Below are 224,619 nucleotides of genomic sequence, written 5' to 3' on the forward strand. Positions count from 1 at the left end.
GTAGGAAAACGCACCTATGCGACGCATCGTCACCTTCATCGCAGGCGCGATCGGGCTTCTTCTCTGGGCCTACCTCGTCGTGCAGGCCGGTGAGAGCTTCCGCGAGGATCCGGTCGATTACAACATCGAGGATCTCGACGTGCCGGATCCGTCCGAACTCAACCTGCCGGAGGTCGGCTCGGCCGACGGAGGGGAAATCGAACCCGCCTCGCGAACCGAGACGCGACGGCAGGTCCGGGCCATCGAGCCCGACGCCTTTAGCTCGCCGGCCTTTAGCAATACCGGCGACCTGGAGCGGGTCGCGGCACGCGCACCGCTCTCGGAGGCTGTGCAAAGCGCAAAGCCCAAGGTGGTCCTCCTCCATCGGCCGCTCAGTCTTTCTGCCGGCGTCGTCGCCTTCGGAGGCGAACAGCGCCTGCGGCTTGCCGATATCATAGAGACCCCGACAGAGCGCAACTGTGTTGCGAGCGACGGCACATCCTGGCCCTGCGGTGCCATGGCGCGCACACAGCAGCGGCTCTTCCTGCGCAACAGGTCTCTGGCCTGCGAGACGAGTGCCACGGCCTGGCAAGGGGAGATCCGCACGCGCTGCTGGGTTGGCGTGCAGGATGTGTCGTCCTGGCTTGCTAAATACGGATGGGCGGAGGCGGAACCGGGCTCGGCCCTGATCGCCCTGACGGAAGAAGCCCGCCTCGCCAGACGCGGGCTTTTTGGTGACCCGGCGCACTGAGCGAAGGCCGCACGCCCGACAGATCCCTCGGTCGTCACCCTCCCTTGAAACGCTCTGCTGCGCCTCCTACTCTCTGGCCATCGTAACTGGAAAGCATCCTCCATGAACAAGCCCGTTTCTCCGGAAGAGTCCCTGATCTTCGTGATGGTCATGGCGTCTGCCGTCGACAATGCCATGGCCGAAAAGGAACTCGTCCGCATCGGTCAGCTGATCGACATCCTGCCGGTCTTCGACAATTTCGAGAAGGAAAGGTTGATCGAGGTTTCGCAACGCTGCGCCGAGTTGCTGTCGGGCCCTGAAGGCCTCGACATCGTGCTCGAAACCATTCGCGACGCCCTGCCGGAATGGCTGCACGAAACGGCCTATGCGCTTGCCGTCGAAATCGCCGCAGTCGATCTCACCGTCCGCCCCGAGGAGGTGCGCCTCCTCCAGCTTCTGCGTGACCGCTTCGGGCTCGACAAGCTCACCTGCGCCGCGATCGAGCGTAGCGCGTCTGCCCGTTATCGGCGGATCTGAGCCCGCTCAGAAAAGACCGGCCGGGAAGTATCGCAGGTAGATTTCCTCGAGCCGCCCGTCCTTCGAGAGCGCGCCCAGCGCGCTTTCGAGCGCTGCCGTCAACGCCCCGTCCTGACCGCCGAGCATGATCGTCATGCCCTCACCGAGATGCCGCTCCGACAGCAAGGGACCATCGAGGAAACGGCAACAGCCGGCTGCTTGCGGGCTCATCATCCAGAAGGAAAGCTGCAGCGCATCGGCAAAGACGGCCGAAATCTCCTTCTCCTTCAGGGCCTTCATCGCCGCATCGCGATCCTCGAAGGCGACGCGTTCGATGTTCGGGAAGAAGCTCTCCAGCATAGCGGCATGGGCCGTCTCCTTGACGACCCCCACCTTGCGACCAAACAGCCCTTCGGCATCTTGCCGCGTCAGGACTTCATCGCTCCGCATCAGGAAGCGTGCCGGCAGCAGGAGATAGGGACGGGTGAAATTGAAGCGCTCGCGCAGTTCCGGCGTCACCGCCACGCCCGCCATCACCGCTTCACCCTGTTTCGCCTCGAGTGCCTCCGCAAGCTGCGCATAGGGCAGCGCCTGGATCTGGCAGCGTGTCTGCAGCCCGAGTTCCTCGCACAGCGCCCGGGCGAGATCGATATGGAAGCCCGAGAGCTTACCGCTCTGGTCGGTGAAGTTGAATGGCGGAAAATCCGTCGTCGTGAGGAAGCGCAGGCGCAGCACGCCGCTGACATCGGGCCGCACCAAGCGCTCGCGCGCGTCGAACAGCACGGGAAGTTCCGCCTCCTGGCTCCAGGCCGGTGGCGTGACGAGCCCGCAAAACAGCAGAAACGCCACCAACGGCCTCCACAACCCCATCAAATCTAGGGATGTAACTTTTGCGCGCATCTTTATCATCATCGTCAGGGGTCAAAGCGGGGCGTCGTTCAGACCGGATGACGTGTAGCAGCTTGGTGTGGACGAGGGAATACGGCCCGCGGATCGTTGCCGTGCGCCAGGGGCAAACACCGATGCATGATCGACGGAGCGTCACAAGCGCAGCCGGTATGGTCGATTGTGCCCAGCTGAAATCGGAAGCAAGACGGCTGCATGTGCTTGGCATTTCCAAACCGCTCATCGCTAAGATGGCACAGCGGGCGGCGGTGAACGGAACCACGGTCGAGACGGAACTGCTGGCAAGTGGCGCGATCGACGAGGATGCCTATTTCGCCGGCCTAGCCCGCATGTACGGCCTGCCCTTCCTTCCCGAGATCGATCCCGCTCTTGTCGTCGACCATGTTCATGGCGACACACAGCTCGCCGAACCTCGCATTCTGCGTCTGCATCACGCGGACAGGCCTCCGGTCATGGCCGTGGCGGCCAATATCCTGCACATGGAAGGTCTCGCGAAGCGCTTCGGGCGCCATGGAAACGGTGCCGGCAGCCTCGTCGTGACGACCCCCTCCGCGATCCGGCGCGCCATATGGAAAACAGGTGAGAACCGTCGTGTCGGCCATGCCGTGCGCGGCCTGTTCGATCATCTGCAGCCCCTGTCGGCGCGTCTGGTGGTCACGGGCGACCAGGGTTTCTTCGCCGGCGCCAGCCTTTGCCTGATCAGCCTGCTCCTGATCTACGTGCCGATGCTCGCCGTGATGCTCGCGCATATGATGCTGTCATTCTTCCACATGGCGGCCCTTTTCCTGCGGATCGCAGCCGTCTCCCACGGTCGGCACCATCCGCGGCCGCAGCCAGAGGTTTCCTTTGAAAGCCCCGCTGGCGCACTCCCTGTCTACACGGTCATGGTCGCCCTCTACCGGGAGACAGCGGTCGTGCCGCAACTGATCGCCGCCCTCGATGCGCTCGACTGGCCACGCAGCCTGCTCGACGTGAAGCTGGTCTGCGAGGCCGATGATCACGAAACGCTGGAAGCGATCCGGCAGGCGCGCCCCGGCCCGCATATCGAAGTGGTCGAGGTACCCGTCATGGCGCCGCGCACCAAGCCGAAGGCGCTCACCTATGCGCTATCGGGCGCGCGAGGCGAATTCCTGACGATCTACGATGCCGAGGACCGACCGCATCCGCAGCAACTGCGCGAGGCCCATCATGCCTTCCGGCTCGGTCCATCCGACCTTGCCTGCCTGCAGTCGCCCCTGGTGATCGATAATGCGGGCGAGAGCTGGATCAGCGCGATCTTCGCGCTGGAATATTCAGCCCTCTTCCGCCGTCTCCTGCCGGCGCTCGGCTTCTACCGCCTGCCCTTGCCACTCGGTGGCACTTCGAACCATTTCAAGACTGCCCTGCTGAAGGCTAGCGGCGGCTGGGATCCCTACAACGTCACCGAGGATGCCGATCTCGGCATGCGGCTCTGTCGCATGGGATATCGCACCTCGACGCTGACACTTCCGACCTACGAGGACGCGCCGACCGATTTTGCCGTCTGGCTCGCGCAGCGCACCAGGTGGTACAAGGGCTGGCTGCAGACATGGCTGGTGCTGATGCGCCATCCCTTGCGGACTGCGCGCGAAATGGGGCCATTCTCCTTCTTCGTCTTCCAGCTTCTGGTCGGTGGCATGCTGGTCGCAGCACTCAGCCATCCCGGCCTGCTGGTCTTCATCACGCTCTCGGTCCTATCGCTGATGCAGATCCCGGCGCCGCAGCCGAACGTCTTCACGACGATGATGCTCGTCATGGACATCTTCAACATCCTCGGCAGCTATGCCGTCTTCTTCGTTCTGGGTGCCACTCCGATGACCGACCGGGAAAAGAAGGGCATGGGATGGAAATGGGCGATGATCCCCGTCTACTGGATGGCCGTGTCACTCGCCGCATGGAAGGCGGTGCTCGAACTCAGGCTCAAGCCCTTCCACTGGAACAAGACACCGCACCAGCCGCGCCGCAGCGCAACGCTTCAGCACAGCCTGGCTCAGACGAACCAGGCGGTCGCGACGTTCACGTCTTCGTCCGAGAGTGTGTGATCGCCAGCGATGCTCACCAGCGTGACCTGCGCGCCGCGGTCTCGCAATTGCTCAGTGAGGATTTTGCCCTCGCCGGCCGCGGGATCGTCCGACCCTATAATGATCCGGATATGCGTGCCCGAAAGATCGGTTTCGGGCGGGCCACTCAGGACTGGCACGGGCCTCAGAAGCAGAGCCTCGCGAACGAGACCCGGATGCAGCATGATCGCCGCCGCGAGAAAATTCGCGCCGTTGGAATAGCCGGCGAAACGCAGGAGCGCATCATCGAGGTCATAGGCATGTCTGGCGTCCTCGACAAAGGCGGCAAATGCTTGCGCTTCGGCAACGATGTCCTTCTGGTCGAAGTCGCGGGGGCCGAAGCGACGGAAGAAGCGGGCGACACCTTCCTCCGTCGCGCGCCCCCTGAGGCTGATCAGCGTCGCTAAGGGTGCGATCTTGCGTCCGAAGGGCAGAAGACTTGCTTCGTTGCCACCCGTTCCATGCAGCAGGACGAGGGCCGTTCCATCCGGCGCCTCGGGCTCGTGGATACGATGCACGAAGGGCAGGTCGCGATAGACGGTGCGCGGCTCGCCCGGAAGCCCGAATTGCGGCAGCATCGGCACGATGTCTTCCGGCCGCAGATGAAAATGCTCGGGGATGAAGAGCCGGCTGCCGAGCGTGTCCAGCGGTTCGTCGAGCGCAAAGCCCGGGCCATCGGAGGCGAGTTCGATCAGGCCGCCTGCAGGCTCGCGGACATAGAGCGAATAGAAGTATTTGCGGTCATGCATATTGATCGTGTCGTCGCCGCGAGACCTCAGATCGACCGCTTGCGCTTCGACGGCCGTGCGATCGGGCAAGCGCAGCGCAACGTGATCGATGGCACCGGTTCCGGGTGCGGCCGGCCAGAAGCCCGTCGCATCGCGCACATCAACCACCTGACCGCTACCGGAATCCAGACGGGTAATCGTACCTTCCGTCGCTGCCGTCTCGAAGCCGGCATGGCGGACGAGAAAGTCGGCGGTCTGCGCCGGCTTCTCCGACAGTAGCGTCGCGCCCCTGAGGCGGGTGATCGCATCCTTCGCCTCGATACCACGCACGGCCCAGGCGGCACCGGGCTCCACCTCTGTCGTGCCGACCAACTTGACGATGATGCCGTCAGGGTCGGTCAGCCTCAGCACCGGTTCGCCGAATTCGGTCGCTGGACCCGTGGCCGTCACGCCGAACTGCAGGGCGCGGGTCAGCCAGAAGCCGATCGCCTCCGGATGAATGACAAAGGCGATCTCGCTCGCCGCGCCATGGCCGACGCGGCCGCGGGAGCCGTCTTCCCAGGCGAGGAAGGTGACCAGCGAGCCGGGGCTTGCGACAGCATCGCCGTAAAACAGATGGAGCTGGGCTGCGTCCTCGAAACCACCGGTGCGCTTGACCAGACGCAGGCCGAGAAAGCCGCAATAGAAATCGACGTTTGCCTGGATCTTGCGGGTGATCGCCGTGATGTGGTGCAGGCCGCTGGTCATCGCATTCTCCCTGTTCTACCCTCCCTTACAACAAATCGAGACAAGGAAAAGATCATGGTGGCATTGCTCGGCATTTCGGGAAGCCTTCGCAAGGGCTCGCTCAATACAGCGCTGCTGAAGGCCGCGACAGACATCAAGGCCGAGGAGTACACGCTGGAGGCTGCGGGCATCCACGGCATCCCACTCTATGACGGAGACCTCGAAGAAGCCGAAGGCATCCCTGCCGCCGTCACGGCCCTGAAGGAGAAGATCATCGCCGCCGACGGCGTGATCCTGTTCACGCCCGAATACAACAATGGCATCCCCGGCGCCTTCAAGAATACCATCGACTGGTTGTCACGCCCCTCCTCCGACATCGGCAAAGTCTTCGGCAACAAACCCTTCGCCCTTGTCGGCGCCTCCCCCGGCAATTTCGGCACGCTGCTCAGCCAGAACGCCTGGCTCTCGGTCCTGCACACGCTCGGCTGCCGGACATTTTCGGAGAAGCGGCTGATGGTGTCGCGGGCGCATACGCTGTTTGACGGCGAGGGAAATCTCACGGACGAAGCGACGGCCAAGCGGCTCGGCGACCTGCTGGTCGCGTTTGCGCGGTTTGCGGGAAAATAAGGAGGAAAGCTGGAGCGGGTGAAGGGAATCGAACCCTCGTATTCAGCTTGGGAAGCTGCTGCTCTACCATTGAGCTACACCCGCGACGGGGAGAGGAATCCAACAGTTCGCTGCCGGTGTCAAGCGCCAGCGGCCGGCTTGGACGTGGCCCAGATCACTCCGGCAAGCGGAAGTGTTTCGAGAGCTTCAAGCCTTGCGCCTGATAGTTCGAGCCCAGCCCCGTGCCGTAGAGGCCCTCCGGGCGCTCCTGCATGTGCTCGTAGACCAGGCGGCCGATGACCTGGCCGTGTTCGAGGATGAAGGGTACTTCGTGGCTGCGGACTTCGAGCACCGCGCGGCTGCCCGAGCCGCCGGCCGGCGCGTGGCCGAAGCCGGGGTCGAAGAAGCCGGCATAGTGCACGCGGAATTCGCCGACCAGTGGGTCATAGGGCGTCATTTCGGCGGCATAGAGCGGCGGTACATGCACCGCTTCGTTGGAGACGAGGATGTAGAACTCGTCCGGATCGAGGATCAGTTCGTCGGCGCCGCGGCTGTAGAGCGGCTCCCAGAAATCGAGCACTTCATGGGCGCCCTTCAGGTCGACGTCGATGACCGAGGTGTGGTGCTTGCCGCGATAGCCGATCAGGCCTTGCGGGCCTGAGCCCTTGAGGTCGATGGACAGTGCGATGCCGCCACCCGAGACATTCGGCATGTCGCTCGCGACCAGGGTCTCGGCCTTGTGCAGGTCGAAGAGTTCGGCCTCGCCCAACAGGGCCTGGCCGGTGCGGAAGCGGATCTGCGACAGGCGCGATCCGCGGCGAACGATGATCGGGAAAGTGCGGGGCGAGATCTCGAGATAGAGCTGGCCTTTGTAGCCGGCCGGCACCTTGTCGAATTCCTGGGCGTAATCGACCATGACGCGGGTGAAAATGTCGAGGCGGCCGGTCGAGCTCTTCGGATTGGCCGAGGCCGAAATCTCGGCCGGCAGGTCGAGGCTCTCCATCAGCGGCACGATGTAGACGCAGCCGGTTTCGAGAACAGCTCCATTTTCGAGATCGATCTCGTGCAGGGTGAGACGCTCCAGCTTCTCGGCGACCGTATGCCGCCGGCCCGGCATGAAGCTCGCGCGCACCCGGATCGCCTTGCCGCCCAGACGCAGGTCGAGGCTCGCCGGCTGGATCTGGTCCTTGTCGAGCATGACCTCGCTCTTCAGCTGGCCGCCACCGAACAAGGCGCCGATCGCGCGATCGGACAAAATCCCGGGTTTCAAGGTCATGATCTCAATCCTGTTTGGGCTCGACAAAACCAAAGCCCACCAATTGACGCAAGGGCCGCAAGAGCGTAATTGCAGCCTTATCCCGTGGTGATTTGGCCGGTCGGCTTGCAGCCACGTTAAACAAGTGGCTAAATAGACCGGGTTTACGAAACCGGTCCGTTCACGCGACCGGTTTTTTTGTGTTCGAAAGGCACGTAAATGAGCAAGAACTGGCGCCCGGCAACCCAACTCGTCCATGGCGGCACGCTGCGCTCTCCCTATGGCGAGACGTCCGAAGCGATCTTCCTCACCCAGGGCTTCGTCTATGAAAGCTCGGAAGCGGCGGAAGCCCGCTTCAAGGGTGAGAATGACGGCTATATCTATGCCCGCTATGGCAGCCCGACCAATGACATGTTCGAAAAGCGCATGTGCATGATGGAAGGTGCCGAGGATGCCCGCGCGATGGCGTCGGGCATGGCCGCCGTTGCCGCCGCCGTGCTCTGCCAGGTCAAGGCCGGCGACCATATCGTTGCGGCCCGCGCGCTGTTCGGCTCCTGCCGCTATGTCGTCGAGACGCTGGCGCCCCGTTACGGCGTCGAATGCACGCTGGTCGACGGTCGCGACCTCGCCAATTGGGAAGCCGCGATCCGCCAGAACACCAAGGTCATGTTCCTCGAAAGCCCGACCAACCCGACGCTCGAAGTGATCGACGTCGCCGGCGTCGCCAAGCTTGCCGACCACATCGGCGCCCAGCTGATCGTCGACAACGTGTTTGCCACCCCGCTCTTCCAGAAGCCGCTCGAACTCGGCGCGCATGTCGTCGTCTATTCCGCGACCAAGCATATCGATGGCCAGGGCCGCTGCCTCGGCGGCGTCGTCTTGTCGTCGAAGGAATGGATCGACGAGAACCTGCACGACTATTTCCGCCATACCGGCCCCGCCATGTCGCCCTTCAATGCCTGGACATTGCTCAAGGGCGTCGAGACATTGCCGCTGCGCGTCAAGCAGCAGACCAGTACCGCCGCGGCCATCGCCGATTTCCTCGCGGAGCAGAGTGCCGTCGCCAAGGTTATCTATCCCGGACGCAAGGACCATCCGCAGGCCGATATCATCGCCAAGCAGATGACCGGCGGCTCGACGCTCGTGTGCTTCGAGCTCAAGGGTGGCAAGGAAGCGGCCTTCAAGCTGCAGAATGCGCTGGAGATCATCAAGATCTCCAACAATCTCGGCGACGCCAAGAGCCTGATCACCCACCCCGCCACCACGACCCACAAGAACCTCACAGACGAGGCGCGCGCCGAGCTCGGGATTTCGGGCGGCACCGTCCGTCTGTCCTGCGGGATCGAGGACACGCAGGACCTGATCGAGGACTTCGAAAAGGCGTTCAAGGGCATCTGAGCCGGCGCTCTGGCGCTTCGGCATACAAAAAATATCAGTCGCGGGGGGCGTCGCGACTGAAACCCTGCCCTTGACGCGACGGGCTGCGTCGTTATCCCTTCAAAGCACTGTGACGTTCCACGGCGGATCTTGTTGCCGCCACAAAGAACGCCATGTCTATGGGAATGAAGGCAAGCTTTCGCAGGGTCCATGCATGTATCGCGCACTGACACGGGACATAGAGGTTCTCGTCGAACCTTACTATCTCGAAGAACAGTCTGACCCGGACGACAGCCGCTACGTCTGGGGTTACCGGATCGTGATCTCCAATCACTCGGCGAAAACCGTCCGCCTTACATCTCGGTACTGGCATATCACCGATCAGAACGGTCAGGTGGACGAAGTGAGCGGCCCAGGCGTCGTCGGCGAACAGCCACGCCTCGATCCGGGCGACACTTACGAATACTCATCCGGCTGCCCGCTCGATACGCCGTCCGGCATGATGCATGGCACCTATCGCATGGAGACCGACGACGGCGAGGCCTTCGATGTCGAGATCCCCGCCTTCTCGCTGGACAGCCCGGGTATGGTCCGCACTCTCAATTGACGATTGGCAGTTGAGTTGCGTGTCAGCAGCCGTTATCTGAGTGGTCCTGTCCGCGACACCATCCAGAGGCATCTACCGGCATGAGCATTCAGTATCTCGTCACCCATAGTGGTGGCTTCCATGCCGACGAATTGCTGTCGTCCGTCATCCTGACGCGCCTCTATCCCGATGCGACTGTCGTGCGCAGCCGCGCGCCCGAATGGATCGCGCCCGCTACAGACCGTATCATCTACGATGTCGGCGGCGCCTATGATGCGAATGCCCGGATCTTCGATCACCATCAGCGCGGGGCGCCGCTCAGGGACGATGGCCAGCCTTACAGCTCCTTCGGCCTCGTCTGGAAGCACTACGGAAAAGACTATCTCGCCGCTCTCGGCGTTCCGTCTGGTCATGTCGAAGCGGTGCATCAGGGCTTCGATACGAAGTTCGTACTGCCGGTCGACCTCCTGGACAATGGCGCTCTCAGCCCCGCAACCGCAGGACCACTGGCTGACCTCACCTTGCCGAGCCTGCTGGAAACCCTGAAGCCCGTCTTCGACGACAAGGCACCCGGCTCTGATGATCGGGGTTTTCAGGCGGCGCTTTCCATCGCTCGCGCCATCGTCGAAGCCGGCATCGCGCAACGGGCCTCGAAGCTCCGGGCCGAGAGCATGGTCCTCGATGCGATCGCCGCCACAGGTGATCGCCGCGTTCTGGAACTGCAGATGGGCATGCCCTTCCGTCCCGCGATCGTGAAGGCGGGCGCGGACCATCTGCTCTTCGTCGTGCATCCGCGCGACAAGGACTGGTGCATCACCGGTATCCGCAAATCGGAAGACAGTTTCGAGCAGCGGGCTGACCTGCCTGCCGCATGGGCGGGACTGAGCAATGGCGACCTCGAAGCGGTCTGTGGCGTCGAAGGGGCAAGCTTCTGCCACAATGGCCGCTTCATCGCGGCGGCAAGGTCGCACGATGCGATCCTCGCGATGGCGGAGATCGCTGTCGCTGAAGCGCTTGCGGCGCCCAAGGCGGAAGCCAAGGCCTGATCGAGCCGCCAAAATGCGAGGCGAAAGCCATAGCCGGATAGCAAAAAGGCCGGATCGCTCCGGCCTTTTCCACATCGGTCCTCATCTCGGCCTCAAGCCGGTGTGAGTTCGCCCGGCTCGAAATGATAATCGGTCGAGCAGAATTCGCACGAGACCGTGATCTGCCCGTCTTCTGTGCTCGCTTCGATCTCCTCGGCCGTGAAGCCTTGGAGAACGCCCTTCAGACGCTCGCGCGAGCAGCTGCAGCGATCATGCACGGCTTGCGGTTCATAGGCCCGTACGCCGCGTTCATGGAACAGGCGGAAGAGCAGCCGTTCGATGCCGACCTGGGGATCGGTCAGCTCGTCCGCATCGATCGTGTCGACCAGCATGCGAGCCTCGTCCCAAGCTTCGTCGCCATGCAGATCCGTGTGGCGGTCGTCGCCGTCACCGCCATGCAGATCCGGCTGGCGCATACGCTCGGGCGCTTCGGGCAGGAACTGCGCGATCAGGCCGCCGGCCCGCCATGTGCGGCGCGGCTTGCCGTTCTCGTCCCGGTCGAAGAGTTCGGCAGCGCCGAGGCGCACCCTGGTTGGGATCTGTTCCGACTGGCGGAAATAGACCCCGGCAATGTCCTCGAGCGACGTCCCGTCGAGCGGCACGATGCCCTGATACGGCTGCATGAAGGAGCCCTGGTCGATGGTGAAGGCGAGCACACCCGCACCGAGCAGTTGTTCCGGCGAAGCCCGTCCCTCGGCCACGGCATCCGCCACGGCCTGCTCGTCGAACCGGGCATAGGCGCGCACGCTTTCGGGCGAGGTGAAGTCGGCGACCAGCAGGTCAACCGGCCCGTCGCCCTTGGTCTGGACCGTGAACCTGCCTTCGAACTTCAGCGAGGTGCCGATGAGCACCGTCAGCACGATCGCTTCGGCCAGAAGCCGCGCCACCGGCGCCGGATAAGCGTGACGGTCCAGGATGGTGTTGATCAGCGGTCCGAGCTGCACGGCGCGACCGCGCACGTCGAGGCCCTCCACCTGGAAGGGGACCACACGATCGTCGCCGGCGAAACCGAATTCGCCGAGTTCTGCTTGTCTCATCGCCATGAATGTACTCCCGGCACACGAGGCGCCATACGCTTGGCCTGGGCGGCCCGATCAGAAAGGGCACAGATGGGATCACCTGCGCCAAACGTCAAGCCTGACGGCAAGGCCCGGAAACCGGCCTCAGATGGCGCCGAGGCACCATGCAAGGATCGACTTCTGCGCATGCAGTCGGTTCTCGGCCTCGTCGAAGACCACGGATTGCGCGCCGTCGATCACCTCGTCGGTCACTTCCTCGCCGCGATGGGCCGGCAGGCAGTGCAGGAAGAGCGCTTCGTCCTTTGCCTTCTTCATCAGCTCCGCATTGACCTGGAAAGGCTGGAAGACGTTGTGGCCGCGTGCCTTGTGCTCCTGGTTCATGGAGACCCAGGTGTCGGTGATCACGGCGTCCGCGCCGGCAACCGCACGATCGGCGTCATGGCAGAGCATGATCTCGCCGCCATTGTTGCGGGCCCAGTTGAGGATCTTGTCGTCGGGCTCGGAGCCGAGCGGCACGGCCATGTTCATCTTGTAGCCGAAGCGCGCAGCGCCCTCGACCAGCGAATGCAGGACATTGTTGCCATCGCCCGTCCAGGCCAGCGTCTTGCCCGTGACCGGGCCGCGATGCTCCTCGATCGTCATGATGTCGGCCATGATCTGGCATGGATGCGTCATATCCGTCAGGGCGTTGATCACAGGCACCGTCGCGTGCTCCGCCATCTCCAGAAGGCGGGCATGGTCGGTCGTGCGGATCATGATCGCATCGACATAGCGCGACAGAACCTTGGCGGTATCGCCGATCGTCTCGGCGCGGCCGAGCTGCATTTCGGTGCCGGAGAGGAACAATGTCTCGCCCCCGAGCTGGCGCATGCCGACATCAAAGGAAACGCGCGTGCGGGTCGACGGCTTCTCGAAGATCATCGCGAGCATCTTGCCGGCAAGCGGCTTGTCGGCTGTGCCGGACTTGGTCGCCTGCTTGCGGGTCTTTGCGTCTTCGAGAATGCTGCGCAGGTCTCCTGACGTCATGGCAGAGAGATCGAGAAAATGCTTGGAAGATGCCATAGAAGAAGATCCTGTCTTAAGCAGACGCTGCAATTGCGGCCTTGGCACGGATGCGTTCGGCTGCGTGCTCGATGCGGGCGAGACCGTCGCGCGCCTCTTCCGCCGTCACCGTCAGCGGAGGAAGAAGACGGATGACGTTGTCGCCTGCGGGGACACCGAGCAGATGTTCGTCGCGCATGGCCATCAGAAGATCGGTGTTCGGAACCTTGGCCTTGATGCCGAGCATCAGGCCCTCGCCGCGCACCTCCTCGATCACGTCGGGGTAACGGTCCTTGAGCGAAGCCAGCCCCTGGCGGAAGACGAGTGCCGTATCCCGGACATTGTCGAGGAAGCCATCGGCCAGTACGACGTCGAGCACGGCATTGCCGACGGCCATACCGAGCGGGTTGCCGCCATAGGTGGAGCCATGCGTGCCGGGTTTCATGCCATAAGCGGCCTCTTCCGTCGCGAGGCAGGCACCGAGCGGGAAGCCCCCGCCAATGCCCTTGGCGACCGCCATTAGGTCCGGCGTGATGCCGGCCCATTCATGAGCGAAGAGCTTCCCCGTGCGGCCGACGCCGCACTGCACTTCATCGAGGATCAGCAGCAGGCCATGCTCGTCACAGAGTTCACGCAGCGCCCGCAGCATTTCGACCGGGATCGGACGGATACCGCCCTCGCCCTGGACCGGCTCGACGAGGATGCCGGCCGTTGCCTCGGTGATCGCGGCCTTGACTGCATCGAGGTCACCGAACGGCACCTGGTCGAAACCGGGCGCCTTGGGGCCGAAGCCTTCGAGATACTTCTCCTGCCCGCCTGCCGCGATCGTCGCGATGGTGCGGCCATGGAAGGCGCCTTCCATCGTGATGATGTGGAATTTTTCCGGGTTCCCCTTGGCGAAGTGGTAGCGGCGGGCGGTCTTGATCGCGCATTCGAGCGCTTCCGCACCCGAATTGGTAAAGAAGACGCGATCGGCAAAGGTCACGTCCGTCAGGCGCTTGGCCAGTACTTCCTGGCCCGGCACTTCATAAAGGTTCGACAGATGCCAGACCTTGTCCGCCTGATCCTTCAGCGCGCCGACGACATGCGGATGACCATGACCGACAGAGGTCACGGCGACACCGGCTGCGAAGTCGAGATAACGCTCGCCGCTTTCCGTCACCAACCAGACGCCCTCACCTCGCTCGAAACGCAGCGGCGCCCGATTGTAGGTCTGGTAGAGCGGCGTAGCTTCGGCCATGGCGTTCACGATCCTTCTCGACAATCCGTCACACGGGACGGCGCGGCCTGCACGAGGCCCCGGAAAAATTAAAAATGCCGCCTTGCGGCGGCGGGGGCACTATCGGCATTCACCCTTGGTATGTCAACGATTTCCGCGGAAAACGCGGGAGTCAATGCGGATTCATCCGATGCGTGCCGAAGGCTCCCGGATCAAGATTCCACCTGTTGCATACTTGACTCACTCGGGAAGCAAGTTGGGGAAAACCGCGAAATCGATTCCAGATGATTCCCGCGACTCTTGTCACGGAGTCAGCCGACCTCTAGGTTAAATTTCATTAATAGATTGCATGCGGCGGAAGTGCTCACCGACAGTAACGAGGCGGTTATGTTTCGGATTCGTTCGAAGCAGGGGTGACGGATTCTGCCATGACAGACGCGAGCGGCGGAGAGAATTGGCATGACGACTATGCAATGGAGTGACGACAGGGTCGAAAGACTGAAGCGCCTGTGGGCCGAAGGCCTCAGCGCAAGCCAGATCGCAGCACAACTCGGTGGCGTGAGCCGAAATGCCGTCATCGGCAAGGTTCACCGCCTCAACCTTCCGGGCCGCGCCAAGGCAGGCGGCAGCTCGTCTGCAGCCCGGCCGGCCAAGCGTCCGGCACAGACCCAGCGCCCAACCACCTTCCAGAACCGTCCGGCGACCAACACGACCACCCGGACCGTAGCTCGCGCTGCCGGCGCCACGATGCTCAAGGAAGAGGTCGAGGTAGAGGCCTACGAAGAAGTCGAAGTTCGTCGTTCGCTAAACGTCGTTGTGCCGATCTCGCGCAGGCTCGTTCTGACGGAACTGACCGAGCGCACTTGCAAGTGGCCGATCGGTGATCCGATGAAGGACGATTTCCACTTCTGCGGCTGCGAAATCTCCGATAGCGCGCCTTACTGCACCTATCACGCGAAGCTCGCCTACCAGCCTGTCAGCGAACGCCGCAAGGCCGCGCGCTGATCCAACGGCGAGATCGAGACATGCAACGGGTCCTTCGGGGCCCGTTTTCTTTTGAGCTTTAGACTGAAACGGAAAAGGGCCGCAGCGGATGATCCGTGCGACCCTTAAATCCTAAACGAGCCTGTTCAGGCTTCCATGGAATAGCCCGCACCACGGACGGTGCGGATGACATCCTGCATGTTGGAAAAGTTCAGCGCCTTGCGCAGACGACCGACATGCACGTCGACGGTACGCTCGTCGACATAGATGTCGTGCCCCCAGACGCCATCCAGCAGCTGGGAACGGGAATAGACGCGCCCAGGGGACGCCATGAGGAATTCCAGGAGACGGAATTCCGTCGGACCGAGACGAACCTCGCGGCTCTTGCGATGAACACGATGGGTCTCGCGGTCGAGCTCGATGTCCCCACAGCGCAGGACGCTGGAGAGAACCTCCGGCTTGGCGCGCCGAAGCATGGCCTTGACCCGAGCCATGAGTTCCGGCGTCGAGAATGGCTTCACGACATAGTCGTCCGCACCCGTCGCCAGGCCGCGCACCCGCTCGCTTTCCTCGCCACGGGCCGTCAGCATGATGATCGGCAGGCGCTCGGTTTCGGGGCGGACGCGCAGGCGCCGGCAGAGTTCGATGCCCGAGACACCGGGGAGCATCCAGTCGAGGATCAGGAGATCCGGAACCCGCTCTTGCAAGCGGATTTCGGCCTCGTCGCCCCGCAGGATCGTCTCGACTTCATATCCCTCGGCTTCAAGGTTGTAGCGCAGGAGGACCGACAGGGCCTCCTCGTCTTCCACCACGGCAATCTTCGGCTGCATCAAACACCAACCTCGCTGGTCAACGTCACTCGGTGATCGCACCGACGGAAGACGTCAGATCTTCCTTCGGCCGCTCACCTTCCGGCTGGGCACCGGTCGCCATGTAATAGATCGTCTCGGCGATGTTCGTCGCGTGATCGCCGATGCGCTCGATGTTCTTCGCGCAGAACAGAAGATGCGTGCAGCTCGTGATGTTGCGCGGATCTTCCATCATGTAGGTCAGAAGTTCGCGGAACAGCGAGGTGTAGATCGCATCGATCTCCTCGTCGCGATCGCGGATCGACTTGGCCTTTTCGGGCGAGCGCGTCGTGTAGACGTCGAGCACCTCCTTGAGCTGGGCCAGTGCCAGATCGGAGAGATGTTCGAGACCACGGGCGAGCTTGCGCGGCACGCCAGTCGCCTGAATGGCGACTACGCGCTTGGAATTGCTTTTGCCGAGATCGCCGACGCGCTCGAGGTCGGCAGCGATGCGCAGCGCGCCGATGATTTCGCGCAGGTCGGAGGCGACCGGCTGGCGTTTTGCGATCGTGACGATGGCCTTGTCACCGATCTCGCGCTCCATGGCGTCCATGAGCACGTCATCGGAGATGACTTTCTGCGCCAGTGCCGCGTCGGAATTGACCAGCGAACGCACGCTTTCGGCGACCATCTGTTCCGCGAGGCCGCCCATTTCGGAAATGCGGCGCATCAGGAACTTCAGTTCATCGTCGAAGGCCGTGTAGATGTGAGTGGAGCCCATTTGAAACGTCCTTGAAATTGAGTTCAACCGTGGATGACGTCGCGGCTCAGCCGAAGCGGCCCATGATGTAATCCTGGGTGCGCTGGTCATCCGGATTGGTGAACATCTTGTCGGTGTCGTTCTCCTCGACCAACTCACCGAGGTGGAACATGGCGGTGCGCTGGGAGACGCGTGCAGCCTGCTGCATCGAGTGCGTCACGATGACGATCGTGAAGTTCTCGCGCAGTTCGTGGATCAGTTCCTCGACCTTGGCGGTCGCGATCGGGTCGAGCGCCGAGCAGGGCTCGTCCATCAGGATGACTTCGGGGCTGACAGCCACGGCGCGTGCGATGCACAGGCGCTGCTGCTGACCGCCGGACAGGCCGGTGCCGGCGGAGTCCAGACGATCCTTGACCTCGTTCCAGAGGCCGGCCTTCTGCAATGCGCTGGCGACGATCTCGTCGAGTTCCGCCTTGTTCCGGGCCAGGCCGTGGATCCGCGGGCCATATGCGACGTTTTCATAAATCGACTTTGGAAATGGATTCGGCTTCTGGAAGACCATTCCAACCTTGGCGCGAAGCTGCACCGGATCCACCTTGCTGTCATAGATGTCTTCGCCGTCGATCAGGATACGTCCCTCGACACGGCAGCTCGCAATGGTGTCGTTCATGCGGTTGATGCACCGCAGGAAAGTCGACTTCCCACAGCCGGACGGACCGATGAATGCGGTTACGGAGCGCGGACGAATGTCGATCTGGACGTCCTTCAGAGCGTGTTTTTCGCCGTAAAAGACCTGGACGGTCCGTGCGGTAATCTTGGGTTCAGTCATGGTTGGCGCTTTCGTCGTGGTCATCTTAGTCGAGAGATTGTTCATCATCATACACCCCCTTTACCAACGACGCTCGAAGCGGCGACGAAGAACGATTGCGATCAAATTCATCATGACCAGGAAAACCAGCAGGACGATGATGGCGCCGGATGCGCGCTCAACGAAGGCAGGGTCGCCGCGCTGGGTCCAGTTGTAGACCTGCACGGGAAGCGCAGAGGCCGGATCGAAGAACCCGTCCGGCGGACCGGCCGGATATTCACGCACGAAGGCGACCATGCCGATCAGCAGAAGCGGTGCGGTTTCACCGAGTGCCTGGGCCAGACCGATGATGGTTCCGGTCAAGATGCCCGGCATGGCGAGCGGAAGCACGTGATGGAAGATCGACTGCATCTTGGACGCGCCGACGCCGAGTGCCGCATCGCGGATCGAAGGCGGCACTGCCTTGAGGGCGGCACGGGTGGCAATGATGATCGTCGGCAAGGTCATCAGCGTGAGGACGAGACCACCGACCACCGGCGCCGACTGCGGCAAACCGACATAGTTGATGAACACCGCGAGGCCCAGGATGCCGAACACGATGGAGGGAACGGCCGCCAGGTTGGCGATATTGACCTCGATCAGATCGGTGAACCAGTTTTGCGGCGCAAACTCTTCCAGATAGATCGATGCGGCCACGCCGAGCGGCAGAGACAGGACGAGCACGATCAGCATCATGTAGGCCGAACCGAGAATGGCCACCCCGAGACCGGCCGCCTCGGGACGCGTATCGGATGCGTCCGGGGCGGTGAAGAAATCCCAGTTGAATTTCGTGACCAGAACGCCTGCCTCTTTCAGCCGGTCGGCCAATTGCAGTTGTTCCGGGGAAGTGTTGCGATCGAGCGCGGCACTCTCCATCGTCACCCGGCCCTTGTAGTAGCCGTCGATACGTCCGGACGCCAGAAGATTGAAGGTGACGGTCTCGCCGATCGAGGTCGGATTGGCGATGACATAATTGCGCAGGCTCGCCGGCGCTTCCTTGGAGATAATCTCCGAGGCCGCCTTGGCGTTCATGCCGTCGATCGCGATACCTTTCGCCGACATCGCGTCGGCCAGAGCTGTTTCGATCAGCGGCAGATAGCCGAAGGTCGAAACCTTGGCGATGTTCGCGGGATCGCGCGTGCCTTCCTTGTCAAGGCGCGCGGCGTCCAGATTGACGTCGAGGCTGATATAGGTCTGGCTGAACGACGAGAGACCGTTCGACAGGATCGATGTGAGCAGGCCGACCAGGGTCAGAACCCCGATCGTCACGGCGATCAGGCCCATGAGCCTGAAGCGCGCCTCAGAAGCGTTGCGACGGCGGGTGCGAGCATCGGGTGCAAGGATCGACTTCGGCTGAATAGGTTTTGCGACGGCGTCGAATGCGGAGACGTCGGTCATTCGTACTGCTCCCGGTATTTGCGCACAATGATGAGGGCCACGATGTTCAGGCCGAGCGTGATGACGAAAAGTGTGAGGCCGAGGGCAAATGCCACAAGCGTCTCGGGGCTTGCGAATTCCGTGTCGCCCGTCAACTGGCTGACGATCTTGACGGTCACCGTCGTCATCGCCTGGAAGGGGTTTAGGTCCAGTCTGGCGGCAGCACCGGCACCGAGAACCACGATCATGGTTTCACCGATGGCGCGGCTGGCGGCCAGCAGGATGGCCCCGACGACACCTGGGAGGGCCGCCGGCAGAATAACCTGCTTGATGGTTTCCGACTGCGTTGCGCCGAGCGCGTAGGCGCCGTCACGGAGCGATTGCGGCACCGCGTTGATGATGTCATCCGACAGCGAGCTGACGAAGGGGATGATCATGATGCCCATGACCAGGCCGGCGGTCAGGACGGACGATGACGATGAGCCGAGGCCGAGGGGCTGGGCGAGATAGTCACGCAGCAGCGGGCCAACCGTGATCAGGGCGAAGAGACCGTAGACGATGGTCGGGATACCGGCGAGCACCTCGATCGCCGGCTTGGCGAAATTGCGCAGGGACTTGCCGGCATACTCGGCGAGATAGATGGCGATCATCAGGCCGATCGGGACTGCGACCAGCAGGGCCACGAAGGACACGTAAAGCGTTCCCCAGAGGAGAGGCAGGATGCCGAGCGTCGAGCCACCGCGGAATTGCGGATTCCAAACCGTCGAGAAGAAGAATTCGGAGGCGGGATACATCCCGAAGAAATTGATCGTTTCGAAGACGAGCGACCACACGATACCAACGGTCGTCAGGATGGCGACGCTGGAGGAACCGATCAGCAAAGCCTTGACGAAACTCTCGCTGATATTGCGGGCACGCATGTCGGTCCGGATCCGCATAAAGGACCAGAGCCCCATGCCGACCGCCAGTGCAAGCACTGCCACGGACATCGCCATGGATCCATACCTGCTCTCCGCGCTGTAGACCTTCGCCGCCTCGAAGACCTCAGGGGGAACGTCACCGGCCAGCGCCACACCCACTTCGGCAAGACGAGCGCGGATGGTGGTAACGTCCACCTCGCCGTCCACCAGAGCGCTTGCGCTGAGCTCCGTATTCGCCATCACGGCGATCAGCCCGTCGGCGATACGACGGACATCCGAGATAACCAGACTGCGGGCACCGCCCTCTGGGATTACGCTGTCCGGGATCATCGCATCGGCACGGCTTTCAACAATCACCGGCTGCACGAAGAGCCATGCCATCAAAAGAACGAGCGCCGGGACCGCCGTGAAGAGGGCGACCGTCTGACCGTAGTATCCAGCAAGAGAATGAAGCTTATTTCCGCTTTCATCAGACAAGGCAACCGCTCGGCGCCTGCCCAGAAAGAAACCCAATGCCGCGAGCATTGCCACGACAAGAACTATGATGCCGACACTCATCTCGTCCAGACCCCTGACCAAAAACGGGAACTGGCGGCGCAAAGGCGCCGCCAGCTGTAGAAGAAGCTATCAGTTCAGCGGTGCCATCGGCGTGCGAGCCTTGACGGCTTCCTGCGTCTTGGCAAGTTCCGGGTCGGAAACGAGACCGTAGGCAGCAAGCGGGCCATCCGGGCCGGCCATTTCGTCGGAGACGAAGAACTCGACATATTCCTGGAGACCCGGGATGACGTCGAGGTGCGCGTTCTTGACGTAGAAGTAGAGCGGACGCGAAACCGGGTATTCGCCGGAAGCGATCGACTCTACAGACGGTACGATACCGCCCATGGTGCCGACGCGCAGCTTGTCCGTGTTGTTCTGGTAGAAGGACAGGCCGAAGACGCCGATGCCGTTCTTGTTGGCGTCGACGCGAGCGAGCGTCTCGGTGTAGTCGCCGTCGATGTCGATGGAGACGCCGTCGGTACGCAGAGCCATGCAGGCCTCTTCGGCTGCATCTTCGTCACCGCTGTTGGCGGTCTTCAGGGCTTCGAACGTGCCGTTTTCTTCGCAACCAGCGATGATGACCTTTTCGTCGAAGACTTCGCGGGTGCCGTGCTTGGTGCCCGGGATGAAAGCGAGGATCGGCTGGGCCGGCAGGTCGGCGCGGATTTCGTTCCAGGCCTTGTAGGGGTTGTCTACCAGCTGGCCATCCTTGACGACCTTGGCAGCGAGAGCGTTGTGCCAGTCAGACGGGGTGAAGGCGTATTCCGGGCCGCTGATGTCGGATGCGAAGACGATGCCGTCGTAACCGATGCGAACTTCCTGGATGTCGGTCACGCCGTTGGTGGCGCAGAGTTCGATGTCCGACTTGCTGATGCGCGACGAAGAGTTTGCGATGTCGATGGTGTTCTCGCCCACGCCCTCGCAGAGCTTCTTGCGGCCGGCGCCAGAACCACCGGATTCAACGACAGGCGTCAGGAAGTCGGTGTTTTCGCCGAAGGCTTCGGCAACGATCGCGGCGTAGGGCAGTACGGTGGAGGAGCCAGCAACCTGGACCTGGTCGCGGGCAACGGCAGCGCTGGCGAAGGCCACAGAGGCCGCCAAGGCAGCTACGGAAAGTTTCAGAGCGTTCATGATCATCTCCCAGGATGGGCTTGTGTGTCTTTGCGGCCGTCGCGGCGTCTGCCAAGCGTCGGCAGCTGCGTTCTAGCGGCTCTAGGCTCACGCTTTTATGTCAGTTGGGTGAAACATTTGTGACAAAGAAATGTGATTAAAAACAATCACATGCGAAACACGAAGACTCGATCATTGCGGTTTTGTGTCAGAACCGGACCGTAAACTCGCTGCCGGAGCCGAGCGCGGACTTCACGATCAGCCGCGCACGGTGGCGGGTGAGGATGTGTTTGACGATCGCAAGTCCCAGACCTGTCCCTTTTTTCGAGCGGCTGTCCTCGACATTGACGCGATAGAAACGCTCGGTGAGGCGCGGCACGTGCTCGCCCGGAATGCCCGGACCATGGTCACGCACACTCACCTCCGTCGCACCGCCCAAATCTCGCCGCAGCGAGACCTCGACCACCTTGCCTTCCTGACCATATTTGCAGGCGTTCTCGATCAGGTTCTCGAAGACTTGCACCAGTTCGTCGCGCTCGCCCATCACCTCGACCTTCTCCTCGGGCAGATCCAGCCTGATCTCCACCCCGAGGTCGGCTGCGAGCGGTGCAAGGCTGTCGCGCACATGTCCGAGGATCGGTGCCAGCTCCACTTTCTGATCGGGCGGCAGATGGGCCTTCAGCTCCAGTCGGGACAGGGACAGGAGATCATCGACGAGGCGGCTCATGCGGTTCGCCTGATCGAGCATGATGGCGAGGAAGCGCTCCTTGGCCTTCGCATCGTCGCGCGCCGGCCCCTGCATCGTCTCGATGAAACCGCGCAGCGAGGCGAGCGGCGTGCGCAGTTCATGGCTCGCATTGGCGACGAAGTCGCTGCGCATGCGGTCCAGGCGGCGCAATTCCGAAATATCGCGGAAAGACAGGAGAAAATACGGGGTCGTCTCCGCCTCACCGGAACGAACGGGCGCGACGCGGACAATATAGACCCGCTCCGAGGGCAGGCGCTCGGAATGCTCGATCTGGTTTGGCTCGCCAGTCTCGATCGTCTCGCGGATCATGTCGAGAATGCCGGGCGAGCGCCAGCGGGTGGAAACATGCAGTCCGATCGGCGGAGCGCCGAAGACCCTGTCGGCCTCCCGGTTCCCCGCAATCAGCTCGGAGGCCGCGTTCAGCACGAAGATCGGCATGTCGAGTGCGTCGAGCGAGCCGAGGATGAGCGGTAGCGGGTCTGCGGCAGGTCCAGCGATCACGGGCGCCGGAGATATCGCCGTGCGGTCCGCTTCTTCCGGCAATTGTCGGAAGACCACCAGAAGAAAAAGGAGCACGAAGAGCGTGACGGCATACCCAGTCGCGGCCCCGGTTGCCCAGGCGCCGATGGCCAGCACTGCAGCTGCGAGAACGTAGATCCAGGCGGAAAGGATCCGCCTGAGGTCACCGCGCCAGCCGTCGTCCGTGTCTTCTGTCATTGCGCGCCGTGCGCTCCGCCTCGTCGTCATGGGATGCCTGATAGCTGCGATTCATGACAGAAGTTACACCACTCTGCCATCGCACCGCTGGGCTTATCCCCGCCCGTCCATTCCACTGGACCTGGAACCGACCCGCTTGAACTTCATTTCGGCTTAGGCTCAAGTAGCAGAAATCGAACAACGCAAATGGGGAAGACGATGGACGCGCAGACGGAAAGCCGGGCAGTGACCTTGACGGTCGGAGGCAAGCAACGGGTCTACGATATCGACCTCCCGGACCTGCCGGACTGGATCGAAGACGAGGCGTTGAAGTCCGGCGGCTTTCCCTATGACAAGAAGCTTTCCCAAAAAGACTATGACGCGGAGCTGACGCAGCTACAGATCGAGCTCGTCAAGGTGCAGTTCTGGATGCAGAAGACCGGCGAACGGGTCATGGCGCTGTTCGAGGGCCGTGATGCGGCGGGCAAAGGCGGCGCGATCCATGCGACGCTGTCCTACATGAACCCCCGCTCCGCCCGGGTGGTCGCCCTGACCAAGCCGACGGAAACCGAACGAGGCCAATGGTATTTTCAACGCTATATCTCGCATTTCCCGACGGCCGGCGAATTCGTCCTCTTCGACCGCTCCTGGTACAACCGCGCCGGCGTCGAACCGGTCATGGGCTTCTGCACGCCTGAACAGTATGAGAGCTTCCTCGAACAGGTTCCGCGCTTCGAAAAGCTGATCGAGCGGGAAGGCATCCGCTTCTTCAAGTTCTGGCTGGACACCGGGCAGGAGATGCAGCTGAAGCGCTTCCACGATCGCCGGCACGATCCACTGAAATGCTGGAAGCTGTCGCCGATGGACATCGCCGCCCTGAACAAGTGGGATGACTACACCATGAAACGCGACCGGATGCTGAAGGAGACGCATACGGACCGCGCGCCCTGGACCGTGCTGCATGCCAATGACAAGCGTCGGGCGCGCGTAAACCTGATCCGCCACATGCTGCTGTCGCTCGACTACGAAGGCAAGGATCTGGAGAAGATCGGCAAGATCGACAAGAAGATCATCGGCAGCGGATCGGGCTTCCTGGGCTGAGGGCCCTTCTCGGTGGCGCCCTGCCCGATCAAGGCGATCACTGTCCGGGCAGCACCCGGACAGCGTAGAGATTGACGCCGCGTCCGCCGCCCTCGATGTCGGCATTGATCAGCAGGCGCCCCGGCGTGGAAGGCGCCATGCCATTGTCGAAGGACACACGGAAGAGCGCGTCCAGCTTTTGCGGATTGACCGTGAAGCGATGGCGCGGACAATCTCCCATGCGCGGAAAATCGCATTCCACCGATATCTGGACCGGATCGTCGTCCGTCGACTGCAGCGTCAGCGCGATAGTCGATGTGCGGCCAGCCATCTCCCGCAGGACTTCCGCCGGCACGGTCACCTCGACCGCCCCTGCTTCATCACGGCTGCGCGAGACGATTTGTGCGGCACTGCCATCGCTGGCCGTGACGATATCGACGAGGGCATTGGCCCGCGGGCGGATCGCCGAGACCTGCTGCGGTTCGAAGACCTCGATCCAGTCGTCGGAGAAGCCGCCGCGGGCATCGAGCGCCTGGGGCCCTGCAGCCTGGGGCTCCGCTGCGGGATCGGTTGCCTCGGTGAAATCTTCCGATTCGACGCGTGGTGGCGGATTGGGCACGGAGGTATCGCGCTCCGCATCCGACAGCAGCAGGCCGGAGGAGTAGACCCACCAGGCGCCGATGCCGAAGGTGGCGACGAAGACCGAAAGCATCAGCAGGCGCGCAACACGACCGCGTCGACGGCGCGGCGCCTTCAGTGGCCGCTCCGAGCGCATGTCGGGCATGGGGCCTTCGTCATTCGCATGGGCGTCTCGTGCCACCCTGGGTGACATCTCGATCTCGTCGTCGAACGAAGGCTCGTCTTGTCCCGCTCCTCGGCCGCCAGCCTGGTCGAGAGATGCAAAACCCGGCTCGACGCGGCCGGCACTACGCTCTGACGACGGTGCCATCGCCGGCTCCGGCGCGGCGCGTGGCGTCGGCGCAGCCGGGGCAGCAGACGGGCCAGCAACCGAGGGAGCAGATATCTCAGGCCTAATCTCCAGCCGGGCGCGCTCTTCCTGCTCGATCGAATGGATGAGCGCCTCCAGCCGGCGCCGCTGATAATTGATCACTTCCGGATCATCGATGTTCTGCTTGCCAAGGCCCGTCTCCAGGGCCTGACGCGCCGACTGATAGACGCGAGCGCGCGTCTCCGCATTGGCGCGGTCGGAACGCTCGAGCGCGTTCCTGATGGCCGTTTCCAATCCACTCATTGGCCGCCATACTCCTTCGGGGGTCGCCCAAGCCACATCGCAATCATCGTTTAGATTCGGTAAACGCTCGATTTTTCCAGCACAAGCCCGGAAAACCCGTATGCAGCGCAATAAACACAGGAATGAGGCCGGATCGTCCCGCCCGTGCGAGCGGGAACGAAGGCGGTTTCTCCTGTTCATCGCGCGAATTGTGCAGTCCGGCTTTCCTCTCGGTGAAGGATCTGATATTTGACGTTTGCGTAAACGTAAACTTCCTGGGAGGTGAAGTGATGGCCCTGCCGCCGATCCTGAAAGACAATCTGAGGCTACCCGTCGTCGCCTCACCGCTCTTCATCATATCACATCCGAAACTGACATTGGCCCAGTGCAAGGCCGGCATTGTCGGCTCCTTTCCGGCGCTCAATGCCCGGCCCGAGGCCCAGCTCGACGAGTGGCTCGCCGAAATCACCGAGGACCTCGCCTCCCACAACGCGAAGAACCCCGACCGCCCGGCCGCCCCGTTTGCCGTCAACCAGATCGTGCACATGTCGAACAAGCGGCTCGAGCACGACCTGATGATGTGCGTCAAATACAAGGTTCCAATCGTGATCTCCTCGCTCGGCGCCGTGCCGGAGGTGAATGCCGCCGTGCATTCCTATGGCGGGATCGTATTGCATGACGTGATCAACAACCGCCACGCCAATTCGGCGATCCGCAAGGGCGCTGACGGCCTGATCGCGGTCGCGACCGGTGCTGGCGGCCATGCCGGCACGCTTTCGCCTTTTGCCCTCGTCCAGGAAATCCGCGAATGGTTCGACGGCCCGCTGCTGCTCGCGGGCGCCATCGCCAATGGCGGTGCGGTCCTCGCGGCCCAGGCGATGGGGGCCGACATGGCCTATATCGGCTCGCCCTTCATCGCGACCGAAGAGGCGCGTGCGTCGGCCGAATACAAGCAGGCGATCGTCGACGCCCATGCCAATGACATTGTTTACTCCAACTATTTCACCGGCATCCACGGCAACTACCTGAAGCCCTCGATCGCGGCTGCCGGCCTCGATCCGGACAATCTGCCGGAGGCGGATCCGTCGAAGATGGACTTCGACAAGGCGACCACCGGCGCCAAGGCCTGGAAGGACATCTGGGGCTGCGGCCAGGGTATCGGCGCCGTCAAGGCCGTCGAACCGGTGGCCGCTGTGGTCGATCGGCTGGAGCGGGAATATATCGGCGCAAAAAAGGCGATTTGCGGCTGAAGCCACCCCTGCTAGCGTCCCCGCCGAATCGATTTTTGCGGGGATGCCATGACCTTGTCTCGAACCACCCTGACGCTCGCCGTGTTTCTCGGCGCCACCTTGCCGGTGTTTGCCGCTGACGGCGCTTTCAAGGAGTTCAGATCCTGGCAGGTGCTCTGCAGCCAGACACTTTCCTGCAGCATGCGCCAATTCCTGTCCGACAACGGCCTGTCCGGCTTCGAACTTCAGCGCGCGGGCGGACCGGAGGCACCGGTCGTCCTGGTCCTGTCCCCGAGCGACAGCGCGATCGTCGAAGGCGATGGTGACCTACAGGCCAGCATAACCTTCGACGGCGCACAATCGGTGACGATCCCGAACTCAGATATCGTAGCAGACCCGAATGCCGCCACGCTTTCGATTTCCGGCGACTTCATCGGCAGCGGGTTGATCGACAGCCTGAAGGACGGGACCACCGCAACGATCACCATCACGCGCGGCACGAGGACCGTCGAAGGCGATGTCACGCTTGCGGGTGCTGCAGCCAGCCTGCTCTTCATCGACGAATACCAGAAACGCGTCGGCCATGTGGACGCGATGAGCGCCAAGGGCGACAAGGCGCCCAACCCGGCCCCGCCGGTCTCCGACATCCGCCGCTTCGCAGATTTTCCCGAGGCTGTGCGCGGGCGGTTCACCGCCAGTGGCGAATGCGCCGACACGGAAGAAAGCATGCTGGGCGGCAATGCGCTCGCCCACAAGCTCGGCAGCGAACAGACACTTTATGTCACGCCGTGCGGCATGGGCGGGGCCTACAACTTCCCCTATGCGGTCTTCCTCGACAGCTATGGCAGTGTCAGCACGCTCGCCTTTCCAATGATGCAGGATGGCGCGCCGAGCGCCGCGACCGTTGCCTTCAATCTCGACTATGACCACGAGGCAAAGACCTTCTCCGCCTTCTTCAAGGGCCGCGGCGTCGGCGACTGCGGCACCATCAGCCAATGGAAGCTCGTCGAGAGCGGGGTCGGGCCGCAATTGGTGCTGATTGAAGAGGCTTTTCAAGACTGCCCTTCGGAGTTCAACGAGAACGACACCGTCGATGTGGAGAACTGGCCGAAGACCTGGCCGCTCGACTAGAAGCGCATGCACGATGGCGGCCGGTGAATTTTTGCCCGGCTGCCGAAATGCGTCTTGAAATCAGCTGGCAATCCCTGTATCAGCCCCTCACCAAACGCGACGGGGATTTTTCCCGGTCCAGCGCTGGCCGCTTTAGCTCAGGTGGTAGAGCACATCATTCGTAATGATGGGGTCGCAGGTTCGAGTCCTGCAAGCGGCACCAGTTTTCCCAGCAAGTTTCAGCAAGATCCCCTTCCCCGCTAAGGCTTTCTGTGCCATGAGCGCCGTCGGGCGCGAGTGCCGTAAACTTTAGTACGGGCTCGGGCGGGTTGATTGACGTCTCTCCTGCTGCAGCGCGATTACGCTGCCGTCCATATAATCCCTCGACGCTGTCCTCCGCATGGAAAAAGGGCCCCGCGTGGCGAGGCCCTTCGATCACCGTCTCAATTCGGCGGGATCAGATCCAGTACGGCGGAACGCCGTAGTAATCGTAGACCGAGCGGCCGTTGTTGCGGTACCAGTCTTCGCTGTCGTCACCATGTTTCGGCGCAGCTTCGACCTGCTCCTTGGTGAGATCGATGCGATAGCCGTCGAGGCTCTCGTCATAGGTCAGCTTTTCCCAGGGCAGTGGGTAATAGTCGTCACCGATACCCCAGAAACCGCCGAAGCTCAGGACCGCATAGGCCACCCGGCCGCCGCGCTTTTCGAGAACGACACGCTGGACCGAGCCGATGCGCCCGCCATCGCGGCCATAAACGGCTGTGCCTTCAACCTTGTCGCTGGCGATCAAGTTCGGGGTATCCTTGACATAGGGATCCTGGCCACTGGTGGCGGTTCGATTTTCCTGCAACATTGGGATATCCTCCTTGTTGGTTGTCGATGAAGAGGTAACGGCCGGCGCTGGTGCATGGTTCCTCTCAAAGCGCCGTGAAGGCCCGACAGGATTGTTGACGTTTACGTCAAGGTTAGATAGCCTTTCCACAGTTGCACTGCCGGCGTGGGAACGCATAAAGCTTTCGGGACCTGAGGAGGAATCGGCCCCGAGACGGGCATGCAGACAACGAGAGTTTCGGGAGGAACATGATGACGGAAACTATGAGCCGCCTCAGCGGCCGCGCCGCCGAGAAGATCTGGGTGAAGTCCTATCCGGCCTCCGTGCCGGCCGAGATCGCACCGCATGCCCATCAATCGCTGGGTGCGCTTTTCGAAGCGAGCTGCGCCAAATTCGCCGACAGGCTGGCCTTCTCCAGCATGGGCCGCGGAATGACCTTCCGCGAACTCGAGCAGCAGTCGCGCAAGGTCGGGGCCTGGCTGCAGTCGAAGGGGCTTGTCAAAGGCGACCGCGTCGCTGTCATGACGCCGAACATCCTGCAGAACCCGGTCGCGGTTTATGGCATCCTGCGCGCCGGGATGATCGTGGTGAACGTCAACCCGCTCTACACGCCGCGCGAACTCGAACACCAGCTCAAGGATTCCGGCGCCAAGGCGATCGTGGTTCTTGAAAACTTCGCCCATACCGTCGAACAGGTCGTCGCCCGCACCGACGTCAAGCATGTCGTGGTTTGCGCCATGGGGGATATGCTGGGCCTGAAGGGCCACATCGTCAATCTCGTCGTGCGCAAGGTCAAAAAGCTCGTGCCTGCCTGGTCGATCCCCGGCCACACGAACTTCAAGGCCATGCTGTCGGAAGGCGAGAAGCTTGCGCTGAAGCCCGTCGACGTGGCGTCTGATGACGTCGCCTTCCTGCAATATACCGGCGGCACGACCGGCGTTTCCAAGGGTGCGACGCTCACCCATGCCAATCTGCTCGCCAACAAGCAGCAGATCGCGCTCTGGCTCGAAGCCGCCTTCGCGGGCCAATCGCGGCCCGAAGTCCTGAACTTCGTCTGCGCGCTGCCGCTCTACCATATCTTCGCCCTCACCGTGAATTCGCTGATGGGCGTGGCACTCGGTGGCCACAACCTGCTGATCGCCAATCCGCGCGACATTCCGGGTTTCATCAAGGAGCTGCAGGGCTTCAGGTCGCATGTCTTTCCGGGCCTCAACACGCTGTTCAACGCGATGATGAACAATCCGGAATTCAAGAAGCTCGACTTTTCCTCGCTGATGCTCGTGCTCGGCGGCGGCATGGCGATCCAGCGGCCGGTGGCCGAACGCTGGCTGGAGATGACGGGACGTCCAATCACCGAAGGCTACGGCCTATCCGAGACCTCTCCGGTCGCAACCGTCAACCGTCTCGATGCCCGTGAGTTCACCGGCATGATCGGCCTGCCGCTGCCCTCGACGGACATCGAGATCCGCGACGAGGACGGCAATACGCTGCCGGTCGGCGACGTGGGCGAGATCTGCATCCGCGGTCCGCAGGTCATGGCGGGCTATTGGCAGCGTCCAGAAGAGACAGCCAAAGTCATGAGCGATGACGGCTTCTTCCGCTCCGGCGATATGGGCCTGATGGACGAACGTGGCTATGTGAAAATCGTCGATCGCAAGAAGGACATGATCCTCGTCTCCGGCTTCAACGTCTATCCGAACGAGATCGAGGAAGTGGCCGTCATGCATGCCGGCGTTCTCGAATGCGCCGCCGTCGGCGTGCCGGACGAGCATTCGGGCGAAGCCGTGAAGCTCTTCGTGGTCAAGAAGGACGAAAACCTCACCATCGACGAGCTGAAGGCCCATTGCGCCGCGAACCTCACCAACTACAAGCGGCCGCGCTATATCGAGTTCCGTTCGGAACTGCCGAAAACCAATGTCGGCAAGATCCTGCGGCGCGAATTGCGCGACGGAAAATAAATCGATTTAAATTCGGGGAGGCGTGAGCCTCCCCTTCGTCTTGATCCCGTCTCAAGTCGCTAATAAGGTCCCCGGCATCATCGCCGAACCAGGGACATTCCGATGCAATCCATCATCGACACACTGACGAGCACGGTCGCTGCCACCCATGCTGAAGACCTGCGCGCCGCATTTGCGGCCGATCCGCAGCGATTCAGCCGATTTTCGGCCTCGCTCGACGACTTGTTGATGGATTATTCCAAATGTGCCGTGAACGACGAGGTGCTCGCTCTGCTGGAGCAACTGGTCACGGCCGCCGGCGTCTCCACCAAACGCGACGAGATGTTCTCAGGTGCCCCGATCAACTTCACCGAGGGCCGTGCCGTTTTGCACACCGCGCTGCGCAACCGCTCCAACCGGCCCGTGCTGGTCGACGGTCGCGACGTCATGCCCGACGTCAACGGCGTGCTGGAGGCCATGGGCCAGTTCGCTGATGGCATCCGCACGGGTACGCTGAAAGGTGCCACCGGCAAGGCCATCACCGATGTCGTCAATATCGGCATCGGCGGCTCCGATCTCGGCCCTGTCATGGCGACGCTGGCGCTCGCCCCCTTCCGTGACGGCCCGCGCCTGCATTTCGTCTCCAACATCGACGGCGCGCATATCGCCGACACGCTGAAGACGCTTGATGCCGCGACCACCCTCTTCATCGTGGCGTCGAAGACTTTCACAACAATAGAAACAATGACCAACGCGCAGACGGCGCGCGCGTTCGTCGCCGATGCGCTCGGCGAAGCTGCCGTCGGCCACCACTTCTGCGCCGTCTCCACCGCGCTCGACAAGGTCGCAGCTTTCGGCATCGACGAGGCCCGCGTCTTCGGATTCTGGGATTGGGTCGGCGGGCGCTATTCGATCTGGTCGGCCATCGGCCTGCCGCTGATGATCGCCATCGGCGCCAAAAACTTCGGCGACTTCCTCGCCGGCGCCCATGCCATGGACGAACATTTCCGTAATGCCCCGTTCCGGCAGAACCTGCCGATGCTGCTCGGCGCACTCGGTGTCTATCACCGCAAGGTTCTGAACTACCCGACACGCGCCATCCTGCCCTATGACCAGCGCCTGTCGCGCTTTCCGGCCTATCTGCAGCAGCTCGACATGGAATCGAACGGCAAGAGCGTCACCATCGACGGCAAGCCGGTTCAGGGCGCTTCCGGTCCTGTCGTCTGGGGCGAACCCGGCACCAATGGCCAGCACGCCTTCTACCAGCTCATCCACCAGGGCACGAGCGTCATCCCGGCCGAATTCATGATCGCCGCCAACGGCTTCGAGCCGGAACTGCGCCACCAGCACGAGCTCCTGATCGCCAATTGCCTCGCCCAGTCGGAAGCCCTGATGAAGGGCCGCACGCTCACCGAGGCCAAAGCCCAGCTGACCGCCAAGGGTGTTGCCGATACGGAAGCCGACTTCCTCGCGCCCCACCGCGTCTTCTCCGGCAACCGCCCCTCGATCACCTTCGTCTACGACCAGCTCACCCCCCACACCCTCGGCCGCCTGATCGCGCTCTACGAACACCGCGTCTTCGTCGAAGGCGTGATCTTCCGCATCAATTCTTTCGACCAGTGGGGCGTGGAACTCGGCAAGGAACTGGCGACGGGACTGTTGCCGGTGGTTCAGGGCAAGGTCGCAGCGACCGGGCATGACAGCTCGACGGTGGGGCTGGTCTCGGCGTTGGCGGAGCGGAAGAAGGGGTGAGTTGCGAGCAATGAACTCCCATCTGATGCGGCATCTGGAAGTTTTAACGATTCCCTGCTAGGTTGTGAACTCATTCACTGTTCGCGGCTATTGCATGAGGCTTTGGCGCTGGTGCTCGGACTGTCCATGATCTGGATATATCGAGCTAGCGAGAGAATCCCATGCCAACAGTCACCTCCACAAATTCTGCGGCTCTTCTGATCCTCCAGCAGACAGCATCCATCCGACCGAGCCAGCAGCTAGACGCTGGTTCCGGCGACATGCTGGCGGTCGCAAATGGCATCAGCGAGCAGGTCAGCAGCAACCAGCAGCCGACGCAGGCCCAGTCAAAAATTTCGGAATCCCTCTTCAGCGTGAACCATGTCAGCATCAACAAGTTGAAGATGGATCTGATCGACCGCACCGGTAAAGCCCTCGGCGTCGACCAAGCGGACTTTGCGTCGAGAGAAGATTTCGTCGATGCCATGCAGAAAGCGCTCGGCAAACTGCAGATGGAAGGCGGAGATGACGCTGTCCGGGGCTTGGAGAAGGAACTTGGTCTCGACAAACTCGGCGTGTCCATCCAGGACGTGATCGACAGCGCCAAGGATCCCGAGGCGAACGACAAGCTGACCAAGGCCCTGGAGAAACAGGCCAAGATCAATCTCGGGCTAGACGAAGTCGCAGCACAGCGCTTTCCGATCCAGTTTGACGAGGCTGGAACCTATGGTCTGTGAAGTTTCCGACCAATCCGCCGAGCCAGTCCCCAAGGCGTCCGCTTGATTTGAGGCTACGGTGATATACGTCTGACAGATCGTATATCCCTAGGGAAACACCATGAAAATCGCCAATTGGGGCGATAGCCTTGCGGTGTGTCTTGCTGCGAGCGTGGTCGAAGCGCTAGAGCCAAAGGAAGGCGACTTTGCCCAGACGCATCTCCGGAAAGATCTCGTCAAGCGATACGGATAGAACTGAAATTGTGTCGCAGCTGGCTCACTGACTTCCCAGTCATACGATCCAACGCAGCTTGCAAGGCATCTGCGGATGCATCGTCGAAATGCGACTGGAAGAATTCGATGCCCTCCCGGGCTCTTTCGGTAAAGTCGATCTGGGCGGTGTCGGTCGCCATGTCCACCGGTTCGCCTGTCGCCGCTGAGATCTTCATGGTCATGCCCAGGAAAGGCGAACTTTCATCGAAAGACATTTCGCCACTTCGGAGCTCACCATTCATCCAGTCGAACAGGTCCTGCCGGGTCATGCTGGTGAAATCGGGCGCATCGCTCTCGACGTCACCCTCTGTGGTTTCGTGACCATCTGCCGTGCGAGGGGATAACATCGCTGCGAAATCCTGAGCATCGGTGATCGTCACCGCAAGGTTCCGCGGACCTGAAAACAGAAAGCTGGCGCCTGATTCGACCTTCATGAATCCAATTCCTCTCCGATAGCTCGCCCACGATCGCAATCAAGGCTTGCGTCAAGCTGGCAAAGGCCCGGGCCCGACGGGACACGATCTACTTGGAAACAGTCCTTCTTTTCCGACCTCCCGCAGAAGCCAGTCTCCGCCGCGGTAGACCGGTTGGCCCCTCCAGCGACACCGTCACGGCTGCGACGAACCGTCAGCGCCTGCCGCATCGTCTCTTCCGGGAAGGGTCGCGATCTTCTCCTTGGTCAGCAAGCCCTGACGCTTCAGCAAAGCCAGAATGCTTACGTCAAACGTGTCGCCAGCGCCGTCCGTATAGACCCCTTCGACCTTGTTGGAGGCATCGGAGCCCTGGCGGAACGGAGTTACCAACGACCAAGGCCATTTGCTTGATCGAGAAACCAGATTGATATACATTCGATCACGCGTATATCACTGGAGAACACAATGCAGATCGCCAAATGGGGCAACAGCCTTGCGGTGCGCCTTCCCGCCAGTGTGGTCGAAGCGCTGAACCTGAAGGAAGGCGACGACATCGAAATTCGCGCCGCCGACTGGCGCGAGCTCGATGTAGCGCGCAAGCCTACCCCGGAGGATCTTCTTCGGCGGCTGCGGTCCTTCCGGGGGCGGTTGCCGGTTGATTTCAAGTTCGACCGGGATGAGGCGAATGGGCGCTAGGTTCGTCGATACGAACGTGCTGGTCTATCTCGCCTCCGGCGATGTCCAACGAGCGGATCGGGCGGAGGCTATACTTGCCGGAGGCGGCACGATCAGCGTTCAGGTGCTCAACGAAATTGCCAATGTGATGCGTCGGAAAATGCGGATGTCGTGGCCGGATACAAATGTCTTTCTCGACACGATCCGGGCCCTGCTGACCGTGGAGCCGGTCACAGTGGCAACCCACGAGCAGGGGCTCGTTGTCTCCGAGCGTTACGGGTTATCCATCTATGACGCGATGATTGTTTCAGCAGCACTCCTGGCCGGGTGTGAAACGTTGCTGTCCGAAGACATGCAGGACGGCCTCATCGTTGATGGCCGCTTACGCATCATAAATCCGTTCAGTCATTCGTGACGAGCCATAGATAAGGCACCGCGGCGGGCGAGACGATCTTCCCTGCCGCCTCCTTCTGTCAAAACCCGATCTCCGCCGCCGTCGGCGGGTTGGCGCCTGCCCGCGACACCGTGACGGCCGCAGCCTTCGCCCCAACCGTCAGCGCTTCCCGCACTGCCTCTTCCGAGAGCTTCGCGACCTTGTCCTTGGTCAGCAATCCCTGACGCTTCAGCGACGCCAGAATGCCTGCGTCAAACGTATCACCAGCGCCGACGGTGTCGACCACCTCGACCTTGTTGGAGGGCACCGAGACCTTGAAGTTAGCGGTGTAGCCGGTCGCCCCTTCCGCGCCCTTGGTCAGCACCACGAGCTTGGCACCGCGCGTCAGCCAGTAGGCGGCGCGTTCGTCCTGGGTGCCCGGAAGATCGAACCAGTCCAGATCCTCGTCTGAGAATTTCAGGATGTCGGACATGTCCGCCATGCGGGAGATGCGGGCCTGGTGGGCCGGTTTGTCCTTGATGAAGCCAGGGCGGATGTTGGGGTCGAGCGAGATCACGCGGGTCTTGTGCTCGCGCGTCATCAAAGCCTCATAGGTAGAGCCGCAGGGTTCCGGGATCAGGCTGATCGCGCCGAAATGCAAGGCCTCGCAGCTGTCGTCGAGAACAGGCAGGTCGGCTTCCGTGATCATGCGGCCGGCGGTGTTTTCGTCGTAGAAGGCATAGGATGCCTGGCCGTTGGTCAGCTTGACGAGCGCGATCGTGCAGGGGCGCGAGAGCGTGGCGCAATAGCTGAAATCGACGCCCGAGGATTTCAGCGTGTCGCGCAGGATGTCGCCCAGCATGTCGTCGGAGAGGCCGGTGAAGAAGCCTGTGTCGATGCCGAGGCGCCCAAGCGCAATCGCCGTGTTGAAGATCGCGCCGCCGGCATAGGGCGAAAACGCCCGCTCGCCGAGCGTGGTTTCGCGTGGCAACATGTCGATCAGCGCTTCGCCGCAACACAGGATCATCTCGACCTCCCAGTCATCTGTTTCAATCGATTTAAACCAAGTCGCGCCCGATTTCCAGTGCGACCGTGAGCATTTGCTCAGGCGAGCGACGAAACCCCACCATTGCGGCCCGACCATTCGAGCGGCGCATCGAGGAAGGCCTCGACTTCCGACAGCGTCTTCTCGTCGAACAATTTCTGATCGCGGGCGACGGCGAGCACGTTCCGCCAAGTGGCGATGTAGTGCAGCTTCACCTTGCCGTCGTCGAAGCGCTGCAGGGCTTCCGGGAAGATGCCATAGAAGAACAGCGCAATGCCGTGGTCGACCACGCCGCCGGCAGCCCTGATGGCATCGATGAACTTGAACATGCTACCGCCGGCAGTCGTCAGGTCCTCGATGACGAGCACGCGCGATCCTTCCGGCATATGGCCTTCGATCTGGGCGTTGCGGCCATGGCCCTTGGGGGCCTTGCGCACATAGATCATCGGCAAGCCCAAGCGATCGGCGAGAAGTGCTGCAAAGGGAATGCCGGCCGTCTCGCCGCCGGCGATGCAGTCGAACTGCTCGAAGCCGGCATTGCGCATCAGCGTCGCTGCGGCAAAATCCATGACAGCGGAGCGCACGCGCGGATAGGAGAGCAGCTTGCGGCAGTCAATGTAAACAGGGCTCTTCATGCCCGACGACAGCTTGTAGGGCTCTGCCGCATTGAAATGCACCGCCTTGATCTCCCAGAGCATCTTCGCGACGAGTTCGGCCATGATGGCGGGGTCGGTGAAGGGGGTCTGGATCATCGGGCGCTCCTGTCAAATACGATCAGAAGCGCAATAGCAGCAAGCCGTTCCGCCCGCCAGACCAACCTGCATGGAACAATCTGCTTCGCCAGATCTTTACGGCTCGCCACACACGAAGGAACAATATCCATGGACAACATGCTCGTCATCCAGCCGCTCGTCGCTCTCATCGCCGGCGTCCTCATTCTCATCATGCCGCGCCTGCTCAACTATGTCGTCGCGATCTATCTCATCATCATCGGCGTGCTCGGCCTGTGGCCACAGCTCGGTTCGCTCGGAACCTGAGCATCGGCACTGCGACCCCGCGGAGAAGATGAAGGGAAGATGGACGGCTGATTACCGGGAATTCACTCGATCCCGCCGAATACATATGTTTATATATATGTATTATCTCAGCTGTCCCCGAAAGGACTCTTTCATGCGCCCCTCTCTTCTCCTGCTCGCCGGCCTCGTCATCGCCGGATCGACATCGGCCCACCACGCCTCGGCAATGGATCTGCCTACAGCGACGCGTGACGCGCTCTACGCAGCCCTGGCAGACGAACACCATGCAGAAGCATTTTATGCCGCTGTCATGGATAAGTTCGGCGAGGTTCGTCCGTTCAGCAACATCATCATTGCCGAGCAGCGCCATGCATCACAGCTTGGCGAGGTGATGGAAGCCCATGGGCTGCAAGCAGGCGCCAATGTCGACCTCGGATCGGAGGCGATGCGCGCGGCCGTGCCGGACACCTTGGCTGAAGCCTGCGCGCTCGGGGTCGAGGCGGAGCTTGCCAATCGCGACCTTTACGACAAGGTCCTCCTGCCGGCTTCCCTTGGCCATGACGATGTCACCGCCGTGTTAACCGCGCTGCGTGACGCCTCGGAAAACAATCATCTTCCGGCGTTCCAACGCTGTGGCGGCCAAGGCGGCAACGGTCAGGGAATGGGTCACGGTGCGGGCATGCAGCACGGCAAGCCCTGAGGTTCCGTCGTTCCACCTGCGCCACCAACGAGCCTCGATGACCCGAAGATCGACCACACCAAATGCCTCCCGCCATGTTGCGGGGGCATTTGTGCTTCAGGCGACATCCCAATGCAGGGGGAACATCGGGTCGAACACGGTTACCGACCCCGCGCCGGTGAAGATCTTGGCCGGAAACTCGACCGGCGCGTCGCGCTTGACCAGCGTGATCGTCTCCTCATTTGCCGACAAGCCGTACCAGGCGGGTCCATTCAGTGAGGCGAAGGCCTCGAGCTTGTCGAGCGCATTTTCCTGCTCGAAGACATGGGCGAGGCAGCTCATCGTGTTGATCGAGGTGTAGATGCCGGCGCAGCCGCAGCCGCATTCCTTCAGCGGATCGACATGCGGGGCGCTGTCGGTACCGAGGAAGAACCTGATATCGCCGGAAGCTGCCGCCTTGCGCAGCGCCTGGCGATGGTTCTCGCGCTTGGCGACCGGCAGGCAGTAGTAGTGCGGGCGGATGCCGCCGACGAGAATGTCGTTGCGGTTGATGATCAGGTGATGGGTGGTGATCGATCCGGCAAGATTGCGGTCGGCAGCGCGGATATACTGGACGCCGTCTTCCGTCGTCACATGCTCCATGGTGATCTTCAGCTCCGGGAGGCGACGGCGGAGCGGATCGAGAACCGTGTCGATGAAGACCTTCTCGCGGTCGAAGATGTCGACCTCCGGCGTCGTCACCTCGCCGTGCACGCAGAGCGGCAGGCCGACCTTCGCCATGCGCTCGAGGACCGGCATGGCCTTCTCCATGTCGCGCACGCCACCATGGGAATTGGTCGTGGCACCGGCGGGATAGAGCTTCACCGCCGTGATCAGACCCGAGCGTTTGCCCTCTTCCACGTCATCAGGGTTCGTCTGCTCGGTGAGGTAGAGCGTCATCAGCGGCTCGAACCGGTCACTTGCAGGCAGCGCCTTCAGGATCCGCTCGCGATAGGCGCGCGCGTCTTCGGTCGTCACCACCGGGGGCACGAGGTTGGGCATGATGATGGCGCGGGCGAAATGGCGGCTCGTATCGCCGATCACGCCTTCCAGCATCGCGCCATCGCGCAGGTGCAGGTGCCAGTCGTCGGGGCGGCGGATGGTGAGGGATGACATGCGAAGGGCCTCCGGCTTGACGAGAACTCGCCGCCCTTAGCATGTCCGCCCACGGGGATCAAAGGATCAGGCGACCCGATCGCTCTTGGAAACTCCGGCCTTCTCCGCCTCTTCCGCCTGTTCGCGCCGGTCCTGCTCCATGATCGCCTGGATCCGCGGAAGCGCCCGCTCGAAGGCGGCCACACAATCCGGATCGAACTGGGTGCCGGCGCGGCCGAGGATATGCTCGACCGTGCGCTCGAAGCTCCAGGCCGGCTTGTAGGGCCTCTCCGTCGTCAGGGCGTCGAAATTGTCGGCAATGCAGACGATGCGGCCGGAGATCGGGATTGCGGTGCCAACCAGACGGTTCGGATAGCCCTGCCCATCCCAGCGCTCGTGATGGCTGGCAGCGATCTCGGAGGCGAGCTGCAGAAGCGAGGAACGGGAGCGTCCGAGGATATCGCTGCCGATTTCGGCATGCGACTGCATCTGGCGATATTCGGCTTCCGTCAGACGCCCCTGCTTCAGAAGGACCGTGTCGGGCATCGCGACCTTGCCGATGTCGTGCATCGGAGCCGCCAGCCGGATGTCGTGGCAGACATGGCTCGGCAGACCCAATTCAATCGCGATCGCTTCCGAATAGGAGGCAACGCGTAGTGTATGGCGGGCAGTCTCCGGGTCCTTGTACTCGGCGGCGAGCGTCAGGCGATGGATGATCTCCTGCTCGCGCTCGCGCAGCTCGCCCACGGCACGCTCGACCTCACGCCGCAGCCATTCGGCCTGGTCGGCAAGCTGGCGCCGAGCCCTTGAGAGGCTCACTATATTCTGGACGCGGGCCTGGAACTCGACCGGGTTCACCGGCTTGGTCAGGAAGTCGATCGCACCCGCATTCAGTGCTGCCATGCGCGTCGTCATGTCCTTGTCGGCCGTGACGAAGATGACAGGCACTTCGGCATATTTCTCGAAGCGGACGATTTCCGTGTAGAGCTCGACACCGTTGTAGACCGGCATCTGGTAATCGATGATGGCAATGTCGAATTCGAGCTCCGGCAGCGACGACAGCACCGCGTCGGGGCTGGCGTAAGGCAGGGCCTCGCAGTTGTCGAGCTTGCCGACGAGCTTCGTCAGGAGCTTCAGATTGGTGCTGTTGTCGTCCACCAACAAAATACGCATGAACGCCTCCTTGCTTCTCAGGCAACCAGTTTAAATTTAAGCGCGAGGATTTCCTCGCCGAGCAATTCGATATCTGCAGGCGCCGGGGTCTGGCTCCTGAGCGCATGGGCCCTCACCGCCAGGTCGTTCAAACCGACATTGGAGGCCGCCCCCTTGATCGTGTGCAGAACGCGGTCGATCTTTTCGGAATCGTTCTTGCGAAGCGCCTGGTTCAACTCATCCAGCAGGCCCGTCGCATCGTCGAAGAAGGACTCGACCAGCTCCTGGAAAACGTCTTCGCCGAGTGCATCGACGAGTTCGGCATGACGCGCCTCGTCCAGACCTTCGATGCCGAGCCCGGGCATGGACTGAAGTGGCAAGGCGGTGAGATCCAGGTCCGGCAGTTCCAGCTTCTGGGGCGCGGTCGTCGTCGCAGGGGCCGGCGAGGTGTCGCGGGCCGTCGACGTGGCATGAGCAATCATTTTTCGCAATCTCTCCAATGTCACGGGCTTGGATTCGAAGCCTTTCATTCCGGCGTCGAGGCAGCGGCGACGGTCGTCGTCAGACGCGTTGGCGGTCATCGCGATGATCGGCACTTCGGCCGAGGGTCCGCCTTCGGCGATGATCCGCTTGGTCGCCTCGATCCCGTCCATGACGGGCATCTGCATGTCCATCAGGATGAGATCGAAGGCCTTTTCGCGGGAGATGGAGACGGCCTCGGCACCATCGTTGGCGATTTCCACATCCTGGCCGAGACGGGCGAGGAAACGGGTGGCGACGATCTGGTTGACCTTGTTGTCTTCCACCAGAAGGATCCGGCAGCGCGGCAGGGTCTCCTCGGCGACGACCTGGGCTGCGAGGCCATTCGCCTCCTCACGGGTTACGGGAACAACGGCCAACTCGAACCAGAAGATGGAGCCGACGCCGACGGTGCTGCTCATGCCGAGTTCGCCGCCGAGTTTCTCGACGATCTGCTTGCAGATGGTGAGGCCGAGGCCGGTCCCGCCGTAACGGCGGCTGATCGAGGCATCGACCTGCGAGAAGGGCTTGAACAGCTTGTCGAGGCCCGCCTCGTCGATGCCGATGCCGGTGTCTTCCACCTCAAAGCGGATCATCAGCTTGCCTTCGCGGTAGAAGTCGCGCAACCGCATCGTGACGGTCCCCTGCTGCGTGAACTTCACTGCGTTCGACAGCAGGTTCAAGAGAACCTGGCGCAGGCGCGTCGGGTCAGTCTTGACGTAGAGCGCCTGCAGGGAATCCGGCAGGTCGAGGATGACGGTATTGCCGTGGTCGTCGGCGCGGCCCCGGATGATGCTGACGCTGCTTTCGGCCAGCGCACACACGTCGAAGGCGCGCTCTTCCAGTTCCAGCTTGCCATGCTCGATCTTGGAGAAGTCGAGAATTTCGTTGATGATCTCGAGCAGGGCCTCGCCCGAGGAACGGATCGTCTTGACGCTCTGGATCGCATCATCGGGCAGTTCGGAGAGCTCGAGCAGCTCCGACATGCCGAGGATGGCATTCAGCGGCGTGCGGATTTCGTGGCCCATGGTCGCCATGAATTGCGATTTCGCGCGGTTTCCGGCGTCGGCGCCTTCATAGGCCTCGCTCAACTGGGTCGCCATCACCTGCAGCTCGTGGCTTGACCGGCGCACCGACCGGAGCTGCCGGTTCAGGATGAAGACGAGGAACACGACCGAGACCATCAGGAGCGAGAGCATGACCGTGGAGGTGCGCTCGAGATTGAGGATCGTCGTCCGGCTGTCCGCACGCTCGTGGCTGACGCGCGTATTGGTGTAAAGAAGGAAGTCCTCGGCCACCCGGCCCAGGGAGACCAGCGATTTTTCGAGCCGCTCGAGCTGTTCCTCGGTCGGTGGCGTGCCGGTCGCATAGGCGTCGAAGATCGGCTGGGCAGCGCGGACATGCGCGGCGACACCGGCGATGTAGCGCCGGATCTTCTCGTCTCCCGAGAAATAGCTGCCAAACTTCGACTGATCGAGGATGGAAACCCGGGAATAAAGAATGTCGTAACGCAAGGACAGGTCGTCGAGCCGTTGCGGGTTCTGTTCGTCGATACGCAGATCGGAGAGGCTTTGTCTCAGCTGGCGCACTTCCCGATCCAGCTGGTAGACCGACCAGAGCGAGTTTTCCCGCACGCCATCTTCCATGATCCGATACTGGCGGGCGATGTCGATGAAGAGGATAAGCAGCACGAAGAGGAGCACAGCCGAAAGCGTCTGAAGGACGAAGGCAACCGTGCCTCCGCCTGCAAATTTCCGCGCTGTGGCTCCCGTCATTGTCACTGGCCGACCTCGATTTCCTTGATCTGCCAAACGGAGCGCGAGAAATATTTCTCGTTGTAGAGGTCTGCGTCGAGATCGAACGGATAGACCAGCATCAGCGGCCCCTTGTCGCGCACCGACATCAGCTTTCCGTCGAGTTTCGTCGCGAGGATCGTATCGAGCTCGGCATCTTCGGCCGGCACGTCCGCCGCGTAATCGTTGAGGGCTCGGACCTTGAGGCTGGTGCCGGTCGCGCCGACAGCGGCGAGGATTTCGCGCAACAACGGGCCCTCGAAGGTCGCCTTGCCTTCGGTCCAGGGCGTTTCCATCTCGCCCTTTCGACCCTTCAGCTTGTCCAGCATGGCAAGGTCGAACTGCGCCGTATCCCCGGCATTGGTCCAGGAGATCTCACCCTTGACCGTCAGCACGACCGGGCCGGTCGGCGCGTCCAGGGCAAGGACGGAGGTGGCGCTGATCAGGCTTGCGATAAGGGCAATAAGGACTTTCTTCATGACGCCTGCTCCTTCGTCACGCCGAACGGAGTTCGGGATGCAAGGCGGCTGCGCCGAGATGGTCGGCCAGCAGCTTGCGGAAAGCCATCGCCTCGACCGGCTTGTGCAGAAAGTCCGTGACGCCTGCTGCTTGCGCATCCTCGCGCAGGCGCGATCCATCGTCCGCCGTCACCATCACCATGGGAACGTCCCTGTAGCGATCCATAAGGCGCACGGCCTTGACGAACTGCAGTCCCGACATGCCGGGCAGCTGGTGATCGACGATCAGCATTTCGAAGTTCTCAGCATGGCACAGCATCAGAGCCGTGTTGCCATCGCCGGCGACCTTGATCTCCTGGGCCGTCACCTTTTTTGCGAGGTGCCTGATGATCATCGCGTTCGTCGGGTTGTCCTCGACAATCAATACCGCCATTTCCTTCATCCCCATGAACACGCCAGCTTGAGACCCGCGAGCCCTCTTGGCCCGGCGGGAACTGCGTTAACCTTTCATGGAGGAGTTGTATCAGGGGGAGGCTGAAATTCGCTGAACCAAACCGCTACAATTTTACCGATGGCACATTTAATTAGAACTTAAGAATTTACGAAGGCTCGACTAGGCACTGAGGGAAATGCGTTCAGAACAGGTCGAAGGTGAAGTCCGCGGCGCGGCTGCGCTCCAGGACCAGCCTGCCATTGGGCAGGTCGTTGATTTCGACTTTCGCTGCAATCTGTGCCGGAGTGAGACCGTAATGGACCCAGCGAGCGATGAGCCGTCGCTCCAGTTCCTCGATCGGCGGCGCGACCATGACCGTCAGGTCGAAGAGATCCGTGAGGCCTGCCCAGCGCCCCTGATCGAGCAGGAGGTAATTGCCCTCGGCGATGACGATGCGATCCTGTGCTGTGATGCAGCGGGCCGCCGCGATCGCCAGTTCCCGTGCGCGATCGAAAACCGGCACGAAGACTTCGCCGCCCGCCTTCACCGCACGCAGTAGGTCGGTCAGTCCACGCACATCGAACGTGTGTGGTGCGCCCTTTCGAGCGAGGTCGCCGCGTTCGTCGAGAATGGAATTGTCGAGGTGGAAACCGTCCATCGGCAGTACAGCGCTGCGATGGCCCCTTTTGCCGAGAATTTCATGCAGGCGATCTGCAAGCGTCGACTTTCCGGCACCGGGAGGCCCCGCAACGCCGACGAGCAGACGGGCGTCACCATGCGCCCGCCGCTCAATTTCCGAGATCAGATCATCGAGACCTGCACTCATGCAGCAAGGCCGGTGTCTGGTGCCGGGCGCGCTCCCGTCATGAAGGCAACGGCATCCGACATGGTGTAATCCTTCGGATTGATCACGCAGAGGCGCTTGCCGAGACGGTGCACGTGAATGCGGTCGGCCACTTCGAAGACATGCGGCATGTTGTGGGAGATCAAGACGATCGGCATGCCGCGTGAGCGCACGTCGAGGATCAGCTCCAGGACCTTGCGGCTTTCCTTGACGCCGAGGGCCGCCGTCGGTTCGTCGAGGATGATCACCTTGGAGCCGAAGGCCGCCGCACGGGCAACCGCCACGCCCTGGCGCTGGCCGCCAGACAGCGTTTCCACCGCCTGGTTGATGTTCTGGATCGTCATCAGGCCGAGCTCGGAGAGCTTGTCGCGCGCGATCTTCTCCATGGCCGGCCGGTCGAGCTTGCGGAAGACCGAGCCCATGATGCCCGGTTTGCGCAGTTCGCGGCCGAGGAACATGTTGTCGGCGATCGACAGCGCCGGAGACAGAGCAAGGTTCTGGTAGACCGTCTCGATGCCGGCCTTGCGGGCCTCGATCGGCGAGCGGAAGTTGATCAGCTCGCCTTCAAGTTTGATCTCGCCCTCATCCGGCGTGACTGCACCCGAGATCGCCTTGATCAGCGAGGACTTGCCGGCACCGTTGTCGCCGATGACGGCGAGGATTTCGCCGGGATAGAGGTCGAAATCTGCCTGGTCGAGGGCAGTGACGCGGCCATAACGCTTGACCAGGCCGCGGGCGGTGAGAATGGGTTCCTGGGTCATCAGCCTGCTACCTTTCTGATCCACTGGTCGATTCCGACGGCGGCGATGATGAGAACGCCGATCAAGAGATAGGTCCATTGCGGGTCCGTGCCGATGAGGCGCAGGCCGAGCTGGAAGACACCGACGATGAGCGCCCCGAAGATCATGCCGAGCACCGAGCCGCGCCCGCCGAAGAGCGAGATGCCGCCGATGACCACGGCCGTGATGGATTCGATGTTGGCAAACTGGCCGGCGGTTGGCGAGACCGAGCCGATGCGGCCGATCAGCACCCAGCCGGCAAAGGCGCAGATGAGGCCGGACAAGGTGTAGACCGAAATCAGCATGCGCTTGACGTTGACACCGGCAAGTTCCGCCGCATCCGCATCATCGCCGACCGCATAGACATGGCGCCCCCAGGCGGTGTGGTTCAGCACGTACCAGAGTATGGCCACCAAGAGCAGCATGGCAATGACGCCATAGGTCAGAACGGCGCCGCCCAGGCGCAGGTTTTCCCCGAAGAATTTGAGAATCGGCGCATTGGCGTCGATGTCCTGGCTGCGGATCGTCTCGTTGGCGGAAAAGAGAAAGTTGGTGGCGAGCACGATCTGCCACATGCCGAGCGTGACGATGAAGGGCGGCAGCTTCATGCGCGCGACGAGCACGCCGTTGATAAAGCCGCAGAAGGCGCCGACGCCGAGACCACAGATCACGGCGAGCTCAGGCGGGAGGCCGTAACGGAAGGCAAACTGGCCCATGACCACCGAGGAGAGCACCATGATGGCACCGACCGAGAGATCGATGCCGGCGGTCAGGATGACCAGCGTCTGGGCGGCACCGACGATACCGACGATCGCGACCTGCTGAAGAATCAGCGTCAGCGTGAAGGCCGAGAAGAACTTGCCCCCGAGGATCGCGCCGAAGATGGCGACAGACATGACGAGCACGATCAACGCGACGGCCGCAGGGCTCGAATGCAGGAAGTGCTGGAAGCGTTCGAGGGGCGTACGCTCGTGGCGATCGAACGAAGCGACCTCCGTCGCGCTCGAAGACAGGACTTTTTCAAATTCCTGTGGGGCCCGCGTTTCGGGATTGGCCGGCTGCATGGGTCATCCTCCCTGCCGTTGGTCTTTAGTTTTACACGAAGGATACGCCGGACCTGCCGCCGCGCAAGCCCGGGCGTTGCGCCATGGGCGGGAGCCGAAGCTCCCGCCGACGGTTCAGTTCAGGCGTAACAGGCTGAGATCAACCCCAGCACTTGTCCGTGCCGGCCTTGGTGTCGATGGATTCGACACCAGCTGCCGGCTTGTCCGTGACGAGGGCAACGCCCGTGTCGAAGAAGTTCTTGCCTTCGCTGGCGGCCGGCTTTTCACCGGTGTCTGCGAACTTCTTGATCGCTTCGATGCCGAGCGATGCCATCAGCAGCGGATATTGCTGCGAGGTCGCACCGATGACGCCTTCGGCGACGTTCTTGACGCCCGGGCAACCACCGTCGACCGACACGATCAGCACGTCACCTTCCTTGCCGACAGCCTTCAGCGCTTCATAGGCGCCGGCAGCGGCCGGTTCGTTGATGGTGTGAACGACGTTGATGGACGGATCCTTCTGGAGAAGGTTTTCCATCGCGGTGCGACCGCCTTCTTCATTGCCGTTGGTGATGTCGTGGCCAACGATGCGCGGATCGGTTTCGTCGCCGATCTTGTTGATGTCGGCGGTGTCGATGCCGAAGCCCTTCATGAAGCCCTGGTTACGCAGGACGTCGACAGACGGCTGCGAAGGTGTGAGGTTCAGGAAGGCGATCTTGGCGTCCTTGGCGGCATCGCCGAGGGTTGCTGCCGCCCACTTGCCGATCAGTTCGCCGGCAAGCAGGTTGTCGGTGGCGAAGGTCATGTCGGCGGAGTCGATCGGCTCCAGCGGCGTGTCGAGGGCGATGACGAGCAGGCCGGCGTCGCGGGCCTTCTGTACGGCCGGGACGATGCCCTGCGTGTCGGATGCGGTCAGCAGAATGCCCTTTGCACCGTCAGCAATGCAGGTTTCGATGGCGGCCACCTGGCTTTCCGAGTCGCCGTCGATCTTGCCGGCATAGGACTTCAGCGTCACGCCGAGTTCGGCGGCCTTGGCAGTCGCGCCTTCCTTCATCTTGACGAAGAAGGGGTTGGTGTCGGTCTTGGTGATGAGGCAGGCAGAAACGTCGGCGGCCTGTACCGGGGCGGCGAAAACAACGCCGAGGGCGAGGGTCGACAGGGCAGCAGTGATCAGAGACTTTTTCATTTTGGTATCCTCCCGAATGGTGTCGGCCAGCTCCTCCGGCCGCAATGCTTCGGCACGGATCACCCTTGGCGATCCGATCGGGCGCCATCAGGCACCCACTCCTCCACGAACCCATTTAGAACATCAGAACATTTCGGCTGTCAATAAATAAATCCAGTTGAATTATTAAATCGGTGTGACATTCTGCGGGTGCTTTCGTAAAAGGAAGCGGTCGGGAGGAGCGGCCTCAAGTGTCACAGGACGATCATACAAGACTGGCGGAACCGGCGCCCAGGGTGAGCGCCGGCGGCGGCTCGAACCAGGTGCGCGTGCGCGCCTACAACGAGCGGCTGGTGCTGTCGCTCGTCCGCCAGAACCCCGGTTGCTCTAAGGCCGACATCGCCCGCCTCACGGGCCTTTCCGCGCAAACCGTCTCGGTCATCATGCGCTCGCTCGAAAGCGATGAACTCCTGATGCGCGGCGAGCCCATTCGCGGTCGCGTCGGGCAACCTTCCGTGCCGATGTTCATCAATCCGAATGCCGTCTTCTCCTTCGGCGTGAAGATCGGTCGCCGCAGCGCCGATCTCGTGCTGATGGATTTCGCCGGCAAGATCAGCAAGCAGCGGCACCGGACCTATCGCTACCCGCACCCCGACCATCTGCTGCCCTTCATCTGTGACGGCATCGCCGAAATGGAAGCAGACATGGACGCGACGATGCGGGCACGGATCGCTGGCATCGGCATCGCCGCACCCTTCGAATTGTGGAACTGGGCGGAGGAAGTCGGCGCGCCCGAGGGCGCAATGGACATCTGGCGGCATGTCGACCTCCAGGGTGAGGTCCAGACGCGGATGTCGCATCCCGTCTACCTGCGCAACGATGCGACCAGCGCCTGCGGTGCTGAACTCGTCTTCGGCGCCGGCCAGCGCTATCCCGACTTCGTCTATTTCTACATCGGCTCCTTCATCGGCGGCGGCATCGTCGTCAATTCCGCGCTCTTCGTCGGCCGCACCGGAACGGCCGGCGCGATCGGCCCCCTGCCCGTGCGCGACAAACACGGCGAAACACGCCAGCTGCTCGACATCGCCTCGATCTTCGTTCTGGAAAACCTGCTGCGCGAGCGCGGCATCGATCCGCAGCCGCTCTGGTATGCGGCCGAAGAGTGGATCGACTTCGGCGAACCGCTGGAAATCTGGCTGCAGGACACGGCGGCGGCGCTTGCCCAGGCTGTCATCGCGGCCGCCTCGATCATCGACTTTGCCGCCGCCATCATCGATGGCGGCTTCCCCGCCTGGGTGCGCCACCGCCTGGTGAAGGCGACCATCGAGGCGATGAACCGTCTCGACCTCCAGGGCGTCGTCATTCCCGATATCGTCGAAGGCGAGGTGGGCGACCAGGCCCGCGCCATCGGCGGCGCCAGCCTGCCGATCTTCGACCGTTATCTCATCGACCAAACCGTATTGTTCAAGGACACCGCCCATGCTGAAGGGAATTGATCCCCTCCTGAGCCCCGAGCTTCTCGCCACCCTGCGCGCCATGGGTCACGGCGACGAAATCGCCATCGTCGACGGCAATTATCCGGCCCTCGAACACGCCCGCCGCCTCGTACGTCTAGACGGCCATCATCTCGTGCCCGTGCTGAACGCGATCCTCAGCGTCATGCCGATCGATGATTTCGTGCCCGAGTCAATTTTCCGCTCCGTGGTCGGCGGCAAGCCGGACCAGGTCGATCCCGTACATCAGGAAATCATCGATTGCTGCGGCCGCCATGAGCCTAAGGTGCCGGTGACGAAACTGATCGGTGCGGATTTCTACAACAGGGTGAAGGCCGCCCACACGATCGTGCAGACCGGCGAACCGCGCCTCTACGCCAACGTCATCCTGCGCAAGGGCGTGATCTACCCGTAAGCCTCAACCTTCGAGGGCGCGCGAGATCCGTCGGGACAGTTCCACAGGGTTCTTGAGAACGATGGCACGGCTGGTGCGCTCCACCAGCTGCTCGCGCGCCAGCCTCGACATTTCGCGCGACACCGTCTCGCGGCTCGCACCGATATGTTCGGCCAGTTCCGCATGCACGAGCGGCGGCGAGATGATGCGTTCGCGACCGCCGTCGTTACGCACCCGGGAAAGCCTGAGCAGCGTGTTGTAGAGCCGGTGCTTCGTGTCGAGGAAGGACAGTTCCGACAGGCGATCGTTCATGGCGCGGATGCGCTTGGACAAGAGTTGCAGCAGCGTCAGCGCCACGTCCGCCCTCTGTCGCAATATGTCGTGGAAAACGATGCAGGGGATCACGGTCACCGTGGCATCGCTGACGGCCATCAGGCTCGCCGAGCGCGCCATGTCGTCGATGGCGGACTGTTCGCCGAGGATGTCGCCGCGCTTGAAGCTGCCGAGAATGGCTTCCTTGCCGACCGAAAACCGGAGCACGGCGCGTATCTCCCCGGTCTGGACGATGAAGACGTCCTTAGACGCATCTTCGAAATCCACGAGACTCTCGCCGGCACTCAAGGTGCGCGAATGGCAGCGAGCCAGCCACTCGCGGTCTTCTTCCGGTGTCAGCCCAGCAAAAATCGCGCATCCGCGTAGTGTCGGAAGCGTGGTTGCCGGGAGCGGCAGGGGAGAACCTGTCGAAGCGTTTGCTTTCATTTACGGATTACTTGTCGCATTCATGTCTATGAAGCTTACTTATTCGTTCGCGTCGATCGATAGCAAGATGCCGGAAAGCAAGACCCTTACAATTCGGCTACCAGATATCATCGAATTTCATTCAATTTGGAACAATGCAGAAACCCAGCTGAAAAAGTCAACCAATCGAGCCTGACGACGGCCCCCAGACATCGGTCAGGGCGAAGCCATGCTCGAAGGGATCGAAGGGGTCCAGCGCCACCTGATGCAGGCCGAAGGTGAAGCCGCGACCGCTGATCGTCGGGATGACGGCCGGGCGTCCGGCGACCTCCGAAACGGCGGCGAGACCGACTTCGAACTCGGAGCCGATGATCGACCGCGACAGCATGACATCGCCGACCTTGACCTTGCCGCGTGCATGAAGCGTCGCCAGATTGGCCGAATTGCCGGTGCCACAGGGGGACCTGTCGACGCGGCCGGGCCACATGGTCGTGCAGGTGCGGATCGCGCCATCGGGATCGACATCTCGGAACATGACATAGGCGACGCCCGAGATCGCCGGGATCTCGGGATGCACCACCGGGATCTTCCGGTTGATCTCTTCCTTGAGGATCATGCCCGCCTCGACCAGCGCCCGCGCATTGCCCTTCTCGATGGTCAGTCCCACCTGACCGACATCGACCAGCGCATAGAAAATGCCGCCATAGCTCAGGTCGAAGGTAATGCGGCCCCACTGCTCGGTATCGAGCGAAGCATCCAGCTCGTGGACGAAAGACGGCACCATGGTGAGCTTCACCCGTTCGCAGCGTCCGTCACGGCAGGTCGCCGTCGCCTTGACCAGACCGGCTGCCGTTTCCAGCATAACGACCGTCTCCGGCTCCTGCATCTCGACCATGCCGCTTTCGAGAAGCGCCGTCGTCACGCAGATCGAGTTGGAACCCGAGCTCGCATGGGCCTGGTCCGGCTGGAGAATGACGAAGGCCGCATCGGCCGCCGGGTTCTTCGGCGGCAAAAGCAGGTTGACGGAGCCGATCGGCGCGCCGCGCGGTTCCAGCACCAGCATGCGCCGGAGCGCCTCGCCCTTCGGGTCGGTGTTCAGCCAGAGCAGCTGCTCGGCGACCGTCTCGCCGGGAATCTTCGGCACGCCACCGGTGGCGACCCTGCCGATTTCACCCTCGGCATGCACGTCGAGCAGTTGAAGCGTGCGCTTCCATCTCATGTCTTTTATCCCACAGTCGGTCGAGTTCACCGCCCCGAAGCGGAGCATCGCCCATTCAAGATCACAGGGACGCCCGTGAGCTCAAGAGGCGACCTTGCGGTTCCCGACCTGCAACGTTGCCGAAACCTGTTAAATCAGCACCGCGTCATATCCAAGTGCTTTTGTTGAACAGTTCAGCAAACAGCCGAGCCGGCAGAGGCGGAACATGACTGGGAGATTGCGTCGTCTGGCCGTCTTTTCCCTGACGCGCCACTCAAGCCCGGTCCGGAAATTAACCTTTTATTAACTCTTTCCCCGCCGCTGCGGCCGCCGGTGTTATCCTGCGATCAGATCTAGACTGGAGACCGCCATGCACCGGATGGAGACGATCAATCGCAAGACCTGGGAAAACGCCTGGTCGATCCGCGAATACAGCCGCAGCGAAGGCTTCCTCGACGAAGGAGAGCGGGCCGCATTCGACCATGCAACGACGCAGGGCGGCAGGCGCATTCTCGATATCGGGATCGGTGGCGGACGGACTGCGGGCCTGCTCGCGGACGGCCGGGACTATACCGGCATCGACTACACGGCGGGCATGGTGGAGCGGGCGAGAGCCAACCACCCGACATTGCGGTTCGAGCACATGGATGCGCGCGATCTGAGCGCCTTTCCCGACGCGTCGTTCGATCTGGTCGTCTTCAGCTTCAACGGCATCGATTCCGTCGATCCGGACGGTCGAGTGCGGGTGCTGGAAGAAGTCTCTCGGGTACTCTCCCCCGGCGGACGCTTCGTCTTCTCGACCTTTCACAAGGACTGGCAGGGTTTCAATGCCCTGCCTGACTACAGGCGTGTGGAGTGGACGATGGATCCGCTGCGCCTCGGGTTCAGGCTCTATCGCTATGTCGAAGGGGGCATCCTCAAGGCCATTCGCCTCAGGAAGCATCGAACGCTCGAGGTGCACGCCGAGGACCATGCGATCCTGATGCATGGTGCGCATGATTTCGGAATCATGGTGCATGCGACGACACGCCAACATCTTCTGGATCAACTCGGACAAGCGGGCTTTGCCGGCGACCCGCTGCTCATCGACAGGGACGGACTCGTCCTTGGGCACCAGTGGCCCAGCAGCCTGCATTTTCTATACGTGGTGGCCCAGAAACCGTTGCAGAACTGAGGGCTGCACATTCCAGCCTGTGGATTGCCACCCAGTGCGCCCGCCACGGCGGGCAAACTCCGACGTTCGTACACATGCGGCAATACCGCGTGCGGCTTCAGGTTCGTCTGTCAAAAATATTCGGAAGAGGAATGGCGCACCCGAAGAGATTCGAACTCCTGACCCCCAGATTCGTAGTCTGGTGCTCTATCCAGCTGAGCTACGGGTGCGTGCCAACCGACTGTCCGTCGGCGTTGGCGATCCTCTAAAGCGGGACGCTCCGGAATGCAAGCGCCCTTTTCGAAAAAAGAGTCATTTTCCTGTCATGCGCCACGTCGACGACGCTCACGCGCGGGCGCGCCAGTCGTCGAGAGCCACTGGCCTGTCGGGGATCTCGACGCGGAACATGGTGCCGGGGCCTGGCTTTTCGACAAGCGCGATCGTGCCGCCATGGGCGATGACGAGTTCGCGCGCGATAGCGAGGCCGAGCCCCGTGCCGCCGGAGCGGGCGGAGCCGCGGAAGGCGGCAAACAGGTTTTCGCGCGCCTTGCGCGGCATGCCGGGCCCCGTGTCGTCGATCACGATCCCCACGACCGAGCCGGTGCGCTGCGCCGAGACGGTGATGCGACGGACATGGTCGGGATCGTCGGTCGAGAATCCGGCCAGTGCCTGGACAGCATTGCGGCAGATGTTGTGAACCACGCGGAACAATTGCTCGCTGTCGGCATCCACCTCGATATCCGTGCCGACGCTGTCGACGAATTCGATGCCGGTCTCAGGGCTGAGATGCAGGAGATCGCGCACTTCCTGGCAGAGTTCCGCCAGGAGAAAGCGGCGGCGACGCGGTTCGGCCTCCGATGTCTGCCCATAGGACAGAACTTCGCTCGTATAGCCGACGGCACGGTCGATGGTGCGCAAGAGCTTCGGCGCAAAGCTCTTCACCAGCGGATCGTCCACATCGACCAGCCGGTCGGACATCAGCTGTGCCGAGGCCAGAATATTGCGCATGTCGTGATTGATCTTCGAGACGGCGAGACCGAGGTCGGCCAGCGTCTTCTGCTGGCGCAGCGTCTTCTGCAGCTGGACCTGCATGCGGGACAAATGCCGGCCCGCCACCGCAATCTCGTCATTGCCTTCGGAGGGCGGCAGCACGCGTGTCGGATCCTCGGGGTTTTCCGCGAAGAACTGCATGCTGCGGGCGAGCCGCCGGACCGGCATGATCATCACCCGGTTGATCGCGAGGAACATCAGGAAGGCGGTAATGACGGAAATGATCAGGGACACGACGAGGATGTTGCGCGCATAACCCAGCATCGCCTTGCGCAGAGGCGCTTCGTCGATGACGATCTCCACCATCACGTCGCTCGCCTCAGTTATCGGACCATAAACCCGCAGCAGCCGGTCACCGCCGAACAAAAGCGTGTAGAGGGCGTCGCGGATCGAACCGAATTCGGACGAGTCGGACAGGTCGAAGGCGGCGTCCACCTCGCTCGGCATCTCCGTGACGGCGAGCAGTTGCGACGTGCCGTCCTTGCGCAAGACGATCGCCTTGGTTCCTGTTGTCGCAAGGGTCAGATCCTGCACGCCACGGGGCAGCTGCAGCGGTTGCAGGCCGTCGATCACGACGCTCGCGGCGGCCGCCGTGTTCAGGCGGTCCTGCAGCCAGCGCTGGCGCATGGTGGCCACAGACGGAGCGAAGATGAGAATTTCCGCCAGCATGACAAAGGCGATCGTCAGCCAGAGCAGCTTGCCCGACAGGCCGCGGATGCGGGACGGCATGGCGTAACCTCCGGAGAGGTCGGCCTGCAGATCGCTGTCCTGCCGGTCGTACATCAGCCCTCGTTCCTGTCGTCTCTGTCCTTTGCCCGCCGTTCGCCGACAATGAGGCAGCTTCATGAGACTAAAGCAGTGCGACCGAGCATGCCATGCGTAAGTCGCGAAGAAACATGAAACTTTGTTCATGTTAACGAGGGAAGGGGCGTGGCGGATGTATGGCAGAGCTGCCATTTTTCACGAAATCGTAACGCCGGAGACGGTTCTTGCCCGGCTGATTGACTCCTGAGCCCCCTGACACTATAAGCCGCGCACGTTCGGAAACATGCGCCCGGCGGCGCTTACCCGTGCGAAGAACCAAAACGCTGTTGCAGATTGCACATCCAAGAAGGGCCGCACACCGCGGTATTAAATAAATGTCGAAGCGTACTTTCCAACCTTCCAAGCTTGTTCGCAAGCGCCGCCACGGCTTCCGTGCGCGTATGGCCACCAAGGGCGGCCGCCTGGTCTTGAACGCTCGCCGCGGTCGCGGTCGCGCCAAGCTTTCGGCCTAAGGGCCGGATGAGCCCGACGAGATGACGGGCCCATGACGTCCACGGACTCCAAAAATCCTGTCGGCCGGCTGAAAAGCCGGCCCCAGTTTCTCGCCGTGCGACACGGCGAAGCGCGCAAGGGTCGCATCTTCCTTCTCGAAGTGCTGGACCGCAAGGACGATGCGCCGCCCCGCGTGGGCTTCACGGTCACCAAGAAACACGGCAATGCAGTGGAGAGAAACCGCATGCGGCGCAGGCTGAAAGAAGCCGTGCGACTGAATGCGGCGTTTGCAATGCAGCCGGGACACGACTATGTCATTGTCGCCCGGCGCGAGGTGCTGGGTATCCCCTTCGATCAATTGTCCCGGCAGTTGATCCACCGCATCGAAAACCGCCCGTCGAACAAAAGCCGGTCCGACAAGACCGCTCCCAGGAAAGAGTGATGCAGAACAACCGCAACTATTTCATCGCGATTGCCTTATCGGTGGTGATCGTCCTCGCCTGGCAGTTCTTCTACATGAACCCGCGGATCGAGGCCCAGCGCAAGGTCCAGGAAGCCCAGATCGCGCAGCAGCAGGCCCAGACCGAGCAGCAGGCAACCACGCCGGCCGCGACCGTCGATGGCAGCCTGCCGGCAGGCGGCGTCGCCACTGCGGAAGCGAGCCGCGAAGCAGCCGTCGCACAGACCGCGCGCGTCGCCATCGAAACGCAGGACCTCGTCGGCTCGATCAACCTGACGGGTGCCCGCCTCGACGACCTGAAGCTGCGTCAGTACCGCGAAACCGTCGATCCGACGAGCCCGATGGTCACGCTGTTCAATCCGGCCGAAACCCGGGACGCCTATTTTGCCGAACTCGGCTTTATCGCTGGCGAGAATGCGGGCTCGGTTCCCGGACCGAACACGGTTTGGACCGCGACCGAGGGCGCGACGCTCACCGAGACGACGCCGGTCACGCTGACCTATACCAACGAAGCCGGTCTCACCTTCACCCGCACCATCGCCGTCGACGAACATTACATGTTCACCATCGAAGACGAGATCGCGAACAATGGCGCGGCCTCTGCAAGCCTTGCGCCCTACGGGCGAGTGACCCGCTACAACAAGCCCTCGACACCTTCGATCTTCGTTCTGCACGAGGGCTTTCTCGGCGTCGTGGGCGCTGAAGGCAGCCTGGCCGAATACGACTATTCGGATGTCGAAGAAGAAGCGGTCGGCAATGCCAAGGCCACCGGTGGCTGGATCGGCATTACCGACAAGTACTGGGCGACGTCGCTCATTCCGCAGCAGACCCTTCCTTACGAATCGCGCTTCTCGCACTTCACCGATGGTCAGGCCCGCTATCAAGCCGACTACAAGAACGACGCCGTCAGCATTCCCGCCGGCCAGAGCACCTCGGTGAAGACATTGGTCTTCGCCGGCGCCAAGCAGGTTCCGGTCATCGACAGCTATCAGGAAAGCCTCGGCATTCCGAAGTTCGACCTGATGATCGACTGGGGCTGGTTCTACTTCATCACCAAGCCGATGTTCCACCTGATGGACTACTTCTTCCATCTCGTCGGCAATTTCGGCGTGGCCATCCTGCTGACCACCATCGTCGTCAAGCTGCTCTTCTTCCCGCTCGCCAACAAGCAGTATGCCTCCATGGCCAACATGAAGCGCGTGCAGCCCAAGCTCGAGGAGATGAAGGCCAAGTTCGCCGACGACCGCATGGGCCTGCAGCAGGCCATGATGGCTCTCTACAAGGAAGAGAAGATCAATCCGGTTGCCGGCTGCTGGCCGGTGCTCCTGCAGATCCCGGTCTTCTTCGCACTCTACAAGGTCATCTACGTCACCATCGAAATGCGCCACGCGCCGTTCTTCGGCTGGATCCAGGATCTCTCCGCTCCCGATCCGACGAGCTTGTTCAACCTGTTCGGTCTGCTGCCCTTCTCGCCTCCGCTCTTCCTGATGATCGGCGTCTGGCCGCTCATCATGGGGGTCACCATGTGGGTCCAGATGCGCATGAACCCGACGCCGCCGGATCCGACCCAGGCGATGCTGTTCAACTGGATGCCCGTCATCTTCACCTTCATGCTCGGCACCTTCCCGGCCGGTCTGGTGATCTACTGGGCCTGGAACAACACGCTGTCGATCCTGCAGCAGGGACTGATCATGAAGCGCCATGGCGTCGAGATCGAACTGTTCAAGAACATCGGCCGAATGTTCCGGCGAAAACCCGCCGCGACCAAATGACGATCAGAAGCCCCGGCCGAGCCGGGGCTTTCTCTTTTTTGACCGAGATGAACCGATGACCGACACCTCCGCCCCCTCTCCCCGCGCCTGGCTCGGGATCGCGCTCGTTGCCGGCTCCGCCGTCGCCTGGAGCTATGGGGGTGCGATCCAGCGCTTCATCGGTGTTACGGACGGCTGGACGATCGTCTTCTGGCGTTGCCTGTTCGCCGGTCTCTTCCTGCTTTCCTTCATGCTGATCCGGGATCGTGTTGACGGCACGATTCGGCTTTTCCGGGCCATGGGCTGGCCCGGGCTCTGCATCGCCGTCGGCTTCGCCCTCGTCTCCACCTTCTTCGTGCTGGCCGTGACGATGACACCGGTTGCCAATGTCGTGCTGTTCATGGCCTCCATCCCGCTCTTTGCCGCCCTGCTCGCCCGCATCGTGCTCGGCGAGCCGATCACGGCGGTCACCTGGGGCGCGATCTTCGCCGTGTTCCTCGGCGTCGGCATCATGGTGTCATCCTCCATCGGCGACGGTGGCTCAATCCTCGGGCTGGCGCTCGCTGCGGCGATCCCGGCGATCTTTGCCTGCATGACGGTGCTCACCCGCCGCTATCCCGGCATCCGGATGACGCCTGCCGCCTGCAGTGGATCCTTCATCGCCAGCGCCATCGCTGCCAGCCAGGCCGGCGCCTTTGCCGTTGGCGGGCAGGACCTCGCCCTGCTGTTCTGCTTCGGCGCGCTCAATCTGGGGCTCGGCATGGCGCTCTATGTCACGGGTGCGCGCATGATCCCCTCGGCGCTCGCCGCCCTCATCGGCACGGGAGAGATGATCCTTGCCCCGGTCTGGATGGTGTTGCTGCACAACGAGATCCCCTCGGGTCGCACGATCCTCGGCGGCGCGCTCGTCATGGCCGCGCTCTTTACCTATCTGATCAGCCACGCGCGAGCCGCGCCGAGGCGCCCAGATGCGGCGGCGGCTTGACTTTGCCGCGCAAAACCCTGATTTGACCGGGTTCAAGAGAGACCCAAGCCATGCGCGACCCCAATCAGAGAAGTGACTATCCCCTGTTCGTCCGCCCGTGGATCTTCATCCGCGGCGTGCCGTCGATGGAATTCCTGCCGCCGGAAGGCCCGCTCGAAGTCGCCTTTGCCGGTCGTTCGAATGTCGGAAAGTCGTCGCTGATCAATGCGCTGGTCGGCCAGGCCGGCCTTGCCCGCACATCGAACACGCCGGGCCGCACCCAGGAACTCAATTACTTCGTGCCCGACGGCTTTTCCGGCCAGGCCGGCGACCTGCCGCCGATGGCGCTGGTCGATATGCCCGGCTACGGCTATGCCAAGGCGCCGAAGGAACAGGTCGATGCCTGGACCAGACTGGTCTTCGATTATCTGCGCGGTCGCGCGACACTGAAGCGGGTCTATGTTCTGATCGACAGCCGCCACGGGATCAAGGCGAATGACGACGAGGTTCTGACCCTGCTCGACAAGGCCGCCGTCTCCTACCAGATCGTGCTGACCAAGACCGACAAGATCAAGGAAGCCGGCGTGCCGCGGCTGATCGCCGAAACGCTGGAGAAGATCAAGAAGCATCCGGCCGCCTTCCCGGAAGTGCTGTCGACTTCGTCCGAAAAGGCAGACGGCCTCGAAGAATTGCGGGGCGCAATCACCGAGGCCGTCAGACAGGGCCTTTGACGCTCAGGCGCCTGTCGTCGCATCGGGGGCAGTAACGCCCCCCTTTGCCTTACATCTTCGGCAGGATGACCGCGTCGACGACGTGGATCACGCCGTTCGACTGCTTGACGTCGGCGATGGTCACGGTGGAGACGCCATCCATTTCATCGGTCAGCGTCACCTTGCCGTCCGCAGCCTTGGCCTTCAGCACGCAGCCACCAACGGTGGTGACGTCGTGTTCGCCGCCGTCATCGGAGATCATCTTGACGAGGGCTTCGGCCATCACATCCGCTGCCACGACATGGCAGGTCAGGACCTTGGTCAGCTGTTCCTTGTTTTCCGGCTTCAGCAGCGTGTCGACCGTACCGGCCGGCAACTTGGCGAAGGCGTCGTTGGTCGGAGCGAAAACGGTGAACGGACCGGCGCCCGACAGGGTTTCAACGAGACCGGCTGCCTGGACGGCGGCAACGAGCGTCGTGTGATCCTTCGAGTTGACGGCGTTTTCGACGATGTTCTTGGTTTCGAGCATTTCACCACCGCCGACCATCGGATTGGCGGCATAGGCTGCGGCAGCGCCTGCCAGGATGGCTGCGGAGAATGCGAGCGGGCGAAGAGCGGTCTTGAACATTACGGTTTCCTCTTATCCTTGGTGTTCTCGATCGTGTCCCTGCGGTTCGGGCGGGACATCGGGGGCGTCCCTCAGTGGGAACATCTCCAAGGACGGAGGGCCATTCGAACAAGTTTCAGGCGGCCCGAACAAATCGGCCGCCTGCAAGACACCTCGTTGATGTAGAACGATTATTTCTTCTTCAGGGCCCGACTTCGCCGAGCGCCACGACCGGACCGGTCGCCTGGCCGGTGGGCGAACCGCCGAAAGGCTCGAGACTGACGGCCAGAACCACGCCTTCCGCCAGGCGTGCGCGCAGGTCTTCCGGCACATCGATCTCCCCCTGCCCCGTCTGCGGCAGAACGCCGAGCGAGACCGGCGCCTGTTCCCCTTCGACGAGCCAGAGCTCAAGCGATTTCTGATCGGCCCCGCCGCTCGCGACAGGGGTAACGGACAGGCGGCCCGAACTGCCGTCGTAGCGGGCATGAAGCGCGATTGCCTGATCCTCTCCGGCGAGATCTGCCGTGAGCGCCGTTTGCGGCTTCGGACGGATCTGTTCGGCATAGTCGAGGCCGACCAGGAGACCAAGAGCGGCGACGGAGGCAAAGCTCAGGCCGCGCCAGAGCACCAGCGAATTCCACAGGCTGTCCTTGACCGCCGCCACCGTCGCCGGCGAGGCGAAGAGCCGATCCTCGATCTTCGAGAACAGCTGATCCGGCGGTGAGGCCTCGGCGTAATCGTCGTTGAACTGGGTGAGGTTCTCTTCCCAGCGCTTGACCATGGCGGCGAACTGCCGGTCGTGGCGCAGGCGCGCATCCACCTTCTGGCGTTCGGTTCCGCTCAGGACGCCGAGGACATATTCGCCCGCGAGAACTTCATCCCGCGACCGATCTCCCTTGCTTTGGTCAGGCGTGCTCATCCATGCACTCTCTCAGTTTCAAAAGGCTGCGCCGCAGCCATGTGCGCATCGTGTTCAAGGGAACGGCGAAGTGATCCGCCAGCTCCTGATAGGAGAGACCTTCGACATAGGCCTGGCGAACCGCCAGCGCCCTGTCAGGATCCAATGCCTCCAGGCATGTGTCAATCCGACCACCCTCGGATCGCAGCACGGCGTGCTGCTCCGGATCGGGCGCCAGATCGGCGATATCGATCGCAGTGTCGATATCCTCGCCCTGCGGTCGACGCGCCCTCAGACGATCGATGCAATGGTAGCGGACGATGGCGCAAAGCCATGGATAGGCATTGGCACCGTCGCCCGTATAGCTGCCGGCCTTGTGCCAGATCTTGACGAACACATCCTGGAGCGCCTCTTCGGCCTCGCCCCTGTCTTTGAGCATACGGATGCAGATGGCGAAAAGTTTCGCCGAAATGCGACTATAGAGCAAGGAAAAGGCGGCACGGTCCTTCAGCGCTACCCGCGCCAGCAATCCGCCGATGTCGTCGCGTTCCATGGAGCCCCCTCATGCAGTGGCCATGATATAGCGCTGCATCTTCGGTGGACAATGCGACGGGAAGAAGAAGCATGTCACAGACCGCTTATATTGCGGCGCGATTATTCCATCCGACGCAGTGATGCGCTAAAAGGCCGCCATCCAATGCGAGGTTTCCCATGACATCGACCGAAAGCGAAATGCAGGCCCGCCTTCTCGTCCAGGCCCTGCCCTTCATGCAGCGCTACGAGAACAAGACCATCGTGGTCAAATATGGCGGCCATGCCATGGGCAATCCCGAGCTCGGCAAGGCATTTGCAGCCGACATCGCGCTCTTGAAGCAGTCGGGCGTCAACCCGATCGTCGTGCATGGCGGCGGCCCGCAGATCGGCGCGATGCTCGCCCGCATGGGCATCGAATCGCGTTTCGAGAACGGCCTGCGCGTCACCGACCAGAAGACGGTCGAGATCGTCGAAATGGTTCTCGCCGGCTCGATCAACAAGGAAATCGTCGCGCTGATCAACCAGACCGGCGAATGGGCGATCGGGCTCTGCGGCAAGGACGGCAACATGGTCTTTGCCGAAAAGGCGCAGAAGAAGGTCCGCGATCCCGACAGCAATATCGAGCGCGTGCTCGATCTCGGTTTCGTCGGCGATGTCGTCGAAGTGGACCGCACGCTGCTCGACCTGCTCGCCCGCTCCGAGATGATCCCGGTCATCGCCCCGGTCGCTCCCGGCCGCGACGGCGCGACCTACAACATCAATGCCGACACATTTGCCGGTGCGATCGCCGGCGCGCTCAATGCCTCGCGCCTGCTTTTCCTGACGGACGTTCCCGGCGTGCTCGACAGACAAGGCAAGCTGATCAAGGAACTCTCGGTCGCCGAAGCGCATGCACTGATCGCGGACGGCACAATTTCAGGCGGCATGATCCCCAAGGTCGAGACCTGCATCGAGGCGATCCAGGCCGGCGTCCAGGGCGTCGTCATCCTGAACGGCAAGACCGCCCATTCCGTGCTGCTCGAGCTCTTCACCGAGACGGGTGCCGGCACGCTGCTCGTTCCCTGAGCCAATCCATCACCTGCTGCTGCCGGTCACTCGATCGGCAGCGGACGCTCCAGCTTCTCGCTTGCCGGCGTCACCGTTCTCATCGATAGCACCGCCACTAGGACGATCGCATAGGCAACGAAGTTGTAGATCAGTCCGAGCGACATGCCCTCGGCATAGACTTCCTTGCCACTTAAGCCTTCCGCCGCATTGCGCGCCAGATCCGAGAAGAAGATCTCGCTGACGATGGCAATCCCGAGCGCACTGCCGACCTGCTGGATCGCCTGAAGCGCGCCCGATCCGCCGCCGGCATCCTGTGGCGGCACGCCAGCCAGCACCAGCTGGAACATAGGCGCGATCGCGATGCCCATGCCAAGGCCGCTGAGCAGGAACCACGGCAGAAGCGCCATGCGGTCGATGCTTTCGCCGACGGTCTGAATCTCCATGCGCAACAGGCCCATGCCGACTGCCACCATCACGACGCCGACGATGACCCGGACTCGCGGCGTGATATTGCCGAGGCGGCCCGATATCAGCGAAGCGACGAAGATGCCGACAGAAAACGGCACTGTCGTCAGGCCTGACTGCAACGGCGTCAGGCTGTAGCCCTGCTGCAGGAACATTGCGAGGATCAGGAAGAAGCCGGGCAGCGTCGAAAAGAAGGTCGCCGTCATCAACGAGCCGATGACGTAGTTGCGGTTCTTCATCAGCGCGACGGGCAGAAGTTCCGGCGCTTTCATCCGATGCTGGTGCCGCTCCCAGAGAGCGAAGGCGACGCCGAAAGGTATGGCCAAACCCAGCATGACGAAACACCAGATGGGCCAGCCAAAACCACGGCCCTCGATCAGCGGGAAGATCACGCAGAAGATCGTGACCGCAGCAAGCGCAATGCCGCCGAAATCGTTCTTCAGGCCGGGTTTCGGCGGCAGTGCCGGGATCAGGCGCCAGCCGAGCAGGATGGTCATGATCCCGACCGGAATATTGATCAGAAAGATCGGCCGCCAGCCGAGGCCGAGCACATCGAGGCTGATCAGCCAGCCGCCGAGGAGCGGGCCGGAAACGGAGGCAAGGCCCGCGCTCAGGCCGAAGAGTGAAAAGGCTGCCGCCCGCTCCTTCGGTGGAAACATCATCTGGGCAATGGCCAGCACCTGTGGCGTCATGACCGCCGCACCCGCCCCCTGCAACAGGCGTGCTGCCACCAGCCAACCGATATCGGATGCCAGCCCGCAAAGCAGCGAGGCAAAGGTGAAGGCCGCCACGCCGACCAGAAACACCTGCTTCTTGCCCCGAACGTCGCCGAGCCGACCGAAGGGCAGAAGTCCGAGCGCAAAGACCAGCACGTAACCGGCGACCACCCATTCGATCTGGCTCGAGGTCGCCCCGAGCTCCGACTGCAGGCTCGGCAGCGCGACATTGACGATGGTGACGTCGAGCAAGTTCATGAAATTCGCCAGCATCATCACGAGAAGAGCCGTCCAGCGCTTCGGATAGGGATGCGAGGCGTCGGCGCTGATCGCTGGTGTCTTGGTGTGCACTTTTGTCTCCCCGCCCTCGGCGCGCTTGTGCCGTCCGGTGTATCGCGCAGCGGGATGGGTCGCAACGGGGCAAGGGTATCCGTCATGGTGAGGCGGGCATGGCGGCGTTCCTCTCCCCCGCAAGGGGCGAGATAGAGCCGCGGTCCTCACTTGTATCTGGATCCTCGGGTCAAGCCCGAGGATGACGGAGTGTGGGGAGCGACTGGTATCCTCATCTACCGCTTCCATCGCACAACGCTTGAGGAGAATACCGTCTTTCACTCCAAGAACGTCGTCATCCTCGGGCTTGACCCGAGGATCCAAAAACAAGCCTTCCGAGGCCAGACGGGCACGTCAGATCCCTACATTTTCCGAAAAAGGGGGATGATTTTGAGAAAATCACGAGCAAAATCAAACTCCGACATGTTTTTTCATCCCCCACCCTTTGCACCCCCTTACCCTAGTCCCCGTCCCGCCCTCGGATACACCTGACGATGCGATGTCAGGCGAGGCGGGGCCGGCGCCGGGGGCGAGCACTCTCGCAGGTGCAGACCCCCGGCCCGCTGCAACGGTCTCCCTCCGGACGAGGGGCTGGTAACGAAGGTGATGGGGTCGGATGCCTCATCACCGGATACCCCGATCGGAAGGACGTGCCTCAGAGGCACACAGACAAGGCGCCCACGCCGTCGCGAACATACCAGACGGAGGGGCGAAATAGACGGCGGGGATGGCGGTCGGTCGCAAATGACCAGACAATCATCCCCCGGGCGAGGGTCCCGGTCGGATTGGTGCACCATCCGGCGGGAACCTCCCGGGCCAACGGCCAGGCTGAAGCGTCATCTCACGGTGATGCCGCAGCCGGACCCCGCGCCCGGTCATTCCTCGGTCATCCTCGGGCCTGACCCGAGGACCGAGGACCGTCGCCGCCTTGCCAGAGAGACGCATGCAGCGGGAATAGACGCCGAACGAGGCGCCGGAAGGAGCCACATAAACTACTTAGACAGGTTGCTTCTGGCGCCTCGTCCGAGACAAGCATGACCCGACCCGGAGGGAGATATCCCGACCGGCGGCGAAGCTTGGGGTTTTTGACAGTTTGTTTTGACCTGACCTCTCTAGGGGAGAGTGAGGCGCTTGCGGGGCTCCATCTCCCCCCTTGTGGGAGAGATCGAGCCCCGCCCTCACACCAAAACCAGCAACAGCACCCCGGCGACGATCAGCACGCATCCGGCAATCTCCAGCCTGTTGATCCTCTCCTTGAAAATCAGCACCGACGAGGCAAAGGTGAAGAGCATTTCGACCTGGGCCAGCGCCTTCACCACTGCCACCTGCTGCAGGGTCATGGCGATGAACCAGCCGAAAGAGGCTGTGGCGCCGACGAAGCCGACAAGGGCGCTGACCTTCCAGGCGGCTCCGATCCGACTGAGTTCGGCCCGGTCCTTCCAGAGCATCCAGATCAGCATCGAGAGCGTCTGGACGGTGATGACGACGCAGAGCGTATAACCTGCCTGCATGATGACATCCGGTTCAGGCAGCGTCGGGGCCAGTGCCAGCGAGGCGGCGCGGTAGGAAATGCCGGATACGCCAAAGAACAGGCCGGAGGCGAGCCCGATCAGCGCCGTGGGGCTGGTGACCGAGGTCACGAGACTCAAGGGCGTAAAGGCCGTGCGCGCGACCGAGATCAGCATGACGCCGAGGATCGAGACGAGGATGGCCGCGGCAGTGCCGAGCCCGATCGTTTCGCCGAAGAGCACAAGTGCCAGGAGGGCCGCCTGAGCCGGTTCTGTGCGCGAATAGGCAGTGCCGACCGCGAAGTTGCGGAAGGAGAAGAGGTGCACGAGCAGGAAGGTCGCGGTGATCTGGGCAAGTGCTCCGATGACGGCCCAGATCGCGAACGTCACGCCTGGAACCGGCAGCGGACGGCCAAGGCCGAGATGCAGGATGGCGAGGTAGAGAAAGGAAAACGGCAGGCCGAAGCCGAAGCGGACGAAAGTCGCACCGGTCGTGCCCATCCGGCCTTTCAGGTGTTTTTGCAGCGTCGAGCGCAGGTTCTGCAGGAAGGCGCTGCCAACCGTGATGATGGCCCAGAATTCCATGGGAGAGCGTCCAGAAGAGCCGCAGCGCGGTAACCGGCTTGCGGCTGGAGTTGCTGAGATTGGTGAGAGGGCCTCGATCGCTTGGCGGCTCGGACCAGACTTCTCAGGCGGCGCGGTGGCGGATGGTGCCCGCGCTCACCGGATGGAAACGCGACGGCAGGCGCTTGCGGTCCTGCAGGACCACCAGCCGTTCCATCGCCGAAATCGCCATCTTCTTACCCATCTTTCCCAGATAGCACTTCCCGAAGCGGCGACCAATGCTAATTAGAGACAACATGCCGGGCGCCACAGAGACGTACCCCGCATGCCCCATATCTGCCCAAGAGGACCCGATGAACACCCCAGCCAAGATCCCCTCGCCCGCCGATTTCGCCCATGTGCGCGACTGGGTCTTCGACCTCGACAACACGCTCTATCCCCATCACATCAATCTCTTCGCCCAGATCGACACGAATATGACGGGTTTCGTGGCCGAACTGCTGCAGATGGAGCCGGCCGAGGCGAGGCTCTTGCAGAAGCGCTACTACCACGAACACGGCACCACGCTCGCCGGCTTGATGCTGCATCACAAGGTCGACCCGAACGCGTTTCTGGAACGGGCGCATGCGATCGACTATTCGGCGCTGATCTCCGACGAGGTGCTTGGCTCGGCGATCAAGCGGCTGCCGGGGCGCAAGTTCATCTTCACCAACGGCACGGTTGCCCATGCGGAAGCAGCCGCCCGGGCACTCGGCATTCTCGACCACTTCGACGACATCTTCGACATTGTCGCCGCAGACTACGTGCCGAAGCCGGCGGGTGCCACCTACGACAAGTTTGCCAGCCTCAACCGGATCGACACGAAACATGCGGCGATGTTCGAGGACCTGCCGCGAAATCTGATGGTGCCGAAGGCGCTCGGCATGAAGACGGTGCTGCTCGTGCCGCGCAACCTTGGGCACGCGATCCTGGAAACATGGGAGCGGGTCGATCATGTCGATGCCGATATCGTGGATTACCTCACCGACGATCTGACAGGCTTCCTGCAGAGGCTGCTCGCGGACGAGGCGTGAGCGGAAGCTTACGAAAGTTTCATGCAGCTTACAGAGAGTTAAGTAGGGCCTGAGCCTTGCCGTCGCTACGGTCATCCCATCGAAGCAGACACTCGAAAGGATACCCGAATGAACGGCAAGACCCTGACGCTGGCCGCCGTGGCAGCCTCTCTCCTGATCGGCACCACAGCCGGAGGCGCCTTCGCGCAGAACCGCGACGAGCGCCGTGGCCCAGGCCGTGGTGGTCCGGAGGTGATGTTCGTGCAGATGCTGCAACAGCACGACACGAACAAGGACGGCAAGATCAGCAAGGAAGAAGCGACTGCCGCGGGAACAGCCATGTTCACGGCGATCGACGCCGACAAGGACGGCATCCTGACGCCGGGCGAGATGCGCCAGCACCGTGAAGCGATGCGTGAAGAGCACAAGGCGACACGTGAAGCCATGCGGGCCGAACGCCAGGCGGCCCGTGAAGCGGCGAAGGCCGATGCGCCAACTCCGCCTCCGGGTGACGCACCCCAGGAGCAGGCGATGAACGAGGATGGTCCGCGCGGCGAGGCCAAGGGCATGCATGGCAAGCGCCATGAGGGCAAGCGCCATGGCTGGCACAATGAGCGTGCCGAGCGCGGCGAGAATCGTCGCGGCCCCGATGGCATGCGTGGCCAGGGCCGGATGATGCGGGTCGCCGATACGGACGAGAACGGCCAGATCAGCCTGGAAGAAGCAACCGCCATGGCTGACCGGATGTTCACCCGGATGGACCGCAACAAGGACGGCTTCATCAGCGCGGAAGATATGCCGAAGCGGCCTGCCATGTTCCGCTGATGCGGACCTTCACAGATGGATAAATGCCGAAACGGCCCCTCACGGGGCCGTTTCTTCGTTCAGGTCATAGAAGTTGGCGATGATCTTCCAGGCCTCCTCCGCCGTTTCGGCGAAATGGAAGAGATCGAGGTCTTCGGGCGCGATCGTGCCGAAGGCGGCGAGTGCCTCGAAATTGATGATGTCCTCCCAGAAGGCGCGGGAGAAGAGGATGAGCGGGATCGGCGCCATGCGCTTGGTCTGGATCAGAGTGATCGTCTCGAAAAACTCGTCGAGCGTGCCGAAGCCACCGGGGAAGATGGTGATCGCCTTGGCGCGCATCAAAAAATGCATCTTGCGAATGGCGAAATAGTGGAAGTTGAAGCTCAGTTCCGGCGTGACGTAAGGGTTGGGCGCCTGTTCATGGGGTAACACGATGTTCAGGCCGATCGAGGGTGCGCCGACGTCTTGAGCCCCGCGATTGCCGGCCTCCATGACCCCCGGACCACCACCGGTCACGACCACATATTCCTTGTAATCGCTCATGACGGCCTGCTTTGAGCAAAGCTGAGCGAATTTGCGGGCTTCCTCGTAATAGATCGAAGCGTCTTCCAGGTTCTTCTTCTGGATATCGTTCTTCGCCGCCCAGGCTGCCTCACCCGGGGCGGGAATGCGCGCGCCACCGAACATGACGACCGTCGACTTGATGTTGCGCTCGGTGAGGATCATCTCCGTTTTCAGGAGTTCGAGCTGCAATCGGACAGGCCGAAGCTCCTCGCGGCAGAGGAATTCCTCATCGACATAGGCAAGCGTGTAGGACGAGGAGACCGATTGCGGGGTGCGTGGAACAACCTGTGCGCTCTGCTTGTCGGTCGAGCTATCCTTCAGCGGATCCCAGGATCCGTCCTTACGCCTGTGCTTGCCATTTTTCAACTGTGCCATGCCTCTTCCTTTCCAGCCCGCGGGGCTGCCGCGGCTGTTTTCATCCAGCCCTTTATGCGCTAGAGCTTTGCGCGAATTTTCGATCAGTCCTGATCGTTTCCATCCCCACGGTAGACAACGAAGTTTAAGGAATCCAGATGAGCGCCTCCGATCTCACCCAGCTCGAACACGTCATCGAAGCGGCTTTCGACAACCGCGATACGGTTTCGACCACCACCACGGGCGAGATCCGCGATGCCGTCGAGACGGCGCTCAACCTGCTCGACAGCGGCCAGGTTCGCGTCGCGGCTCGCGGCGAAGACGGTACATGGGCCGTGCATCAGTGGCTGAAGAAGGCCGTGCTCCTCTCCTTCCGCCTGAATGACATGGAAGTCGTGAAGGGCGGTCCGGGTGCCTCCACCTGGTGGGACAAGGTGCCGTCGAAGTTCGAGGGCTGGGGCGAGAACCAGTTCCGCGCCGCCGGCTTCCGTGCCGTACCGAATGCCGTGGTGCGCCGCTCGGCTTATGTTTCCAAGGGTGTCGTGCTGATGCCGTCCTTCGTCAATCTCGGCGCCTATGTCGGTGAAAACACCATGGTCGACACCTGGGCGACCGTCGGCTCCTGCGCTCAGATCGGTGCAAACGTGCACCTCTCCGGCGGTGTGGGCATCGGCGGCGTTCTGGAGCCGCTGCAGGCCGGCCCGACCATCATCGAGGACAACTGCTTCATCGGCGCCCGGTCTGAAGTCGTCGAAGGCTGCATCATCCGTGAAGGCTCCGTGCTCGGTATGGGCGTTTACATCGGCAAGTCGACCAAGATCGTCGACCGCGCCACCGGCGAAGTGATGTATGGCGAAGTGCCGCCCTATTCCGTCGTCGTTGCCGGTTCGATGCCGTCTGGCAATGCCGTGATGGCGAACGGTCTTCCGGCGCCGCATCTCTACTGCGCGGTCATCGTCAAGCGCGTCGACGAGAAGACCCGCTCGAAGACCGGCATCAACGAATTGCTCCGGGACTGATCCCGCATGGCCTTGCCGAGGCGGCAGACATCGGTCGGCTGGGCGCTCTTCCTCTGGGACGGGCGCATCGGACGGCGGATCTTCATCCTCGGAACACTGTTCTGGATGATGACGAACGCGGCTGTGCTCGCGTTCGTGACGGGGCAATCAGACGAGCAGGTCGCACCCGGCTTCCTCTCGCTCTTCCTCGCCTCCGCATGCCTCTCCCTCCTCTCCCTGCTGATGCTCGGCACCAAACGGCTGCACGACATCGGCATGCCGGGCGTGGTGGCGGCGCTCCTGATCATGCCCGCCTTCTCGCTGATCATCTTCTTCGTGCTTTGCGTCTGGCCCTCGGTCGAGGATGACAACCGCTATGGACCGGGCCCCGATACGCGTTCGCACTGAGCGGCGGGTGGTGGGTGACAGGCCCCGGCGGATCGGCTAAGTCTTGCGTCATCTTCTCAAGGCACCGACGGCCGGGCTGAACCGGCACTCGGCCAATCCCGTAAAAGTATTCATGACCGCTACCAATCCCGTCGATGTCCTCCAGGCCCTCATCCGCTGCCCTTCCGTCACGCCTGCCGAAGGCGGGGCGCTCGATGTGCTGGAAGGCCTTCTCTCTCCGCTCGGCTTTCGCGTCGACCGGATGCTGGCGAAGGACGAGGGCACGCCTGATATCGAGAACCTCTATGCCCGCGCCGGATCCGACGGCCCGCATCTGATGTTTGCCGGCCATAGCGACGTCGTGCCCGTTGGAGCCGAGACCGACTGGAGCGCCGGGCCGTTCTCCGGAGATGTCCGCGACGGCATGCTCTATGGGCGTGGCGCCGTCGATATGAAGGGCGGCATTGCCTGCTTCATCGCGGCCTATGCGCGACTGGTGGAACAGGGGAAGGTGCCGAAGGGCTCGGTCTCGCTCTTGATCACCGGCGACGAGGAAGGCCCTGCCGTCAACGGCACGGTGAAGCTGCTCGAATGGGCCGCAGAACGAGGCGAACGCTGGGACGCCTGCCTGGTCGGTGAGCCGACCAACCCGGATACCCTCGGCGACATGATCAAGATCGGCCGGCGCGGCTCGGTCTCGGGCACGGTGACGGTCAAGGGTGTGCAGGGCCATGCGGCCTATCCGCATCTTGCCGACAATCCGGTGCGCGGCGCGCTGTCCTTGGCGAAAAGCCTGATGTTCCCGGCCTTCGATACCGGTACGGAGAACTTCCAGCCGTCAAACCTCGAAGTCACCACCATCGATGTCGGCAATGCGGCGACGAACGTTATTCCGGCTTCGGCACGCTTCAAGTTCAACATCCGCTTCAACGACGTCTGGACCGCAGACAGCGTCAATGCCGAGATCATTCGCAGGCTGGATGCGGCGGCTGTTGATCCGGAGCTTCGGCCGGACCGAGCGGCAATCGGCTATGACATCACCTGGTCGGAGCGGCCGAGCCATGTGTTTCTGACGCGCAACAATGCGCTTATCGCCTCGCTTTCGGGCGCGATCGAAACGGTGACGGGCAAGACGCCGAAGCTCTCGACCACGGGCGGCACGTCGGATGCGCGGTTCATCAAGGATTATTGCCCGGTCGTGGAATTCGGGCTGGTCGGCCAGACCATGCATATGGTCGACGAACGCGTCGCCGTCGCGGACCTAGAGACGCTGACCGTGATCTACCAGACCTTCATCGAGCAGTGGTTTGCCCATGCCGACGCTTAAGGAGGTCGAGTTCTATCTCAAGGGTCTCTGGCTGCTGTTCAAGCAGGATCCATCAGGCTTTTCCTATCTCGACCTCACCGACCGCGGTGCGATGCGCTCGTTCTGGGCCATCCTCTGGACGCTGCCGGCGATCCTGATTTCCTTCGCCTGGTGGCGCCTGCTCTATCTCCAGGGCCTGCCGGAGGACACCGGAACGGGTGCGGTCTTCTTCTTCCGGCTCGCGCTGGTCGAAGCGTCGAACTGGCTGTTCCCGCTGATCCTGCTCGGCATTCTCTGCTGGATGATCGGGATCGGCGAGAAATACGCATCCATGGTGGTGGTGAGCAACTGGCTCGCCTTACCGGTTTCCTATTCCTACGGCCTGCTGGTCCTCTTGATGATGTTCGTGCCGGGGCTTGCCGGCGTCGTGGCCTTCCTATGGCTTCTCCTGATGATCTCGCTGATCGCGGCGCTGTTCCGGATCATGCGGATGATCCTAGGCGATCAGCTGCTGATGGTTTCCACCGTCATCATGGTGCTGCTGATCCCCTCGATGATCATCGCGGAAGTGCTGGAGCGCTATCTCGGCGTTTATCCAGGCTGAGGGTCAGCCTCAGCGACCGAACGGCTCGTCGCCGGGATAATCCACTGCCATGAAGAACAGCCCCTCAGGCGGCGCCACGGGCCCGCAGGCCGAACGGTCGCGGGCTTCGAGCGCTGCCCGCACATCTGAAGGCGTCATCTTGCCCTCGCCCGCGAGCTTCAGCGTGCCGGCGAAAGAGCGGATCTGATTGTGCAGGAAGCTCTGAGCCGTGGCGCGGATCTCGATGAGTTCGTCTGATCGCGTGACATCCAGACGATCGAGCGTCCTGACCGGGCTTTTCGCCTGACAGTGGGCGGAGCGGAAGGTGGTGAAGTCGTGATGACCGACCAATTGCTGGGCAGCTTCATGCATGGCCTCGTGGTCGAGCGGCTTCGGCACCCACCAGGCCCGCTTGTCCTCGAGCGCCAGACGCGCCGGGCGGGTGATGATGCGGTAGAGGTAATGGCGTCTCAGGGCCGAGAAGCGGGCGTCGAACGCGTCAGGCACAGCCTGGACTTCGAGCACGGCGACCTGTTCGGACGCCATCGCCAGATGGGCGTTCAGCGCATTGCGCAGCTTGCGTGGCACCCAGGCGCGGGAGAGATCGGCATGGATCACCTGGCCCATGGCATGCACGCCGGAATCGGTGCGGCCCGCGCCACGGATGACGACCGTCTCGCTGGTCAGCGACAGGATCGCCTGTTCGAGGGCGGCCTGGATCGAATGGCCGTTGTCCTGGCGCTGCCAGCCGACATAGGCCGAGCCATCATATTCGACGGTCATGCGGAAGCGCGGCATCAGGTGATCACCGTGCCCTTGGGGAGCGGCGTGCCGCGCAGGAAGTCCTCAGCATTCAATGCCTTGCCGCCGGCCTTCTGCAGGCGGACGAGGCTGACTGCGCCCGTGCCGCAAGCGATCGTCAGGCGATCGTCGAGCGCCGTACCGGGTCCCGCGAGTACGCCATCCTTCTCGGCCAGATGCGAGGCGATCAGCTTGACGCGCTCGGGCTTGCCGTTGACGTCCATTTCGGTCCAGGCGCCCGGGAAAGGCGAGAGGCCGCGGATGTGGTTGTGCACCTCGGTCGCCGGGCGGGTGAAGTCGACGCGGGTCTCGGCCTTGTCGATCTTGGCGGCGTAGAGCACGCCCTCTTCTGCCTGAACGACCGTTTCCAGCGTATCGGCTTCGAGCTTCGCCATCGCCTCGACCATGGCTTCGGCGCCGACGATGCTGAGGGCATCGTGTAGCTCGCCGGCCGTCATGTCGGGACCGATTGCGACCGTGCGGGTGAGCGCGACGGGGCCGGTGTCGAGGCCCTTGTCCATCTTCATCACCATCATGCCTGTCTCGGCATCGCCGGCCATGATGGCGCGCTGGATCGGGGCAGCACCCCGCCAGCGGGGCAGAAGCGAGGCGTGGCCGTTATAGGCGCCGAGACGCGTGCCGTTGAGGATCGCTTCGGGCAGCAGCAGGCCATAGGCGACGACGACAGCGACATCGGCGCCGAGCGCAACGAAGGCCTCGCGATCAGCGGGATCACGGAAATTCAGGGGATGACGGACCTCGATGCCGAGGTCTTCGGCGGCCTGATGAACGGGCGACTTCTGCAGATCGAGACCACGACGGCCACCGGGACGCGGCGGCTGCGAATAGGCCATGACGATCTGGTGGCCCGCCGCATGCAGCGCTTTCAGGGTCGCGACGGAGAAATCCGGCGTGCCCATGAATATGATGCGAAGTGCCATCGTGCTGCCTCGAAGCGGTTGGTGACGCCCGGGATCAGATCTTCTGACGGGCGGCCTTGGTGAACCTCTTGATCACCATCTCGCGCTTGAGGCGGGAGATGTGATCGATGAAGAGCACGCCGTTCAAATGGTCGATCTCGTGCTGAAGGCAAGTGGCGAGCAGGCCGTCGGCCTCGGTCACGGTCTCCTTGCCGTCGCGACCCAGCGACTTCACCGTGATCGAGGCCGGACGTTCGACCTCGGCATAATAATCCGGGATCGACAGGCAGCCTTCCTCGTAGACCGAGCGGTCGTCGGAGCTCTTGAGGATCTCCGGATTGATGTAGATGAGAGGTGCTGGCTCTTCGCCTTCCTTGGCGAGATCGATGACGAGCAGACGGCGCGGCACGCCGACCTGGATCGCGGCCAGGCCGATGCCGGGAGCCTCGTACATGGTTTCGAGCATGTCGTCGATCAACTGCTCGAGCTCGGCATCGACGCGCTCGATGGGCGCGGATACCTGACGCAGCAGGGGATCGGGCAGAATGATGAGAGGCTTGATGGTCATGGCCTCCCTTAGCGCAAGTTCCAGGCGGAGGAAACGGAAAAAACGCTGCGCTTTTGCCGTTTTCCGACCTCTCAGGCGGCGCGACGATCCGGTGCCCGGCGGACCGGCGCTCCCGGCTGGTCGACGCGCGTGCGGATCTGCGAAAGCTGTTCGACGAGGGCCGCAACCTCGCTGCGCAGGCGGCGCGTCTCCTCCGAGGTGCGCTCGACCATGTCGCTGTTCTCGTGCGTGAGGAGATCCATGTTGCGGGTCGCCTGATTGACTTCGTTCAGGCCGATCGCCTGATCCTTGGCGGCGGCGGCGATATCGGAGACGAAGGTGTCGATCGCATCGATGCGGGTGATGATGTCGCCCAGAACCTCGCCGGTTCCGGTTACCAGGCCGACGCCTTCCTTCACCTGGCTGGAACTTTGGGAAATCAGCTGCTTGATTTCCTTTGCCGCATCGGCGCTGCGCTGGGCGAGCTGGCGCACTTCCTGGGCGACGACGGCGAAACCCTTGCCGGCATCCCCGGCGCGGGCGGCCTCGACGCCGGCATTGAGGGCGAGAAGATTGGTCTGGAAGGCAATTTCGTCGATGACGCCGATGATCTTGGAGATCTCGGTCGAAGACTTTTCAATCGCATCCATGGCGGAGACGGCCTGCGACACGACCGTGCCCGAGGTTTTCGCCTGCTGCTGGGTGTCACGCACGGTCTGCGAGGCGCGCTCGGCATTGGCAGCCGTCTGGCTGACGCTGACGGAGAGCTGCTGGAGGGCGGTCGAGCTTTGCTGCACGCCGCTCGCCTGGCGGGTGGTGCGGCTGGCGAGTTCGTCGGAGGCGTGGGCGATCGCGTCCGTGCCGGTCAGGATGCCTTCCGAAGCGCGGCGGATCGCGGTAAAGGAGGTGTTCAGGCGATCGACGGTTTCGTTGTAGTGGCCGGCCATTTCCTTGAAGTTGTCCGGCAGGTCCGTCGTCATGCGCGCCTCGAAGTCACCCTGGGCAAGCGCTTCCAGGCCGCGGCGCAGATGCTCCATGGCAATCGCCTGATCGGCCTCGAAACGGGCACGTTCCTCTTCGAGCGCGCGACGCTTGGCGTCCAGCTCTTCCAGATAGACCGAGATCGCATAATCCATGTCGAGCATGGCGGCCTTGACAACGGCGCGGAGCTTTTCCCCAAGGGTCGCCGCATGCTGCTTGCCGAAGGGGAAGGGCCAATGCTTGACGAGGATGCCGCTCAAGAGCTCGCCAACCAGCATGGAATAGCCGCCGATATACCAGCGAGGCTCCAGGCCGATGCGGGCATGGGCCTTGCCGACGGCGGTGACGCCGCGCACGTAGTTTTCGTCAAACTGGCCGCTGGCGAGCTTGTCCCAGTGACCAACCTGCGCCGACTTGGCGCCATTCATATGCGCGCCGTCGCGGAAGTGTCCGACGATCTTTCCGGTCCTCGAAACCTTGCCGTAGAACTTGTCCAGCGCACCACCCACGATCTCCTTGATCGAAGGCCGCAGCTCGGCCAGCGTGCTGCGCGTCTTCTGGTCGATCTCGAGGAAATCGAGGCGTTCGGAAAGGTCGTTCTGGGTGTTCGAGGTCATTTTTCTCGTCGGACTTTGGAGTTCACTGTCATCCATCAGAACTGTCACGGTTTGCTGAACAGTTTCTAAACGCACAGCGACGAAATCCACTGAAATTCGCCGCTGTGCCGGTATCGTCAGCCGGCCCGGCGAAAACCGCCGGCGGCCGACTGGCTTGCCTTCTGCGACCAGGCGCCTGATGTCTTGAAGCCCTGGAGCGCCTGGACCAGACGGCCCGCCTCTTCCTGAAGGGTTGCCGTCTGGGCAGAGCTCTCCTCGACCATAGCGGCATTGCGTTGGGTGATCTGATCCATGGACGCGACCGAAGTGTTCACCTCACGCAGGCCGCCCGACTGGTCGGCTGCGGCCGAGGCGATCTTGCCGACGATCTCGTTGATTTCGCCGATGCGGACGATGATCTTGCCGAGCGCTTCGCCGGCATTGTTGACGAGGTCGACACCGGCATCCACCTGGGTGGAGCTCTGCGAAATGAGGTTCTTGATCTCGCGGGCGGCATTGGCGCAACGCTGGGCGAGTTCGCGCACTTCCTGGGCGACGACGGCAAAGCCACGTCCGGCCTCCCCGGCGCGGGCGGCCTCGACACCGGCATTGAGGGCCAGGAGGTTCGTCTGGAAAGCAATCTCGTCGATGACGCCGATGATCTTCGAGATTTCATCCGAAGACTTCTCGATGGCCCCCATGGCACTGACCGCACGACCGACGACCTCTTCGGACACACGGGCTTCCGACAGTGCGACGCCGACGACCTGGGAGGCCTCCTTGGCGCCATCGGCCGTCAGGGTGACATTCTGGGTGAGCTCGTGGAGTGCTGCCGTGCTCTCTTCGAGGCCAGCGGCCTGTTGTTCGGTGCGCTGCGCCAGTTCGTCGGTGGCATCGGAGATGGCGGCGGTCGACTTGAAGATTTCATCGGCCGACTGGCGGACTGTGACAATGGTCGAGCGCAGGGCATCGATGGAGGCGTTGTAGTCGCTCGCCATCTGCACGAAATTGGCCGGCAGATCGGCAGGGAGACGGGCGTCGAGATCACCGGCGGACAGCTTGGCGAGCACACCGCGAAGGGCTGCGAGTGCCGTCGCCTGTTCTGCCTCGGTCGTGAGGCGGGCATGCTCTGCTGCCTGGCGTTGTTCGGCAAGGATCGCGAGATAGACGGAGATGGAATAGTCCATGTCCAGAAGGGCGGCCTTTACCACCACCGAGATCTCCTCGGCGAGCCGGCCGGAATTCTGGCGGCCGAAGCGGCTCGGCCATCTCTCGCGAACCACCGCATGCACCAGCCGTTCCAGCACCAGGGCGTAGCCGCCGATGTACCAGCGGGGCTCGAGGCCAATGCGGGCATGCGCCTTGCCGACCTTGGTGACACCTTCGACATAGCTGTCGGTGTATTCGGCCGTGCCGACGATGCCCCAATGTTCTTCCTGGCGCTTCTTGGCACCCTTGATGTGATCTTCGCTGCGGAAGAAGGCCGCCGTTTCCGGCACCTTGCGCACCTTGTCGTAGAAGATGTCGAGCGCACTGCCGATGTTCTTGCGGATCAGGGGGCCGAGGCGACGGAGGGTCTCTCGCCCCTTGTCGTCAAGCCCGAGGAAACGAAGACGGTTCTTCAGATCGGTATTGTCGGGTTGCGACATGGCTCACTCACTCTATTTCTGCAATCACAGTGCGTATCAGCTGATGCTGATAGACCAGGTCAACAGAGCGCTTAAATGGTAAAGCATTGGTTTCCGCGAATTGTCGCCCTCGCCTGAAGTGCGGCTTTGACACCGCCGCGTGCACCCGAACACCGCGCTGGCTTGCGGTTCGTCAATTCTGCCGCCTAAAAATATTTCTGGCATGGACCCAAACAAACAGATCTCGGCGAGGCGTGTTCACTCTTTGATCTGTCAGCCGTGTGCGAATCAGGTATCATTGGTACATGAACATCCAGGACATTCCGGCGGTGACCATCGGCTCAGTCACCCTGTCGCCCACCTTCCTGCTGGCGCTTGCGGTGGCGATCGTGCTCGCTCCCATCATCGCGCTCGTTCTCATCTCCATGAGGTCGGCATCGACAAGGGCGCGGCAGATGGCGGAGGTCGCCCGGCGTGACGAAGCGGCCGAGGCGCGGCTCGCGGAGCTCCTGAAGGCGCAGGCCGAGATGCAGGGTCGGCTGGCGACCATGGCAGAAGTCTTCGGCAGCCGGCAGGCCGAGCTCAACCAGACGATCAGCCAGCGGCTCGACGGCATGACGCACCGGATCGGCGCGACGATCACGGAACAGACCAAGTCGACACATGATAATCTGCGCACCCTGCAGGAGCGGCTCGCGGTGATCGATGCGGCGCAGAACAACATCCAGTCGCTCGCCAAGGACGTGGTCGGGCTGCAGGCGATCCTGTCCAACAAGCAGACGCGTGGTGCCTTCGGGCAATCGCGGATGGAAACGATCGTTGCCGACGGTTTGCCGATGGGCGCCTATGCCTTTCAGACGACGCTGTCGAACGGGTCGCGGCCCGACTGCACGATCCGCATGCCGAATGATTCACCGCCGCTGGTGGTAGATGCGAAATTCCCGCTCGAGGCCTGGAACGTGATCCGGGAAACGGAGAACCCTGAGCAGAAGAAGATGGCCTCGCAGCAGTTCAAGCGGGACATGGAAGTCCATATCCGCGACATCTCGGAGAAGTATCTGATCGCGGGCGAGACGCAGGACATGGCCTTCCTGTTCGTGCCCTCAGAATCGATCTTTGCCGAGATTCACGAGAATTTCGAGGGCGTCGTGCAGAAGGCGCATCGGCAGAAGGTGGTGATCGTCTCTCCGTCCCTTCTGATGCTTTCCATCCAGGTCATCCAGGCCGTGCTGAAGGACCAGCGCATGCGCGAGCAGGCGCATCTGATCCAGGGCGAGGTGATCCGCCTGATGGAGGACTTGAGCCGTCTCGACGACCGGACGCGCAAGCTGCAAAGCCATTTCCTCGCTGCAAGCAAGGACGTGGAGATGATCATCACCTCCTCGGACAAGCTGGCCAAGCGCGGGGCGAAGATCGAGGCGATGGAATTCGAGACGCCTGCAGGGCGGACGGATGGGGAGGAGGTCCCGTCGCGTGCCGTGGAGAGCCGGACCGGCATGCTCAAGCTGAGGGTTGTTGACGAAGACTGAGACCCTGGTCCAAAAGAGCGAAGAACCTAGGGAGGCCTCTCGCTCATGATTACCGTCTTCGGCTCCATCAACATGGACCTCGTCGCCACCACGCCACGGCTGCCCAAGCCGGGTGAAACCGTGTCGGGAACGGGGTTTGCGACGGCCGCGGGCGGCAAGGGCGCGAACCAGGCGCTGGCTGCACGACGCGCCGGGGCTGATGTGCACATGGTCGGCGCTGTCGGGCGCGACGAATTCGCAGACCCTGCCCTCGATCTCCTGGACAAGGCTGGCACCGATCTTACTGACGTCGCACGCGTGGATGGTCCGACAGGGACTGCGCTGATCCTGGTCGGTGGTGACGGTGAGAACATGATCGCCGTGGTGCTGGCTGCCAATGGGACCGTCAGCAGCGAGCAGGCCGAGCAGACCATTTCCGGCATGCAGGACGGCGACATCCTGATGCTTCAGCAGGAGGTTCCGGCCGGCTCCGTCAGCGCTGCCCTCGAAGCTGCGAAGGCCCGGGGCGTTCGGACGGTCCTGAACATCGCACCGCTGATCCCGGAAACCGCCGATCTGGCCAGGCTCGCCAGCATCGTCATCGCCAACGAGACCGAATTCGAACGCCTGGTCGGCCGCGACGATCTGACGACGGAGCAGCGAGAGAAGATGCTTCTCGAAATGCATGGCGAGACGGGGCAGATCCTCATCGTGACGCTCGGCGCCGATGGCGTCATTGCGGCGGAAGGCGGCGTGCTGCACCGGACCAAGGGCCTGAAAATCGTGCCCGTCGATACGGTGGGAGCAGGCGACACCTTCTGCGGTTATCTGGCCGCCAGCCTGGATGCCGGGATGGCGTTCGGTGACGCGCTGCGCCGCGCGGCGGTCGCCGGTTCGCTTGCGTGCCTGAAAGCCGGCGCACAGCCGGCGATCCCTGTTGCAGACGAGGTCGCCGCCTCGCTCTGATTTCAACCGGGGCGCAAGTCTGATTTATTGCCCGTTAAGCAATGGAACATAGCATCGGCCGCGATCGGGGTGCGTGAAGGCACCCGGCTGCGCCATGACGGCGTGGAACGAATGTCCCTGCGTCCTGATCCTCAGTTTTCGAGGCTTCCATGTTCGCCTTTTTTACCCGCTCGATCGCCGCCAAACTTCTCGTCGTCACCGGCATCGCAATCGGCCTGGTGCTCTTCCTTTCCAATCTGGTACTGATTTCGCAGACCCGAGACCGGGTTCACTCCCTGACCATGGAACAGGCCAATGCCGAGGCCAAATCCATCGCTCGGGAAATCGCCGGCGATATCGGCGAGCTGGCGAGTGCCGCACGCACCATGTCCGGCGTCATCGGACGTGGCCATGAGGGCCAGTCGCTCGACCGGGTCGGCATTACCAATATTCTGAAAGCAAATCTCGAACAGAACCCGTTTGCCTTCGGCAGCTGGATGGCGGAAGAACCCCGCGCGATCGACGGCCAGAAGGACGAGATCAAGGGTAAGCTCGAACTCTCGGCCAATGACGACGGCGACTTCACGCCCTACTGGTCGAAGAACCGCAACGGTGAGATCCAGTTCTCCACCTTCCGCGCCGATTATCCGGCAGAGTGGTATGCGCTGGCGGCGAAGAGCGGCAAGGGCGCGATCACAGCTCCTTACCTGGCCGAGGGAACCGACGTCCCGACGACGATGAGTTCCATCGCCTATCCCGTCTACTCCGGTGGAAAGATGATCGGTGTCACGGGCGTGGACATGTCGCTGCTCTCACTCTCCGAGAAGCTGAAGGCGCTGAAACCGTTCGAGACCGGCCGTGTGCTGCTCGTCGCACAGGGCGCACAATGGCTCGTGGCCCCGACCGACGACCTGCTGATGAAGCCCTATGAGGCAGAAGGCGCGGACGCGCTCAAGGCTTCGCTTTCGAACGGCACCGGCGGCCTCGTGCCGAACCTCGCCAATGAAAGTGGCGCAGGCTTCGACCGCCTGCTCTATCCCTTTGCCGTTCCCGGCGTGAACGCCACATGGGCCGTCATCATCGACATCCCGCATGCGGCGATCAACGCACCGATCGAGGCACAGACGATGATGATGATCATCGGCGGCCTGATCGTGCTCGCTGCCGTGATGATCGCGCTCTTCCTCGCCGTGCGTTCGCTGGCGCAGCGACCGCTGCATGGCCTGGTCGGTGATGTCGAGCGGATGACGAAGGGCGATTATGCAAGCGACGTCTCGAACCAGCATCGCTTGGACGAAATCGGCCTCGTCGCCAAGGCGCTGGACGGTTTCCGCCACAAGCTGGCCGAAAGCCACACGCTGGCTGCAGAAGCAGAGCACCAACGCAAGGCCGCCGAAGGCGAACGTCGCCGCAACGAAGAGGAGCGCAACGTCTCCGCCTCGGTGCAGCAGCATGTCGTGACCGCACTCGGCAGTGGTCTCGCCCAGCTTTCGCAGGGCAACCTGACCTACCGGATCGCGGACGACTTCCCGGGCGAATACGGAGCGCTGAAGCGCGACTTCAACGATGCCGTGGCGAGCCTCGAACAGGCGATTGCCTCGGTGAACGGCAGCGTGGTCAATATCGCGGCCGGCACGAGCGAAATCTCCGAAAGTGCCGCCGATCTTTCCAAGCGCACGGAGCAGCAGGCTGCGAGCCTGGAGGAGACGGCTGCGGCGTTGAACGAGTTGACCGAACAGGTCAATTCGAGCGCCGACAATGCGGGCACTGCCGCCAACACGGTTTCGGTCGCCGTCAAGGATGCCGAGAAATCCGGCGAGGTCGTGCAGAAGGCGGTCGCCTCGATGCACGGCATCGAGCAGTCGTCGCAGGAGATCTCGCGCATCATCGGGGTCATTGACGAGATCGCCTTCCAGACCAATCTTCTGGCGCTCAATGCCGGTGTCGAAGCCGCACGTGCCGGGGAAGCCGGCAAGGGCTTTGCGGTCGTGGCACAGGAAGTGCGTGAGCTCGCCCAGCGTTCGGCAACGGCGGCGAAGGAGATCAAGGCGCTGATCAATGCTTCGGCTGCGCAGGTCAAGGACGGGGTGGAGTTGGTCGGTGAAGCCGGGCAGACGCTGCAGAAGATCTCCCAGCAGGTCATGCAGATCAACGGCCTGATCCGGCAGATCTCGGCATCGGCCAGCGAGCAGGCATCGGGCCTCAAGGAGGTCAATTCCGCCGTCAACCAGATGGACCAGGTGACCCAGCAGAACGCCGCCATGGTGGAGGAGACGACGGCGGCCAGCATGGCGCTGCGCAACGAATCCGATACGCTGCGCGGGCTCGTGGCGAAGTTTCAGGTGAGTGGTGCCACCGCGCCGGCTGCAGCCCTCAGGGCGACTGCGGAGAGCATGCGTGGCTCCTACACACCACAGACGGCCGCGCCGCGCGCACCGGCCTATGCGCCGGCACCCCGCAAGATGGCTGCGGCAGGCGGCGGAGCATCTGCCAGCGCCGAAAGCTGGGAAGAGTTCTGAAAGCCCGATCTACTCGAGAAATGACGGGGGGCCGCGGCACAGCTGCGGCCCCCCTTTCTTTTCGGTCTGATCAGAGACGGCCGAAGCGCTCGATCAAGAGATCAAAGAACCCGTCGGCATCGACATTGCGCATGAAGGTGGCATTCGGCTCGCGGCCGGAGACGCGCCACCAGTCGACCACGGTCATGCCGACCGTCAGTTCCGACTGCAGCTCGATCTCGACATTGCAATGGCGGCCGGAGAAGAGCTCGGGCTTCAGGAGGTAGGCGACGACCGTCGGATCATGCAGAGGACCACCGTCGGAACCGTATTTTTCCTCATCGAAGCGTTCGAAGAATTCAAGCCATTCGACCATGGCTTTCGCCGGCTTCGTGCCGAGTGCCGCGATCCGGGCGACGCGGGCCTTGGTGGTCATCAGCTGGTGTGTCACGTCGAGCGGCATGATGGTGACCGGGATGCCGGAGGCGAGAACCGCCGCTGCGGCATGGGGGTCGACATAGATGTTGAATTCGGCCGCCGGCGTGATGTTGCCGCCTTCGAAGAAGCCGCCGCCCATCATCACCAGTTCTTTGACGCGCGGCGCGATATCGGGCGCCTTCTGGAGGGCGAGACCGATATTGGTGAGCGGGCCCAGCGTGCAGAGCGTGACGGAGCCTGCGGGTTCGTTGCGCAGCGTCTCGATGATGAAATCGACGGCGTGCTGGCCCTCGACCGCCATGATCGGCTCAGGAAGTACAGCCCCGTCGAGGCCGGTCTTGCCATGCACGTGTTCGGCAGTGACGAGCGGGCGCACCATGGGGCGATCCGCGCCTTCGAAGATACGGCGGCCGGTTTCGCCGCAGAGTTCGCAGACGATGCGGGCGTTACGGCTCGTGTAGGAGAGAGGCACATTGCCGGCAACCGTGGTGATGCCGAGCAGCTCCAGGTCGTCAGGGCTGGCAAAGGCGAGCATGAGGGCGGCGGCATCGTCCTGGCCGGGATCGGTGTCGATGATGATCTTACGCGGTTCTGTCATGGGGCATCCTAAAGTCTGATGGCCGAGGCTTGGAACGAGGCCTTGCATTTGTCAAGCAAGAGAGTGCTTGTCGGGCGGGATGCGATTTCCCATATTCCTGATGACGGAGGGACGGCCCCTGTCGGGCCGAACAAGGGAATGCAATGACACGCACCAGACTGCCGACCGAAGCCTTTCTCATCACCTTCGATACCGGCGATGGCAGCGCCTTCAGACGGCCGCGGGGCAGTGACGGCTATCCGCCCTACGACATCGAGCGGCTGGCACCGCAGAAGGGAGCGGAGAGGCTTCGCGTGACGCTGGCGGTGGCAGGCTTCGACGAAAACGAACTCGATGTCAGCGTTGAGGCCAACCAGTTGATCATCCGGGGCAAGCAGGTGGAACGCGAGGAGGTGGATTATCTCTTTCGCGGCATTGCCTCACGGCAGTTCCAGCGGATCTTCGCGATCGAGGATGGCATGGAGGTGACCGGGGCGTCGCTCAGAAACGGCCTGTTGTCGATCGAGATCGAAAGGCATGATCCGGTGCATCTGGTAAGGAAAATTAACATCTCCATCGCAGAATGAAGTTCGCGGCAATGTTCGGCCGCCTCTCCCTCATTCGCGGAGGATCGGAATGTTACTCAAAGAAGCCTCGTCCCACCTTACCAAGTCTGAGCTCGCCCATCTGGGTGCCGGCGAAGTGGGTTATATCCGCAAGATGAAGTCGGACGACGTGTCCCGTTGCTTCCCGGAAGCGCCGGAAATCGATCCGACGCTGGATCTCTGGGCCCTGTTTGCCGCCGACGGCACGCCGATCCTTCTGACAGACAACCGTTCGAGCACCTTTTTCAAGGCGGCGGAAGACGATCTGAAGACCGTTTCGCTGCACTGAGTGGTGCAGCGAATGCTTCGCGGCCTAAGACGGCTGCGAATCAGCGCTTGTGGAATGTGAGATAGGCCGAAGAGCGGCCTTCACGCCGGGCCTTGGCCTCGTAGCGCGTACCCGGCCAGCCGTCATAGGGCGTGAGCCAGTCGGCTGCATTGCGTGCCGTCCAGTCAAACCCACCATGATCGCGGCAGTGCTGCAGCGTCCAGTTGACATAGGTGTCGATGTCGGAGGCGAAGCAGAAAATGCCTTCAGGCTTCAGAACCTTGTGAAAGCGCTCCAGGTTGACTTGGGAGACGAAACGGCGCTTCCAGTGTCGCTTTTTCGGCCAGGGATCGGCATAAAGGAGATCGATCTGGTCGATCTGGCCTTCCGGCAGCCAGTCGAGCAGCTGCGTCGCGTCATCATCGTAGACACGGATATTCTGCAAACCCTCGGCCTCGACGACCGCGAGCAGCTTCGCCATGGAATTGATGAAGGGTTCGACGCCGATGAAGCCGGTTGTCGGATTGGTGCGGGCGCGGTGAACCAGATGCTCACCGCCGCCAAAGCCGATTTCGAGACGGATCTTGTCGACGGGCAGAGGAAACAGGGACTTTAGGTCGGCCGGCACCTGTGATGCGAGGTCGATCTTCAGTTCCGGCAGGACGGTTTCCATCCGCTCGACCTGAAGGTCGCGCAACGGCTTTCCCTTGCGTCGACCGAAGAAGGCTTCGGTCGACCTCGTCCTGCGTTCCTGTTCCGTCATTCAGATCAAGCCTTGATCGCATCCTTGAGCGGCTTGACCAGGTCCAGCTTCTCCCAGGAGAAGGAACCATCGCGGCCAGCCTTGCGGCCGAAATGGCCGTAGGCGGACGTCTTAGCATAGATCGGCTTGTTCAGGTCAAGATGGCGGCGGATGCCCGATGGGGACAAGTCCATGACCTTGCGGATACCGGCCTCGACCTCGTCCTCGGTCACCTTGCCGGTGCCATGCAGGTCGACATAGATCGACAGCGGCTGGGCAATGCCGATCGCATAGGAGATCTGGATCGTGCAACGCTCGGCGAGACCGGCGGCAACGACGTTCTTGGCGAGGTAACGGGCGGCGTAGGCGGCCGAACGGTCGACCTTGGTCGTGTCCTTGCCGGAGAAGGCACCGCCGCCATGGGGGGCAGCACCGCCATAGGTGTCGACGATGATCTTGCGGCCGGTGAGGCCGGCGTCACCATCCGGGCCGCCGATGACGAACTTGCCGGTCGGGTTGATGTACCAGGCGCAATCGTCGGCGATCTTCAACTCGCCCAAGGCTTCGCGGATGAAGGGTTCGACGACCTCGCGGACCTTCTTGGAATCCCAGTTCTCGTCGAGATGCTGGGTGGACAGAACGATCGAGGTCGCTTCGGCCGGCTTGCCGTCGACGTAGCGGACGGTGACCTGGCTCTTGGCATCGGGGCCGAGCTTGCCGACATCGCCCTCGCCCTTCTTGCGGGCGGTCGACAGCGTCTGCAGGATCTTGTGGGAGTAATAGATCGGGGCCGGCATCAGGTCCGGCGTTTCCTTGCAGGCATAACCGAACATGATGCCCTGGTCGCCGGCGCCTTCGCTGTTGGAGCTATCGGCTGCCTGGTCAACGCCCTGGGCGATATGGGCCGACTGCGAGTGCAGCAGCACGTCGATCTTGGCCGTCTTCCAGTGGAAACCGTCCTGCTCGTAGCCGATGTCACGGATGGCCTTGCGGGCGGCGGACTTGAACTTGGCGGGGTTGATGACCTCGTTGCCGTTCTTGTCGGTCTTCATCAGGCTCGACGGAAGTCGCACTTCGCCGGCGATGACGACGCGATTGGTGGTGGCAAGGGTTTCGCAGGCGATGCGCACGGTCCAGGGATCGACCCCGGTCTTGGCTGCTTCACGGTAGACCAGGTCAACGATTTCGTCGGAAATTCGGTCACAGACCTTGTCCGGATGACCTTCGGAAACGGATTCGCTGGTGAAGAGGTAGTTTGCGCGCATCGGGATTCCCCTCAAAGTATGGATTTCGGCATCGTTACTCAGTTCAAGCGACGATGACAAGGACACAACCACATAAATATATCTTTATGTGAGTAAACATTTCCTTCCGCGCATAAAAAAAGCGGCCCTGCGGCCGCTCTCTTGGATCAGGACGTCAGACGTTCATTCGCTGTCGGCTTCAGCCGCCAATGCCTTGACCAGATCGACGATCTTGCGGCGAACCTTGGCGTCGCTGATCTTCACGAAAGCGCGGTTCAGCTGCAGGCCTTCGGAGGACGACAGGAAGTCTACGACATAGTTGGAGCTGGAGGCTTCAGCCATGCCGGCTGCGCCCGATGTCTGCTCGCCCGGCGCATCCTCGAAGAAGAAGGAGACCGGCACCGTCAAAATGTTAGAAATATTCTGAAGGCGGCTCGCGCCGACGCGGTTGGTTCCCTTTTCGTATTTCTGGATCTGCTGGAAGGTGATCCCGAGGCTTTCACCAAGTTTTTCCTGGCTCATGCCAAGCATCGTGCGACGAAGCCTGATCCGGCTCCCGACATGGATGTCAATCGGGTTCGGCTTCTTCTTGTTCTCGATCATTAATGTCGTCCTGACAAATTGTTGGCGCTCCGACCAGAACCCCGCGCTCGCGAAACCATAACGATACGTTGTACTCGCGAACGCTGAACTTTCAGCATACTTGTAGAGTACCGGTCCGAGCCACTATGCAATTTTAGGGGTTTTCGGTCAATTCGTCCGCCTAATAAAACCCAGACTAGAAAATAGGGCAATCATGGCCAATACAGCGAACACCAACCAGAAGTTTAATAGGTGAGATTGAATGTTCCGTTTGGGCTCTGAATTGACATCAAGGGTTGCATCCGCGGCTCCGGACGCGTTCAGCACCAGGCCGTCAACCACGCGCCCATATTGGTCTACGACTGCCGAAATTCCGTTATTGGCCACCCGGACCAGGGGAACGCCGGTCTCAACGGCGCGTAGCCGGGCCTGCAGGAAGTGCTGGTAGGGGCCCGGCGTCGACCCAAACCAGGCGTCGTTCGTCACGTTCAGGATCGCGTTTGCACCGGCGAGGTCCGGCGCGATTTCACCCGGAAAGATCACCTCGTAGCAGATCAGCGGATAGAAGCCGACGCCCGAGGGGAGTGTCAGCGGCGTACGACTGGACGCGGCGGTGAAACCGCCCGGCAGACTGATCAACTCCTCGATGCCGAACCGACTCAGGAGAGCTTCGAAGGGGACGTATTCGCCGAAGGGTGTCAGATGCACCTTGTCGCTCGCGCCGATCATCTGGCCCTTGTCGTCGATCATGTAGACCGAATTGTAGTAGAGCGGCGGTTGGCCGGCACCCCTTTCCTCCGCACGGACCGCGCCGGTCAGCAGAATTTGCCCGTCCTGGAGCACGTCACCGATACGAACGAGCGCATCCGGGTTTTCGGTCAGGATGAAGGGGACGGAGGTTTCAGGCCAGATGATCACATCAGGTCGCGGTTTGCCTTCTTCGGGGGCTGCCGCGCTGAGGCTCAGGTGCTTTTCGAAAATCCCGATGCGATCCGTATTCTCCATCTTCTGCGATTGGTCGATGGCCGGCTGGACGAGACGGACCGTGAGCGTCTCGTCCGCTTCAGTCGGCGGAGCGACGTAGAGGCGATAGCCGCCGTAGCCGAAATGGGCGGTGAGCAGCAGAGCGGCGAGCAGCAGGCCGGGCCATGCGCCGCGGCGCGTGCCGAGAAGGGCGGGCGCTGCGAAGACATAAATGGCGAGTGGCGTGATCGCGAGGATGCCGAGCAGATAACTGGACTGCATCATCAGCGGAACGGGCATCGCGGCATAACCGATCGCGTTCCAGGGAAATCCCGTCGCGACCACACTGCGCAGCCACTCGACCAGACCGAAGGCGGCGGCAAGGGCGGCTATCCGGCCCATGCCGTCGGACCAGATGAGACGCGCCAGCATGGTGGCCAGCCCATAGAAGATCGCCAGCACTGCGGGGAGCCCGAGCACGGCGAGCGGAATTGCCCAGGCAAACTCGTCGGCTTCGAGCAGAAGGGCATTGCCGAGCCACCAGAGGCCACTGACAAAATAGCCGAAGCCGAAGAACCAGCCTGTCCAGAAGGAAGAGGACAGCCCTGCCCTGCCCGTTTCGGCATTTCCCGTCGCCCCATCCAGAAGCCAGACGAGCAGCGTGAAAGAGACGAACATCGAAGCGAAGATGTCGAAGGGTGGAAGGGCAAGCGCCCCGATCGCTCCTGCGAGAACTGCGAGACCTGCTCGTCTCACGCCCCACAGCAGCAAGATCCTCGCTGCCAAAGCCTGCATGTCCACCCCTTATGCCCACGAATCAACCGCCGGCAGTCTCCCAAAAAACAGGGGGCGTGTCGCGGTTTTCGGTGCGGAAGGTTCCGACCGTCAGGACGACGGTCGGGCGGTGTTCTCTACCGGGGTCTCGATCACCTCGAGGACTGGCTCGGCGGCAGGCTCGACGATCGGCTCGGCAGGTGCTGCGGTGGCCTTGGGCGCGCGGGGCTTTGCCGGTGCCCTGGTCCGCGCCTTGGGTGCAGCTTCCTGCGTGGGAGCCACAGCCTTTGGCGCCTTGGCATCGACTTCGCCGTCGGCGCGGGTATCGACCTCACCCTTTGCCGTTGCGCGGCGCCGTGCGCCGGCACGCTTGCGGGAGACGCGGACCCGCTTGACCCGACGGGGATCGGCATCGAGGATATGGAATTCGAAGCCCGGAAGCGCCTGCACCACCTCACCGCGGGCCGGGATGCGGCCGAGTGCGGAGAAGATCAGGCCGCCCAGCGTGTCGACGTCTTCCAGGCGATCCTTGATGTCGAAATCGGGACCAATCGCTTCGGCGATCTCTTCCAGTTCGACGCGGGCATCGGCGATCAGAACATCGTCGGAGACGCGGCTGAACATGACTTCTTCATCGTCGTGTTCATCATCGATATCGCCGATGACCATTTCAACGATGTCCTCGTGGCTGACGAGACCGTCGGTGCCACCATATTCGTCGATGACGAGTGCCATCTGGGTGCGGGCCGCCTGCATGCGGCTCATAAGGTCCGAGGCGAGCATGGAGGGCGGCACGAAGAGGATCGACCGGATGATGCCGGCTTCGGCGACCGTCTTCATGAGATCGATGCGAGCAAGGTCGAAGTCTATCTTCGGCTTGGCCGGCTTTTCGACCTTTTCCGCACCGTTTACGGCTGCGGCCGGTTTCGCCACGCGCTTGCGGCTACGGGCCTGCTTGGTGACGTAGGACAGGAGGTCCCGGATGTGGACCATGCCGCGCGGGTCATCGAGCGTTTCGGCATAAACGGGCATGCGCGACCGGCCGGACACATCGAAGATTGTCATGAGTTCGCCGATGGTGACGCTCTGATCCACCGCTTCGATATCGACGCGCGGGACCATGATGTCCTCGACACGGATCTCGCGGAAGCGGAGAATGTTGTTAAGCATCGCCCGCTCTTCGGGCGTGAAGGCCTCGCCCAACTGCGCGTCGGCATTCAGGGCGACCGTCAGATCCTCGCGCAGGCTGGTGGAGGAAGACGGCTTCAAGATGCGGGCCAGGCGGGCCCAGAAGGATGGGGATTGTCGGGCCGAGCTATCCGCTCGGGGGGGACTACTGCCCTCTTCGGAAGAGGATCCCTCGTTACTCTCTTTGGCCTCAGGGGCCGTTTTCGTCGCAAAATCGGTCATTGTTCCAAACTATCAGATCGGGTCTTGTCCCGCATAGGGGTCAGATAGGCCAAGTTTCGCCAGAATGCGAGTCTCCAGCGCTTCCATTTTTTCGGCATCGTCCGTTTCGATGTGATCGTAGCCGAAGAGATGCAGAAATCCGTGGACCATCAAATGGGTCAGATGCTCCTCGAAACTTTTTTCCAGATCGACCGCCTCGCGCTCCACCGTCTCGCGGGCAATGATGATGTCGCCGAGCATCGGCCCCGGCATCTTGCCCGGGGTCAGCGGATAGGCGGGAAAGGACAGGACATTGGTCGCCTTGTCCTTGTCGCGCCATTCGGCATTGATTTCGCGGATCATTTCGTCATCTGCGAAGACAAGCGAGACCTCCGTCCGCTGCTTCGGAAAGGGCTGGCCTTCGCTCGCAGCAAGATGGCTCTCAGCCGCGCCGAGAACGCGCGTGGCCAAAGCCTCCAGCGCGGTCTCGTCTTCCCAGCCGTCGGCTTCGACGGCGATCTGTATGTCCAACTGGCTCATCGTGTCATTGCAAAGCGGGCTCAGTGCTCGCTCTGCTCGCTTTCGTCCTGTACCTTGTACTTCGCGTCATAGGCCTGCACGATGCGGCCGACCAGCGGGTGGCGCACTATGTCCGTATCCTTGAAGCGAATGACGGAGACGCCCTCCACACCCTTCAGCACCTGCAAGGCCTCGACCAGACCGGAGGTGACTCCGCGTGGCAGGTCGACCTGGCTCGGGTCGCCGGTGATGATCATGCGGCCGTTTTCACCGAGACGGGTGAGGAACATCTTCATCTGCATCGAGGTGGTGTTCTGCGCCTCATCGAGGATGATCGCGGCATTGGCGAGCGTGCGGCCGCGCATGAAGGCGAGCGGCGCAATCTCGATGACGCCGGCTGTGATGGCGCGTTCGACCTTGTCGCCGGGGATCATGTCGTAGAGCGCGTCATAAAGCGGGCGGAGATAGGGATCGACCTTCTCCTTCATGTCGCCGGGCAGGAAGCCGAGGCGTTCGCCGGCTTCGACGGCCGGGCGGGTCAATACGATGCGATCGACGACGCCACGTTCCAGGAGCTGGGCGGCATGGGCGACGGCGAGATAGGTCTTGCCGGTACCGGCGGGGCCGACGCCGAAGACCATCTCGGACCGTTCCAGAGCGCGCATGTAGGCGTCCTGTGTCGGCGTGCGGGCCGCGATCGTCTTCTTGCGCGTAGAAATCTGGGCCATCGAGAGCTTGGCCTTGCGCTCCAGCGTCGGAAGCGAGAGCTGGTCGTCTGTGGCTACCGCCATGCGGATCGCGCCTTCGACGTCGGAGGCATCGACCGAGCCACCGCTCTGCAGGCGGGCATAGAGGAAATCGAGAGCGCGGCGGGCCTGGTTGGTCGCCTGGAGTTCACCCGTGATGGCAACCGAATTGCCACGGGCGCGAGCCTCGATCTGGAGGCGCTGCTCGAGCAGTTTCAGATGCTGGTCGAACTGGCCGAAAAGCTCGCTGGCAAGCCTATTGTTCTCGAACGTCAAGATGAAGTGATTGGCGTCGGTCGCAGGCGTGCGGACATTGCGCGAGGGTGAAGAAACCACTTCTGTTGCGTTCAAGCGATCAGGCTCCTGTTCGATCAGGTTCAGGCCCTCACTCTAACCCTCTGCCACCTCGGCAAACAAGCTGTTTGGGCCGGCTGCGGTGATTCGTACCTGTATAATGTCACCGATTTGCGATGACTTTGCATCAAGATTCACAGAGTGCAGCCAGGGCGAACGGCCAATCAGCTGTCCCGGCATGCGGCCCGGCTTCTCGAGAAGCAGATCGATGGTCTTGCCGATCATCGATTGCATGAAGGCCTGCTGCTGTTCGAGCAGCAAAGCCTGGAGTCGTGCCAGGCGTTCGGTCTTCACATCTTCGGCGACGTGATCGGGCAGATCGGCGCCGGGCGTGCCGGGACGTGTCGAATACTTGAACGAATAAGCCTGCGCGTAGTTCACTTCGCGCACGAGGGCCATCGTGTCTTCGAAATCGGCCTCGGTCTCGCCAGGGAAACCGACGATGAAATCGCCCGAGAGCGCGATATCGGGCCGGACGGAGCGGATGCGCTCGATGAGGGCGACGTATTCGGAGGCCTTGTGGCGGCGGTTCATGGCTTTCAGGATCCGGTCGGAGCCGGCCTGCACGGGCAGATGCAGATAGGGCATCAGCATGCGCAGGTCGCGATGCGCCTCGATGAGGCGATCATCCATGTCGCGCGGGTGGCTGGTGGTGTAGCGCAGGCGGGCGAGGCCCGGGATTTCCGCGAGCTTGTAGAGGAGATCGCCGAGGCCGATCGCCCTGCCCTCTCCATCCTCGCCATGCCAGGCATTGACGTTCTGGCCGAGCAGGGTGAGCTCGCGCACGCCACTGTCGACCAGACGCCGGGCTTCGGTCATAAGCTGGGAGAGTGGACGGGAGACTTCCGAGCCACGGGTATAGGGCACGACGCAGAAGGTGCAGAACTTGTCGCAGCCTTCCTGCACTGTGAGGAAGGCGGTGACGGAGCGCGGCTTGCCGATCACCTTGGTCGGATCCGGCAGATGCTCGAACTTGTCTTCCAGTGCGTATTCGGTATCGACCACGCGCTCACCGGCACGGGCCTTGTGAAGAGCCTGCGGCAGGCGGTGATAGGTTTGCGGGCCAATGACCACGTCAACGGCGGGCTCGCGGCGGGAGATCTCCTCGCCTTCGGCCTGGGCGACGCAGCCGGCGACGCCGATCATGAATTCCTTGCCTTCGGCTGCACGGGCCTTCTTGTGCTCGCGCAGGCGCCCGAGCGCCGAATAGACCTTCTCGGCGGCCTTTTCGCGGATGTGACAGGTGTTGAGCAGGACGAGATCGGCCTCTTCCATGACCTCGGTCGGGGCATAGCCATCGGCCGCCAGAGCATCGGCCATGCGGCCGCTGTCATAGACGTTCATCTGGCAGCCATAGGTCTTGATGAAGACCTTGCGGGTGTTGGCGCCCGGCAGCGAGGTTTCGGTGAGGCTAACGGTTTCCTGGGTCATGGGCCGCTATTTAGTGGTTTTCTCCCGGCGATTAAACCGAAAAATTGGCCAGCGTGCTCAGTGGCGGCGGCGGCCGCGCAGATGGGCGAGCAGCATGGCGCGCAATTGCTCCTCGATGCGGATGGCGAGCGCCTTGCGGCTGTCGCCCTTCTTGAACTCGACCGTCTCGCCAAATGTGACATCGACATCCAACGCGCCGGCACGCAAAACGCCGATCAGATGCTCCACCAAACCGACGTCACCCGGCCAGCCGGCGATGGGACGGTGGTAACGCCCCATGGGCATGCCCTGAACGCGGGTATAGGCGATGGCGACGGGCTGGACATGCACGACCCCCTCCCCCTCTTTCGGCAAGGCGGCGGCGGCGGCGCCGAAAAGCGACGACTTGATGCCGAGTATGCGGTTGCCGTCCGAGGTCGTGCCTTCCGGGAAGAGCACGACGATTTCGCCATCGGCCATGCGCGCGGCGATTTCGTTGACCTGGTCGCCGGTGCGGCGCTTCTCCTCACGCACCACGAAGATCGTCTTCTGCAGCCGAGCAAGAAACCCGAAGACCGGCCAGGAGGCCACTTCGGTCTTGGCGATAAAGGCCACATCGGCGAGCGAGCCGAGAACGAGGATATCCTTCCAGGAGGCGTGGTTGGCGGCGATCATCAGCGGGCGGCGGGTATCGAGCTTGCCGTGGACGTGGACCCGGATGCCAAGGAACCAGAGCGCCATCCGGTGCCACTGGCGCGGCAGACGGCGGCGGAGCGGCCAGTCGAAGCGCAGTGCCAGCAGTTGCACCGGAATCAGCAGGCCGGAAACGACCAGCAGCACGACGAGGAAAATGCCGACCCTCAGCCAGTTGATCACGCGAGCCTCACTGGCATGGCGAGCATCGGCTCACTTCTCGTCCTTCGACAGCGGGATGCCATAGAGCTCGAGGCGGTGGCCGACAAGGCGGAAGCCGTGTTCGCGGGCAATGCGCTCCTGCAGTGCCTCGATTTCTGGCGAATGAAATTCGACGACGGTGCCGGTCTTCAGATCGATCAGGTGGTCGTGATGTTCTTCCGGCACGGTTTCATAGCGCGACCGGCCATCGCGAAAGTCGTGGCGTTCGATGATGCCGGCGTCCTCGAAGAGCTTGACGGTACGGTAGACCGTCGAGATCGAGATCTTGGCGTCGACCTTGGATGACCGACGATAGAGCTCCTCGACATCGGGGTGATCGTCCGAATCCTCGAGGATGCGGGCGATGACGCGGCGCTGTTCGGTCATGCGCATGCCGCGTTCGGCACACAGCGCTTCCAGGGATTTCAGGGCGTCATTCATTGTGTCAGCATATCCGCAGATGGTCGGTTCGTCCAACCGACCGGTTAGCGAAGATCACGGCGCATGACAAGCGCGGAGGACCTACGACCGTTTTCGTCGGCATAGTATGCCGGGCGTTCGCCGGCCTTCTCGAAGCCGAGCTTGCGGTACAGGCCGAGGGCCGCCTGATTGCCGTCATCGACCTCGAGAAACATGGACTCACCGCCCCTCGCCTTCGCCTCGCGAAGGGCCGCCTGCATGAGCCGCCAGCCGAGACCGAAACGGGCGACCTTGTCGCTGACGGCGATCGTCAGGATCTCGGCCTCGCCGGCCACCTCTCGCGCCAACACGAAGCCCGACAGGGGGGCCTTGAAGATCAGGGTGTTGGTCTGCCAGGCGGCGAAGCCGAAAGTGTTGGGCTGGAGCAGAAGGCTGACGAATTCGCCGTCACCCCAGGCCCGGGGAAAGCGTTGGGCATGCAGACCCGCCACCGCGCGACAGTGCTCGGTTGTCATGGGGACGATTTCGAATTCCGGCTGGCGGTAGAACAGGCTGTCGCGCATGTCAGGCTCTCGGTACGGCAAACCCGGTCTGCGGTTTCGCATCCGGTCCGCGCAGATAGAGCGGCTTCGGCTTGCTCTGAGCTTTCGCCATTGCGGCGAGCCGGGCGACGATGTCGATGGGGAAGTGATCGGGGCTGGTTTGCGCCCCCCGGTCTTCGACCAGGGCCGATGCCGAACCGATCAGCACGATGCCGGGCACGGCCGCGCGGGCGAGATAATCGTCGAGTTGCAGCAGCTGTGGCTCTCCCCGCGGCTCGCCGTTTTCGAAACTCTGCGCATAGACCTCGTCACGATGGGCATTGATTGCTGCAAGAACCGGCCTGACGGCACTGCCCGCCGCCTCGGCCAGTACGGCAAGCGTCGATATGCCGACACATTCCCGGTCGAGGGCCAAGGAGAGGCCTCGGGCGGCGGCCACGCCTACGCGAATGCCGGTGAAGGAGCCAGGACCAACAGTGACGCCAATTCGATCGATATCAGTGAGCGTGAGTTTGGCCTCGTCCAGAGCCTCGTCGATCATCGCCATCAGTCGCTCTGCGTGACCGCGACCAATGGTTTCGCTGACGCTGCCGAGCAACTCGCCCGCCGTTGAATCAAAAACGGCGGCTGCGCAGTCCACACCCGCCGTGTCGATCGCAAGAACGATCATCTCGTCTCCAGTCCGGTCCGATCAGACCGCTTCGACTTCCTGCACCTCGGGCACGAAGTGGCGCAGCAGGTTCTGCACGCCGTGCTTCAGGGTCGCCGTCGAGGACGGGCAACCGGCGCAGGAGCCCTTCATGTTGAGGAAGACCTTGCCATCTTTGAAACCGCGGAAGGTGATGTCGCCGCCGTCCTGGGCAACGGCCGGGCGCACACGCGTTTCCAGCAGTTCCTTGATCGTCGCAACAATCGTCTCGTCGCCAGCCTCAAAGAATTCCTCGTCGCTGTCGGTCTGGGCGGAGGTCGAGGCCGTGCCCATGACAGGAGCGCCGCTCATGAAATGCTCCATGATCGTGCCGAGAATGGCCGGCTTCAGGTGCTGCCATTCGGGGCCGTCCTTGGAGACGGTGACGAAATCATAGCCGAAAAAGACGCCCGTGACGCCCGGGATCGTGAAGATGCGCGAGGCGAGCGGCGAAGCCGCCGCACTGTCGGCGTCGCGGAATTCCGCCGTGCCGGTCTGCATGACAACCTTGCCCGGCAGGAATTTCAGGGTCGCCGGGTTCGGCGTGGCTTCGGTCTGGATGAACATGGTGGTCTCCGGGGCGGTAATGGCACCGCTAAAGATTAGAATACTTCCAAAATAGACCTTGTGGGCCGCATCTTCAAGACATGATCATCAGGAAGTCGACATCAGCAGAGCGCGTCGATTTCCTCATCCGTCAGCGAATCCGGCAGGACCGTGACCGGGATCGGGAAGGCAGCACCGCGGCCGGCGATCATCGAGACCAGCGGACCAGGACCTTCCTTGGTCGAGCCCGCGGCCAGAACCAGGATCGCGATGTCGCGGTCTTCCTCGATCAGGCCGTTGATTTCCGGATAGGCGCTTCCCTCGCGGATGACCAGCTCTGGCTCGATGCCGATCGTATCACGCACCGTCTGGGCTGCCTTGGCCATGATGGCCTCAGCCTCTTCACGGGCTTCCGCCCGCATGATTTCCTCGACACCCAGCCACTGCTGGAAATCGCCGTCCGGGATCACATAGATGAACACCAGTCCGCCATTGGAATTCTTTGCACGGCGGCCGGCATAATGGACCGCGCGCGAGCATTCCGGGGTGTTGTCGATCACCGCCATGAACTTGCGGCGGTGACCTTCAAGACGCGACAGACGTGTTGAAACCATTGATAACCCCGCCCCCGGACCGATGACATGTGGCGCGGGCGGGCTCCGGGCGGACCCGCCAGCGCCCGCGACCTTATCGCACGAAACCGATGATGTCGCGGACTTCGTTCATGGTCTTTTCGGCACGGGAACGGGCGCGCTCGCCGCCGTCGCGCAGGACCGCATCGATGTGACCGGGGTCTTCCATGAGGCGACGCATCTCGGCATTGATCGGGGCCAGAACCTCGACGGCAAGATCGATCAGCGCCGGCTTGAAGACCGAGAACTGCTGGCCGCCGAATTCGGAAAGCACGTCGGTCTTCGACTTGTCGGCAAGGGCTGCGAAGATGCCGACGAGATTGTCGGCTTCCGGCCTGCCCTTCAGGCCTTCCGTCTCGCTCGGCAATGCATCCGGATCGGTCTTGGCCTTGCGGATCTTCTTGGAGATAGCCTCCTGGTCGTCCATCAGGTTGATACGCGAGAGATCGGACGGATCCGACTTCGACATCTTCTTGGTGCCGTCCTTAAGGCTCATGACGCGCGGCGCCGGGCCGTCGATCAAGGGCTCGACCATCGGGAAATAGGCATGCACCGGCTCTTCGCCGACCTTGATGTCGATGCCGAGGCCGGTGGGGACGATTTTGTCGTGGAAGTCCAGGTTGAACTTCATGGCGATGTCGCGGGCGAGTTCCAGATGCTGCTTCTGGTCATCGCCGACGGGGACATGGGTGGCGCGGTAGACGAGAATGTCGGCGGCCATCAGGCTCGGATAGGCGTAGAGACCGAGCGAGGCCTGCTCGCGATCCTTGCCGGCCTTGTCCTTGAACTGCGTCATGCGGTTCATCCAGCCGATGCGGGCCACGCAGTTGAAGATCCAGGCGAGCTCCGCATGCTGCGGCACCTGGGACTGGTTGAAGACGATGTGCTTCTTCGGGTCGATGCCAGCGGCCAGGAAGGCGGCGGTGATCGAGCGAATCTGGGTCGGCATGTCCTCGTGGACAAGCTGGGCCGTCAGGGCGTGCATGTCGACGACGCAGTAGATGCAGTCGTTGTTTTCCTGCAGCGCTACGAACTTGCGGATCGCACCGAGATAGTTTCCGAGATGGAGATTGCCGGTCGGCTGAACACCGGAGAATACCAGCGGCTTGAACTCAGTCATTCTAATCCTCAACAGGCTGGTGGAGGGCCCGATCTTCTGATCGTGTCGGTCAGGGCTTATGCACGGCGGGCGGGGCGCAATCAAGCGCTCACTTTTGCGTCTGAGGCTTCGCCCGCTCGATCAGATCCCAGAGATTTCCATAGAGATCGGTAAAGACGGCAACTGTGCCATAGGGCTCATGACGCGGCTCTTCCCGGAAGACCACACCCGCATCGAGGAAACGCGCGTGGTCGCGGGCGAAATCATCCGTTCGGAGAAAGAAGCCGACACGGCCGCCAGTCTGATTGCCGATTGCGGCGCGCTGGGCATCATCTGTCGCCTCGGCCAGCAGAAGGGCGGCACCGTCGTCACCTCTGGGACGGACGACCAGCCAGCGCTTGCCGTCCGGCATCGCCGTGTCCTCCATGCAATCGAAGCCGAGACCTTCGCAATAGAAGGCCTTCGCGCGGTCGTAGCTATCGACCACCAGACTGACGAGAAAGAGGCTGTTCATGGTCATCGGACGCGTCCTTCGGTTCGGATTGTGACGTGCGGCTTCAGCATGTCACGCATAGGAAATTTTCCTCCCAGATTCGAGGGGGTTAGGGAATGGTTTCGCAAGGCGCAAACGGGCTACCAGACCGCCCAAAAAACAGGCGAAAACGCCGCGCCGAGCAAAGCGAACCAAATTTGCCACATTTGGGGGAATAAAAACCCTCCAGAAGCGATCTGGATCGCTGAAAACAACAATCTCATTCCAGAAGGTCACTCATGCGCACATTGTTTCGCGTCGCGCTCGGCTGCGTTCTTTCGTTCGGCCTCCTCTCCCCTGCGGAGGCCGTAGAGAAGAAGAAGCGCCATTTTTTCATGAAGCATGACACGGCGGTTGCCTACACGTTGCAGCGTGTCAGCGTCAAAGCCAACTGTTTTCCCGACGAACTGAAGGGCATACTTGCCCATATCGCCAAAAAGACCGGCAAGAAGCCGGTCGTGACCTCGGGTCACCGCCCGCGCTCGGGCCGCTCCCAGCACAGCCACTGTTTTGCAGCAGACATCCGGGTGCCCGGCGTATCCGAGAAGAAGATCGTGGCGGCGGCCCGCACAGCTCCAGGCATCGGCGGCATCGGCCGCTATTGCAACGGCATCGTGCATGTCGATATCGGACCGAAGCGGACCTGGACCTATTGCTGATCCGGATCGGACGGGGTCGTTTCGGCCTCGTCAGCTGTCTTCTTCCTGCGCTTGAGACTGCGGCGGATCATGCCGATATCGGCTCCGCCGATGAGGAAGGCGATGCCGAAATAGACGGGCATGGCGACGACCACGAGTGCACCAAGCGCCAGAACCTGATCGAGAAGCGGGCTTGCCGGCGCCAGCCAGGACGACCAGCGATCGGACAGGTAGACGAGAAGGCCCGCCATCACGCCTGAAGCAAACATCAGACGCACTGTGCGAGTGACCAGCGACCATTCGAACACGAGATGGCCGCGCCAGAGCAGGGCCGAGAACAAGAGGATGGTATTGGTCCAGCCGGCCGCGGCTTCGGCGATCGCGATGCCGCTTTCCTCGAAGATCGGGAAAAGCGTTAGAGCAAGACCCGTGTTCAGCGCCACTGACACCATGGTGAAGCGCATCGGGGTCTTGGTGTCTTCGCGGGCGTAATAACCCGGCTGGAGCGCCTTGATCAGCACGAAACCGGGCAGACCGATGCCATAGATGGCAAGGATCGAGGCGACGACGGCCGTATTCTGTTCGGAAAATGCGCCGCGCTCGTAGAGAACGCGGATGATCTCGTCGGAGAGGACCCAGATGGCGGCGGCGGCCGGGAGCGTCAGAAAGAGGACGAATTCGATCGAGCGGTTCTGGAGGGTTTCCGCCTCCTTCATGTGTCCGCCCTTGAGGGCGCGGGCGAGTTCCGGCAACAGCACGACGGCCACCGCCACGCCGACCACGCCGAGCGGCAGCTGGTAGATGCGATCGGCATATTGCAGGGCGGAGATCGCGCCCTCCTTGGTGGAGGCGATGGCCTGGCCGATGAGCTGGTTGATCTGGGTGATGCCGCCGGTGATCGCGGCAGGGACTGCCAGCACCAGGAGGCGCTTCACATTGGGGGTGATCCGCGGGCGCTTGAAGCCGATCCGGATGCCGGCGTGGCGCACGCCGAGATAAACCACGGCCATCTGTAGCAGGCCAGCCCCCAGCACGGACCAGGACAGTGCCCAGGCCGTGGCTGCCGGATCGGCACCCGTCCAGAGCGCCCAGCCGAGGGCGCCGATCATCAAGATATTGAGGAAGACGGGCGCAATGGCCGCTGCGAAGAAGTGATGCAGCGAATTCAGCATGCCGCTCAGCATGGCCGTCAGCGACATGCACATGAGATAAGGGAACATGACGATGGCCAGGCGCACCGTCAGGTCGAACTTTTCCTGGTCATCCGCAAAGCCGGGCGCGATGATCCACTGGACGAGCAGCGGCATGGAAAGCTGCATGCCGATAGTGAGGATCAGCAGGACCGAGAAAAGGACGCCAAAGACTTCCTCGGAAAAGCGCTTGGCGCCATCGATGCCGTTCGCCTCGATTTCCTTGGCGAAGAGCGGCACGAAAGCAGCGTTGAAAGCCCCTTCGGCAAACAGGCGGCGGAATAGGTTGGGAAAACGGAAGGCGGCATAGAAGACGTCGGCGACGGGGCCGGTGCCCAATGCCGCGGCCATCAGGGTTTCGCGCGCGAAGCCGAAGATGCGGCTACCGAGCGTCGCCCCACCGACCGTCATGAATTTCTTGACGAGGCTCATTCCTCAGGCCCGCGCCTTTTTCGGCACCGGCGCCGTCCGCTGGGGCTGCGCGATGATGCCGGAGGGCATGTTGTCCCGGAGTTCATCCGGCTGATCGACCATGACGGATTTCAGCCGGTTACCGATATTGGCCTGGCGGTTCTCGTTGGTCACCTTCTGGCCGACGAGATCGGTCACATAGAATGTGTCGATGACCTTTTCGCCGAAGGTGGTGATGCGGGCCGAGTGGATGTCGAGCGAGAGGTCTGACAGGACCGCGGTGATTTCGGCGAGAAGGCCGATGCGGTCGAGGCATTCGACCTCGATGACGGTGAACTTGTTGGACAGTGCATTGGAGATGCGTACGTCCGGCTGGACCGGGAAGGTCTTGTTCTTCTTCTTGCCCTTGGAGCGCGTGGCGATGACTTCGGGCAGGCGCTTGCGGCCCGAGAGCACGTCTTCGATCATCTTGCCGATCGTGGCGGCGCGGCGGGTTTCGTCCTCGTCGATCGGGAATTCGCGATTGATCAGGATCGTATCCAGCGCGCGGCCATCCGAGGTCGTGAAGATCTGCGCGTCGGCGATGTTGGCACCGGCGGCGGCGCAGGCGCCAGCGATGATCGACAGCAGGCGCGGATGGTCGGGCGAGAGTACGGTGATCTCGGTGATCGCGTGGAACTGGTGGGTGCGGACCATGGTGGCGAGCGCCTGGCCGGACTTGTCCGTCTGGCGGATGAAATGGGCGTGGCGTACCTGATCTTCGAGATCGACGGAGAGCAGGTAGGGCTCGTAATGCAGCTTGGTATAGGTGCGCTGGTCCTTCTGGCTCCAGCCCTCAAGCGCTTTCGACAGCTGCTCGGCAGCATGTTTTGCGCGCTCCTTGCGGGAGACCTGGGAGAAGCCGCCGGAGAGCAGAAGCTCCGTCTCATAATAGAGCGTGCGCAGGAGCTGGCCCTTCCAGCCGTTCCAGACACCCGGGCCGACCGCGCGGATATCGCAGATCGTCAGCACCAACAGCATTTTCAGGCGGTCGAGCGACTGCACCTTTTCGGCGAAATCGGTGATGGTCTTGCGGTCATGCAGGTCGCGGGTCTGGGCGACCATGGACATGAGGAGATGCTGGTCGATCAGCCAGGCGACCAATTCGGTCTGCTTGGGCGAAAGGCCGAGACGCGGGCAGAGCTTGCGGGCGACCTTGGCGCCGGCGACGGAGTGATCCTCCTGGCGGCCCTTGGCGATGTCGTGCAGAAGGATCGCGACATAGAGCGCCTGCCGATCCTCGATCTCCGGCATGATCTTGTTGGCGAGCGGGTGGATTTCCTCCGCCTTGCCATTGTCGATCTCGGAGAGGACCTCGACGGTGCGGATCAGGTGCTCGTCGACGGTATAGTGATGATACATGTTGAACTGCATCATCGAGACGATCTTGCCGAATTCCGGCATGAAGCGGCCGAGCACGCCGGCCTCGTTCATGCGGCGCAGGATGAAGCCCGGATCTCTGCGGGAGGTGAGGATCGACAGGAAGAGGCGGTTCGCCTCCGTGCTTTCGCGGAATTCATGGTCGATCAGCGACAGCGACCGGGTGACGGCCTTCAACGCGTCGGGATGGAATTCGAGCCCGTTCAGATCCGCCACGTGGAAGAGCCGCATGATCGACATCGGGTCATTCTTGAAGACGCCGGGATCGGCAAGCGCAATACGGCCTCGATCATCGATGAATTCGCTGGCGCCGGCGATCTTGCGCGGGCGGTTGGCAAAGCGGCCGATCATGCCGCCGATGCCGGGGGCGGCCTTGGCCTGCTGGTCTTCCAGAGCAGCCGAGAAGATGCGGGTCAGGTCACCGACGTCCTTGGCCACCAGGAAATAGTGTTTCATGAAGCGTTCGACGGCGGAAAGGCCCGGGCGCGGCTGGTAACCGAGGCTTTTCGCGATCTCCGGCTGGATATCGAAATAGAGCCGCTCTTCCGGCTTTCCGGTCAAGTAATGCATGTGGCAGCGGACCGCCCAGAGGAAATCGTCAGCCTTCTGGAAAAGGCGCCACTCGTGTCGGGAGAGCACGCCGAGACGCACCAATTCGCCGGTGTCGCGGACGTGGTAATTGTATTTGGCGATCCAGAAGAGGGTCTGCAGGTCGCGCAGACCGCCCTTGCCTTCCTTGACGTTGGGTTCGACGAGATAGCGGCTGTCACCGGCCTTGCGGTGCCGTTCGTCGCGTTCGGCCAGCTTGGCGGCGATGAATTCGGGTGCTGTGCCGGTCGTGACTTCCTGGTCGAAGCGCTGCTGGAGCTCGGTGACGAGGGCTTCGTCGCCGCAGATGTGGCGTGTCTCGAGGATCGCAGTCCGGATCGTCATGTCGGCCTTCGACAGGCGGATGCATTCTTCAACCGTGCGGGTGGCATGGCCGACCTTAAAGCCGACATCCCAGAGGAGATAGAGCACGAACTCGACCGCCTTGTGCATGGCGGGGCCGGCCTTGGCCGGCAGCAGGAAGAGAAGGTCGATATCCGAGCCTGGTGCGAGCGTGCCGCGCCCATAACCGCCGACGGCTGCAACCGAAACGCCATCGGCATCCTTCGGGTAAACGTGGATGCGAGCGAAATCGAAGATGACCGAAATCAGCTGGTCCTGGTTCCAGGAGATGCGGTTGGCGCAGTTCATGCCGCTGCCATCTTCGAATAGCTTCAGCCGCGCCTGTTCGCGGGCATCGGCCGATGCCTTTTTCAGGATTGGCAGGAGCTTAGAGCGGGTCTCCAGCATATTGCCGCAGCCGGCCTTCGCGACCGTCTTGCAGGACGCACGAAGCGCGTCGATATCGAGGAGATCGTCGAAGGCGAGGTCTGCTTTGGCCATGGGGGCGGCATCATCTCTTGGACCCGGGAATCAGCCGGGATTGGTGGCGCTATAGCCCTTTTCGGGCGCGATTGACAGGCACTCTACCGGTCAAGGCTTGCCAAGTTGTTTCTTGAGATCATAGAGCGCGTCGAGCGCCTGGCGAGGCGTAAGGTCGTCAAGATCGAGTGAGCGCAGCGCCTCCTCGAACTTAGACGGGCCGGATTTCTGGATCTCCTCGCGGCGCACGGCGACCTGGAAAAGCGGCAGGTCATCGATCAATAGTGCCGCCGGGTTCTTGCGGTCGCTGTCTTCCAGACGAGTCAGGACCTCACGGGCACGGGCGACGACGGCTGCCGGCAGACCGGCGAGACGGGCGACCTGGATGCCATAGGAGCGATCGGCGGAACCGGGACCGACCTCATGCAGGAAGATGACGTCGCCGTCCCATTCCTTGACGCGCATCGTGACGTTCGACATGCGAGCGAGCTTTTCCGACAGCGCCGTCAGCTCATGGAAATGGGTGGCAAAGAGCGAGCGGCAGCGGTTTGCTTCGTGCAGATGCTCGACGGCGGCCCAGGCGATGGAGAGGCCATCGAAGGTTGCCGTGCCACGGCCGATTTCATCCAAAATTACCAGCGAGCGGTCGGTCGCCTGGTTGAGGATGGCGGCCGTCTCGACCATCTCCACCATGAAGGTGGAGCGGCCGCGCGCCAGATCATCGGAGGCGCCGACGCGGGAGAACAGGCGATCGACGATCCCGATATGGGCGGCACCGGCGGGCACGAAGGAACCCATCTGGGCGAGGATGGCGATCAGCGCGTTCTGGCGCAGGAAGGTCGATTTACCGCCCATGTTGGGGCCGGTCAGCAGCCAGATGGCGCCGGGGCCTTTGGTATCATTGGGCGAGAGATCGCAATCATTGGCGATGAAGGGGCTGGCTGCCTGGCGGCGCAGCGCCTGCTCGACCACCGGATGGCGGCCGGCGGTAATAGTGAACATCCTGGAATCATCGACCAGCGGACGGCAATAACCCTGCTCTTCGGCCAAGGCGGCAAGGCCTGATGCGACGTCGATGACGGCGAGCGCGCGGGCAGCCGCCTTGATGGGTTCTGCGGCTGCGACGACCTGGCTCACCATCTTATCGAAGGCTGCGAGCTCCAGCGACAGCGCCTGGCCGGCGGCGTTGGCAATGCGGCTTTCGAGATCGGCGAGTTCGGTGGTGGTGAAGCGCATGGCGTTGGCCATGGTCTGGCGATGGATGAAGCGGGCTTTCGCCTCGTCGCCCTCGGTCATTGGCCCGGCATTTCCGGCGGTGACCTCGATGAAATAGCCGAGCACATTGTTGTGCTTGATCTTCAGCGACTTGATGCCGGTTTCCTCGGCATATTGCAGCTGCAGGCCGGCGATGACGCGGCGGGACTGGTCGCGCAGCGCCCTGAGTTCATCGAGTTCCGATATCGCGCCGTCACGCAGGAAACCGCCATCGCGCTTCAGAAGCGGCAGTTCGTCGCCAAGCATGGTGGCCAGGCTGGAGCCAAGATCTGCGGGCAAGGCTGCGAGGTCGGCAAGGGCCTCGGACAGTTCCGTCGGCAGGCTGGATGGATCGAGAAGGCGACCGACCTCGGCGGCGGCGGCAAGACCGGCGACGATGGCGCCGAGGTCACGCGGGCCGCCGCGATCGAGTGCCAGACGGGAGAGCGCGCGGGGCATATCGGGCACGCGCTTCAGGGCGTCACGCAGGCGGTCGACGAGCAGGCCGTCGGCCAGCAGATGGGCGATCGAGTCCTGGCGATCGGCAATCGCCTTCGGATCGGTCAGCGGCGACATCAGGCGCTCGGCCAGCAGTCGGGCGCCGCCGCCGGTGACTGTGCGGTCGATGGCCTTCAGCAGCGAGCCGTTGCGGTCGCCGGACAGCGTCTTGACCAGCTCCAAGTTGGCGCGGGTGGCGGGATCGATGAAGAGGGTGGAGGCCGCATTCTGCCGCTCGGGCAAGCCGAGCGGCGGGCGCTCGGAGATCTGGGTTTTTTCGACATAGGCGACGGCCGCGGCAGCGGCAGCAATCTCGGCGCGCGAGAATGCGCCGAAGCCATCCAGCGTTCCGACGCCGAAATAGCGGGCGATGCGGCCTTCGGCGCTGGCGCTGTCGAAGAGGATGCCCGGCTGGGGCACGACGACGCGGCCAAGCACATCGAAGGCGGGCTTCAGCTCTTCATCGTGGAACAGCGTATCCGGCACGATCAGTTCACGCGGCTCGATGCGCAGGATATCGGCGAGAAGCCGGGTCTCGGTGGTTTCGGCGAGGCGGAAGATGCCGGTGGAGATATCGATCCAGGCGAGTGCCAGCTGCGGGGCGGAACCACCACGGATGCGGGCGAGGGCCATCAGGTAGTTGGATTCGAAGGGCGAGAGGAGCTTGTCCTCGGTGATCGTGCCTGGCGTCACCAGGCGCACTACGTCGCGTTTGACGACGGATTTCGAGCCGCGCTTCTTGGCTTCGGCCGGATCTTCGATCTGCTCGCAGACGGCGACGCGGAAGCCGAGCGAGATCAGCTTCTGCAGGTAATCGTCTGCTGCATGGACGGGCACGCCGCACATGGGGATGTCCTGGCCGAGATGCTGACCCCGCCTTGTCAGCGTGATGCCGAGCGCGCGCGATGCATCGACCGCATCCTCGAAGAAGAGCTCATAGAAATCGCCCATGCGATAAAAGAGCAGGCTGCCCGGATTGGCAGCCTTGATCTCGATGAATTGCTCCATCATCGGAGTGGCCGTCGCGCGGCTCTCCTCCGAGGTCAGCTCGGCGACGTTCAGGACATCACTTTGGGTGGCTTGATATAGCGTCACGGGCTCAATGTTTTCTTGAAAAGGAAGTCGTGCAACACTAACGACTTAAGGCGAGGAAAAACAACCAGGATGGGCCGGCGATCGCCCGCTGCCCACAACAAGGTGAGGGGAAGCATGGCAAACGAGAAGACGACCGGCCGGACGAAAGTCTCGGTGACGGAACAGGAAGCGCTCGACTTTCACTCCCAGGGGCGCCCCGGCAAGCTAGAGATTACCCCGACCAAGCCGATGGCGACGCAGCGCGACTTGTCGCTCGCCTATTCCCCCGGCGTTGCCGTTCCGGTCAAGGCGATCGCTGCCGATCCTGCCACCGCGTATGACTATACGACCCGCGGCAACATGGTCGCCGTCATCTCGAACGGCACGGCCATCCTGGGCTTGGGCAATCTCGGGGCTCTCGCCTCCAAGCCCGTCATGGAAGGCAAGTCGGTGTTGTTCAAGCGCTTTGCCGACGTGGATTCCATCGACCTGGAAGTCGACACGGAGAATGTCGACGAGTTCATCAATTGCGTGCGTTATCTCGGCCCCTCCTTCGGCGGCATCAATCTCGAAGACATCAAGGCGCCGGACTGCTTCATCATTGAAAGCCGCTTGCGCGAGCTGATGGATATCCCGGTTTTCCACGACGACCAGCATGGCACGGCGATCATCGCGGCGGCAGGCTTGATCAACGCGCTGGAGCTGACCGGCCGTGACTTCAAGACGACCAAGCTTGTGTGCAATGGCGCGGGTGCGGCAGCGATTGCCTGCATCGAGCTGATCAAGGCGATGGGCTTCAATGGCGAGAACATCATTCTCTGCGACACCAAGGGCGTGATCTATCAGGGCCGCACCGAGGGCATGAACCAGTGGAAGTCTGCCCATGCGGTCAAGACCGACCGGCGCACGCTGACGGAAGCCATGGTGGGTGCCGATGTGGTGTTCGGGCTGTCGCAGAAGGGTGCGCTGTCTTCCGAGATGGTTGCTTCGATGGCGCCGAACCCGATCATTTTCGCCATGGCCAATCCGGACCCGGAAATCACGCCGGAGGAAGTGGCTGCGATCCGCGACGATGCGATCATGGCGACCGGGCGTTCGGACTATCCGAACCAGGTGAACAATGTTCTCGGCTTTCCCTATATTTTTCGCGGTGCGCTCGATGTGCGGGCGAGCCAGATCAATGATGCGATGAAGATCGCGGCCGTTCGGGCGCTGGCCGATCTCGCCCGCGAGGACGTGCCGGACGATGTGGCGGCAGCCTATCAGGGCGAGCGTCCCCGCTTCGGGCCGCAATACATCATCCCCGTGCCCTTCGATCCGCGGCTGATCTCGGCCATTCCGGTGGCCGTCGCCCGAGCCGCGATGGAAAGCGGCGTGGCGCGCAAGGCGATCGAGGATCTCGGTGCCTATGCGCATGAGCTTTCCGCCCGGCGCGACCCGATCGCGGCCGCGACGCAGCGGATCTACGAACATGTGCGCAGCCACCCCAAACGCGTCGTCTTTGCCGAGGGTGAGGAGGAACAGGTGATGCGGGCGGCGATCGCCTTCGTCAATCAGGGTCTTGGCACCGCGATCCTGCTCGGGCGCGATGAGCCGCTGAAGGCGACTGCGGAACGGGCGGGGATCGATCTTGACCGTCCCGGTATCGAGGTGGTCAATGCGCGGCTCTCGACCCGGGTCGAGGCCTATACCGAATATCTCTACTCCCGCCTGCAACGCAAAGGTTACCTGCATCGCGATGCGCAGCGGCTGATCAACACCGACCGCAACCATTTTGCCGCCTGCATGGTCGCGCTGGGTGATGCCGACGCCATGGTGACGGGCACGACGCGCAATTATTCGACGGCACTCGAAGACGTCCGCCGCTGCATCGACACGGCACCCGGCCACCGGGTGATCGGGGTGTCGCTGGCGCTGGCCCGCGGTCGCACGATCGTGGTCGCGGATACCGCCGTGCATGACATGCCGACGGCCGAGGAGCTCGCCGATATCGCCGAAGAGGCAGCCGGCGTTGCGCTTCGGCTGGGGCTTGAGCCACGCGTGGCGCTGCTCGCCTACTCGACCTTCGGCCATCCGACCGGCGAACGCTCGGAGCGGGTTCGCGAGGCCGTGAAGATCCTCGACCGGCGCGGCGTATCCTTCGAATATGACGGCGAGATGGGAGCGGATATCGCCCTCAACCATCACCGGATGGAGCAGTATCCGTTCTGCCGATTGTCCAACACGGCGAATGTTCTGGTCATGCCGGCGATCCACTCGGCGGCGATCTCGACCAAGATGCTGCAGGAACTGGGCGGGCTCACCGTGATGGGGCCGTTACTGATCGGGCTGGAGAAATCCGTGCAGATCGCTCAGATGGGCGCCAAGGACAGCGACATCGTCAATATGGCGGCAATCGCGGCCTACAACGCAGCTGGCTGATCAAGCTTTGCGTGCTTAGGCGAATACGGGAGCGGCTTTTGCCAGCCGCTCCATGTCGTCTTCGATCTCATGCTTCAGCCAGCGCTTGAACTTTTCTACCTTGTCGGAGCGCCTCGCATTTTCTGATGTCACGAAGTAGTGGCCGAAGCCGGTTTTGACCGCTGGACCAAAGGGCGCAATCAACTGACCGTGCTGTAGCTGATGCGAGGCGATCGTCTGCCAGGCGAGCATCACCCCCTGCCCCGCGATGGTCGCATCGAGGCAGAGTGAAGCTTCGCTGAAGGTGTGGCGCGCCTTTATCTCGGCGCCAGACAAACCGACCTCCGATAGCCAGACATCCCAGGTGAACATGGCCCGGCCGTCGATGACTTTCGGCAGGTCGAGAATATCGGCGGGTTCGCGCAGCTTTTCGGCCATGGCCGGGGTGCAGAGTGGGGCTACGCGTTGCTCCAGGATGAGTTCGGCCTTGAAGCCAGGCCAGTGGCCGCGTCCGACACGAATTCTGAGATCGACATCCGTCTGGCTGGCATCGGTCAGGCGGTCGTTCGCGTCGATGCGTAGGCCGATCTGCGGGAAGCGCTCCGAAAAGGCGGGAATGCGGTGGACGAGCCAGCGGGCGGCAAAGACAGGGGCGACGGAGATTGTCAGCACACTCTCGTCGCTCCGTCTGGCGAGTGCAACTGCGCCCGAGAGGTGGCGGAAGCCATCGGACAGACGTGCCAGCACATCTACAGCCGTTTCAACCGGGACCATGCCGCGACTTGTGCGCTCAAAGAGCGGGCGACCGAGCTGCTGCTCGGTCTTGATCACCTGCTGGCTGACGGCACCAATGGAAACGCCAAGCTCTTCCGCCGCCGCCTGGAGTGAGCCGAGGCGGGCGACGGCTTCGACGGCGCGCATGCCGTTGAGATGCACCTGATTGAGATTCTTCATATAGGAAAGCTATAGTCAGCCTCGGCAAAACTCAATTGAATTTCGCAGCCTGAAAGTCGATGCTGCAGCCTGCTCAGAAGGTTCACGCCTTCCTCCCAGCATATCGAGGCGAAGCCATGTTCAAGTTTCTCTGGAGACGACGAGAACCCGTGACACCGGTGGTGCGGGACTGGCGGCATGATCCCATGGGGCATCCTGCTTTGCGGGAAATGAGCCTTCGGGAGCTTGCGGACCTGCCCATGGTGGCGGAAATGCCGATCCGTGTGGCAAGGGCGGAGGCCACGGAAAATTGCCAGCGGCGTGCCAGCCGGGTGCAATCAGGCGGGTGCGCTGTTTCGCGATAATCCCAATGGTGAAGGGATGCGGCTTCGCCGCCCCCTCATCTCCCTGCCGGGATCTTCTCCCCGCCGGGGAGAAGAGACGATCGTCAGCTGGCGCTGGCGAAGCGACCAGCGTCGGCGCCGTAATAGTTGACGTAGCGGCCGGAAATGCTGGCGATGGGCAGGATGATCAGGACATCCGTCGTATTGAAGGCTTGGTCGACGACCGCGCCGTTGCCGACCATGGCGCCGAGACGGAGATATCCCTTGATCAGCGGCGGCATGGAGAAGAGCGCGCGGCGGGCATTGACCGCTTCTGATGGCATCAGGTCCATCTCGCGATAGAGATGAGGCAGCGCGTCGACGGCCCATTCGCCCTTGGCGACGGCGTTCTGGTGCAGGAAGGAGAGTGCGAGCGCATGCTCCTCCGGCTGCACGCCGGGGAAGGAGCCGCAGCCGAACATGGCATCGATGCGGTGATGCAGGGCATAGGCCCAGCAACCCTGCCAGAGCAACTCGACCGTGCGCTTGGTCCGGTATTGCGGCAGCACGCAGGAGCGGCCGAGCTCCATGAAGCGCTTTTCCGGATGGCGGGCGACCAGGGCATCGACGCCGAATTCGGAGCCGGAATAGAAGCCGCCATGGGCGATCGCCACTTCATGGCGCAGCAGGCGGTAGGTGCCGACGATCTGGTCTTCGGCGTCGCCGTCGATCGAGCGGTCGAGAACGAGGAGATGGTCGCAGAGGCTGTCCCAGCTGTCGACTTCCCGGCCGCGGCGGGCATCTTCAACGCAGACCTGCGCCTTCATCTCCTCGACGAAAACGCGGTAGCGCACGGCCTGGGCCGCGTCGATCTCGCGTTCGGTGCGGGCAATGCGCGTTTCCAGGCTACCAATTCGGCCCAGGATATCGCGCGAAGCGGGAAGCCCCAACGGCATAACGGCCGGGTTTTCCAGAAGAAGGTCTCGTTCGATCAGTTCCACGCTCATCGGATCTATCCAGCGTTGAAGTCACGCGCCTTTAAACACGAGACTGCTACAGGAAAGTGACAAAACTTCGGACACTTGCGCCCTCCCTCAGGCCTCGGGTGGCTTTGGCTTTCGATGCTGGATGATCTCGTCGACAACGATGCAGATGGCGCCGATGGTGATGAAGCTGTCGGCCAGATTGAAGACGGCGAAGGACCAGGTCTGGGTGTAGAAGAGGATGTAGTCGACGACATATCCGTAAGTGAGGCGGTCGATGATGTTGCCGAGGGCGCCGGCGATGATCATCGCGAAGCCGAGATGGGCGAAATGCTGCTCAGGGCCGGTCTTGCGCCAAAGCCAAAGCACGAAACCGACGATGACGAGGCGCAAGCCGACGATGAACCAGCTGTCGAGATGCGACAGCATGGAGAAGGCGACGCCGAGATTGTGGGTTCGGTAGAGCGCCCAGAAGGGCAAAACCGGGATCAGCTCGTGCATCGGCAGAAAGACTTCCACCGCATATTTGATGGCCTGATCGAGGATCAGGGCGATGGCGATGAAGGTCAGGACCGGGCCGGGCCGGTTAAAGGCGGCAAGCATGGTCACTGGGCTCCGTCGAGGGCGAGCAGGTGGCGGCGGACCTCAAACAGCATGACGCCCGTGGCGACTGCGAGGTTCAGGCTGTCGGCCATGCCGACCTGGGGAATGCGAGCGAGCTTGTCTGCGGCCTGAGCCAGTTCATCCGGCAGGCCGGATTGTTCGTTGCCCATCATCAGGATTACGGGCTTGGAGCGATAATCGATGGTGCGATAGTCGACGGCGCCGGCGAGATGCGTGGCGACGAGGCGCGCATCCACCGACTTCTTCCATTTGAGGAAATCGGCGGGCGTCGTCTTCACCAGCGGCAATGCGAACATCGAGCCCATGGTGGCGCGCACGGTTTCCATCGAAAAGGGATCGGTGCAATCACCGACCAGGATGACACCGGAGGCACCTGCTGCATCGGCGGTGCGGATGATCGTGCCGAGATTACCGGGGTCGCGGACGCGGTCGAGCGCGATCCAGGTTTCCGACCCCTTCGGCTGGATGTCCTTGAGCGGCGTCCAGCGCTGCTCGAAGACGGCGGCGACCATTTGCGGGTTGTCGCGCCGCGTGATCGAGGACATGACCTTTTCGCTCACTTCCAGCACCAGACCACCAGCGGCGACCGTGCGGGCGGCTACCTTCTCGACCAGCGGCTTTCCCTTGCCGGCCTTGGCATAGACGAGGGTCCGGATGGTCCAACCGCGATCGAGCGCGTCGATGACCAGCTTCAGTCCTTCGGCGAGGAAGGTGCGGCTTTCGTCGCGGCTCTTCTTCTGGGAAAGCGCCTTGATGTCCTTGATGATGGGATTGGCAAGGCTGGTGACTTCCTTGACCTGGCCGACTCGGCGGGGGCCGTCCTGGCGATTGTCGTCGGTCATTTCGGCACCCAGCGGCTGAAGAGGGAGGTGGAGAGCGCACGCCCCGGCGTCTTGCCGTCGAGGCCGGCTTCGCGGATGACGAGTTCGCCCGACTCGACGAGGCCGCCCTTGCCGCGCATGGTCTCACGCATCAGTTCGTGGATGGAATAGAAGCTCGCACGGATCGAATAGGCTGTCAGCACGAGGCCGACGGCCTTGGGCGCCAGCAGTTCGCGGCAGATGTCCAACATCAGAGGCAGGTGATCGAAGAGCTGCCAGACTTCGCCGTTCGGACCACGGCCGAATTTCGGCGGGTCGGTGAGGATGATGTCGTAGTGATGGCCGCGACGCTCCTCGCGCAGGATGAACTTCATCGCATCCTCGCAGATCCAGCGGATCGGCGCCTTGTCGAGGCGGCTCAAGGACTGGTTCTCGCGTGCCCAGCCGATCGCCTTCTTGGAGGCATCGACATGGGTGACTTCGGCGCCAGCAGCGGCGGCCACGAGCGATGCGACGCCGGTATAGCCGAAGAGGTTCAGGACCTTCAGCGGCCGGTCGGCAGCCTCGATCTTCTCTTTCATCCAGCTCCAATGGGCGATCTGCTCGGGAAAGACGCCGACATGGCGAAACGCGGTGAAGCGGCCGTGGAAATCCACGCCCAGAAGAGAGAGCGGCCAGGTTTCGCCGAGCGCCTCGCGCTGGAAGCGCCAGCGGCCCATGCCGTCCTCGTCGGTGTCGCCAGTGAACATGGCGTCGGCCTTGTCCCAGACATGGGTGGGCAGAGCCTTTGGCCAGAGCGCCTGGGCTTCGGGGCGGACGATGCGGTAGGGGCCGTACTGTTCGAGCTTGAGGCCATCGCCGCTGTCGATCAGATGAAAATCACCAGCGCCTGAGGATTCGAGGATCAGTGGCACGCGCTCGGCTGGTCGCTCGCCGTTCCGGACGGTCAGCACACGCGCCGGTTCTGCCACTGTCTCTGGTGTTTGCGCGTGGGGCTTTGCCTTGGCCGCCTCGGTTTCGCGGCGCGGTGGGCGGGCCGGACGCTCGTCCCTGCCCTTCGCAGGGTAAGGCTTTGCCGTTGCCGGCCGCTCCGTACCACTGCCTTTCGCCTTCGCTCCCGGGAATGGCTTGGCGCCGGGGCGACGTTCCTTGTTCTTCACGTCTGTTATCCGTGGCTCTTTTGCGTCTCGGCCAGCCCTTAGCATTGCCGGCCCGGCGCGGAAAGGAAATTTGCCGCGAATTTGCTGCGCCCGGCCTTACTTGGCGCCGAGCTGCGGAAGGGTGGCGCCGGCGATTTCTTCTGCACGGGTCTTCTGCCGGTCGGCTTCGGCCTGCCACTGCTGCGCCACACGCGACTGGCTGCGGGCCTTCTTGCGATGCTTGCCCTGGGTGAACCAGGTGACGATGGCACCCAGAAGCACACCCAGCATCACTGCGAGAATGAGAAGCACGAAGAGGGGTGCGGAGGCCGACAGAGCCTGATCAGCCGGATCGAAGGGATTGAGCGCGAGCCTGACCGGCGCTCGATTTGCCACGGCCAGGACGATGAGGAGCACGCCGAGCGGAACGAATACCACGAGGCCCACGACTTTCCGGATCATCTCGAAACTCCCTGTTCTGTCCGAGGGCCATCAAGGCACCTCATTCGGCTCAAGTTAAGGACAGGGGCGGAATTTTCAACGCGAAAAGCGCTTATTCGTCGTCTTCGTCGCCCATGCCGGGGTTGAGACGCTCGCGCAGCTCCTTGCCGGTCTTGAAGAAGGGGACCCACTTCTCCTCGACGAAGACGGTTTCTCCAGTGCGCGGGTTGCGGCCGGAGCGCGAGGGGCGGTTCTTGACGGAGAAAGCTCCGAAGCCACGCAATTCGACGCGGTTACCGCCTGCGAGCGCATCGGTGATCTCGTCGAGGACGGCGTTTACGATGTTTTCGACATCGCGATGATAGAGATGCGGATTACGGGCCGCGACGATCTGCACCAATTCCGACTTTATCACGCGGACCCCCTGAATTTTCTGTTGTGACGTGAGCGTCGCCAAAGTTGCCAAAGCGAAAAAGCTCAGTCAAGGAACAACTTAACCATAAAGTCGCGGCTTTGCGAGAGCTATGACGCGCATCACATGCCAAATCGTGATCGGGCCCGCCTTCGTTTCTCCGTATCGTCATTCCATCGATCGATTGGCATGTTTCTTGTAATGGCGTTGCCACAATCCATATTGGCAACAACCGGAAGACATGCGAAACGACCAAGACGGTGGATCGGCTGTGGCCGCCACCCTGAAGAACGGGCCTCTGTTAATGCTGCAATCGACTCATGACGGCTTGCCGACAACCGGACACGGAGCCGGTGCGGATGCCTACCGGAAGGCGATGAGCCATTCCCGGCGGGTCAAGCGGCTGCGCTTTCTGTTGCCCGTCGCGGCTTTGGGTGTCACGCTCGCCTTTGCTGCGGTTTCCGTGGTGCGCAGCCTGATGCCCGAGGAAATCCAGATCGAATCCGCAAAGATCGAAGACGGCAAGGTCGTGATGGAGAAGCCGGCGATCGCCGGCCGGAACGCTGAAGGCGTTCGTTATTCGATGCGGGCCGAGCGGGCACTGCAGGACATCAAGAACCCCAATATGATCACGCTCGAGACGATCGCGGCCGCAGTGCCTGTCAATGACAAGGTGATAGCCCGGGTCATGGCCACCAGCGGCATTTTCGATCGGGCTGCCAATCTGCTCAATCTCGACAAGCCGTTCACGCTCAATCTGAGCAGCGGCATCGACGCCCAGTTCGGTTCTGCCAATCTCGACATTGCAGGCGGCACTATGAAGACGAATGACCCGGTCGCGATCCAGACCAAAGGCGCGTCGATTGTTGCGAACTCGCTCGAGATGAAGGATAAGGGGCGAACCATGATTTTCACGGGCGCCGTCAAGTTGAACATCGAGCCGTCCGCCATCCGCAGCAATCGGTCTATGGAAGCCGCCCAGCCATGATTTACCGCTCCTTCGCCAAGATTACCCTCGCTGGCTTCCTCCTGGCTTCGGCAAGCGGCCTCACGGCGCTCGTATCGGCCCAGACGACCAATAGCCAGATGAACGGCCTGAAGCTCTCCAACGACCAGCCGATCCAGATCGAAAGCGACGGTCTCGAGATCCGGGAGCAGGAGAAGAAGGCTTTCTTCACGGGCAATGTGAAGGTGGTTCAGGGCACGACGACACTGCAGGCCGGCACCATGGTCGTGCATTACCGCGGCGAAGGCACGACGGTTACCCAGGGCAATGCAGACATCGAAAAGATCGACGTTGCACAGAAGGTTTTCCTTTCGTCCGGCACGCAGCAGGCAACAGCCGACACTGGTTCTTTCGACATGGCCAAGCAGGTCTTCGTGCTCGAAGGTGAGCGCGTAGTTCTGTCAGAGGGCCAAAACGTCTTCGTCGGCTGCAAGCTCACCGTCCAGATGAATTCTGGCCAGGCCAAGCTCGACAGCTGCGGCCGGCGCGTCCAGATCCAGCTCGACCCCAAATCCCAGCAGAGCAACTGACGGGTCCGCGTGAACGTGCAAATTCCTTTCCTTTCCAAGTCCAAGCAGGCCAAGAAGCCGGCTGCCCCGGCAAGCCTGCCGGGCGACAAGTCGCGTTATGAAGGCACGTTGATCGCTCATGGACTGACAAAAACCTACAATTCACGGCGCGTCGTGAACGGCGCCTCGCTCGTGGTGCGTCGCGGCGAGGCCGTGGGCCTTCTCGGACCGAATGGCGCCGGCAAGACGACATGTTTCTACATGATTACGGGTCTGGTGCCGGTCGATGCCGGAACGATCTCGATCAACGGCAACGACGTGACTTCAATGCCGATGTATAGGCGCGCGCGTCTCGGCGTCGGCTACCTGCCCCAGGAAGCCTCGATCTTTCGCGGCCTGACCGTCGAAGACAACATCCGTGCCGTTCTCGAAGTGCATGTCTCCGACAAACGTAAGCGCGAGGCGAAGCTCGACGAGTTGCTGTCGGAGTTCCACATCGAGAAGCTTCGCAAGTCTCCGGCCGTCGCCCTTTCCGGCGGCGAGCGTCGCCGTCTGGAAATCGCCCGAGCACTGGCGACCGATCCGACCTTCATGCTGCTCGATGAACCCTTTGCCGGCGTCGATCCGATCTCGGTCTCCGACATTCAGAACCTGGTGCGGCACCTGACCGCGCGTGGCATCGGCGTCTTGATCACCGACCACAACGTGCGCGAAACGCTCGGACTGATCGACCGGGCCTATATCATCCATGCGGGTGAAGTTCTCACCCATGGGCGGGCCAACGATATCGTCAACAATGCCGATGTGCGCCGCCTCTATCTCGGCGACAAGTTCAGCCTCTGAGCCTGAAGGCGCAAGAAAACGACTCCCAGCCGCCTCCTGCGACTTGACCAAAGTAAAATAAAAAGCAATTTTTGGGCCAAGTGGATTTTCCCGCCATCAACGGCGGGACTGCGGGGGAATGTAGGGGAGTCGAACGTCCGCCATGGCCTTATCCGCCAACCTATTCCTGCGACAGAACCAGTCTCTGGTGATGACTCCGCAGCTGATGCAATCCATTCAGCTGCTGCAGATGACTCACCTCGAACTGATGCATTTCATCTCTCAAGAAGTGGAGCGCAATCCGCTGCTCGAAATGACGGCAGATGATGGAGATTTGGGCGGCGAGATTCCGGACAATGCCGACCGACACGGCAGCACCAGCCAGCAGGAGACGCATGCCGACGACACGGCGGCGGCACCGTCGCTCGACAGCGACTGGTACGAGCATGGCGCCAGCGAACGGCTGAGCGACCGCCTGGACACGAATTACGACACTGCTTTTACAGACGAGGGCTCGGCCCAGCGTCCTGATGCTCCCGAACTGCTGGGACAATGGAAGTCGATGCCGGGCCAGTCTGGCGAGGGAAGCGAAGGCTTCGATCTCGACGACTTCGTGGCGGGCCAGATCAGCCTGCGGGATCACCTGAACCAGCAGGTCCCTTTCGCACTCACCTCGGCCCCGGACCAGTTGCTCGCGGCCGTGCTGATCGACCATCTCGACGAAGCCGGTTATCTGCGGGCGGATCTCGGCGAGATTTCCGCACGACTTGGCATTTCGCTGACCGATATCGAAGGCGTCCTGAAGACCCTCCAGACGCTCGAACCGGCAGGTGTCTTTGCCCGTTCGCTGAGCGAGTGCCTGACGATCCAGCTCCAACAGCGGGACCGTTGCGATCCGGCCATGGCCGTGCTCGTCGATAATCTGGAACTGCTGGCCAAGCGGGATTTCGCGACGCTCAAGAAGATCTGCGGCGTGGACGAGGAAGACCTCATCGACATGCTGGCGGAGATCCGCAAGCTCAATCCGAAGCCCGGCAGCTCGTTCGAACATTCGGTCAGCGAATCGGTGACGCCGGACATCGTCGTCCGCCCCGACGGCCAGGGCGGCTGGCAGGTGGAGCTGAACCCGGATGCGCTTCCCCGTGTGCTCGTGAACCACAGCTACATGGCGGCCGTCGGACGGAAGGGCGCCTCCAAGGAGACGCCGGATCAGGCCTTCATGTCGGAATGCCTGCAGAATGCCAACTGGCTGACCCGTAGCCTCGACCAGCGCGCGCGAACCATCACAAAGGTCGCGGCCGAAATCGTGCGGCAGCAGTCGGCCTTTCTCGATCATGGCGTTGATCACCTGCGCCCGCTCAATCTGAAGACGGTCGCGGATGCGATCAAAATGCATGAATCGACCGTCAGCCGCGTCACGACCAACAAATACATGATGACGCCGCGCGGACTGTTCGAGCTCAAATATTTCTTCAGCGTCTCCATTGCTTCCGCCGAGGGCGGCGACAGCCATTCGGCAGAAGCCGTGCGGCACAGGATCCGGACCCTCATCACCCAGGAGAGCCCCGAGGCCGTGCTCTCCGACGACGACATCGTCGATCAGCTGAAGTCTGGCGGTGTCGATCTCGCCCGCCGCACCGTGGCGAAATACCGGGAAGCGATGAACATCCCCTCCTCCGTCCAGAGACGCCGGGAAAAGCGGGCCATGGCCAAGGTTTCGGCCGGCTGAACGCCACCTTCCGGGCGCAAAGATTAACAGGAGATTGACTCTTCTCCCGGGGGCAGCTAGAAGCGCGCCGCAATCGACAGCACAGTCTGTCAACCGAAGGCAAGCCCTTCGACCACGCCCGACAAACGAAGGCAGAGACTGACCGAACCGCTCGAAAAGCTTGGACGCGGGCGTCGCTTGGCGTAAAATGGATACGCAACCAATCATAAGAAGGGAAACTCCATGAGTGTGCGTGTATCCGGCAAGCAGATGGAAATCGGTGAAACGTTCCGGCAGCGGATCGAGGATCGAATCCAGGATGCGGTTACCAAATACTTCGACGGAGGGTATTCCGGGCAAGTGGTCGTCACGAAGTCGCAGTCGCGCTTCGCGGCCGATTGCCTGGTGCATCTCGATACCGGCGCAAACCTGCATGCAGCAGGCGAGGCCAATGATCCTCAAGTCGCCTTCGACGCCGCGTGCGAACGCGTGGAGAAGCGTCTGCGCCGTTACAAGCGCAAGCTGAAGGATCACCACGCCGGAGAGGCACAGAACCCGTCGATCGAGGTGGCCTACACGGTCATGGATTCCATGGACGAGGATCATGAAGAAGTGCCGGACGATTATGCGCCGACAATCGTTGCGGAAAGCACGAAGCAGCTGCGCACAATGACGGTGGCTACCGCCGTGATGGCACTCGACATGACCGACGAACCCGTTCTTCTGTTCAGAAGCCCGGGAAAAGAACAATTGAATATCGTTTATCGTCGGAATGACGGTAATATCGGGTGGATCGATTCCGCCAACATCAAAGGCTGAAGATCGGCCAGGGCGGCTGCGCATTGCGGTCGCCCGCTCCTCGATCCGAGGCATGAAGGACATTGATATGGCATTGGCAGATTTGCTGCAGCAGGATGCTGTCGTACCTAACCTCCGGGTGAACTCCAAGAAGCAACTGCTTCAGGAACTTGCGGCCAAAGCCTCGAAGCTCACCGACATTCCGGAACGTGAAATCTTCGACGTCATCCTGCAGCGCGAACGGCTCGGCTCGACCGGCGTTGGCAACGGGATCGCCATTCCGCATGGAAAACTCAACAAGATCAGCAAGATCACCGGCATCTTCGCGCGCCTGGAAACGCCTGTCGATTTCGAGGCTCTGGACGATCAGCCGGTCGACCTGGTGTTTCTGCTTCTCGCACCGGAAGGTGCTGGTGCGGATCACTTGAAAGCGCTGTCTCGGATCGCACGGGTCCTGCGCGACCAGGATCTCGTGGCCAAGCTGCGTGCGACGGAATCGGCCTCTGCCATCTATACGTTCCTCAATGAGGAACAGGCCTCGAACGCCGCCTGACGCGCATGCATGGCGAGAGACCCGACAAAAAAGCGCCCCTTTGGGCGCTTTTCTTTTTCACTCACTGATGATCACGACAGATCACACCTTGGTGGCATCTTCCGCCGCGGTCTCCGTCTTCGGGCCACCCTTGGCCACGCCGACCATGGCCGGCCGCAGGACGCGCTCGCCGATCGCGTAACCCGCCTGCACCACCTGAACGACCGTGTTGTTCGCCACGTTCGGGTTCGGCACTTCGAACATGGCCTGGTGGAAATTGGGATCGAACTTCTGACCTTCCGCCTCGATCTTGCGAACGCCATGGCGCTCCAGCGTCGCCAGCATGCCGCGTTCGGTCATCTCGACGCCTTCGATCAACGCCGTCCAAGTGGCGTCTGCTGCCGCGCGGGCTTCATCGGGCAAGGTTTCGATGGCGCGGCGCAGGTTGTCGGACACTGACAGCATGTCGCGTGCAAAACCCGTCACCGCGTAGGACTTGGCATCCTTGATCTCGCGATCGGTGCGGCGGCGAAGGTTGTCCATCTCGGCCGCAAGCCTCAGGAAGCGATCGCGCAGGTCGGCGTTCTCAGCCTGCAACGCCTCGACGGGATCGAGCAGCTGCTCAGCCGAGGCCTCGCTTTCATCTGCAACCTGCCCTTCGGTGGTCGCGGATACTTCTGCCTCGTGGGCTGCCGCGTCAGGTCCGTTCTTGTTGGTTTCTTCGGTCATGACGTTCTCCGGATAATGTCTCGTTTTCGAAGCTCAGGGTTTCGAATGCGTGCCCGATATCAGGGTTTGGCGTGAAAAAATCAAGGGTTTGTGGGGAAATTGCTCACCGCTGGCCGCGCGCGAGCCTGGCCATGAGTTGCGCCGTGTAATCGACCATGGGAACGATGCGCGAATAATTCAGGCGCGTGGGCCCGATGACACCGACTGCGCCGACGATGCGATCCTCGCCGTCGCGATAGGGAGCGACGATCAGCGAGGAACCCGACAAGGAGAAGAGCTTGTTTTCCGAGCCGATGAAGATACGAACACCAGGCCCGCTCTCGGCCAGATCGAGGATCTCGATCAGGCTTTCCTTGCGCTCCAGGTCGTCGAAGAGAAGCCGCAGGCGGTCGATATCATCAGAACCCGCAAGGCCTTCGAGAAGATTGGCGCGACCGCGCACGATGAGCCGTGCCGGCTGCTTTTCCGCAACCTCACCAGACCAGACGGCCAAGCCCCGCTCGACGAGATCCTGCGACAGCGTGTCGAGTTCGCTTGCGACCTGGGTCTTCAGGTTTTCAATCTGGCTACGCAATTCCCGCATGGTCTGGCCTGCGAGATTGGCATTGAGGAAGTTGGCCGCTTCGGTCAACTGCGATGCGGTCACACCGGCGGGAAGATCGATAATGCGGTTTTCGATCTGGTTGTGCTCACCGACAAGGACGGCGAGCGCCTTGGTCGGCTCCAATCGAATGAATTCGACATGCTTGAGGATCGGATCGTTCTTGGATGAAATGACCAGGCCTGCACCGCGCGACAGGCCGGACAGCATGCGGCTCGCCTCGGTCAGCATGGCTTCCATGGGCTGGTCGGCGCTGGTCGGGCGGACATGGCGCTCGATCTCGTCGCGCTCGCCATCGGAGAGATCGCCGATCTGCATGAAGGCGTCGACGAAGAAGCGCAGACCCGCCTGCGTGGGAAGACGCCCGGCGCTGACATGTGGCGCATAGATGAGCCCCAGATCCTCGAGATCGCTCATCACATTGCGCACCGAGGCCGGCGAGAGCGACATAGGGAGGAGGCGCGACAGGCTGCGGGAGCCGAGGGGATCGCCGGAATCGAGATAGGTCTCGACGATACGGCGAAACACTTCCCTGGAACGATCGTCAAGGGAGGCGGAAACGTCTGCGACGGTCGTCTTTAGTGATGCCATTGGCGGAACGGACTGGATCTCAGATGTTTCATGATGGAAATATAGTCACAGCTCACAGGATGACCAAGAGGTAAATCGCCCAAGGCACGGCTCTCGGCGCTGCGGCATGGTTTTTCTTTGCAAATGCCGGGCGCCGACCGTAGAAGGCATCAACAACCCAGGAGATTGCAATGCGGCCATCCGGCAGAAAAACCGACCAAATGCGCAAGGTTTCGTTCGAGCGCAATTTTTCCAAGCATGCGGAAGGCTCCTGCCTGGTCAAGTTTGGCGATACGCATGTGCTCTGCACCGCGAGCCTCGAAGACAAGACCCCGCCATGGCTGCGCAATTCCGGCAAGGGCTGGGTGACGGCCGAATACGGCATGCTGCCGCGCGCCACTGGCGACCGAATGCGCCGCGAGGCTTCGGCCGGCAAGCAGAGCGGCCGCACGCAGGAGATCCAGCGGCTGATCGGGCGCTCTCTCCGCGCCGTCGTCGATCTCGAAGCGCTCGGCGAGCGGCAGATCTCCATCGACTGCGACGTCATCCAGGCGGATGGCGGCACGCGGACTGCGGCGATCACCGGCGCGTGGATTGCGCTGCATGATTGCCTGAAGTGGATGGAAACCCGCAGCATGATCAAGGTCGAGAAAGTCCTGAAGGATCATATCGCGGCAGTTTCCTGTGGCATCTTCGCGACCCAACCGGTGATCGACCTCGATTACCTGGAAGACTCGGCCGCCGAGACGGATGCCAATTTTGTGATGACCGGCTCCGGCGGCATCGTCGAGATCCAGGGCACGGCGGAAGGCAAGCCGTTCAGCCAGGACGAGTTCCTGATCCTGCTCGGCCTTGCCCGCAATGGGATTGATGAACTGGTCGCCATGCAGAAGCAGGCGATCGGCTGAGACGAAGAGGCTGGGCGGATGGCACGGGAGATCGAAGGCGTTCTGGAAGCGGCGCTCTATGCGTCCGACCTCGACGCTGCCGAGCGCTTCTATGGCACCGTGCTCGGCCTGGAGCGCATTGCGCGGCATGACAATCGGCACATCTTCTTCCGCTGCGGACAGACGGTGGTGCTGATCTTCAATCCCGCCGAGACGGTGAAGCCTGCGCCAGCAGGTTCACTGCCGGTACCGGCGCATGGCGCAAGCGGCGCAGGGCATCTGTGCTTTCGTGTCAGCAGCGATGCGCTCGACGACATGGTGGCGCGGCTGAGCTCCGCCGGGATTGCCATCGAAGCCGATTTCCGCTGGCCCGGCGGCGCCCGCTCGATCTATTTCCGTGATCCGGCCGGCAACAGCCTGGAATGCGCCGAACCCAAACTCTGGAATCTCTGAGGACAGCATGCGCAAGCTCGATACCCGCACGATCGTCGTTGCCAGCCACAATGCCGGCAAGATCGCCGAAATCGCCGATCTGATCGGGCCCTTCGGCTTTTCGGCCAAGTCGGCCAAGGATCTGAACTTCGTCGAACCGGATGAAACCGGCACGACCTTCGAGGAGAATGCCGCGATCAAGGCGCTCGCCTCGTCCAAGGCATCCGGCCTGCCTGCCCTTTCGGATGACAGCGGCCTCGTCATCGATGCACTCGACGGTGCGCCTGGCGTCTACACGGCCAACTGGGCCGAACGCGAGGACGGCAGCCGTGACTTTCCCTGGGCGATGGAGAAGGTGGAAAAGGCGCTTGCGGAGCGTGGCGCGACCGAACCATCACAGCGGACCTGCCGCTTTGTCAGCGTGCTCTGCCTCGCCTGGCCCGATGGGCATATCGAATTCTTTCGTGGTGAAGTCGAAGGCGTAGTGGCCTGGCCGCCGCGCGGGTCCGCCGGCTTCGGCTATGATCCGGTCTTCCAGCCGGAAGGCCATGAGCGCACCTTCGGCGAGATGACGGCGGACGAGAAGCATGGCTGGAAGCCGGGCGATGCTGAAGCGCTGTCGCACCGCGCACGCGCCTTCAAGCTCTTCGTCGAAACCTGCCTGGAGGCCTGACGCCTTGACCGACCGGTCCTTCACGCTTCTGCCCGACACCGGTGAGCCCGGTTTCGGCGTTTATGTGCACTGGCCCTTCTGTGCGGCCAAATGCCCTTACTGCGACTTCAACAGCCATGTGCGCCACCAGCCGGTGGACCAGTCGCGCTTCGTCGCCGCTTTTCTCGGCGAGCTGAAGGCTGTCAGGGCCATATCCGGTGCGAAGACCGTGACCAGCGTCTTCATGGGCGGCGGCACGCCTTCGCTGATGGATCCATCGACGGTCGGGGCGATCCTCGACGGAATCGCCGCCAACTGGCATATGCCGGATGGTATCGAGATCACCATGGAGGCCAATCCGTCGAGCGTGGAGGCGACCCGCTTTCATGGCTACCGGGCCGCCGGCGTGAACCGCGTGTCGCTCGGCGTGCAGGCGCTGAATGATCCGGATCTGCGCTTCCTTGGACGACTGCATGACGTCGCGGATGCGCTGAAAGCCATCAAGCTGGCGCGCGAGATCTTCCCGCGCATGTCCTTCGACCTGATCTACGCGCGGCCGAACCAGACGGTGGATGCCTGGGAGCGTGAGCTGAAGGAAGCCATGTCCTATGCGGTCGACCATCTGTCGCTCTACCAGCTGACGATCGAGGAGGGCACGGCCTTCTACGGCCTGCACAAGGCCGGCAAGCTGATCGTGCCCGACGACGAGCATGCCGCGACGCTTTACGAGGCGACGCAGGAGATCACGGCGCGCGAGGGGCTTCCGGCCTATGAGGTCTCGAACCATGCGCGGCCTGGTGCTGAGAGCCGGCACAACCTCACCTATTGGCGCTATGGCGACTATGCCGGCGTTGGTCCGGGCGCGCATGGGCGGTTAACGCAGGGGCGCACGAAGATCGCGACGGTGGCCGAGCGTCATCCGGAAACATGGCTTGCAGCCGTCGAGCAGAATGGTCATGGGATCATCGAGCGCGAGGACCTGGATCACGAGGCCCAGGCCGACGAGCTTCTCCTGATGGGGCTTCGCCTGCGCGAGGGTGTCGATCTCGCCCGCTGGCAGCAGCTTTCCGGCCGCGATCCCGATCCGGACAAGGAGCAGTTCCTGCTGGACCACGGCTTCATCGAGCGGCTCGGCAATTCCCGCCTGCGCTGCACGCCGCCGGGCATGTTGATCCTCGACGCCGTCGTCGCGGATCTCGCCTGCTGAGGAGAACGAGCGATGCCGGTCGACAAAGCCTTTGCCCGCTTCGACATGGCCCGCCTCTACGACGCCTTCAACCATCACGGCGAAGACGGCGATTTCTACGAGAATTTCGCCGAGACGCCCTGCCGCGTGCTCGACATCGGATGCGGCACGGGATCGATGACGGTGCGCCTGGCAAACCGCGGGCACAAGGTCACGGGTGTCGATCCAGCAAATGGCATGCTGCAGGTCGCGCGGATGAAGGACAGCGACGGTCGGGTCGATTGGATCCATGCCCCGGCCGCGGAGTTTACGGTTCCCGAGCGTTTCGACCTCGCGATCATGACGGGCCATGTCTTTCAGGTGTTTCTCGACGATGCCGAAACGCTGGCGGCCTTGCGCAACATTCGCCGGCATATGGTGCCAGGCGGCAGACTGATCCTCGAAAGCCGCAACCCGCTGGCGAAAGCCTGGGAAGACTGGACACGGGAGAAGACCCGCGAAGAGCGGATCATCGACGGTGTCGGGCCGGTGGAGGTCACCTACCAGATCAAGGACATCGAAGCCGAACATGTGACCTTCGATGCGGTCTTCGCAGTGGAAGCTACGGGCGAAACGCTGACCAGCGAGAGCCGGCTGCGGTTTCCGGCAGCCGGGACCATCGAACGGCTCCTCGCAGAGGCAGGCTTTGGCGAGAGCGTGCTACTCGGCTGGTGGGATCGCACGCCCTATTCGGAAACCAGCCCTGAGATCATCGCGATCGCACGCGCCTGAACCGACATTCGGATACAAAAAAGCCACCGCATGCCCGTCCGGGGATTGCGGTGGCCCATTTCTGCCGGCAATCGGCTTATTCGTTGATCAGGCGACGCAGCAGTTCGATTTCCTGCGACAGCTTCTGATCATTGGAGATCAGATCCTCGATCTTGCGAACCGCATGAAGGACGGTCGTGTGGTCACGTCCGCCGAAGCGACGGCCGATTTCCGGGAAGGAGCGCGGCGTCAGCGTCTTCGACAGATACATGGCGATCTGGCGCGGCTTGACGATGACACGGGTGCGGCGATTGGAGACGAGCTCCTGGCGCGACACATTGTAGTGGCGGGCGACGACACGCTGGATGTCCTCGATACGCACGCGCTTCTGATCACCGGCACCGACGAGGTGGGCGAGCAGTTCATCGACGCGTTCGATCGACAGGTTCGGCTCGAAGGAACGGCGGAAGAGCAGTTGGTTGAAGGCACCTTCCAGGTCACGGCCGCTGCTGGTGATGTTGCGGGCGACGTGTTCGAGAATGTCGGCCGGGATGTCGATCGACGGATCGTCCTTGCGGACGACTTCGAGGCGCGACTTCATCATGTCGAGGCGCATGTCGTAGTCAGGCGCTTCCATCTCGATGGCAACGCCACCCTGAAGACGCGAACGAACGCGGGGATCGAGCGATTCCAGCTCCCAGGGCGCGCGGTCGGCGGCGACGACGACCTGCTTGGCGCTGTCGAGCAGCATGTTCAGCAGATGGCAGAATTCGTGCTGGATCATCTTACCCTGCAGGAACTGCATGTCATCGATGATCAGGAGGTCGATGTTGCGCAACGAGTCCTTCAGCGTCAGGGCATCATTGTCGCGGATCGCGGTTGCGAAACGCCACATGAAATATTCGGCGGTCAGATAGACCACGCGCGGTGCGCGCGGGCTGTGCACCGCAGCATTGGCGATCGCCTGCAGAAGGTGGGTCTTGCCCAGCCCAACCGAGGAATGGATGAAGAGCGGGTTGAAGCGCACGGCGCCGGCACCAGCTTCGGCAATGGTCTTGGCGGCGGCTAGCGCCACGCGGTTGGACGCGCCTTCGACGAAACCGTCAAAGGTGTAGCGGCTATCGAGCGGCGAGCCGAACAGCGGGCTGGCCGTGCTGGTCGCGCGGCCCGTGACCGACGACGGGCCGGGAGGAGAGGCGATCTGACCGAGGCTCGGGCCCATCTTGCGGGCTGCGGCCTGCTGGGGAGCGGGCTCGGCACCCACCTGGCGTTCGTCCAGGATCGGGCCGCGGGTGTTGCGGCTGGCGGTGCGGACCATGATCTCGATCTTCAGGATCGAGGGATCCTCTGCCTGGAAGATCGACGTGATCAGATCCAAGTAGCGGTTGTTGATCCAGGACTTCAGGAACGTCGTGGGAACCGTCAGGCGCACCACGCTCTTCGAAGCCGAATGCAGCTTCAGACGCGCGAACCAGCTCTGGTAGACATCAACCCCGACCTGAGCCTTCAGTCGCTTGCTGAAGCGGTCGAAGAGGTCGCTATGTGTCATTCCGGCATTCTCTCCTGCTCCGTCGGAGCACGTGGCGCCAAGCGCCGACTGTGCATTGTCCCCGTTTACCAACGCACTGGCCGTCATCGAGTTCATGTGCATATTGCCGCCTTCCAAAAACATTCCTGGTGTCGGGCGTTTCAATCCCCGCCCGACAGCCGCTTCATCTCGCGCCGACCCCGAAGGATCGACAGTCCCCAGACGCGTCACAAGAGCGCTTCAGCCAAAAGCACCCGCATGACTTGCCCCTCGCCCCCTCAAGACGATGGTCGTCCCTTGTCCCCAAACCGCATCCTCGACATACGGCTCGAAATTCTCCGGCCCGGTCTGCGATACTGCAGACAAGACACAAATCGTCATCGCGCGGAAACGGCTACGTCTCCGATGCAACTCCGAACACTTTATGATAAAACGGAATGGAAACACTCCGCTCCGGCAAGGGATGACTGGTCCAGACCACATTTCTGCCGTCCGATCCGTCGTTCCGGAGGTTTCCCTGCCCCCTTGCTGGAGATCATTAAGGCAGGATCAAATGGCAAGATCAACCGGGATTTTTGCGCAAACTCCAGCGCTGGCCATTGACTCTTGATACTTCATTTTTGCGTCACATTCGGGCGAAAAAGAATCGCTTTTGAATCAAGGAGATTCATGAGCAGTTGCAAAATGGACCTCTTGCGGAGCAGAAAAATAAAAAATCTCTTGACTCGCAAGGCGCCCAACCTCCCCCTGCGGAAAGTAGACACAGAGTTGAGCACCTCCTTCAACCCAATGAATTTATTGAATAATTTCTGTCACGCGAATGACAAGTAAACTTGATTGGGCACATTGCAATGTGTCAACTTCACATGGATGTAACGGAAACGACAAAGAGCCCGGCGAAACGCCAGGCTCTTCAGAAAATGTCGAAAAGGTGTCTAAAATTAGACAGCCAAGGCCTTCACACGAGCGGCGAGACGCGAGATCTTGCGCGATGCCGTGTTGGCGTGAACAACGCCCTTGGTGGCGGCGCGCTGGATCTCCGGCTGGGCAGCCTGGAGAGCGTCCTTGGCGACCGTCGCGTCGCCGGAAGCGATGGCTTCCTCGACCTTGCGGATGAAACCACGGACCCGCGAACGACGAGCCTTGTTGACTGCAGTACGGGCAGCGATCTTGCGGGTCGCCTTCTTCGCCGAAGTTGTGTTGGCCATGATGCCTCTCTCGAATTCAAACCAAAGCCCACCATCGCCGCGTCGGGTCGTTGCGACCTGCCATACCAGCACTTGGGGAGCTGTTTCATGGGAAAAGCGCATCGGCTTTCCCAACCGTGGGCGGGCATATAGCGGGAAAGCGCGAATGCGTCAACGCGGATTCTGCAGATAACGCGCCGTCCCTCGCGCTTATCTGTTCTGGAAGGCCGGCTTCCGCTTCTCGACGAAGGCGGCCATGCCTTCCTTCTGGTCGGCGGTCGCGAAGAGCGAATGGAACAGGCGGCGCTCAAAGCGCAATCCTTCCGTCAGCGTTTGCTCGAATGCCCGATTTACGGCTTCCTTGGCCATCATCACTGAAGGCAGCGAGAAGGAGGCGATCTTGGCTGCCGCTTCCAGCGCCTCGTCCAGCAAGCGCTCCGGTTCGACTACGCGCGCGACGAGGCCGGCGCTTTCGGCTTCCGCTGCATCCATCATCCGGCCTGTCAGGCAGAGATCCATGGCCTTGGCCTTGCCGACGGCGCGGGTGAGACGTTGCGAGCCACCCATGCCCGGGATGATGCCGAGCGTGATTTCGGGCTGGCCGAACTTCGCCGTCTTAGACGCAATGATGAAGTCACACATCATGGCGAGCTCGCAGCCACCACCCAGCGCAAAGCCGGACACCGCGGCAATCAGCGGCTTGCGGAAGCCGGCGATCTCGTCCCAGCCGCCGATGAAGCCGCCGGTATAGGCGTCGACGAATTCGAGCGACTGCATTTCCTTGATATCGGCGCCAGCGGCAAAGGCCTTCTCCGATCCGGTGACGACGACAGCACCCACGCCTGCATCTGCCTGCAGCTCGGCCAGAAGCTGGCGAAGCTCGCGCATCACGGTCGAGTTCAGGGCATTCAGCGCCTGGGGCCGGTTCAGCGTGACGAGTGCCACGCGGTCACGGCGTTCCATCAGCAGGGTTTCAAATGACATGGCGTCCTCCCTTGTGCGGCCTCAGAGGCCTTATTTCTGGCAGCGGCTACAATAGAATGTCGAGCGGCCGGATTGAACTATCCTTTCGACGGTACCCCCACAACCGTCCGTGAGGCAGTCTCGGCCCTCCCGGTCATAGGCGCGGAAGAAGTGCTGGAAGTAGCCGAGCGTGCCGTCCGCCTGGATGTGGTCGCGCAAGGACGAGCCACCGGCCTGGATGGCATCTGCAATGACTTCGCGGATGGAATCCGCCAGAAGCGTGAGCTCCTGCCTGGGCTTGCCGGTCTTGGTCACCAGAGTGGAAACCTTGCGGGTCGGGGAGAGATGCGCGCGCCAGAGCGCCTCGCAGACATAGATATTGCCGAGACCGGCGATCACCTTCTGGTCGAGCAGCGCGCTTTTCAGCGGCTGGCTGCGGCCGGCGAAACGTGTCGCCAGATAATCGGCGGAGAGCCTGTTGCCGACCGGCTCGGGACCGAGATCGCGGAAGGCGGGATAAGTGTCGAGCTCCGAGCGCGGCATCAGGTCCATGAAGCCGAAACGGCGCGGGTCATTATAGATGACGCGGACCGGCCCCTCGGCCCCTTCCAGATGAAAGAGGACGTGGTCGTGCTTTTCGTCCTTGCTGCGCTCGTGGTGGAAGATGCCGGGCGTCTCTGCCGCCGCGCCAGCCTCGATGCGGAAGGAGCCGGACATGCCGAGATGCGCAATGATCGTCAGGTCGCCTTCGAAGTCGATCAGCAGATACTTCGCGCGGCGCGACAGGGCCTCAATGCGATGGCCCTCCACCCTTGCGGCAAAATCGCGCGGCAGCGGAAAGCGCAGATCCGGGCGGCGTAGCTCGAGGCGCTGCACTGTGGCGCCTTCCATGGTCGGCGCCAAGCCGCGACGGACTGTCTCTACCTCTGGCAATTCCGGCATTTCAGCCCATCTTTCTGTTTGAAGCGCCTGTTTTACGGTCTATAGACCAGCCTTGAAGCGGGTGCACTTGCGCAGATAGCGCGTGAGAGCCCTTTTCGCTATGGTCCGCCCGACCTGTCCGTACCGTGGAGTGAGACGATGACTGCAAGCCGCATTTCCGCCGAGGGTGGCATGGAAACCTCCTATGGCTTCCGCCAGGTCGACGAGCAGGAAAAGCAGGGCCTGGTCAACGACGTCTTCCACAAGGTGGCCAAGCGCTACGACATCATGAACGATGTGATGTCGGCCGGTCTGCACCGCGTCTGGAAGGATGCCATGGTTGCCTCGCTCAATCCGCGCAAGGACGCCACCTATAAGGTGCTGGATGTGGCCGGCGGCACGGGCGACATAGCGTTCCGCATCGTGGAAGCCTCCAATCGGCTGGCGCATGCGACCGTGCTCGACATCAACGGCTCGATGCTGGGCGTCGGCGCCGAGCGGGCGGACAAGAAGGGGCTTTCGGACAACCTGACCTTCGTCGAGGCAAATGCCGAGAGCCTGCCTTTCGAGGACAAGACGTTCGACGCCTATACGATCGCATTCGGCATTCGCAACGTGCCGCATATCGACGTGGCGCTGTCGGAGGCTTTCCGGGTCCTGAAGCGCGGCGGCCGGTTGCTGGTGCTGGAATTCTCGGAAGTCGAACTGCCGCTGCTCGACAAGGTCTATGACGCCTGGTCGTTCAATGCGATCCCGCGCTTTGGCAAGATGATCACGGGCGATGCGGAACCCTATCAGTATCTCGTGGAATCGATCCGCAAGTTCCCCAACCAGCCGGATTTCGCCCGGATGATCGAACGGGCCGGCTTCTCCAACGTGCGCTACACCAATTATACCGGCGGCATTGCAGCCCTGCATTCCGGCTGGAAGATCTGAGGCGCATGAGCACGATCGGTGCATATTTCCGCCTGGCGCGGGTCGGCTGGGTGCTGGTGCGGGAAGGTGTCGTCGCAGCCCTTCCTTCCGAAGGTTTACCTCCCCTCGTCGGCTTCGCCAAGGCGGCCGTGGCGCCCCTCGCCCGCAGCCGGGCGAAATCCGTAGATCGCGCCGACCGACTGGCCAACGCGGTCGCCAGGCTCGGGCCCTCCTATGTGAAGATCGGCCAGTTCCTTGCAACCCGGCCAGATGTCGTCGGCGCAGAATTCGCTGAGGATCTGTCGGGGCTGCAGGATCGGATGGCATTCTTCCCGACCGAGGCGTCCCGGGCGACGATCCGCGAGTCTCTCGGCCGGACGATCGAGGATCTCTATGCGCGCTTCGACGAGCCGATCGCAGCCGCGTCCATCGCGCAGGTGCATCCGGCGGAAGTGGACACGCCCGAGGGGCGCCGCAAGGTGGCCGTGAAGGTAATCCGGCCCGGCGTGCGCAAGCGGTTTGCGGCGGATCTCGAGGCCATGTATCTCGTCTCGCATCTGCAGGAACGGTTCATCCCGAATTCGCGGAGGCTGCGGCCCGTCGAGGTGACGAAGACGCTGGAACAGACCACCAAGGTGGAGATGGACCTGCGGCTCGAGGCGGCGGCCCTGTCCGAGATCGCTGAGAATACCAAGGGTGATCCGGGCTTCCGCGTGCCGACCGTGGATTGGGAGCGGACCGGCCGGGACGTCGTCACCATGGAGTGGATCGACGGCATCAAGATGTCGGATGTCGACGGTCTTCTGGCTGCCGGGCATGATCTCAATGCGCTGGCCGACACGCTGATCCAGTCCTTCCTGCGCCATACCTTGCGCGACGGCTTCTTCCATGCCGACATGCATCCGGGCAATCTCTTCGTCGATCCCACCGGCATGATCGTCGCAGTCGACATGGGCATTGCGGGGCGGCTGGGCAAGAAGGAACGGCGCTTCCTGGCCGAGATCCTCTACGGCTTCATTACGCGCGACTACATGCGCGTGGCTGAGGTGCATTTCGAGGCCGGCTATGTGCCGTCGCACCACAATGTCGCGAGTTTCGCGCAGGCGATCCGAGCCATCGGCGAGCCGATACATGGCCAGCCGGCAGAGACCATTTCGATGGGCAAACTGCTGACGCTGCTGTTCGAAGTCACCGAGATCTTCGACATGGAAACGCGGCCGGAACTGGTGATGCTGCAGAAGACCATGGTCGTCGTCGAGGGTGTCTCGCGCATCCTCAATCCGCGCTTCAATATGTGGAAAGCTGCCGATCCCGTCGTGTCGCAATGGATCCGTGACAATCTCGGGCCAAAGCGGATCGCGACGGACTTGAAGGACGGTGCGAAGGCCGCCTTGCGTCTCGCTGAAGCCCTGCCGGAGATCGCTGCCAAGACCGAAAAGCTGCATGGCGAAATCGTGCGAATGAGCGAAGAGGGGCTGCGCTTCGATGCCGCCACTGCCGAGCGCATTGGACGGGCCGAGGCACGGCATACGCGGCTCGGCCGGGTGGCACTCTGGGTCATTGCCGTGGCAGCCGTTGTCATCGCAGTTCAGGCCTCCTGAAAAGCACGCGCGGCCGCAGGTTCAACCAAATTTTCTTGATCTATCGATGGAACAAAGAGACGAATGTCGCGTTCAACGGCATTGCGCTTTCTTTGTTCCGCCAGGAGTTACATGTCCGCCACCCAAACCGGCTTCGTTCGGTCCACGCTGCTCTTTCTCCTGATCGGCACCGGAATCCTAATCGGAATCATCGTCGCGACCTTCGGTCTCGTCGAGCGCACACGGTCGACCTTCGACTACATCCTGCAGGAGCGCAATATCCGCCGCATGGCGGCAGACCTGATGCAGAAGCTGACGAATGCCGAGACCGGCCAGCGCGGTTTCGTCATCACGCGCGACGAATTGTTCCTGCAGCCTTACGAAGGTGCGGCCACCGAAATCCGTGAAGACCTGGAACGGCTTGGGGAAGCCGTGAAGGATCGCCCCATCAAGGCGGCGCAAATGGACGAGTTGCGCGACAGGGTCCGCGGCAAGCTGGACGAAATGGGCCAGGCCATCAATCTCGTGCGCAGCGGCGAGCAGGACCAGGCCATCGAACTCATCCAGAGCGATCTCGGCCGGGAACTGATGGATGACATCCGCCAGATGCTGGAGCAGTTCAAGGAACTGTCCGACGCCAATGTCGAAATGGGAACCGAGGCCCAACTTGCTGCCACACGGCAGCTTCAATGGATCACGATCGGCGGCGGCATCGCGATCATCGCCGTGATGGGCGGCGCGATCCTCGTGGTCGCGCAACATGTCCGGGCGCTTGCAGCCTCCCGGCGCGAGGTGGAAGTGCTCAACGAGGGCCTCGAAGCCCGCGTCGCGGAACGCACCGAAGATCTGATGCAGGCAAATCAGGAGATCCAGCGCTTCGCCTATATCGTTACCCACGACCTGCGTGCGCCGCTGGTCAACATCATGGGCTTCACGGCGGAGCTGGATGCTTCGCTGAAGGCACTGCAGGCCTATGTGCTGAACGACGGCAAAGCCGTGTCGGAGGAACAGATCCACGAGGCGCGGCTGGCAGCGGCGGAGGACCTGCCGGAAGCGATCGGCTTCATCCGGTCGTCGACAAAGAAGATGGATGGCCTGATCAATGCCATCCTCAAGATTTCCCGCGACGGACGGCGCCAGCTGAAACCCGAGGTCGTGGAGCTGCAACCACTGCTGGAAACGATCACTGCCAGCGTGTATCATCAGATCAGCGAGAGCGACGGTAACATCGATCTCGACATCAAAGCGCCTCGCCTCAACACCGACCGGCTTTCGGTCGAACAGATTCTCGGTAACCTTTTCGATAATGCTATCAAGTACAAGCATCCGGATAGGCCCTTGACCCTCAAGGTTCGGACAGCGCCCGAAGGGCGTCACATGGTTCGGATCGAAGTGGAGGACAATGGCCGTGGCATTGCAGAACAGGATCACGAACGTATTTTCGAACTCTTCCGTCGTTCCGGCCAGCAGGACCAGTCCGGCGAAGGCATTGGCCTTGCCCATGTCCGCTCGCTTGCGCGGAATCTCGGGGGAGAGATCACCGTTCGGTCCCGTTTCGGGGAGGGTTCGACCTTCGTCCTGCGACTGCCATCTGACCTGTCACGCTTGGTACGGAGTTGAATATGAAAGCCGTGGGTAAAGAAGTCACCATCATCATGATCGAGGACGACGAGGGTCACGCCCGTCTCATCGAAAAGAACGTGCGTCGCGCCGGCGTGCACAACGAGATCATACCGTTCACCAACGGGACAGAAGCTCTCGACCATGTTCTCGGCAAGGATCGCAGCGGCAAGGTTTCGGAAGATCGTTATCTGCTGATCCTGCTTGACCTCAACCTGCCAGACATGTCCGGCACCGATATTCTCGACCAGATCAAATCCAATCCGCATACGCGACGGCTGCCGGTCGTCATTCTGACCACCACGGATGACGAGCGGGAGATCCAGCGCTGCTATGACCTCGGGGCCAATGTCTATATTACCAAACCCGTCGATTACGACAATTTCGCCAATGCTATCCGCCAGCTTGGCCTCTTCTTCTCCGTCATGCAAATCCCATGACGGCGGGACAGGGACGATGAGCTTCCGCGTCCTCTATATCGACGACGACGCGGCCATCGCGAGGCTGGTGCAGAAGCACCTCGGTCGGATGGGGCACGACGTGTCCCATGCCGAGACCGCGACCATTGCGCTCGAAGTCATGCATAGCGAAGCCTTCGACGTCGTCGTGCTCGACCACTATCTTCGCAGCGGGACCGGTCACGAGGTGCTTGCGCAGATGCGCGAAAGCCGTGTCGATCTGCCGGTCGTCTATGTCACGGGCTCCAACGAGGCCCAGATCGCCATCGAGGCGATCAAGGCGGGTGCCGCCGACTATGTGATCAAGTCGGTCAGCGACGACTTCCTGCCGCTGCTGACGAGCGCCATCGAGCAATCCGTCGCCAATGCCCAGTTGAGGGCTGCCAAGGCGAAGGCCGACGAGGAAATCCGCCAGGGCAAAGAGCGTGCTGAGGCGCTGCTCGCGGAAGTGAACCACCGCGTGGCAAACTCTCTCGCTCTTGTGGCGAGCCTTTTGCGCCTGCAGATATCGAGTGCCCGCAGCGACGAGGTCAAGGCGGAACTGGCAGAGACCCAGGCGCGGATCTCGGCGATCGCCGGCATGCACCGCAGCCTCTATACCTCCGACGACGTCAGCAAGGTCGAACTCGACCGCTATCTCAACCGCCTGACAGCCGAGCTCTACAACTCCCTGCACAGCGCCGAGAAACCGGTCCGGCTCTTGCTCGACGCGGATGCGATCACGCTGACTGCCGACAAGGCCGTGTCCGTCGGCATGGTCGTCACCGAACTCGTCACCAATGCGTTCAAATATGCCTATCCACAGGGCCAGGGTGGAGATATCCGCGTGCAGCTCAAGCGGATCTCCGACGAGGAGGCGATGTTGCGGGTAGAAGACGACGGCGTCGGCATGGTGCCCGACAGCGCGCCGAAGGGCACCGGCCTCGGCAGCCGCATCGTGAAGTCGATGGCTGCGACCCTCGGCGAGGGCCTGCGCTATCTCGAAGCCGAGCGCGGGACGATTGCCGAGGTGCCGCTGCGCCTCGATTCAAACGGCTGATTTCGTCCATTTACCAGTCTTGTCCTCAAGCGTTTGCCGCCCGAAGGTTTTGCGCTAGGGTCCGGCCGACAGAAAGGGGTCCCAGTTCATGACCTTGGCCGGAAAGCGCATTTTGCTGATCATCGCGGGCGGGATCGCCGCCTATAAGAGCCTAGACCTCATCCGGAGGCTTCGGGAGCGCGGGGCAGACGTGCGCCCGATCATGACGCGGGGGGCGCAGGAATTCGTCACGCCGCTTGCCGTCGGCGCCCTTTCGGCGAGCCATGTCTATACCGAGCTCTTCTCGCGCGAAGACGAGCAGGATGTCGGCCATATTCGGCTGGCGCGGGAATGCGATCTGGTTCTGGTCGCGCCTGCCACCGCCGACCTGATGGCGAAGATGGCGAACGGTCTGGCCGACGACCTCGCCTCGACCGTGCTGCTGGCGACCGACCGTCCGGTGCTGATCGCGCCGGCGATGAACCCGAAGATGTGGTCACATGCGGCCACACAGCGGAATTTCACCGTGCTCCAGCGCGACGGGATCCAGATGATCGGGCCGATGGACGGCGAGATGGCGGAGAGCGGCGAGCGCGGCCGTGGGCGCATGGCCGAAGCGCTGGAAATAGCCGCCCGAGTGGAGGATCTTCTTTCCGGGCCGAAGCCTCTGGCAGGCCTCAAAGCCGTCGTCACCTCCGGCCCGACCCATGAGCCGATCGACCCCGTGCGCTATATCGCCAACCGCTCATCCGGCAAACAGGGACATGCGATCGCTGCCGCCCTTGCCCGCCTCGGTGCGGATGTGACCCTCGTTTCCGGACCTGTGACCATTGCAGATCCCGTCGGCCTTCGGACACTGCATGTGGAACGGGCCGAAGAAATGCGCGATGCCGTCCTTTCCGCCTTGCCAGCCGACATCGCGGTGATGGTCGCAGCCGTCGCGGACTGGCGGGTCGCGACCTCGGCGGAGCAGAAGATAAAGAAGCAGCCCGGCGAGGCGCCGCCACCGCTGCAACTCGCCGAAAACCCTGACATTCTGAAGACCATCGGACACCACCCGGAGCGGCCGCGCCTCGTCGTCGGCTTCGCCGCCGAGACGGAGAATGTCGAAGACAATGGCCGCGCCAAGCTCGAGCGCAAAGGGGCCGACCTGATCGTCGCCAATGACGTCTCGTCCGAGACCGGCGTGATGGGCGGGGATCGCAACCGGGTTCGCCTGATCTCGCATGACGGGGTCGAGGCCTGGCCCGATCTGACCAAGGGCGAAGTGGCCGAGCGGCTGGCGCTGTGGATCGCCACCCAGATTGGAGGAACGGGCGCATGAGCCTCTTCGACCGGACCGAATTCGAGGCGCTCGTGCACGGCCTGCCGGGCACCAGTATTGCCGACCAATGGGACGCCCGCGTCGCCAAGGTGGGGGACAAGGTGTTCACGCTGCTGACCGATGCCGAACGGCGGATCTGCTTCAAGGTGAGCGAAGAGAGCTTCGAGATCCTAACGGCACTCAGCGGCGTTGCGCAGGCGCCCTATTTCGCCAAGCGAAAATGGGTGACAATCGATCCGGGATCCGAGCTCGATGACGCCGAGGTGGCGGAGTATATCCGCCGCTCCCACGCTTTGGTCGCAACAGGGCTGACGAAGAAGCTCAGGGCAGAACTCGGGATTGCCGTTTGAGGTAAGAGTTCAGACGGCCATGGCGGGCTGGCGGGCCTGATCGAGCCTGATGCGCTCGACCTGCGGCTCGAATTCAGCGGCATCCAGACCGTTTTCATTGAGGATCACTGCGCTGCCTGCCGGGATTTCGACCCAGGTATCGGTCTCGTCGTTCAAGGGTTCCGAGACGAGACAGTAGCTGCCCTTCGGTCCCATGGGCGCGGCATAGAGCGTCGGGGCATGTTCATCCGTGGAATAGCGCACCGCATAGAGCGTCTCCCCGTCGGAGAAGGCGGCCGTCAGGCGAATACGCGCCTCGCCGGTCAGATGCAGGCTGATCTGTTCGACGAAGCCGACGGCTTCGCTCATCGCCGCGATCGGGCGCTCCCGCAGACCGAATTGCAGGGCAAGCAGGAAGAGAAGTTCGCTGTCGGTGGTGCCGACGCGGGCGTGGAAATGCTCGTCGTCCAGCATGCCTTCCATCGGGCGGCGGATGCGGTCGAAATTGTCGATCTGGCCATTGTGCATGAAGGACCAGTTGCCATGCACGAAGGGATGGCAATTGTCGCGACGCGTCGCGCCATGGGTGGCTGCCCGCACATGCGCGAGAAACAGCGGCGAACGGATCTGGCGGGCGAGGCTCTTCAGATTGCAATCGGACCACGCGGGGAGCACGTCGCGGAAGCGGCCGGGCTCTGGGCGATCACCATACCAGGCAATGCCGAAACCATCGGCATTGGTCGCGGTCTTCGCACGCGTTGCGCAATGGGATTGCTCGATCAGGGAGTGCGCAGGCGAGGTGACGAGCTCTTCCAGGAAGATCGGAACTCCGCGATAGGCTGCCCAGCGACACATATGTCCTTACAACTCCCGATCCGCCGAACCACCGGCGATTTCATCCAGTCTTGGCTCGAATGGCTAACGATTTGCAAACATCACCGCATTCATGACAGAATTTTATCAGGACCGGCAATGGCTTTCTGCAGCGCAACACGAGCAAAAGTGAACACTGCGTTGCGTCTAGCGCTCCTCCGCAGTGTCCTCTGATCGACTATATTGGCTGTAACCGAACCCTTTCGTTCCGAGGAGATCCCCGATGTCCATTCGTCCCGTCAAGCATGAGAGCCAGGCAACGCCGACCATGGAAGGTGCCGGCGTGAAGCTGCACCGCGTCTTCGGTTTCGGCGATCCTGACATGACCGACCCCTTCCTGATGATGGACGATTTTCGCAACGACACGCCGAGCGACTATGTGCGCGGCTTTCCCTGGCATCCGCATCGCGGCATCGAGACGATCACCTATGTACTGGCCGGGACCGTCGAGCATGGCGACAGCCTGGGCAATCAGGGCATGCTGGGTGCGGGCGACCTGCAGTGGATGACGGCGGGCAGCGGGATCCTTCACCAGGAGATGCCGAAGGGGGATTTTGCCGGCCGCATGCACGGCTTCCAGCTCTGGGCCAACCTGCCCTCTTCGCTAAAGATGACGAAGCCGCGCTACCAGGACATCAAGTCGGGCGACATTCCCGTCGTCGTCGATGATGACGGGACGTCGGTGCGTGTCATCTCCGGCGAATTCTGGGGCAAGGCGGGGCCGGTCGACGGGATCGCAGCCGAGCCCGTCTATCTCGACATCTCAGTGCCGCCCGGCAAGCGCAAGACCTTCCCGGTCGACACCTACCGCTCGGCCTTTGCCTATATCTTCGCCGGCTCCGGCTCGTTCCGCGATGCGTCGAAGCCCTTCGGCGTCAAGGTCGAGAAGGAATACATGGGCGAGGAACTCAACATCCGCGACCTTTCGGGCAACCGGACACTCGTCGTCTTCGACACCGGCGACGAGATCACCGTGCAGGCCGGCGAACAGGGCATCCGCTTCCTGCTCGTGACGGGCAAGCCGATCAAGGAGCCGGTCGCATGGCACGGGCCGATCGTGATGAACACCCGCGAAGAGCTGATGCAGGCGATGAAAGAATTGCAGAACGGAACCTTTATCAAGGCCGATCATTAACCCCTGCAGTCAAGTTCAACTCACCCGGCGGCACTCCACCGCCGGGTTTTCTTTTTTTTGTTAACCCCATCCTCCGAGCATCAATCCTGCTCAGTGACCTTCCAAAGGGCATGGAAATGGTGGACGGGCCCATGTCCCGATCCGACCGACAATGCGCCCGACGTCCGCACGGCTTCTGCGAGCCAGACTTTGGCCACCCGCACGGCCTCCGACGTGGCGAGCCCCTTTGCCAGTTCGGCCGCCAGCGCGCTCGACAGGGAACAGCCGGTTCCATGAGTATTGCGCGTCTCGATGCGATCCGCCTCGAACCAGCTCACCTCTCCTTCCGCCACCAGCACGTCCGGGCTTTCACGGCCCTTGAGATGACCACCCTTGACCAGCACGCACCGGGGACCGAGTGCGGTTAGCCTGATGGCCTGGGATTCCATGATGCGCCGATCGGAAGCCTCGGGATCGCCGAGCAGGGCTGCGGCCTCGGGCAGGTTCGGGGTGAGCAGGGTCGCCAGCGGCAGGAGCTCGCTCCTCAGGGCCTCGACGGCATCCGGATCGAGCAGGGAGGCGCCGCCCTTGGCGATCATGACAGGGTCGAGCACGACAGGGATGCCGCGATGGGGCCTCAACGCTTCGGCGACTGCGCGTGCGATGCCGGCATTGGCGATCATACCGATCTTCACCGCATCGACGCGGATATCGGAAAAGACCATGCGGATCTGCTCCGCGACGAAGGCGGGATCGAGCGGCATCACGGCTGAGACGCCGCGCGTGTTCTGTGCTGTCAGCGCCGTGATCGCCGCCATGCCGTAGCAGCCCCGCGCGGAAAAGGCCTTGAGATCGGCCTGGATGCCGGCGCCGCCGGAGGGATCGGAACCGGCAATGGTCAGCACGTTGCGGATGGGGGACGGTGTCATGTCGGCTTCTCCTTTGCGGCGGAGAAGCGACGGGCAGACGCGGAGAGCCCGCGGCACCCGAGCGACTCCCTCCGCCAGCATGATCTGGTTCAGGTTCGAAGGGTGCTTCTCAGCCCAGCTTTCGCCAGACGCCCCTGTCTCTCAAGGCTCAAACTAGGCGAGAGCGATGGCGCTGTCACCTGCCTTCGACCCTCTTTCCAATTCAGTGTTTGCAGCCGCCGACCGGAGCCGATAGAGCATTTCCGGCGAACCACCAGAGGATCCACGCCTTGCATCATTCCCCCGACCGGCTCTTCGACCGCTTTTATGACGGCTTCCTCTTCGACATGGATGGCACGCTGCTCAACTCCATTGCCGCTGCCGAGCGTGTCTGGAGCCGCTGGGCGCTGAGGCATGGTCTTGATCTCGAGACCTTCCTTCCCACCATGCATGGCAAGCGCGGGATCGACACGATCAGCGCGCTGAACTTGCCCGGCATCGATGTGGTGAAGGAGGCGCTTGAAGTCGAGCGCGGCGAGATCGAGGATCTGGACGGCATCGTGCCCATTCCGGGCGCCATCGCCTTTCTGACAAGCCTGCCGGCGGAGCGCTGGGCGATCGTGACGTCGGCGCCTTCAGCGCTTGCCCGTGCCCGCATCGGTGCTGCCGGCCTGCCGCAGCCGCTGCAGATCGTGACGGCCGAGGATGTGAAGATCGGAAAGCCTGACCCTGCCGGCTATCGTCTGGGCGCGCAGAAGCTCGGCGTCGATCCGTCCCGCTGTCTGGTGTTCGAGGATGTGCTGGCAGGCGTCAGGGCTGGAGAAGCGGCTGGCGCCGATGTCGCTGTCATCACGGCCACACACGCGCATCCGTTCGACACGCCCCATCCGACGATTGCGACCTACGAGCGCTTGCGGGTTGCCTTTGAGCCATCACAGGGCCTGCGGATCGCGCCGGCCGGCTGACTGAGGCCGGCCGTGGGGCCGGCTCACCAGACTCACCAGACGGCCCGGCGCTCCGGAGGGTGATGTCAGAACTGTTTCTGGAAGTTCAGCTTGACCGTCTGGGCGTTGCCGCGATTGCTGTAGCTGCCATCGAAGCTGACGCCGACCGTGGCGAGATCCCCCATGGGCATGTCGATGCCGGCCTGCAGGAGCAGGCTGTTGTCTGCCACGATCTTGCTGGAGGTGACGAAATCGCTGCCGCCGGCGAAGGACAGCGACGATGCCGTCGCCGTATCTCCGAAGGCATGCTGCCAGGCCGCACCACCGCGAATCGTGACGCCCTTGCCGGCCAGCTGCCAGTCGGTCGCCGCGCGCAGGCCGAGATTGGTGAAGGTGAGGTTCGTATCGCTCGCCTGGCGGGACAGGGAAGCCGCCCCGCCCTCTTCGGTGAAGGCGGGCGTGTGCATATGGACCTGGGCGAGACTGACAAAGGGTTCGAGCCTGATATCCTCGACCTTCACCTCATAACCGAGCTCGGCAAAGGCCTGCACAGTATTGGTCCCGTAGTCTGCCGAGAGCTGGTCGGTGAAGCCGCCGAAATCGACGGTGCGTTCGGTCGAGACCTGCTGGTGCTTGAAAAGTGCGCCAAAGCGCAGGGCGAGCGGACCCCACTGGTTGCCACCATAAAGGCCGATGTCGAAATCGTCGCTGTCGCCGCTCGAACGCCCATCAGAGAGCTCAAAGGAGGCGGCGCCATAGCCGCCGAGGATGCCGAGCCGCCAGGTGGTGTCGGGCACGGCCGTGTCGATGCCGAAGGCGATGCCGCCGATCGAATTGGAGAGGTCGGCATCGCCGTTTTCGCCGAAGCTTTTGCCCCAGCCGCCATAGGCTTCCGCCCAGGCGACAGGTCCTGCCGGCTTCGGCGTGACCAGGATCGACTCGGCGGCCAATTCAGCCGCCGTCTTTGTCTTTTCTTCGCCATAGGCGAGAGCGGTTGAATTGCCGCCGGTGCTTCCTGTGCCGAGTGCGACGGTATTGCCTTGACCTGCGCCGACAGAGCCGAAGAACGAGCGGACACGATTGCTGCCGAGGTTGCGGATCAAGCCGCTGTTTTCAACGCTGGCGCTCATGCCCTGGCCATGGACTTCGCCCGAAAGCTGCTGGAAGGAATTGGCAGCGCCCTCATCGTCGAGTACGACGACCGCGTCATAGATCGCATTGCCCGATCCCAGCCCCTCAACCGCTCCTGCCGTGGCCGACTGGTTGGTCGACTGCGCGACATCGGCGAAATCGACGGCATTCCGGGTGAGAGTCAGGGTCACATCATTGGCGTCGTATCCGAGGGCCGCATCGAGGAAGCTGTAGTTCGAAGCGACCGTATCGAAGGTGCCGGTGAGGCCACCATCAGCTGTGAGGATGACATAGGACCGCTCGAAGCCGTAACCGCTGGACGGGCCCACATGGAGAACCGAGCCCCCTGTCAATCTTGCCGTGCCGGTCGCATGCAGTAGGTCGCTGGCGCCGGTCGCAGTGTTGACATCGACCTCATAGGTGGCGCCCGCATCTATCACGAGATTGCCATCGATCGTGAGAGTTCCAACGCCGGAGCCTCCAGGCGTTATCGTCGCGCCGCTTGCGACCGTGGTCGAACCGACGGTGCCCGTTCCGCTCAGCGTTCCCCAGCCGGATACGGAGAGTATGCCGCCAAGGCTGGCATTGGCCAGGTGCAGCGTGCCACCGGAGACCTCTGTCGTGCCGGTGAAAGCGCTGCCATCACCGCCATAAAGAACCTTGCCGTTGGCAACCGTGATCTTGCCGGTGCCGTCGATGACAGAGTCGAAGCTGACATCGGCACCGCCAAAATTGAAGACGAGCGCCCCGGTGCCGTCACCGAAATGGATTTCCTCGGCATCGAAACCGGCGCTGCCGCCCGCGGTCTGCCCGAGTGCTGCTCCAATGATGAAAGTTCCATAGGAGCCGGCCCGGTTGGCGATGGTGATTTCGTCGGCGGAAACAAAGCCGCCGCCGGTCACGATCAGCGTGCCAGTGCCTTCGTTACCGACATAGAGGCCGCCGCTCGTGGTCCAGGTCGAACCATTGCCCGAGACCGTGGCCTCACCGATCGAGTTGGCATTGTTGCCGATCAGGCTGCGCGCAGCGCTGACATCGCCCCCCAGAGCGATGGTGAGCGCGCCTTCCCCGATGCGGCCGACATTCAGGTCACTCGATACGTCCCAGAGAGAGCCGTTGCCGGTCACGAGCATCTGGCCATAGGACAAGGCGAGATCGCCCAGGATGCCCTGCCGGTTCTCGATCAGGCCGCCGGCGGAGATCGTGACGGAGCCTAGCGAACCGCTGTTGTGCCCGACGAGGAAGTCACCGCTCATGATCCAACTCGAGCCGGTGCCATTGACGGTGGCTTCGCTGTCCGAGCCGTTTTCCGTTCCGACATAACCGTCTGTGCTGGTCAGGTCGCCGCCGGTCAGAAGCTGGAGCGTGCCGTCGCCGACATTGCCGACATAGAAGACGCCCGTGTTTTCCCAGAGGCTGCCGTTTCCGGAGATAGTCACGAGGCCGGAGCCTGATGCCTCATGTCCGATCAGGCCGCCGGTCGAGCTGATCTTGCCGCCATTGGTGATGGTGACGGTGCCTTCGCCGAGACCGCCGACGCTGACGCGGTCCGACAGATCCCAGAGAGAGCCGCTTCCATCGACATTGACCGTTCCTTCTGACAGTGTGCTATCGCCCAGGATCGCAGAAGTGCCGTTGACTGTTGCGCCCGCCAGGATCTCCATTGTGCCGTTGCCTGCAGTCGGGTCCGAGTCGGAGCGATCGCCGCCGACCAGCAGTGCGCCGGTGGTCCAGGTGGAGCCGCTGCCGGATACCGTGACGGACGAGGTGGAATGCCGGCCGATGATCGCCGCGCCGTTTTCGACTTCGGCACCGGCGAGGATCTCCAGCGTGGAATCGCCGAATGAGCCGACAAACAGGGCGCCCGTATTGTACCAGGTGGTCCCGGCACCGGTGACTGTCACGGCACTGCCGGACGCATACGTGCCATTTCCGATGAAGACCGATTCACCTGACACGTCAGCGCCTTCCCTGATGGTCAGCGTGCCCACGCCGGCGCCACCGACGATCAGATCATCGGTAATGTTCCAGGTGGCATCCGTCGCCACCGTCGCGCTTCCGGAAGAATTCAATCCGTCTGCGATGACCGTGCGTCCGGAGAAGGCCTTGGACTCCTCCTCCAGGATGAAGGTACCGGTGCCGCCATAACCGATGAAGAAGTTGTCCCGCGCTTCGAAATCGCTCTGGTTGGAAACATTTAGCGTGCCGCTGCCGGTCGCCCCCGATCCGAGATAGACGTCGAGGCTGAAATATTCACTGCCGGTCTCGACATTGACGACACCGATGCCGTCAGCGCCGACATAGGTCGCACCATTGTTGATCCAGCTGCCGGGATCGCCCGAGAGGGTCAGCGTGCCCGACGAACCGGCATTGTAGCCGAGCGCGGTCGTGGTGGTGTTGAGCCCGTCCTGGACGCTGAGGCCACCGGCCGACACGATCCCGATGAAGAGGTTTTCCGCATCGGCATCCTGACCGTTGATTACGACACCCATCTGGTCGATGCGCGCATCGTCGTCGCGCGTCGGCGCGCCGGTGTCCCATTCCCAGTTGCTGTCCGTGAACCAGTCATTGGAGGTGGCGCCGGTCCAGTTGACCGAGCCGGCCTGAACGGTTCCTCCCAGGAAAGGAAGGATGCTGGCCGATGTCAAAAGCGCCCAGAGGCGGTCTTTACGTGAAAATGTCTTGAACAAAACGCCCCGGTCGCAACGACCGCCCACACAAGATTTGAAGTTGTGGGAACAGTATCACGCCGGCGCGAAGTGCAAAGGTCAGGATCCGGCCAAAATCCGCATGGATCTGGACCACTTCTGGGTGTAACCCGGCCTGGTCACGCCGCCTTGGCGACGTGATATTCCTTGATGGCGACCATCTTGATGGCGGGGTAACGCTCGGACTCGTAGCGCAGCGAGAACTGGTCCTGCGCCATGAAGACCGGATCGCCGTCGAGATCCCGGCAGATATCGCCGCGACGCTGGGTCATGAACTTTTCCAGATCGTCCTTCTGCTCGGCCGAGATCCAGCGGCAGACCTGGAAGCGCGACATTTCGAAGGAGACCGGCAGGCCGTATTCGCCCTGAAGGCGCTCCTTCAACACGTCCAGCTGCAGCGCGCCGACGACACCGACGATGGCGGGCGAGCCGTCTTCCGGCGAGAAGAGCTGCACGACGCCTTCTTCGGCCATCTGCTGCAGGGCTTCCTTCAGCTTCTTCGCCTTCATTGCATCTTCCAGCCGCACGCGGCGGAGGATTTCCGGCGAGAAGTTCGGCACGCCTTGGAAGACCAGGTTCTCCCCTTCGGTCAGCGTGTCGCCGATCCTGAGCGTGCCGTGGTTCGGGATGCCGACGACATCGCCAGCATAGGCCGTGTCGGCCAGCTGACGCTGCGAGGCGAAGAAGAATTGCGGGGCGGTCAGGCCCATCTGCTTGCCGGTGCGGGCAAGGCGCGCCTTCATGCCGCGTTCCAGCTTGCCGGAGCAGATGCGCGCAAAGGCGATGCGGTCGCGGTGGTTTGGATCCATGTTGGCCTGGATTTTGAAGACGAAGGCCGTCATCTTGTCTTCGGCCGCATGCACCGTGCGGGTGTCGGCCACCTGGTCACGCGGCGGGGGCGCAAAGGCACCCAGCGCATTGATGAGGTCACGCACGCCGAAATTCCGGAGCGCCGAGCCGAAGAAGACGGGCGTCATATGGCCTTCGAGGAAAGCCTTGTGATCGAAGGGCTTGCAGGCTTCCTGCGCCAGCTCCAGCTCCTCGATGAAGGTGGCGCGCTCGTTTTCCGGCAGGTTTTCGGCGACGTTCTTCGGGCTGTTGACGGCGAGCGCCTCGACCTGCTTGTCAGAGCCGCGGAAGGTGTTGTCGACCAGATTATAGGAGCCGCAGAAGCTTTTCGAACGACCGACGGGCCAGGTGATCGGGGCCGTGTCCAGCGCCAGCTTCTCTTCGACCTCGTCGAGGATCTCGAAGATGTCGCGGCTTTCGCGGTCCATCTTGTTGACGAAGGTGATGATCGGGATGTCGCGCATGCGGCAGACTTCGAACAGCTTCAGCGTGCGCGGCTCGATACCCTTGGCGGCGTCGATGACCATGACGGCGGCATCGACGGCGGTCAGCGTGCGATAGGTGTCATCGGCGAAGTCTTCGTGGCCCGGCGTGTCGAGGATGTTGAAGACATTGCCTTCATACTCGAAGGTCATCACCGAGGTGACAACAGAAATGCCGCGCTCGCGCTCGATCTTCATCCAGTCCGAGCGGGTCTGGATGCGATCTTTCTTCGCCTTGACTTCACCCGCGAGCTGAATCGCACCCCCGAACAGCAGCAGCTTTTCGGTGAGTGTCGTCTTACCCGCATCCGGGTGCGCGATAATAGCAAAGGTGCGGCGGCGGGAGACCGCCTCTGCGAGCGTTTCGGCCATGGTGTTTGGAATTCCTTTTGGTCGGCGGTTATCTAGCGTTTCGAAGGCCAATATGCAATTGAGCGCGCAAACAAAGGAATGTGCCCATGTCCGCCAACCGCTCCGATGTCCTCGGCCCCGTGCTCAATCTGAAGCGTCTGCCGCATGGCGAGGGCCTCGACCTGCCGGCCTACGAGACAGCCGGGGCAGCCGGCATGGATCTGAGGGCTGCCGTGGATGACGGTGAGCCACTGACACTTGCGCCTGGCGCCCGAGCGCTTGTCCCGACAGGTTTCATCATGGAAATTCCTGCGGGTTTCGAAGCGCAGATCAGGCCGCGATCGGGGCTCGCCTTCAAGAACGGCGTGACGTGCCTCAACACACCCGGCACCATCGACAGCGATTATCGCGGCGAGGTCAAGGTCCTTTTGATCAATCTCGGCCAGGAGGATTTTGTCATCACCCGCGGCATGCGGATCGCACAGATGGTCATCGCGCCGGTGACGCAGGTGCGGGTGGCTGAAGTCACCGATACATCGGACACCGTACGGGGGGCTGGGGGGTTTGGTTCGACGGGGGTGTGAGGACGCCACGATGTCGGAAGATAGGCTGACGCTGCGGCAGAACTACTTTGGAGATGCGGCGGCATTTCAGGCGCTCGCAGATCTGCTGCACGACGTGTTTGGCATTGACATCGGTCTGCAGGACCGCCTCGGCGGACCAGACCCGTCGTCGATGCCGTTTGGCTACTTTGACGAGGCCGGCCGCTGCATTGCCAATTTCTCGGCGTTTGCCATGCCGCTTGTCGTCGAGGGGCGCGTCGTCAAGGCTGCAGGTTTTCAATCTGGTGCCGTTCGCCCGGCGTTTCGTGGACGAGGCCTTTACCGCGACCTCATGCACCGAGCCTTTGCCTGGGCCGACGCACAAGGGTTCGAGGCCGGCATTCTTTTAACAGACAAGCCAGATCTCTATCGCGCATTTGGTTTTCAAGTTTTCCAGCAGTTTCGGTTTAGCGGAAACTTGCCGCAAAGCTCTTCCACGGAGGTTAATACGCGGGATCTCGACTTGACGAACCCAGACGATATCGCGCTGACCTTGTCCATTCTCGCAGATCGGCAACCTGTCTCCAGTTCCCTTGCCATTGTCCGCCAATCCGAAATGTTCGTGCTCAATACTCTTTTCGATCCGGAGGTCCGGCTCAGTTATTTACCCACCCTCGACGCCATCATTGCCTGGAAAATCTGTAGCGAGGTTATGCACATGCTCGATATCGTCGCCCGACAGATACCATCAATGTCAGAAATCCGCGCCGTCATGGGCCTGCTGCCTGATCGCGTTGACGTGTTCTTTCCGACGGATCGCCTCGGATGGATCGGAGACGCCAGACCATATGACGGATCGTGTGCCCTGATGGTTAGGGGACTTCAGCCATCCGACATACCTACGCCCAGCATGCTGTCGCCGATGGCTGATTTTTAATGCGGATCACAGGACCGGCGGCAGGCGTCGCTTGAGTGGCGTGGACTTGACCATTGATGTATTGGTCTGCGCCCTCTCGGTGATGCGGTCGTGGACACGGTCGAGATCGGCCATATTGCGAACGGCCACCCGGCAGACGAAACAGTCGTCACCGGTGATCTTGTCGCATTCGATGATCTCGGGCGTTTCCAGAATGATCTTTTCGACGATATGCAGCATTCCCGGCAAGGGGCGCACGCGCATGATGGCCTGTAACGGATAGCCAAGAGCTTCCAGTGAGACTTCGGCTGCATACCCCTGCAGAACGCCGCGCTCTTCCAGACGTCGCAGCCGCTCCGAACAGGCGGGCGACGACAGGCCCGCCCGCGCGGCCAGTTCTTTCAGCGACAGACGGGCATCGTGCGCGAGCGCTTCGACGATGCTGCGGTCTGCCGCATCGAGCGCCTGAGAAAAATGAAGATTCATCGCCGATCTCCTGCACATAATTCCGTCAAAAGCAGAGTACACCTAATTTCCCAAAAGGAAATATCGGAAGCGCGCGCTTAGACTGAGGGAAATTCGGAGATCGACCATGAACCCTGTCATCAAGCGCGGAATTTTCGACATGACCCTCGCCATGGTCATGTCCGGCACGATCGGCTGGTTCGTGCTACAATCGGGCCAAAGCCCTTACAATGTGGTCTTCTTCCGCTGCCTGATCGGCGCTCCGGTTCTCGCCTTGCTCTGCTATCACCTGAAGGCCTTTTCCAATTCAGGTCTCGATGCGAAGCGGATCCTCATCGCGGCCGGTGGCGGTGTGGCGCTGGTGATGAACTGGCTGTTGCTGTTTTCGGCCTATCCGCTGGCCTCGATCTCTGTGACCACGATCGTCTACAATTTTCAGCCGTTCATGCTCGTCGGTCTCGGTGCCCTTTTCCTTGGGGAGCGCGTGAGCGGTACCAAACTCGGCTGGATGGGTCTTGCCTTTACCGGAATGCTGGCGATGACCCTGAGCGGTGCACCCATCGGCGGACAAGCGGGCCTTGGATATGTCACTGGAATCCTTCTCTCGCTTGGGGCCGCCTTCTGCTATGCGGTGGCCGCCTTTGTCACCCGGCAGCTGCGCGGCACGTCACCCTATGTCATCGCCCTGATCCAGGTCCTTACCGGCATCGTCATCCTGCTGCCCTTCGCCGATTTCAACGCCCTGCCGAGTTCCCCGCAGAGCTGGGCGATGGTGGCGACCATCGGTGTGGTTCACACCGGAGCCATGTATGCCTTCCTCTATTCGGCGATCCAGAAGCTGCCGGTGATAATGACGGGCACCTTGTCCTTCCTCTACCCTGTCGTCGCCATCGTGGTGGATATGCTGGCCTATGGCCATGTGTTGACGCCCGGGCAGGCACTGGGCGGCGCGGCGATCCTGCTTGCCGCCGTGGGCACGACCCTCAACCTCACGCCCCGACATCTCCTGCCCAGACACCGAAAGGCCTGACATGATCACCTGCAGCCTGCGTTACGAGATCGATCCCTACAAGCTGAAGGAATTCGAGCACTATGCGGCTCTCTGGATCCCGCTGGTCAACCGGCTGGGCGGCACCCATCATGGCTATTTCCTGCCGCATGAGGGTGCAAACGACATCGCGCTCGCGCTGTTCAGCTTTCCCTCGCTCGCAGCCTATGAGGACTATCGCGCGGCGATGGCGGCGGATGCCGAGTGTCAGGCGGCCTTCGCCTATGCCGAGGAGACCCGCTGCATCCTGCGCTATGAGCGTAGCTTCATGCGGCCGATGTTCTGATCATCACCTCTGCCCCTCCATCACCATGCGGAGCGCCAAAGCCGCCAGCACCGTGCCCATAAGCCAGCGCTGGACCACCATCCAGAGAGGGCGTCCGGCGAGGAAGAGGGCTATGGAACCGGCAGAGAGCGCGATGAGGCCGTTGACCGTGACGCTGATCACCACCTGGGTGAAGCCTAGCGCCAGAGACTGCAGGAGCACGCTTCCGGCGGCCGGATCGATGAATTGCGGCAGCAGCGAGAGATAGAGCACGGCGACTTTCGGGTTGAGCAGGCTGGTGACGAAGCCCATCAGGAAGAGCTTTCGATTGCTGTCTGCGGGTAAGTCGCGGACCTGGAAGGGCGAGCGGCCGCCGGGCTTCAGCGCCTGCCAGGCGAGCCAAGCGAGATAGAGCGCGCCGGCAAACTTGAGCAGATCATAGGCGAAGGGGACGGCGAAGAGCAGGACCGTGATCCCGAGCGCGGTCAACAGCACATAGACGACAAAGCCGAGCGCCACACCGCCGAGCGAGACCAGCCCCGCCATGGGTCCCTGGCAGATGGAGCGTGAGACGAGATAGATCATGTTCGGCCCCGGTGTCAGCACCATGCCGAGGCAGATCAGCGCGAAGGCGAGAAGCATGGGGAGGCTGGGCACGGGCGTTGTTTCCTTGAAAGGATCATGCCTCCTAACCGCAGTCGGCTACGCATCGCAATTCCGATCGTGTCACCGTTGCAAGTCTCTCAGCCCGAGATTAGGAATGTGGACTGGAGGACGCCCATGACCCTGACGACCATCATCGCCTATTGCGGCGCTCTCTTCATCGCGGCTGCCATTCCGGGGCCGGGCATGACCGCCATTGTCGCGCGCGCGCTGGGTTCGGGCTTCAGGCCGACCTTCTTCATGGGGCTGGGGCTGATCCTCGGCGATATCGTCTACCTGACCGCCGTGATCCTCGGGCTCTCAGTGCTGGCCAAGACCTTCGCCACGCCATTCCTGATCCTGAAATTCCTCGGGGCTGCCTATCTCATCTATGTCGCCTGGAAGCTCTGGACATCAGGACTGCTGCCGCAGGACATCAAGGCGGAAAAGGCGATGCGACCTGCACTGTCCTTCCTGTCCGGCCTGCTGGTGACGCTCGGCAATCCGAAGACCATGCTGTTTTACGTCGCGCTGGTGCCGACACTCATTCCGCTCGAGGCGATCGGGCTTGCGGACTATGTGCTGCTGGTGGGGCTGACTTTCATCGTACTGATGGCAGTGCTTTTGCCCTATATCCTGCTTGCGGCCCAGGCGCGTGGACTGCTCAAGCGCCCAGAGGCGCTCAAGATCCTGAACCGCAGCGCAGCGGGCATCCTCGCCGGCACGGCGGCCTATATTGCAGCCCGCGCCGCCTGAGTTTGCAGGGCATGCAACAATCCGGCCGCGGGCGCTTTTCTTCTGAGTGGTCAAGAACGAGCCGGCGGCGGAACAGATTTTTCCAAGGATGCTGCTCGCCGCGGCATGGCTATGCTGGAATGCACCGGACGCCGGGCGTAAGCTCGCCCAAACAAATCATAAGGGAGAAACACATGACTGAGCAAAAGAAACCCGGTCGCGGACGCGTCTACGGCTCGATCACCGAGACGATCGGCGATACCCCGATCGTGCGCCTCGACAAACTTGCCAAGGAAAAGGGTGTGAAGGCGCATCTGCTGGCCAAGCTCGAATTCTTCAACCCGATCGCTTCGGTCAAGGACCGGATTGGCGTGGCGATGATCGAAAGCCTGGAAGCCCAGGGCAAGATCGTGGCCGGGAAGACTATCCTGATCGAGCCGACTTCGGGCAATACCGGCATCGCGCTCGCCTTCGCAGCCGCTGCCAAGGGCTATCGCCTGATCCTGACCATGCCCGAGACCATGTCGATCGAGCGGCGCAAGATGCTGGCGCTTCTTGGAGCTGAACTCGTGCTGACTGAGGGCGCCAAGGGCATGAAGGGCGCGATCGCCAAGGCCCAGGAACTGGCGGAAACGACGCCGGACGCGGTCATACCGCAGCAGTTCGAGAACCCGGCCAATCCGGAAATCCATCGCAAGACAACGGCCGAGGAAATCTGGAACGACACCGAGGGCACGATCGACTTTCTCGTGTCCGGCATCGGCACGGGCGGCACGATCACCGGTACCGGCCAGGTGCTGAAGAGCCGCAAACCCGGCGTGAAGATCATTGCGGTGGAGCCGGCCGACAGCCCGGTTCTGTCCGGCGGCAATCCCGGACCGCACAAGATCCAGGGGATCGGCGCGGGATTTGCGCCAGCCATCCTCGACACCGGTGTCTATGACGAAGTGATCACAGTGACCAATGACGAAGCCTTCGAAAACGCACGGCTCGTGGCTCGGCTCGAAGGCGTTCCGGTCGGCATCTCCTCGGGTGCAGCACTCGCTGCCGCAATCAAGCTCGGCCAGCGGGAAGAAAATGCCGGGAAGACGATCGTCGTGATCATCCCGTCGTTTGCCGAACGCTATCTTTCGACCGCACTATTCGCCGGCCTCGGCGAATAAACCATCTGAGGGAGCGCTGGCATCCGTCTGGCGCTCCCGTCAGGATTGCGGCGGATAGCTTCCCCGGCTAGATTGCCGCTCGACAAGTCGACTGCATTTTCTTCAGTGCATCTCCGGGGGCTCATGCGCGCATTTCTCCATCGCCTCCCTGCCTTCGCCTCCGTGCAAGAGCCGCTTTCACCCAGCGGCCGGATCGGCACCTATGTGGCGAGCATCATGGTCTTCGCCATTGCCCTTGCCATCCGGGCCTGGTTCGATCCCGTTCTGCCGGCCGGCTTTCCCTTCCTGACATTCTTCCCGGCCGTGATCATCTGCGGCTTTGTCTTCGGACTGCGCCAAGGCCTTCTCGTCGCGGTCCTTTCCGGCTTGTCGGCCTGGTACTTCTTCATCAGCCCGGGCCGTTTCGACTTCACCATCGGAACCCTGCTTGCCATGGGGCTCTATCTCTTCGTGGTCGCGACCGACCTGACCCTGGTCTATCTGATCACGCGGGCCTATCGTCAGGAGATTAACACCCGCGAGGAAATCCAGCGGCTCGCCGAGCAGCAGGAGGTCATGGCGCAGGAACTCGACCATCGGCTCAAGAATATCTTCGCCACCATCAATGCGATCATCAGCCTCTCCCTCAAGAATGCCTCCAGCGCGGATGAACTCGCCGCCCGACTGCGCGACCGGCTGACCGCGCTCGGCCGCTCCAACCTCTTGTTGCGGGGCCTGCGCGAAGGCGAGGACGCCTCGCTGCAGAGTGTCGTCTTCCGGGCGCTCGAACCCTTCGCCATCGTCGGCACGGCCCGCTTTTCGTCCGACGGCCCGCGCGTCCCGATTGGCGGCCAGACCGTCGTCGTGCTGAGCCTGATCCTGCACGAGCTTGGAACCAATGCCGCGAAATACGGCGCTCTCAGTGTTCCGGGCGGTCATGTCGCCCTCAACTGGTCGATCGAGGCGTCTGCGGATACCGGCGAGCAATTGGTCGTCATCTGGCGCGAAAGCGGCGGGCCAGTACCCACCCCGCCGCTTGCCGGCGCGGGCGGCTTTGGCTCCACCCTGATGAAGCGCGTGATCGCCGGCGTGCGCGGACAGACGGAGATGACCTATCCGGAAACGGGAGCGATGATCCGCATGACACTGCCGGTCGACATGTTGCGCCCGACAGAAGAGCCAACTGCCGAGCATTGAGGATCTCGCGCCGCCCTCCCCGTCTCCGATATCATGCTGCCGCCGCGAGCCTCTCGGACGCGATGCGGTAGGAGATGGCCTCGGCCAGGTGGATGCGCCCCAGGATTTCGGCGCCGTCCAGGTCGGCCAACGTCCGGGCCACCTTCAAGACCCTGTGGTATCCGCGCGCCGAAAAGCGGAACTTGTCGGCCGCATCGCGCAAGAGCTGCAGCCCAGAGGCATCCGGTTCGGCCAGGGTCTCGATCAGCGCCGTCGAGCATCGGGCATTGGTGCTGAATGGGAGGCCGAGTCTCTCGAAACGGTCCCGTTGGCGGGCGCGGGCGGCAGCGACGCGTTTGGCGACCTCGGCGCTGCTCTCGGCGGTTCGAGGGCGAATGAGATCGGTTGCGGAAACCGCGGGGACGTCGATCCGGATGTCGATCCGGTCCATCAGAGGCCCGGAGATCCGGCCCTGGTATTCGGTCTGGCAACGCAAGCCGCGGGCGCAGACATGGCCGGGCTCGCCCGCCATGCCGCAGCGGCAGGGGTTCATCGCCGCCACCAGCTGGAAATGGGAGGGATACGCAACACGGTGGTTTGCGCGCGCGATGATGCATTCACCGCTCTCGAGCGGCTGGCGCAGGGCATTGAGCACGGGCGGCGAGAATTCCGGCAGCTCGTCGAGGAAGAGGATGCCGTGATGGGCAAGCGAAGCTTCCCCCGGCTTCGCCCTCAGCCCCCCACCGACCAAGGCCGCCATGGTGGCCGAGTGGTGGGGTGTGCGGAATGGCCGGCGGTCGGAGAGCTTGCCGCCCGAGAGCTGGCCCGCAATGGAATGGATCATCGACACTTCGAGAAGTTCAGTGGGCGACAGTGGCGGAAGGATGGAGGGCAGTCGCGCTGCGAGCATCGACTTGCCCGAACCCGGCGGGCCAACAAAGAGCAGATTATGACCGCCGGCTGCCGCCACCTCCAGCGCCCGCTTGGCGCTTTCCTGTCCCTTGATGTCGGCAAGGTCCGGCAGATTGGCGGCGGGGGCCCGCACCGAGGGTTCCGGCCGGGAGAGCACCTGCGTTCCGCGAAAATGGTTGGCCAGCGCGATCAGGCTGCGCGGAGCGAGGATGTCGATTTCGCTGCCGGCCCAGGCGGCTTCCGCGCCGCTGTCGCCGGGGCAGATCAGCCCCTTGTCCATGGCGTTGGCGCTGATCGCTGCCGGCAGGGCACCTGCGATCGGCGCGATGGTGCCATCGAGATTGAGCTCGCCGATGACCAGATAGCCAGACAGGGCATCGCCCGGGATCGCGCCAAGAGCCGCCATGAGGCCAAGCGCGATGGGCAGATCGAAATGCGAACCTTCCTTGGGCAAATCAGCCGGCGCCAGATTAACGGTCACCCGCTTGGCCGGCAGGGCGAGGCCTGAGGCGTGCAGCGCCGCCTGGACACGTTCGCGGCTCTCGGCGACCGCCTTGTCGGGCAGACCGACGATCTGCATGCCGGTCTTACCCGGAGCGACCATGACCTGAACCTCGACGGGCACGCCTTCAATGCCCTGGAATGCCACCGTACTGATACGCGCCACCATTGCCCGCCCTCGCCGATCGACCTGAAGTCGCCAATGCAACTTCATATTGCGTGTGGCGACGGGAACAATCTCGCATAAGGCGATCAAAAGCGCAAGAACATTTGCGGAACATCCGAATCTTCAGATAGGTGCACGGTTGCACCGTGTTGCGCTGTCGGAACAAGCCGGGAACTTCCAGAAGGGATTCAGTCGGTTAGGCGCGCTTGCGTTCGATCGCATCCCAAAGGAGGGCCGCGATATCGGCGCCGCCGAACTTCTTCACTTCCCGCAATCCGGTCGGCGAGGTGACGTTGATCTCGGTCATGTAGTCGCCGATCACATCGATGCCGACGAGCAGGAAGCCGCGTTCGCGAAGCGCTGGGCCGATGCGCGCGCAGATTTCCCGCTCGCGTGCCGTCAGTTCGGTCGGCTCCGGCTTTCCGCCGGCATGCATGTTGGAGCGGGCGTCGTGTTCGGCGGGGACGCGGTTGATCGCGCCGACGGGCTCGCCATCGACGAGGATGATGCGCTTGTCGCCCTTGCGCACGGCCGGCAGGTACCCCTGCGCGATGAAGGGTTCGCGGAACATCTGACCGAACATCTCCATCAGCGAGGAAAAGTTGCGGTCGTCGCGGGTCGAGTGGAAGACGCCAGCGCCGCCATTGCCGTAAAGCGGCTTCAGGATGATATCGCCCTGCTCTTCCCGGAACCGGGCGATCTCGGCCGGATCTCTTGTGATCAGCGTCGGCGGCATCAGGTCGGCGAATTCCGTGACGAAGATCTTTTCCGGCGAATTGCGCACCCAGGCCGGGTCGTTGACGACGAGCGTCTTCGGGTGAATGCGCTCGAGAAGATGGGTGGCGGTGATATAGGCCATGTCGAAGGGCGGGTCCTGGCGCAGCAGGATTACATCCATGGTCGAGAGATCCACACGCTCGGGCGCGCCGAGGGTGAAATGGTCGCCTTTGATGTCGCGCAGTTCCATGGGTTCCACGGTCGCATAGACATGGCCGTCGCGCATGGAGAGCCGGTCGGGCGTGTAGTGGAAGAGCTTGTAGCCGCGCGCCTGGGCCTCCAGGCTCATGGCGAAGGTCGAGTCGCCCGCGATGTTGATCGTGGATACGTGGTCCATCTGGACCGCGACATTGGTGATCTTCGCCATATGGATTGTCCCCGTTCGAAAGTACCGGAGATTTAGGCCGTGCGACGGGGGATAGCAACGCCGCGCGGCCTCAATTTTGCTGAAGGTCGCTTCAGGTCAAAGTGCGGAATATTTGCCGCGCCTGAGCGCATTGCGGATCCGGTAGAGCGTCGCCAGCGGCTCCGGGAATTGTTTGCGCAGGAAAGCAACCTTGCGGACGTAGTTGTCGACGCGCCAGGTCGACCAGGTGCCCTGGCGGAAATAGGCGATGTCGCCGGCCTTCAACAGTCGCTGGCTTCCGTCCTCGCCGGTGACATGCACCTCGCCTTCCTGGATCACCACCGTCTCGTCCCAGACGAAAAACCAGCGAAACTCTCCGGCGGTGCAGTCCCAGACGGCTGTCAGGCTCGCCTCGTCGGTGCTTTGCGAATGTTCGCCGATGCGGGCGAGCGGCGTGCCTCGGATGATCCAGTCCGGATTGATCGGCGCCGCCTTCAGCGCCAGATTGTCGCCGCTGGCGGCGATCACGGGTGGATGGTCGTCAACGCGGCGATACGGCACCATCAGTGCCGCGCTCGCCATTCCCGCAACAAGAAGCTTCAAAGCCATGTTCGTCCCCCACTCAAATCGCAGGGGACGCTAGCAGCAAGCTCCTAAGGTCACGTGATCCCGATCGCTAAAATGCGCGCGATCGGTTCAGGCAAATGCGGGACTACGTTCGGCTGCCGCAGTCGTCGAGATCGCGTCGCGCGAACCCGGCACCAGGCGCTGGCCGGTATCGGCTGCGAAGAAATGTAGCCTGTCCGTTGCGATCCGCAAGGGCAGGCGGTCACTCAGCGGGAGGCTCGAGCCGAGCACTGCAGTGACCTGTTGATCTCCGACCAGACCATGCACGAGCCGCTGGGCGCCGAGTTCCTCCACATAGTCGATGGCGAGATCGAACATCGCTTCGTCCTCGCTTGCGAGTAGCAGATCCTCTGCCCTCATGCCGACACGAACCTCGCCCTGCGGCCAGGTACCGTTCAAGGCAATACGCTCGTCTCCAATGGTGAGTTCCGATCCTTCGATCCGCCCGTGAACGAGGTTCATGGCCGGAGAGCCGATGAAGCTCGCAACGAATGTGGAGGCGGGACGGTTGTAGACTTCGAGCGGTGTGCCGATCTGCTCGATCCGGCCGCCGTTCAGGACCACGAGGCGATCGGCGAGCGTCATGGCCTCCAGCTGGTCGTGCGTAACATAGATCGCGGTCGTCTTCAGCCGCTTCTGCAGCTTGCGGATTTCGCCGCGCATGGTGACGCGGAGCTTGGCGTCGAGGTTCGACAGCGGCTCGTCGAAGAGAAAGACGGCGGGCTTGCGCACGATCGCGCGGCCCATGGCGACGCGCTGGCGCTGGCCGCCCGAAAGAGCACGCGGCTTGCGATCGAGATATTTCTCGATCTCCAGCATCTTGGCGGCTTCCGCCACGCGGGCGGCGATTTCCGTCTTCGGCGTGCCGCGGTTCTTCAAGCCATAGGCCAGATTGTCGTAGACCGTCATGTGCGGATAAAGCGCGTAGTTCTGGAAGACCATGGCGATGTCGCGGTCGGCCGGCTCCACCTCGTTGACGACGCGGTCGCCGATCGAGATCGTGCCTTGCGAGATCTCCTCCAGCCCGGCGACCATGCGCAGAAGCGTGGACTTGCCGCAGCCGGAGGGACCGACGAGCACGATGAACTCGCCGTCCTCGATCTGGATGTCGACGGTATCGACGGCCTTGGCGCCGCCCTGGTCGTAGATCTTGCAGACCTCGTTGATATCGATGGAAGCCATGTTGCGCTCCTCTCTTTACTTGTCGGTTTCGGTGAGGCCCTTGATGAACCAGCTCTGGAACACCACCACCACGATGACGGGGGGCAGCAGTGCGAGCACGGCCATGGCAAAGGCTTCGTTGTAATCGGGGATCTGCGAGCCGACCCAGACCTGCAGGATCTGCTTGATGCCGCGCATCAGGGTGTAGAAGCCCTCGTCTGTCGTCATCAGCATGGGCCAGAGATACTGGTTCCAGCCATAGACGAACATGATGATGAAGACGGCGGCGATCATGGTCCGCGAGAGCGGCAGCAGGATATCGATGAAGAACTTGAAGGGGCCGGCGCCATCGATGCGGGCGGCCTCCAGCAATTCGTCCGGGACCGACTTGAAGAACTGGCGGAAGAAGAAGGTGCCGGTCGCCGACGCCAGGAGCGGCAGGATCAGGCCCTGATAGCTGTTCAACAGCGAGAGTTCGCTCATGACCTTGTAGGTCGGCATGATGCGCACTTCGAGCGGCAGGAGCAGTGTGGTGAAGATCAGCCAGAAGGCGAGCGTCGCAAAGCGGAAGCGGAAATAGACGATGGCGTAAGCCGCGAGCATCGAGAGCACGATCTTGCCGATCGCGAAGCCGAGGCCGAGGATCAACGAGTTCATCGCCATGGTGAGACCGGTCACCTGGCCGGTGAAGCCGCCGGACTTGAACAGGACCTTGTCATAGGTCTTGGCGAAATCGTCACCAATCGACAGCATCAGGCCGTTGGTATGGATCTCGGCGGCCGAATGGGTCGAGGTGGTGAAGGCGACGACCAGCGGCCCGAGCATGAAGATCACGCCCGCGATCAGGATCAGATGATCGAAGAATTTGGTGCGGTACATGGCGCTCTCCTCAACCGTAATGGACGCGGCGTTCGATGAAGCGGAACTGGATCATGGTCAGGACCAGAACGACCAGCATCAGGATGACAGACTGGGCCGAGGACGAACCGAGGTCGTTGCCGCGGAAGCCGTCGAGATAGACCTTGTAGACCAGCGTGATCGGGTTGTTGGCCGCCTTGTCCTTCACGATGACGTCGATGACGCCGAAGGTGTCGAAGAGCGAATAGGTCATGTTGATGACCAGCAGGAAGAAGGCCGTCGGGGTGAGCAGCGGCAGGATGACCGTCCAGAAGCGGCGCGTGCCCGACTTGCAGTCGATGGCGGCCGCCTCGCGGATCGAGGCCGGAATGCCCTGCAGGCCGGAGAGGATGAAGATGAAGTTGTACGGTATCTGGTTCCAGACCGCGACCGCGACCATGGCGAAGGCCGTGTCGAAATAGTTGAGACCGACCTTCATCTCCCAGCCGAACAGCGCAGCCAGCTTGACGAAGGGGCCGATATGCTGGTCGAAGATCATCATGCCGATCAGGCCGGCAACCGGCGGGGCGATGGCATAGACGACGATCAACAGCGTCTTGTAGGCCGACTTGCCGCGGATCACCGCATCTGCCTTGAGCGCCAGCAGCATGCCGATCGACAAGGCCAGGAAAGTGACGATCAGGCTGTAGCCGATCGTGAAGCGGGCGATCCGCTGATATTCCGGCGAAGTGAGCGCATCCGTGTAATTGTCAGCGCCGACGAATGTCGAGCCGAAACCGAAGGGGTCTTCGATATAGAAGGACGAGGTGATCGCCTGCATCGAGGGCCAATAGAAGAAAATCGAAATGATCGCGAACTGCGGCAGCAGGAACAGATACGGCAGGTATCGCGAGTTGAACTGGACGCGCTTCATGGAGCCCTCTCAATGCAAGTCCCGGGGGCTTGCCGCCCCCGGGTCCCAATCAAGTTTCAGAAATGATCAGCCAGCCGTCTTGGCGAAGCGGGCGAGAAGCTCGTCGGCTTCCTTCTTGATCGTTTCCATGGCGTCCTTTGCCGTCGTCTCGCCGGCGAAGAGGCGGTTGTATTCGCGCTCCATCACCGCACGGATCTGCGGGTAGAAGCCAAGGCGATAGCCCTTGTTCCACTCGGCTGTCGGCAGCTGCAGCTGCTGGATGCCGACTTCGGCAGCCGGCTTTTCGTTGTAGTAGCCTTCCGACTTCGACAGTTCATAAGCCGCACTGGTGATCGCGACATAACCGGTGGCCTGGTGGTAGAACTTCTGGACTTCGGTCGAGGTCAGGAAGTTGAAGAAGGAGGCCGAGCACTTGTTTTCTTCAGCCGATTTGCCGGCCATTGCGAAGAGGGCAGCGCCGCCGATGAAGGAGTGGACGCCAGCGCCTTCGATCGAGTTCCAGTAAGGCAGGAAGGTTGCCGAGAAAGGCATGGTGGCCGTCGTCTGCAGGCCGCCGAAGGAGCCCGAGGAACCGATCCAGAGGGCAGCCTTGCCTTCTTCGAAGACCTTCTGGTTGTCGTTCCAGGCAGCGCCGTAATAACCGAACAGGCCCTGATCGTACCAAGCCTTCAGCTTGTCATACATCATGACGTGGTTTTCGTCGGTGACGTTGATCGTCGTGTCGACGATGCTGTCATAGCCGTTGTTGTTGGAGGCGAACTGGATGTTGTTGCGCGAGAAGAAGTTCTCGGTGAACTGCCAGGTGAGCTGCGACTGGACGAGCGGAATGAAGCCGGCTTCCTTGAGCTTCGGGGCGATCGCCTCAAACTCTTCCCAGGTCTTCGGTGCTTCGACGCCGGCCTTCGTCAGGGCCTCATCGTTGATGTACATGATCGGCGCCGAGGAGTTGAACGGCATGCCGACGAACTTGCCGTCCGAGTCAGCGTAGAAGTAGCGCACGCCCTCGATGAAGGCTTCGCGATTGAATTCGAAGCCGTTGTCCTTCAGGAGGTCTTCGGCAGGAATGGTCGCGCCCTTGGCATTGATGATGGTGGCGGCACCTGCGTCGAAGACCTGCAGGATGTTCGGCTGCTCGCCCGAACGGAAGGCGGCGATGCCGGACGACAGAGCTTCTTCATAGGAGCCCTTGGAGACAGGCGTCAGGACGCATTCGGCCTGGGCAGCGTTGAACTTCTGGGCAATCTCGTTGATCACTTCGCCGTTGCGGCCGCCCATGCCGTGCCACCAGGTGATGTTGGTCGCGGCAAGCGTCGTCGATGCGGTCATGGTCAGGGCCAGAGCGGCCAGGGAAATCTTCTTGATCATGGGATAGATCCTCTCCACCGGTTGTTGCGGTGAGGGCTCCATTAGGCGCGCTCCGTGACAGCGACTTGAAAGTTTTGTGTCAGGGCTGTCACAAAACGAAGGTTTCACTCTCTCTAGGTCGAAGGTGAAACGAAGCTAAAATGCACTCTCGAAATGGGTTGGCCAGCGCCATGGCTGCACCACCATGATATCATGGCGAAGTGACAGGCGTGTTGCATCGGATTGCCTACGCAGCCAATGGTCTGCGGCATTGGCGATGCGCCGTTCGGCTGCATAGCCGACAGCATCGACGCCTGCGCGCAGATCCTTGCGGGCTTTCACTTCGACGAAAATGACGAGATCGCCGCGGCGGGCGATGATGTCCACTTCGCCGGCCTTCGTCTTGTAGCGGAGGGCCACGATTCGGTAGCCCTTGAGGAGTAGCGCGAGCGCCGCACGATACTCCGACCAGCGGCCCAGCCTCTCGGCGCGGATGCGTTTTCGATCCGCGCCCTTGGGCTTCATGCAGCCCCCTTCAGCTCCAGAAGACGCTGGTAGAGCTCCTTGCGCGGCAGGCCCGTGAGCTTGGCCGCCTCGGTCGCCGCCTTGGCGGTCGGCATGGTGCCGGAGAGTTCGGCGAGCAGGCTGTCGACGTCGGCAGCATCCGGGGCGGCATCGGGGGCCGGCGGGCCGATGACCAGGACGATTTCGCCCTTCACCGTCTTGTCGGCATAGGCCTCGGCCAGATCACCCAGTGGTCCTCGGCGGAACTCCTCGAAGGTCTTGGTCAGTTCGCGGCAAACGGAGGCCGGCCTGTCGACCCCGAGCTCATCGGCTGCCGCGACAAGCGTATCGCAGATACGATGAGGCGACTCGAAGAAGATGAGCGTTGCCGGCACCTTGGCGAGCTCACGCAGTCGGTCACGTTTCGCCTTGTCCTTGGTCGGCAGGAAGCCGGCAAAGAGAAAGGCGTCGTTCGGCAGGCCCGAGCCGACGAGAGCGGCGAGCGGGGCCGATGCGCCGGGGATCGGCACGACACGGTGGCCGGCCTCGATGGCGAGTTGGCCGAGGCGATAACCCGGGTCGGAGACCAGCGGCGTGCCGGCATCGGAGACCAGCGCCACGGACTTGCCGGTATCGAGGGCCGCAAGCAGCCGGGCACCGGCTTCATCGGCATTGTATTCATGGTAGGCGTAAGAGCGATTCTCGATGCCGTAGCGATCGAGAAGGACGCGGGTGACGCGCGTGTCCTCGCAGGCGAGCACATCGGCACCGGCGAGCGTTTCCAGCGCGCGGATCGTGATGTCGCCGAGATTGCCGATCGGTGTCGCCACGAGATAGAGCGCGGGTTCCAGCGGCCGGGCAGCAATCAGCGTGTCGTTGAGGCGATAGCGCTTCGAAGTCGCGATGACCGGCGCATTTTTCTCTTCTGTTGTCATGCGGCCTTTATCCTCCACCCCCATGCTCGCGGCAAGGGCGTCGCCGCCATAAACCATTCCGACAAGCTCTGCTGGGGACGGGCGTGGAAAACCTTGGAGCCTCTTGCTTTTCCCGCACTTTTGCTGCCATTTTGCCCGTCCACATCGTCCGGCCCGCGGACTGCCCGGCCCCTTATTCCGATCCGGAACTCCGGAAGACGACACGTCGAAAGCGGTAGCATCCCATGCGTATAACTCTTGAACGGTCCAATCTCCTCAAGTCTCTCAACCACGTGCACCGCGTGGTCGAGCGTCGCAACACGATCCCGATCCTGTCGAACGTGCTGCTGAAAGCCGAAGGTGCCGCACTCGACATGAAGGCGACGGACCTCGACCTCGAGATCACCGAGAGCACGGCCGCCATGGTCGAGCAGGCCGGCGCGACCACTGTTCCGGCGCACCTGCTCTATGAAATCGTGCGCAAGCTGCCGGATGGTTCCGAGGTTCTCCTCGCCACCAATCCGGATGGCGGTACGATGACCGTCGCCTCGGGCCGCTCGAAATTCTCGTTGCAGTGCCTGCCACAATCGGACTTCCCGGACCTGACGGCCGGCAGCTTCACCCATTCCTTCAAGATGAAGGCATCGGACTTCAAGATGCTGATCGATCGCACCCAGTTCGCGATCTCGACCGAAGAGACCCGCTATTATCTGAACGGCATTTTCCTGCACACGATCGAAGCCGGCGGTGCGCTGAAGCTGCGTGCGGTCGCGACCGACGGCCACCGTCTGGCCCGCGCCGATGTCGATGCGCCCTCGGGTTCGGAAGGCATGCCGGGCATCATCATTCCGCGCAAGACGGTCGGCGAGCTGCAGAAGTTGATCGACAATCCGGAGCTGATCATCGGCATCGAGATTTCCGATTCCAAGATCCGCCTCTCCATCGGCTCGGTCGTTCTGACCTCCAAGCTGATCGACGGCACCTTCCCGGATTATCAGCGCGTCATTCCGCAGGCGAACGACAAGGAAATGCGGGTCGATTGCCAGACGTTTGCGCGCGCCGTCGACCGTGTTTCGACGATCTCGTCTGAGCGTGGCCGCGCCGTGAAGCTGGCGCTCGCCGACGGCCAGCTGATGCTCACCGTGAACAATCCGGACTCCGGCAGTGCGACCGAGGAAGTCGCCGTCGGGTATGAAAGCGACGCGATGGAGATCGGCTTCAACGCCAAATATCTCCTCGATATCACGGCACAGCTGTCGGGCGAGGACGCGATCTTCCTGCTCGCCGATGCCGGGTCTCCGACGCTCATTCGCGACACCGCCGGCGCCGACGCGCTCTATGTCCTGATGCCGATGCGCGTTTAGCGCGTTCAAAACTTTCTGGCGGGTATTTGGCCCGCCAGCGTCATTCTCTCTTGCGTTTGCGACAGGCTGGCCCAAAATTGTCGCAATCGGCTCGCAGCAATCGAGCAGCAACAAGAAGAGGGACGATCATGGCCATTCGACTGAAGGAACGGTTCGAGAAGAAATTCGACGAGGAAATCCGTTTCTTCAAGGGCATGATGCAGGGTCCCAAGACCGTCGGCGCGATCGTGCCGACATCCTCTATCACCGCCAAGCGCATGGCGAGCGTCATCGACGTCAAGTCGGGCCTGCCCGTTCTTGAGCTCGGTCCCGGAACCGGCGTGATCACCAAGCAGATCCTGGCGCGCGGCGTCGCGCCCGAGAAGATCGTCTCGGTAGAGTATTCGGAAGACTTCTATCGCCGCCTCGTCGAGGACTATGCCGGCGTCAACTTCGTCCATGGCGACGCCTTCGATCTCGAAAACACCCTGGGTCGTTTTTCGGACCAGACCTTCGATTGCGTCATCTGCGCCGTTCCCATGCTGAGCTTCCCGATGGAAGCGCGCATCCGCCTGCTCGAAGACCTGCTTTCGCGCATCCCTGAGGGGCGCCCGGTGGTGCAGATCACCTACGGCCCCGTCTCCCCGATCATCGCCAAACCGGACCGCTACCACATCCAGCATTTCGACTTCGTCGTGCGTAACATCCCGCCGGCGCAGCTCTGGATCTACCGCAAGGCTTGAGCGCCCAGCCGATGTTCGGCCTCTACATCACACACCCGCAGGTGCAGATCGATCCGGAAGTCCCTGTCCCCGACTGGGGCTTGTCGGCCGTCGGGCGGGCACGGGCAGAAGCCTGCGCCGCGCGGCCCTGGGTGCGGCAGCTGTCTCGGATCGTTAGCAGCGGAGAGCGCAAGGCGATCGAGATAGCGGAGATCCTCGCTTCCGCCGCCGGCCTCCAGATCGAGATCGAGCCCTCCACACACGAAAACGATCGCTCGGCGACCGGTTTCCTCGCCCCGCCCGACTTCGAGAAAGCCGCCGACTGGTTCTTCGCCCATCCGCGGGAAAGCTATCATGGCTGGGAGCGTGCGGCAGATGCGCAGGCGCGCATTGTCGGCGCAGTGACGCGGATCCTCGGATCCCATGATCCCACACGACCGATCGCCTTTGTCGGCCATGGTGGGGTCGGCACCCTACTCAAATGCCATTTGTCCGGCCTCCCGATCTCGCGGAACCAGGATCAACCTGGGGGCGGCGGCAATCTTTTCTGCTTCTCCCTTGCAGACCGGCGCGTCTCATGCGACTGGACGGCCATGGAGATCTGGCAGGAGTTTTAACCGTGAGCGCACGTCATCGTCTCATCGTCGGACTGGATGTTCCGACAGTCCAGGAAGCGGAGCGCGTCGTCTCAACGCTCGGCGACAGTATCTCCTTCTACAAGATCGGTTATCAGCTCGCCTTTGCCGGCGGGCTCGAATTCGCCCGCGACCTCGCCAAAGAGGGCAAGCAGGTCTTCCTCGACATGAAGCTGCTCGACATCGACAACACGGTGGCGTCTGCAGTCGAGAACATCGCGCGCATGGGCATGACCATGCTGACGCTGCATGCCTATCCGAAGGCCATGGCAGCGGCCGTCAAGGCGGCAGAGGGCTCCGGTCTCTGCCTGCTCGGCGTCACCGTGCTCACCTCCATGGATGAGCAGGACCTGACCGATGCCGGCTATGAATATGATCCGCATACGCTCGTCCTGAAGCGCGCTGAACAGGCCCGCATCGTCGGCATGGGCGGTGTCGTCTGCTCGGCCGAAGAGGCATCTGCCGTGCGCGGCATCGTCGGGCCGAAAATGGCGATCGTGACCCCTGGCATCCGGCCGGCCGGCGCCGACAAGGGCGACCAGAAGCGCGTCATGACGCCGTCGGATGCGATTGCGGCCGGCTCCAGCCATCTCGTCGTGGCGCGCCCGATCGTCAAGGCCGACGATCCGAAGGCTGCCGCACTCGCCATCCTCGCCGAGATGGACGAGGCACTGGCCAAACAGCTGTAACATTCGACAAACCGGGAGGAAGACATGGCCAAGGGCTATTGGATCGCACGCGTGGATATCCGGGATCCCGAGCGCTACAAGGACTATGTCGCGGCAGCCAAGCCTGCCTTCGAAAAGTATGGTGCGACCTTCCTCGCCCGTGGCGGTGCCTATACCCAACTGGAAGGCCAGGTCCGGACCCGCAACGTGGTGATCGAGTTCCCCTCGCATCAGGCCGCCGTCGATTGCTACAACTCGCCGGAATACCAGATCGCCGCGAAGATCCGCCAGGAAGTGGCCGATGCCGAGATGGTGGTCGTCGAGGGCGTTTGAACCTCCCCCTTGCCTGAGGCCGAATGTCCTTCGGATGCGGCCTTGACGGCCCTTTCCCCGGCCAGACGATTCGGCTAAGAGAGGCCAGATCGCGCATATCGTGTGCGCCCATACAGTTCAGGGGAGCCGTCCATGACCTTGTCCAACCTTCCGCCGCTCGTCACCGTCTTCGGGGGCTCGGGCTTCGTCGGACGGCATGTGGTCAGAGCGCTCGCACGTCGCGGCTACCGCATCCGGGTCGCCGTCCGCCGCCCGGATCTCGCCGGCTTCTTGCAGCCCCTCGGCAATGTCGGCCAGATTTCCTTCGTCCAGGCGAACCTGCGCTACCGCGCGTCCGTCGATGCCGCCGTCCAGGGCGCCGACCATGTTGTCAACTGCGTCGGCATCCTGTTCGAGAGCGGTCGTAACGGCTTCGATGCCGTGCAGGATTTTGGCGCACGCGCTGTTGCGGAAGCTGCCCGCTCGGTCGGCGCGACCTTGACGCATATCTCAGCGATCGGCGCGGATGCGAAGTCGGACTCGGTATATGCCGCCACCAAGGGGCGTGCCGAAGCCGCCGTACAGTCGATCCTGCCTGACGCCATCATCCTTCGCCCGTCGATCGTGTTCGGCCCGGAGGACGGCTTCTTCAACAAGTTTGCTGCCATGGCCCGTATCGCCCCGGTCCTGCCGCTGGTCGGCGGCGGCAAGACGAAGTTCCAGCCGGTCTATGTCGGCGACGTCGCAGAAGTCGTGGCACGCGCCGTCGATGGCACGATCACCCGAGGCAAGACCTACGAACTCGGCGGCCAGGACGTCGCGACCTTCAGGCAGTGTCTGGAAATGATGCTCGAGATCGTCGGCCGCAAGCGTCCGCTCGTCACCCTGCCCTTCGGCATCGCCTCGCTGATCGGCAGCATCGCCTCGGCCGTGCCGCTGATCACGCCGCCGCTCACCAGCGACCAGGTCAAGCTGCTCAAGAAGGACAATGTCGTGTCGGCTGCGGCGAAAGCAGAAGGACGCACGCTCGAAGGCCTCGGCATCCAGCCGGTGACCATGGCTTCGATCCTGCCGACCTATCTCGTGCAGTACCGCGTGCATGGCCAGTACACGGGGTCCGGCAAGGCAGCCTGATGGCTGGCTGAAGCCGCTTCCGGGACGTCTCGACGTTGCACAAAAGACGCAGCTAAACAAAGACCTGCGTTAACCGCGGATAAAGCAAGATCGCCTATTGATGGCGGTCGTGGTGATGCGTAAAGACTGGCCCCAACGGCCGGCCCGAAACATTTGCCGGCGCTTCATATCAGTCAGTTTCAAGAGGCACTTCATGGGCAAGCCTATCGCACTGTTCTTCGCATGTGCGGCACTGGTCATCATCGCCGGCTCCTTCGTCGCACCGACCACGGTGGCCGCACGCAAGGACAATTGCTCGCCTGCCTATGGCATCGACCCCTGCGCGACGTCTGCCATTCCCTTGACCAACTGATTTTCCGGAAACAAAAGGCCGCCCAATGGGCGGCCTTTTTTGTTGTCTGAGATTTGTCGACTTCAGCCGAAGACGAGAAGTCCGACAAGGCCGGCCAAGCCGACGGCGATGCGCCACCAGGCAAAGGGTGCGTAGCCCCGTTTCGAAACAAAATTCAAAAGCCCCCGCACCACGAAGAGCGCCGAGACGAAGGCAGCCACGAAGCCGATCGCGATGATCAGGCCATCGTCTGCCGTGATCGCATTCCGGTTCTTGTAGAGATCCAATGTGAATGCGCCGAGCATGGTCGGCATGGCGAGGAAGAAGGAAAACTCGGCCGCCGAACGCTTGTCGGCGCCGAGCAGCAACGCGCCGACGATCGTGGCGCCCGAGCGCGACGTGCCGGGGATCATCGCCACGCATTGGCAAAACCCGATTTTCAAGGCGAGTGACAGCGGATATTCGGTGACGTCGTGATACCGGGGCTTCAGCGGCAGGCGATCGATCCAGAGAAGGACAAAGCCGCCCAAGATCAGGACAACGCAGATCAGCATCGGTGTTTCAAAAAGAACGGTCTTGATGAAATCATGCGCCAGAAAGCCGATCACGGCCGCCGGCAGGAAACCCAGAAGGACCGCACCGACGAAGCGTCGGCTTTCAGCGCTGGTGGGCAGCGAGAGCGCAATGCCAAGCAGCTTAGCGAAATAGACGCTGAGGATCGCCAGGATCGCGCCGAGCTGGATCAGAACGGCAAAGGTGTTGCCCGGCGATTCGAAGCCGAGGAATTGGCCGGCAAGCAGCACATGCGCGGTGGAGGACACCGGCACGAACTCCGTCAGGCCCTCGATTACGCCGAGCACGAGCGCGCTGATAATGGATTGATCTTCCATGAGGTCTCCTTCTAGGGGAAGGCAAAGTGAATTGCTTGTATTGCCGGGGCCGAAACCCTATAGCTTGGAAGCCGCCGTCATGACCAGCCGCTTCGACAGCCTGTGTTCCGGCCACTGAAAAATCCGAGAATTCGAGTTCCGATGCCGACCCTGTACCATCACACGATGTCCACCGCGTCCCGTTTCATTCGTCTGGTCCTGGCCGAATACGGCTTCCAGACGGATCTGGTGGAGGAGCAGACCTGGGAGAAGCGCAAGGAGTTCCTCGCCTTCAATCCCGCTGGTACGCTGCCTGTCTATGTCGATGACAATATGCGGGCGCTTTGCGGCCCCTTCATCATCTCGGAATTCATCGACGAGACCCATGGCGTATTGAAACGCGACCGCCGGCTCTTCGCGGAAGATCCGTTCCAGCGCGCCGAGATCCGCCGGCTGACGGAGTGGTTCCTGCAGAAGATGGAGCAGGACGTGACCAAGCCGCTGGTGCGCGAGCGCGTGCACAAGCTGATCATTCCGAATGGCCTCGGTGGCGGCGCTCCCGATTCCAAGGTTCTGCGTACGGCGCGCTCCAACATCCGCCATCACATGAAGTACCTGACCTGGCTTTCCGGCTCGCGCCAGTGGCTCGCAGGTGACCGCATCAGCTACGCCGATCTCTCGGCGGCAGCGGCTGTTTCCGTGCTCGACTATCTCGGCGAAATCGACTGGAACGAGTATCCGGTCGCCAAGGAATGGTATCAGCGCATCAAGTCGCGGCCGTCATTCCGGCCGCTGCTCACCGAGCGCGTGCGCGGCATCACGCCGGTTTCGCATTACGCCGACCTCGACTTCTGACGGTTACTGTCATGGACGAGCCGCAGATCGATCCCAAGATCCGGAAGCGGCGAACAGACCTCACGCGGTTTCTGCGCCAGGAAGCGGGCGCTCAGGGCTTCGATGTCTGTCGCATCACGCTGCCGGATGCCATTCCCGAAGCACCCGCCCGGCTTGAGAGCTTCCTTGAGGCCGGTCGCCACGGCACCATGGCCTGGATGGAAGAGACCAAGGAGCGCCGCGCCGATCCGCGCGTCCTTTGGTCCGATGTCCGCTCCATCGTGATGTTCGGGATGAATTACGGCCCGGACGAGGACCCGCGACTTCTGCAGGCCGAGCCTGAGAAGGCTGCGATCTCCGTCTATGCCCGCAACCGCGACTATCACGACGTCATCAAGGGCAGGCTGAAGGAAGTGGCGACGCGGTTCGCCGCGCGGGCGGGGGCTGACGTGAAAGTCTTCGTTGATACCGCGCCCGTGATGGAAAAGCCGCTTGCTGCGGCTGCCGGGCTTGGCTGGCAGGGCAAACACACCAATCTCGTCAGCCGCGACTTCGGCTCTTGGTTGTTCCTGGGAAGTCTCTTCACCACGGCCGAACTCGAAATCGACACACCCGAGCGCGACCATTGCGGCTCCTGCCGCGCCTGTCTCGACTCCTGCCCGACGGATGCCTTCCCGGCGCCCTACCAGATCGATGCGCGGCGCTGCATTTCCTATCTGACGATCGAGCACAAGGGGCCGATCGACCGGGCGCTGCGCCCCGCATTCGGCAACCGCATCTATGGCTGCGACGACTGTCTTGCGGCCTGCCCGTGGAACAAGTTCGCGGCTTCGGCCCGTGAGATGAAGCTCGTGGCGCGCGAGGACCTGAAGGCACCCGACATCGCCTTTTTCCTGACGCTCGACGATTCGACCTTTCGCACCTATTTCAGCGGATCACCGGTCAAGCGGATCGGGCGGGACCGTTTCGTGCGCAATGTGCTGATCGCGGCCGGCAATTCCGGTTCACAGGATCTGGTGCCCGCCTGTGAGACACTTCTCTCGGATGCCTCGGCGGATGTGCGCGGCATGGCCGTCTGGGCGCTGTCGCGGCTTTTGCCGGCGGGGCGCTTCAAAGAACTGAGGAGCCGGCAATTGGCTGTGGAAGCGGACGAGAATGTCCAACAGGAATGGATGACGGAGAGCTGACGCATGCGTGTGATGATTTTCGGAGCAGGATATTCAGGCAAGGCGATCGGCAAATTGTTGCACGAGCAGGGCGCCTCCGTCGCCGGGACGACACGCAGCGCCGAGAAGGGCAAGGCGCTTGAGGACGCGGGCATCCGGCCCTTCGTCTTCGATGGTGCGAGCCTGTCGGAGCCCCTTCTTGCCGAGCTCGCCGAGACGACCCATCTGGTCCAATCTATCGCGCCCGGCAGCGAAGGTGACCCGCTGATCCGGCTCTGCGGCGATGCCGGCATCAAGGCCCTGATGCCAAAGCTCGAATGGATCGCCTATCTTTCGACCGTCGGTGTCTATGGCGATCATCATGGCGCGTGGGTGAACGAAGAGACGGAACTGAAGCCTGTCTCGGTCCGGTCGGTGGAGCGGGTGGAGGCCGAGCAGGCCTGGCAGGTGGTCGCCGCACGGGACGGTCTGCCGCTCGCGATCCTGCGTCTCTCCGGCATTTATGGCCCCGGTCGCAACACCTTCATCAATCTCGCCAATGGCACGGCCCGTCGGCTGGTGAAGAAGGACCAGGTGTTCAACCGGATCCGGGTGGAGGACATCGCGTCGGCGACGGCTTTCCTCGGCGGGCCGAAGACGGGCGGGATCTTCAATGTGACCGACGACCTCCCCTCCCCGCCGCAGGACGTGGTGACTGAAGCCGCCCGGCTGATGAACATGGAAGCGCCGCCGGAACAGCCCTTCGAGACTGCCGATCTTACGCCCATGGCGCGCTCCTTCTACGGCGAGAACAAGCGCGTTTCGAACGCCAAGATCAAGTCGCTCGGATTCAACTTTCGGCACCCGAATTACCATGAGTCTCTGGTGGATCTACTTGGCTCCGGCACATGGAACCAACGGGGGTAAAACCGCGTTTCACGGGGTCAAACTTTGCGCTCCGAGCGCCAGAAAGCCTGCACAGACGGGTGTCCGGCCCCGTTCGCACCACAATTTGGGCAGCAAATATGACGGATGAGCAAAATTTTTCTTCAGTGATTCCGTGAATGCCTTAGGCGGCGCTCCAGGAAGTTTTTCATTCCCGAAAGACTCTTGGAATCAAACGATTTTTCTGCAATTTTCATATTTCGTTAAGGTAAAGATTCATTTGAGCATCATCACGAATGTTACAACTTGTAACTTTTCGTGATCGCATCGTGGCACTTTTTTGCCATTTTTGACCCTGCTTTGACGTCGGAACGGAAAAATCCACTCTTTCCAACGACCAGGGATGTATAACTTGACGATCACCCGACGCTCTATTTTCACCGCTGCAACTATTGCTGCACTCTGTGCTTTCGCGCCTCACAGTGCAAATGCGAAGTCTTCGTGCGGTGGCGCCTCCTGGTATGCCCTGCATTCGAAGACTGCCTCCGGTGAACGTATGAACCCGGCCAAGATGACCGCAGCCCACAAGACACTGCCTTTCGGCACCAAGGTGAAGGTCACCAATTCGCGAAGCGGCAAGAGCGTCGTCGTCCGTATCAACGATCGTGGTCCCTTCATCCGTGGCCGCGTGCTCGATCTCTCCAAGGCCGCTGCCCAGAACATCGGCATGATCCGCTCCGGCCATGCCAAGGTCTGCTACGAGATCATCAGCTAAGACAGCCCAAGTTCGGGAGCGGCGATTGGTCCGTCGGGTTTTAGGCGCTTGCTCTTGCCCCTGATCGCCGTTACCACGCTCTCTTCTTTCAGAGGAGAATGACCATGCGCCTGGGCGGCCGTCTTGCCGGTGCGATCGAAGTCTTGAGCGATATCGAGACCCGTCGCCGACCCGTTGCCGATGCCCTCAAGGATTGGGGCCTTTCGCATCGTTTCGCCGGTTCCGGCGATCGTGCGGCCATCGGCAACATTGTCTACGACGCGCTGCGCATGAAGCTTTCCCATGCCTTCCTGATGGATGATGACAGCGCTGCCTCGCTCGGCTGGGCCGTGCTGCTGCGGCAGTGGGGCATGAAGCTCGAAGCCCTGCAGGCCGATCTCGAGGGCGACAACTTTGCCCCCGCGCCCCTTTCAGAAAGCCAGATCCAGGCCTTTGCCAGCCGTGATCTCTCCGACGCGCCACTCCATGTCCAGGGTGACATTCCCGACTGGGTGCAGCCCTCGTTCGAACAGGCCTTCGGCGACGACTGGCTGGCGGAAGCAAAGGCGCTCGCCACGCGCCCGACGCTCGATCTGCGTGTGAACACGCTGAAGGCCAACCGCGACAAGGTGCTGAAGGCGCTCGACCGTTCCGGCGCCCAGGCCTCGCCGATCGCGCGTTTCGGCATGCGCGTGCCGGCCGGCGAAGGACCGTCCCGTCTGCCGAATGTCACGGCCGAACTCAGCTTCCAGAAGGGCTGGTTCGAAGTGCAGGACGAGGGTTCGCAAATCGTTGCCGATCTGGTGACGCCGCGCGAGGGCGACCAGGTGCTCGACTTCTGCGCCGGCGGTGGCGGCAAGACGCTCGCCATGGCGGCGGCCATGAACAACAAGGGCCAGGTCCACGCTTATGACGCCGATCGCAAGCGGCTGGCGCCGATCATCGAGCGCCTGAAACGCGCCGGCACGCACAATGTCCAGGTCCATGACAGCACCAAGGGGCTTGCGAGCCTCAAGGAGCGCTGCGATCAGGTTCTCGTCGATGCGCCCTGCACCGGCACCGGCACCTGGAGGCGCCGTCCCGATACCAAGTGGCGCCTGACCGACCGTAACCTGCAGGAGCGCATTGCCCAGCAACAGGAAGCGCTCACCGAGGCCTCGACCTTCGTGAGGACAAGCGGTTCGCTGCTCTATGTCACCTGTTCGGTGCTGCCGGAAGAAAACGACCGCCAGGTTCAGGCTTTCTGCGAGGCCAATCCGAGCTTCGAGATCGTGCCCGTGCTGGAAGACTGGACACGTTTGTTCGGTGCCTCGGCACCGACGCCGCGTTCGGCGGATGGCAAGACCGTAACCCTCAGCCCCGCCAGCATGGACACCGACGGCTTCTTCTTTTGCCGGATGCGCCGTCGCCCGACGTGAATTGATCATCGTCAATTCCAGCGGTTAATTCGTATACTCGACTATTTGACACCAGTTTCTTTTTGCGCGAAGACATGGCCGTCCATTCAATACGAGGCGCCCATCTGCGCCGGAGGGAGACACCATGATCCGGAAATCCGTCATCGGCGCGTCGATCGCGCTGCTCGTCACATCGGCTGCCATCTTTGCAGGCCCGGCCATCGCCGCACCTGCGCCGAAGGACGTGCTGACGCATTACAGCGCGCTGGCCGAAGCCAAGTTCCAGGATGCGCTTTCGACCGCCAAGGCACTCGATGCCGCCATCGATGCGCTGATTGCCAAGCCGAGCGACGAGACGATGAAGGCAGCGCGCGCAGCCTGGATCGCAGCCCGCGTTCCCTACCAGCAGACGGAAGTCTATCGCTTCGGAAATCCGATCGTGGACGATTGGGAAGGCAAGGTGAATGCCTGGCCGCTCGATGAAGGGCTGATCGACTATGTCGATGCCGGCTACGGCACCGAGAGCGACGGCAACGCGCTTTATGTGGCGAATGTCATTGCCAGCCCGAAGATCAAGATCAATGGCGAAGAGGTCGACGCCTCCGCGATCACGCCGGAGTTCCTGGGCGAGACCCTGCACGAAGCCGGCGAAGTCGAAGCCAATGTCGCGACCGGTTATCATGCGATCGAATTCCTGCTCTGGGGCCAGGACCTGAACGGCACCGGCCCCGGCGCCGGCAACCGCTCCTTTACCGATTATGACACCGCCAATTGCACCAATGGCAATTGCGACCGCCGCGCCGCCTACCTGAAGGCCGCGTCCACGCTGCTGCTGCAGGATCTGGAAGAGATGGTCGTGGCCTGGGCGCCCGAAGGCGAAGCAACAAAGGCCGTTCTCGCCGATGAGCAGAAGGGCATCTCCGCGATCCTCACCGGCATGGGCTCACTCTCCTACGGCGAACTCGCCGGCGAGCGCATGAAGCTCGGCGTGCTCCTGCATGATCCGGAAGAAGAGCATGATTGCTTCTCCGACAACACGCATGCCTCGCATCTGAACGACGCCATCGGCATCGCATCCGCCTATACCGGCGAATACACCCGCGTCGACGGCACGAGGATGACTGGCCCGTCGCTCTCCGAACTGGTGGCCGCCAAGGATCAAGCGCTCGATACGGAAATGAAGGGCAAGCTCGACAAGACTCTCGCTGCCATGAACACCATGGCCGAGCGTGCCCAGACCACGGAAGCCTATGACCAGATGATCGGCGAAGGTAATGCCGAGGGCAATGCCACGGTGCAGGCCGCCATCGACGGGTTGATCGACCAGACGCAGACCATCCAGCGCGTCATTGCGTCGCTGGATCTTGGCACGATCGAGCTTGAAGGCTCCGACAGCCTTGATAGTCCTGAGGCCGTCTTCCAGTAAGCAACAAAGGCGGGCCGCCCCTCCAAGGGAGCGGCCCGATCCCCATCATGAGAACTCGCAAGGCCACCCTCGCCGGCCTCGGCATGTTTTTGACAACGGGCCTGACCATCTCGCCCGTTGCCGCCGGAGAGGCTGTCGGACAAACCGATCTGACGCCGAAGGATATCTCCCGCGTCATCGCCGTCACGCGTCCGACGGAAGACTTCAGCAAGGCCGAGAGTTTTGAACTGATGCAGGGTGGCGCGGGCACCTCCCCGCGCGGCGTGAGCGCCGACTCCTTTTCCGACTTTTCCGCCAACATCACCTTCGCCGAAGAAGAAGAGTTCAAGCTCGGCAACGCTCTGTTCCGCAAGCTCTGGGTCTCCTCCCCCTCCTCGACCCAGGCCTCGGACGGCCTCGGCCCTCTTTTCAACGCGCGGGCCTGCCAGAGTTGTCACCTGAAGGACGGGCGTGGCCACCCGCCTGAGGGCGACCGTGACCATACCTCGATGTTCTTCCGGCTCGCGCGCGCTGCTGCGACGGCCGAGGAGCAGGCCAAGCTTGAGCGGCTCGACATCGCTTCGCTGCCCGACCCCGTTTATGGTGGCCAGCTGCAGGACCAGGCGGTGCCCGGCATCTCCGCCGAGGGACGCATGGCCATCACCTATACCGAGGAGCCGGTGACGCTCTCCGGCGGCGAGAGGGTGAAGCTGCGCCGCCCCAGCTATTCCGTCAGCGACCTGAATTACGGTCCGCTCGATCCCACGACAGTGCTATCGCCACGCATCGCCAATCCAATGATCGGGCTCGGCCTCATCGAAGCGATCCCCGAGCAAGACATCCGGGCGCTGGCCGATCCCGAGGACCTCGATGGAGACGGCATCTCCGGACGCGCGGCCCGCGCCCGCGATCACCGTACCGGCGAGATCAAGCTCGGCCGCTTCGGCTGGAAGGCACAGAACGCTTCGGTGCGCGACCAGAGTTCTAGTGCTTTTGCCGGCGATATCGGAATTTCCACGCCGGATGATCCGCGCCACTTCGGTGACTGCACGGACAAGCAAACGGCCTGCTTCGAGGCGGCCACCGGCGTCCAGCCGCGACTGGGCGATACGGAAGCACCGGATCCGGTGCTAGAGCTCGTGACCTTCTACGCAAAGAACCTGGCCCTGCCCAAGCGGCGCAACGTGGACGATGCCCAAGTCCTGCGCGGCAAGCAGGTTTTCTACGAAAGCGGCTGCATCACCTGCCACCGGCCAAAATTCGTCACCAGCCGCAAGGCGGAGAACAAGGCGCAGGCCTTTCAGCTGATCTGGCCTTATTCCGATTTCCTGCTGCATGACATGGGCGAGGGGCTGGCCGATGGTCAGGCCGAGGGGGACGCCACCGGCGGGGAGTGGCGCACGCCGCCGCTCTGGGGTATCGGTCTCACCCAGACCGTCAGCGGCCACAGCTTCTTCCTGCATGACGGGCGAGCGCGAAACCTGACCGAGGCCATTCTCTGGCATGGCGGAGAGGCTGAAGCCGCCCGCGATGCCTTCGCCGCCGCCAACATCGAGGACCGCAAGGCCCTGATCACGTTTCTGGAGTCTCTCTGATGCGGTTTTTCACGCGCCTTGCCCTTGTCTCCGCCTTTCTCCTGCCCCTGCCCGTGCTGGCGCAGGAAACGGCTCAGACTGTCGGCACGCTCGACGCAGCCAAGGTGCCTGCTGTCATGGCGCGTGCGGTCGACGACTTCATCCGCCCCGGCTACCAGAACTTCACGGATCAGGCGGGCGCGATGCAGGCGGCAATGACGACGCTCTGCGGTTCTCCCTCGGTTGAAAGCCTCGAAGGCGCCAAGGCGGCATTCGGCAATGTCGTCGACGCCTGGTCGCGCATCGAGATCGTGCGCGTCGGCCCGGTCATCGAAGGCAATCGCTTCGAGCGCATCCTGTTCTTCCCCGATCGCAAGGGCACCGGGTTGAAACAGGTCCAGGCTGCGCTCGCCAAGCCCGATCCGAGCGTCACCTCGGTCGAGACGCTGAAGGTCAAGAGCGTCGCCATGCAGGGGCTTGGCGCCTTGGAATTCGTACTGTTCGGCACCGGCTCGGAGATACTGGAAACCGGTGAAGGGAGCTATCGTTGCCAATACGGCACAGCGATCGCGGCCAACCTCGAACGGCTGGGCTCCGAGCTGACAGCTGCCTGGGATGCGCCTGACGGTGTGGCCGCCGCCTGGAAGACGCCGGGACCCGACAACCCGCTTTTCCGCGACGAGGCGGAAGCCGCCAAGGAACTGCTCGGCGTGCTCGTGCATGCCGCAGAAACCGTCCGCGACCAGCGCATCGAGCAATTCTATAAGGGCGAGCGCAAGAAGGCCCTCCCGCGCCAGGCGATCTATTGGCGCTCGGGCAATACCTTCCGCTCGATTACCGCCAATATCGAGGCTGTGCGTGCGCTGCTCGACACCTCGGGCATGGTGGAGCTTCTGGCCGAGGGCAATCGCTCGGTCGTCTCCTCGACGGACTTCGTCGCACGGTCCCTCTCGCGCGTGTCGGCCGATATCAAGCCGGATGTCGTCGCCGTCTTCGAGGATCCGGCCCAGATCGCCAAGCTCGACTTCCTGCTGCTCAACAGCCGCGACCTGATCCTGAGGCTCAACAACGATCTCGGTGGCGGGATCGGGCTTGCCGCCGGCTTCTCCTTCTCCGACGGCGACTGAGATGATCGCCACGCCGCTCATTGATCGTCGCGCCTTCCTGCGTTCCGCAGGCTTGGCCTTCGTGGCCGGGCTTGCCCCCAGTTCGGCATTTGCGCTTGAGCGGACGGATGCTGTGTATGCCAGTGGCCTGAAGAGCCCCGACGGCCAGTTTGCCATCGGGCTGGTCAGCGAGACCGGCAGCCTGATCGACGAGATCGCGCTGCCGGGCCGTATCCACGGGCTCTGCCACAGTGCTGCAAACGGGCTTTCGGTTGCCTTTGCAAGGCGGCCCGGGACCTTTGCCGTCATCTTCGATTCAAAGAAGGCAGTTGAGCCGCGCATCATTGCTGCCGCGGAAGGCCGCCACTATTTCGGCCACGGCGCCTTCTCGCCCGACGGCCGGCTCTTCTATGCCAGCGAAAACGACTTTGACGCCAATGCCGGCGTGATCGGGATCTACGACTGCATCTCCGGCTTCGAGCGCGTGGGCGAAGTACCGGCCCATGGCATCGGCACGCATGACATCACCGTCACGGCAGATGGTCTGCTGGTCATCGCCAATGGCGGGATCGAGACGCATCCCGATTTCGGGCGCACGAAGCTCAATCTCGATCATATGGAGCCCTCGCTGGTGCTGGCCGATGCCCGGACCGGGGCGCTCATCGAGAAGCACACACTGCCGCCGGAGCTCCGCCAGCTCTCCACGCGGCATCTCGACGTGGCCGCCGATGGTCGCATCTGGTTCGCTTGCCAGTATGAGGGGTCGCGCACGGATCGGCCGCCGCTGGTCGGGTATTTCGCAAAGGGTGAGCGGATTTCCTATGTCCAGCTACCCGACGACACCACTGACCGGCTGGGCAATTATGTCGGCGCCATCGCCGTCAACCGGGCAGAAGGCCTCGTCGGCATCGCCTCGCCGAAGAGCGGGCTCTGGGCCGTGCTCGATGGCAAGGATGGGCGGCTGATTTCGGAGACGGTTCTGGCGGATGCGGCCGGCATTGCCTCCTCGCCCAAGAGCTTTGCCGTCTCCTCCTATCGCGGCGATTTCCTCGACCGACAGAGCCCTGTCGCCTGGGACCAGCATATCATCCGCCTCTGAAGGCTGGCAGAACCAGCCGTGGAACACTAGATCATCCTCATGTCCAAGATCCTGAGCTATATCCTCTTCATCGGTTTCGTCGTCGGCGCGGGCCTTCTCACCGGCCTCACCAATTCGCCGGGCGACTGGTTTCAGTCCCTGGAAAAACCGTTCTTCAACCCGCCCTCCTGGCTCTTCGGCCCGGTCTGGACCACGCTCTACGTGCTGATCGGCGTAGCCGGCGCGCGGATCTGGCAGCGCGAGCCGAAATCGGCAGCCATGCAGCTCTGGTTTGCGCAGATGGCCTTCAACCTGATGTGGTCGCCCGCGTTTTTCGGCCTGCAGAACCCGGAACTGGGGCTTGTCGTCATCATCGGCATGCTGGTGACGATCATCGCCTTCATGGTGAAAGCCCGCCCGATCGACCGGATCTCGACGCTGCTCTTCGTGCCCTATCTCGCCTGGGTCAGCTGTGCGAGCCTCCTCAATCTGTCGATCGCCTGGCTGAACTGAATTTGCCTGTCGCCGGCTTGCCTGCCTGAAACAGCCATGCCAATTTCGCCGCCGAAGGGGACAAGGCATGGTGGATTACGATCAGGAAGCCGTGGAAACACGGATTCGTCAGAGTTTCGCGCGTCAGGGGGCGATGGAGACCCTCGGGGCTGAGCTCACGCGGATCAGCCCCGGCGTGGTCGAGATTGAGCTCGCCTATGATCGGAAGCTCACCCAGCAACACGGCTTCCTGCATGCCGGCGTGATCTCGGCCGCACTCGACACCGCCTGCAGTTACGCGGCTTACACTGTGATCGAACAGGAGGCCTCGCTGCTCACCATCGAATTCAAGGTGAACCTGATGTCGCCGGGGCGCGGCGAGCGCTTCCTGTTTCGAAGCGAAATTACCAAGCCGGGCTCGAACATCATCGTCGCCGACGGGCGCGGCTATGCGCTGACCGACGGTCCGGCCAAGCTGATCGCCTCGATGACCAGCACGATGATGGTGATCCGCGGACGCGAGGGGATTTCCGGATGACCTATGAGATGAAGCCGATCGCCGGCAAGACTGTGCTTTTTGTCATGGCGGCGGATGCCGAATACGGCGTCTTCCTGCGCACCCGCATCTCGCCGCTGATGACCGGTGTCGGTCCGGTCGAGGCGGCCGTGGCGCTGACGAAGGAACTCGCGCGCCTGTCGTCGCACGATGATCTGCCCGATCTCGTCGTCTCACTCGGCTCTGCCGGCTCCGCGACCCTCGAACAGGCGGAAATCTACCAGGTCTCCGCCGTCTCCTATCGCGACATGGATGCCTCCGCCTTCGGTTTCGAGAAGGGCAAGACGCCCTTCCTCGACCTGCCCGTTTCCGTTGAACTGCCACTCCGGATACCGGGCATTCCGGCCGCCACGCTTTCGACCGGGGCAAATGTCGTTTCGGGCGCCGCCTACCAGTCGATCGACGCCCAGATGGTCGACATGGAGAGCTTCGCGATCCTGCGCGCCTGCCAGAGCTTCAACTTGCCACTGATCGGTCTACGCGGCATTTCGGATGGCCGCCACGACATCAACCACATCGACGACTGGACGCAGTATCTGCATGTCATCGACAAGAAGCTGGCGCTTGCCGTCGATGGCTTGCAGACGGCACTGGAAGACGGCGTCTTCTGGTTCTGAGCGGCTGCACAAAAATTCGAGATTCTCTGGGCGATCTGCCATTGAAACAGGACGCCTTTTTCTTTAAAGGCTCGCCATGACCCAGACAGCACATCCCGACAGTGTTCTCATCGTCGATTTCGGCAGCCAGGTAACGCAGCTGATCGCCCGCCGCGTTCGTGAATCCGGCGTCTATTGCGAAATCGTCCCCTTCCAGTCCGCCGAAGAAGGCTTCCACCGGTTGAAGCCCAAGGCGATCATCCTGTCGGGAAGCCCCGCTTCCACGCTCGATGAAGGAAGCCCCCGCGCGCCCCAGGTGCTGTTCGACAGCGGTCTTCCGATCTTCGGCATCTGCTATGGCCAGCAGACCATGTGCGCCCAGCTCGGCGGCAAGGTCGAAGGCGGCCATCACCGCGAATTCGGTCGCGCCTTCCTCGAAGTCGAACAGGATTGCGACCTGTTCAGCGGCCTCTGGTCTGTCGGCTCGCGCCACCAGGTGTGGATGTCCCATGGCGACCGCGTCACCGCGATCCCGCCGGGCTTCAAGGTGCTCGCCACCTCGTCCAACGCACCGTTCGCCTTCATCGCCGACGAGGCCCGCAAGTATTACGCCGTGCAGTTCCACCCTGAGGTCGTTCACACGCCCGATGGCGCAAAGCTCATCCAGAACTTCGTGCAGAACATCGCCGGCCTGAAGGGCGACTGGACCATGCATGCCTATCGCCAGAAGGCGGTCGAGCAGATCCGCGCCCAGGTCGGCGACAAGCGCGTTATCTGCGCGCTCTCGGGCGGCGTCGATAGCTCCGTCGCAGCGCTGCTGATCCATGAAGCCGTCGGCGACCAGCTGACCTGCATCCTCGTCGACCACGGGCTCATGCGCAAGAACGAGGCAGCCGATGTCGTTGCCATGTTCAAAGAACACTACAACCTGCACCTCATCCATGTGGATGCCGTCGACAAGTTCGTCGGCGAACTGGAGGGCGTGTCGGACCCGGAAACCAAGCGCAAGATCATCGGGCGCCTGTTCATCGAGACCTTCGACGAAGAAGCCAAGAAGCTCGGCGGCGCGGATTTCCTCGGCCAGGGCACGCTCTATCCCGACGTCATCGAAAGCGTCTCCTTCACCGGCGGCCCTTCCGTGACGATCAAGAGCCACCACAATGTCGGTGGCCTGCCCGAGCGCATGAAGATGCAGCTCGTCGAACCCTTGCGCGAACTCTTCAAGGATGAAGTGCGCGTGCTCGGCAAGGAGCTCGGCCTGCCCGATAGCTTCATCGGCCGCCACCCCTTCCCGGGTCCGGGTCTTGCCATTCGCTGCCCGGGTGGCGTGACGCGCGAAAAGCTCGACATCCTGCGCGAAGCCGACGCCATCTATCTCGACGAGATCCGCAAGGCCGGCCTCTACGACGCGATCTGGCAGGCCTTTGCCGTGCTCCTGCCGGTCCAGACCGTCGGCGTCATGGGCGATGGCCGCACCTATGAATTCGTCTGCGCGCTGCGCGCCGTGACCTCAGTCGACGGCATGACAGCCGACTTCTACCACTACGACATGGAATTCCTCGGACGGGCTGCCACCCGCATCATCAACGAGGTCCGCGGCATCAACCGCGTCGTCTACGACGTGACGTCCAAGCCGCCGGGCACGATCGAGTGGGAGTGAGGCAGCGCCGCAATCCTGATGCACGAATGAAACGGAGGGCCATCGCCCTCCGTTTTTTTGTGCCACGCTTTCAGAAACCGAAAGACTGCTGAGCGGGTGACGCTTCGACCGATGGCAGGCCTTCAAGCTCCAGCATCCGTTGCTTGGACAGTGTTCCGCCCGGTGCGGAGAAGCCGCCGAGCTTGCCGCCGGCGGCGAGCACTCGGTGGCAGGGGATGATCAGCGGGATCGGGTTTTTCGCCATGGCCTGGCCGATGGTCCAGGCACCGGCCCGCCCGAGTTCGAGCTCACCGGCCAGAGCGCCATAGGTTGTCGCCTTGCCCCAGCCGAGACGGCGGGTGGCGTCGTAGATCCGCCGATAGAGATCCGTCTGGCCCGAGAGATCGAGGCGCAGATCGGAGAAGTCCGTCATGTCTCCGGCGAAATACGTCCTCACGCGCTCAATCACTTGCTTGATCTCGGCTGATGGCTCCGCCTCGGCACCCGAGGGGTGACGCCGCAGCGCGGCGCGTAGGGTCTCCTCGGCGCTTTCTCCTGGCAGGCGCAAACCGGAAATTCCGATGTCGCTCCAGGCGATGGCACAGAAGCCTCTGGCGGTTTCGAAGATGGTGTAGCGATGCGTGATCGACATGGCGTGCGTCCTGCTGGATGCCTTACAGTCAAGATGTTTGAAGATGGCCGTAGCAAACGGATCGATCAACCCGTTTTCTGCCAGCGCCTCATCGCGCTTCGGCTTGCCAGGCGCGCTGGCCTGTTGCTATCCGTCGAGGACAAACAGGAGACATGCGGCATGGCCATCACAATCTACGGCATCAAGAACTGCGACACGATGAAAAAGGCACGGACCTGGCTCGACGAGCACGGCGTCGCGCATGACTTCCACGACTACAAGGCCAAGGGCGTCGATGCGGCAACCCTCGACAGCTGGATCGGCAAAGTCGGCTGGGAGGTCCTGCTCAACAAGGCCGGTACGACCTTCAAGAAGCTCGACGAGACCCAAAAAGAGAACCTCGACGCAGCAAAGGCCAAGACGCTGATGCTGGACCAACCCTCGATGATCAAGCGTCCGGTGCTCGATGTGGACGGCGCGCTTGTCGTCGGCTTCAAGCCCGAGACCTATCAGCAGACCTTCAAGGCCTGAGCCCATGGCGAAGACCACGCGCGCCACGCAGTTTCTCGACAAGGCCGGCGTCGCCTATACCACCGCGACCTATGACTCTGACCCGAATGCCGAGCGCATCGGACTGCAGGCGGCGGAAGCAATCGGCGAGCACCCCTCGCGGGTGTTGAAGACGCTGATGGCAGAGCTCGACGGCAAGCCGGTCTGCGTGGTCGTGCCCTCCGACAAGGAGGTGTCGATGAAAAAGCTGGCGAGCGCCTTTGGTGTCAAATCGGCAGCGATGATGAAACCGGCCAATGCCGAAAAGCTCACCGGCTTCGTGGTTGGTGGCATCAGCCCCTTCGGCCAGAAGAGGCAGGTGCCGACCGCCATCGAGATCTCATCCATGGACGAACCGCTGGTCTACATGAATGGCGGGCAGCGTGGCCTGCAGGTGCGGCTCTCGCCGCAGGATGCGCTGAAGGCGCTTGGCGCGATTGCGGCACCGCTCACCGCCTGACCTGATCCATGGTTTGACGTCCATGGTCTGGACTTCGCCATCTTTCCCCTTAAGTCTGGCGTGACAGCCACAACAGGAATACTTCATGACCCTCCCCGACCTCTCCGCCTCCATTGATCCGCACAAGCTCGACAAGCTCGCCGAGGTGGCGATCAAGGTCGGGTTGCAGTTACAGAAGGGGCAAGACCTCGTGCTGACCGCGCCGCTGGTCGCCGTGCCGCTGGTGCGGCTGATTACGGCGCATGCCTATAAGGCAGGCGCGTCGACCGTCACCACCTTCTATTCCGACGAGGAGACGACGCTTGCGCGTTATCGCCATGGTCACGACGCGAGTTTCGACCGGGCGCCAAACTGGCTCTATGACGGCATGGCCAAGGCTTACGAGAACGGGGCAGCGCGCCTGGCGATCGCCGGCGACAATCCAATGCTGCTTGCTGAGCAAGACCCTGCCAAAGTCGGGCGCTCCAACAAGGCGACGTCGATCGCCTACAAGCCGGCGCTGGAGCATATCTCCAATTTCGACATCAACTGGAACATCTGCTCCTATCCGAACCCGTCCTGGGCGAAGCTCGTCTTCCCGGACATGCCCATCGAAGAGGCCGTGCGCAAGCTGGCAGACGCCATCTTCGCCGCGTCCCGCGTCGATCGCGACGATCCGGTCGGCGCCTGGGCGGAGCACAATGCGGAGCTGAGGAAGCGGTCGACCTGGCTGAACGGCGAACGCTTTGCAGCACTGCACTTCACCGGCCCTGGCACCGATCTGACGGTTGGCCTCGCTGATGGTCACGAATGGCATGGCGGCGCGTCGACCGCGAAGAACGGCGTGACCTGCAATCCCAACATTCCGACCGAGGAAGTCTTCACCACCCCGCATGCGCTGAAGGTGGAAGGCCATGTCTCCTCGACCAAGCCGCTTTCCCATCAGGGCACGCTGATCGACGACATCCAGGTTCGTTTCGAAGGCGGACGGATCGTCGAGGCCAAGGCTTCCAAGGGCGAGGCTGTGCTCAACAAGGTGCTAGATACCGATGAAGGGGCGCGGCACCTCGGCGAAGTGGCATTGGTGCCGCATTCCTCGCCGATCTCGGCCTCGGGCGTGCTCTTCTACAACACGCTGTTCGACGAAAATGCCTCCTGCCATATCGCGCTCGGCCAGTGCTATTCGAAGTGCTTCCTCGATGGCGCCTCGCTCAGCCAGGACCAGATCAAGGCGCAAGGGGGCAATTCCTCGCTCATCCACATCGACTGGATGATCGGGTCGGACAAGGTGGATATCGACGGCATACGCGCCGATGGCTCGAAGGTGCCGGTCATGCGTCAGGGCGAGTGGGCCTGAGGCCCACCTCCTGCGCTCACGGACAACAAAAAACCCCGTCCTGTCGCCAGGGCGGGGTTTTGCTTTTGAAGCTGCATCAGATCAGCGGTAGTAGACGATCTTGCCGCCATTGAAGGCCGTCTCGACCCACAGCACGTTGTGCGTGGCGATGCCGCGAACCTTGAGGGCTGCGACAAGGCTCGGATCTTCAGTGACCACAGCCTGGGCCAGGCGCAGACTGTTGCCGGTCGGGTAAATGGCCTGCATGGGATAGGTGTGTCGATCAAAACCGCCCCGATCGACGCGGACCGCGTTGACGTTACCGTTATACTGCTTGCCGAACAGGATTTCACGGGGAGTCCAGCCGCCGGCTTCGACATATCCTGCCGCCTGGGCTGGCACAGCGCCGAGGCTTGCAGCCACCAAAGCGGCGGCGAGAACGAGTTTCTTCATCATGGTCATACTCCTTTGCGCCGGATGCTTGGGAGCACATCCGGCTTCACGCGCAGATGTGGTGATGATGAAGAAAGTTGTCCAGCATAATCACAGGAGGTTGATCAATTGCGCGCAATTTATCTTTGCGTCGCGTTGGCCACCGACTTTCGCGATGGCCCATCTTCACGAATGGCCGGACTTCAGCCTTGGCGGGCCTTGCGGGCCGCGTAGCGACGATCGCGCTCGGCCTTGCGGGCTGCTTCGTCTTCAACGACGCGATTGATGCGCGAAGCTTCGGCCTGTTCGCGGGCGTCCTTCTCGGCGTTGGCCTCGGCAATCAAGGCTGCCTCGCGTTCGCGGGCTTCCTGTTCGGCCCGGATCTTCTCCTCGGCCTTGAGGCGGTCGCGTTCGGCATGGCGCTTTTCGCGTTCTTCAGCACGTGCGGCCCGTTCGGCCATGCGCGCTTCGCGCTCGGGATCGGCTGCCGCATGGGCCGCCTTGTAAGCCTCAAGCAGTGCTGCCTTGGCGTCGGTTGCTGTCGTCCGGCGCTCGGCCAGGCCATGATCTCTACTGAATTTCATCGGTGCTCCGATCTCTTGGAAACTTGGATATCAGGTGCGCGCGCGCTTGGCGACCAGTGCGGCCGTCGCGCTTTCGCGTGCTTCGCGTTCGCGCGTCAGGCGCGCCTCGCGCAGGCGGATGGTCTTTTCATCGCGCGCCGAGGTGATCGCGTCCTGCTCTTCGATCGCGCGACCGCGCGCGAGAAACTGAGACTGCGTCTTCGCGAAGGCGATCTCTGCAGTCTGGCGCGACTTGGTGAGTTGCTCGGTCATGTCGTCTCCTTTCAGGAGGCTTGCCCGCTGGAGCAATAAAAAAAGGCCAGGCAAACCGCCTGACCTTCCGTGGGATCGTGCTTTCGACAGTGCCAGTACATCCGTGGTCAAAGGAAAGCGGATCCCGGATCTATCAGGCTGCCTGCAGGTTGCAAGCCGACATCTTGCCCGACTTGTTGTCGCGCTCCATGTCGTAAGCCAGCTTCTGGCCTTCGACGATTTCGCGCATGCCGGACCGTTCAACGGCCGAGATGTGAACGAAAGCGTCCGGGCCGCCGTTGTCAGGCTGAATGAAGCCGAAGCCCTTGGTGGAATTGAACCATTTTACTGTGCCAGTGGTCATGATGAACCCTTTCATAGCGCATAGAGTGCCGCAGCGCGGATGCGCTGTGGAGGTAACGATTTTTGAAAGGAAGGTTCGACGGGGCGCATATGATGCGCGGTAACCAAAGCTCAGCAAGCAAATATCGATCACCTATAGATAGAGGCCTTCCTAATGAATGTCAACCATCGGTTTCCATTCTGTGGAGCCCCTCAATCCAAAGTGCATTTATTGCGGGTGCAACCAACCGCCTCCATCACGCCTCAGACTCGACTGAACGCGGCCCGTACCTTGGCCAGAAACGCTCCGCGTTGCACCTCCGTCGCGCGGTCCATGTCATGGATCGCCAGCATGCGGAAATCGACGCCCTTGGCGCAGAAGGCAGCGACCCCGCGCTTGAGGATGCGTCTCACCGGATTGCCCATGTAGAAATGAACCACCCACCAGGGAGAACCGGTCGACGTGACCACCCAGAAGGTTCGTATATGCGTCATCAGCGGGACAATCCGTCCGCCGGCCTTGTCGTGCTCGAAGGCTACGCCCGGCACGAAGATGCGGTCGATGAAGCCCTTCATGATCGCCGGCAGATTGAACCACCATTGCGGAAAGACGAGCACGAGACCGTCGGCCGCCTTCAGCCGTTCGACGATGGCCGCAACCTCGGTCGGCTGGTAGCCCGGCTCCATATAGGCGGCGCGTTCGGCTGCCGTCAGGCGAGGATCGAAATCCTCGGCGTACAGATCGAGGAGATCGACCGTGTGGCCCGTCGCTTCCAACGTCTCGACGACAAGCCGGGCGGCGGATGCGGCGAAGCTTTCCGGCAGTGGATGGGCGAGCACGACGAGAAAATGCCGGGCGGCCATCAGAAGAGGCTGCCCTGCCCTGCCGGCGGCTCGCTCTTGCGGACCGGTTTGGACACGGCCGCCGCGCGCGCCGGCGGCGGAGACGACGGTTCCGGCGGCCCCACACCTTCGCCGGCCGCAGCTGCCACGCGGCCATCGGCGAATTCGATCGCGATCGTCTGCCCGTGGCTGAGCGCTTCGGCGCGGGAAATCGGACGGTCGTTCTCGTCGCGGATCACGGCATAACCGCGGGCGAGCACGTTCTTGTAGGACAGAGACTGGAGCACACGATCCTGCGAGACCAGTGCCTGGCGGGCGCGGCGCAAGTCGTTCATGACTGCACTGTCGGCGCGGCGACCAAGGCTTTCCAGCCGGTCCTTCGAGCGCTCCGTCATCGCTGTCAGCCGCGCCGGCACCGCCGTCAGCGTCGCATCCAAACGTCCGAGCCGCGCCTTGTTGCGCTCGATCAGGCGCTCGATGACACGTTCGGCTCGCACCCCGTTTTCGGATAGTTTCTGCCTCCGCTCGATCAGGCGGCGGACGAGCATATCGGGCGAGAGTTTCGCGGCGGCGCGCTCGAAGCTGCGGCGCTTGTTCATCGTGTTGAGTTCGAGACTGCGACCAAGACCTGCGGCCGCCTCGTCGAAGCGGCGGCGCGGCAAGGCCAGCAACTGGTCGAGCGAGGGCAGCGCCCGCACCAGGCTGCGCAGGTTCTGGCGGCGATTGTCCATCTGCCGGTTCATCGAGCCGGAAAGCCGGGCAGAGAGCGCCGCCACCTGCGCTTCCAGATCGGCCTTCACAGGCACGGCCATTTCGGCAGCACCCGTCGGTGTCGGCGCGCGCATATCGGCGGCATAGTCGATCAGCGTCCAGTCGGTCTCGTGGCCGACGGCGGAGATCAGCGGGATCGTGCTTTCGGCCGCGGCCCGTACGACCGACTCGTCATTGAAGCTCCAGAGATCCTCGAGACTGCCGCCGCCGCGGGCCACGATCAGTACGTCCGGTCGCGGGATCGACCCGCCAGGCTCGAACGCATTGAAGCCGTGGATGGCATTCGCCACCTCGTCGCCGGACCCCTCGCCCTGGACCTTGACCGGCCAGACGAGCACATGCACCGGAAAACGGTCCGAGATGCGGTGCAGAATATCGCGGATGACAGCGCCTGTCGGCGAGGTCACGACGCCGATCACCTTTGGCAGGAAGGGCAGGAGCTGCTTGCGCGCGGGATCGAACAGGCCTTCCGCCGTGAAGCGCCGCTTGCGTTCCTCGATCAGCGCCATCAGCGCGCCAGCACCGGCCGGCTCCATCTGCTCGATGACGATCTGGTATTTCGACGAGCCTGGGAAGGTCGTGACCTTGCCGGTCGCGATCACTTCCATGCCCTCTTCCGGGCGATATTTCAGCTTTGAGAAGGACCCCTTCCAGACCACGGCATCAATGCGCGCCTTGTCGTCCTTGAGGCTGAAATAGGCATGGCCCGAGGAATGCGGGCCGCGATAGCCGGAGATTTCGCCGCGCACACGAACATGGTCGAAGGAGGTTTCGATGGTGCGCTTGATCGAGCCCGAGAGTTCCGAAACGGAGAACTCGGTGAGGTTCGTCGGCGAATCGCTGTCGAAGAAATTGCTCATGCCCCTTCCCTAGCGGAAAACCATGGCGAGATCAGCCCGCTCGCGCGGGTGATCCCGTGCTTTCCGTTAGGGCAGCTGGATCCGGTAGATCTGCAGGCCAGAGGGGCCGTCGATCGGGACGGGGCGCAGATAGCCTGGCACCCTGCCCGCAATCAGTTCAGCATAAAGACCATCCACCTTCATGGCGGCTATCGTCCGGGTCTGGGCGAATGTCGGGCAGAAGACGATATAATCCACACCCGACCCGCGCAGAAAGGCCGTGGCCTCGTCGGGCTCGGCCAGACCGATATGGAGTTCTGTGAGCATACCGCCCTGGTTACGATGATAGGGCCCGGACAGGGTCCGATGATGCGTGAACCGGAGGATTTCGGGGCCGAAGTCTGATGCCGCGGCCACGGTCCCCTTCGGTAAGGCCGCAAGGGTGGCAAAACCTGCCGGGGCCTCGCAGGTGGGGCCAGCTTCGTTCGACGTCGCTGCCGGACCGCCCGCCATGAACTTCATCCGGTTGGTGACCCCGGCGGTGCCCTCGACGGCCAGGACCCCGAAAAGGGCCCAGGCGCTGGGAACAGAGAGGAAGGCCGCCAGGGCGAAGACGAGGCCAGCACCCAGCTGCTCGGGTTTTTCGCGGGCCTTTCGGCGGAGTTCGCCGATCAGCAGCGCGAGAGGCGGAATGGCCAGCAGATTGGCAAAGATCGCTCCCCGAACCTGTACGAGCGCAATGGCAAAACAGACGGCGATGAGCGCCACGATGATCGCATGCGCACGCACCCGATCGCCATTGACCACGCGGAAGAGGCAGATGCAGATGGCAAAAAAGCCAACGGCATAAAATGCGCCGAAGGCCGACGGCTCCTTGTCGAGTTGATCCAGGACGGACTGAGCCTCGACAACGCCGGAGAGCCAGAGCGACTGGAGAAGCGGATCGAGTTCGTTCAGCGGGTTCTGCAGGCATTGCGGCGCAATCGTCACGGCGCCGGCACCGACCAGCAGGCCAGTTATCCCGATGGCGGCGGCACGCAGGCGGACATCCTGCATGCCTGGTAACTGCGTGGCGACGAAGAGTGACGCCGCGCCGATGCCGACCACGGCGTAAAAACCAAGCGAGAGACTGTCGCACGTGACGACGTCATACTGCGCCGGGGGAACGGTCGCGAAGAAAAGAGCGGAGAGGCTGATCAGCAGGGTCAACGAAAATGCGCGCGCCGCTCTTGCGTAAACGGCGCCTTCAAGCGCCCAGAGGATACCGACGGTCGCGCAGGTCATGGCGATGAAGGGTGTCGTCTCGGCCCCGATCGCAATTGCGAGTGCCGCCGCAAGCCCGGCCAGCGCATGGCCCACCGCACCGCGTGCGGGATCGAGAAGACCGGCGGCGATGGTCGCGACGAGCACGAGCTGAACATTGTGATGGTCGATGGCACCCGGCAAAAAGCGGTTGCTGGTGACGACGAAGACCGATGTCAGCAACAGTGCGACATGCATGGTGACGTCGTCGCCCATCCGACGCGCGGCGGTTGCGATGGCCGCCAGCAGCGGCAGGCTCAACAGGATGGGCCAGACAAGCAAGGCCAGAGCCTCGGCCTGCGCCATCGGCAGCATGTGCGAGAAGAAGCGGATCAAGAGCGCGATCGGCAGATCGATCAGGCGCGACCAGTGCATCAGCGTGCCGCCATCGAGCCCCAGCCTGTACTGCGTCAGGTCGAACCAGGATTGGCCGGCGAGCAGATCCCGCACCTGGACGAGGCGCATGACATCGTCATTGTCGGCACCGACATAGTCGTTCATCGAGGGAAGATTGAGCAGCAGCAGCACGGCCATGGTGACGAGGCCGTAGACGAGAACCCAGAGGAGGAGCGGACGCGCGCGGGAGGTCTCTGACGCGCCCGGCAGGGTGATGTCGGCCATGCTTCGTCAAACCTCCAGCACCGTCGGGGTTGCTCTGTAGAACCGGACCGACGGACCATATTTCAAAGACTGATCCTGGCCGAAACCTAGCCTTAACCTTCTCAAGAAATAGTAAAGCCGACGGTGGCCGGAGGCTGCCCAAGCTCAAGCCAGCAGCAGGTCCACCATGAGCCGTGAGGCGACTTCCAACCTCGACATCGCCGTTCTCCTGCCCTGCTACAACGAAGCCGCCACGATCGGCGATGTCGTCGCTGACTTCCGTACGGCGCTGCCGGGGGCGAAGATCTATGTCTACGACAACAATTCGACCGACGGCACGGCGCTCAAAGCCATGCTTGCGGGTGCGACCGTGGTGCGCGAACGCCGGCAGGGCAAGGGCCATGTCGTGCGTCGCATGTTCTGCGACATCGATGCCGACATCTACGTCATGGCCGATGGCGACGGGACCTATGGACCTGCGGACGCAGAGGAACTCATTCGCACGCTGATCACCGAACGCGCCGACATGGTGGTCGGCACGCGGCGCGGCGTGCATGACGATGCGGGACGCCAGGGCCACGCCTTCGGCAACCGGCTGTTCAACCAGCTCTACCGCATGCTGTTCGGCAACGACTTCACGGACATTCTCTCGGGCTACCGGGCGTTCTCGCGCCGCTATGTGAAGAGTTTTCCGGCCGTCTCCGCCGGTTTCGAGATCGAGACGGAAATGTCCGTCCATGCGTCCCGCCTGAAGCTGCCGGTCTGCGAGATCGAACTCGACTACGGCCGCCGGCCGGAAGGCTCGCATTCCAAGCTCTCGACCTTCAAGGACGGCTTCAAGATCCTCTGGATGTTCGCCATGCTGATGAAGGAGACGCGGCCCTTCGCCTTCTTCGGCCTGATCGCGGGTGGCCTGATGGGTGTGAGCCTCGGCTTCATGGCGCCTGTTCTCTATGAGTTCTTCACCACCGGTCTCGTCTCGCGCATGCCGACCTGGATCGCCGCCATGGCCCTGACGATGATGTCCTTCCTGTCATTCACGGCAGCGCTCATCCTCGATTCCGTCGCCCGCTCGCGGGCCGAACAGCTCAGGATCCACTACCTGACGCTTCCGGCCCTCGGCACGGGCAAGGTCCGGGCAGATGCCGCCTCCGCGGTCGAGAAGCCTCGGCGCGAACGTTCGTCGAAAGGTCCGGCCAAGGGCGGGTCGTCCCGCGCGGCATGAAGAAGTTCCTGCGCTTCGTCATCGTCGGCGCGACCGGATTTCTCGTCGATGCCGGCGTCCTTTGGCTGTTCCTGAGCTTCACCCCGGTCGGGGCGCTCGCCGCCCGCATCGTGGCGATCGCGGTTGCCATGACGACGACCTGGCTGCTCAACCGCCATTTCACCTTCGGCGCGTCGAAACGCTCTGTTGTCAGCGAAGGCTTTCGTTACGGCTTCATCGGGGTCGTGACGTCCCTGATCAATTACGGGGTCTATGCCCTGCTCCTGATCGGCGCGCCACTGCTCAGCCCCTATGTCGCGTTGGTGTTTGCTTCCATCGCGGCCATGTTGTTCAGCTTTTTCGGCTATTCCCGCTACGTTTTCCGCCGCTAACGGGAAAGGGGCGCCTTACACCGCTTCCCAGCCGTCCTTGTCAGCCGCGCGATAGATCGCATCGATCAGCTTCTGGTTCGCCTTGGAGCTTTCCAGCGTGACGACCTCGCCCTTGGTGCCGGCAACGGCACGCGCAAAGGCTTCGGCTTCCAGCTTGTACTGGCGGCTGTCGGGGAAGCGGAAGATCTGCGAGACATTGTGTCCGCGATTGGTGAGCTCGACTTCCTCGGCGCCCCAACGATCGGCGTTGAAGGGCGACTTCACCTCGATGAAACCATCCGTGCCGTGGAAGACCATCAGCTGGCGGTTGGCCATCTGGGTCGATACGTAGAAATTCAGTTCGAAATCTGCGAAATCCGCCTTCACGCTCGCATAGATATCCGTACCGAATTCCGGATCGCGCTCGATCGTCGACTGAACGCGGACCGGCTCCTTGCCCGTGACGAAGCGGGTGGTGATGGTCGGGTAGACGCCGATATCCGGCAGGGCGCCGCCACCGAGCTCCGGGATATTGCGCATGTTGCCGGGATCACGGTTGAAATAGGTGAAAGAGCCCTGGACCATCTTGAGCTGACCGATCGCACCTTCGGCGAGCAGTTCGCGCACCTTCAGCCAGACCGGTGCGTAAGTGACCATATACGCTTCGGTCACCAGCACCTTGTTGCGATCGCGGGCTTCGATAATCGCATCGATCTCATCAGCTTTCAGCGCGATCGGCTTTTCGCAGAGCACATGCTTGCCGGCATTCGCAGCCTTGATCGACCACTCGACATGCTGAGATGTCGGCAGCGGAATGTAGACGGCGTCGATCGCGTCGGAGGCCAGCATTTCTTCATAGGACCCGAAGGCATGCGGAACCGAAAAGCGGTCGGCCATCTCGCGGGCTCTGCCCAGATCGCGGCTGGCGATTGCCGTCACCACAGCGTTTTCGGCATCCTGGATCGCCGGCACCACAAGCTCGCGACCGATCTTGGCCGTCGACAGAATTCCAAAACGCAGCATCACTCTTCCTCCCTGAAAATGTCGGGGCGGACCTTAGGCGAAGCACAGGCGGGGCGCAACGCCGTTCGGCACCCCTCCGATCGCTTAAGGGCAGCTCGAACAATACCATCCCGACACTGGAAAGCCGCAATGCAAGACCCATATCGACGGCATGCGCGGGAGATCAGACAATCCCGCTTTAGAACCCGTCAACGCTTTTGAATGGTACCTTTCCCTTACGCTTGATAGCGTCGCTCTGATCCTTCCCTCCCCATCCACCCGAGGCTTCCCATGCAGAAACGTGCTCTCGGCCGCACCGGCCTTTCGATCGCTCCCGTCGTGCTCGGCGGCAATGTCTTCGGCTGGACCGCCGACGAGAAGATGTCCTTCGACATTCTCGACCGCTTCTTCGATGCTGGTTTCAATACGATCGACACAGCCGACATGTATTCGCTCTGGGTTGACGGAAACGTCGGCGGGGAAAGCGAGACGATCATCGGCAGCTGGCTGAAGCGTGGCGGCGTGAAACGTGAGGATGCCGTCATCGTCACGAAGGTCGGCGCCGATCTCGGGGGCAAGCGCCGGGGCCTCAGTGCACGCCGTATCGCGGAAGCCGTCGAGGATTCGCTCCGCCGCCTGCAGACCGACTATATCGACCTCTATCTCGCCCATTGGCCGGATGCGGAAACGGACGACGAGGAGAGCCTGACCGCCTTCGCCAAGTTGAAAGATGCCGGCAAGGTGCGTGCGATCGGCTGTTCCAATCTCGACGCGGAGCAGTTGCAGGCGACATTCGATGCGGCGAAGAAGGTGGGTGTCGGGCGTTACGACGTCATCCAGCCGGAATACAATCTCTACACCCGCTCGAAGTTCGAAGGCGAACTCGCCGAGCTCTGCCTGAGGGAGGAGATCGGCGTCATCAGCTATTACGCGCTTGCCTCCGGCTTCCTCACCGGCAAATATCGCAGCGCGGCCGATACCGAAGGCAAGGCACGGGGCGAGGACATGGATCGGTATCTCAACACGCGCGGCTTCCATATTCTCGGCGCCCTCGATCAGGTGGCCGCCGAGACGAATACCAGCCCGGCCACCGTCGCCATCGCCTGGATCGCGGCACAGCCCGGGGTGACCGCACCGATCGCCTCCGCGACCAGCCTGCGGCAGCTCGACAGCCTGATCGCCGCCGGAAAGCTGGAGCTCACCGCAGCCCAAATGACCCACCTCAACGACGCTGGAGCATGATCATGCAGACCCGCACTCTCGGCACGCTCACCACATCGACCATCGGCCTCGGCTGCATGGGCATGAGCCACGGCTACGGCACGAATATCGACGAGGCGACGGCGCAAAAGCTCTTCGACCACGCTGTCGAACGTGGCGTGAACTTCTTCGACACGGCAGAGGTCTATGGCCCCTTCACCAATGAGGCGCTGGTCGGCAAGGGCCTGAAGCGCCATCGCGACAAGGTGGTGATCGCCACCAAATTCGGTTTCACCATCGGCGATGAGGCCAAGGCCGCGCGTCCCTCCGGCCTCGACAGCCGGCCCGAGCATGTGCGCGCGGTCGCGGAAGCGTCGCTGAAGCGGCTCGGCGTCGAGGTCATCGACCTCTTCTACCAGCACCGCGTCGATCCCGATGTGGCGATCGAGGAAACCGTCGGAGCGATGGCCGATCTCGTGAAGGAAGGCAAGGTCAAGGCGCTCGGCCTTTCCGAAGCGAGTGCCGCGACGCTGCGCCGCGCGCATGCCGTTCATCCGATCTCCGCCATTCAGAGCGAGTATTCACTCTGGACCCGCGACCCCGAGACCAATGGCGTGCTCGACACCTGCCGCGAGCTCGGCATCGGTTTCGTGCCGTTTTCGCCGCTCGGCCGCGGCATGCTGACGGGTGCCTTGAAGGATCTGTCCAAGCTCGGCGAGAATGATTTCCGCCGCGGCTTGCCGCGCTTCGACCAGGAGAATTTCGACGCAAACCTCGCGCTCGTCACGGCGCTTGAAACCATGGCGGCGGACAAGGGCGTGAAACCCGGCCAGCTGGCGCTCGCCTGGGTTCTCGCCCAGGGTGACTTCATCGTGCCGATCCCGGGCACGACGAAAATCGCCAATCTCGACAGCAATATCGATGCGACCGGGATCGTTCTTTCGGCGCAAGACCTCGCCACGCTGTCTTCCGTCGTCTCGCCCGACAAGGTGGCCGGTGCGCGCTACAACGAGGCGATGTCCAGGATGGCGGGGCGCTAAAGCCCCATCAGGCGAAGCGCCGGCTCCCAGCCACGCAGAGCACCACGAGCAGGGCTGTCGCCAGCATGGGAAGGCTGACCTTCTCATGCAGCAGCCCTGCGGCCAAAACAAAGCCGAGGAGGGGCTGCAGCAGCTGCAGCTGCCCGACCGAGGAGATGCCCCCCAAAGCCAGGCCGCGATACCAGAAGATGAAACCGATCATCATGCTGAACAGCGAGACGTAGCTGAGCGCCAACCAGCCGGCGGTCGAGACATCGGCAAAATCATCCGGCATGGTCCAGAGCGCGATGGGCAGCATGACGGGCAGCGACAGCACCATCGCCCAGCTGATCACCTGCCAGCCACCGAGCCGACGCGAGAGACGCCCACCCTCTGCGTAACCGAGGCCGCAGACGAGAATCGCCGCGATCATCAGTAGTGCGCCCTCAACGGCCATGTCCGCTGCCGTCGAGAGGGCAAAACCTGAGACAAGCGCTGCACCGGTGACGGAAAACATCCAGAACACCGCCGAGGGGCGTTCGCCAGCGCGCAATACGCCGAACAGCGCCGTGCAAAGGGGCAGCAGTCCGATGAAGACGATCGACTGAGCCGAATTGATGCTCGTCAGTGCCAGCGCCGTCAGCAGCGGGAAGCCGACCACAACGCCAAGAGCAACGATTGCCAGCGGAAAGAGGTCGCTGCGCAGCGGTCGCTTCTCTCTCAGGGCGATCAGCAGGGCGGCACCAAGCACAGCGGCGATAACCGCCCGGGCGGAGGTTAGAAAGAGCGGTACAAAATCGGCCAGACCCACGCGCGTTGCCGGCAGGGACCCGCTGAAGATCAGCACGCCGATGAAACCGCTGGTCCAGGCTTTCCAGGACGTCGTCATTCTTGTCTCCACTTTTCTGCGGTCCCCTATCGCGCGGAGGGACTGGCGCATCCAGAGACGGAGCGATACAATTCGGCCAAACTGTATTGATGACGAAGGCCATACAGATGAACGAACATGTTCACCCATTACAGCGATCGGCATCAAGGACGGGACATGTCATCGCCGACATTCGCGGACGCATCGGTTCGGGCCGACTGGTCCCTAACGACCGGCTGCCGTCGATCCGACGTCTCGCCGTCGAGCTCTCTGTGTCGCCCTCCACCGTGGTTGAGGCCTATGACCGGCTCTCCGCCGAAGGCCTGATCCGTCCGCGGCCCGGCTCCGGCTTCTTCGTGACCGAGGCCGGGCGCACGCCCGCGCCACTGGTGCGGATCGAACCGCCCCGCGCGATGGAGGTCGATCCGTTCTGGGTGGCGAGGCAGGCGCTGGATGCGGATCCCGGTACATCCAAGCCCGGCTGCGGCTGGCTGCCACCGGACTGGATGCCGACCGCCCTCCTGCATGCGGGCATGCGAAACGTGCTCCGCCAAGCGACCAGCCTGACCACCGACTACGGCCCCTCGCGCGGCAGCGCTGTCCTGCGACGCTTCGTGGAGACACGGCTCCGCCAGCAGTCGATTACACTGGCAGAGGACCAGGTCCTGCTCGCGGGCTCCGCCACGCAGGCGCTTGATCTCGTGTGCCGTCTGCTGCTTCGTCCCGGCGACCGCGTGATCGTCGACGATCCCTGCTATTTCAATTTCCAGACGCTGCTGCGCGCCCACCAGGCCGTCGTCGTCCCGGTGCCCTATACGGAAAACGGCCCTGACATCGCCGCCTTCGAGGCAGCGGTCATGCGCGAGACGCCACGCCTCTATCTCACCAATTCCGGGCTGCACAATCCGACGGGCGCGACGCTCTCGCCGCAGGTCGTCTTCCAGTTGCTCGGCATCATCGGGCGGTCCGACATGCTGGTGGTGGAGGACGACATTTTCGCCGATTTCGAGCCGGAGCCGGCAATCACGCTCGCGACACTGGACGGATTGTCCCGGGTTCTCCGGATCGGCAGCTTCTCCAAGACCATCTCGGCTTCGCTACGCACAGGCTTCATCGCCGCCGATCCCGAGCACATCCGCCTGCTCACCGACCTGCAGGTCGCAACCCAGTTCGGTGGTCCGAGCCAGGTCGCGTCCGAAGCGATCTCGAGCGTGTTGTCGAGCGGGGGGTATCGCAAACATCTCGATCAGTTGCATCGTCGCCTCGACAAGGAGCGAAGATCGGCCGCAACCCGTCTCGGCGGTCTCGGCATGGAGCCGGTGCTCGTGCCCCGCGGAGGCCCCTATCTCTGGTGCCGCATGCCTGATGGCATCAGCTCCACGGCGATCGCCCAGGCCGCCCTCCCCCAGGGCGTGGTTCTGGCGCCCGGCAATGTCTTCAGCCCCTCGCTGTCATCGGACGGCTTCATGCGCTTCAACGTCGCGCATATGGGCGATGCGCGACCTTTCCGGGTGCTGGAACGGGCGCTCGAGAACTTACGAGATCGCACAGCACTAAATCCGGATCCCGGCAATTTATTAACCTGAGTTTTTCCATCTTGTTTACAGAGCCGATTGGCTTTAGGTGGCTGCCATCATGTCTTTCAGGAGCCTCCCATGACCAAGCTCTCCTCCACACTTCTTGCCGCCGGCGTCGCTGCCCTCGGTTTTCTGGCAACGTCCGCCTCGGCGGCAACGCAGTATCCGCTGACGATCCAGAATTGCGGTATCGACGTCACGTTCGAGAAGGCGCCGGAGCGGGCGATCGGCCTTGGCCAGAACAGCGCGGAAATCCTTTTGCTGCTCGGCCTCGAAGACAAGATGGCCGGCACGGCCTTCTGGCCGAGCAAGGTGCTGCCTGATCTCGCCGAGGCCAATGCCAAGGTAAAGCTGCTCACCGTCGAGTTCCCGACCTTCGAAGCCATTCTTTCGGAAAACCCCGATTTTGTCGCAGCTGCCCTGCCGAGCCTGCTCGGACCGGACAGCAAGGTTGCCAAGCGTGACGATTTCGCCAAGCTTGAGATCCCGACCTATCTCTCGCCCAGCACCTGCCTGGAAAAGAAGGACAACACCGACCTGTACGGCGGTCGCGACAAGCTCTGGAGCATGGACGGCCTCTACCTCGAAATCGACGAACTCTCGCAGATCTTCGACGTCGCCGAGCGCGGCCAGGCCCTGATCGCCGACCTCAAGGCGCGCGAGGCAGCCCTTCGCGCCTCCGTCTCACCGTCGGGTGAAAAGCTCTCCTATGTCTTCTGGTTCTCCAGCCAGTCACCCTCGGCCGACGCCTATCTCGGCGGCAAGTACAGCGCGTCCGGCTATATCGCCGACCTGCTCGGCGGCGTGAATGCGATCGAAGCGGAAGCAGAATGGCCGACACTGGGCTGGGAAAGCATCATCGCCACCAACCCCTCCGTCATCGTCGTCGCCAGCCTCGACCGCAACCGCTGGGAACTCGACAAGCCGGAAGCCAAGATCGCCTTCCTGACCTCTGATCCGGCGACCAGCCAGATTCCGGCCGTCAAGAACAATGCCATCGTCGTCATGGATGGCCAGGCGATGAACCCGACGATCCGCACGATCTACGGCGCCGAACAGGTCGCCGAGCAGCTGAAGGCACGTGGTCTGATCAAGTGAGGCGGTCGGCAGGTCCACGGCAGGTGTTGCGGCTCTTAGCGCTTGTCGCGCTGTCGCTGGCTGCCGTGGTCTTCGTGGTCGCCTTGAGCGTGGGCATCGGCGACCTGCCGATCCCACTTGCCACCACCTTCCTTGCGATTTCCAACAAGCTCGGCTGGACGACAGCCGAGCTCAATCGCATCCATGAGGCCGTGATCTGGGACTACCGGCTGAGCCGCGCGCTCGTTGCCGCCTTTTGCGGTGCGGGGCTCGCGATCTCGGGCGCCATCATGCAGTCGCTGCTGCGCAATCCGCTGGCCGAGCCCTATGTGCTCGGCATTTCTGCCGGCGCCTCCACGGGGGCCGTGGGTATCGTCATCCTCGGCTTCGGCTCGGGTGCCGTTTCCCTCTCGGCCGGTGCCTTTGCCGGCGCCTTCGCTGCCTTCCTCTTCGTGGCCCTGCTTTCCAACGGCACGCGTGGCGGGGCCGACCGCACCATTCTCGCAGGCGTCGCGGCATCGCAACTCTTCAACGCCGCCACCTCCTATATCGTGACCACCGCTGGCAATGCCCAGCAGGCGCGTGACGTCATGTTCTGGCTGCTCGGCAGCTTCGGCGGCGTTCGTTGGCCGGAGTTCATGCTCGTCTCCGTCGTCGTCGGGCTCGGATTGATCGTCTGTCTCGCCTATTCCCGCATCCTCGATGCCTTCGCCTTTGGCGACGAGGCGGCCGCAGCACTCGGCGTCAATGTCGGGCGCGCCCGTCTCGCCCTCTTCTGTCTGACCGCGCTTTTGACGGCGACGATCGTCAGCATGGTCGGCTCGATCGGCTTCGTCGGGCTCGTGATCCCGCATGCCGCGCGTTTCCTCGTCGGGCCGCTGCATATCCGCTTGCTGCCGGCCTGCGCCATCGGCGGGGCGATCTTCATGGTGCTCGCCGACATCGCCTCGCGGATCCTGGTTCCGCAGCAGGTTCTGCCGATCGGCGTCGTGACGGCCCTCGTCGGCGTGCCGGTCTTCTCGATCATCCTCTATCGTTTCCAGCGTCCGACATGAGCATCTCGGCCGACACCATCACCTGGAAGATTGGGTCGAAGACCATTCTCGACCAGGTGAGCTTTGCCACGCGCCCCGGCGAGATGCTCGGCCTGCTCGGTCCCAACGGGTCGGGCAAAACATCTCTCCTACGTCTCCTGGCGGGGCTGAAGCGTCCGCATGCGGGCGCGATCAGCCTCGACGGCCAGAACATCCAGTCGATTTCCCGCAAGACGATGGCGCAACGTGTGGCATTCGTCGAACAGCATGCCACGACCAATGCCAATCTGCGGGTCGTCGATGTCGTCAAGCTCGGCCGCTTCCCGCATCGCTCGATGTTCTCCGCCTGGACAAACGAAGACGAGGTGGCCGTCGACCAGGCGCTCGAGCGGGCCGGCATGGTGGCAAAACGTGATCATGCATGGCAGAGCCTTTCCGGCGGCGAGCGGCAGCGGGCGCATATCGCCCGGGCGCTGGCGCAAGCCCCCAAGGAAATCATCCTCGATGAGCCGACCAACCATCTCGACGTGCAGCACCAGATCGCGCTTCTGTCGCTGATATCGGATCTGCCGCTCACCAGCGTGATCGCCCTGCACGACCTCAATCACGCGGCCATGTTCTGCGACCGGCTCATCGTGCTGAAGGAAGGCCGGGTCGTCGCCTGCGGCACGCCAGAGGAGGTGCTCACGAAGCACCTGCTGCGCGAAATCTTCTCGATCGATGCGCATGTGGAGCCTTCACAGCTTCATGGCCGCCCGCTGATCCAGTTTACCCGGACCGCCCGCTAGCCCGACGACCGCGGCGCTGTGATCCGCTGCTGCGGCGCCTGCAATCTCAGGAGCCAATCGATTTTGCGCGTCAGCGGATACTTTCTGCGCTATGAGAAGCGTCAACGCCTCATCTCGACAGTGAAAGTGCCCATGGTCCGACGTTCTATTCTGGTGATCCGCCCTTGACCGGCCTCAATGACATCGCCGCCCTTTCACGGCTCGGCTTCGGGGCCTACTTCACCCAGCAAGTGACGGCTGACGAGGCCGATCTCCTGGTGCGCCGCATATCTTCCGTGCATCGCGATCGGCTGGAGGCGATCGACAACACCGGGCCCGTCGCAATCGAGCTCCCGCCCAACAGCAACACGGCCGATTTTGCCGTGGGCGACTGGGTGCTCGCCGCGCCCTATACCGGTCTCCTGGTAAGACGGCTCGATAGACAGACCGTGCTGCAGCGGCGCACCGAAGGCGCCTTCGGCCAGCAACTCGCCGCGGCCAATGTCGACACGCTGTTCATCGTCACGTCCTGCAACGCCGATTTCAACCCGGCCCGGCTCGAACGCTATCTGATCATGGCGAATGAGGCGGGCACGCGGCCTGTCATCGTGCTGACCAAGGCCGATACTGTGGACGATGCAACTCCCTTTGCCGATGAGGCAAAGGCGCTGCAGCGCGATCTACCCGTCGTTATCGTCAATGCCCGCTCGCCAGATGCCATTGATCCCTTGATGCCGTGGTGCGGCCCCGGTCAAACCGTGGCTCTTGTCGGTTCCTCCGGCGTCGGCAAGTCGACGCTGGTGAACACACTCGCCGGGCACAGTGAGGAGACGGCGCAGAAGACTGGCGCGATCCGTGAGCATGATGCCAAGGGGCGGCACACGACGACGGCACGCTCCCTGCATGCGATTGCCAGCGGCGGCTGGGTGATTGATACGCCCGGCATTCGCACGCTCTATGTCAGCGACATCACCGACGGCATCGACACGCTGTTTGCCGAAATCACCGAGCTTGCGCCGCATTGCAAGTTTCGCGACTGCAGCCATTCCCACGAGAAAGGCTGTGCCGTGCAGGCCGCGATCAAGGAGGGCACGCTCGATGCCGAGAGGCTCGAGCGCTGGCGCCAGCTTCAGGCGGAGAACCGCGACCGCACCCCTGTCTACACTGGCCCCAAGGGCAACAAGACGCTGCGTAAGAAGAAGTATTGAGCTTTCGGTCGCTTGTCCCTACATAGGGGATATTGGCGACGCCCTTCGCACGCGTCGCATCCGCTCGGCAATGACGAGCTCACCTTCCCCGTTCACCGCGACATCTAAGGCTTCGGCATCGTGCCGGGGCAGTTTCGAATTGGAGACCAGCATGGCAGACGACACAACCAGCACTGCTCCCGCAGCCGCCAAGGGCTATGAGCCCATTCCCTTTGCCAAGAAGCACCGCATCTCGGTCGAAGACGCCAAGGCGATCCTGGCCAAGCACGGCAGCGACCGCAAGTCCGCCGACAAGGAAGGCCGTCGCGTCAGCCTCTGAGCTAGACCCGGCCTTTTACCGCCACGCTCGCAGGAGCCAGTGCGACTTACAAGAAGCCCTTCCCCCGTTCGACGTGGGAAGGGCTTTTTTCGTGGACTTGTGCGCGGCAGAAGCGCTACCGCAAACAATGTTACGCGCGCAGGCTTCCGCCCGTCGACTTCTCGACATTGCCGACGATCTTCTTCGTCAGCGCGTCGAAATCTTCGTCTGTCAGGGTCTTGTCGGCCGGCTGGATCAACACTTCGATCGCCACCGACTTCTTGCCTTCGCCGACGGAGGCGCCTTCGAAGATGTCGAAGACATTGACGCCTGATATCAGCTTGCGATCGGCGCTCGTCGCCGCCTTGATGATCGCACCCGCTTCGACTGCCTTTTCGACGACGAAGGCGAAGTCGCGTTTGACCATCTGGAAGGGCGAAAGCTCCAGTGCCGGCTTGGTGCGGGTCGCCTTCTGCTTCGGCTCCGGCAGGGCATCGACATAGACCTCGAAGCCGCAGAGTGTGCCGGAGACGTCGAGTGCTTCCAGCGTCTTCGGATGGAATTCGCCGAAATAGCCGAGGGTCACCTTGGGGCCGGCCTTGATCGTGCCGGAGCGGCCCGGGTGATACCATTCGGGGCCGCCCTGCTCGATCTGCACATTGCCCGTGGAGATGCCGCAGGCTTCGAGAACGGCGAGCGCATCGGCCTTGGCGTCGAAGACATCGACCGACTTGCCGCCGCCCTTGGCCGCATTCGACCAGGAGCGGCCGGCACCTGCAAGCGATGCCGTGCCGCGGCGCACGCCGCCAGCCACACGACGCTGGCCTTCCGGCGTGTCGGCCTCATAGGTGCCAGAGACTTCGAAGATCGCCACATCGCCAAAGCCGCGATCGGCATTGCGCTGGGCCGCCGTCAGCAGGCCAGGCAAAAGCGACGGACGCATGTCCGACATGTCCGCGGCAATCGGATTGACCAGCTTCAGCTTTTCGCTGCCGCCGCCGAAGAGCGTGGCGTGCTCGGCCGGGATGAAGGACCAGGTGACGGCTTCCAGCATGCCGCGCGAGGCGAGCGCCCGGCGCGCCGTGCGGGTGCGGATCTGCAGCGTCGTCAGGATCTTGCCATTGACCGAACCGGTCGGCGGCAGCGGTTCCGGCTTGATCTTGTCAACGCCGTGCATGCGCATGACTTCTTCGACCAGATCCGCTTTGCCATCGACGTCAGGGCGCCAGGAGGGCACGGAGACCTTGGCTGCCTTGTCGTCGCCCGAGAGGACTTCGAAGCCGAGTGCCGTCAAGATCTGGCGCGACTCGTCATTGGAGACGGTGAGGCCTGTCAGGCGTTTCACTTCCGCATAGGGGAAGTCGACGACCTTTTTCTGATGGCCCTTGTAGCCCTCGACCTTGGCTGCTGCTGCCGAACCGCCGCACATGTCGAGCACCAGCTCGGTGGTGCGCTCCAGGCCCGGCACCATGTATTCCGGATCGACGCCGCGTTCGAAGCGATAGCGGGCATCGGTGATGATGCCATGGGCACGGCCGGTCTTGGCGATGTTGATCGGATCCCAAAGGGCGGATTCGATCAGGACGTTGACGGTGTTCTCGTCGCAACCCGAATGCTCGCCGCCCATGATGCCGCCGATGGATTCCGGACCGTTTTCATCGGCGATGACGACATTGTTCGGGTTCAGCTTATAGGTGCGGGTGTCGAGCGCGAGGATCTCCTCGCCGTCCTTCGCCCGGCGCACGGTAAGCGCGCCCTTGACCTTGTCGGCATCAAAGACATGCATCGGTCGACCCTGGTCGAAGGTCATGTAGTTGGTGACGTCGACCAGCGCGGAGATCGGACGAAGGCCGATCGAAAGCAACCGCTGCTGCATCCATTTCGGGCTCGGGCCGTTCTTGACGCCGCGCACGAGGCGATAGGCGAAGCCGGGGCAGAGATGATCTTCCAGTTCGAGCTTCACCTCGACCGGCGTCTCACCCTCGACCTTGAAAATAGGTGCCGTCGGGGCCTTGAGCGTGCCGAGACCGGAGGCTGCGAGATCACGGGCGATGCCGAAGACCGAGGTGCAGTCCGGACGGTTCGGCGTCAGGTTGATCTCGATGACCGGGTCGTCGAGACCGGCATAAGAGGCAAACGAGGTGCCGACCGGCGCATCATCGGGAAGATCAATGATGCCGTTGTGGTCGTCGGATATGTTGAGCTCCTTTTCGGAGCACATCATGCCATGGCTCTCGACGCCGCGGATCTTGCCGACGGAGAGCGTGACATCGATACCGGGCACATAGGTGCCCGGACGCGCGAGCGCGCCGATCATGCCGGCGCGCGCATTCGGCGCACCGCAGACGATCTGCACCGGCTTGCCGTCACCGGCATCCACCGAGAGCACCTTCAGACGATCGGCCTCGGGATGCTTTTCCGCCGTCAGGATTCTGGCGATGACGAAGGGCTTGTAGGCCGCCTTGTCATCAACATCCTCGACCTCAAGGCCGATCGCGGTCAGCCGCTCGCAGATTTCCTCGAGCGAGGCCTCGGTTTCCAGGTGATCCTTCAGCCAGGAGAGTGTGAATTTCATTGTCTGGTTCCCATCTGCATCTTGCCCGAAGCGTCCAGCGGTCGCGCGCCTGACGCCTGTCTTCCGAGGAGCATGCTGACCACCGTCACATCGAGATCGATATCGGGCCAGTGAATGCTCGACGGCATGAATTCCACGTTGTTCCGCTCCACCGGCATCGCCTCCTGAAGGGGCGGGTACCACCAGACCGGGACGCTGACGATACGACCGTCCGTCAGTTCCACATGCAGCAGGTCGTCATCGCAAAGCAGATCGACCGGGCGCATGTTGTCGAGATGTTCAATCACGTCACATTTGCCTTCATTCACACGGATGGGGCAGCCTCCAACTGCCCCTCCATCTGGCCGTCACGGCAGCCAGTTATTCGCAGATCAGCTGCTCAGACCGCCGAACAGCGTCGGCACATCGAGCGGGCGGAAGCCGTAATGGCTCATCCAGCGGACATCGGCATTGAAGAAGTCGCGCAGGTCCGGCATGCCGTATTTCAGCATGGCGATGCGGTCGAGGCCCATGCCCCAGGCGAAGCCCTGGTATTCGTCCGGATCGAGACCGCCAGCGCGCAGAACGTTGGGGTGAACCATGCCGCAGCCGAGGATTTCCATCCAGTCGGTGCCTTCGCCGAACTTGACGATCGGGCCAGACGAACGGTCGCACTGGATATCGACTTCGAAGCTCGGCTCGGTGAAGGGGAAGAAGGACGGGCGGAAGCGCATGGTGACGCTGTCGACCTCGAAGAAGGCCTTGCAGAACTCTTCCAGGATCCAGCGCATGTTCGCGACATTGGCGGTCTTATCGATGACGAGACCTTCGACCTGGTGGAACATCGGCGAATGGGTCGCATCACTGTCCTGGCGATAGGTCTTGCCGGGAATGACGATGCGGATCGGCGGCTTCTGGGCCTCCATGGTGCGCACCTGCACCGGCGAGGTGTGCGTGCGCAGCACCTTGCGCTCACCGTTCTCGTCGGGTGAGAGAAAGAAGGTGTCATGCATCTCGCGGGCCGGGTGGCCCTCGGGGAAGTTCAGCGCCGTGAAGTTGTAATAATCGGTCTCGATATCTGGACCTTCGGCGATCGAGAAACCCATGTCGGCGAAGATCGCGGTGATCTCATCGACGATCTGGCTGATCGGGTGGATGCGGCCGCGCTCGGCCGGCGAGGAGCGGACGGGCAGCGAGACATCCAGCGTCTCGGCCTTCAGGCGGGCATTGATCGCCGCATCCTTCAGCGCCGTCTTGCGGGTCGTGATCTCTTCCGTCACCTCGCTCTTCAGTGCGTTGATCGCGGCACCGCGCGTCTGGCGCTCTTCCGGCGACATCGCGCCCAGCGTCTTCAGCAATTCCGAGACCGAACCCTTCTTGCCGAGGGCCGCCACGCGCACCGCTTCGATCGCGGCCTCGTCATGGGCTGCGGCGATCTCCGCCAGAAGCTGTGCCTTCAAAACGTCTAGTTCAACCATCTTGTCCTGCCTTGGCGGTGTTCGAGCTCTCCGTCCTGTCGAGCGGGGCCTTCATCAGAAATTCCGTTGCCATGATAAAGCGTCGCAGATCACTACCCATGTGCACGCGGCCGATCAACCGTACGAGCGGCAAAATTCGGCCGGCGAGCGTTGTCAGCGCGTGCAATTCGCGATGGGCTGCTTCCGAGACGTGGCGCGACCAGGCTTCGAGCGCCGCCGGACAGGTTTCATCCGGCCGGATTGACGCTGTGGTGACCACGAGAAAATACAAGAAGATGTCCCGGGCCTGGGCCATTTCGAGCGGCATGACCGAGGCGGGATCCTCCTCGAAATCCATGAAGCCCACCTCGCCGTCGCGCAGAAAGAAGTCGCGGACATGCGGGCGGCCATGGCTGAGGCCGGCGGCATGAACGCGGCCGAGGGCTTCAGCCGCCTGTACCAAAAACGCGTCATGGGCCTCGGGGTCCGCAACCCGCAGATCTCTCAGCCGCGACGCGAGCGTCTGGCCCACATCCTCCATCACCATCGCCGTCTTCGACTGGTAGGCGATCGCAGGCACAGCAAAACCCGCCGCGGCAAAGGCGCGCATGCGCGAGATCTCGCGCGTTTGCATCGCCTCGGGTGAAAGCTGCGGCGAGGGCCTCAGATGCGGCACGGACAGAAGCCTGGCGGCGAGCCCCTGGAATGAAACAAAACGGGGCAGCATCTTCACGCCCTGGCGTTTGATCCAAAGGCAGCGTTGCGGAAGTTCGAGTCGTTGTACCCGCTCGTCGCTTCCGACAAGCACGCGTAAGACTTCAGCGATTTCATTGTCCGCGAGTTCGATCCCGCCTTTCGGCGCACCGAACCCATCCCCTAAATGATCCATGGCCAATCCGTACCGCCACTGCGGCAAACGAAAAACCCGCGCTGGATGTCCAGCGCGGGTTTCCCAATCCATATGCATCGAAGCTTGGGAGCGCTGGCTTACTTGACCACGCTTTCAAACTCGTTGGTCGTGCCGGCATCCTTGAGATAGGCGAGCGACTTCTTCGAAGCGTCTACGAGCTTGGCGAAAGCAGCCGGCTCATGAATGGCGAGGTCGGAGAGGACCTTACGGTCGACTTCGATGCCAGCCTTGTTCAGGCCGTCGATGAAGCGGCCGTAGCTCAGGCCGAATTCGCGGACTGCAGCGTTGATACGCTGGATCCACAGAGCGCGGAAATTGCGCTTGTTGTTCTTGCGGTCGCGGTAAGCAAACTGCTTCGAACGATCGACGGCAGCCTTGGCGGCCCGGATCGTGTTCTTGCGGCGGCCGTAGAAGCCCTTGGCCTGCTTGAATACCTTGTTGTGCTTGGCGCGGGAAGTTACGCCACGTTTTACGCGTGCCATGTCATGATCTCCTTAATTGTCCAACAGCGATCGGGTCTCAGAGACCGTTCGGCAGGTAGTTCTTGATGACCTTCTTGCCGTCAGGTTCAGCCAGAACCATCGTGCCGCGGGCATCGCGAATGAACTTGTTGGACCGCTTGATCATGCCGTGACGCTTGCCAGCAGCGGCCGCGAGGACCTTGCCGGAAGCCGTGATCTTGAACCGCTTTTTCGCGGAGGATTTCGTCTTCATCTTGGGCATTTTGCTACTCCATTGTTCTTGTATCGAAACAGGCTGACGAATGCCCGTTTTCAAGCATAAAGAACGGCCACGGCATGCCCTGCCGGACCGTTCGGACGGGCGCTTATAACCGCAGACCCGGGAAAGCGCAACGGGTGACGGCGGGAATCTTCTGAAAGGCCCGAAAACGGCTCAGGGTCGGGCGGGGAGAAACAGGCCGACCTTCAGCCCGCCCCGCTCGGAACGACCAAACATGATGCGTCCACCATAAGCGGCCAGAACGTCGGTGCTGATCGCAAGGCCGAGCCCCGTGCCCTCGTCCTCGGCCAGATGCACGCCACGTCGGGCGATGGCGACCAGATCCTCGTCGTCGACGCCAGGTCCGTCATCCTCGACGTCGAGACGGATGAATGCGCCGTCGCGCTCTGCAGACACGGAGATCACCGTACGGGCATAACGTGTCGCGTTGTCCAGAACGTTTCCGAGAGCTTCCGCGAGGTCGGCCGGATCCATGTCCGCCGTCAGCCCCTCGTCGATCCCGATCTGCCAGGTCACGCCGCGCGCGGCAGTCACAGGCGCCAGAACAGATACCAGCTTGCCGGTGAGCGAAGCGAGGCCCGTCTGGGCCATCTGCTCTACGCCGAGCCGCGCTGATTGCAGCTGCCTGTCGGCACGCTGGCGGATCAGGTCGACCTGCTGTCGGATCATGCTCCGCTCCCGATCCGGAAGATTGTCGGCGAGCTGCAACAGAACCGTCAGCGGCGTCTTCAGCCCATGCGCGAGGTCGCTCGCCCGGGCGCGGGCCCGCTCGATCGCGGTCTCGCGCTCCCGAAGCAGGCCGTTCAACTCGCCCACCAGCGGGCGCAATTCCGTCGGTCCGGCGTCGGGCAACTGGTCGGTTCGACCGGAGCGGACGAGCGCCAATCCATCCTGCAACCGAGACAGCGGCGCCAACCCGATCCCGACTTGAAGGAAGGCCGCGGCCAGAAGAACCGCCGCCGTCAACACCAGCATGATCGTCATCGCGCCGTGGTATTCCGAGATCGCGTCGTCCATGACCTTGCGATCGAAACCGGCAAGCAGGGTCAGCGGCCGGTTCCCCTCCGGCGTTTCGAGGACGAGATCGCGCAGCTGGACCAGGATCAGGGCGCCATCCGGTCCTTGTCCCTCCCGGAAGCCGTAGGGGCCTGCCTGCAGCGCGTCGGCGGCGAGTTCGACATCCCAGAGGGAGCGTGAACGGAATCTCAGGTCGTTTTCACCCACCACCTGCCAATAGAGCCCGCTCCCCGGAAGCTCGAAACGCGGATCGCCCGGCTCGTCGGTCATGCGGGCCCTGCCGCCGCTAAACTCGACGCCGGCTGCCAACTGGTCGATGATGGCCGACATGTCGGCGCGGTAGCGGTCAGCGACGTAGTTGGAAAAGATGCGGCTGAGGCCGGATGCGACCAGAAGCAGAATGAAGGCGATCGCCAGGACGGCTCCGACGAGCAGACGCAGGCGGAGGGACTGGGTCATGCCCCCTCGCCGGCCAGAGTGTAACCAAAGCCGCGTCGGGTTGCGATGGCTGTTGGATGGGTCTTGCGCCGGATGCGGGCAATCATCGCCTCGACGGCATTCTTCCCGGCATCGTCATCACGGCCCTGGACCTGCCTGGCGATTTCGATCGGATCGAAGACCCGCTGTGGTTCGGCGATCAACAGGGCAAGCAGGCGGAATTCGAGGGGGGTAAGATCGACCGGACGATCGTCATAGGTGACACGACGGGCGGTCTCATCGAGCACGAAACCACCTGCAGAGGCTGTCGCCTTCGCCCGACCGCCACCGGCGCGGCGCAACAGCGCCCTCAACCGGGCGACGAGCTCTTCGCTGCGGAAGGGCTTGGGCAGATAGTCATCGGCACCCGCATCGAACCCATCGACCCGCTCCATCCACGAGCCGCGTGCCGTCAGAACCAGAATGGGGGTGTCGAGGCCTGCGGCCCGCCAGCGCTTGAGGATGGACAGACCATCCATGCCGGGAAGGCCGAGATCGAGAATGATCGCGGCATAATCCCCCGTCTCGCCCTCGGCCCAGACATCCGGGCCGCTGGCGCGATGATCCACGAGAAAACCCTCGAGTTCGAGCTTGCTGCGTGTGTGGTCGGCAATGGTCTGATCGTCTTCCGCGAGCAGAATGCGCATGGGTCACCATCCGAAGAGATTGAGCTTTCGCCCGGTCGCGGCTTCCAGCTTCAGCGTTTTGACACGAGACCCGCTTTGTACTTTCAATGTGTAGTAGGGCGCGCGGGCCTTCAGGTTGAGATCGACCGAAATCACCCGGCCACCGCCGAGATCGTCCACGCGCTTGAGAATTTCGCGGAGCGGCAGGATGCGTCCCTGATCGACGGCTTCACGCGCCCTCAGATGGTCCCGATCCTTTCCCGAACCACGGCCGCTGCGATCATCACCATCATCATCATCGTCGTCGTCATCGTCTCCTCCACGACCGCGACCGCGACCGCTGCTGTCGTCATCATCGTCGTCGCTGTCGTCATCATCGGAATCGTCGTCTGAACCACCCGACCCGCTGTTGTCGCTGTCTCCGCCGCCATCGCTGTCGCCACCGTCTTTCGCCATGGCGCTGCCGGCCGGCACAAAACCGGCGGACAATATGCCCAGCAATGCAAACAGGAAAAGGCGACGGTCCATCATGGCTCAATCAGGGTTTTGGAGAGACTAGCGCGAGCCGCCTCTGCAGCCAACACCAGAAAAGCTATCCCCGTCCGGTGGGGGCCGGACGGGGCGAAACGGCTCAATTGTAACCCGCGGCGGCTCGGGCTTTCGCCGTTCCGATTCCGATCAGGGTGCGGGAATGACCGTAACGCCGGTCAACGTTCCCTGTGGTGCCCGGACCTTGATTTCGGTCTGGCCGTGTTCTTCCTCGAATTCGAAGCGCAGGCGCTTGCCGTTCTGGTCCACGGGGATCATCGATCCGCTGCGCAGTCCGGCCAGTTGGTTGTCGTTGACGATCACGCGGACTTCGTCGCGGTCACCGCCCCGACCACGGCGCCCGTTGTCGTCGTCGTCGTCGGAATCGTCATTGTCGTCATCACCACCGCGACCCCGACCGCGACCACGGTTGTCGTCATCGTCGTCATCATCATCGCTGCTGCTGCGATCACGATCGCGGCCAGAGCTGTCGTCGTCGCTGTCGTCACGATCGCTGGCACTGTCGCGACCGCTGTCATCGCTCTCGCTGCCGCTGTCGTCGTCATCGCCGCCCCGCGCCTGAGCTTCGGTTGCGACGAGAGCTGCGAGGGGACCCGGGACGACGCTGCCCAGGACCGGAATGAATGTGATCGCCATAAGCGCGGTGCTGGATACGAGCAGCGTGCGGCGAAGGAGCTTGGTCATCAGATGTCCTCCCGATGAATGTTTCTGCGTTGTCGATGGGAGGATCATGCATCAGCGCCGCTGACAAACGGGTCGGCGCGACTGTCAGCGAACTGTCAGTCGAAGAACCCGAGACGGACAGGGAAAACGGTCGGCATGCCGCAAACGAAAAAAGCCGCCCCGAAAGGCGGCCTTTTGAACGTCTCGTTGGCGTCAGCTCACTTCGGAGCGAGCACCATCATCATCTGGCGGCCTTCGAGCTTCGGCTCTGCTTCGACCTTGGCGATGGCAACCGTGTCTTCCTTGACCTGAAGCAGAAGCTTCATGCCGAGTTCCTGGTGGGCCATTTCGCGGCCGCGGAACTTTAGGGTCACCTTGACCTTGTCGCCTTCTTCGAAGAAGCGATTCATCGCCCTCATCTTCACCTCATAGTCATGGGTGTCGATGTTCGGGCGCATCTTGATTTCCTTGACCTCAACGATCTTCTGCTTCCGACGTGCTTCGGCCGCCTTCTTCTGGTTGGCGAATTTCAGCTTGCCCAGATCGAGGATCTTGCAGACCGGCGGCTCGGCATTCGGCGAGATCTCGACCAGATCGAGCCCAGCTTCTTCCGCCATGCGCAACGCCTCATCAGTCGAGATGATGCCGAGGTTCACGCCCTCGTCATTGATCAACTGGACTTTCGGAATGCGGATTTCACGGTTGGAGCGCGGCCCGTCCTTTACGGGGGCATCGGTCTTGAACGGTCTGCGAATGGTCGTATTCTCCTCAAAAAATTACAGAATGCCGCAGCGTAAACCCGCGCGCATCCGCGTCATAGGGCTATGTGATATCTGCGACGGCAGTGTCAATAGCATGCTTGCGAAAGAAAATCACCTGCTGTCCGCGACTCCGCGAATCTGTTTTACAACCTTCGACAAAAGGAGAGCGCTTATCATGGGCACGACAGCAAACATCCTGCAGGAAAAGACGATCACTGTGGGGACCGGCGAGGCGGCACGCGACATCGTCGTCATCACCCGCCTCGGCGTCGCAGAAGACGGCCCGGCGCTGGTCTGGCTCGGCGGCTATCGATCCGACATGGCGGGCACCAAGGCGATCGAAATGGACGCGCTTGCCGCCGAGCAGGGGCTGACCGCGGTCCGCTTCGACTATTCGGGGCATGGCGTATCCGGCGGGGATTTCCGCAAGGGCACCATTTCGCGCTGGACGGAGGAAGCGTTGGCGGTCATCGCGGATGCCGGCGTGGCCAAGGTCGTGCTCGTCGGCTCCTCCATGGGCGGGTGGATCGCGCTTCGCGTCATCCAGGAAGCGAACCGCCGCGCGCTGCCCGTCACGGTCGAGGGCCTGGTTCTCATCGCACCGGCACCCGATTTCACGTCGGAACTGATCGAGCCGAGCCTGACGGAGGCCGAGCGGCGGTCGCTTGTCGAGCGCGGCTATTTCGAGGAACCTTCCGAATACAGTCCTGAACCCAATATCTTCACGCGCGACCTCATGGAGGACGGCGTCGAGAACCGCGTGCTGACCGGCCTCATCGAGACAGGTTGCCCCGTGCATATCCTGCAGGGCATGAACGACCCGGATGTTCCTTTTCAGCACGCCCTTAAACTGATGGAATTCCTCCCGCTGGACGACGTCGTGCTGACGCTGATTCGTGACGGAGACCATCGGCTCTCCCGTCCGGAAGACATTGCCAAGATGAAATCGGCTATCGTTTCGATGGTCTGAGCACCGCCGGAAAGCGATATCTTCTCGCCCGTCGGGAACAGAACGTGTCTTCGGACGTTAGAACTGTCGCATTTTAACCATACCCGATGAATTGCGCCGGTGGATACCACCAGCGCCGTTGACTCATGTCGCCCTGCAATCTTAACCTTTTGTTAAGGATACAGGGGACGTGTTCATGACGAACGGCTCGCGCGCCATCAAGGCGCTCATCATCGCAGCTGCGGTTCTCGCACCTGCTCATGCGGGCTTCTCGGCTCCGCAGTCGCTGCGATCCATGATCACTGGCGGCGTGACCTCCCAGCCCATCGGCCATTATGAATTCTGCCAGTCGCTTCCCCAGGAATGCGCGCTCCGCAACCGGCCCTCTACCCCGCCCAAGGTGACCGATCACGGCTGGAGCGTGGTTCGCGACATCAATACCAGCGTCAATCACGCCATCGTCCCGATGACCGACGCGGAAATCTACGGTCGCGAAGAGGTCTGGGCCTATCCTGTCGATCTCGGCGATTGCGAAGACTTCGTGCTGCTCAAGCGCAAGAAACTGATGGAAGCCGGCTTTTCGGCAGCAGACCTGCTGATCACCGTCGTCCGCAAGCCCGATGGCGAAGGTCACGCGGTCCTCACGGTTCGCACCCAGTCGGGCGACTTCGTACTCGACAATCTCAACGACGACGTGAAGCTCTGGACCGAGACCCGCTACGCTTTCCTCAAGCGCCAGTCGAGCACCGACAGCGGCCGCTGGGTCACCATCGAGAACGGTACATCCGACGTGCTGGTCGGCGCATTGCAGTAAACGGAGCCGTTATTAACGGCGCGTGAGCGCAAGTGTCGCCAGAACGGCAAGGCAGGCCATACCCGCGAGGGCGGCAATGGCCGCATGCGGACCCAACGTCTCGTTCAACCAGATCACCGAGACCGGCGCGATGGCGGATGCGATGATCCGCGTCGATGCGAGCGTGCCCATGGTCCGGCCATAGCCGGCCACGCCGAAGTAATGCAGCGGTAGCACGCCCCGCACGATCGACGTCAGCCCCTGACCCGCGCCGTAAAACACTGCGAAGGCAATGGCGAAAGCCGCGATGGGCTGGACGAGCGCCCCCGCCAGCATGAACAGGCCGAGCGCCATGGCCACGGCAGCGATGATCGCCGTCAGGGGCGGCGAGAAAAGGTTGCGCCTCGCATATTCGATCAGCCGTGCCGTCACCTGGCTCGGCCCGATGAGACTTCCGGCAAGCGTCGCCATCGCGGTCGCGTAACCGAGGTCGCGCATCAGGACGAGCAGCGTGGCGCCGACCGCCGATACGACGAAGCCACCCGCCGCAAAGGCCGTCGCCATCAGCACCATGCGTCGCCTGCGTTCTCCGTCGAAGGTCATCTCGACGCTCGTCTCCTCGACACGGGAGACCGGCTTCTCGCTGAGCCTCGCACGCGGCAAGGCGAGATGGATCGGCAGTGCGATCAGGAGGTTCATGGCGGCCAGGACGAGATAGACATCGCGCCAGTCCATCCAGGTCAGCAGCCATTGCAGGAGCGGCCAGTAGACCGTCGAGGCAAAGCCCGCGATCAGGGTCACGAGGGTGATGTGGGCCCTGGCCTCCCGACCATGGGTCTGGGCAAGAGCGGCGAACCCCGCGTCATATTGCACGGCGAGGGCGATGAATTCCGCGGCCAGCGTGATCACCGCAAACTGCCAGGCATTCTGCATCACCGCAAAAAGGGCGAGCGCCACCGAAGCCGTGACCGATCCGAGACAGAGGATCAGCCGTGCCCCGAAGCGATCGACCAGGCGCCCGAGGATCGGCGCGGCGACAGCTCCGGCCAAAAGCCCGAAGGAGAAGACGCCGAAGACGAAACTCTGCCCCCAGCCGAATTCGCGGGCGATTTCGGGTGCGAGCACAGAGAAGGAGTAATAGAGCGTGCCGTAACCGATGGTCATGGTGACGCCCAGACCGATGGTCGCGGGTGAGGCTTTCATGGGTGCGCCATAATGCGATTCGATGATCGCCAGATGACAGCGCCACCATGGCCTGCGTCAAGCCGCAGTCGAGATCAAATCAGCCATGCCCGATCAGCACACCGGCTGCCAGCACCAGCGAGCCGCCGAGCACCACCTGCATGGCCGCACGCCAGAAGGGTGTTTCCATGTAGCGGTTCTGGATGAAGGCGATCGCCCATAGTTCGAAGAAGACGATGACGGCAGCGGTGATCGTCGCAGTCCAGAAATGCGGAATGAGATAGGGGAGCGCGTGACCGAGACCGCCGACCGTGGTCATGATGCCGGACGCCAGACCCCGCTTCAGCGGCGAACCGCGACCAGAGAGCTTGCCGTCGTCATGGGCGGCTTCGGTGAAGCCCATGGAGATGCCGGCACCGACCGATGCCGAAAGGCCGATGAGGAAGGTGGACCAGGTGTCGCCCGTCGCAAAGGCCGCGGCAAAGATCGGGGCGAGCGTCGAGACCGAGCCGTCCATCAGGCCGGCGAGACCCGGCTGGACATAGGTGAGGATGAACTGGCGCTTTTTCGTCTCGTCCTCCGTCGCGCGCGCATCCTCCGGCAAATGCCGGTCGCCGAGCATGGTCGCGATCTCCTCATGGCCCTGTTCGGCCATGGCGAGATCGCCGAGCAGCTTGCGGATACCGGCATCGGACGTGTGCTGGGCGGCCTCGTGATAGAAACGATAGGCCCCCTCCTCCATCTGCATTGTCTCTTCGCGGATCTGGTCCAGCGTCAGGTTCTTGCGGAGCCAGTCCGGCTTGCGGTCGTAGAAACCGCGCACATGTTCGCGGCGGATCAGCGGAATGCGCTCGCCGAAACGGTCCCGGTGCATCTCGATCAGCATGTTGCGGTGGGTATGCTCGACTGCGGCCATGTCCTCGAAGACCTTGGCCGAGTGCGGATAGGCCTCACGCAGCTGGTCCGCATAGGCGAGATAGATACGGGCATCATCCTCTTCGGAGGAGATGGCAAGCGCCAGGATTTCCTGCTCGGACAGTTCGTCGAACGGCCGCTTGCCGCCACTGAGGGAGAGACTGAACATGAGATTGACCACCTAGATTAGAATAATTCTAAATCTAGGGCAGATTGCGGCTTGTATCAAGATGCCGCATGGACCATTTGCACTAGGAAGTGCATCAGACTTGCGACATTCATCACCGACGAGAGAAACTATGACCACGGATCTTGTGGGCCGCGCCGCCCACCGCGCCGAGATCACTGCCAGGGCCGCTAGCGAAATGGCGGCCATGGGCGTCGACGTGGGTTTCATCGACCTGATGGTGGAGACCTTCTACGGCAATATCCGCCAGCATGCGGACCTCGGGCCGGTTTTCGAGGCGCGGCTTGCCGGCCGCTGGCCGGAGCACATGGTCAAGATGAAAGCCTTCTGGAGCTCCGTCGCCTTCAAGACCGGCGCCTATGGCGGCAAGCCCGTGATGGCCCATCAGGGCGTCGACGGCATGGCCGAAGGGCTATTCCATCAATGGCTGCAGCTCTTTTCCGACACGCTCGTCGAGATCGGTGCCTCGGAAGACGCGCATGGCTGGTTCATGACAAGTGCCGAGCGGATCGCCAAGAGCCTCGTCCTGTCCCTCTTCTACAATCCGGCCCTCGATGATCCACGCCGACGCGGCGCTACCTGACGGTTCCTTGCGTGGAACACGGGATCGACGAAACAAAACGCAATTTTGGTCGGGTTGCCGGACAACTTCGTGAGCTTTTGCGCTTGCACTCCCTCGCCTGCAAGACTAGACCCGCCGCGGGAGCTGGAGGAGTGCGTATCATCAGAGGCTATAGATCATGAACCGCCGTCAATTCTTCAAGCAGGCCGGCGTTGCCGGCGTCGGGGCAGCCGCACTTGCAGCGCCCGCCATTGCGCAGGAAAACCCCAAGGTTACCTGGCGCCTCGCCTCGTCCTTCCCGAAGAGCCTCGACATCATCTTCGGGGCCGCGACCGACATCGCCGAGAGCGTGTCGAAGGCGACGGATGGACAGTTCGAAATCCAGGTTTTCGCCGCCGGTGAAATCGTGCCGCCGCTGCAGGTCGCCGATGCCGTCACCGCCGATACCATCGAGATGGGCCATACCTGCTGCTATTACTATATCGGCAAGGACCCGGCCTTCGCGCTCGGAACGGCGATCCCGTTCGGCCTCAATGCCCGCATGACCAATTCCTGGTTCACCGCCGGCGGCGGCAACGAGCTGCTCAACGAGTTCCTCAGCTCCTACAAGCTCTACGCACTGCCGGCCGGCAATACCGGCGCGCAGATGGGCGGTTGGTACCGCAAGGAAATCAAGACGATCGACGACCTCAAGGGCCTGAAGATGCGCATTGCCGGTCTGGCTGGCGAGATCATGGCCAAGGTCGGCGTCACGCCGCAGCAGATCGCCGGCTCGGACGTCTATCCGGCGCTGGAAAAGGGCACGATCGACGCCACGGAATTCGTCGGTCCCTATGACGACCTGAAGCTCGGCTTCTACAAGGTCGCGCCCTACTACTACTACCCGGCCTGGTGGGAAGGCGGCCCGACCGTGCATGCCTTCTTCAACCTCGACAAGTTCAACGGCCTGCCGGAAAACTACAAGCGCATCCTCACCGACGCTTGTGCGGCCGCGAACGCCCGCATGCTCGCCCGCTATGATGCCTCGAACGCAGCAGCCCTGCGCGAACTCGTTGCCGGCGGTGCACAGCTGCGCGCCTTCTCGTCCGACATCCTCGACACCTGCCACAAGGCGGCGAAGGAAACCTATGCGGATCTCTCGGCCAAGAACGAGTGGTTCAAGAAGCTCTTCGACAGCCAGCAGGCGTTCAAGCAGGATGCCTATCTCTGGGCCCAGATCGCCGAATACAGCTTCGACACCTATCAGATGATCCAGCAGCGTCAGGGCACGCTCTGATCCACCTGCACGGTTCACCAATCCCAAACCCGGCTTCCATGCCGGGTTTGTCTGTTTTGCCGCAGGGCGTTTGATGCCCTTCAAAAGGCGGAACAAGTCGAATAGTCTGTCGGCTCGAACGGAAGACGAGCCGGAACGGCTCTCACGGCTTGAAGCGGGAGACAGTCCACTGTCGGTCATCGTCAGGGTCTTCATCGGCAAGCTTTCCCTGCCGGGCGTAGTTCTCGCCATCGCCTTCTTCTGCGCATCGCTGACGCCCAGCCTCATGCCGCGCGAAGCGCTGGTACAGGGATCTTTGTCCGGCATTGCTGCAGCTGTCGGCTATTTCATCGGCGTTCTCTTGAGCTCTCTCTGGCGGCTCTTCGAGTTGCCCGAACTTCGCCTGCACCGTGACAAGGCGCTGTTCTGGATAGCAGCGTTCGGGGTGTCCGCGATGGCCGTCGCACTCTGGCGTTCCGCCGTCTGGCAGGAATCGGCACGTGCGCTCTGGCAGATGGCCCCTCTCGATGCCTCATACCTCGAGGCTGTGCTGGTGGCAGCAGCCCTTTTCATGGGCCTGCTGTGGATCGGACGCCTGTTCATGATGCTGTTCAGAAGACTGGCGGCACGCATGGCCACCATTTTCCCAACACGGGTTGCCACCGCCATCGGCTTCGTCATTGCCGCCGTCATCTTCTGGTCGATCGGTGAAAACGTGGTCTTGCGCGGCGCACTCAGGCTCGCTGATTCCTCCTTCCAGCAACTGGACGACCTGATGGAGGATGAAGTCGCCGCGCCGACTTCGTCCGAGAAAACGGGCGGTCCGGCTTCCCGTCTTGCCTGGCATGGTCTGGGCCGTCAGGGCCGCCACTATGTGGCATCGGGCCCGACCCGCTCGGATATCGAAGGCTTCTGGGGAGAGCCTGCGTTGGAGCCGATCCGGGTCTATGCAGGATTGAACAACGGAGATGACATCGAGACCCGGGTGGCACTCGCGCTGGAGGAACTGATCCGTCAGGGCGGTTTCGAACGCTCGACGCTCGTGATCAAAGCCCCCACCGGGACCGGCTGGATCGACCCGGCTGCGGCAGATACCCTCGACACCCTGCTTCGTGGCGATGTCGCGAGCGTGGCCTTGCAATACTCCTACCTGACCAGCTGGCTCTCACTGCTGGTCGAGCCGGAATATGGTTCGGAGTCGGCAAAGGCCCTGTTTCGTGCGGTCTATCGTCACTGGAAACAGTTGCCACCGGACGAGCGGCCCAGGCTGGTGCTTTATGGTCTGAGCCTCGGAGCGCTCAACTCTCAGAGTTCGGTCGATCTCCTGGAGATCGTCACCGATCCCTTCTACGGCGCACTCTGGGTCGGGCCACCGTTCCAAAGCCGGATGTGGAACGAGTTCACGATGGGTCGGGAAGCCGGCTCCCCCGCGTGGCTGCCCCGCTATGGAGACGGGTCGATCGTGCGCTTCACGAACCAGCGGGCCGAACTCGACACGGCGTCTGCCGCCTGGGGTCCGCTGCGGATCGTCTATCTGCAATATGCCAGCGATCCCGTGGTGTTCTTCGACCCCCGCTCCGCCTACCGCTCCCCGGAGTGGCTTTCAGGCGTGCGGGGCCCGGATGTATCTCCCGAACTCACCTGGTATCCGGTACTCACCATGCTGCAACTGCTGTTCGACATGATGATCGCGACGACGAGCCCGATCGGCTACGGACATGTCTATGCCCCGCAACATCATGTCGACCCGTGGATCGCCGTGACCGGGGTCGAGATCGATCCGGCCGACGTGGCGCGGCTGAAGCGTCATTTCACCGAAGTCGCGAAGACCTATTGAGGCGTCTTCAGCCCTCCAGCCCCTTCAGTACATTCGCCACGTTCAAGCCGATTTCCGGCACGCCGTAGCCGCCCTCCATCAGGGTCAGCACCGGCACGCCGCTTGCGGCAACCATCTCGCCCATGCGGATATAGTCCAGGCTCTTCAACTTGAAGAAGCTGATCGGATCCTTCTCGAAGGTGTCGACCCCAAGCGAGAGCACGATCGCCTCTGCGCCGTAGGTCTTGATCCTCTTCAGGCTGTCTTCGAGCGCTGCCGACCAGATCTCGAAGGGTGTGCCCGAGGGCATCGGATAGTTGGCATTCAGCCCCTCGCCGTCACCTTCACCCGTCTCGTCGGCATAACCGAGGAAGAAGGGGAATGCATCTTCCGGCTCGCCATGCAGCGAGGCGAAGAAGATGTCGCCGCGGCGATAGGTGATGTCCTGGGTGCCGTTGCCGTGGTGGAAATCGACGTCGAGGATCGCGACTTTCTTGGCGCCATGGTCGATCAAGCGCTGGGCGGCGACGGCGGCGTTGTTGATGAAGCAGTAGCCGCCGAAAAGATCGATACCGGCATGGTGGCCCGGCGGGCGGCAGAGCGAGAAGGCAAAGCGATTGCCCTCGTTCAGCCAGTCGGCCCCGGAGAGGGCGACGTCCATGGAGGCAATGGCCGCCTCATAGGTGCCCTTGGAAATCGAGGTTTCGGCCGAATTGGCGTAGTAGCCGACGGCACCGTCGATATTCTTCGGCACGCGGCCCGTCTGGCTGCGGCGGCATGGAAATGACGTCGCGATCGCCTCGCCCTCGAAGCCATGCGTCTGCCAGCGGTCCCAGCAGGTGCGCAGGAATTCAAGATAACCGGCGTCATGGACCTTGAGCGCCGTTTCGAGCCCGTGCTCGGCCGGTGCGCGCACATCGGTGAAGCCCGCCTCCTTGACGCCCGCCAGCACCCATTCGGCGCGGAATGGCCCCTCAAATGGCTTCACCAGCAGGCCACCATGCAACTCAGTCTTGGCGTCGCGGAGCTTGTGCTTTTCCGAATAGAATACGCGCATCGTCTCGTTTTCCCCTTGGTCGTTTGGAGGAAAACTAGCCTCGGCACAGCCTTAGCCACAAGTGCAAAGGGGGCGATCTTCCCGGTCATTCGACCAGAAACATCGCCCCCGCCCCTCGGCCCCCGCCGATCTGGTATTACTCGGTCAGATTGATCTCTTCCGTCTCTCCGCCGGTGCAGGTGTAGCAGCAGTCCTCGCAGGTCTCGGCATTTTCAGGCCCCACGCCCCAATAGGTCTGCTTGTCGCCCGAGATCCAGGCGCCATAGCAGATCGACTCGCCTTCTTCGCAGGACAGCGGGATCTGCTTGGTCTCGCCATCATCGAGATAGAAGACCTGATTGTCGCCCGGCCAGACATAGTCACGGTCCTGGCTGTAGAGCTCGACTTCGACGGCATTCGGATGCTCGTTGCGCATCACAAATGTGACGTCTGCAGCGAAAGCCGGCGCTGTGATGGCCACTGCCAGCCCAATGGCCAGCCACTTCAAAATCACGTTCCCGACCATATGCTTCCCCTCAGCTCCAAGATCGCGGGACGATAAGCCTATGCTCACAGAAAGGTGAAGAGCGCCCGTTGGACGTTTTTTGGGCAAGATGGCATTCGCTTGGCAGCGATGCTTTCAAGCCACAGTCTTCCAGAAGATCACGGTGTCGCAATAGCGTCCATCGGGGAAAAGCGCGTAGTTCGGGATCGCACCCGAGCGCTGCCAGCCGAGTTTCTCGTAGAGCGTCTCCGCCAGCTCACCGGCCGCCGTATCGAGCACGAGCAGCGTACGCCCAGCCCGCGCTGCGCCGGCCTCCGCCGCCGCCATCAGTGCCTTCGACAGGCCGAGGCCCCGGGCGTCGCGATGCACGAGCAGCTTCATCAGATCGGCACGATGCGGCTGGTTGGGCTTGGACGCAAAGCCGATCTGCACGGTGCCGACGAGGCGGTCGCCGATGAAGGCACCATAGAGCAGGACCTCACCGCGCCCGACGGCCTCTGCTACCCCTTCCCAGAAGGTTTCGCCGTCTTTAGGCGTGAAGGGCGACATGAAGCCGAGCGAGGCGCCGCCCTCGACGCAATCCGCAAGCGTCTCGCAGAGGTCGGGCAAGGTGGCAAGCGCATCATCTTTGGAAAGCAGGCGAATATCGGTCTTGGTGTCGGTCATGACGCAGGTCCTGTATGGAAGGTTTATGTGCCGAGGGAAATGACGACGGCATAGCGGGCGGGTCTGTCGGTCGGATTGCGATAGCCGTGCACATCCCCGACATTCATGAAAAGGCAATCCCCGGCTTCGAGCCGATGCACGGTCTCGCCGATGGTGAGTTCGATTATGCCCTCGAAGACCCAGACATGCTGGGTCTGGCTGCGGCCTGTCGGGCGCCCCGGAAACCGCACCTCGGCCCCGGCCGGAAACTCGACCTCGACGATATCGGTCCCGCTGCCCGTGCCCTGCGGGGAGATCGCGCGGCGCACATATCCGCTCTCCGGATCACGCCAGACCGGTTGGTCAACCCGCCGCGTGAGTGGCGAAGGCTCGGCCTCGGTACTCGCAAAAAAGACGGACAACGACACCCCGAGCGCCGAGCAGAGGCGCGCCAGCAATGCCGCGGTCGGGCTTGCCTCGGATCGCTCGATGCGCGAGATCATCGCCCGACTTACGCCTGAGAGGTCCGCCAGTTGGTCGAGCGTCAGCCCCCGCGCGACGCGCAGGCGCTTCAGCCTTTCGGCGACATGTTTCTCGAACTGATCTTCCGATTCCATTATCTGAGAATTCCATGCGCAGATGGTGGAGTCAAGCTTTGCTCTTCGCCCTCTTCCGCAGCATGGCATGGTCGGCGTAAAAGGGGCGGTCGGCACTCGCCGGCGAGACCGCAGGACAGAGCCTATGCAGCAGCACACTCCCGAGATCGGCCCGGCCATCAAGCGCGAGCGCAAGGCGCGCAAGCTAACGCTCGAGCAACTCGGCACGCTATCCGGCGTCTCCAAGTCGATGCTGAGCCAGATCGAGCGGGGCGAGGCCAATCCCACCTTTGCCGTGCTCTGGAGCCTCACCCAGGCGATGGAGATCGAGCTGTCCGATCTCATCGGCAACGGCACCTCCATGGCGGGTCGCGAGGAGATCGAGGTAACCTCGGTCATGCACACACCCGTCATCCGCAGCGCCGACGGCTCCTGCCGGCTGAAGATCCTGAGCTCGCCCCGGCTTGCCGGCCAGACCGAATGGTACGAGCTCGAAATGGATCCGGGCGGCGCGCTCACCAGCCAGCCGCATTCGATCGGCGCCTTCGAACATTTCACCGCCTTTACCGACGGTTTCGAGATCTCAAGCGGCGGCAGCAAGACGGTCATCAGGGCCGGCGAAACCGCTCGCTACCGTGCCGATGTCCCGCATGCGATCAGCAACGCCGGATCCGATATCGGCAAAGGCCTGCTGGTCGTGCTACACAGGTAAGCGAAAAGGCAATTCCAAAATATCGATTGTCGATAGGCAAAATTCCGATATGCTGGAATTATTCAGCATCGAGGGATTTCCCATGCAGACCGGCTTTCTCGACCACATCACCGAAACCCTCCAGGGCATCGAAGCCGACGGGCTTCTGAAGCGCGAGCGCGAAATCGTCAGCCCGCAATCGGGCCGGATCCAGGTGCGCGATGCCCGGGGCACGCGCGAGATGATCAATCTCTGCGCCAACAACTATCTCGGCCTTGCCAACCATCCCGAGATCGAACAGGCCGCCAAGGCCGCGATCGATAGCCACGGTTTCGGCATGGCCTCGGTGCGCTTCATCTGCGGCGCGCAAGATATTCACCGCGCGCTCGAACAGGCGATCGCCCGCTATCTCGACAAGGACGACGCGATCCTGTTTGCCGCCTGCTTCGACGCCAATGGCGGGGTCTTCGAGACGCTGCTCGGGCCTGAGGACGCAATCATTTCCGACTCGCTCAACCACGCCTCGATCATCGACGGCGTGCGGCTCTCCAAGGCGAAACGCTACCGCTATGCCAATTCTGACATGGATGGCCTCGAAGACGAGTTGAAGAAGGCGATTGCCGACGGCACGCGCTTCCGCCTGATCGTCACCGACGGCGTCTTCTCGATGGACGGCTATGTCGCCAAGCTCCCGGAGATCTGCGCGCTCGCCGAAAAATACGGCGCCATGGTGATGATCGACGAATGCCATGCCACGGGCCATCTGGGTGCCAAGGGCAAGGGCACTCCGACACTGACCGGTGTCGGCACCCGCGTCGACATCATCACTGGCACCTTCGGCAAGACGCTGGGTGGTGCCATGGGCGGCTTCATAGCCGGCCCGAAAGCCGCGATCGATCTCTTACGCCAGCGGGCGCGGCCCTATCTCTTCTCCAACAGCCTCGCCCCCGCAGTCGCCGCCGGTTCGCTGAAGGCGATCGAGATTGCAGAAAGCGCCGACGACCTGCGCGCCAAGCTTTCCGGCCACACCAAACGCTTCCGCCAGGGTCTGACCGATGCGGGCTTCGAACTGCTTCCCGGCGAAACGCCGATCATCCCCGTCATGACCCACGACGCCGTACTCGCCCAGAAGCTTGCCGCCGAGCTCGATGCGCGCGGCGTCTATGTCGCCGGCTTCTTCTTCCCCGTCGTGCCGAAGGGCCAGGCCCGCATCCGCACCCAGATGTCGGCAGCGCTCTCCGAGGCTGATATAGACACTGCCATCGCCGCATTCATCGATGCCGGCAAGACCATCGGGATGATCTGATCATGAAGGCGCTTTCCAAGCAGAAATCCGAGGTCGGCATCTGGATGATCGACGCCCCGGTCCCGGACATCGGGCCCGACGACGTGCTGGTGAAGATCAACAAGACCGGCATCTGCGGCACCGACGTTCACATCTACAAATGGGACGAGTGGGCGCAGAAGACGATCCCCGTGCCGATGATTACAGGCCATGAATATGCCGGCGAAATCGTCGCCGTCGGCGCCAATGTCCGCAATCTCCAGATCGGCCAGCGGGTCTCGGGCGAAGGCCATCTCGTCGGCATGAACAGCCGCGCCTCCCGCGCCGGCAAGTATCACCTCGATCCCGAGACAAAGGGCATCGGCGTCAACGTGCAGGGCACGTTTGCCGAATTCGCCAAGATCCCGGCCTTCAACATCATCCCGCTGCCGGACACGATCGATGACGAGATCGGCGCGATCCTCGATCCGCTCGGCAATGCCGTGCACACGGCGCTCGCCTTCGATCTCGTCGGCGAGGACGTCATCATCACCGGCGCAGGTCCGATCGGCATCATGGGGGCGGCAATCGCTCGCCATGTCGGCGCCCGCCATGTCGTGATTACCGACGTCAACCCGGAGCGCCTGGCGCTCGCGGCTGAAGTGGCAGACGTGCATCCGGTCAATGTGGCGAACGAAGACCTGCGCGACGTCATGACGAAACTGAAGATGAAGGAAGGCTTCGATGTCGGCCTCGAGATGAGTGGCTCACCGGCGGCCCTCGACCAGATGATCGACCATCTCGTGATGGGCGGTCGCATCGCGCTCTTGGGCGTACCGGCGCGGCCCTTCCATTTCGATCTCTCCAAGGTCGTCTTCCGCATGGTGACGCTGAAGGGCATCTATGGCCGCGAAATGTTCGACACCTGGCACAAGATGCTCGCCATGCTCGAAAGCGGCCTCGACATCCGCAAGGTCATCACCCACCGGATGAAAGTGGACGACTACGCGCACGCCTTCGAACTCGCCAGCGCCGGCAAGGCGAGCAAGATCGTGCTCGACTGGACCTGAGCCAAACTTCTGCGGAATTATGGGTTCCGCAGAAACGCGGGAACATAGAGCGGCTTTTCGACGTATGGTGATGGTCTGAAACAGGAGTCATCATGCGAAAAATCGGTCGAGTGCGGGAAGTCTGGCGCTATCCGGTGAGTTCTCTTGGCGGAGAACCGCTCGCCTCGATCACCGTCTCGCCTGAAGGCGTCGAGGGTGACCGTCGCTTCGCGCTGTTCGATCCGGACAGCGGTCTTGCCGCCGCCCCCGAGAAGGAAACGCGCTGGCGCCCCGCGCTCTTTGTCACCGCCTCGCAACCGGCAACCGGACTGCCGGTGTTGCGCTTCGCCGACAGCGCCGAATATGCACTCGATGACGACGCACTCCCCGACCGGCTCGCCGAGCATTTTGGTTTTCCGGTCGCTGTGGGCATCTTCGGCGAAGAAGATCTGAGATTTCCGGTGGTTTCCAACCGGTACAAACCGGCACCGCTTCACCTCGTCACCACGGCATCGCTGAACGCGCTCGCAGAGACGGCGCGCCTTCCGCCGCTCGATGCC

At 62.4% G+C, this 224,619-nt stretch carries 227 protein-coding genes, 3 tRNA genes, 1 pseudogene and 2 riboswitches (2 of these 233 cut by a window edge); of the genes and pseudogenes, 111 read left to right on the forward strand and 120 right to left on the reverse strand.

The features are described 5' to 3' along the window. The 3 genes from E9677_RS03955 to E9677_RS03965 form a co-directional block, all read left to right on the forward strand. Positions 1-4, forward strand: the end of a protein-coding gene (locus E9677_RS03955) for a S24 family peptidase (RefSeq protein ID WP_136556764.1). Its footprint begins 665 nt before the window's first position; the window shows 4 of its 669 coding nt (coding positions 666-669); its start codon lies off the left edge, out of view; its stop codon occupies positions 2-4. Between the two features lie 12 nt (positions 5-16). Next, on the forward strand, positions 17-730 hold the full coding sequence (locus tag E9677_RS03960) for a thermonuclease family protein (RefSeq protein ID WP_136556765.1): 714 nt from the start codon (positions 17-19) through the stop codon (positions 728-730). A gap of 102 nt (positions 731-832) precedes the next feature. Further along, a complete protein-coding gene (locus E9677_RS03965) occupies positions 833-1,246 on the forward strand; it encodes a tellurite resistance TerB family protein (protein ID WP_136556766.1) in 414 nt (137 codons plus the stop codon). 6 nt (positions 1,247-1,252) lie between these two features. Here E9677_RS03965 and E9677_RS03970 read toward each other — a convergent pair whose 3' ends face one another. Further along, positions 1,253-2,125, reverse strand: coding sequence for a transporter substrate-binding domain-containing protein (locus E9677_RS03970; protein ID WP_136556767.1), 873 nt, complete (start codon positions 2,123-2,125; stop codon positions 1,253-1,255). A 122-nt stretch (positions 2,126-2,247) separates the two neighbouring features. On the opposite strand from E9677_RS03970, the gene E9677_RS03975 reads away from it, so the two are divergent. Further along, positions 2,248-4,191, forward strand: a complete 1,944-nt coding sequence (locus tag E9677_RS03975; protein ID WP_235882846.1) for a glycosyltransferase family 2 protein — start codon at positions 2,248-2,250, stop codon at positions 4,189-4,191. On the opposite strand, the gene E9677_RS03980 is transcribed toward E9677_RS03975, so the two are convergent. Next, complete coding sequence (locus E9677_RS03980; protein WP_136556768.1) at positions 4,140-5,684, reverse strand: VOC family protein; 1,545 nt, start codon at positions 5,682-5,684, stop codon at positions 4,140-4,142. The two genes, E9677_RS03975 and E9677_RS03980, sit on opposite strands and share 52 nt — an antisense overlap. Before the next feature lie 54 nt (positions 5,685-5,738). Here E9677_RS03980 and E9677_RS03985 point away from each other — a divergent pair, with 54 nt between their 5' ends. Beyond that, positions 5,739-6,290: an NADPH-dependent FMN reductase gene (locus E9677_RS03985; RefSeq protein ID WP_136556769.1), complete on the forward strand. Its 552-nt coding sequence runs from the start codon at positions 5,739-5,741 to the stop codon at positions 6,288-6,290. Positions 6,291-6,300: 10 nt separating this feature from the next. On the opposite strand, the gene E9677_RS03990 is transcribed toward E9677_RS03985, so the two are convergent. Both E9677_RS03990 and E9677_RS03995 read right to left on the reverse strand, forming a co-directional pair. Continuing rightward, positions 6,301-6,374 (reverse strand) — tRNA-Gly (locus E9677_RS03990). 70 nt (positions 6,375-6,444) lie between these two features. Beyond that, positions 6,445-7,545 carry a 2'-deoxycytidine 5'-triphosphate deaminase gene (locus tag E9677_RS03995; protein ID WP_136556770.1) on the reverse strand — a complete coding sequence of 367 codons (1,101 nt, stop codon included), beginning with the start codon at positions 7,543-7,545 and terminating at the stop codon, positions 6,445-6,447. 74 nt (positions 7,546-7,619) lie between these two features. After that, a riboswitch (SAM riboswitch) is annotated at positions 7,620-7,698 on the forward strand. Positions 7,699-7,743: 45 nt separating this feature from the next. Here E9677_RS03995 and E9677_RS04000 point away from each other — a divergent pair. From E9677_RS04000 to E9677_RS04010, 3 genes are all read left to right on the forward strand, one after another. Next, positions 7,744-8,922: an O-succinylhomoserine sulfhydrylase gene (locus E9677_RS04000; protein ID WP_136556771.1), complete on the forward strand. Its 1,179-nt coding sequence runs from the start codon at positions 7,744-7,746 to the stop codon at positions 8,920-8,922. A gap of 193 nt (positions 8,923-9,115) precedes the next feature. Continuing rightward, positions 9,116-9,508 carry a Co2+/Mg2+ efflux protein ApaG gene (apaG, locus tag E9677_RS04005; protein WP_136556772.1) on the forward strand — a complete coding sequence of 131 codons (393 nt, stop codon included), beginning with the start codon at positions 9,116-9,118 and terminating at the stop codon, positions 9,506-9,508. An 80-nt stretch (positions 9,509-9,588) separates the two neighbouring features. Beyond that, positions 9,589-10,533, forward strand: coding sequence for an MYG1 family protein (locus E9677_RS04010; RefSeq protein ID WP_136556773.1), 945 nt, complete (start codon positions 9,589-9,591; stop codon positions 10,531-10,533). Positions 10,534-10,625: 92 nt separating this feature from the next. On the opposite strand, the gene E9677_RS04015 is transcribed toward E9677_RS04010, so the two are convergent. The 3 genes from E9677_RS04015 to E9677_RS04025 all read right to left on the reverse strand — a co-directional run bounded on the left by E9677_RS04015 (position 10,626) and on the right by E9677_RS04025 (position 13,872). Continuing rightward, positions 10,626-11,615 (reverse strand): Hsp33 family molecular chaperone, encoded by a 990-nt coding sequence (locus E9677_RS04015; RefSeq protein WP_136556774.1) that lies wholly within the window; start codon positions 11,613-11,615, stop codon positions 10,626-10,628. 120 nt (positions 11,616-11,735) lie between these two features. Continuing rightward, positions 11,736-12,653 (reverse strand): ornithine carbamoyltransferase, encoded by a 918-nt coding sequence (gene argF / locus E9677_RS04020; protein WP_136556775.1) that lies wholly within the window; start codon positions 12,651-12,653, stop codon positions 11,736-11,738. A 16-nt stretch (positions 12,654-12,669) separates the two neighbouring features. After that, positions 12,670-13,872: an aspartate aminotransferase family protein gene (locus tag E9677_RS04025; protein ID WP_136556776.1), complete on the reverse strand. Its 1,203-nt coding sequence runs from the start codon at positions 13,870-13,872 to the stop codon at positions 12,670-12,672. 447 nt (positions 13,873-14,319) lie between these two features. Between E9677_RS04025 and E9677_RS04030 the strand changes: the two genes are divergently transcribed. Beyond that, positions 14,320-14,856 carry a GcrA family cell cycle regulator gene (locus tag E9677_RS04030; RefSeq protein ID WP_136557192.1) on the forward strand — a complete coding sequence of 179 codons (537 nt, stop codon included), beginning with the start codon at positions 14,320-14,322 and terminating at the stop codon, positions 14,854-14,856. Between the two features lie 125 nt (positions 14,857-14,981). On the opposite strand, the gene phoB is transcribed toward E9677_RS04030, so the two are convergent. From phoB to phoR, 7 genes are all read right to left on the reverse strand, one after another. Further along, the gene (gene phoB / locus E9677_RS04035; RefSeq protein ID WP_076391845.1) at positions 14,982-15,665 is read right to left on the reverse strand and encodes a phosphate regulon transcriptional regulator PhoB; all 684 of its coding nucleotides are present in this window, start codon (positions 15,663-15,665) and stop codon (positions 14,982-14,984) included. A gap of 25 nt (positions 15,666-15,690) precedes the next feature. Then, the gene (phoU, locus tag E9677_RS04040; RefSeq protein ID WP_136556777.1) at positions 15,691-16,404 is read right to left on the reverse strand and encodes a phosphate signaling complex protein PhoU; all 714 of its coding nucleotides are present in this window, start codon (positions 16,402-16,404) and stop codon (positions 15,691-15,693) included. 46 nt (positions 16,405-16,450) lie between these two features. Further along, positions 16,451-17,236, reverse strand: coding sequence for a phosphate ABC transporter ATP-binding protein PstB (gene pstB / locus E9677_RS04045; RefSeq protein WP_235882867.1), 786 nt, complete (start codon positions 17,234-17,236; stop codon positions 16,451-16,453). A 36-nt stretch (positions 17,237-17,272) separates the two neighbouring features. Next, positions 17,273-18,628, reverse strand: a complete 1,356-nt coding sequence (gene pstA / locus E9677_RS04050) for a phosphate ABC transporter permease PstA (protein WP_136556779.1) — start codon at positions 18,626-18,628, stop codon at positions 17,273-17,275. After that, complete coding sequence (pstC, locus tag E9677_RS04055) at positions 18,625-20,085, reverse strand: phosphate ABC transporter permease subunit PstC (protein WP_136556780.1); 1,461 nt, start codon at positions 20,083-20,085, stop codon at positions 18,625-18,627. The genes pstA and pstC overlap by 4 nt, the downstream gene beginning before the upstream one ends. A gap of 69 nt (positions 20,086-20,154) precedes the next feature. Beyond that, positions 20,155-21,195, reverse strand: a complete 1,041-nt coding sequence (locus tag E9677_RS04060; RefSeq protein WP_136556781.1) for a substrate-binding domain-containing protein — start codon at positions 21,193-21,195, stop codon at positions 20,155-20,157. Positions 21,196-21,382: 187 nt separating this feature from the next. Beyond that, complete coding sequence (phoR, locus tag E9677_RS04065; RefSeq protein ID WP_136556782.1) at positions 21,383-22,639, reverse strand: phosphate regulon sensor histidine kinase PhoR; 1,257 nt, start codon at positions 22,637-22,639, stop codon at positions 21,383-21,385. A 198-nt stretch (positions 22,640-22,837) separates the two neighbouring features. Between phoR and ppk2 the strand changes: the two genes are divergently transcribed. Further along, on the forward strand, positions 22,838-23,719 hold the full coding sequence (gene ppk2 / locus E9677_RS04070; RefSeq protein ID WP_168801111.1) for a polyphosphate kinase 2: 882 nt from the start codon (positions 22,838-22,840) through the stop codon (positions 23,717-23,719). Positions 23,720-23,756: 37 nt separating this feature from the next. On the opposite strand, the gene E9677_RS04075 is transcribed toward ppk2, so the two are convergent. Further along, a complete protein-coding gene (locus E9677_RS04075; protein ID WP_136556784.1) occupies positions 23,757-24,950 on the reverse strand; it encodes a hypothetical protein in 1,194 nt (397 codons plus the stop codon). A gap of 269 nt (positions 24,951-25,219) precedes the next feature. Here E9677_RS04075 and E9677_RS04080 point away from each other — a divergent pair, with 269 nt between their 5' ends. The 3 genes from E9677_RS04080 (at position 25,220) to E9677_RS04090 (ending at position 27,491) form a co-directional block, all read left to right on the forward strand. Then, on the forward strand, positions 25,220-26,179 hold the full coding sequence (locus E9677_RS04080; protein WP_136556785.1) for an NAD(P)H-dependent flavin oxidoreductase: 960 nt from the start codon (positions 25,220-25,222) through the stop codon (positions 26,177-26,179). A gap of 48 nt (positions 26,180-26,227) precedes the next feature. Continuing rightward, positions 26,228-27,289 (forward strand): DUF1176 domain-containing protein, encoded by a 1,062-nt coding sequence (locus E9677_RS04085; protein WP_136556786.1) that lies wholly within the window; start codon positions 26,228-26,230, stop codon positions 27,287-27,289. 126 nt (positions 27,290-27,415) lie between these two features. Beyond that, positions 27,416-27,491: transfer RNA gene (locus E9677_RS04090), tRNA-Thr, on the forward strand. Between the two features lie 234 nt (positions 27,492-27,725). On the opposite strand, the gene E9677_RS04095 is transcribed toward E9677_RS04090, so the two are convergent. Then, on the reverse strand, positions 27,726-28,121 hold the full coding sequence (locus E9677_RS04095; protein WP_136556787.1) for a PRC-barrel domain-containing protein: 396 nt from the start codon (positions 28,119-28,121) through the stop codon (positions 27,726-27,728). 230 nt (positions 28,122-28,351) lie between these two features. On the opposite strand from E9677_RS04095, the gene E9677_RS04100 reads away from it, so the two are divergent. From E9677_RS04100 to E9677_RS04110, 3 genes are all read left to right on the forward strand, one after another. Beyond that, positions 28,352-30,058 carry a long-chain fatty acid--CoA ligase gene (locus tag E9677_RS04100; RefSeq protein WP_136557193.1) on the forward strand — a complete coding sequence of 569 codons (1,707 nt, stop codon included), beginning with the start codon at positions 28,352-28,354 and terminating at the stop codon, positions 30,056-30,058. Positions 30,059-30,160: 102 nt separating this feature from the next. Continuing rightward, complete coding sequence (gene pgi, locus E9677_RS04105; RefSeq protein WP_136556788.1) at positions 30,161-31,789, forward strand: glucose-6-phosphate isomerase; 1,629 nt, start codon at positions 30,161-30,163, stop codon at positions 31,787-31,789. A 161-nt stretch (positions 31,790-31,950) separates the two neighbouring features. After that, a complete protein-coding gene (locus E9677_RS04110; RefSeq protein ID WP_136556789.1) occupies positions 31,951-32,505 on the forward strand; it encodes a hypothetical protein in 555 nt (184 codons plus the stop codon). A gap of 215 nt (positions 32,506-32,720) precedes the next feature. Here the strand turns inward: E9677_RS04110 and E9677_RS25380 are convergent, their stop codons facing one another. Both E9677_RS25380 and E9677_RS04125 read right to left on the reverse strand, forming a co-directional pair. Beyond that, on the reverse strand, positions 32,721-33,191 hold the full coding sequence (locus tag E9677_RS25380; RefSeq protein ID WP_205910098.1) for a hypothetical protein: 471 nt from the start codon (positions 33,189-33,191) through the stop codon (positions 32,721-32,723). Positions 33,192-33,365: 174 nt separating this feature from the next. Continuing rightward, a complete protein-coding gene (locus E9677_RS04125) occupies positions 33,366-33,560 on the reverse strand; it encodes a hypothetical protein (protein WP_235882847.1) in 195 nt (64 codons plus the stop codon). A gap of 75 nt (positions 33,561-33,635) precedes the next feature. Between E9677_RS04125 and E9677_RS04130 the strand changes: the two genes are divergently transcribed. Continuing rightward, positions 33,636-33,866: an AbrB/MazE/SpoVT family DNA-binding domain-containing protein gene (locus tag E9677_RS04130; RefSeq protein ID WP_136556790.1), complete on the forward strand. Its 231-nt coding sequence runs from the start codon at positions 33,636-33,638 to the stop codon at positions 33,864-33,866. Continuing rightward, positions 33,856-34,260: a PIN domain-containing protein gene (locus E9677_RS04135; RefSeq protein ID WP_136556791.1), complete on the forward strand. Its 405-nt coding sequence runs from the start codon at positions 33,856-33,858 to the stop codon at positions 34,258-34,260. Before E9677_RS04130 ends, E9677_RS04135 begins: the two co-directional genes overlap by 11 nt. Positions 34,261-34,318: 58 nt before the next feature. On the opposite strand, the gene E9677_RS04140 is transcribed toward E9677_RS04135, so the two are convergent. After that, positions 34,319-35,245, reverse strand: coding sequence for a carbohydrate kinase family protein (locus tag E9677_RS04140; protein WP_136556792.1), 927 nt, complete (start codon positions 35,243-35,245; stop codon positions 34,319-34,321). A 77-nt stretch (positions 35,246-35,322) separates the two neighbouring features. After that, entirely contained in the window at positions 35,323-36,015 is a 693-nt protein-coding gene (locus tag E9677_RS04145) for an orotate phosphoribosyltransferase (protein ID WP_136556793.1), read from the reverse strand. 129 nt (positions 36,016-36,144) lie between these two features. Here E9677_RS04145 and E9677_RS04150 point away from each other — a divergent pair, with 129 nt between their 5' ends. Continuing rightward, complete coding sequence (locus E9677_RS04150) at positions 36,145-36,300, forward strand: DUF3096 domain-containing protein (protein ID WP_136556794.1); 156 nt, start codon at positions 36,145-36,147, stop codon at positions 36,298-36,300. 133 nt (positions 36,301-36,433) lie between these two features. Next, entirely contained in the window at positions 36,434-36,979 is a 546-nt protein-coding gene (locus E9677_RS04155) for a ferritin-like domain-containing protein (RefSeq protein ID WP_136556795.1), read from the forward strand. A 96-nt stretch (positions 36,980-37,075) separates the two neighbouring features. Here E9677_RS04155 and pyrC read toward each other — a convergent pair whose 3' ends face one another. The 9 genes from pyrC to E9677_RS04200 form a co-directional block, all read right to left on the reverse strand. Continuing rightward, positions 37,076-38,113, reverse strand: coding sequence for a dihydroorotase (gene pyrC, locus E9677_RS04160; RefSeq protein ID WP_136556796.1), 1,038 nt, complete (start codon positions 38,111-38,113; stop codon positions 37,076-37,078). 66 nt (positions 38,114-38,179) lie between these two features. Beyond that, positions 38,180-39,265 carry an HD domain-containing phosphohydrolase gene (locus E9677_RS04165; RefSeq protein WP_136556797.1) on the reverse strand — a complete coding sequence of 362 codons (1,086 nt, stop codon included), beginning with the start codon at positions 39,263-39,265 and terminating at the stop codon, positions 38,180-38,182. Between the two features lie 17 nt (positions 39,266-39,282). Further along, complete coding sequence (locus E9677_RS04170; protein ID WP_136556798.1) at positions 39,283-41,538, reverse strand: ATP-binding protein; 2,256 nt, start codon at positions 41,536-41,538, stop codon at positions 39,283-39,285. 2 nt (positions 41,539-41,540) lie between these two features. Next, positions 41,541-42,035, reverse strand: a complete 495-nt coding sequence (locus E9677_RS04175) for a molybdopterin-dependent oxidoreductase (protein ID WP_136556799.1) — start codon at positions 42,033-42,035, stop codon at positions 41,541-41,543. Positions 42,036-42,051: 16 nt separating this feature from the next. Then, positions 42,052-42,447, reverse strand: a complete 396-nt coding sequence (locus tag E9677_RS04180; RefSeq protein WP_136556800.1) for a response regulator — start codon at positions 42,445-42,447, stop codon at positions 42,052-42,054. 202 nt (positions 42,448-42,649) lie between these two features. Further along, a complete protein-coding gene (locus E9677_RS04185; RefSeq protein WP_136556801.1) occupies positions 42,650-43,273 on the reverse strand; it encodes a nucleoside triphosphate hydrolase in 624 nt (207 codons plus the stop codon). Next, entirely contained in the window at positions 43,270-44,052 is a 783-nt protein-coding gene (locus tag E9677_RS04190) for an ATP-binding cassette domain-containing protein (protein WP_136556802.1), read from the reverse strand. The genes E9677_RS04185 and E9677_RS04190 overlap by 4 nt, the downstream gene beginning before the upstream one ends. Continuing rightward, on the reverse strand, positions 44,052-45,134 hold the full coding sequence (locus E9677_RS04195) for an ABC transporter permease (RefSeq protein ID WP_136556803.1): 1,083 nt from the start codon (positions 45,132-45,134) through the stop codon (positions 44,052-44,054). Before E9677_RS04195 ends, E9677_RS04190 begins: the two co-directional genes overlap by 1 nt. Positions 45,135-45,273: 139 nt before the next feature. Continuing rightward, positions 45,274-46,299 carry a sugar ABC transporter substrate-binding protein gene (locus E9677_RS04200; RefSeq protein WP_136556804.1) on the reverse strand — a complete coding sequence of 342 codons (1,026 nt, stop codon included), beginning with the start codon at positions 46,297-46,299 and terminating at the stop codon, positions 45,274-45,276. Between the two features lie 230 nt (positions 46,300-46,529). On the opposite strand from E9677_RS04200, the gene E9677_RS04205 reads away from it, so the two are divergent. Both E9677_RS04205 and E9677_RS04210 read left to right on the forward strand, forming a co-directional pair. Beyond that, complete coding sequence (locus tag E9677_RS04205) at positions 46,530-47,774, forward strand: ROK family transcriptional regulator (RefSeq protein ID WP_136556805.1); 1,245 nt, start codon at positions 46,530-46,532, stop codon at positions 47,772-47,774. Then, on the forward strand, positions 47,758-48,186 hold the full coding sequence (locus E9677_RS04210; RefSeq protein WP_136556806.1) for an RbsD/FucU family protein: 429 nt from the start codon (positions 47,758-47,760) through the stop codon (positions 48,184-48,186). Before E9677_RS04205 ends, E9677_RS04210 begins: the two co-directional genes overlap by 17 nt. 3 nt (positions 48,187-48,189) lie before the next feature. Here E9677_RS04210 and E9677_RS04215 read toward each other — a convergent pair whose 3' ends face one another. Together E9677_RS04215 and E9677_RS04220 are read right to left on the reverse strand one after the other, a co-directional pair. Further along, complete coding sequence (locus E9677_RS04215) at positions 48,190-48,924, reverse strand: Crp/Fnr family transcriptional regulator (protein WP_136556807.1); 735 nt, start codon at positions 48,922-48,924, stop codon at positions 48,190-48,192. Positions 48,925-49,081: 157 nt separating this feature from the next. Beyond that, positions 49,082-50,122 carry a 4-hydroxyproline epimerase gene (locus E9677_RS04220; protein WP_136556808.1) on the reverse strand — a complete coding sequence of 347 codons (1,041 nt, stop codon included), beginning with the start codon at positions 50,120-50,122 and terminating at the stop codon, positions 49,082-49,084. A gap of 349 nt (positions 50,123-50,471) precedes the next feature. On the opposite strand from E9677_RS04220, the gene E9677_RS04225 reads away from it, so the two are divergent. After that, positions 50,472-51,275: a class I SAM-dependent methyltransferase gene (locus E9677_RS04225; RefSeq protein WP_136556809.1), complete on the forward strand. Its 804-nt coding sequence runs from the start codon at positions 50,472-50,474 to the stop codon at positions 51,273-51,275. A 132-nt stretch (positions 51,276-51,407) separates the two neighbouring features. Here E9677_RS04225 and E9677_RS04230 read toward each other — a convergent pair. Further along, positions 51,408-51,484: transfer RNA gene (locus tag E9677_RS04230), tRNA-Arg, on the reverse strand. A 115-nt stretch (positions 51,485-51,599) separates the two neighbouring features. Next, the gene (locus E9677_RS04235; protein WP_235882868.1) at positions 51,600-53,033 is read right to left on the reverse strand and encodes a sensor histidine kinase; all 1,434 of its coding nucleotides are present in this window, start codon (positions 53,031-53,033) and stop codon (positions 51,600-51,602) included. A gap of 410 nt (positions 53,034-53,443) precedes the next feature. On the opposite strand from E9677_RS04235, the gene rpmH reads away from it, so the two are divergent. The 5 genes from rpmH to yihA are packed head-to-tail and all read left to right on the forward strand — an operon-like array spanning position 53,444 to position 57,467. Beyond that, positions 53,444-53,581, forward strand: coding sequence for a 50S ribosomal protein L34 (gene rpmH, locus E9677_RS04240; protein ID WP_102020813.1), 138 nt, complete (start codon positions 53,444-53,446; stop codon positions 53,579-53,581). Between the two features lie 32 nt (positions 53,582-53,613). Next, positions 53,614-54,003, forward strand: coding sequence for a ribonuclease P protein component (rnpA, locus tag E9677_RS04245; RefSeq protein ID WP_136556811.1), 390 nt, complete (start codon positions 53,614-53,616; stop codon positions 54,001-54,003). Further along, entirely contained in the window at positions 54,000-55,793 is a 1,794-nt protein-coding gene (gene yidC, locus E9677_RS04250) for a membrane protein insertase YidC (RefSeq protein WP_168801112.1), read from the forward strand. Before rnpA ends, yidC begins: the two co-directional genes overlap by 4 nt. Positions 55,794-55,848: 55 nt before the next feature. Next, entirely contained in the window at positions 55,849-56,757 is a 909-nt protein-coding gene (locus tag E9677_RS04255; protein ID WP_136556813.1) for a DMT family transporter, read from the forward strand. A gap of 50 nt (positions 56,758-56,807) precedes the next feature. Beyond that, on the forward strand, positions 56,808-57,467 hold the full coding sequence (yihA, locus tag E9677_RS04260) for a ribosome biogenesis GTP-binding protein YihA/YsxC (protein WP_136556814.1): 660 nt from the start codon (positions 56,808-56,810) through the stop codon (positions 57,465-57,467). 49 nt (positions 57,468-57,516) lie between these two features. On the opposite strand, the gene E9677_RS04265 is transcribed toward yihA, so the two are convergent. From E9677_RS04265 to E9677_RS04275, 3 genes are all read right to left on the reverse strand, one after another. Beyond that, on the reverse strand, positions 57,517-58,074 hold the full coding sequence (locus E9677_RS04265) for a fasciclin domain-containing protein (protein WP_136556815.1): 558 nt from the start codon (positions 58,072-58,074) through the stop codon (positions 57,517-57,519). 181 nt (positions 58,075-58,255) lie between these two features. After that, positions 58,256-58,972: an anti-sigma factor gene (locus E9677_RS04270; protein WP_136556816.1), complete on the reverse strand. Its 717-nt coding sequence runs from the start codon at positions 58,970-58,972 to the stop codon at positions 58,256-58,258. Beyond that, the gene (locus E9677_RS04275; protein WP_136556817.1) at positions 58,959-59,504 is read right to left on the reverse strand and encodes a sigma-70 family RNA polymerase sigma factor; all 546 of its coding nucleotides are present in this window, start codon (positions 59,502-59,504) and stop codon (positions 58,959-58,961) included. The genes E9677_RS04270 and E9677_RS04275 overlap by 14 nt, the downstream gene beginning before the upstream one ends. 158 nt (positions 59,505-59,662) lie before the next feature. Here E9677_RS04275 and argB point away from each other — a divergent pair, with 158 nt between their 5' ends. Further along, positions 59,663-60,550 (forward strand): acetylglutamate kinase, encoded by an 888-nt coding sequence (gene argB / locus E9677_RS04280; protein ID WP_136556818.1) that lies wholly within the window; start codon positions 59,663-59,665, stop codon positions 60,548-60,550. 26 nt (positions 60,551-60,576) lie between these two features. Here the strand turns inward: argB and E9677_RS04285 are convergent, their stop codons facing one another. Together E9677_RS04285 and E9677_RS04290 are read right to left on the reverse strand one after the other, a co-directional pair. Beyond that, on the reverse strand, positions 60,577-62,064 hold the full coding sequence (locus tag E9677_RS04285; protein WP_136556819.1) for an MFS transporter: 1,488 nt from the start codon (positions 62,062-62,064) through the stop codon (positions 60,577-60,579). A gap of 1,157 nt (positions 62,065-63,221) precedes the next feature. Beyond that, complete coding sequence (locus E9677_RS04290) at positions 63,222-64,136, reverse strand: EamA family transporter (protein WP_136556820.1); 915 nt, start codon at positions 64,134-64,136, stop codon at positions 63,222-63,224. Positions 64,137-64,468: 332 nt separating this feature from the next. Here E9677_RS04290 and E9677_RS04295 point away from each other — a divergent pair, with 332 nt between their 5' ends. Then, on the forward strand, positions 64,469-65,188 hold the full coding sequence (locus E9677_RS04295; RefSeq protein ID WP_136556821.1) for a pyrimidine 5'-nucleotidase: 720 nt from the start codon (positions 64,469-64,471) through the stop codon (positions 65,186-65,188). Between the two features lie 108 nt (positions 65,189-65,296). Further along, positions 65,297-65,992 carry an EF-hand domain-containing protein gene (locus E9677_RS04300; RefSeq protein WP_136556822.1) on the forward strand — a complete coding sequence of 232 codons (696 nt, stop codon included), beginning with the start codon at positions 65,297-65,299 and terminating at the stop codon, positions 65,990-65,992. A 39-nt stretch (positions 65,993-66,031) separates the two neighbouring features. Here E9677_RS04300 and E9677_RS04305 read toward each other — a convergent pair whose 3' ends face one another. Further along, a complete protein-coding gene (locus tag E9677_RS04305) occupies positions 66,032-66,910 on the reverse strand; it encodes an LOG family protein (RefSeq protein ID WP_136556823.1) in 879 nt (292 codons plus the stop codon). Positions 66,911-67,047: 137 nt separating this feature from the next. Here E9677_RS04305 and dapD point away from each other — a divergent pair, with 137 nt between their 5' ends. From dapD to E9677_RS04325, 4 genes are all read left to right on the forward strand, one after another. Next, positions 67,048-67,908, forward strand: a complete 861-nt coding sequence (dapD, locus tag E9677_RS04310; protein WP_136556824.1) for a 2,3,4,5-tetrahydropyridine-2,6-dicarboxylate N-succinyltransferase — start codon at positions 67,048-67,050, stop codon at positions 67,906-67,908. Between the two features lie 6 nt (positions 67,909-67,914). Further along, complete coding sequence (locus E9677_RS04315; protein WP_136556825.1) at positions 67,915-68,295, forward strand: DUF805 domain-containing protein; 381 nt, start codon at positions 67,915-67,917, stop codon at positions 68,293-68,295. A 112-nt stretch (positions 68,296-68,407) separates the two neighbouring features. Next, positions 68,408-69,601, forward strand: a complete 1,194-nt coding sequence (gene dapE, locus E9677_RS04320) for a succinyl-diaminopimelate desuccinylase (RefSeq protein ID WP_136556826.1) — start codon at positions 68,408-68,410, stop codon at positions 69,599-69,601. Then, a complete protein-coding gene (locus E9677_RS04325; protein ID WP_136556827.1) occupies positions 69,588-70,184 on the forward strand; it encodes a hypothetical protein in 597 nt (198 codons plus the stop codon). The genes dapE and E9677_RS04325 overlap by 14 nt, the downstream gene beginning before the upstream one ends. 9 nt (positions 70,185-70,193) lie before the next feature. Here the strand turns inward: E9677_RS04325 and truA are convergent, their stop codons facing one another. From truA to E9677_RS04350, 5 genes are all read right to left on the reverse strand, one after another. Further along, positions 70,194-70,961 (reverse strand): tRNA pseudouridine(38-40) synthase TruA, encoded by a 768-nt coding sequence (gene truA / locus E9677_RS04330; protein ID WP_136556828.1) that lies wholly within the window; start codon positions 70,959-70,961, stop codon positions 70,194-70,196. Further along, the gene (gene fmt, locus E9677_RS04335) at positions 70,961-71,905 is read right to left on the reverse strand and encodes a methionyl-tRNA formyltransferase (protein ID WP_136556829.1); all 945 of its coding nucleotides are present in this window, start codon (positions 71,903-71,905) and stop codon (positions 70,961-70,963) included. Before fmt ends, truA begins: the two co-directional genes overlap by 1 nt. A gap of 34 nt (positions 71,906-71,939) precedes the next feature. Beyond that, entirely contained in the window at positions 71,940-72,452 is a 513-nt protein-coding gene (gene def, locus E9677_RS04340) for a peptide deformylase (protein ID WP_136556830.1), read from the reverse strand. A gap of 71 nt (positions 72,453-72,523) precedes the next feature. Continuing rightward, a complete protein-coding gene (locus E9677_RS04345) occupies positions 72,524-74,029 on the reverse strand; it encodes a globin-coupled sensor protein (RefSeq protein WP_136556831.1) in 1,506 nt (501 codons plus the stop codon). A 116-nt stretch (positions 74,030-74,145) separates the two neighbouring features. Beyond that, a complete protein-coding gene (locus tag E9677_RS04350) occupies positions 74,146-75,657 on the reverse strand; it encodes a globin-coupled sensor protein (protein WP_136556832.1) in 1,512 nt (503 codons plus the stop codon). A gap of 284 nt (positions 75,658-75,941) precedes the next feature. Here E9677_RS04350 and E9677_RS04355 point away from each other — a divergent pair, with 284 nt between their 5' ends. The 3 genes from E9677_RS04355 to E9677_RS04365 all read left to right on the forward strand — a co-directional run bounded on the left by E9677_RS04355 (position 75,942) and on the right by E9677_RS04365 (position 80,608). After that, positions 75,942-77,165, forward strand: coding sequence for a DNA recombination protein RmuC (locus E9677_RS04355; RefSeq protein ID WP_136556833.1), 1,224 nt, complete (start codon positions 75,942-75,944; stop codon positions 77,163-77,165). Between the two features lie 45 nt (positions 77,166-77,210). After that, positions 77,211-78,110, forward strand: a complete 900-nt coding sequence (locus tag E9677_RS04360) for a ribokinase (RefSeq protein WP_136556834.1) — start codon at positions 77,211-77,213, stop codon at positions 78,108-78,110. Positions 78,111-78,259: 149 nt separating this feature from the next. Then, complete coding sequence (locus E9677_RS04365) at positions 78,260-80,608, forward strand: methyl-accepting chemotaxis protein (RefSeq protein ID WP_136556835.1); 2,349 nt, start codon at positions 78,260-78,262, stop codon at positions 80,606-80,608. 70 nt (positions 80,609-80,678) lie between these two features. On the opposite strand, the gene E9677_RS04370 is transcribed toward E9677_RS04365, so the two are convergent. Next, on the reverse strand, positions 80,679-81,623 hold the full coding sequence (locus E9677_RS04370) for a nucleoside hydrolase (protein ID WP_136556836.1): 945 nt from the start codon (positions 81,621-81,623) through the stop codon (positions 80,679-80,681). A 143-nt stretch (positions 81,624-81,766) separates the two neighbouring features. Between E9677_RS04370 and E9677_RS04375 the strand changes: the two genes are divergently transcribed. Together E9677_RS04375 and E9677_RS04380 are read left to right on the forward strand one after the other, a co-directional pair. Beyond that, positions 81,767-82,189 carry an Hsp20 family protein gene (locus tag E9677_RS04375; RefSeq protein WP_136556837.1) on the forward strand — a complete coding sequence of 141 codons (423 nt, stop codon included), beginning with the start codon at positions 81,767-81,769 and terminating at the stop codon, positions 82,187-82,189. 49 nt (positions 82,190-82,238) lie between these two features. Then, complete coding sequence (locus E9677_RS04380; protein WP_136556838.1) at positions 82,239-82,496, forward strand: BQ00720 family protein; 258 nt, start codon at positions 82,239-82,241, stop codon at positions 82,494-82,496. Positions 82,497-82,536: 40 nt separating this feature from the next. On the opposite strand, the gene trmB is transcribed toward E9677_RS04380, so the two are convergent. The 16 genes and pseudogenes from trmB to E9677_RS04460 form a co-directional block, all read right to left on the reverse strand. Continuing rightward, complete coding sequence (gene trmB / locus E9677_RS04385) at positions 82,537-83,238, reverse strand: tRNA (guanosine(46)-N7)-methyltransferase TrmB (protein WP_136556839.1); 702 nt, start codon at positions 83,236-83,238, stop codon at positions 82,537-82,539. Between the two features lie 5 nt (positions 83,239-83,243). Then, positions 83,244-84,482, reverse strand: coding sequence for a methionine adenosyltransferase (gene metK / locus E9677_RS04390; RefSeq protein ID WP_136556840.1), 1,239 nt, complete (start codon positions 84,480-84,482; stop codon positions 83,244-83,246). A gap of 162 nt (positions 84,483-84,644) precedes the next feature. Then, entirely contained in the window at positions 84,645-85,064 is a 420-nt protein-coding gene (locus E9677_RS04395; RefSeq protein WP_112247493.1) for a helix-turn-helix domain-containing protein, read from the reverse strand. A 147-nt stretch (positions 85,065-85,211) separates the two neighbouring features. Further along, positions 85,212-86,801, reverse strand: coding sequence for an apolipoprotein N-acyltransferase (gene lnt, locus E9677_RS04400; RefSeq protein WP_136556841.1), 1,590 nt, complete (start codon positions 86,799-86,801; stop codon positions 85,212-85,214). Between the two features lie 270 nt (positions 86,802-87,071). Further along, positions 87,072-88,190: pseudogene (locus tag E9677_RS04405) on the reverse strand (transporter associated domain-containing protein); the annotation flags it as partial. A gap of 12 nt (positions 88,191-88,202) precedes the next feature. Further along, complete coding sequence (gene ybeY / locus E9677_RS04410; RefSeq protein ID WP_136556842.1) at positions 88,203-88,709, reverse strand: rRNA maturation RNase YbeY; 507 nt, start codon at positions 88,707-88,709, stop codon at positions 88,203-88,205. A 20-nt stretch (positions 88,710-88,729) separates the two neighbouring features. Next, entirely contained in the window at positions 88,730-89,785 is a 1,056-nt protein-coding gene (locus E9677_RS04415) for a PhoH family protein (RefSeq protein ID WP_136556843.1), read from the reverse strand. A gap of 39 nt (positions 89,786-89,824) precedes the next feature. Next, complete coding sequence (gene miaB / locus E9677_RS04420) at positions 89,825-91,219, reverse strand: tRNA (N6-isopentenyl adenosine(37)-C2)-methylthiotransferase MiaB (protein WP_136556844.1); 1,395 nt, start codon at positions 91,217-91,219, stop codon at positions 89,825-89,827. Between the two features lie 57 nt (positions 91,220-91,276). Further along, entirely contained in the window at positions 91,277-92,071 is a 795-nt protein-coding gene (locus tag E9677_RS04425) for a lysophospholipid acyltransferase family protein (protein ID WP_408014685.1), read from the reverse strand. Between the two features lie 33 nt (positions 92,072-92,104). After that, complete coding sequence (locus E9677_RS04430) at positions 92,105-92,533, reverse strand: Fur family transcriptional regulator (RefSeq protein ID WP_112247481.1); 429 nt, start codon at positions 92,531-92,533, stop codon at positions 92,105-92,107. A gap of 44 nt (positions 92,534-92,577) precedes the next feature. Continuing rightward, a complete protein-coding gene (locus E9677_RS04435; protein ID WP_136556846.1) occupies positions 92,578-93,075 on the reverse strand; it encodes a GNAT family N-acetyltransferase in 498 nt (165 codons plus the stop codon). A 1-nt stretch (position 93,076) separates the two neighbouring features. After that, a complete protein-coding gene (gene tsaB / locus E9677_RS04440) occupies positions 93,077-93,724 on the reverse strand; it encodes a tRNA (adenosine(37)-N6)-threonylcarbamoyltransferase complex dimerization subunit type 1 TsaB (RefSeq protein ID WP_136556847.1) in 648 nt (215 codons plus the stop codon). 21 nt (positions 93,725-93,745) lie between these two features. Beyond that, entirely contained in the window at positions 93,746-94,309 is a 564-nt protein-coding gene (locus E9677_RS04445; protein WP_136556848.1) for a NifU family protein, read from the reverse strand. 101 nt (positions 94,310-94,410) lie between these two features. Then, positions 94,411-94,902 carry a universal stress protein gene (locus tag E9677_RS04450; RefSeq protein ID WP_136556849.1) on the reverse strand — a complete coding sequence of 164 codons (492 nt, stop codon included), beginning with the start codon at positions 94,900-94,902 and terminating at the stop codon, positions 94,411-94,413. Between the two features lie 73 nt (positions 94,903-94,975). Continuing rightward, positions 94,976-96,040: a tryptophan--tRNA ligase gene (gene trpS, locus E9677_RS04455; protein WP_136556850.1), complete on the reverse strand. Its 1,065-nt coding sequence runs from the start codon at positions 96,038-96,040 to the stop codon at positions 94,976-94,978. 88 nt (positions 96,041-96,128) lie between these two features. Beyond that, complete coding sequence (locus tag E9677_RS04460; protein WP_136556851.1) at positions 96,129-96,539, reverse strand: VOC family protein; 411 nt, start codon at positions 96,537-96,539, stop codon at positions 96,129-96,131. 251 nt (positions 96,540-96,790) lie between these two features. On the opposite strand from E9677_RS04460, the gene E9677_RS04465 reads away from it, so the two are divergent. Beyond that, on the forward strand, positions 96,791-97,210 hold the full coding sequence (locus tag E9677_RS04465; RefSeq protein ID WP_136556852.1) for a YcbK family protein: 420 nt from the start codon (positions 96,791-96,793) through the stop codon (positions 97,208-97,210). Here the strand turns inward: E9677_RS04465 and murJ are convergent. From murJ to mutS, 3 genes are all read right to left on the reverse strand, one after another. Continuing rightward, positions 97,201-98,811, reverse strand: a complete 1,611-nt coding sequence (gene murJ, locus E9677_RS04470) for a murein biosynthesis integral membrane protein MurJ (RefSeq protein ID WP_136556853.1) — start codon at positions 98,809-98,811, stop codon at positions 97,201-97,203. The genes E9677_RS04465 and murJ overlap by 10 nt on opposite strands. 3 nt (positions 98,812-98,814) lie before the next feature. Beyond that, positions 98,815-101,640, reverse strand: coding sequence for a [protein-PII] uridylyltransferase (locus tag E9677_RS04475; RefSeq protein ID WP_136556854.1), 2,826 nt, complete (start codon positions 101,638-101,640; stop codon positions 98,815-98,817). Between the two features lie 90 nt (positions 101,641-101,730). Next, positions 101,731-104,382 carry a DNA mismatch repair protein MutS gene (gene mutS, locus E9677_RS04480; RefSeq protein WP_235882869.1) on the reverse strand — a complete coding sequence of 884 codons (2,652 nt, stop codon included), beginning with the start codon at positions 104,380-104,382 and terminating at the stop codon, positions 101,731-101,733. 198 nt (positions 104,383-104,580) lie between these two features. Here mutS and E9677_RS04485 point away from each other — a divergent pair, with 198 nt between their 5' ends. Then, on the forward strand, positions 104,581-106,866 hold the full coding sequence (locus tag E9677_RS04485; protein ID WP_136556856.1) for an NADP-dependent malic enzyme: 2,286 nt from the start codon (positions 104,581-104,583) through the stop codon (positions 106,864-106,866). 15 nt (positions 106,867-106,881) lie between these two features. On the opposite strand, the gene E9677_RS04490 is transcribed toward E9677_RS04485, so the two are convergent. From E9677_RS04490 to E9677_RS04525, 7 genes are all read right to left on the reverse strand, one after another. Then, positions 106,882-107,799, reverse strand: coding sequence for a LysR substrate-binding domain-containing protein (locus E9677_RS04490; protein WP_136556857.1), 918 nt, complete (start codon positions 107,797-107,799; stop codon positions 106,882-106,884). Between the two features lie 427 nt (positions 107,800-108,226). Continuing rightward, positions 108,227-109,057, reverse strand: coding sequence for a GNAT family N-acetyltransferase (locus E9677_RS04500; protein ID WP_235882870.1), 831 nt, complete (start codon positions 109,055-109,057; stop codon positions 108,227-108,229). A gap of 138 nt (positions 109,058-109,195) precedes the next feature. Next, on the reverse strand, positions 109,196-109,687 hold the full coding sequence (gene lspA / locus E9677_RS04505) for a signal peptidase II (RefSeq protein ID WP_136556860.1): 492 nt from the start codon (positions 109,685-109,687) through the stop codon (positions 109,196-109,198). Positions 109,688-109,689: 2 nt separating this feature from the next. Further along, positions 109,690-110,550 (reverse strand): TrmH family RNA methyltransferase, encoded by an 861-nt coding sequence (locus E9677_RS04510; RefSeq protein ID WP_136556861.1) that lies wholly within the window; start codon positions 110,548-110,550, stop codon positions 109,690-109,692. Further along, positions 110,547-111,689, reverse strand: coding sequence for a class I SAM-dependent methyltransferase (locus E9677_RS04515; RefSeq protein WP_136556862.1), 1,143 nt, complete (start codon positions 111,687-111,689; stop codon positions 110,547-110,549). Before E9677_RS04515 ends, E9677_RS04510 begins: the two co-directional genes overlap by 4 nt. A gap of 96 nt (positions 111,690-111,785) precedes the next feature. Then, positions 111,786-112,130: a LapA family protein gene (locus E9677_RS04520; protein ID WP_136556863.1), complete on the reverse strand. Its 345-nt coding sequence runs from the start codon at positions 112,128-112,130 to the stop codon at positions 111,786-111,788. Between the two features lie 91 nt (positions 112,131-112,221). Beyond that, positions 112,222-112,524, reverse strand: a complete 303-nt coding sequence (locus tag E9677_RS04525; RefSeq protein ID WP_006724965.1) for an integration host factor subunit beta — start codon at positions 112,522-112,524, stop codon at positions 112,222-112,224. Between the two features lie 301 nt (positions 112,525-112,825). Between E9677_RS04525 and E9677_RS04530 the strand changes: the two genes are divergently transcribed. From E9677_RS04530 to ptsN, 6 genes are all read left to right on the forward strand, one after another. Then, positions 112,826-113,509 carry an LPS export ABC transporter periplasmic protein LptC gene (locus E9677_RS04530; protein ID WP_136557195.1) on the forward strand — a complete coding sequence of 228 codons (684 nt, stop codon included), beginning with the start codon at positions 112,826-112,828 and terminating at the stop codon, positions 113,507-113,509. Then, positions 113,506-114,057: an LptA/OstA family protein gene (locus E9677_RS04535; protein ID WP_136556864.1), complete on the forward strand. Its 552-nt coding sequence runs from the start codon at positions 113,506-113,508 to the stop codon at positions 114,055-114,057. Before E9677_RS04530 ends, E9677_RS04535 begins: the two co-directional genes overlap by 4 nt. A gap of 15 nt (positions 114,058-114,072) precedes the next feature. Further along, complete coding sequence (lptB, locus tag E9677_RS04540; RefSeq protein ID WP_136557196.1) at positions 114,073-114,879, forward strand: LPS export ABC transporter ATP-binding protein; 807 nt, start codon at positions 114,073-114,075, stop codon at positions 114,877-114,879. A 142-nt stretch (positions 114,880-115,021) separates the two neighbouring features. Beyond that, positions 115,022-116,587, forward strand: coding sequence for an RNA polymerase factor sigma-54 (gene rpoN / locus E9677_RS04545; protein WP_136556865.1), 1,566 nt, complete (start codon positions 115,022-115,024; stop codon positions 116,585-116,587). Positions 116,588-116,809: 222 nt separating this feature from the next. Further along, complete coding sequence (gene hpf / locus E9677_RS04550) at positions 116,810-117,385, forward strand: ribosome hibernation-promoting factor, HPF/YfiA family (protein ID WP_136556866.1); 576 nt, start codon at positions 116,810-116,812, stop codon at positions 117,383-117,385. 67 nt (positions 117,386-117,452) lie between these two features. Then, entirely contained in the window at positions 117,453-117,917 is a 465-nt protein-coding gene (gene ptsN, locus E9677_RS04555; RefSeq protein ID WP_136556867.1) for a PTS IIA-like nitrogen regulatory protein PtsN, read from the forward strand. An 81-nt stretch (positions 117,918-117,998) separates the two neighbouring features. Here ptsN and grpE read toward each other — a convergent pair whose 3' ends face one another. Both grpE and hrcA read right to left on the reverse strand, forming a co-directional pair. Beyond that, positions 117,999-118,625 (reverse strand): nucleotide exchange factor GrpE, encoded by a 627-nt coding sequence (gene grpE, locus E9677_RS04560; RefSeq protein WP_136556868.1) that lies wholly within the window; start codon positions 118,623-118,625, stop codon positions 117,999-118,001. A gap of 103 nt (positions 118,626-118,728) precedes the next feature. Beyond that, positions 118,729-119,817: a heat-inducible transcriptional repressor HrcA gene (gene hrcA, locus E9677_RS04565; RefSeq protein WP_136556869.1), complete on the reverse strand. Its 1,089-nt coding sequence runs from the start codon at positions 119,815-119,817 to the stop codon at positions 118,729-118,731. 170 nt (positions 119,818-119,987) lie between these two features. On the opposite strand from hrcA, the gene rph reads away from it, so the two are divergent. From rph to E9677_RS04590, 5 genes are read left to right on the forward strand one after another with little or no spacing between them, the layout of a single operon-like run. Further along, positions 119,988-120,704, forward strand: coding sequence for a ribonuclease PH (gene rph / locus E9677_RS04570; RefSeq protein WP_136556870.1), 717 nt, complete (start codon positions 119,988-119,990; stop codon positions 120,702-120,704). An 18-nt stretch (positions 120,705-120,722) separates the two neighbouring features. Further along, positions 120,723-121,136, forward strand: a complete 414-nt coding sequence (locus E9677_RS04575) for a VOC family protein (RefSeq protein ID WP_136556871.1) — start codon at positions 120,723-120,725, stop codon at positions 121,134-121,136. Between the two features lie 7 nt (positions 121,137-121,143). Beyond that, on the forward strand, positions 121,144-121,788 hold the full coding sequence (gene rdgB / locus E9677_RS04580) for an RdgB/HAM1 family non-canonical purine NTP pyrophosphatase (RefSeq protein ID WP_136556872.1): 645 nt from the start codon (positions 121,144-121,146) through the stop codon (positions 121,786-121,788). A gap of 4 nt (positions 121,789-121,792) precedes the next feature. Then, positions 121,793-122,974, forward strand: a complete 1,182-nt coding sequence (gene hemW / locus E9677_RS04585) for a radical SAM family heme chaperone HemW (protein WP_136556873.1) — start codon at positions 121,793-121,795, stop codon at positions 122,972-122,974. Between the two features lie 12 nt (positions 122,975-122,986). Next, complete coding sequence (locus E9677_RS04590) at positions 122,987-123,724, forward strand: class I SAM-dependent methyltransferase (protein ID WP_136556874.1); 738 nt, start codon at positions 122,987-122,989, stop codon at positions 123,722-123,724. Positions 123,725-123,800: 76 nt separating this feature from the next. Here E9677_RS04590 and dnaA read toward each other — a convergent pair whose 3' ends face one another. The 4 genes from dnaA to mutM form a co-directional block, all read right to left on the reverse strand. After that, a complete protein-coding gene (gene dnaA, locus E9677_RS04595; protein WP_408014674.1) occupies positions 123,801-125,375 on the reverse strand; it encodes a chromosomal replication initiator protein DnaA in 1,575 nt (524 codons plus the stop codon). 797 nt (positions 125,376-126,172) lie between these two features. Continuing rightward, a complete protein-coding gene (gene rpsT, locus E9677_RS04600) occupies positions 126,173-126,439 on the reverse strand; it encodes a 30S ribosomal protein S20 (protein WP_136556876.1) in 267 nt (88 codons plus the stop codon). A 189-nt stretch (positions 126,440-126,628) separates the two neighbouring features. Beyond that, positions 126,629-127,402, reverse strand: a complete 774-nt coding sequence (locus E9677_RS04605; protein ID WP_136556877.1) for an enoyl-CoA hydratase — start codon at positions 127,400-127,402, stop codon at positions 126,629-126,631. A 30-nt stretch (positions 127,403-127,432) separates the two neighbouring features. Further along, positions 127,433-128,323: a bifunctional DNA-formamidopyrimidine glycosylase/DNA-(apurinic or apyrimidinic site) lyase gene (mutM, locus tag E9677_RS04610; RefSeq protein WP_136556878.1), complete on the reverse strand. Its 891-nt coding sequence runs from the start codon at positions 128,321-128,323 to the stop codon at positions 127,433-127,435. A gap of 138 nt (positions 128,324-128,461) precedes the next feature. Here mutM and ubiE point away from each other — a divergent pair, with 138 nt between their 5' ends. The 7 genes from ubiE to E9677_RS04645 all read left to right on the forward strand — a co-directional run bounded on the left by ubiE (position 128,462) and on the right by E9677_RS04645 (position 135,567). After that, positions 128,462-129,238 carry a bifunctional demethylmenaquinone methyltransferase/2-methoxy-6-polyprenyl-1,4-benzoquinol methylase UbiE gene (ubiE, locus tag E9677_RS04615; protein ID WP_136556879.1) on the forward strand — a complete coding sequence of 259 codons (777 nt, stop codon included), beginning with the start codon at positions 128,462-128,464 and terminating at the stop codon, positions 129,236-129,238. Between the two features lie 5 nt (positions 129,239-129,243). Next, positions 129,244-130,818 (forward strand): 2-polyprenylphenol 6-hydroxylase, encoded by a 1,575-nt coding sequence (gene ubiB / locus E9677_RS04620; protein ID WP_136556880.1) that lies wholly within the window; start codon positions 129,244-129,246, stop codon positions 130,816-130,818. A 111-nt stretch (positions 130,819-130,929) separates the two neighbouring features. Beyond that, entirely contained in the window at positions 130,930-132,417 is a 1,488-nt protein-coding gene (locus E9677_RS04625; RefSeq protein WP_136556881.1) for a sensor histidine kinase, read from the forward strand. Between the two features lie 2 nt (positions 132,418-132,419). Then, positions 132,420-132,857 carry a response regulator gene (locus E9677_RS04630; RefSeq protein ID WP_136556882.1) on the forward strand — a complete coding sequence of 146 codons (438 nt, stop codon included), beginning with the start codon at positions 132,420-132,422 and terminating at the stop codon, positions 132,855-132,857. A 16-nt stretch (positions 132,858-132,873) separates the two neighbouring features. Then, entirely contained in the window at positions 132,874-133,914 is a 1,041-nt protein-coding gene (locus E9677_RS04635; protein WP_136556883.1) for a sensor histidine kinase, read from the forward strand. 88 nt (positions 133,915-134,002) lie between these two features. After that, entirely contained in the window at positions 134,003-135,217 is a 1,215-nt protein-coding gene (gene coaBC, locus E9677_RS04640) for a bifunctional phosphopantothenoylcysteine decarboxylase/phosphopantothenate--cysteine ligase CoaBC (protein WP_136556884.1), read from the forward strand. Beyond that, complete coding sequence (locus tag E9677_RS04645; protein ID WP_136556885.1) at positions 135,214-135,567, forward strand: MmcQ/YjbR family DNA-binding protein; 354 nt, start codon at positions 135,214-135,216, stop codon at positions 135,565-135,567. Before coaBC ends, E9677_RS04645 begins: the two co-directional genes overlap by 4 nt. Before the next feature lie 9 nt (positions 135,568-135,576). On the opposite strand, the gene E9677_RS04650 is transcribed toward E9677_RS04645, so the two are convergent. Then, positions 135,577-136,401, reverse strand: coding sequence for a class II glutamine amidotransferase (locus E9677_RS04650; protein ID WP_136556886.1), 825 nt, complete (start codon positions 136,399-136,401; stop codon positions 135,577-135,579). A gap of 241 nt (positions 136,402-136,642) precedes the next feature. On the opposite strand from E9677_RS04650, the gene E9677_RS04655 reads away from it, so the two are divergent. Continuing rightward, entirely contained in the window at positions 136,643-137,554 is a 912-nt protein-coding gene (locus E9677_RS04655) for a pirin family protein (protein ID WP_136556887.1), read from the forward strand. Between the two features lie 80 nt (positions 137,555-137,634). Here the strand turns inward: E9677_RS04655 and thiD are convergent, their stop codons facing one another. Then, positions 137,635-138,462: a bifunctional hydroxymethylpyrimidine kinase/phosphomethylpyrimidine kinase gene (thiD, locus tag E9677_RS04660; RefSeq protein ID WP_136556888.1), complete on the reverse strand. Its 828-nt coding sequence runs from the start codon at positions 138,460-138,462 to the stop codon at positions 137,635-137,637. 49 nt (positions 138,463-138,511) lie between these two features. Beyond that, a riboswitch (TPP riboswitch) is annotated at positions 138,512-138,608 on the reverse strand. Between the two features lie 123 nt (positions 138,609-138,731). Between thiD and E9677_RS04665 the strand changes: the two genes are divergently transcribed. Next, complete coding sequence (locus tag E9677_RS04665) at positions 138,732-139,406, forward strand: HAD-IA family hydrolase (protein WP_205910099.1); 675 nt, start codon at positions 138,732-138,734, stop codon at positions 139,404-139,406. Between the two features lie 65 nt (positions 139,407-139,471). Here the strand turns inward: E9677_RS04665 and E9677_RS04670 are convergent, their stop codons facing one another. After that, a complete protein-coding gene (locus tag E9677_RS04670) occupies positions 139,472-143,164 on the reverse strand; it encodes an autotransporter domain-containing protein (protein WP_136556889.1) in 3,693 nt (1,230 codons plus the stop codon). Positions 143,165-143,343: 179 nt separating this feature from the next. Next, complete coding sequence (locus tag E9677_RS04675) at positions 143,344-144,927, reverse strand: peptide chain release factor 3 (RefSeq protein ID WP_136556890.1); 1,584 nt, start codon at positions 144,925-144,927, stop codon at positions 143,344-143,346. A gap of 86 nt (positions 144,928-145,013) precedes the next feature. On the opposite strand from E9677_RS04675, the gene dut reads away from it, so the two are divergent. Next, complete coding sequence (gene dut, locus E9677_RS04680) at positions 145,014-145,490, forward strand: dUTP diphosphatase (protein ID WP_136556891.1); 477 nt, start codon at positions 145,014-145,016, stop codon at positions 145,488-145,490. Positions 145,491-145,500: 10 nt separating this feature from the next. Beyond that, the gene (locus tag E9677_RS04685; RefSeq protein ID WP_136556892.1) at positions 145,501-146,385 is read left to right on the forward strand and encodes a GNAT family N-acetyltransferase; all 885 of its coding nucleotides are present in this window, start codon (positions 145,501-145,503) and stop codon (positions 146,383-146,385) included. Between the two features lie 6 nt (positions 146,386-146,391). On the opposite strand, the gene E9677_RS04690 is transcribed toward E9677_RS04685, so the two are convergent. Further along, the gene (locus E9677_RS04690; RefSeq protein WP_136556893.1) at positions 146,392-146,850 is read right to left on the reverse strand and encodes an Lrp/AsnC family transcriptional regulator; all 459 of its coding nucleotides are present in this window, start codon (positions 146,848-146,850) and stop codon (positions 146,392-146,394) included. A 106-nt stretch (positions 146,851-146,956) separates the two neighbouring features. On the opposite strand from E9677_RS04690, the gene E9677_RS04695 reads away from it, so the two are divergent. Both E9677_RS04695 and E9677_RS04700 read left to right on the forward strand, forming a co-directional pair. Further along, positions 146,957-147,859: a DMT family transporter gene (locus tag E9677_RS04695; protein ID WP_136556894.1), complete on the forward strand. Its 903-nt coding sequence runs from the start codon at positions 146,957-146,959 to the stop codon at positions 147,857-147,859. A 1-nt stretch (position 147,860) separates the two neighbouring features. Then, positions 147,861-148,163 (forward strand): NIPSNAP family protein, encoded by a 303-nt coding sequence (locus tag E9677_RS04700; RefSeq protein ID WP_136556895.1) that lies wholly within the window; start codon positions 147,861-147,863, stop codon positions 148,161-148,163. Between the two features lie 3 nt (positions 148,164-148,166). On the opposite strand, the gene E9677_RS04705 is transcribed toward E9677_RS04700, so the two are convergent. Beyond that, entirely contained in the window at positions 148,167-148,784 is a 618-nt protein-coding gene (locus tag E9677_RS04705; protein WP_205910112.1) for a LysE family translocator, read from the reverse strand. 138 nt (positions 148,785-148,922) lie between these two features. On the opposite strand from E9677_RS04705, the gene E9677_RS04710 reads away from it, so the two are divergent. From E9677_RS04710 to E9677_RS04720, 3 genes are all read left to right on the forward strand, one after another. Further along, the gene (locus tag E9677_RS04710) at positions 148,923-149,540 is read left to right on the forward strand and encodes a LysE family translocator (protein ID WP_136556897.1); all 618 of its coding nucleotides are present in this window, start codon (positions 148,923-148,925) and stop codon (positions 149,538-149,540) included. A gap of 173 nt (positions 149,541-149,713) precedes the next feature. Then, positions 149,714-150,682 (forward strand): cysteine synthase A, encoded by a 969-nt coding sequence (cysK, locus tag E9677_RS04715; RefSeq protein WP_136556898.1) that lies wholly within the window; start codon positions 149,714-149,716, stop codon positions 150,680-150,682. A gap of 123 nt (positions 150,683-150,805) precedes the next feature. After that, on the forward strand, positions 150,806-151,858 hold the full coding sequence (locus E9677_RS04720; RefSeq protein WP_136556899.1) for an HWE histidine kinase domain-containing protein: 1,053 nt from the start codon (positions 150,806-150,808) through the stop codon (positions 151,856-151,858). Positions 151,859-151,889: 31 nt separating this feature from the next. On the opposite strand, the gene E9677_RS04725 is transcribed toward E9677_RS04720, so the two are convergent. The 9 genes from E9677_RS04725 to rsmI form a co-directional block, all read right to left on the reverse strand. Then, on the reverse strand, positions 151,890-153,419 hold the full coding sequence (locus E9677_RS04725) for a YifB family Mg chelatase-like AAA ATPase (RefSeq protein WP_136556900.1): 1,530 nt from the start codon (positions 153,417-153,419) through the stop codon (positions 151,890-151,892). 193 nt (positions 153,420-153,612) lie between these two features. Continuing rightward, positions 153,613-154,560 (reverse strand): glutathione synthase, encoded by a 948-nt coding sequence (gene gshB / locus E9677_RS04730; RefSeq protein ID WP_136556901.1) that lies wholly within the window; start codon positions 154,558-154,560, stop codon positions 153,613-153,615. 96 nt (positions 154,561-154,656) lie between these two features. Next, entirely contained in the window at positions 154,657-155,148 is a 492-nt protein-coding gene (locus E9677_RS04735; protein WP_136556902.1) for a cupin domain-containing protein, read from the reverse strand. An 87-nt stretch (positions 155,149-155,235) separates the two neighbouring features. Continuing rightward, positions 155,236-156,348, reverse strand: coding sequence for a sn-glycerol-3-phosphate import ATP-binding protein UgpC (locus E9677_RS04740; RefSeq protein WP_136556903.1), 1,113 nt, complete (start codon positions 156,346-156,348; stop codon positions 155,236-155,238). Between the two features lie 15 nt (positions 156,349-156,363). Further along, positions 156,364-157,206, reverse strand: a complete 843-nt coding sequence (gene ugpE, locus E9677_RS04745) for a sn-glycerol-3-phosphate ABC transporter permease UgpE (protein WP_136556904.1) — start codon at positions 157,204-157,206, stop codon at positions 156,364-156,366. 10 nt (positions 157,207-157,216) lie between these two features. Next, entirely contained in the window at positions 157,217-158,098 is an 882-nt protein-coding gene (locus E9677_RS04750) for an ABC transporter permease subunit (protein ID WP_136556905.1), read from the reverse strand. A gap of 66 nt (positions 158,099-158,164) precedes the next feature. Then, entirely contained in the window at positions 158,165-159,463 is a 1,299-nt protein-coding gene (locus E9677_RS04755; RefSeq protein ID WP_136556906.1) for an extracellular solute-binding protein, read from the reverse strand. A 135-nt stretch (positions 159,464-159,598) separates the two neighbouring features. Then, on the reverse strand, positions 159,599-159,967 hold the full coding sequence (locus tag E9677_RS04760; protein WP_136556907.1) for a YraN family protein: 369 nt from the start codon (positions 159,965-159,967) through the stop codon (positions 159,599-159,601). Then, the gene (gene rsmI / locus E9677_RS04765) at positions 159,964-160,881 is read right to left on the reverse strand and encodes a 16S rRNA (cytidine(1402)-2'-O)-methyltransferase (RefSeq protein ID WP_136556908.1); all 918 of its coding nucleotides are present in this window, start codon (positions 160,879-160,881) and stop codon (positions 159,964-159,966) included. Before rsmI ends, E9677_RS04760 begins: the two co-directional genes overlap by 4 nt. Before the next feature lie 224 nt (positions 160,882-161,105). Here rsmI and dnaN point away from each other — a divergent pair, with 224 nt between their 5' ends. From dnaN to E9677_RS25120, 7 genes are all read left to right on the forward strand, one after another. Then, positions 161,106-162,224, forward strand: a complete 1,119-nt coding sequence (gene dnaN, locus E9677_RS04770) for a DNA polymerase III subunit beta (protein WP_136556909.1) — start codon at positions 161,106-161,108, stop codon at positions 162,222-162,224. Between the two features lie 128 nt (positions 162,225-162,352). Next, entirely contained in the window at positions 162,353-162,946 is a 594-nt protein-coding gene (gene pmtA, locus E9677_RS04775) for a phospholipid N-methyltransferase PmtA (RefSeq protein WP_136556910.1), read from the forward strand. An 11-nt stretch (positions 162,947-162,957) separates the two neighbouring features. Then, positions 162,958-163,542, forward strand: a complete 585-nt coding sequence (locus tag E9677_RS04780; RefSeq protein WP_136557198.1) for a histidine phosphatase family protein — start codon at positions 162,958-162,960, stop codon at positions 163,540-163,542. A gap of 2 nt (positions 163,543-163,544) precedes the next feature. Further along, positions 163,545-164,249 (forward strand): orotidine-5'-phosphate decarboxylase, encoded by a 705-nt coding sequence (gene pyrF / locus E9677_RS04785; RefSeq protein WP_168801113.1) that lies wholly within the window; start codon positions 163,545-163,547, stop codon positions 164,247-164,249. 24 nt (positions 164,250-164,273) lie between these two features. After that, positions 164,274-164,561, forward strand: a complete 288-nt coding sequence (locus E9677_RS04790) for a DUF1330 domain-containing protein (protein WP_136556912.1) — start codon at positions 164,274-164,276, stop codon at positions 164,559-164,561. A 132-nt stretch (positions 164,562-164,693) separates the two neighbouring features. Next, on the forward strand, positions 164,694-165,674 hold the full coding sequence (locus E9677_RS04795) for a complex I NDUFA9 subunit family protein (protein WP_136556913.1): 981 nt from the start codon (positions 164,694-164,696) through the stop codon (positions 165,672-165,674). Positions 165,675-165,867: 193 nt separating this feature from the next. Then, positions 165,868-166,026 (forward strand): hypothetical protein, encoded by a 159-nt coding sequence (locus tag E9677_RS25120; protein WP_168801114.1) that lies wholly within the window; start codon positions 165,868-165,870, stop codon positions 166,024-166,026. A gap of 62 nt (positions 166,027-166,088) precedes the next feature. On the opposite strand, the gene E9677_RS04800 is transcribed toward E9677_RS25120, so the two are convergent. Continuing rightward, positions 166,089-166,895 (reverse strand): undecaprenyl-diphosphate phosphatase, encoded by an 807-nt coding sequence (locus tag E9677_RS04800; RefSeq protein ID WP_136556914.1) that lies wholly within the window; start codon positions 166,893-166,895, stop codon positions 166,089-166,091. Between the two features lie 141 nt (positions 166,896-167,036). Between E9677_RS04800 and E9677_RS04805 the strand changes: the two genes are divergently transcribed. The 13 genes from E9677_RS04805 to guaA all read left to right on the forward strand — a co-directional run bounded on the left by E9677_RS04805 (position 167,037) and on the right by guaA (position 180,356). Then, positions 167,037-167,729 carry a glutathione S-transferase family protein gene (locus E9677_RS04805; RefSeq protein WP_136556915.1) on the forward strand — a complete coding sequence of 231 codons (693 nt, stop codon included), beginning with the start codon at positions 167,037-167,039 and terminating at the stop codon, positions 167,727-167,729. Between the two features lie 11 nt (positions 167,730-167,740). Then, a complete protein-coding gene (gene queG / locus E9677_RS04810) occupies positions 167,741-168,895 on the forward strand; it encodes a tRNA epoxyqueuosine(34) reductase QueG (protein WP_136556916.1) in 1,155 nt (384 codons plus the stop codon). Positions 168,896-168,898: 3 nt separating this feature from the next. Then, positions 168,899-169,780, forward strand: coding sequence for an SDR family oxidoreductase (locus E9677_RS04815; protein WP_136556917.1), 882 nt, complete (start codon positions 168,899-168,901; stop codon positions 169,778-169,780). A gap of 361 nt (positions 169,781-170,141) precedes the next feature. Further along, positions 170,142-170,513 carry a septal ring lytic transglycosylase RlpA family protein gene (locus E9677_RS04820; RefSeq protein ID WP_136556918.1) on the forward strand — a complete coding sequence of 124 codons (372 nt, stop codon included), beginning with the start codon at positions 170,142-170,144 and terminating at the stop codon, positions 170,511-170,513. A gap of 104 nt (positions 170,514-170,617) precedes the next feature. After that, positions 170,618-171,910 (forward strand): RsmB/NOP family class I SAM-dependent RNA methyltransferase, encoded by a 1,293-nt coding sequence (locus E9677_RS04825; RefSeq protein ID WP_136556919.1) that lies wholly within the window; start codon positions 170,618-170,620, stop codon positions 171,908-171,910. A gap of 124 nt (positions 171,911-172,034) precedes the next feature. Further along, positions 172,035-173,315, forward strand: coding sequence for an imelysin family protein (locus E9677_RS04830; RefSeq protein WP_136556920.1), 1,281 nt, complete (start codon positions 172,035-172,037; stop codon positions 173,313-173,315). Between the two features lie 47 nt (positions 173,316-173,362). Further along, the gene (locus E9677_RS04835; protein WP_136556921.1) at positions 173,363-174,889 is read left to right on the forward strand and encodes a di-heme oxidoreductase family protein; all 1,527 of its coding nucleotides are present in this window, start codon (positions 173,363-173,365) and stop codon (positions 174,887-174,889) included. Then, positions 174,889-175,995, forward strand: coding sequence for an imelysin family protein (locus E9677_RS04840; RefSeq protein ID WP_136556922.1), 1,107 nt, complete (start codon positions 174,889-174,891; stop codon positions 175,993-175,995). The genes E9677_RS04835 and E9677_RS04840 overlap by 1 nt, the downstream gene beginning before the upstream one ends. A 1-nt stretch (position 175,996) precedes the next feature. Next, the gene (locus E9677_RS04845; protein WP_136556923.1) at positions 175,997-177,073 is read left to right on the forward strand and encodes a DUF1513 domain-containing protein; all 1,077 of its coding nucleotides are present in this window, start codon (positions 175,997-175,999) and stop codon (positions 177,071-177,073) included. A gap of 39 nt (positions 177,074-177,112) precedes the next feature. Continuing rightward, on the forward strand, positions 177,113-177,565 hold the full coding sequence (locus E9677_RS04850) for a TspO/MBR family protein (protein ID WP_168801115.1): 453 nt from the start codon (positions 177,113-177,115) through the stop codon (positions 177,563-177,565). Between the two features lie 67 nt (positions 177,566-177,632). After that, complete coding sequence (locus E9677_RS04855; RefSeq protein WP_136556925.1) at positions 177,633-178,082, forward strand: PaaI family thioesterase; 450 nt, start codon at positions 177,633-177,635, stop codon at positions 178,080-178,082. Further along, positions 178,079-178,717, forward strand: coding sequence for a 5'-methylthioadenosine/S-adenosylhomocysteine nucleosidase (locus E9677_RS04860; protein WP_136556926.1), 639 nt, complete (start codon positions 178,079-178,081; stop codon positions 178,715-178,717). Before E9677_RS04855 ends, E9677_RS04860 begins: the two co-directional genes overlap by 4 nt. A 76-nt stretch (positions 178,718-178,793) precedes the next feature. Then, the gene (gene guaA, locus E9677_RS04865; protein WP_136556927.1) at positions 178,794-180,356 is read left to right on the forward strand and encodes a glutamine-hydrolyzing GMP synthase; all 1,563 of its coding nucleotides are present in this window, start codon (positions 178,794-178,796) and stop codon (positions 180,354-180,356) included. A 70-nt stretch (positions 180,357-180,426) separates the two neighbouring features. Here the strand turns inward: guaA and E9677_RS04870 are convergent, their stop codons facing one another. Beyond that, a complete protein-coding gene (locus E9677_RS04870) occupies positions 180,427-180,987 on the reverse strand; it encodes a methylated-DNA--[protein]-cysteine S-methyltransferase (RefSeq protein WP_136556928.1) in 561 nt (186 codons plus the stop codon). Positions 180,988-181,146: 159 nt separating this feature from the next. On the opposite strand from E9677_RS04870, the gene E9677_RS04875 reads away from it, so the two are divergent. The 3 genes from E9677_RS04875 (at position 181,147) to E9677_RS04885 (ending at position 183,311) form a co-directional block, all read left to right on the forward strand. Then, complete coding sequence (locus E9677_RS04875) at positions 181,147-181,497, forward strand: ArsC family reductase (RefSeq protein ID WP_136556929.1); 351 nt, start codon at positions 181,147-181,149, stop codon at positions 181,495-181,497. A 4-nt stretch (positions 181,498-181,501) separates the two neighbouring features. Beyond that, positions 181,502-181,975, forward strand: coding sequence for a Cys-tRNA(Pro) deacylase (gene ybaK / locus E9677_RS04880; RefSeq protein ID WP_136556930.1), 474 nt, complete (start codon positions 181,502-181,504; stop codon positions 181,973-181,975). Between the two features lie 85 nt (positions 181,976-182,060). Beyond that, positions 182,061-183,311: an aminopeptidase gene (locus E9677_RS04885; RefSeq protein ID WP_136556931.1), complete on the forward strand. Its 1,251-nt coding sequence runs from the start codon at positions 182,061-182,063 to the stop codon at positions 183,309-183,311. Positions 183,312-183,392: 81 nt separating this feature from the next. On the opposite strand, the gene E9677_RS04890 is transcribed toward E9677_RS04885, so the two are convergent. The 7 genes from E9677_RS04890 to E9677_RS04920 all read right to left on the reverse strand — a co-directional run bounded on the left by E9677_RS04890 (position 183,393) and on the right by E9677_RS04920 (position 189,255). Continuing rightward, entirely contained in the window at positions 183,393-183,746 is a 354-nt protein-coding gene (locus E9677_RS04890) for a hypothetical protein (protein ID WP_136556932.1), read from the reverse strand. A 179-nt stretch (positions 183,747-183,925) separates the two neighbouring features. Next, complete coding sequence (locus E9677_RS04895) at positions 183,926-184,306, reverse strand: DUF6481 family protein (protein WP_136556933.1); 381 nt, start codon at positions 184,304-184,306, stop codon at positions 183,926-183,928. A 30-nt stretch (positions 184,307-184,336) separates the two neighbouring features. Further along, positions 184,337-184,558, reverse strand: a complete 222-nt coding sequence (locus E9677_RS04900) for a hypothetical protein (protein ID WP_136556934.1) — start codon at positions 184,556-184,558, stop codon at positions 184,337-184,339. A 133-nt stretch (positions 184,559-184,691) separates the two neighbouring features. Beyond that, complete coding sequence (locus E9677_RS04905) at positions 184,692-184,901, reverse strand: cold-shock protein (RefSeq protein ID WP_006725042.1); 210 nt, start codon at positions 184,899-184,901, stop codon at positions 184,692-184,694. Between the two features lie 242 nt (positions 184,902-185,143). After that, a complete protein-coding gene (locus E9677_RS04910; RefSeq protein WP_136556935.1) occupies positions 185,144-185,743 on the reverse strand; it encodes an NAD(P)H-dependent oxidoreductase in 600 nt (199 codons plus the stop codon). After that, positions 185,743-187,353, reverse strand: coding sequence for an exodeoxyribonuclease VII large subunit (xseA, locus tag E9677_RS04915; RefSeq protein ID WP_136556936.1), 1,611 nt, complete (start codon positions 187,351-187,353; stop codon positions 185,743-185,745). The genes E9677_RS04910 and xseA overlap by 1 nt, the downstream gene beginning before the upstream one ends. Positions 187,354-187,419: 66 nt before the next feature. Further along, a complete protein-coding gene (locus E9677_RS04920) occupies positions 187,420-189,255 on the reverse strand; it encodes a hypothetical protein (protein WP_136556937.1) in 1,836 nt (611 codons plus the stop codon). Positions 189,256-189,421: 166 nt separating this feature from the next. On the opposite strand from E9677_RS04920, the gene E9677_RS04925 reads away from it, so the two are divergent. Together E9677_RS04925 and E9677_RS04930 are read left to right on the forward strand one after the other, a co-directional pair. Next, entirely contained in the window at positions 189,422-190,459 is a 1,038-nt protein-coding gene (locus tag E9677_RS04925; RefSeq protein WP_136556938.1) for a glycosyltransferase, read from the forward strand. Then, positions 190,456-190,830: a GtrA family protein gene (locus E9677_RS04930; RefSeq protein WP_136556939.1), complete on the forward strand. Its 375-nt coding sequence runs from the start codon at positions 190,456-190,458 to the stop codon at positions 190,828-190,830. Before E9677_RS04925 ends, E9677_RS04930 begins: the two co-directional genes overlap by 4 nt. A gap of 15 nt (positions 190,831-190,845) precedes the next feature. Here the strand turns inward: E9677_RS04930 and E9677_RS04935 are convergent, their stop codons facing one another. After that, positions 190,846-191,832: a Gfo/Idh/MocA family protein gene (locus E9677_RS04935; RefSeq protein WP_136556940.1), complete on the reverse strand. Its 987-nt coding sequence runs from the start codon at positions 191,830-191,832 to the stop codon at positions 190,846-190,848. 270 nt (positions 191,833-192,102) lie between these two features. On the opposite strand from E9677_RS04935, the gene E9677_RS04940 reads away from it, so the two are divergent. Then, positions 192,103-193,053, forward strand: a complete 951-nt coding sequence (locus E9677_RS04940; protein WP_136556941.1) for an aldo/keto reductase — start codon at positions 192,103-192,105, stop codon at positions 193,051-193,053. Between the two features lie 2 nt (positions 193,054-193,055). Beyond that, on the forward strand, positions 193,056-194,051 hold the full coding sequence (locus tag E9677_RS04945) for an aldo/keto reductase (RefSeq protein ID WP_136556942.1): 996 nt from the start codon (positions 193,056-193,058) through the stop codon (positions 194,049-194,051). Positions 194,052-194,058: 7 nt separating this feature from the next. Here the strand turns inward: E9677_RS04945 and E9677_RS04950 are convergent, their stop codons facing one another. Continuing rightward, the gene (locus E9677_RS04950; protein WP_136556943.1) at positions 194,059-194,919 is read right to left on the reverse strand and encodes a DMT family transporter; all 861 of its coding nucleotides are present in this window, start codon (positions 194,917-194,919) and stop codon (positions 194,059-194,061) included. 107 nt (positions 194,920-195,026) lie between these two features. Here E9677_RS04950 and E9677_RS04955 point away from each other — a divergent pair, with 107 nt between their 5' ends. The 6 genes from E9677_RS04955 (at position 195,027) to E9677_RS25125 (ending at position 200,880) form a co-directional block, all read left to right on the forward strand. Continuing rightward, positions 195,027-196,484, forward strand: coding sequence for an aminotransferase-like domain-containing protein (locus E9677_RS04955; protein ID WP_168801116.1), 1,458 nt, complete (start codon positions 195,027-195,029; stop codon positions 196,482-196,484). A 69-nt stretch (positions 196,485-196,553) separates the two neighbouring features. Further along, positions 196,554-197,573 (forward strand): ABC transporter substrate-binding protein, encoded by a 1,020-nt coding sequence (locus E9677_RS04960; RefSeq protein WP_136556944.1) that lies wholly within the window; start codon positions 196,554-196,556, stop codon positions 197,571-197,573. Between the two features lie 23 nt (positions 197,574-197,596). After that, positions 197,597-198,607 carry a FecCD family ABC transporter permease gene (locus E9677_RS04965; RefSeq protein WP_408014676.1) on the forward strand — a complete coding sequence of 337 codons (1,011 nt, stop codon included), beginning with the start codon at positions 197,597-197,599 and terminating at the stop codon, positions 198,605-198,607. Further along, positions 198,604-199,374, forward strand: a complete 771-nt coding sequence (locus E9677_RS04970) for an ABC transporter ATP-binding protein (protein WP_136556946.1) — start codon at positions 198,604-198,606, stop codon at positions 199,372-199,374. The genes E9677_RS04965 and E9677_RS04970 overlap by 4 nt, the downstream gene beginning before the upstream one ends. Positions 199,375-199,538: 164 nt before the next feature. Beyond that, on the forward strand, positions 199,539-200,561 hold the full coding sequence (gene rsgA / locus E9677_RS04975; RefSeq protein WP_136556947.1) for a ribosome small subunit-dependent GTPase A: 1,023 nt from the start codon (positions 199,539-199,541) through the stop codon (positions 200,559-200,561). Positions 200,562-200,712: 151 nt separating this feature from the next. Beyond that, on the forward strand, positions 200,713-200,880 hold the full coding sequence (locus tag E9677_RS25125) for a hypothetical protein (RefSeq protein ID WP_168801117.1): 168 nt from the start codon (positions 200,713-200,715) through the stop codon (positions 200,878-200,880). 130 nt (positions 200,881-201,010) lie between these two features. On the opposite strand, the gene pheT is transcribed toward E9677_RS25125, so the two are convergent. The 11 genes from pheT to infC all read right to left on the reverse strand — a co-directional run bounded on the left by pheT (position 201,011) and on the right by infC (position 210,608). Further along, positions 201,011-203,434, reverse strand: a complete 2,424-nt coding sequence (gene pheT / locus E9677_RS04980; RefSeq protein ID WP_136556948.1) for a phenylalanine--tRNA ligase subunit beta — start codon at positions 203,432-203,434, stop codon at positions 201,011-201,013. Further along, entirely contained in the window at positions 203,431-203,721 is a 291-nt protein-coding gene (locus E9677_RS04985; RefSeq protein ID WP_112247581.1) for a DUF2442 domain-containing protein, read from the reverse strand. Before E9677_RS04985 ends, pheT begins: the two co-directional genes overlap by 4 nt. A gap of 84 nt (positions 203,722-203,805) precedes the next feature. Further along, a complete protein-coding gene (gene pheS / locus E9677_RS04990) occupies positions 203,806-204,891 on the reverse strand; it encodes a phenylalanine--tRNA ligase subunit alpha (protein ID WP_136556949.1) in 1,086 nt (361 codons plus the stop codon). Further along, positions 204,884-205,597 (reverse strand): lipopolysaccharide kinase InaA family protein, encoded by a 714-nt coding sequence (locus tag E9677_RS04995; RefSeq protein WP_235882849.1) that lies wholly within the window; start codon positions 205,595-205,597, stop codon positions 204,884-204,886. The genes pheS and E9677_RS04995 overlap by 8 nt, the downstream gene beginning before the upstream one ends. Positions 205,598-205,857: 260 nt before the next feature. Further along, on the reverse strand, positions 205,858-206,262 hold the full coding sequence (gene rplT, locus E9677_RS05000) for a 50S ribosomal protein L20 (protein ID WP_136556950.1): 405 nt from the start codon (positions 206,260-206,262) through the stop codon (positions 205,858-205,860). Between the two features lie 37 nt (positions 206,263-206,299). Next, the gene (gene rpmI, locus E9677_RS05005) at positions 206,300-206,503 is read right to left on the reverse strand and encodes a 50S ribosomal protein L35 (protein WP_102020677.1); all 204 of its coding nucleotides are present in this window, start codon (positions 206,501-206,503) and stop codon (positions 206,300-206,302) included. 171 nt (positions 206,504-206,674) lie between these two features. Further along, positions 206,675-207,997, reverse strand: coding sequence for a sensor histidine kinase (locus E9677_RS05010; protein ID WP_136556951.1), 1,323 nt, complete (start codon positions 207,995-207,997; stop codon positions 206,675-206,677). After that, a complete protein-coding gene (locus E9677_RS05015) occupies positions 207,994-208,662 on the reverse strand; it encodes a response regulator transcription factor (RefSeq protein WP_136556952.1) in 669 nt (222 codons plus the stop codon). Before E9677_RS05015 ends, E9677_RS05010 begins: the two co-directional genes overlap by 4 nt. 3 nt (positions 208,663-208,665) lie before the next feature. After that, positions 208,666-209,172: a PepSY domain-containing protein gene (locus E9677_RS25385; protein WP_205910100.1), complete on the reverse strand. Its 507-nt coding sequence runs from the start codon at positions 209,170-209,172 to the stop codon at positions 208,666-208,668. Between the two features lie 147 nt (positions 209,173-209,319). Further along, positions 209,320-209,874 (reverse strand): hypothetical protein, encoded by a 555-nt coding sequence (locus E9677_RS05025; RefSeq protein WP_136556953.1) that lies wholly within the window; start codon positions 209,872-209,874, stop codon positions 209,320-209,322. Between the two features lie 197 nt (positions 209,875-210,071). Then, the gene (gene infC / locus E9677_RS05030; RefSeq protein ID WP_136556954.1) at positions 210,072-210,608 is read right to left on the reverse strand and encodes a translation initiation factor IF-3; all 537 of its coding nucleotides are present in this window, start codon (positions 210,606-210,608) and stop codon (positions 210,072-210,074) included. 181 nt (positions 210,609-210,789) lie between these two features. Between infC and E9677_RS05035 the strand changes: the two genes are divergently transcribed. Both E9677_RS05035 and E9677_RS05040 read left to right on the forward strand, forming a co-directional pair. Next, on the forward strand, positions 210,790-211,584 hold the full coding sequence (locus E9677_RS05035) for an alpha/beta hydrolase (protein WP_136556955.1): 795 nt from the start codon (positions 210,790-210,792) through the stop codon (positions 211,582-211,584). A 175-nt stretch (positions 211,585-211,759) separates the two neighbouring features. Continuing rightward, the gene (locus tag E9677_RS05040; protein WP_168801118.1) at positions 211,760-212,377 is read left to right on the forward strand and encodes a transglutaminase-like cysteine peptidase; all 618 of its coding nucleotides are present in this window, start codon (positions 211,760-211,762) and stop codon (positions 212,375-212,377) included. 12 nt (positions 212,378-212,389) lie between these two features. Here E9677_RS05040 and E9677_RS05045 read toward each other — a convergent pair whose 3' ends face one another. Together E9677_RS05045 and mbfA are read right to left on the reverse strand one after the other, a co-directional pair. Further along, entirely contained in the window at positions 212,390-213,559 is a 1,170-nt protein-coding gene (locus E9677_RS05045) for an MFS transporter (protein WP_136556957.1), read from the reverse strand. Positions 213,560-213,638: 79 nt separating this feature from the next. Further along, positions 213,639-214,622, reverse strand: a complete 984-nt coding sequence (gene mbfA / locus E9677_RS05050; RefSeq protein ID WP_136556958.1) for an iron exporter MbfA — start codon at positions 214,620-214,622, stop codon at positions 213,639-213,641. A 130-nt stretch (positions 214,623-214,752) separates the two neighbouring features. Here mbfA and E9677_RS05055 point away from each other — a divergent pair, with 130 nt between their 5' ends. The 3 genes from E9677_RS05055 to E9677_RS05065 all read left to right on the forward strand — a co-directional run bounded on the left by E9677_RS05055 (position 214,753) and on the right by E9677_RS05065 (position 218,294). Continuing rightward, a complete protein-coding gene (locus E9677_RS05055; protein ID WP_136556959.1) occupies positions 214,753-215,223 on the forward strand; it encodes a group III truncated hemoglobin in 471 nt (156 codons plus the stop codon). 157 nt (positions 215,224-215,380) lie between these two features. Further along, complete coding sequence (locus E9677_RS05060; RefSeq protein ID WP_136556960.1) at positions 215,381-216,478, forward strand: TRAP transporter substrate-binding protein; 1,098 nt, start codon at positions 215,381-215,383, stop codon at positions 216,476-216,478. A gap of 73 nt (positions 216,479-216,551) precedes the next feature. Beyond that, on the forward strand, positions 216,552-218,294 hold the full coding sequence (locus E9677_RS05065) for an alpha/beta hydrolase (RefSeq protein WP_136556961.1): 1,743 nt from the start codon (positions 216,552-216,554) through the stop codon (positions 218,292-218,294). Between the two features lie 7 nt (positions 218,295-218,301). Here the strand turns inward: E9677_RS05065 and E9677_RS05070 are convergent, their stop codons facing one another. From E9677_RS05070 to E9677_RS05085, 4 genes are all read right to left on the reverse strand, one after another. After that, positions 218,302-219,330 carry a histone deacetylase family protein gene (locus E9677_RS05070; protein ID WP_136556962.1) on the reverse strand — a complete coding sequence of 343 codons (1,029 nt, stop codon included), beginning with the start codon at positions 219,328-219,330 and terminating at the stop codon, positions 218,302-218,304. A 136-nt stretch (positions 219,331-219,466) separates the two neighbouring features. Further along, a complete protein-coding gene (locus E9677_RS05075) occupies positions 219,467-219,835 on the reverse strand; it encodes a hypothetical protein (RefSeq protein WP_168801119.1) in 369 nt (122 codons plus the stop codon). 114 nt (positions 219,836-219,949) lie between these two features. Continuing rightward, positions 219,950-220,480, reverse strand: a complete 531-nt coding sequence (locus E9677_RS05080) for a GNAT family N-acetyltransferase (RefSeq protein ID WP_136556963.1) — start codon at positions 220,478-220,480, stop codon at positions 219,950-219,952. A gap of 23 nt (positions 220,481-220,503) precedes the next feature. Further along, positions 220,504-221,079, reverse strand: coding sequence for a helix-turn-helix domain-containing protein (locus E9677_RS05085; protein ID WP_205910113.1), 576 nt, complete (start codon positions 221,077-221,079; stop codon positions 220,504-220,506). Positions 221,080-221,200: 121 nt separating this feature from the next. On the opposite strand from E9677_RS05085, the gene E9677_RS05090 reads away from it, so the two are divergent. The 4 genes from E9677_RS05090 to E9677_RS05105 form a co-directional block, all read left to right on the forward strand. Next, positions 221,201-221,767: a helix-turn-helix domain-containing protein gene (locus tag E9677_RS05090; protein WP_136556965.1), complete on the forward strand. Its 567-nt coding sequence runs from the start codon at positions 221,201-221,203 to the stop codon at positions 221,765-221,767. An 82-nt stretch (positions 221,768-221,849) separates the two neighbouring features. After that, a complete protein-coding gene (locus E9677_RS05095; protein WP_136556966.1) occupies positions 221,850-223,052 on the forward strand; it encodes a glycine C-acetyltransferase in 1,203 nt (400 codons plus the stop codon). A 2-nt stretch (positions 223,053-223,054) separates the two neighbouring features. Continuing rightward, a complete protein-coding gene (tdh, locus tag E9677_RS05100; protein WP_136556967.1) occupies positions 223,055-224,080 on the forward strand; it encodes an L-threonine 3-dehydrogenase in 1,026 nt (341 codons plus the stop codon). A 92-nt stretch (positions 224,081-224,172) separates the two neighbouring features. After that, a protein-coding gene (locus E9677_RS05105) for an MOSC domain-containing protein (RefSeq protein WP_136556968.1) crosses the window boundary here: on the forward strand, positions 224,173-224,619 show its 5' portion. It continues 282 nt past the right edge of the window; only the first 447 of its 729 coding nucleotides appear in the window; it begins with the start codon at positions 224,173-224,175; its stop codon lies off the right edge, out of view.

Origin of the sequence: Peteryoungia rhizophila, assembly GCF_004912145.1 — a bacterium.
Taxonomy (GTDB): domain Bacteria; phylum Pseudomonadota; class Alphaproteobacteria; order Rhizobiales; family Rhizobiaceae; genus Allorhizobium; species Allorhizobium rhizophilum.

Coding starts and splice junctions, on each gene's coding strand:
- E9677_RS04510 (WP_136556861.1), bottom strand. CDS start 110,550: ATGACCGACGACAATCGCCAGGACGGCCCCCGCCGAGTCGGCCAGGTC.
- E9677_RS25125 (WP_168801117.1), top strand. CDS start 200,713: ATGGCAGACGACACAACCAGCACTGCTCCCGCAGCCGCCAAGGGCTAT.
- E9677_RS04465 (WP_136556852.1), top strand. CDS start 96,791: ATGCGCACATTGTTTCGCGTCGCGCTCGGCTGCGTTCTTTCGTTCGGC.
- pgi (WP_136556788.1), top strand. CDS start 30,161: ATGCAATCCATCATCGACACACTGACGAGCACGGTCGCTGCCACCCAT.
- E9677_RS05070 (WP_136556962.1), bottom strand. CDS start 219,330: ATGCGCGTATTCTATTCGGAAAAGCACAAGCTCCGCGACGCCAAGACT.
- argB (WP_136556818.1), top strand. CDS start 59,663: ATGACATCGACCGAAAGCGAAATGCAGGCCCGCCTTCTCGTCCAGGCC.
- E9677_RS04315 (WP_136556825.1), top strand. CDS start 67,915: ATGGCCTTGCCGAGGCGGCAGACATCGGTCGGCTGGGCGCTCTTCCTC.
- argF (WP_136556775.1), bottom strand. CDS start 12,653: ATGGCATCTTCCAAGCATTTTCTCGATCTCTCTGCCATGACGTCAGGA.
- E9677_RS04190 (WP_136556802.1), bottom strand. CDS start 44,052: ATGACCCAGGAACCCATTCTCACCGCCCGCGGCCTGGTCAAGCGTTAT.
- E9677_RS04275 (WP_136556817.1), bottom strand. CDS start 59,504: ATGGAACGCGACGACATCGGCGGATTGCTGGCGCGGGTAGCGCTGAAG.
- E9677_RS04185 (WP_136556801.1), bottom strand. CDS start 43,273: ATGAGTGCAGGTCTCGATGATCTGATCTCGGAAATTGAGCGGCGGGCG.
- E9677_RS04500 (WP_235882870.1), bottom strand. CDS start 109,057: ATGCCGTTGGGGCTTCCCGCTTCGCGCGATATCCTGGGCCGAATTGGT.
- rpmH (WP_102020813.1), top strand. CDS start 53,444: ATGTCGAAGCGTACTTTCCAACCTTCCAAGCTTGTTCGCAAGCGCCGC.
- E9677_RS04760 (WP_136556907.1), bottom strand. CDS start 159,967: ATGAAGCCCAAGGGCGCGGATCGAAAACGCATCCGCGCCGAGAGGCTG.
- pmtA (WP_136556910.1), top strand. CDS start 162,353: ATGGCCATTCGACTGAAGGAACGGTTCGAGAAGAAATTCGACGAGGAA.
- E9677_RS04740 (WP_136556903.1), bottom strand. CDS start 156,348: ATGGCTTCCATCGATATCAACGAGGTCTGCAAGATCTACGACCAGGGC.
- E9677_RS04635 (WP_136556883.1), top strand. CDS start 132,874: ATGAGCTTCCGCGTCCTCTATATCGACGACGACGCGGCCATCGCGAGG.
- E9677_RS04110 (WP_136556789.1), top strand. CDS start 31,951: ATGCCAACAGTCACCTCCACAAATTCTGCGGCTCTTCTGATCCTCCAG.
- E9677_RS03995 (WP_136556770.1), bottom strand. CDS start 7,545: ATGACCTTGAAACCCGGGATTTTGTCCGATCGCGCGATCGGCGCCTTG.
- E9677_RS04905 (WP_006725042.1), bottom strand. CDS start 184,901: ATGACCACTGGCACAGTAAAATGGTTCAATTCCACCAAGGGCTTCGGC.
- rpsT (WP_136556876.1), bottom strand. CDS start 126,439: ATGGCCAACACAACTTCGGCGAAGAAGGCGACCCGCAAGATCGCTGCC.
- pheS (WP_136556949.1), bottom strand. CDS start 204,891: ATGGTTGAACTAGACGTTTTGAAGGCACAGCTTCTGGCGGAGATCGCC.
- rdgB (WP_136556872.1), top strand. CDS start 121,144: ATGCGCAAGCTCGATACCCGCACGATCGTCGTTGCCAGCCACAATGCC.
- ptsN (WP_136556867.1), top strand. CDS start 117,453: ATGGCATTGGCAGATTTGCTGCAGCAGGATGCTGTCGTACCTAACCTC.
- phoR (WP_136556782.1), bottom strand. CDS start 22,639: ATGACAGAAGACACGGACGACGGCTGGCGCGGTGACCTCAGGCGGATC.
- ppk2 (WP_168801111.1), top strand. CDS start 22,838: ATGGACGCGCAGACGGAAAGCCGGGCAGTGACCTTGACGGTCGGAGGC.
- E9677_RS04850 (WP_168801115.1), top strand. CDS start 177,113: ATGTCCAAGATCCTGAGCTATATCCTCTTCATCGGTTTCGTCGTCGGC.
- E9677_RS04735 (WP_136556902.1), bottom strand. CDS start 155,148: ATGGCTTTGAAGCTTCTTGTTGCGGGAATGGCGAGCGCGGCACTGATG.
- E9677_RS04135 (WP_136556791.1), top strand. CDS start 33,856: ATGGGCGCTAGGTTCGTCGATACGAACGTGCTGGTCTATCTCGCCTCC.
- E9677_RS03985 (WP_136556769.1), top strand. CDS start 5,739: ATGGTGGCATTGCTCGGCATTTCGGGAAGCCTTCGCAAGGGCTCGCTC.
- E9677_RS04530 (WP_136557195.1), top strand. CDS start 112,826: ATGCTGCAATCGACTCATGACGGCTTGCCGACAACCGGACACGGAGCC.
- E9677_RS05035 (WP_136556955.1), top strand. CDS start 210,790: ATGGGCACGACAGCAAACATCCTGCAGGAAAAGACGATCACTGTGGGG.
- E9677_RS04355 (WP_136556833.1), top strand. CDS start 75,942: ATGAACATCCAGGACATTCCGGCGGTGACCATCGGCTCAGTCACCCTG.
- E9677_RS04210 (WP_136556806.1), top strand. CDS start 47,758: ATGCTGAAGGGAATTGATCCCCTCCTGAGCCCCGAGCTTCTCGCCACC.
- E9677_RS05010 (WP_136556951.1), bottom strand. CDS start 207,997: ATGACCCAGTCCCTCCGCCTGCGTCTGCTCGTCGGAGCCGTCCTGGCG.
- E9677_RS04060 (WP_136556781.1), bottom strand. CDS start 21,195: ATGAACGCTCTGAAACTTTCCGTAGCTGCCTTGGCGGCCTCTGTGGCC.
- lspA (WP_136556860.1), bottom strand. CDS start 109,687: ATGCTTGCCGCCTTTAACCGGCCCGGCCCGGTCCTGACCTTCATCGCC.
- E9677_RS04295 (WP_136556821.1), top strand. CDS start 64,469: ATGAACACCCCAGCCAAGATCCCCTCGCCCGCCGATTTCGCCCATGTG.
- E9677_RS04605 (WP_136556877.1), bottom strand. CDS start 127,402: ATGTCATTTGAAACCCTGCTGATGGAACGCCGTGACCGCGTGGCACTC.
- E9677_RS05055 (WP_136556959.1), top strand. CDS start 214,753: ATGACCACGGATCTTGTGGGCCGCGCCGCCCACCGCGCCGAGATCACT.
- E9677_RS04910 (WP_136556935.1), bottom strand. CDS start 185,743: ATGGCCGCCCGGCATTTTCTCGTCGTGCTCGCCCATCCACTGCCGGAA.
- E9677_RS04150 (WP_136556794.1), top strand. CDS start 36,145: ATGGACAACATGCTCGTCATCCAGCCGCTCGTCGCTCTCATCGCCGGC.
- truA (WP_136556828.1), bottom strand. CDS start 70,961: ATGCCGCGCTTCCGCATGACCGTCGAATATGATGGCTCGGCCTATGTC.
- E9677_RS04790 (WP_136556912.1), top strand. CDS start 164,274: ATGGCCAAGGGCTATTGGATCGCACGCGTGGATATCCGGGATCCCGAG.
- miaB (WP_136556844.1), bottom strand. CDS start 91,219: ATGACCCAGGAAACCGTTAGCCTCACCGAAACCTCGCTGCCGGGCGCC.
- E9677_RS04875 (WP_136556929.1), top strand. CDS start 181,147: ATGGCCATCACAATCTACGGCATCAAGAACTGCGACACGATGAAAAAG.
- rpmI (WP_102020677.1), bottom strand. CDS start 206,503: ATGCCCAAGATGAAGACGAAATCCTCCGCGAAAAAGCGGTTCAAGATC.
- E9677_RS04080 (WP_136556785.1), top strand. CDS start 25,220: ATGGCCCTGCCGCCGATCCTGAAAGACAATCTGAGGCTACCCGTCGTC.
- E9677_RS04940 (WP_136556941.1), top strand. CDS start 192,103: ATGCAGAAACGTGCTCTCGGCCGCACCGGCCTTTCGATCGCTCCCGTC.
- grpE (WP_136556868.1), bottom strand. CDS start 118,625: ATGACCGAAGAAACCAACAAGAACGGACCTGACGCGGCAGCCCACGAG.
- E9677_RS04590 (WP_136556874.1), top strand. CDS start 122,987: ATGCCGGTCGACAAAGCCTTTGCCCGCTTCGACATGGCCCGCCTCTAC.
- E9677_RS04430 (WP_112247481.1), bottom strand. CDS start 92,533: ATGAATGACGCCCTGAAATCCCTGGAAGCGCTGTGTGCCGAACGCGGC.
- E9677_RS04645 (WP_136556885.1), top strand. CDS start 135,214: ATGAGCCTCTTCGACCGGACCGAATTCGAGGCGCTCGTGCACGGCCTG.
- coaBC (WP_136556884.1), top strand. CDS start 134,003: ATGACCTTGGCCGGAAAGCGCATTTTGCTGATCATCGCGGGCGGGATC.
- rpoN (WP_136556865.1), top strand. CDS start 115,022: ATGGCCTTATCCGCCAACCTATTCCTGCGACAGAACCAGTCTCTGGTG.
- E9677_RS04650 (WP_136556886.1), bottom strand. CDS start 136,401: ATGTGTCGCTGGGCAGCCTATCGCGGAGTTCCGATCTTCCTGGAAGAG.
- E9677_RS04970 (WP_136556946.1), top strand. CDS start 198,604: ATGAGCATCTCGGCCGACACCATCACCTGGAAGATTGGGTCGAAGACC.
- guaA (WP_136556927.1), top strand. CDS start 178,794: ATGACCCAGACAGCACATCCCGACAGTGTTCTCATCGTCGATTTCGGC.
- hpf (WP_136556866.1), top strand. CDS start 116,810: ATGAGTGTGCGTGTATCCGGCAAGCAGATGGAAATCGGTGAAACGTTC.
- E9677_RS04145 (WP_136556793.1), bottom strand. CDS start 36,015: ATGATCCAGACCCCCTTCACCGACCCCGCCATCATGGCCGAACTCGTC.
- rph (WP_136556870.1), top strand. CDS start 119,988: ATGCGGCCATCCGGCAGAAAAACCGACCAAATGCGCAAGGTTTCGTTC.
- E9677_RS03960 (WP_136556765.1), top strand. CDS start 17: ATGCGACGCATCGTCACCTTCATCGCAGGCGCGATCGGGCTTCTTCTC.
- mbfA (WP_136556958.1), bottom strand. CDS start 214,622: ATGTTCAGTCTCTCCCTCAGTGGCGGCAAGCGGCCGTTCGACGAACTG.
- E9677_RS04655 (WP_136556887.1), top strand. CDS start 136,643: ATGTCCATTCGTCCCGTCAAGCATGAGAGCCAGGCAACGCCGACCATG.
- E9677_RS05065 (WP_136556961.1), top strand. CDS start 216,552: ATGCCCTTCAAAAGGCGGAACAAGTCGAATAGTCTGTCGGCTCGAACG.
- E9677_RS04365 (WP_136556835.1), top strand. CDS start 78,260: ATGTTCGCCTTTTTTACCCGCTCGATCGCCGCCAAACTTCTCGTCGTC.
- E9677_RS04030 (WP_136557192.1), top strand. CDS start 14,320: ATGCAATGGAGTGACGACAGGGTCGAAAGACTGAAGCGCCTGTGGGCC.
- E9677_RS04165 (WP_136556797.1), bottom strand. CDS start 39,265: ATGCGTATTTTGTTGGTGGACGACAACAGCACCAATCTGAAGCTCCTG.
- E9677_RS05090 (WP_136556965.1), top strand. CDS start 221,201: ATGCAGCAGCACACTCCCGAGATCGGCCCGGCCATCAAGCGCGAGCGC.
- E9677_RS04805 (WP_136556915.1), top strand. CDS start 167,037: ATGCCGACCCTGTACCATCACACGATGTCCACCGCGTCCCGTTTCATT.
- tdh (WP_136556967.1), top strand. CDS start 223,055: ATGAAGGCGCTTTCCAAGCAGAAATCCGAGGTCGGCATCTGGATGATC.
- trpS (WP_136556850.1), bottom strand. CDS start 96,040: ATGACTGAGTTCAAGCCGCTGGTATTCTCCGGTGTTCAGCCGACCGGC.
- E9677_RS04235 (WP_235882868.1), bottom strand. CDS start 53,033: ATGCCGTCCCGCATCCGCGGCCTGTCGGGCAAGCTGCTCTGGCTGACG.
- apaG (WP_136556772.1), top strand. CDS start 9,116: ATGTATCGCGCACTGACACGGGACATAGAGGTTCTCGTCGAACCTTAC.
- E9677_RS04755 (WP_136556906.1), bottom strand. CDS start 159,463: ATGATCAAGAAGATTTCCCTGGCCGCTCTGGCCCTGACCATGACCGCA.
- E9677_RS04955 (WP_168801116.1), top strand. CDS start 195,027: ATGAACGAACATGTTCACCCATTACAGCGATCGGCATCAAGGACGGGA.
- E9677_RS04750 (WP_136556905.1), bottom strand. CDS start 158,098: ATGAAGCGCGTCCAGTTCAACTCGCGATACCTGCCGTATCTGTTCCTG.
- E9677_RS04485 (WP_136556856.1), top strand. CDS start 104,581: ATGGCAAACGAGAAGACGACCGGCCGGACGAAAGTCTCGGTGACGGAA.
- phoB (WP_076391845.1), bottom strand. CDS start 15,665: ATGCAGCCGAAGATTGCCGTGGTGGAAGACGAGGAGGCCCTGTCGGTC.
- rplT (WP_136556950.1), bottom strand. CDS start 206,262: ATGGCACGCGTAAAACGTGGCGTAACTTCCCGCGCCAAGCACAACAAG.
- E9677_RS04815 (WP_136556917.1), top strand. CDS start 168,899: ATGCGTGTGATGATTTTCGGAGCAGGATATTCAGGCAAGGCGATCGGC.
- trmB (WP_136556839.1), bottom strand. CDS start 83,238: ATGACGGAACAGGAACGCAGGACGAGGTCGACCGAAGCCTTCTTCGGT.
- E9677_RS04025 (WP_136556776.1), bottom strand. CDS start 13,872: ATGGCCGAAGCTACGCCGCTCTACCAGACCTACAATCGGGCGCCGCTG.
- dut (WP_136556891.1), top strand. CDS start 145,014: ATGTCCGCCAACCGCTCCGATGTCCTCGGCCCCGTGCTCAATCTGAAG.
- E9677_RS04920 (WP_136556937.1), bottom strand. CDS start 189,255: ATGGCCGACATCACCCTGCCGGGCGCGTCAGAGACCTCCCGCGCGCGT.
- E9677_RS04460 (WP_136556851.1), bottom strand. CDS start 96,539: ATGACCATGAACAGCCTCTTTCTCGTCAGTCTGGTGGTCGATAGCTAC.
- dnaN (WP_136556909.1), top strand. CDS start 161,106: ATGCGTATAACTCTTGAACGGTCCAATCTCCTCAAGTCTCTCAACCAC.
- E9677_RS04520 (WP_136556863.1), bottom strand. CDS start 112,130: ATGATCCGGAAAGTCGTGGGCCTCGTGGTATTCGTTCCGCTCGGCGTG.
- E9677_RS04010 (WP_136556773.1), top strand. CDS start 9,589: ATGAGCATTCAGTATCTCGTCACCCATAGTGGTGGCTTCCATGCCGAC.
- E9677_RS03975 (WP_235882846.1), top strand. CDS start 2,248: ATGCATGATCGACGGAGCGTCACAAGCGCAGCCGGTATGGTCGATTGT.
- E9677_RS04155 (WP_136556795.1), top strand. CDS start 36,434: ATGCGCCCCTCTCTTCTCCTGCTCGCCGGCCTCGTCATCGCCGGATCG.
- E9677_RS04840 (WP_136556922.1), top strand. CDS start 174,889: ATGCGGTTTTTCACGCGCCTTGCCCTTGTCTCCGCCTTTCTCCTGCCC.
- E9677_RS03980 (WP_136556768.1), bottom strand. CDS start 5,684: ATGACCAGCGGCCTGCACCACATCACGGCGATCACCCGCAAGATCCAG.
- lnt (WP_136556841.1), bottom strand. CDS start 86,801: ATGCAGGCTTTGGCAGCGAGGATCTTGCTGCTGTGGGGCGTGAGACGA.
- yihA (WP_136556814.1), top strand. CDS start 56,808: ATGCGCGACCCCAATCAGAGAAGTGACTATCCCCTGTTCGTCCGCCCG.
- E9677_RS04860 (WP_136556926.1), top strand. CDS start 178,079: ATGACCTATGAGATGAAGCCGATCGCCGGCAAGACTGTGCTTTTTGTC.
- xseA (WP_136556936.1), bottom strand. CDS start 187,353: ATGAGCAATTTCTTCGACAGCGATTCGCCGACGAACCTCACCGAGTTC.
- murJ (WP_136556853.1), bottom strand. CDS start 98,811: ATGAGCCTCGTCAAGAAATTCATGACGGTCGGTGGGGCGACGCTCGGT.
- pstC (WP_136556780.1), bottom strand. CDS start 20,085: ATGAGTGTCGGCATCATAGTTCTTGTCGTGGCAATGCTCGCGGCATTG.
- pheT (WP_136556948.1), bottom strand. CDS start 203,434: ATGAAATTCACACTCTCCTGGCTGAAGGATCACCTGGAAACCGAGGCC.
- E9677_RS04895 (WP_136556933.1), bottom strand. CDS start 184,306: ATGAAATTCAGTAGAGATCATGGCCTGGCCGAGCGCCGGACGACAGCA.
- queG (WP_136556916.1), top strand. CDS start 167,741: ATGGACGAGCCGCAGATCGATCCCAAGATCCGGAAGCGGCGAACAGAC.
- ybeY (WP_136556842.1), bottom strand. CDS start 88,709: ATGAGCCAGTTGGACATACAGATCGCCGTCGAAGCCGACGGCTGGGAA.
- E9677_RS04170 (WP_136556798.1), bottom strand. CDS start 41,538: ATGACGGGAGCCACAGCGCGGAAATTTGCAGGCGGAGGCACGGTTGCC.
- E9677_RS05045 (WP_136556957.1), bottom strand. CDS start 213,559: ATGAAAGCCTCACCCGCGACCATCGGTCTGGGCGTCACCATGACCATC.
- mutS (WP_235882869.1), bottom strand. CDS start 104,382: ATGATGGAGCAATTCATCGAGATCAAGGCTGCCAATCCGGGCAGCCTG.
- E9677_RS04215 (WP_136556807.1), bottom strand. CDS start 48,924: ATGAAAGCAAACGCTTCGACAGGTTCTCCCCTGCCGCTCCCGGCAACC.
- E9677_RS04945 (WP_136556942.1), top strand. CDS start 193,056: ATGCAGACCCGCACTCTCGGCACGCTCACCACATCGACCATCGGCCTC.
- gshB (WP_136556901.1), bottom strand. CDS start 154,560: ATGGCGAAGATCACCAATGTCGCGGTCCAGATGGACCACGTATCCACG.
- cysK (WP_136556898.1), top strand. CDS start 149,714: ATGACTGAGCAAAAGAAACCCGGTCGCGGACGCGTCTACGGCTCGATC.
- pyrC (WP_136556796.1), bottom strand. CDS start 38,113: ATGTCATCCCTCACCATCCGCCGCCCCGACGACTGGCACCTGCACCTG.
- E9677_RS04930 (WP_136556939.1), top strand. CDS start 190,456: ATGAAGAAGTTCCTGCGCTTCGTCATCGTCGGCGCGACCGGATTTCTC.
- E9677_RS04475 (WP_136556854.1), bottom strand. CDS start 101,640: ATGGCCAAAGCAGACCTCGCCTTCGACGATCTCCTCGATATCGACGCG.
- E9677_RS25380 (WP_205910098.1), bottom strand. CDS start 33,191: ATGAAGGTCGAATCAGGCGCCAGCTTTCTGTTTTCAGGTCCGCGGAAC.
- thiD (WP_136556888.1), bottom strand. CDS start 138,462: ATGACACCGTCCCCCATCCGCAACGTGCTGACCATTGCCGGTTCCGAT.
- E9677_RS04450 (WP_136556849.1), bottom strand. CDS start 94,902: ATGGTTTCAACACGTCTGTCGCGTCTTGAAGGTCACCGCCGCAAGTTC.
- E9677_RS04130 (WP_136556790.1), top strand. CDS start 33,636: ATGCAGATCGCCAAATGGGGCAACAGCCTTGCGGTGCGCCTTCCCGCC.
- E9677_RS04725 (WP_136556900.1), bottom strand. CDS start 153,419: ATGGTGGCGCGTATCAGTACGGTGGCATTCCAGGGCATTGAAGGCGTG.
- E9677_RS04175 (WP_136556799.1), bottom strand. CDS start 42,035: ATGAAGAAAGTCCTTATTGCCCTTATCGCAAGCCTGATCAGCGCCACC.
- pstB (WP_235882867.1), bottom strand. CDS start 17,236: ATGACCACGACGAAAGCGCCAACCATGACTGAACCCAAGATTACCGCA.
- E9677_RS04995 (WP_235882849.1), bottom strand. CDS start 205,597: ATGCTGCCCCGTTTTGTTTCATTCCAGGGGCTCGCCGCCAGGCTTCTG.
- E9677_RS04370 (WP_136556836.1), bottom strand. CDS start 81,623: ATGACAGAACCGCGTAAGATCATCATCGACACCGATCCCGGCCAGGAC.
- E9677_RS04220 (WP_136556808.1), bottom strand. CDS start 50,122: ATGAGATGGAAGCGCACGCTTCAACTGCTCGACGTGCATGCCGAGGGT.
- E9677_RS04015 (WP_136556774.1), bottom strand. CDS start 11,615: ATGGCGATGAGACAAGCAGAACTCGGCGAATTCGGTTTCGCCGGCGAC.
- dnaA (WP_408014674.1), bottom strand. CDS start 125,375: ATGTTTTTGGAAGGCGGCAATATGCACATGAACTCGATGACGGCCAGT.
- E9677_RS04305 (WP_136556823.1), bottom strand. CDS start 66,910: ATGGCACAGTTGAAAAATGGCAAGCACAGGCGTAAGGACGGATCCTGG.
- E9677_RS05080 (WP_136556963.1), bottom strand. CDS start 220,480: ATGACCGACACCAAGACCGATATTCGCCTGCTTTCCAAAGATGATGCG.
- E9677_RS04270 (WP_136556816.1), bottom strand. CDS start 58,972: ATGAGCACGCCTGACCAAAGCAAGGGAGATCGGTCGCGGGATGAAGTT.
- phoU (WP_136556777.1), bottom strand. CDS start 16,404: ATGGGCTCCACTCACATCTACACGGCCTTCGACGATGAACTGAAGTTC.
- E9677_RS04300 (WP_136556822.1), top strand. CDS start 65,297: ATGAACGGCAAGACCCTGACGCTGGCCGCCGTGGCAGCCTCTCTCCTG.
- E9677_RS04630 (WP_136556882.1), top strand. CDS start 132,420: ATGAAAGCCGTGGGTAAAGAAGTCACCATCATCATGATCGAGGACGAC.
- E9677_RS04290 (WP_136556820.1), bottom strand. CDS start 64,136: ATGGAATTCTGGGCCATCATCACGGTTGGCAGCGCCTTCCTGCAGAAC.
- E9677_RS04720 (WP_136556899.1), top strand. CDS start 150,806: ATGCGCGCATTTCTCCATCGCCTCCCTGCCTTCGCCTCCGTGCAAGAG.
- E9677_RS04075 (WP_136556784.1), bottom strand. CDS start 24,950: ATGAGTGGATTGGAAACGGCCATCAGGAACGCGCTCGAGCGTTCCGAC.
- rnpA (WP_136556811.1), top strand. CDS start 53,614: ATGACGTCCACGGACTCCAAAAATCCTGTCGGCCGGCTGAAAAGCCGG.
- E9677_RS04835 (WP_136556921.1), top strand. CDS start 173,363: ATGAGAACTCGCAAGGCCACCCTCGCCGGCCTCGGCATGTTTTTGACA.
- E9677_RS04890 (WP_136556932.1), bottom strand. CDS start 183,746: ATGATGAAGAAACTCGTTCTCGCCGCCGCTTTGGTGGCTGCAAGCCTC.
- E9677_RS04575 (WP_136556871.1), top strand. CDS start 120,723: ATGGCACGGGAGATCGAAGGCGTTCTGGAAGCGGCGCTCTATGCGTCC.
- E9677_RS04490 (WP_136556857.1), bottom strand. CDS start 107,799: ATGAAGAATCTCAATCAGGTGCATCTCAACGGCATGCGCGCCGTCGAA.
- E9677_RS04695 (WP_136556894.1), top strand. CDS start 146,957: ATGAACCCTGTCATCAAGCGCGGAATTTTCGACATGACCCTCGCCATG.
- E9677_RS04885 (WP_136556931.1), top strand. CDS start 182,061: ATGACCCTCCCCGACCTCTCCGCCTCCATTGATCCGCACAAGCTCGAC.
- E9677_RS05095 (WP_136556966.1), top strand. CDS start 221,850: ATGCAGACCGGCTTTCTCGACCACATCACCGAAACCCTCCAGGGCATC.
- E9677_RS04625 (WP_136556881.1), top strand. CDS start 130,930: ATGTCCGCCACCCAAACCGGCTTCGTTCGGTCCACGCTGCTCTTTCTC.
- E9677_RS04380 (WP_136556838.1), top strand. CDS start 82,239: ATGTTACTCAAAGAAGCCTCGTCCCACCTTACCAAGTCTGAGCTCGCC.
- ugpE (WP_136556904.1), bottom strand. CDS start 157,206: ATGTACCGCACCAAATTCTTCGATCATCTGATCCTGATCGCGGGCGTG.
- E9677_RS04925 (WP_136556938.1), top strand. CDS start 189,422: ATGAGCCGTGAGGCGACTTCCAACCTCGACATCGCCGTTCTCCTGCCC.
- dapD (WP_136556824.1), top strand. CDS start 67,048: ATGAGCGCCTCCGATCTCACCCAGCTCGAACACGTCATCGAAGCGGCT.
- E9677_RS04435 (WP_136556846.1), bottom strand. CDS start 93,075: ATGCGCGACAGCCTGTTCTACCGCCAGCCGGAATTCGAAATCGTCCCC.
- hrcA (WP_136556869.1), bottom strand. CDS start 119,817: ATGGCATCACTAAAGACGACCGTCGCAGACGTTTCCGCCTCCCTTGAC.
- E9677_RS04800 (WP_136556914.1), bottom strand. CDS start 166,895: ATGGAAGATCAATCCATTATCAGCGCGCTCGTGCTCGGCGTAATCGAG.
- E9677_RS04180 (WP_136556800.1), bottom strand. CDS start 42,447: ATGGCGGTATTGATTGTCGAGGACAACCCGACGAACGCGATGATCATC.
- ubiB (WP_136556880.1), top strand. CDS start 129,244: ATGAGCACGATCGGTGCATATTTCCGCCTGGCGCGGGTCGGCTGGGTG.
- ybaK (WP_136556930.1), top strand. CDS start 181,502: ATGGCGAAGACCACGCGCGCCACGCAGTTTCTCGACAAGGCCGGCGTC.
- E9677_RS04195 (WP_136556803.1), bottom strand. CDS start 45,134: ATGCAGCCGGCCAATCCCGAAACGCGGGCCCCACAGGAATTTGAAAAA.
- E9677_RS04325 (WP_136556827.1), top strand. CDS start 69,588: ATGCCGACGCTTAAGGAGGTCGAGTTCTATCTCAAGGGTCTCTGGCTG.
- E9677_RS04950 (WP_136556943.1), bottom strand. CDS start 194,919: ATGACGACGTCCTGGAAAGCCTGGACCAGCGGTTTCATCGGCGTGCTG.
- E9677_RS25385 (WP_205910100.1), bottom strand. CDS start 209,172: ATGATGGACCGTCGCCTTTTCCTGTTTGCATTGCTGGGCATATTGTCC.
- E9677_RS03965 (WP_136556766.1), top strand. CDS start 833: ATGAACAAGCCCGTTTCTCCGGAAGAGTCCCTGATCTTCGTGATGGTC.
- E9677_RS04795 (WP_136556913.1), top strand. CDS start 164,694: ATGACCTTGTCCAACCTTCCGCCGCTCGTCACCGTCTTCGGGGGCTCG.
- E9677_RS04200 (WP_136556804.1), bottom strand. CDS start 46,299: ATGAAAAAGTCTCTGATCACTGCTGCCCTGTCGACCCTCGCCCTCGGC.
- E9677_RS04360 (WP_136556834.1), top strand. CDS start 77,211: ATGATTACCGTCTTCGGCTCCATCAACATGGACCTCGTCGCCACCACG.
- E9677_RS04265 (WP_136556815.1), bottom strand. CDS start 58,074: ATGTTCAAGACCGCTCTTCGCCCGCTCGCATTCTCCGCAGCCATCCTG.
- E9677_RS05015 (WP_136556952.1), bottom strand. CDS start 208,662: ATGCGCATTCTGCTCGCGGAAGACGATCAGACCATTGCCGACCACACA.
- E9677_RS04690 (WP_136556893.1), bottom strand. CDS start 146,850: ATGAATCTTCATTTTTCTCAGGCGCTCGATGCGGCAGACCGCAGCATC.
- tsaB (WP_136556847.1), bottom strand. CDS start 93,724: ATGATCGTTCTTGCGATCGACACGGCGGGTGTGGACTGCGCAGCCGCC.
- E9677_RS04000 (WP_136556771.1), top strand. CDS start 7,744: ATGAGCAAGAACTGGCGCCCGGCAACCCAACTCGTCCATGGCGGCACG.
- E9677_RS05025 (WP_136556953.1), bottom strand. CDS start 209,874: ATGACCAAGCTCCTTCGCCGCACGCTGCTCGTATCCAGCACCGCGCTT.
- def (WP_136556830.1), bottom strand. CDS start 72,452: ATGACCATCAAGCCTCTCATCATTCTGCCCGATCCCCTGCTGCGTCAG.
- E9677_RS04085 (WP_136556786.1), top strand. CDS start 26,228: ATGACCTTGTCTCGAACCACCCTGACGCTCGCCGTGTTTCTCGGCGCC.
- E9677_RS03970 (WP_136556767.1), bottom strand. CDS start 2,125: ATGCGCGCAAAAGTTACATCCCTAGATTTGATGGGGTTGTGGAGGCCG.
- rsmI (WP_136556908.1), bottom strand. CDS start 160,881: ATGACAACAGAAGAGAAAAATGCGCCGGTCATCGCGACTTCGAAGCGC.
- E9677_RS04140 (WP_136556792.1), bottom strand. CDS start 35,245: ATGATCCTGTGTTGCGGCGAAGCGCTGATCGACATGTTGCCACGCGAA.
- pstA (WP_136556779.1), bottom strand. CDS start 18,628: ATGACCGACGTCTCCGCATTCGACGCCGTCGCAAAACCTATTCAGCCG.
- E9677_RS04900 (WP_136556934.1), bottom strand. CDS start 184,558: ATGACCGAGCAACTCACCAAGTCGCGCCAGACTGCAGAGATCGCCTTC.
- E9677_RS04780 (WP_136557198.1), top strand. CDS start 162,958: ATGTTCGGCCTCTACATCACACACCCGCAGGTGCAGATCGATCCGGAA.
- E9677_RS04820 (WP_136556918.1), top strand. CDS start 170,142: ATGTATAACTTGACGATCACCCGACGCTCTATTTTCACCGCTGCAACT.
- dapE (WP_136556826.1), top strand. CDS start 68,408: ATGACCGCTACCAATCCCGTCGATGTCCTCCAGGCCCTCATCCGCTGC.
- E9677_RS04445 (WP_136556848.1), bottom strand. CDS start 94,309: ATGTTCATCCAGACCGAAGCCACGCCGAACCCGGCGACCCTGAAATTC.
- E9677_RS04350 (WP_136556832.1), bottom strand. CDS start 75,657: ATGTCGCAACCCGACAATACCGATCTGAAGAACCGTCTTCGTTTCCTC.
- E9677_RS05040 (WP_168801118.1), top strand. CDS start 211,760: ATGACGAACGGCTCGCGCGCCATCAAGGCGCTCATCATCGCAGCTGCG.
- E9677_RS04375 (WP_136556837.1), top strand. CDS start 81,767: ATGACACGCACCAGACTGCCGACCGAAGCCTTTCTCATCACCTTCGAT.
- E9677_RS04825 (WP_136556919.1), top strand. CDS start 170,618: ATGCGCCTGGGCGGCCGTCTTGCCGGTGCGATCGAAGTCTTGAGCGAT.
- mutM (WP_136556878.1), bottom strand. CDS start 128,323: ATGCCGGAATTGCCAGAGGTAGAGACAGTCCGTCGCGGCTTGGCGCCG.
- E9677_RS04685 (WP_136556892.1), top strand. CDS start 145,501: ATGTCGGAAGATAGGCTGACGCTGCGGCAGAACTACTTTGGAGATGCG.
- E9677_RS04100 (WP_136557193.1), top strand. CDS start 28,352: ATGACGGAAACTATGAGCCGCCTCAGCGGCCGCGCCGCCGAGAAGATC.
- E9677_RS04705 (WP_205910112.1), bottom strand. CDS start 148,784: ATGCTTCTCGCCTTCGCGCTGATCTGCCTCGGCATGGTGCTGACACCG.
- metK (WP_136556840.1), bottom strand. CDS start 84,482: ATGCGCGCAAACTACCTCTTCACCAGCGAATCCGTTTCCGAAGGTCAT.
- E9677_RS04535 (WP_136556864.1), top strand. CDS start 113,506: ATGATTTACCGCTCCTTCGCCAAGATTACCCTCGCTGGCTTCCTCCTG.
- E9677_RS25120 (WP_168801114.1), top strand. CDS start 165,868: ATGGGCAAGCCTATCGCACTGTTCTTCGCATGTGCGGCACTGGTCATC.
- E9677_RS04345 (WP_136556831.1), bottom strand. CDS start 74,029: ATGACCTCGAACACCCAGAACGACCTTTCCGAACGCCTCGATTTCCTC.
- E9677_RS04225 (WP_136556809.1), top strand. CDS start 50,472: ATGCACCGGATGGAGACGATCAATCGCAAGACCTGGGAAAACGCCTGG.
- E9677_RS04855 (WP_136556925.1), top strand. CDS start 177,633: ATGGTGGATTACGATCAGGAAGCCGTGGAAACACGGATTCGTCAGAGT.
- E9677_RS04960 (WP_136556944.1), top strand. CDS start 196,554: ATGACCAAGCTCTCCTCCACACTTCTTGCCGCCGGCGTCGCTGCCCTC.
- E9677_RS05060 (WP_136556960.1), top strand. CDS start 215,381: ATGAACCGCCGTCAATTCTTCAAGCAGGCCGGCGTTGCCGGCGTCGGG.
- E9677_RS04255 (WP_136556813.1), top strand. CDS start 55,849: ATGACCGACACCTCCGCCCCCTCTCCCCGCGCCTGGCTCGGGATCGCG.
- E9677_RS04675 (WP_136556890.1), bottom strand. CDS start 144,927: ATGGCCGAAACGCTCGCAGAGGCGGTCTCCCGCCGCCGCACCTTTGCT.
- E9677_RS04710 (WP_136556897.1), top strand. CDS start 148,923: ATGACCCTGACGACCATCATCGCCTATTGCGGCGCTCTCTTCATCGCG.
- E9677_RS04700 (WP_136556895.1), top strand. CDS start 147,861: ATGATCACCTGCAGCCTGCGTTACGAGATCGATCCCTACAAGCTGAAG.
- E9677_RS04935 (WP_136556940.1), bottom strand. CDS start 191,832: ATGCTGCGTTTTGGAATTCTGTCGACGGCCAAGATCGGTCGCGAGCTT.
- E9677_RS04845 (WP_136556923.1), top strand. CDS start 175,997: ATGATCGCCACGCCGCTCATTGATCGTCGCGCCTTCCTGCGTTCCGCA.
- E9677_RS04095 (WP_136556787.1), bottom strand. CDS start 28,121: ATGTTGCAGGAAAATCGAACCGCCACCAGTGGCCAGGATCCCTATGTC.
- E9677_RS04870 (WP_136556928.1), bottom strand. CDS start 180,987: ATGTCGATCACGCATCGCTACACCATCTTCGAAACCGCCAGAGGCTTC.
- E9677_RS04395 (WP_112247493.1), bottom strand. CDS start 85,064: ATGATCGAGAACAAGAAGAAGCCGAACCCGATTGACATCCATGTCGGG.
- E9677_RS05075 (WP_168801119.1), bottom strand. CDS start 219,835: ATGGTCGGGAACGTGATTTTGAAGTGGCTGGCCATTGGGCTGGCAGTG.
- fmt (WP_136556829.1), bottom strand. CDS start 71,905: ATGGCACTTCGCATCATATTCATGGGCACGCCGGATTTCTCCGTCGCG.
- E9677_RS04830 (WP_136556920.1), top strand. CDS start 172,035: ATGATCCGGAAATCCGTCATCGGCGCGTCGATCGCGCTGCTCGTCACA.
- ubiE (WP_136556879.1), top strand. CDS start 128,462: ATGACTGCAAGCCGCATTTCCGCCGAGGGTGGCATGGAAACCTCCTAT.